This window comes from Stenotrophomonas sp. YJH_SMC_17 (assembly GCF_059371655.1).
The window spans coordinates 113,724-339,898 of sequence record NZ_JCAFUU010000004.1 but is presented as its reverse complement, the minus strand read 5'-3'; the positions used below and the strand labels follow the sequence as shown (position 1 = coordinate 339,898).

200 protein-coding genes and 12 pseudogenes (2 of these 212 cut by a window edge) are annotated in these 226,175 nt (G+C 66.5%); 130 read left to right on the top strand and 82 right to left on the bottom strand.

What is annotated here, in order from left to right:
* Together AC5P8Z_RS14250 and AC5P8Z_RS14245 are read left to right on the top strand one after the other, a co-directional pair.
* Positions 1-617 carry the end of an amino acid adenylation domain-containing protein gene (locus tag AC5P8Z_RS14250; RefSeq protein WP_495229338.1) on the top strand. 3,271 nt of this gene lie to the left of the window's left edge, so the window shows 617 of its 3,888 coding nt (coding positions 3,272-3,888); its start codon lies off the left edge, out of view; it ends in the stop codon at positions 615-617.
* The gene (locus AC5P8Z_RS14245; protein ID WP_495229337.1) at positions 608-1,366 is read left to right on the top strand and encodes a 2,3-dihydro-2,3-dihydroxybenzoate dehydrogenase; all 759 of its coding nucleotides are present in this window, start codon (positions 608-610) and stop codon (positions 1,364-1,366) included. The genes AC5P8Z_RS14250 and AC5P8Z_RS14245 overlap by 10 nt, the downstream gene beginning before the upstream one ends.
* 90 nt (positions 1,367-1,456) lie before the next feature.
* On the opposite strand, the gene AC5P8Z_RS14240 is transcribed toward AC5P8Z_RS14245, so the two are convergent.
* The 6 genes from AC5P8Z_RS14240 to AC5P8Z_RS14215 all read right to left on the bottom strand — a co-directional run bounded on the left by AC5P8Z_RS14240 (position 1,457) and on the right by AC5P8Z_RS14215 (position 9,424).
* Positions 1,457-2,917, bottom strand: a complete 1,461-nt coding sequence (locus AC5P8Z_RS14240; RefSeq protein WP_495229336.1) for an esterase-like activity of phytase family protein — start codon at positions 2,915-2,917, stop codon at positions 1,457-1,459.
* A 21-nt stretch (positions 2,918-2,938) separates the two neighbouring features.
* Positions 2,939-5,257, bottom strand: a complete 2,319-nt coding sequence (locus AC5P8Z_RS14235) for a TonB-dependent receptor (protein ID WP_495229335.1) — start codon at positions 5,255-5,257, stop codon at positions 2,939-2,941.
* Between the two features lie 230 nt (positions 5,258-5,487).
* Entirely contained in the window at positions 5,488-5,943 is a 456-nt protein-coding gene (locus tag AC5P8Z_RS14230; RefSeq protein ID WP_295568872.1) for a DUF2894 domain-containing protein, read from the bottom strand.
* A complete protein-coding gene (locus tag AC5P8Z_RS14225) occupies positions 5,861-6,499 on the bottom strand; it encodes an OmpA family protein (RefSeq protein ID WP_286068610.1) in 639 nt (212 codons plus the stop codon). Before AC5P8Z_RS14225 ends, AC5P8Z_RS14230 begins: the two co-directional genes overlap by 83 nt.
* Positions 6,496-8,760, bottom strand: coding sequence for a DUF802 domain-containing protein (locus tag AC5P8Z_RS14220; protein ID WP_495229334.1), 2,265 nt, complete (start codon positions 8,758-8,760; stop codon positions 6,496-6,498). Before AC5P8Z_RS14220 ends, AC5P8Z_RS14225 begins: the two co-directional genes overlap by 4 nt.
* Positions 8,761-8,770: 10 nt before the next feature.
* Positions 8,771-9,424, bottom strand: coding sequence for a DUF3348 family protein (locus tag AC5P8Z_RS14215; protein ID WP_286068607.1), 654 nt, complete (start codon positions 9,422-9,424; stop codon positions 8,771-8,773).
* Positions 9,425-9,569: 145 nt separating this feature from the next.
* On the opposite strand from AC5P8Z_RS14215, the gene AC5P8Z_RS14210 reads away from it, so the two are divergent.
* Entirely contained in the window at positions 9,570-10,493 is a 924-nt protein-coding gene (locus AC5P8Z_RS14210) for a M14 family metallopeptidase (RefSeq protein WP_286068606.1), read from the top strand.
* Here AC5P8Z_RS14210 and eptA read toward each other — a convergent pair.
* The 10 genes from eptA to AC5P8Z_RS14160 form a co-directional block, all read right to left on the bottom strand.
* A complete protein-coding gene (eptA, locus tag AC5P8Z_RS14205) occupies positions 10,397-12,208 on the bottom strand; it encodes a phosphoethanolamine transferase EptA (RefSeq protein ID WP_286068605.1) in 1,812 nt (603 codons plus the stop codon). The genes AC5P8Z_RS14210 and eptA overlap by 97 nt on opposite strands.
* Before the next feature lie 73 nt (positions 12,209-12,281).
* Positions 12,282-12,668, bottom strand: coding sequence for a diacylglycerol kinase (locus AC5P8Z_RS14200; RefSeq protein ID WP_286068604.1), 387 nt, complete (start codon positions 12,666-12,668; stop codon positions 12,282-12,284).
* A 58-nt stretch (positions 12,669-12,726) separates the two neighbouring features.
* Positions 12,727-13,959, bottom strand: a complete 1,233-nt coding sequence (locus AC5P8Z_RS14195) for a HAMP domain-containing sensor histidine kinase (RefSeq protein WP_495229333.1) — start codon at positions 13,957-13,959, stop codon at positions 12,727-12,729.
* Entirely contained in the window at positions 13,956-14,630 is a 675-nt protein-coding gene (locus AC5P8Z_RS14190) for a response regulator transcription factor (protein ID WP_495229332.1), read from the bottom strand. The genes AC5P8Z_RS14195 and AC5P8Z_RS14190 overlap by 4 nt, the downstream gene beginning before the upstream one ends.
* 104 nt (positions 14,631-14,734) lie before the next feature.
* Positions 14,735-15,265, bottom strand: a complete 531-nt coding sequence (locus AC5P8Z_RS14185; protein WP_495229331.1) for a Cif family virulence factor — start codon at positions 15,263-15,265, stop codon at positions 14,735-14,737.
* 72 nt (positions 15,266-15,337) lie between these two features.
* Positions 15,338-15,685 (bottom strand): RcnB family protein, encoded by a 348-nt coding sequence (locus AC5P8Z_RS14180; protein ID WP_286068598.1) that lies wholly within the window; start codon positions 15,683-15,685, stop codon positions 15,338-15,340.
* Between the two features lie 133 nt (positions 15,686-15,818).
* Positions 15,819-17,255 (bottom strand): efflux transporter outer membrane subunit, encoded by a 1,437-nt coding sequence (locus tag AC5P8Z_RS14175; protein ID WP_495229330.1) that lies wholly within the window; start codon positions 17,253-17,255, stop codon positions 15,819-15,821.
* Entirely contained in the window at positions 17,252-18,136 is an 885-nt protein-coding gene (locus AC5P8Z_RS14170; RefSeq protein ID WP_495229329.1) for an HlyD family secretion protein, read from the bottom strand. The genes AC5P8Z_RS14175 and AC5P8Z_RS14170 overlap by 4 nt, the downstream gene beginning before the upstream one ends.
* A 1-nt stretch (position 18,137) precedes the next feature.
* Positions 18,138-18,347 (bottom strand): DUF1656 domain-containing protein, encoded by a 210-nt coding sequence (locus AC5P8Z_RS14165; protein WP_005416886.1) that lies wholly within the window; start codon positions 18,345-18,347, stop codon positions 18,138-18,140.
* 4 nt (positions 18,348-18,351) lie between these two features.
* A complete protein-coding gene (locus AC5P8Z_RS14160) occupies positions 18,352-20,322 on the bottom strand; it encodes an FUSC family protein (protein ID WP_495229328.1) in 1,971 nt (656 codons plus the stop codon).
* A gap of 70 nt (positions 20,323-20,392) precedes the next feature.
* Between AC5P8Z_RS14160 and AC5P8Z_RS14155 the strand changes: the two genes are divergently transcribed.
* Positions 20,393-21,187 (top strand): AraC family transcriptional regulator, encoded by a 795-nt coding sequence (locus tag AC5P8Z_RS14155; RefSeq protein WP_343229545.1) that lies wholly within the window; start codon positions 20,393-20,395, stop codon positions 21,185-21,187.
* A gap of 35 nt (positions 21,188-21,222) precedes the next feature.
* Here the strand turns inward: AC5P8Z_RS14155 and AC5P8Z_RS14150 are convergent.
* Positions 21,223-21,357 (bottom strand): annotated as a pseudogene (locus tag AC5P8Z_RS14150) (alpha/beta fold hydrolase); the annotation flags it as partial.
* A 12-nt stretch (positions 21,358-21,369) separates the two neighbouring features.
* Between AC5P8Z_RS14150 and AC5P8Z_RS14145 the strand changes: the two are divergent.
* Both AC5P8Z_RS14145 and AC5P8Z_RS14140 read left to right on the top strand, forming a co-directional pair.
* Positions 21,370-21,696 (top strand): annotated as a pseudogene (locus AC5P8Z_RS14145) (RHS repeat domain-containing protein); the annotation flags it as partial.
* Positions 21,697-22,446: 750 nt separating this feature from the next.
* Entirely contained in the window at positions 22,447-22,782 is a 336-nt protein-coding gene (locus AC5P8Z_RS14140; RefSeq protein ID WP_286068591.1) for a DUF6984 family protein, read from the top strand.
* A gap of 45 nt (positions 22,783-22,827) precedes the next feature.
* On the opposite strand, the pseudogene AC5P8Z_RS14135 reads toward AC5P8Z_RS14140, so the two are convergent.
* A pseudogene (locus AC5P8Z_RS14135) lies at positions 22,828-23,201 on the bottom strand (hypothetical protein).
* Between the two features lie 565 nt (positions 23,202-23,766).
* Between AC5P8Z_RS14135 and moaA the strand changes: the two are divergent.
* The 11 genes from moaA to AC5P8Z_RS14080 all read left to right on the top strand — a co-directional run bounded on the left by moaA (position 23,767) and on the right by AC5P8Z_RS14080 (position 31,666).
* Positions 23,767-24,747, top strand: coding sequence for a GTP 3',8-cyclase MoaA (moaA, locus tag AC5P8Z_RS14130; RefSeq protein WP_495229327.1), 981 nt, complete (start codon positions 23,767-23,769; stop codon positions 24,745-24,747).
* 8 nt (positions 24,748-24,755) lie between these two features.
* Entirely contained in the window at positions 24,756-25,754 is a 999-nt protein-coding gene (gene moaCB / locus AC5P8Z_RS14125) for a bifunctional molybdenum cofactor biosynthesis protein MoaC/MoaB (protein ID WP_286072036.1), read from the top strand.
* Positions 25,751-27,004, top strand: coding sequence for a molybdopterin molybdotransferase MoeA (locus AC5P8Z_RS14120; protein WP_495229326.1), 1,254 nt, complete (start codon positions 25,751-25,753; stop codon positions 27,002-27,004). The genes moaCB and AC5P8Z_RS14120 overlap by 4 nt, the downstream gene beginning before the upstream one ends.
* Positions 27,004-27,264 carry a MoaD/ThiS family protein gene (locus AC5P8Z_RS14115; protein WP_295568888.1) on the top strand — a complete coding sequence of 87 codons (261 nt, stop codon included), beginning with the start codon at positions 27,004-27,006 and terminating at the stop codon, positions 27,262-27,264. Before AC5P8Z_RS14120 ends, AC5P8Z_RS14115 begins: the two co-directional genes overlap by 1 nt.
* Before the next feature lie 3 nt (positions 27,265-27,267).
* Complete coding sequence (locus AC5P8Z_RS14110; RefSeq protein WP_495229325.1) at positions 27,268-27,768, top strand: molybdenum cofactor biosynthesis protein MoaE; 501 nt, start codon at positions 27,268-27,270, stop codon at positions 27,766-27,768.
* Positions 27,769-27,804: 36 nt separating this feature from the next.
* A complete protein-coding gene (gene mobA, locus AC5P8Z_RS14105; RefSeq protein ID WP_286068583.1) occupies positions 27,805-28,347 on the top strand; it encodes a molybdenum cofactor guanylyltransferase in 543 nt (180 codons plus the stop codon).
* Complete coding sequence (locus AC5P8Z_RS14100; RefSeq protein ID WP_197592920.1) at positions 28,344-28,709, top strand: hypothetical protein; 366 nt, start codon at positions 28,344-28,346, stop codon at positions 28,707-28,709. Before mobA ends, AC5P8Z_RS14100 begins: the two co-directional genes overlap by 4 nt.
* Positions 28,710-28,777: 68 nt before the next feature.
* A complete protein-coding gene (locus AC5P8Z_RS14095; protein ID WP_495229324.1) occupies positions 28,778-29,554 on the top strand; it encodes a helix-turn-helix domain-containing protein in 777 nt (258 codons plus the stop codon).
* A gap of 23 nt (positions 29,555-29,577) precedes the next feature.
* The gene (gene modA / locus AC5P8Z_RS14090; protein WP_286068578.1) at positions 29,578-30,321 is read left to right on the top strand and encodes a molybdate ABC transporter substrate-binding protein; all 744 of its coding nucleotides are present in this window, start codon (positions 29,578-29,580) and stop codon (positions 30,319-30,321) included.
* Between the two features lie 3 nt (positions 30,322-30,324).
* Positions 30,325-31,008 (top strand): molybdate ABC transporter permease subunit, encoded by a 684-nt coding sequence (modB, locus tag AC5P8Z_RS14085; protein ID WP_286068577.1) that lies wholly within the window; start codon positions 30,325-30,327, stop codon positions 31,006-31,008.
* Entirely contained in the window at positions 30,998-31,666 is a 669-nt protein-coding gene (locus AC5P8Z_RS14080; RefSeq protein ID WP_286068576.1) for a sulfate/molybdate ABC transporter ATP-binding protein, read from the top strand. The genes modB and AC5P8Z_RS14080 overlap by 11 nt, the downstream gene beginning before the upstream one ends.
* Positions 31,667-31,758: 92 nt before the next feature.
* Here the strand turns inward: AC5P8Z_RS14080 and AC5P8Z_RS14075 are convergent, their stop codons facing one another.
* Positions 31,759-33,288, bottom strand: coding sequence for a diflavin oxidoreductase (locus AC5P8Z_RS14075; RefSeq protein ID WP_495229323.1), 1,530 nt, complete (start codon positions 33,286-33,288; stop codon positions 31,759-31,761).
* On the bottom strand, positions 33,285-33,713 hold the full coding sequence (locus AC5P8Z_RS14070) for a PAS domain-containing protein (RefSeq protein WP_295568893.1): 429 nt from the start codon (positions 33,711-33,713) through the stop codon (positions 33,285-33,287). The genes AC5P8Z_RS14075 and AC5P8Z_RS14070 overlap by 4 nt, the downstream gene beginning before the upstream one ends.
* A gap of 441 nt (positions 33,714-34,154) precedes the next feature.
* Here AC5P8Z_RS14070 and glgA point away from each other — a divergent pair, with 441 nt between their 5' ends.
* Genes glgA through glgX form a run of 7 tightly spaced genes read left to right on the top strand, consistent with a single transcriptional unit; the run spans position 34,155 to position 46,284 of the window.
* Entirely contained in the window at positions 34,155-35,681 is a 1,527-nt protein-coding gene (gene glgA, locus AC5P8Z_RS14065) for a glycogen synthase GlgA (RefSeq protein WP_286068571.1), read from the top strand.
* The gene (locus AC5P8Z_RS14060) at positions 35,678-37,912 is read left to right on the top strand and encodes a 1,4-alpha-glucan branching enzyme (RefSeq protein ID WP_495229322.1); all 2,235 of its coding nucleotides are present in this window, start codon (positions 35,678-35,680) and stop codon (positions 37,910-37,912) included. Before glgA ends, AC5P8Z_RS14060 begins: the two co-directional genes overlap by 4 nt.
* Positions 37,909-39,627 carry a malto-oligosyltrehalose trehalohydrolase gene (treZ, locus tag AC5P8Z_RS14055; protein ID WP_495229321.1) on the top strand — a complete coding sequence of 573 codons (1,719 nt, stop codon included), beginning with the start codon at positions 37,909-37,911 and terminating at the stop codon, positions 39,625-39,627. The genes AC5P8Z_RS14060 and treZ overlap by 4 nt, the downstream gene beginning before the upstream one ends.
* On the top strand, positions 39,624-41,468 hold the full coding sequence (locus tag AC5P8Z_RS14050) for a 4-alpha-glucanotransferase (RefSeq protein ID WP_495229320.1): 1,845 nt from the start codon (positions 39,624-39,626) through the stop codon (positions 41,466-41,468). The genes treZ and AC5P8Z_RS14050 overlap by 4 nt, the downstream gene beginning before the upstream one ends.
* Positions 41,465-44,038 carry a malto-oligosyltrehalose synthase gene (treY, locus tag AC5P8Z_RS14045; RefSeq protein WP_495229319.1) on the top strand — a complete coding sequence of 858 codons (2,574 nt, stop codon included), beginning with the start codon at positions 41,465-41,467 and terminating at the stop codon, positions 44,036-44,038. Before AC5P8Z_RS14050 ends, treY begins: the two co-directional genes overlap by 4 nt.
* Complete coding sequence (locus AC5P8Z_RS14040) at positions 44,007-44,177, top strand: DUF2934 domain-containing protein (RefSeq protein ID WP_080352942.1); 171 nt, start codon at positions 44,007-44,009, stop codon at positions 44,175-44,177. The genes treY and AC5P8Z_RS14040 overlap by 32 nt, the downstream gene beginning before the upstream one ends.
* Entirely contained in the window at positions 44,164-46,284 is a 2,121-nt protein-coding gene (gene glgX, locus AC5P8Z_RS14035) for a glycogen debranching protein GlgX (RefSeq protein ID WP_286068565.1), read from the top strand. Before AC5P8Z_RS14040 ends, glgX begins: the two co-directional genes overlap by 14 nt.
* A gap of 52 nt (positions 46,285-46,336) precedes the next feature.
* Here the strand turns inward: glgX and AC5P8Z_RS14030 are convergent, their stop codons facing one another.
* Together AC5P8Z_RS14030 and AC5P8Z_RS14025 are read right to left on the bottom strand one after the other, a co-directional pair.
* Positions 46,337-46,651, bottom strand: a complete 315-nt coding sequence (locus AC5P8Z_RS14030) for an AzlD family protein (RefSeq protein WP_069138383.1) — start codon at positions 46,649-46,651, stop codon at positions 46,337-46,339.
* Positions 46,648-47,379, bottom strand: coding sequence for an AzlC family ABC transporter permease (locus AC5P8Z_RS14025; RefSeq protein WP_495229318.1), 732 nt, complete (start codon positions 47,377-47,379; stop codon positions 46,648-46,650). The genes AC5P8Z_RS14030 and AC5P8Z_RS14025 overlap by 4 nt, the downstream gene beginning before the upstream one ends.
* 65 nt (positions 47,380-47,444) lie before the next feature.
* Between AC5P8Z_RS14025 and AC5P8Z_RS14020 the strand changes: the two genes are divergently transcribed.
* The 15 genes from AC5P8Z_RS14020 (at position 47,445) to AC5P8Z_RS13950 (ending at position 73,897) form a co-directional block, all read left to right on the top strand.
* A complete protein-coding gene (locus tag AC5P8Z_RS14020; RefSeq protein WP_286068563.1) occupies positions 47,445-47,657 on the top strand; it encodes an Lrp/AsnC ligand binding domain-containing protein in 213 nt (70 codons plus the stop codon).
* A 497-nt stretch (positions 47,658-48,154) separates the two neighbouring features.
* Positions 48,155-48,835 (top strand): TonB C-terminal domain-containing protein, encoded by a 681-nt coding sequence (locus AC5P8Z_RS14015; protein ID WP_495229317.1) that lies wholly within the window; start codon positions 48,155-48,157, stop codon positions 48,833-48,835.
* 16 nt (positions 48,836-48,851) lie between these two features.
* Positions 48,852-49,382 (top strand): RNA polymerase sigma factor, encoded by a 531-nt coding sequence (locus tag AC5P8Z_RS14010; RefSeq protein WP_111111120.1) that lies wholly within the window; start codon positions 48,852-48,854, stop codon positions 49,380-49,382.
* A 69-nt stretch (positions 49,383-49,451) separates the two neighbouring features.
* Complete coding sequence (locus AC5P8Z_RS14005) at positions 49,452-50,432, top strand: FecR family protein (protein ID WP_286068560.1); 981 nt, start codon at positions 49,452-49,454, stop codon at positions 50,430-50,432.
* A gap of 58 nt (positions 50,433-50,490) precedes the next feature.
* On the top strand, positions 50,491-51,042 hold the full coding sequence (locus AC5P8Z_RS14000) for a hypothetical protein (RefSeq protein ID WP_295568901.1): 552 nt from the start codon (positions 50,491-50,493) through the stop codon (positions 51,040-51,042).
* A gap of 144 nt (positions 51,043-51,186) precedes the next feature.
* Entirely contained in the window at positions 51,187-51,744 is a 558-nt protein-coding gene (locus tag AC5P8Z_RS13995; RefSeq protein WP_286068556.1) for a hypothetical protein, read from the top strand.
* Positions 51,745-51,801: 57 nt separating this feature from the next.
* Positions 51,802-52,239 (top strand): type II secretion system major pseudopilin GspG, encoded by a 438-nt coding sequence (gene gspG, locus AC5P8Z_RS13990; RefSeq protein WP_286068555.1) that lies wholly within the window; start codon positions 51,802-51,804, stop codon positions 52,237-52,239.
* Between the two features lie 9 nt (positions 52,240-52,248).
* Entirely contained in the window at positions 52,249-53,154 is a 906-nt protein-coding gene (gene gspK / locus AC5P8Z_RS13985) for a type II secretion system minor pseudopilin GspK (RefSeq protein WP_495229316.1), read from the top strand.
* On the top strand, positions 53,151-54,314 hold the full coding sequence (gene gspL / locus AC5P8Z_RS13980; RefSeq protein WP_286068552.1) for a type II secretion system protein GspL: 1,164 nt from the start codon (positions 53,151-53,153) through the stop codon (positions 54,312-54,314). The genes gspK and gspL overlap by 4 nt, the downstream gene beginning before the upstream one ends.
* Positions 54,311-54,838: a type II secretion system protein M gene (locus AC5P8Z_RS13975; RefSeq protein WP_286068551.1), complete on the top strand. Its 528-nt coding sequence runs from the start codon at positions 54,311-54,313 to the stop codon at positions 54,836-54,838. Before gspL ends, AC5P8Z_RS13975 begins: the two co-directional genes overlap by 4 nt.
* A complete protein-coding gene (gene gspD / locus AC5P8Z_RS13970; protein WP_495229315.1) occupies positions 54,835-57,216 on the top strand; it encodes a type II secretion system secretin GspD in 2,382 nt (793 codons plus the stop codon). Before AC5P8Z_RS13975 ends, gspD begins: the two co-directional genes overlap by 4 nt.
* A complete protein-coding gene (gene gspE, locus AC5P8Z_RS13965) occupies positions 57,213-58,646 on the top strand; it encodes a type II secretion system ATPase GspE (RefSeq protein ID WP_495229314.1) in 1,434 nt (477 codons plus the stop codon). The genes gspD and gspE overlap by 4 nt, the downstream gene beginning before the upstream one ends.
* 7 nt (positions 58,647-58,653) lie before the next feature.
* Positions 58,654-59,853: a type II secretion system inner membrane protein GspF gene (gene gspF / locus AC5P8Z_RS13960; protein WP_495229313.1), complete on the top strand. Its 1,200-nt coding sequence runs from the start codon at positions 58,654-58,656 to the stop codon at positions 59,851-59,853.
* 250 nt (positions 59,854-60,103) lie between these two features.
* Positions 60,104-61,300, top strand: coding sequence for a substrate-binding domain-containing protein (locus AC5P8Z_RS13955; RefSeq protein ID WP_286068546.1), 1,197 nt, complete (start codon positions 60,104-60,106; stop codon positions 61,298-61,300).
* 204 nt (positions 61,301-61,504) lie between these two features.
* Positions 61,505-73,897: a filamentous hemagglutinin family protein gene (locus AC5P8Z_RS13950; protein ID WP_495229312.1), complete on the top strand. Its 12,393-nt coding sequence runs from the start codon at positions 61,505-61,507 to the stop codon at positions 73,895-73,897.
* A 274-nt stretch (positions 73,898-74,171) separates the two neighbouring features.
* Here the strand turns inward: AC5P8Z_RS13950 and AC5P8Z_RS13945 are convergent, their stop codons facing one another.
* The 3 genes from AC5P8Z_RS13945 to gspH are packed head-to-tail and all read right to left on the bottom strand — an operon-like array spanning position 74,172 to position 75,588.
* Entirely contained in the window at positions 74,172-74,786 is a 615-nt protein-coding gene (locus AC5P8Z_RS13945) for a prepilin-type N-terminal cleavage/methylation domain-containing protein (protein ID WP_495229311.1), read from the bottom strand.
* On the bottom strand, positions 74,783-75,145 hold the full coding sequence (gene gspI, locus AC5P8Z_RS13940; protein WP_286068543.1) for a type II secretion system minor pseudopilin GspI: 363 nt from the start codon (positions 75,143-75,145) through the stop codon (positions 74,783-74,785). Before gspI ends, AC5P8Z_RS13945 begins: the two co-directional genes overlap by 4 nt.
* Positions 75,142-75,588 carry a type II secretion system minor pseudopilin GspH gene (gene gspH, locus AC5P8Z_RS13935; protein WP_286068542.1) on the bottom strand — a complete coding sequence of 149 codons (447 nt, stop codon included), beginning with the start codon at positions 75,586-75,588 and terminating at the stop codon, positions 75,142-75,144. The genes gspI and gspH overlap by 4 nt, the downstream gene beginning before the upstream one ends.
* A gap of 103 nt (positions 75,589-75,691) precedes the next feature.
* Here gspH and AC5P8Z_RS13930 point away from each other — a divergent pair, with 103 nt between their 5' ends.
* Complete coding sequence (locus AC5P8Z_RS13930; protein WP_286068541.1) at positions 75,692-76,153, top strand: general secretion pathway protein; 462 nt, start codon at positions 75,692-75,694, stop codon at positions 76,151-76,153.
* 90 nt (positions 76,154-76,243) lie between these two features.
* On the opposite strand, the gene AC5P8Z_RS13925 is transcribed toward AC5P8Z_RS13930, so the two are convergent.
* Positions 76,244-76,579: a hypothetical protein gene (locus AC5P8Z_RS13925; protein ID WP_286072035.1), complete on the bottom strand. Its 336-nt coding sequence runs from the start codon at positions 76,577-76,579 to the stop codon at positions 76,244-76,246.
* A gap of 201 nt (positions 76,580-76,780) precedes the next feature.
* Here AC5P8Z_RS13925 and AC5P8Z_RS13920 point away from each other — a divergent pair, with 201 nt between their 5' ends.
* The 6 genes from AC5P8Z_RS13920 (at position 76,781) to AC5P8Z_RS13895 (ending at position 83,565) form a co-directional block, all read left to right on the top strand.
* Complete coding sequence (locus tag AC5P8Z_RS13920) at positions 76,781-78,397, top strand: ShlB/FhaC/HecB family hemolysin secretion/activation protein (protein WP_495229310.1); 1,617 nt, start codon at positions 76,781-76,783, stop codon at positions 78,395-78,397.
* Positions 78,398-78,435: 38 nt separating this feature from the next.
* Positions 78,436-80,220, top strand: a complete 1,785-nt coding sequence (locus AC5P8Z_RS13915) for a DUF2341 domain-containing protein (RefSeq protein WP_495229309.1) — start codon at positions 78,436-78,438, stop codon at positions 80,218-80,220.
* Between the two features lie 10 nt (positions 80,221-80,230).
* A complete protein-coding gene (locus tag AC5P8Z_RS13910) occupies positions 80,231-80,644 on the top strand; it encodes an ExbD/TolR family protein (RefSeq protein WP_005409874.1) in 414 nt (137 codons plus the stop codon).
* A 39-nt stretch (positions 80,645-80,683) separates the two neighbouring features.
* Positions 80,684-81,349: a cell envelope integrity protein TolA gene (tolA, locus tag AC5P8Z_RS13905; RefSeq protein ID WP_286068536.1), complete on the top strand. Its 666-nt coding sequence runs from the start codon at positions 80,684-80,686 to the stop codon at positions 81,347-81,349.
* Between the two features lie 42 nt (positions 81,350-81,391).
* Positions 81,392-83,137 carry a putative porin gene (locus tag AC5P8Z_RS13900; protein ID WP_495229308.1) on the top strand — a complete coding sequence of 582 codons (1,746 nt, stop codon included), beginning with the start codon at positions 81,392-81,394 and terminating at the stop codon, positions 83,135-83,137.
* 98 nt (positions 83,138-83,235) lie between these two features.
* Complete coding sequence (locus tag AC5P8Z_RS13895) at positions 83,236-83,565, top strand: hypothetical protein (protein ID WP_286068534.1); 330 nt, start codon at positions 83,236-83,238, stop codon at positions 83,563-83,565.
* A gap of 94 nt (positions 83,566-83,659) precedes the next feature.
* On the opposite strand, the gene AC5P8Z_RS13890 is transcribed toward AC5P8Z_RS13895, so the two are convergent.
* Positions 83,660-84,058, bottom strand: coding sequence for an OsmC family protein (locus tag AC5P8Z_RS13890; protein WP_286068533.1), 399 nt, complete (start codon positions 84,056-84,058; stop codon positions 83,660-83,662).
* 277 nt (positions 84,059-84,335) lie between these two features.
* Here AC5P8Z_RS13890 and AC5P8Z_RS13885 point away from each other — a divergent pair, with 277 nt between their 5' ends.
* From AC5P8Z_RS13885 to AC5P8Z_RS13845, 9 genes and pseudogenes are all read left to right on the top strand, one after another.
* Complete coding sequence (locus AC5P8Z_RS13885; protein ID WP_286068532.1) at positions 84,336-84,839, top strand: RNA polymerase sigma factor; 504 nt, start codon at positions 84,336-84,338, stop codon at positions 84,837-84,839.
* A gap of 82 nt (positions 84,840-84,921) precedes the next feature.
* A complete protein-coding gene (locus tag AC5P8Z_RS13880; protein ID WP_495229307.1) occupies positions 84,922-85,878 on the top strand; it encodes a FecR family protein in 957 nt (318 codons plus the stop codon).
* Between the two features lie 182 nt (positions 85,879-86,060).
* Entirely contained in the window at positions 86,061-89,183 is a 3,123-nt protein-coding gene (locus AC5P8Z_RS13875; protein WP_495229306.1) for a TonB-dependent receptor, read from the top strand.
* A gap of 54 nt (positions 89,184-89,237) precedes the next feature.
* Positions 89,238-90,002, top strand: a complete 765-nt coding sequence (locus AC5P8Z_RS13870; RefSeq protein ID WP_495229305.1) for a Slam-dependent surface lipoprotein — start codon at positions 89,238-89,240, stop codon at positions 90,000-90,002.
* A 90-nt stretch (positions 90,003-90,092) separates the two neighbouring features.
* Positions 90,093-91,547 (top strand): annotated as a pseudogene (locus AC5P8Z_RS13865) (surface lipoprotein assembly modifier).
* Positions 91,548-91,683: 136 nt separating this feature from the next.
* Positions 91,684-92,088 (top strand): response regulator, encoded by a 405-nt coding sequence (locus AC5P8Z_RS13860; protein WP_019337750.1) that lies wholly within the window; start codon positions 91,684-91,686, stop codon positions 92,086-92,088.
* A 9-nt stretch (positions 92,089-92,097) separates the two neighbouring features.
* A complete protein-coding gene (locus AC5P8Z_RS13855) occupies positions 92,098-93,684 on the top strand; it encodes a sensor histidine kinase (RefSeq protein ID WP_495229304.1) in 1,587 nt (528 codons plus the stop codon).
* Positions 93,685-93,754: 70 nt separating this feature from the next.
* Positions 93,755-94,096 (top strand): type II toxin-antitoxin system prevent-host-death family antitoxin, encoded by a 342-nt coding sequence (locus AC5P8Z_RS13850; RefSeq protein WP_286068523.1) that lies wholly within the window; start codon positions 93,755-93,757, stop codon positions 94,094-94,096.
* A 3-nt stretch (positions 94,097-94,099) separates the two neighbouring features.
* Complete coding sequence (locus tag AC5P8Z_RS13845) at positions 94,100-94,726, top strand: ATPase (protein WP_286068522.1); 627 nt, start codon at positions 94,100-94,102, stop codon at positions 94,724-94,726.
* 97 nt (positions 94,727-94,823) lie between these two features.
* On the opposite strand, the gene proP is transcribed toward AC5P8Z_RS13845, so the two are convergent.
* Positions 94,824-96,311, bottom strand: coding sequence for a glycine betaine/L-proline transporter ProP (proP, locus tag AC5P8Z_RS13840; protein ID WP_286068521.1), 1,488 nt, complete (start codon positions 96,309-96,311; stop codon positions 94,824-94,826).
* Positions 96,312-96,921: 610 nt separating this feature from the next.
* On the opposite strand from proP, the gene AC5P8Z_RS13835 reads away from it, so the two are divergent.
* Positions 96,922-97,338 (top strand): host attachment family protein, encoded by a 417-nt coding sequence (locus AC5P8Z_RS13835; RefSeq protein WP_286068519.1) that lies wholly within the window; start codon positions 96,922-96,924, stop codon positions 97,336-97,338.
* 5 nt (positions 97,339-97,343) lie between these two features.
* Positions 97,344-97,667, top strand: coding sequence for a thioredoxin family protein (locus AC5P8Z_RS13830; RefSeq protein WP_286068517.1), 324 nt, complete (start codon positions 97,344-97,346; stop codon positions 97,665-97,667).
* Between the two features lie 87 nt (positions 97,668-97,754).
* Here the strand turns inward: AC5P8Z_RS13830 and AC5P8Z_RS13825 are convergent, their stop codons facing one another.
* Positions 97,755-100,109, bottom strand: coding sequence for an autotransporter family protein (locus AC5P8Z_RS13825; protein WP_286068515.1), 2,355 nt, complete (start codon positions 100,107-100,109; stop codon positions 97,755-97,757).
* Between the two features lie 631 nt (positions 100,110-100,740).
* Here AC5P8Z_RS13825 and AC5P8Z_RS13820 point away from each other — a divergent pair.
* On the top strand, positions 100,741-103,095 hold the full coding sequence (locus tag AC5P8Z_RS13820) for a GH92 family glycosyl hydrolase (protein ID WP_495229303.1): 2,355 nt from the start codon (positions 100,741-100,743) through the stop codon (positions 103,093-103,095).
* 97 nt (positions 103,096-103,192) lie between these two features.
* Here the strand turns inward: AC5P8Z_RS13820 and AC5P8Z_RS13815 are convergent, their stop codons facing one another.
* Positions 103,193-104,572, bottom strand: coding sequence for a sensor histidine kinase (locus AC5P8Z_RS13815; RefSeq protein ID WP_495229302.1), 1,380 nt, complete (start codon positions 104,570-104,572; stop codon positions 103,193-103,195).
* Positions 104,565-105,239 (bottom strand): response regulator, encoded by a 675-nt coding sequence (locus tag AC5P8Z_RS13810; protein WP_286068511.1) that lies wholly within the window; start codon positions 105,237-105,239, stop codon positions 104,565-104,567. Before AC5P8Z_RS13810 ends, AC5P8Z_RS13815 begins: the two co-directional genes overlap by 8 nt.
* Positions 105,240-105,301: 62 nt before the next feature.
* On the opposite strand from AC5P8Z_RS13810, the gene AC5P8Z_RS13805 reads away from it, so the two are divergent.
* From AC5P8Z_RS13805 to AC5P8Z_RS13795, 3 genes are read left to right on the top strand one after another with little or no spacing between them, the layout of a single operon-like run.
* Positions 105,302-106,549, top strand: coding sequence for a TolC family protein (locus AC5P8Z_RS13805; protein ID WP_286068509.1), 1,248 nt, complete (start codon positions 105,302-105,304; stop codon positions 106,547-106,549).
* A complete protein-coding gene (locus tag AC5P8Z_RS13800) occupies positions 106,546-107,718 on the top strand; it encodes an efflux RND transporter periplasmic adaptor subunit (RefSeq protein WP_495229301.1) in 1,173 nt (390 codons plus the stop codon). Before AC5P8Z_RS13805 ends, AC5P8Z_RS13800 begins: the two co-directional genes overlap by 4 nt.
* On the top strand, positions 107,715-110,792 hold the full coding sequence (locus AC5P8Z_RS13795; RefSeq protein WP_495229300.1) for an efflux RND transporter permease subunit: 3,078 nt from the start codon (positions 107,715-107,717) through the stop codon (positions 110,790-110,792). Before AC5P8Z_RS13800 ends, AC5P8Z_RS13795 begins: the two co-directional genes overlap by 4 nt.
* Positions 110,793-110,883: 91 nt before the next feature.
* On the opposite strand, the gene AC5P8Z_RS13790 is transcribed toward AC5P8Z_RS13795, so the two are convergent.
* Positions 110,884-111,360 (bottom strand): MerC domain-containing protein, encoded by a 477-nt coding sequence (locus tag AC5P8Z_RS13790; RefSeq protein ID WP_295568929.1) that lies wholly within the window; start codon positions 111,358-111,360, stop codon positions 110,884-110,886.
* A gap of 33 nt (positions 111,361-111,393) precedes the next feature.
* On the opposite strand from AC5P8Z_RS13790, the gene AC5P8Z_RS13785 reads away from it, so the two are divergent.
* The 8 genes from AC5P8Z_RS13785 to AC5P8Z_RS13750 all read left to right on the top strand — a co-directional run bounded on the left by AC5P8Z_RS13785 (position 111,394) and on the right by AC5P8Z_RS13750 (position 118,024).
* Entirely contained in the window at positions 111,394-111,927 is a 534-nt protein-coding gene (locus AC5P8Z_RS13785; protein WP_495229299.1) for a ZrgA family zinc uptake protein, read from the top strand.
* Positions 111,924-112,619: an ATP-binding cassette domain-containing protein gene (locus AC5P8Z_RS13780; RefSeq protein WP_495229298.1), complete on the top strand. Its 696-nt coding sequence runs from the start codon at positions 111,924-111,926 to the stop codon at positions 112,617-112,619. Before AC5P8Z_RS13785 ends, AC5P8Z_RS13780 begins: the two co-directional genes overlap by 4 nt.
* Positions 112,612-113,865 carry an ABC transporter permease gene (locus tag AC5P8Z_RS13775; RefSeq protein WP_495229297.1) on the top strand — a complete coding sequence of 418 codons (1,254 nt, stop codon included), beginning with the start codon at positions 112,612-112,614 and terminating at the stop codon, positions 113,863-113,865. The genes AC5P8Z_RS13780 and AC5P8Z_RS13775 overlap by 8 nt, the downstream gene beginning before the upstream one ends.
* A 26-nt stretch (positions 113,866-113,891) precedes the next feature.
* The gene (locus AC5P8Z_RS13770) at positions 113,892-114,419 is read left to right on the top strand and encodes a DUF3299 domain-containing protein (RefSeq protein ID WP_495229366.1); all 528 of its coding nucleotides are present in this window, start codon (positions 113,892-113,894) and stop codon (positions 114,417-114,419) included.
* On the top strand, positions 114,409-115,029 hold the full coding sequence (locus AC5P8Z_RS13765) for a DUF3299 domain-containing protein (RefSeq protein ID WP_495229296.1): 621 nt from the start codon (positions 114,409-114,411) through the stop codon (positions 115,027-115,029). Before AC5P8Z_RS13770 ends, AC5P8Z_RS13765 begins: the two co-directional genes overlap by 11 nt.
* Positions 115,029-115,775, top strand: coding sequence for a hypothetical protein (locus AC5P8Z_RS13760; RefSeq protein WP_495229295.1), 747 nt, complete (start codon positions 115,029-115,031; stop codon positions 115,773-115,775). The genes AC5P8Z_RS13765 and AC5P8Z_RS13760 overlap by 1 nt, the downstream gene beginning before the upstream one ends.
* 151 nt (positions 115,776-115,926) lie before the next feature.
* Entirely contained in the window at positions 115,927-117,459 is a 1,533-nt protein-coding gene (locus tag AC5P8Z_RS13755) for an MFS transporter (RefSeq protein WP_495229294.1), read from the top strand.
* A 4-nt stretch (positions 117,460-117,463) separates the two neighbouring features.
* Complete coding sequence (locus AC5P8Z_RS13750) at positions 117,464-118,024, top strand: TetR/AcrR family transcriptional regulator (RefSeq protein WP_286068490.1); 561 nt, start codon at positions 117,464-117,466, stop codon at positions 118,022-118,024.
* Positions 118,025-118,148: 124 nt separating this feature from the next.
* Here the strand turns inward: AC5P8Z_RS13750 and fdhD are convergent, their stop codons facing one another.
* Complete coding sequence (fdhD, locus tag AC5P8Z_RS13745; RefSeq protein WP_495229293.1) at positions 118,149-118,988, bottom strand: formate dehydrogenase accessory sulfurtransferase FdhD; 840 nt, start codon at positions 118,986-118,988, stop codon at positions 118,149-118,151.
* Between the two features lie 243 nt (positions 118,989-119,231).
* On the opposite strand from fdhD, the gene AC5P8Z_RS13740 reads away from it, so the two are divergent.
* From AC5P8Z_RS13740 to AC5P8Z_RS13730, 3 genes are all read left to right on the top strand, one after another.
* Positions 119,232-121,517: an FdhF/YdeP family oxidoreductase gene (locus AC5P8Z_RS13740; protein ID WP_495229292.1), complete on the top strand. Its 2,286-nt coding sequence runs from the start codon at positions 119,232-119,234 to the stop codon at positions 121,515-121,517.
* 225 nt (positions 121,518-121,742) lie between these two features.
* A complete protein-coding gene (locus AC5P8Z_RS13735) occupies positions 121,743-122,003 on the top strand; it encodes a hypothetical protein (RefSeq protein ID WP_295568940.1) in 261 nt (86 codons plus the stop codon).
* Positions 122,000-122,539, top strand: coding sequence for a DUF411 domain-containing protein (locus tag AC5P8Z_RS13730; RefSeq protein WP_495229291.1), 540 nt, complete (start codon positions 122,000-122,002; stop codon positions 122,537-122,539). Before AC5P8Z_RS13735 ends, AC5P8Z_RS13730 begins: the two co-directional genes overlap by 4 nt.
* Positions 122,540-122,654: 115 nt before the next feature.
* Here AC5P8Z_RS13730 and blaL1 read toward each other — a convergent pair whose 3' ends face one another.
* Positions 122,655-123,527 carry a L1 family subclass B3 metallo-beta-lactamase gene (gene blaL1 / locus AC5P8Z_RS13725; protein ID WP_495229290.1) on the bottom strand — a complete coding sequence of 291 codons (873 nt, stop codon included), beginning with the start codon at positions 123,525-123,527 and terminating at the stop codon, positions 122,655-122,657.
* Between the two features lie 245 nt (positions 123,528-123,772).
* Positions 123,773-123,895: pseudogene (locus tag AC5P8Z_RS13720) on the bottom strand (RNA polymerase sigma factor); the annotation flags it as partial.
* 205 nt (positions 123,896-124,100) lie between these two features.
* Here AC5P8Z_RS13720 and AC5P8Z_RS13715 point away from each other — a divergent pair.
* The 3 genes from AC5P8Z_RS13715 to AC5P8Z_RS13705 all read left to right on the top strand — a co-directional run bounded on the left by AC5P8Z_RS13715 (position 124,101) and on the right by AC5P8Z_RS13705 (position 126,072).
* Positions 124,101-124,367, top strand: a complete 267-nt coding sequence (locus tag AC5P8Z_RS13715; RefSeq protein ID WP_495229289.1) for a hypothetical protein — start codon at positions 124,101-124,103, stop codon at positions 124,365-124,367.
* Positions 124,368-124,376: 9 nt separating this feature from the next.
* Entirely contained in the window at positions 124,377-125,549 is a 1,173-nt protein-coding gene (locus tag AC5P8Z_RS13710; protein WP_495229288.1) for a low temperature requirement protein A, read from the top strand.
* Between the two features lie 88 nt (positions 125,550-125,637).
* A complete protein-coding gene (locus AC5P8Z_RS13705) occupies positions 125,638-126,072 on the top strand; it encodes an EamA family transporter (protein ID WP_295568944.1) in 435 nt (144 codons plus the stop codon).
* A 61-nt stretch (positions 126,073-126,133) separates the two neighbouring features.
* Here AC5P8Z_RS13705 and AC5P8Z_RS13700 read toward each other — a convergent pair whose 3' ends face one another.
* The 7 genes and pseudogenes from AC5P8Z_RS13700 to pip form a co-directional block, all read right to left on the bottom strand.
* Entirely contained in the window at positions 126,134-126,775 is a 642-nt protein-coding gene (locus AC5P8Z_RS13700; RefSeq protein WP_495229287.1) for a response regulator transcription factor, read from the bottom strand.
* Positions 126,768-127,823: a sensor histidine kinase gene (locus AC5P8Z_RS13695; protein WP_295568946.1), complete on the bottom strand. Its 1,056-nt coding sequence runs from the start codon at positions 127,821-127,823 to the stop codon at positions 126,768-126,770. Before AC5P8Z_RS13695 ends, AC5P8Z_RS13700 begins: the two co-directional genes overlap by 8 nt.
* A gap of 72 nt (positions 127,824-127,895) precedes the next feature.
* Positions 127,896-128,633, bottom strand: coding sequence for an MgtC/SapB family protein (locus tag AC5P8Z_RS13690; RefSeq protein ID WP_286068477.1), 738 nt, complete (start codon positions 128,631-128,633; stop codon positions 127,896-127,898).
* Positions 128,634-128,663: 30 nt separating this feature from the next.
* The gene (gene mgtA / locus AC5P8Z_RS13685) at positions 128,664-131,423 is read right to left on the bottom strand and encodes a magnesium-translocating P-type ATPase (protein WP_495229286.1); all 2,760 of its coding nucleotides are present in this window, start codon (positions 131,421-131,423) and stop codon (positions 128,664-128,666) included.
* A 63-nt stretch (positions 131,424-131,486) separates the two neighbouring features.
* Positions 131,487-131,786, bottom strand: coding sequence for a hypothetical protein (locus AC5P8Z_RS13680; RefSeq protein ID WP_005413574.1), 300 nt, complete (start codon positions 131,784-131,786; stop codon positions 131,487-131,489).
* A 292-nt stretch (positions 131,787-132,078) separates the two neighbouring features.
* On the bottom strand, positions 132,079-132,378 hold the full coding sequence (locus AC5P8Z_RS13675; RefSeq protein WP_019337231.1) for an EF-hand domain-containing protein: 300 nt from the start codon (positions 132,376-132,378) through the stop codon (positions 132,079-132,081).
* A gap of 206 nt (positions 132,379-132,584) precedes the next feature.
* Positions 132,585-133,532 (bottom strand): annotated as a pseudogene (gene pip / locus AC5P8Z_RS13670) (prolyl aminopeptidase).
* A 114-nt stretch (positions 133,533-133,646) separates the two neighbouring features.
* On the opposite strand from pip, the gene AC5P8Z_RS13665 reads away from it, so the two are divergent.
* Positions 133,647-134,312, top strand: a complete 666-nt coding sequence (locus AC5P8Z_RS13665; protein WP_049455156.1) for a TraX family protein — start codon at positions 133,647-133,649, stop codon at positions 134,310-134,312.
* A 250-nt stretch (positions 134,313-134,562) separates the two neighbouring features.
* Here AC5P8Z_RS13665 and AC5P8Z_RS13660 read toward each other — a convergent pair whose 3' ends face one another.
* Positions 134,563-136,758, bottom strand: coding sequence for a TonB-dependent receptor (locus tag AC5P8Z_RS13660; protein ID WP_495229285.1), 2,196 nt, complete (start codon positions 136,756-136,758; stop codon positions 134,563-134,565).
* A 229-nt stretch (positions 136,759-136,987) separates the two neighbouring features.
* Between AC5P8Z_RS13660 and AC5P8Z_RS13655 the strand changes: the two genes are divergently transcribed.
* The 3 genes from AC5P8Z_RS13655 (at position 136,988) to AC5P8Z_RS13645 (ending at position 139,814) form a co-directional block, all read left to right on the top strand.
* The gene (locus AC5P8Z_RS13655) at positions 136,988-137,614 is read left to right on the top strand and encodes a TetR/AcrR family transcriptional regulator (RefSeq protein WP_495229284.1); all 627 of its coding nucleotides are present in this window, start codon (positions 136,988-136,990) and stop codon (positions 137,612-137,614) included.
* A gap of 12 nt (positions 137,615-137,626) precedes the next feature.
* A complete protein-coding gene (locus tag AC5P8Z_RS13650; protein WP_495229283.1) occupies positions 137,627-138,739 on the top strand; it encodes a DNA glycosylase AlkZ-like family protein in 1,113 nt (370 codons plus the stop codon).
* 283 nt (positions 138,740-139,022) lie between these two features.
* Complete coding sequence (locus tag AC5P8Z_RS13645) at positions 139,023-139,814, top strand: exodeoxyribonuclease III (protein ID WP_495229282.1); 792 nt, start codon at positions 139,023-139,025, stop codon at positions 139,812-139,814.
* Here AC5P8Z_RS13645 and AC5P8Z_RS13640 read toward each other — a convergent pair whose 3' ends face one another.
* The 15 genes and pseudogenes from AC5P8Z_RS13640 to AC5P8Z_RS13570 all read right to left on the bottom strand — a co-directional run bounded on the left by AC5P8Z_RS13640 (position 139,815) and on the right by AC5P8Z_RS13570 (position 153,616).
* A complete protein-coding gene (locus AC5P8Z_RS13640; RefSeq protein WP_343229539.1) occupies positions 139,815-141,533 on the bottom strand; it encodes a sensor domain-containing diguanylate cyclase in 1,719 nt (572 codons plus the stop codon).
* A gap of 120 nt (positions 141,534-141,653) precedes the next feature.
* Positions 141,654-141,848, bottom strand: a complete 195-nt coding sequence (locus AC5P8Z_RS13635; RefSeq protein WP_286068462.1) for a hypothetical protein — start codon at positions 141,846-141,848, stop codon at positions 141,654-141,656.
* A complete protein-coding gene (locus tag AC5P8Z_RS13630) occupies positions 141,848-142,483 on the bottom strand; it encodes a DNA-3-methyladenine glycosylase (protein WP_286072034.1) in 636 nt (211 codons plus the stop codon). Before AC5P8Z_RS13630 ends, AC5P8Z_RS13635 begins: the two co-directional genes overlap by 1 nt.
* A 72-nt stretch (positions 142,484-142,555) precedes the next feature.
* Positions 142,556-143,515: a cation diffusion facilitator family transporter gene (locus AC5P8Z_RS13625; protein WP_495229281.1), complete on the bottom strand. Its 960-nt coding sequence runs from the start codon at positions 143,513-143,515 to the stop codon at positions 142,556-142,558.
* A gap of 69 nt (positions 143,516-143,584) precedes the next feature.
* The gene (locus tag AC5P8Z_RS13620; protein WP_295568954.1) at positions 143,585-144,169 is read right to left on the bottom strand and encodes an AprI/Inh family metalloprotease inhibitor; all 585 of its coding nucleotides are present in this window, start codon (positions 144,167-144,169) and stop codon (positions 143,585-143,587) included.
* 206 nt (positions 144,170-144,375) lie between these two features.
* Positions 144,376-144,633: a hypothetical protein gene (locus AC5P8Z_RS13615; protein WP_286068458.1), complete on the bottom strand. Its 258-nt coding sequence runs from the start codon at positions 144,631-144,633 to the stop codon at positions 144,376-144,378.
* A complete protein-coding gene (locus AC5P8Z_RS13610; RefSeq protein WP_295568955.1) occupies positions 144,630-145,982 on the bottom strand; it encodes a TFIIB-type zinc ribbon-containing protein in 1,353 nt (450 codons plus the stop codon). Before AC5P8Z_RS13610 ends, AC5P8Z_RS13615 begins: the two co-directional genes overlap by 4 nt.
* Before the next feature lie 20 nt (positions 145,983-146,002).
* Positions 146,003-147,142 (bottom strand): SPFH domain-containing protein, encoded by a 1,140-nt coding sequence (locus AC5P8Z_RS13605; RefSeq protein ID WP_295568957.1) that lies wholly within the window; start codon positions 147,140-147,142, stop codon positions 146,003-146,005.
* 101 nt (positions 147,143-147,243) lie between these two features.
* A pseudogene (locus AC5P8Z_RS13600) lies at positions 147,244-148,134 on the bottom strand (NAD(P)-dependent oxidoreductase); the annotation flags it as partial.
* 45 nt (positions 148,135-148,179) lie between these two features.
* Positions 148,180-149,496 carry a transporter gene (locus AC5P8Z_RS13595; RefSeq protein WP_495229280.1) on the bottom strand — a complete coding sequence of 439 codons (1,317 nt, stop codon included), beginning with the start codon at positions 149,494-149,496 and terminating at the stop codon, positions 148,180-148,182.
* A 48-nt stretch (positions 149,497-149,544) separates the two neighbouring features.
* On the bottom strand, positions 149,545-150,294 hold the full coding sequence (locus AC5P8Z_RS13590) for a hypothetical protein (protein WP_495229279.1): 750 nt from the start codon (positions 150,292-150,294) through the stop codon (positions 149,545-149,547).
* A 13-nt stretch (positions 150,295-150,307) separates the two neighbouring features.
* The gene (locus AC5P8Z_RS13585) at positions 150,308-151,012 is read right to left on the bottom strand and encodes a C39 family peptidase (RefSeq protein WP_495229278.1); all 705 of its coding nucleotides are present in this window, start codon (positions 151,010-151,012) and stop codon (positions 150,308-150,310) included.
* Between the two features lie 99 nt (positions 151,013-151,111).
* Positions 151,112-152,428, bottom strand: coding sequence for a FapB/FapC family functional amyloid domain-containing protein (locus AC5P8Z_RS13580; protein WP_286068451.1), 1,317 nt, complete (start codon positions 152,426-152,428; stop codon positions 151,112-151,114).
* A 43-nt stretch (positions 152,429-152,471) separates the two neighbouring features.
* Entirely contained in the window at positions 152,472-153,089 is a 618-nt protein-coding gene (locus AC5P8Z_RS13575; protein ID WP_286068450.1) for a FapB/FapC family functional amyloid domain-containing protein, read from the bottom strand.
* Positions 153,086-153,616: a FapA family amyloid fibril periplasmic chaperone gene (locus tag AC5P8Z_RS13570; protein ID WP_286068449.1), complete on the bottom strand. Its 531-nt coding sequence runs from the start codon at positions 153,614-153,616 to the stop codon at positions 153,086-153,088. The genes AC5P8Z_RS13575 and AC5P8Z_RS13570 overlap by 4 nt, the downstream gene beginning before the upstream one ends.
* 397 nt (positions 153,617-154,013) lie before the next feature.
* On the opposite strand from AC5P8Z_RS13570, the gene AC5P8Z_RS13565 reads away from it, so the two are divergent.
* Both AC5P8Z_RS13565 and AC5P8Z_RS13560 read left to right on the top strand, forming a co-directional pair.
* Complete coding sequence (locus AC5P8Z_RS13565) at positions 154,014-155,369, top strand: sigma-54 dependent transcriptional regulator (protein WP_295568962.1); 1,356 nt, start codon at positions 154,014-154,016, stop codon at positions 155,367-155,369.
* A gap of 69 nt (positions 155,370-155,438) precedes the next feature.
* A pseudogene (locus AC5P8Z_RS13560) lies at positions 155,439-155,612 on the top strand (helix-turn-helix transcriptional regulator); the annotation flags it as partial.
* 91 nt (positions 155,613-155,703) lie between these two features.
* Here the strand turns inward: AC5P8Z_RS13560 and AC5P8Z_RS13555 are convergent.
* On the bottom strand, positions 155,704-156,399 hold the full coding sequence (locus AC5P8Z_RS13555) for an HAD family hydrolase (protein ID WP_495229277.1): 696 nt from the start codon (positions 156,397-156,399) through the stop codon (positions 155,704-155,706).
* 188 nt (positions 156,400-156,587) lie between these two features.
* On the opposite strand from AC5P8Z_RS13555, the gene AC5P8Z_RS13550 reads away from it, so the two are divergent.
* A complete protein-coding gene (locus tag AC5P8Z_RS13550) occupies positions 156,588-157,436 on the top strand; it encodes a hypothetical protein (protein ID WP_495229276.1) in 849 nt (282 codons plus the stop codon).
* Between the two features lie 18 nt (positions 157,437-157,454).
* On the opposite strand, the gene AC5P8Z_RS13545 is transcribed toward AC5P8Z_RS13550, so the two are convergent.
* Both AC5P8Z_RS13545 and AC5P8Z_RS13540 read right to left on the bottom strand, forming a co-directional pair.
* Positions 157,455-158,195: a DNA/RNA non-specific endonuclease gene (locus AC5P8Z_RS13545; RefSeq protein WP_286068445.1), complete on the bottom strand. Its 741-nt coding sequence runs from the start codon at positions 158,193-158,195 to the stop codon at positions 157,455-157,457.
* A gap of 291 nt (positions 158,196-158,486) precedes the next feature.
* Complete coding sequence (locus AC5P8Z_RS13540; protein WP_495229275.1) at positions 158,487-159,419, bottom strand: hypothetical protein; 933 nt, start codon at positions 159,417-159,419, stop codon at positions 158,487-158,489.
* Positions 159,420-159,944: 525 nt separating this feature from the next.
* Here AC5P8Z_RS13540 and AC5P8Z_RS13535 point away from each other — a divergent pair.
* A complete protein-coding gene (locus AC5P8Z_RS13535) occupies positions 159,945-161,519 on the top strand; it encodes an alpha/beta fold hydrolase (RefSeq protein WP_495229274.1) in 1,575 nt (524 codons plus the stop codon).
* Between the two features lie 761 nt (positions 161,520-162,280).
* On the opposite strand, the gene AC5P8Z_RS13530 is transcribed toward AC5P8Z_RS13535, so the two are convergent.
* The 3 genes from AC5P8Z_RS13530 to msuE are packed head-to-tail and all read right to left on the bottom strand — an operon-like array spanning position 162,281 to position 164,975.
* Positions 162,281-163,315 (bottom strand): methionine synthase, encoded by a 1,035-nt coding sequence (locus AC5P8Z_RS13530; RefSeq protein WP_286068430.1) that lies wholly within the window; start codon positions 163,313-163,315, stop codon positions 162,281-162,283.
* 38 nt (positions 163,316-163,353) lie between these two features.
* The gene (locus AC5P8Z_RS13525; protein ID WP_495229273.1) at positions 163,354-164,331 is read right to left on the bottom strand and encodes a DUF1852 domain-containing protein; all 978 of its coding nucleotides are present in this window, start codon (positions 164,329-164,331) and stop codon (positions 163,354-163,356) included.
* 56 nt (positions 164,332-164,387) lie between these two features.
* On the bottom strand, positions 164,388-164,975 hold the full coding sequence (gene msuE / locus AC5P8Z_RS13520; protein ID WP_495229272.1) for an FMN reductase: 588 nt from the start codon (positions 164,973-164,975) through the stop codon (positions 164,388-164,390).
* Between the two features lie 75 nt (positions 164,976-165,050).
* Here msuE and AC5P8Z_RS13515 point away from each other — a divergent pair, with 75 nt between their 5' ends.
* The 3 genes from AC5P8Z_RS13515 to AC5P8Z_RS13505 are packed head-to-tail and all read left to right on the top strand — an operon-like array spanning position 165,051 to position 167,166.
* A complete protein-coding gene (locus AC5P8Z_RS13515) occupies positions 165,051-165,965 on the top strand; it encodes a LysR family transcriptional regulator (protein WP_286068426.1) in 915 nt (304 codons plus the stop codon).
* The gene (locus AC5P8Z_RS13510) at positions 165,965-166,849 is read left to right on the top strand and encodes a methylenetetrahydrofolate reductase (protein WP_495229271.1); all 885 of its coding nucleotides are present in this window, start codon (positions 165,965-165,967) and stop codon (positions 166,847-166,849) included. The genes AC5P8Z_RS13515 and AC5P8Z_RS13510 overlap by 1 nt, the downstream gene beginning before the upstream one ends.
* 23 nt (positions 166,850-166,872) lie before the next feature.
* Positions 166,873-167,166, top strand: a complete 294-nt coding sequence (locus AC5P8Z_RS13505; RefSeq protein WP_495229270.1) for a hypothetical protein — start codon at positions 166,873-166,875, stop codon at positions 167,164-167,166.
* Between the two features lie 35 nt (positions 167,167-167,201).
* Here the strand turns inward: AC5P8Z_RS13505 and AC5P8Z_RS13500 are convergent, their stop codons facing one another.
* Together AC5P8Z_RS13500 and AC5P8Z_RS13495 are read right to left on the bottom strand one after the other, a co-directional pair.
* The gene (locus AC5P8Z_RS13500) at positions 167,202-167,453 is read right to left on the bottom strand and encodes a hypothetical protein (RefSeq protein WP_495229269.1); all 252 of its coding nucleotides are present in this window, start codon (positions 167,451-167,453) and stop codon (positions 167,202-167,204) included.
* An 89-nt stretch (positions 167,454-167,542) separates the two neighbouring features.
* A complete protein-coding gene (locus AC5P8Z_RS13495; protein WP_286068422.1) occupies positions 167,543-167,788 on the bottom strand; it encodes a hypothetical protein in 246 nt (81 codons plus the stop codon).
* Between the two features lie 171 nt (positions 167,789-167,959).
* On the opposite strand from AC5P8Z_RS13495, the gene AC5P8Z_RS13490 reads away from it, so the two are divergent.
* From AC5P8Z_RS13490 to AC5P8Z_RS13475, 4 genes are all read left to right on the top strand, one after another.
* Positions 167,960-168,391 (top strand): BLUF domain-containing protein, encoded by a 432-nt coding sequence (locus AC5P8Z_RS13490; protein WP_049430846.1) that lies wholly within the window; start codon positions 167,960-167,962, stop codon positions 168,389-168,391.
* Positions 168,392-168,431: 40 nt separating this feature from the next.
* On the top strand, positions 168,432-168,737 hold the full coding sequence (locus tag AC5P8Z_RS13485) for a hypothetical protein (RefSeq protein ID WP_495229268.1): 306 nt from the start codon (positions 168,432-168,434) through the stop codon (positions 168,735-168,737).
* Between the two features lie 12 nt (positions 168,738-168,749).
* Positions 168,750-168,947 (top strand): hypothetical protein, encoded by a 198-nt coding sequence (locus tag AC5P8Z_RS13480; protein ID WP_495229267.1) that lies wholly within the window; start codon positions 168,750-168,752, stop codon positions 168,945-168,947.
* Between the two features lie 133 nt (positions 168,948-169,080).
* Positions 169,081-171,729, top strand: a complete 2,649-nt coding sequence (locus AC5P8Z_RS13475; protein ID WP_495229266.1) for an excinuclease ABC subunit UvrA — start codon at positions 169,081-169,083, stop codon at positions 171,727-171,729.
* A 65-nt stretch (positions 171,730-171,794) separates the two neighbouring features.
* Here the strand turns inward: AC5P8Z_RS13475 and AC5P8Z_RS13470 are convergent, their stop codons facing one another.
* Positions 171,795-172,697, bottom strand: a complete 903-nt coding sequence (locus AC5P8Z_RS13470) for a LysR family transcriptional regulator (protein WP_286068419.1) — start codon at positions 172,695-172,697, stop codon at positions 171,795-171,797.
* 109 nt (positions 172,698-172,806) lie between these two features.
* Between AC5P8Z_RS13470 and AC5P8Z_RS13465 the strand changes: the two genes are divergently transcribed.
* The 5 genes from AC5P8Z_RS13465 to AC5P8Z_RS13445 all read left to right on the top strand — a co-directional run bounded on the left by AC5P8Z_RS13465 (position 172,807) and on the right by AC5P8Z_RS13445 (position 178,245).
* Positions 172,807-173,928: a 4-oxalomesaconate tautomerase gene (locus AC5P8Z_RS13465; RefSeq protein ID WP_286072031.1), complete on the top strand. Its 1,122-nt coding sequence runs from the start codon at positions 172,807-172,809 to the stop codon at positions 173,926-173,928.
* 76 nt (positions 173,929-174,004) lie between these two features.
* Complete coding sequence (locus AC5P8Z_RS13460) at positions 174,005-175,063, top strand: ABC transporter substrate-binding protein (protein ID WP_286068418.1); 1,059 nt, start codon at positions 174,005-174,007, stop codon at positions 175,061-175,063.
* A 14-nt stretch (positions 175,064-175,077) separates the two neighbouring features.
* Entirely contained in the window at positions 175,078-175,911 is an 834-nt protein-coding gene (locus AC5P8Z_RS13455; protein WP_286068417.1) for an ABC transporter ATP-binding protein, read from the top strand.
* Entirely contained in the window at positions 175,895-176,671 is a 777-nt protein-coding gene (locus AC5P8Z_RS13450; RefSeq protein ID WP_286068416.1) for an ABC transporter permease, read from the top strand. Before AC5P8Z_RS13455 ends, AC5P8Z_RS13450 begins: the two co-directional genes overlap by 17 nt.
* Positions 176,672-176,805: 134 nt before the next feature.
* Positions 176,806-178,245 (top strand): OprO/OprP family phosphate-selective porin, encoded by a 1,440-nt coding sequence (locus tag AC5P8Z_RS13445; RefSeq protein ID WP_495229265.1) that lies wholly within the window; start codon positions 176,806-176,808, stop codon positions 178,243-178,245.
* Positions 178,246-178,270: 25 nt separating this feature from the next.
* Here the strand turns inward: AC5P8Z_RS13445 and AC5P8Z_RS13440 are convergent, their stop codons facing one another.
* Entirely contained in the window at positions 178,271-179,518 is a 1,248-nt protein-coding gene (locus tag AC5P8Z_RS13440; RefSeq protein WP_495229264.1) for an arsenic transporter, read from the bottom strand.
* Between the two features lie 190 nt (positions 179,519-179,708).
* A complete protein-coding gene (locus AC5P8Z_RS13435; protein ID WP_495229263.1) occupies positions 179,709-182,285 on the bottom strand; it encodes a glycoside hydrolase family 3 protein in 2,577 nt (858 codons plus the stop codon).
* Positions 182,286-182,501: 216 nt separating this feature from the next.
* Here AC5P8Z_RS13435 and AC5P8Z_RS13430 point away from each other — a divergent pair, with 216 nt between their 5' ends.
* Entirely contained in the window at positions 182,502-183,548 is a 1,047-nt protein-coding gene (locus tag AC5P8Z_RS13430) for a LacI family DNA-binding transcriptional regulator (protein WP_286068411.1), read from the top strand.
* Between the two features lie 61 nt (positions 183,549-183,609).
* Here AC5P8Z_RS13430 and AC5P8Z_RS13425 read toward each other — a convergent pair whose 3' ends face one another.
* Together AC5P8Z_RS13425 and AC5P8Z_RS13420 are read right to left on the bottom strand one after the other, a co-directional pair.
* Positions 183,610-185,070: an MFS transporter gene (locus AC5P8Z_RS13425; RefSeq protein WP_286068410.1), complete on the bottom strand. Its 1,461-nt coding sequence runs from the start codon at positions 185,068-185,070 to the stop codon at positions 183,610-183,612.
* A 114-nt stretch (positions 185,071-185,184) separates the two neighbouring features.
* On the bottom strand, positions 185,185-187,851 hold the full coding sequence (locus AC5P8Z_RS13420; RefSeq protein ID WP_495229262.1) for a TonB-dependent receptor: 2,667 nt from the start codon (positions 187,849-187,851) through the stop codon (positions 185,185-185,187).
* A 415-nt stretch (positions 187,852-188,266) separates the two neighbouring features.
* Here AC5P8Z_RS13420 and AC5P8Z_RS13415 point away from each other — a divergent pair, with 415 nt between their 5' ends.
* A complete protein-coding gene (locus AC5P8Z_RS13415) occupies positions 188,267-189,466 on the top strand; it encodes a serine hydrolase domain-containing protein (RefSeq protein WP_286068407.1) in 1,200 nt (399 codons plus the stop codon).
* A 263-nt stretch (positions 189,467-189,729) separates the two neighbouring features.
* Here the strand turns inward: AC5P8Z_RS13415 and AC5P8Z_RS13410 are convergent, their stop codons facing one another.
* The 4 genes from AC5P8Z_RS13410 to ptsP all read right to left on the bottom strand — a co-directional run bounded on the left by AC5P8Z_RS13410 (position 189,730) and on the right by ptsP (position 196,321).
* On the bottom strand, positions 189,730-190,983 hold the full coding sequence (locus tag AC5P8Z_RS13410; protein ID WP_286068406.1) for a carbohydrate porin: 1,254 nt from the start codon (positions 190,981-190,983) through the stop codon (positions 189,730-189,732).
* 83 nt (positions 190,984-191,066) lie between these two features.
* Entirely contained in the window at positions 191,067-192,770 is a 1,704-nt protein-coding gene (locus tag AC5P8Z_RS13405) for a PTS fructose transporter subunit IIC (protein ID WP_495229261.1), read from the bottom strand.
* Between the two features lie 87 nt (positions 192,771-192,857).
* Positions 192,858-193,814, bottom strand: a complete 957-nt coding sequence (locus AC5P8Z_RS13400; RefSeq protein ID WP_495229260.1) for a 1-phosphofructokinase family hexose kinase — start codon at positions 193,812-193,814, stop codon at positions 192,858-192,860.
* Positions 193,811-196,321, bottom strand: a complete 2,511-nt coding sequence (ptsP, locus tag AC5P8Z_RS13395) for a phosphoenolpyruvate--protein phosphotransferase (RefSeq protein ID WP_495229259.1) — start codon at positions 196,319-196,321, stop codon at positions 193,811-193,813. The genes AC5P8Z_RS13400 and ptsP overlap by 4 nt, the downstream gene beginning before the upstream one ends.
* 156 nt (positions 196,322-196,477) lie before the next feature.
* On the opposite strand from ptsP, the gene AC5P8Z_RS13390 reads away from it, so the two are divergent.
* The 4 genes from AC5P8Z_RS13390 (at position 196,478) to AC5P8Z_RS13375 (ending at position 199,038) form a co-directional block, all read left to right on the top strand.
* Positions 196,478-197,461, top strand: coding sequence for a LacI family DNA-binding transcriptional regulator (locus tag AC5P8Z_RS13390; protein ID WP_286068401.1), 984 nt, complete (start codon positions 196,478-196,480; stop codon positions 197,459-197,461).
* Between the two features lie 98 nt (positions 197,462-197,559).
* The gene (locus AC5P8Z_RS13385; protein WP_495229258.1) at positions 197,560-198,189 is read left to right on the top strand and encodes a hypothetical protein; all 630 of its coding nucleotides are present in this window, start codon (positions 197,560-197,562) and stop codon (positions 198,187-198,189) included.
* 25 nt (positions 198,190-198,214) lie between these two features.
* Positions 198,215-198,682 (top strand): Rap1a/Tai family immunity protein, encoded by a 468-nt coding sequence (locus AC5P8Z_RS13380; protein WP_495229257.1) that lies wholly within the window; start codon positions 198,215-198,217, stop codon positions 198,680-198,682.
* A 122-nt stretch (positions 198,683-198,804) separates the two neighbouring features.
* Positions 198,805-199,038: a metallothionein gene (locus tag AC5P8Z_RS13375; protein ID WP_495229256.1), complete on the top strand. Its 234-nt coding sequence runs from the start codon at positions 198,805-198,807 to the stop codon at positions 199,036-199,038.
* Here AC5P8Z_RS13375 and AC5P8Z_RS13370 read toward each other — a convergent pair.
* The 3 genes from AC5P8Z_RS13370 to AC5P8Z_RS13360 are packed head-to-tail and all read right to left on the bottom strand — an operon-like array spanning position 199,021 to position 199,953.
* Complete coding sequence (locus AC5P8Z_RS13370) at positions 199,021-199,608, bottom strand: cysteine hydrolase family protein (RefSeq protein WP_495229255.1); 588 nt, start codon at positions 199,606-199,608, stop codon at positions 199,021-199,023. The two genes, AC5P8Z_RS13375 and AC5P8Z_RS13370, sit on opposite strands and share 18 nt — an antisense overlap.
* Positions 199,609-199,611: 3 nt before the next feature.
* Positions 199,612-199,731: a DUF6766 family protein gene (locus tag AC5P8Z_RS13365; protein WP_495229365.1), complete on the bottom strand. Its 120-nt coding sequence runs from the start codon at positions 199,729-199,731 to the stop codon at positions 199,612-199,614.
* Positions 199,732-199,764: 33 nt separating this feature from the next.
* Positions 199,765-199,953 carry a hypothetical protein gene (locus tag AC5P8Z_RS13360; protein WP_288415759.1) on the bottom strand — a complete coding sequence of 63 codons (189 nt, stop codon included), beginning with the start codon at positions 199,951-199,953 and terminating at the stop codon, positions 199,765-199,767.
* Between the two features lie 147 nt (positions 199,954-200,100).
* On the opposite strand from AC5P8Z_RS13360, the pseudogene AC5P8Z_RS13355 reads away from it, so the two are divergent.
* Positions 200,101-200,550: pseudogene (locus AC5P8Z_RS13355) on the top strand (alcohol dehydrogenase catalytic domain-containing protein); the annotation flags it as partial.
* A 96-nt stretch (positions 200,551-200,646) separates the two neighbouring features.
* Here the strand turns inward: AC5P8Z_RS13355 and AC5P8Z_RS13350 are convergent.
* Positions 200,647-201,039 (bottom strand): response regulator, encoded by a 393-nt coding sequence (locus tag AC5P8Z_RS13350; protein ID WP_495229364.1) that lies wholly within the window; start codon positions 201,037-201,039, stop codon positions 200,647-200,649.
* Between AC5P8Z_RS13350 and AC5P8Z_RS13345 the strand changes: the two genes are divergently transcribed.
* From AC5P8Z_RS13345 to AC5P8Z_RS13330, 4 genes and pseudogenes are all read left to right on the top strand, one after another.
* Positions 200,926-201,369 (top strand): hypothetical protein, encoded by a 444-nt coding sequence (locus AC5P8Z_RS13345; RefSeq protein WP_495229367.1) that lies wholly within the window; start codon positions 200,926-200,928, stop codon positions 201,367-201,369. The two genes, AC5P8Z_RS13350 and AC5P8Z_RS13345, sit on opposite strands and share 114 nt — an antisense overlap.
* Complete coding sequence (locus AC5P8Z_RS13340) at positions 201,366-201,590, top strand: hypothetical protein (protein ID WP_495229363.1); 225 nt, start codon at positions 201,366-201,368, stop codon at positions 201,588-201,590. Before AC5P8Z_RS13345 ends, AC5P8Z_RS13340 begins: the two co-directional genes overlap by 4 nt.
* A 158-nt stretch (positions 201,591-201,748) precedes the next feature.
* The gene (locus AC5P8Z_RS13335; protein ID WP_295569025.1) at positions 201,749-202,270 is read left to right on the top strand and encodes a ferritin-like domain-containing protein; all 522 of its coding nucleotides are present in this window, start codon (positions 201,749-201,751) and stop codon (positions 202,268-202,270) included.
* A gap of 61 nt (positions 202,271-202,331) precedes the next feature.
* A pseudogene (locus tag AC5P8Z_RS13330) lies at positions 202,332-203,204 on the top strand (manganese catalase family protein).
* Between the two features lie 121 nt (positions 203,205-203,325).
* Here AC5P8Z_RS13330 and AC5P8Z_RS13325 read toward each other — a convergent pair.
* Positions 203,326-203,655, bottom strand: a complete 330-nt coding sequence (locus tag AC5P8Z_RS13325; protein ID WP_495229254.1) for a KGG domain-containing protein — start codon at positions 203,653-203,655, stop codon at positions 203,326-203,328.
* 302 nt (positions 203,656-203,957) lie between these two features.
* Between AC5P8Z_RS13325 and AC5P8Z_RS13320 the strand changes: the two genes are divergently transcribed.
* The 12 genes and pseudogenes from AC5P8Z_RS13320 to AC5P8Z_RS13265 all read left to right on the top strand — a co-directional run bounded on the left by AC5P8Z_RS13320 (position 203,958) and on the right by AC5P8Z_RS13265 (position 213,999).
* Complete coding sequence (locus tag AC5P8Z_RS13320; RefSeq protein ID WP_495229253.1) at positions 203,958-204,425, top strand: BLUF domain-containing protein; 468 nt, start codon at positions 203,958-203,960, stop codon at positions 204,423-204,425.
* Complete coding sequence (locus AC5P8Z_RS13315; RefSeq protein ID WP_495229252.1) at positions 204,422-205,189, top strand: DUF72 domain-containing protein; 768 nt, start codon at positions 204,422-204,424, stop codon at positions 205,187-205,189. Before AC5P8Z_RS13320 ends, AC5P8Z_RS13315 begins: the two co-directional genes overlap by 4 nt.
* A pseudogene (locus AC5P8Z_RS13310) lies at positions 205,182-205,691 on the top strand (DNA-formamidopyrimidine glycosylase family protein); the annotation flags it as partial. The gene AC5P8Z_RS13315 and the pseudogene AC5P8Z_RS13310, both read left to right, overlap by 8 nt.
* Positions 205,692-205,993: 302 nt before the next feature.
* Positions 205,994-206,563: a TetR/AcrR family transcriptional regulator gene (locus tag AC5P8Z_RS13305; protein ID WP_286068385.1), complete on the top strand. Its 570-nt coding sequence runs from the start codon at positions 205,994-205,996 to the stop codon at positions 206,561-206,563.
* Positions 206,564-206,625: 62 nt separating this feature from the next.
* Positions 206,626-207,102, top strand: a complete 477-nt coding sequence (locus AC5P8Z_RS13300; protein WP_495229251.1) for a nuclear transport factor 2 family protein — start codon at positions 206,626-206,628, stop codon at positions 207,100-207,102.
* Positions 207,103-207,183: 81 nt separating this feature from the next.
* Positions 207,184-207,666 (top strand): hypothetical protein, encoded by a 483-nt coding sequence (locus tag AC5P8Z_RS13295; protein ID WP_286068383.1) that lies wholly within the window; start codon positions 207,184-207,186, stop codon positions 207,664-207,666.
* 88 nt (positions 207,667-207,754) lie between these two features.
* On the top strand, positions 207,755-208,090 hold the full coding sequence (locus tag AC5P8Z_RS13290) for a hypothetical protein (protein ID WP_495229250.1): 336 nt from the start codon (positions 207,755-207,757) through the stop codon (positions 208,088-208,090).
* A 437-nt stretch (positions 208,091-208,527) separates the two neighbouring features.
* Positions 208,528-209,175: an aldehyde dehydrogenase iron-sulfur subunit PaoA gene (paoA, locus tag AC5P8Z_RS13285; RefSeq protein WP_495229249.1), complete on the top strand. Its 648-nt coding sequence runs from the start codon at positions 208,528-208,530 to the stop codon at positions 209,173-209,175.
* Positions 209,172-210,122 carry an FAD binding domain-containing protein gene (locus AC5P8Z_RS13280; RefSeq protein ID WP_495229248.1) on the top strand — a complete coding sequence of 317 codons (951 nt, stop codon included), beginning with the start codon at positions 209,172-209,174 and terminating at the stop codon, positions 210,120-210,122. Before paoA ends, AC5P8Z_RS13280 begins: the two co-directional genes overlap by 4 nt.
* Positions 210,122-212,326, top strand: a complete 2,205-nt coding sequence (gene paoC, locus AC5P8Z_RS13275; RefSeq protein WP_495229247.1) for an aldehyde oxidoreductase molybdenum-binding subunit PaoC — start codon at positions 210,122-210,124, stop codon at positions 212,324-212,326. The genes AC5P8Z_RS13280 and paoC overlap by 1 nt, the downstream gene beginning before the upstream one ends.
* Before the next feature lie 9 nt (positions 212,327-212,335).
* On the top strand, positions 212,336-213,397 hold the full coding sequence (locus tag AC5P8Z_RS13270) for an XdhC family protein (RefSeq protein WP_495229246.1): 1,062 nt from the start codon (positions 212,336-212,338) through the stop codon (positions 213,395-213,397).
* A complete protein-coding gene (locus tag AC5P8Z_RS13265) occupies positions 213,373-213,999 on the top strand; it encodes a nucleotidyltransferase family protein (protein ID WP_495229245.1) in 627 nt (208 codons plus the stop codon). The genes AC5P8Z_RS13270 and AC5P8Z_RS13265 overlap by 25 nt, the downstream gene beginning before the upstream one ends.
* 188 nt (positions 214,000-214,187) lie before the next feature.
* Here AC5P8Z_RS13265 and AC5P8Z_RS13260 read toward each other — a convergent pair whose 3' ends face one another.
* The gene (locus AC5P8Z_RS13260) at positions 214,188-214,544 is read right to left on the bottom strand and encodes a hypothetical protein (protein WP_495229244.1); all 357 of its coding nucleotides are present in this window, start codon (positions 214,542-214,544) and stop codon (positions 214,188-214,190) included.
* 598 nt (positions 214,545-215,142) lie between these two features.
* Here AC5P8Z_RS13260 and AC5P8Z_RS13255 point away from each other — a divergent pair.
* From AC5P8Z_RS13255 to AC5P8Z_RS13215, 9 genes and pseudogenes are all read left to right on the top strand, one after another.
* Positions 215,143-215,346: pseudogene (locus AC5P8Z_RS13255) on the top strand (IS3 family transposase); the annotation flags it as partial.
* A gap of 577 nt (positions 215,347-215,923) precedes the next feature.
* Entirely contained in the window at positions 215,924-217,093 is a 1,170-nt protein-coding gene (locus AC5P8Z_RS13250) for an efflux RND transporter periplasmic adaptor subunit (protein ID WP_495229243.1), read from the top strand.
* Positions 217,090-217,785, top strand: a complete 696-nt coding sequence (locus tag AC5P8Z_RS13245; RefSeq protein ID WP_495229242.1) for an ABC transporter ATP-binding protein — start codon at positions 217,090-217,092, stop codon at positions 217,783-217,785. Before AC5P8Z_RS13250 ends, AC5P8Z_RS13245 begins: the two co-directional genes overlap by 4 nt.
* Positions 217,782-218,999, top strand: coding sequence for an ABC transporter permease (locus AC5P8Z_RS13240; RefSeq protein WP_495229241.1), 1,218 nt, complete (start codon positions 217,782-217,784; stop codon positions 218,997-218,999). The genes AC5P8Z_RS13245 and AC5P8Z_RS13240 overlap by 4 nt, the downstream gene beginning before the upstream one ends.
* 87 nt (positions 219,000-219,086) lie before the next feature.
* On the top strand, positions 219,087-219,227 hold the full coding sequence (locus AC5P8Z_RS13235) for a hypothetical protein (RefSeq protein ID WP_295569046.1): 141 nt from the start codon (positions 219,087-219,089) through the stop codon (positions 219,225-219,227).
* 212 nt (positions 219,228-219,439) lie between these two features.
* Positions 219,440-220,168, top strand: coding sequence for a hypothetical protein (locus tag AC5P8Z_RS13230; protein WP_495229240.1), 729 nt, complete (start codon positions 219,440-219,442; stop codon positions 220,166-220,168).
* A gap of 61 nt (positions 220,169-220,229) precedes the next feature.
* A complete protein-coding gene (locus AC5P8Z_RS13225; RefSeq protein ID WP_495229239.1) occupies positions 220,230-220,976 on the top strand; it encodes a hypothetical protein in 747 nt (248 codons plus the stop codon).
* On the top strand, positions 220,976-221,818 hold the full coding sequence (locus AC5P8Z_RS13220) for an ATP-binding cassette domain-containing protein (protein WP_495229238.1): 843 nt from the start codon (positions 220,976-220,978) through the stop codon (positions 221,816-221,818). The genes AC5P8Z_RS13225 and AC5P8Z_RS13220 overlap by 1 nt, the downstream gene beginning before the upstream one ends.
* 26 nt (positions 221,819-221,844) lie before the next feature.
* Positions 221,845-222,582 carry a hypothetical protein gene (locus AC5P8Z_RS13215; protein ID WP_495229237.1) on the top strand — a complete coding sequence of 246 codons (738 nt, stop codon included), beginning with the start codon at positions 221,845-221,847 and terminating at the stop codon, positions 222,580-222,582.
* A 129-nt stretch (positions 222,583-222,711) separates the two neighbouring features.
* On the opposite strand, the gene AC5P8Z_RS13210 is transcribed toward AC5P8Z_RS13215, so the two are convergent.
* Positions 222,712-222,951, bottom strand: a complete 240-nt coding sequence (locus AC5P8Z_RS13210; RefSeq protein ID WP_495229236.1) for a DUF6988 family protein — start codon at positions 222,949-222,951, stop codon at positions 222,712-222,714.
* Positions 222,952-224,072: 1,121 nt separating this feature from the next.
* Between AC5P8Z_RS13210 and AC5P8Z_RS13205 the strand changes: the two genes are divergently transcribed.
* From AC5P8Z_RS13205 to AC5P8Z_RS13195, 3 genes are all read left to right on the top strand, one after another.
* On the top strand, positions 224,073-224,741 hold the full coding sequence (locus tag AC5P8Z_RS13205; protein ID WP_049455260.1) for a hypothetical protein: 669 nt from the start codon (positions 224,073-224,075) through the stop codon (positions 224,739-224,741).
* Between the two features lie 114 nt (positions 224,742-224,855).
* A complete protein-coding gene (locus AC5P8Z_RS13200; protein ID WP_049455261.1) occupies positions 224,856-225,515 on the top strand; it encodes a thermostable hemolysin in 660 nt (219 codons plus the stop codon).
* Positions 225,512-226,175: the start of an AMP-binding protein gene (locus AC5P8Z_RS13195; protein ID WP_495229235.1), read on the top strand. Its footprint extends 827 nt past the window's final position; 664 of the gene's 1,491 nt are visible here — the first part of the coding sequence; its start codon is at positions 225,512-225,514; its stop codon lies beyond the right edge, outside the window. The genes AC5P8Z_RS13200 and AC5P8Z_RS13195 overlap by 4 nt, the downstream gene beginning before the upstream one ends.

The window sequence follows — 226,175 nt, the reverse complement described above, 5'->3', positions numbered from 1 at the left end:
ATGATTACGTGCAGCGGGTGGTCGCACTACAGCCGAAGGGGCCGGTGCACCTGCTGGGCTGGTCGGTGGGTGGCATCCTCGCCCAGGCGATGGCGGTGCGACTGCATGAGATCGGGCGCGAGGTCGGCGAACTTGTACTGCTGGACGCCTATCCCAGCGAGTGCTGGCGGGCCGAGCCGGAGCCCGATGCCATCGCCGCATTGCGGGCACTGCTGGCGATTGCCGGTCATGACCCGGATGCGCATCCGGAACTGGACAGCCGGGAACGCATTCTCGCGTTCCTGCGTCGTGGCGGCAGTGCGCTGGGTAGCCTGCCGGATGTCGTGCTGGATGGCGTGGTGCGCGCGGTGACCGGCACCAATCGGCTGATCCGCGAACACATTCACCAGCCGTTCGACGGCCCCCTGGTGCACGTCCGCGCGGGCCACGATCATCAGGCACGGCCACAGCTGCAGTCGGCGTTGTGGCGGGCACACGCGCGCAGGGTGCAGTCGTTGGAACTGCCATTTCTGCACGCCGAGCTGACCGGACGCGATGCAGTGGCGCAGCTGGCGCCGTGGTTGTCGGCACGCTTGCGCCACTGGGACGAGCAACAGGAGATCGCAACATGCAGTTGACCGGTTTCAGAGGCCGCGTGGCGTTGGTGACCGGCGCTGCCGGTGGCATCGGCGAGGCACTGGTGCGGTTGCTGGCCGAGGCCGGTTGCACCGTAGTGGCGACCGATCGCGAGGCGCCTGTTACGGCAGATGTGCGTGTGCACACCTTTGCGCTCGACGTGACCGACAGTGCCGCCGTGGACGCGCTGGTGGATCAGGTGGAGGCTCACATCGGGCCCATCACGCTGGCGGCCAGTGTGGCCGGTGTGCTGCACGTAGGCGGCGTCACCGAAACCAACGACGACGACTGGCGCCGGGTGTTCGCGGTCAACGCCGATGGTGTATTCCACGTCGGAAGGGCGTTGGCGCGGGTGATGTCACCGCGCGGGCAGGGCGCGATGGTTACCGTCAGCTCGAATGCGGCCGGTGTGCCGCGGCACGGCATGGCCGCCTATGCGGCATCCAAGGCCGCCGCCACCATGTTCACCCGCTGCCTCGGGCTGGAACTTGCGCCGTTGGGCATCCGCTGCAACATCGTCGCCCCGGGTTCAACGCTGACCCCGATGCAGACCGGCATGTGGCAGGACGCGAACGGCGCCGAGCGGGTGATCGCCGGCAGCCTGGAAACCTACAAGGCCGGCATTCCGCTGCGCAAGCTGGCCACGCCGGAAGACATCGCCCATTCGGTGATGTTCCTGCTCTCCGAGCAGGCCGGGCATGTGGCGATGAGCGACCTCTACGTGGATGGTGGCGCCACCCTTCGCGGCTGACCTTCTGTAGAGCCGAGCCCATGCTCGGCTGAGGGCAAAGGCAGCTGCGCATGGGCTCGGCTCTACAGCGGGCGTGACATCGGTTTGCGCTCAAGGCAGCGTGAGGCGGTACACCAGCACGCGGTTGTCGTTGTCGTATGGGCTGTCACAGGCGTGGCCCTGCATGCGGCAATGGCGGCCGATGAAGTCGTTGTCGTTGCCGATCAGCAGCAGTACGTCGTTCGGATGCTGGGGGTCCAGCGCTGGCAGCACGTCCATGGCTTCCCACTTTTCCGAGAGCAGTCCGGCATGCGGGCCGCGCTTCGCGTCCAGATCCAGCCCGGCACGGGCCAGCTGCGGGCGGTCGAGCAGATTCAGCAGTTCGTCGATGCGGGCGGGCATGATCTCCTGCTTCAGCGCGGTGCCGGTCGGGTCGGCCAGAACCGAGGCCGTGCCGGTTTCATAGGTACTTCCGGCCAGGTTGGTGGCGTCGGCCACATCGACCAGCAGCACCGACTTGTAGACGATCGGATCGTCACCGTCCTTGCCCAATCCATTGCCATCGCGGGCCAGCAGCAGGAAGCGGTTGGCATCCAGCACGCGCAGCTCACTCTGCGCGGCGGTGCGGTCCAGCTTGCCCTTGCCGTCGTGTGCATAGGCAGGCAACGCCATCACGTAATGGCCGGTCGGCTGCTGTGGCGTTGGCGAGGTCGTCACGTCATAGACCAGCACGCGGGTGTTGATGCGACCGGCCGCATTGCCCTGCGCGCTGTCCTGCAGCGTCGCGCTCTGCAGGGCCACGAACAGGCGGCTGCCGTCGGGCGACAGGCCCATGCCTTCCACGCCCTGGTTGTTGCGACGCCCGGTCTGCGGCGGCGCCAGCGAACCGAAGGCGGGCCTGCCATCGCGCTCGGGACGGATCGCAGGCGGTGCCACGATCACGCCCTGCAGCTGGCCCTGTGCATCGAAGTAGTAGACGTTGGCGGTGTACTCATCGCCGATGTAGAAGTGGCCATCGGCGGCGAACTGCAGCGATTCCGCGTCCAGCGAGACCTTGCCCGCACCGGCGCCGCTGGCCGGCGAGGGCAGCACCACATCGCGCTGGGTGAGGGTGTGATCACCCGGGTCGGCGCCGGTGAACGGCTGGCCGTTGAAGTCCTTCAGTACCACGCCCTTGTCCGGCACCATCGTCAACGTACCCAGCGTGCCGCCCTTGTCCGGGGTAACGTCGATGCGCAGCTGCATGCGCTCCACGCGGCCGGCGTAGTCGTAGAACAGGCCGGCTTCGGGATCGTTGCGGCCGCGGTCGGGCAGGGTCCACAACACGCCCTCGTAGCCGTTGGCGGTACGTTTCCAGGTGCCGGGCTGCACCGCCAGCGACGAGAACGAGCCCAGCGTATCGCCCAGGAAGTCCACCGTGCCCGCCGGCAACCGCCCGGCCGCGGCCAGCCCCTTGTCGACGTAGGTGCGGCCGTTGAGCTCCAGGGTGCGCGGCGGCGCGCCAGTGGCCTCATGCGGGGTGGCGTATCCGCTGGCCGCGAGGGCGGCCAGCAACAGGGCAGTAGCGAGCATCGGTGGACTCCAGGCCGTCGATCAGAAGCGAAGGTCGATGGTACCGAACACCTGGCGGGGGGCCGACGCGTGGAACACGTACAGCTTGCCGGCCGGATCGCTCGGCGCGAACACGCTCGAATCCAGGTTGCTGGCGTAGCGCTTGTTGGTCAGATTGGTCACGTTGAACGACAGGCGCAAACCCTTGGCGAAGCTGACCTGGCCGAAGTCGTAGCCGCCGGCCAGATCGAATACGGTGAAGCCACCGAAGCCCTGGTCATTGGTATAGGTGTAGAAGCGCTCGCCGGTGTACTTGCCACGCAGGCTGGCGAACCAGCCGTTGTCACGCCAGGTGATCTCGGTTGCCAGCAGTTGCTTGGGCGTATCGGTCTGGATCTTGCCCTTGATCTGCTGCTCGACACCGGCCTGCACGTAGTTGGAGGCGTAGGTCGAACGGTTCAGCGAGGCCGAGGTGTACCAGCTGAAGTGCTCGTTAGGGGTCCAGAGCACGGTCAGCTCGGCGCCGCGGCTGTCGACGCCGCCCACATTGTAGAAGCGGTTGCCGCAGGTGGGGCCGACCGGCTGACGCGAGTCGCAGGGGTTGTACTGGAGCAGGCGGTTGTCGAAGCGCACGTTGTAGGCGGCGATCGAGGCCTGCACGGTGTCGATGACAAAGCGGTAGCCGGCCTCGAGTGAGCGCGATTCTTCCGGCTTCAGGTTGCCCTGCGCGTTCCAGGTAGCCTGGCTCACCGCCTGCGGGCCCAGCTTGAAGCCGCCCTGGAACATGGCGATGTTCTCGGCATAGCTGGCAAAGATCTCGTGGTGCTCGGCCAGGCGGAAGTTGGCGCCGATGCTGGGCAGGAAATTCTTGCTGGCCTTCAGCGAGCCGGTGGCGAACTGGTTGTTCGAGGTCGGCGAGATCGGCGTCTTCGCGTCGCCCGGTAGCGCCTGCGCATCGGAGGTGGCATGCGGGCTCTTGGCGCCGAATTCCAGGCTCAGGCGATCATCGAGCAGGCGCCAGGTGTCTTTCAGGAAGAACTGATGGGTCTTCCAGCGCGTGCGCTGGGCGAACACGCCGACATCGGAGGGCAGGGTGTTCATGCCGCTCAGGTCACGCGGGCCGTCCACGGCGGTCTGGTAGCGTTCGGCGCTGCTGGTGTTGCGCTCATACCAGACGCCGCCCTCGATGCGGTGCGCGCCCAGTTCCCAATCGAACGACAGCGTGCCGCCATCGCGGTCGATGGTGTAGATGGTGTTGCGGAAGATGATCGGGATCTCCTGCGCCGTGCCCTTGTTCGACCACGCGCCGCTGTTCCAGTTGTGGCCTTCACCGCGGTCATCGTGGTGATAGGCCAGCGCCCGCAGGCTGAAACCATCGGCCAGGAAGAAGTCGCCGGCCAGGTAGTACAGGTTGTCATCGCGCAGGATCTGCCCGGCGGTGAAGGCACCGTCGGCATCCTTGTCCGGGCCGCTGCTGTCGCACTTCTTCGCGTTGAAGCTGGCGGTGTTGCAGTAGGCCTTGGCGACAGCCTTGTTCCAGTCCGGCGCGTAGCCGCCCCAGTCCCAACCGAGGCCGCGCGACATCTCGTCCTTGGACAGGTAGAAGTAGTCGGCCTGGGTGGTGCGCGACGTATCGACGAAGCCAGTGATCTGGCCGCGACCGAAGTTCCACATGCCCTTGGCGTTGAGCTGCTTGGTGATGGATTTGTTATAGGCGGCCTGATCGTTCCAGAGGTCGGAGACCGCGTTCATGCCGGAAACATAGCCGGAGAAGCCGTTGTAATCGCCGCTGTCCACGCGCACGAAGGTGCGGCGGTTGGCATCGCTGCCGAAGGTCTGCACCACGCGGCCGCCGAGTTCCTGGGCCGGACGGTCGGCGGTATAGGAAATGGTGCCGCCGAGGTTGCTGGTGGACGGCGTGCCGAGGCTGCCGATGCCCACGGCCAGTTCGGCGCCGGCCATGTTCTCGCTGATCAGCGCACGGTTGATGGTCAGGCCGTTGTAGTTGTTGTACGCGCCATCGCCCAGCGGTACGCCATCCAGCGTGTAGCCGAGGCGGGTGGAGTTGAAGCCGCGCAGGCCGAGCGTCATTGACTGCTCGTTGGTGCCCAGCGCATCGGCCGACTGCGCGTTGACGCCCGGCAGCAGGTTGAGAGTCTTCTGCAGGCTGGTGCCCGGCGGCAGGATGTCGAGGTTCTCGCGGGTGATGCGCTGGACCTGGCGCGCTTCACCGCTGCCGATCACCGACACCGCGTCGAGCTCGGTGGCGGACGTGCCATGGGAGGTCGGGGCAGCATCCTGCGCCCAGGCCGCGGGCGCAAGCGCGATCGACAGCGCGGCGGCCAACAAAGTCTTCGTCATGTTGCAGACACTCAGGCAGGCACAAGCCACCGCGCTGGCGCGGAGCTCATGGAATTGAGAAGGGGAGACAAACGATGCGACCGCGGGCGCTGCGGGCGCCGCGGGTCAACGTGAAAATGGTGCGCTAGACAGATGACTGTCTGGTGACATGTCTGTAGAGCAGAGCCCACGCTCGGCTGCTTTTGGCCGGAGCCGAGCGTGGCTCGGCTCTACAACGGCACGCGACGGCGCTACTCCTTCGGCGTCTGGCGCGGCTTGCGCGTGCGCCTGGGCTTCGCGGTATCAGTGCCGCTGGCGGCGCCATCCTGCAGCGCCTGCAGCCAGGACAAGGTGTCGACGTAGTCGATGAAATGGCGCAGGTAGCCAGGGCTGGTCGCCTGCATCGTATCGAGCATGCGCTGCACCAGCACCGCCGAGTTCAGCGGGCCGCCATCGGCGGGGGCCTCGGCGCGCAGCGAGCGGCGCACCTGCAGTTCACTGCGCAGCTCCGACCATTCGCGCTGCACCTGCTGCAGCATCGGCACCTGCGGGTAATGCGGCAGCGAGCGCGACCCCGCATCGAGGTCACGCACCAATGCGCGCAGGCCTTCCAGGGCGGGCGGTTTACTTGCCATCCGGGGCCTTGGGCTTGGGAATCGGCGCGATTTCCACGCGGCGGTTTCGTGCGCGGCCTTCTTCACTGGCATTGGAGCTGACCGGCTGCTCACTGCCGAACGCGGCGGCGAACACGGCGTCAGCCGGTACGCCATCGGCGATCAGGGTGCGGGTCACGGTCAGCGAACGCTGCGCGGACAGCTCCCAGTTGTCGGCAAAGCGGCGGTTGCCTTCGCGCACCGGCGCGTCATCGGTGAAACCACTGACCATGAGGATTTCTTCGCGACTGCCCAGGTAGGCGGCCAGCGGCGCGGCCAGGCTGCGCAGCAGCTCCTGGCCTTCCGGCTGCAGCTGGTCGGAGTTCAGCGCGAACAGCACGCTGCCGCTGATGCCGATGCGGCCATCCACCAGCGTCACGCGGCCGGCCGCCAGCGGTCCAGCCAACGCCTGTTCCAGCGTCTGCAGGCGCTTGGCCTCGGCCTGGCGCTGTTTCACTTCCTGGTCCAGCCGCTGCGACAGCTCCAGCTGCACCGCGACCACGCCGACCAGGATCAGCACGAATGCGCCCAGCAGCACCGACATCAGGTCGCCGAAGGCGGCCCAGATCGGGGCGTGCGAGCCGCCATCGACCTCCAGCTCGTCGCTCATGCGTTGCCGCTCTTGCCGCGGCGCGCGGCCAGATGCTGCAGTTCTTCCATCACCTGCTTCTGCGACAGCAGGCTGAGGTCGACCACCTCGCGCGCTTGCGCCACGTAGTAGGCCAGCTGTTCATCGCTGCGCGCCAGCGATGCATCCAGTGCACCGCCGATCTGTTCCAGGCGGCCGGACAGCTCGGTGGCGGTGGCGCCGAACTGCGCGACCGCTTCGCCGAAGGTGCCGGCCAGCTGGCCCACCTCGGCAGCACTTCCGTTGAGCGCGGCGGCGATGCCGTCCAGCTTGCCGGTCTCGGCAGCGATATGGTCGGTGAAGCGGTTGCCGACGCGTTCCAGCAACTCGGCCGAGCCACCGACCAGCGCGTCCACCGCCGTGCGCTGCTCGTGCGACGCATGGTTGATCGCATCGAGCAGGGTCTGCACGGTGGCCAGCAGGCGGCCGCGTTCTTCCAGCATTGCGTTGTCGCGCACCAGGCTCTCGGACAGCGTGCTGCGCAGCTCGTTGATGACGTCGGCAGCGGCCTTCGGTGCGGCGGCAGCGGTCTGCAGCAGGGTGGAGACTTCGGCCAGCGTGGCGCTGGCCTGGGCGCGGCCGTTCTCGCCGATCTGCTGTGCGGTCGTCGCCAGCGTGTCGCAGACCTGCTGCTGCTGCGCAGCCAGGCGCTCGCCGTTGGCCTGCAGGCGCTCGGCCAGATCGGTGGAAACGTGCTGCAGGGTATCGCTCCACCGCTGCAGGCGCTGTTCGTCGCCGGCCTGCAGCTGCGCCTGCAGCGCGGCGTGGGCCTGCTGCAGTTCGGCGCTGACTGCGTCCCAGCGCGCCTGGCGTTGCTGTTCGCGGCGGTCCAGGCTGGCCTGCAGCTCGGCGTGCGCGGTGGCAGCAGCTGCCTGCGCGGCCTGCCAATCCTGCAAGCGCTGCTGTTCGTGGTCCTGGAAGAGCGACTGATTGGCGCTGTGCTGCTGTTCCAGTGCCTGCAGCAGCGCCTGCGCACGCGCGTCCAGATGCTCGCTGGCGGCGATCAACGCCTGCTGCTGGCGCTCGACCAGCGCGCTGTTCAGGGCCTGCTGCTGCTCGGCGGCGGCACGCAAGGCCTCGGCGTTGCCCTGTGCATCGGCCTGCAGGCGCTCGCCGATGCGCGCGACCAGTGCTTCGGCCTGCGTGCCCTGACCATCGCTGAACGCCTGCAGGTGCTGGCGCAGATCCTGTACCAGTGCCTGCTGTGCCTGGCTCTGTTCACCCACTACCTTGGCCCAGCTCGCTTCGGTCGCAACGCGGCTGCGCTCGAAACCGTCGCTCAGGCCGGCCAGCTGCTGCTGAACGGCCTGCTCGATGCGGGCGTGCAGTGCTTCGCCATGGTGAGCCAGACCGGTCAGGGTGGTTTCGGCCATCGGCTGCAGCGCGCCCCCGATGGCAGCGGCGCTGGCTTCAGCCCCCTCGCGCAGCGACTGCTGCAGCGACACCGCCAGGCGTTCCTGCAGCGCCTGGCTCTGGGTCAGGAACTCGGCCTGGCCGGCCAGCAGGCGCTCGTTGGCGGCCGTGCTGTGCTGTTCAAACGTCTGCGTCATCGCCTGCAGGCGGTCGACCAGCGCCGGCAGGGCGGCGGACTGTGCCTGCAGGAGGCGCAGCGATTCGGCACGCTGCCAGGCCTGCGAATACGGGTGCAGGTCGCTGGCAATGGCGCGGTCCAGCTGCTGCACGGCCTGCAGGCGGTCACGACGCAGCAGTGCCGCCAGCAGGCCGAGCATGGCCGAGCTGGCCACACCGGCGATCGAGGTGCCGAATGCCACCGCCAGGCCCTGCACCGGCGAGGCCAGCGAGCCGCGGATCGCGGCCATGTCGGTCGCACTCTGCAGCGCCAGCCCGGTGCCGCGCAGGGTGTCCATCATGCCCAGCAGGGTGCCGAGCATGCCCAGCAGCACCAGCAGCCCCACCAGGTACGGGGTCAGTACCGGTGCGGGCAGGGCGGTGCGCTCGCCTTCCACGCGCAGGCGCACGGCGTTGCGCAGGCCCACCGGCACGCGCTCCAGCCAGGGGGCGAGGCTTGCCTTCGCACTGGACAGGTCGTTCAGCGCGCTGCGCAGGCCATTGCTGGCCTGGCGGTAACGGTACAGCTCTACGCCACCGGCGATGTAGCAGGCCGCGATGATTGCCGCTACCGCTGCACCCAGCGGATGCACCGAAACGTAGCCAATGCCGATCCAGCACACGGCCAGCAGGCCGACAAGGAAAACAACGACATGGAAAGCAGTTCTGGACATGGTGTTCCGGTCAGTAGGAGCGCAGGGCGTCTTGCAGCCCTTCGATCGGGTGGAAGCGCAGCTGCAGTTCGGCGAGCAGCAGCGTGCGCATGTCATGGCGGAAGGCCGCGCGCCAGCCAGGCTGGCCGTGCACGCGTTCAAAACGGGCGCCGAGCACCGCCGGCGCAGTGGCCAGCAGGCTGTGCTCGCGCGGGGTGAGGGTCTGCTCCATCACCGCATCGACCTCGGCCAGCCGCGCCAGTTCCGGCGACGCCTGTACCAACTGGTCGCGCAGGCGGCCGCGCAGGCGCCCGGTGGCGGTCTGGATGGCCTGCTGCAGCACCCGGTAGCGCTGGCGCAGCGAGGCAAAGTTGGGCGCAGCGGCGGCTTCCGCCAGGTCGAGCAGGCGCTCGGCCTCGGCATCCTCGCGGATCGAGGCCAGCAGGCTGGCGCGGGCCTGGGCGCAGTCGGCCAACACATCCTCGACCGCTTCGGTGGCCTCGCCTGCCTCGGGCAGGCGCCCGCCGAGCGCCCCGGACAGCGCCACGGCGCGGCTCCAGTCCACCCACTGGCCGAGGCGATCGGTCAGGGCGGGACTGGTGGCCGGCATCGCGCCGTCGCTGAGACGGGCGAGCAGGCGGAGGAACTCCGGTCCACCCAGGACCGGCTGCGCTGCGTTCGCCATCAAGGGGTGAGGGGCCAAAAACCGTTGATTTTACAACCAGATGACCCCGGCTGGATGAAGGCGAGGGCGGGGCGGGGGCGCCCGCAGGCGCGACAAGGCTTAGAATGTCCGGCTGCACCCATCGTTCGACCCCCTGGAGTTCCCCATGACTGTTGCGCAGTTCTACCCGATCGGCACCCCCGGACAGCCCTGGGGCGACGCGGAACGTGCACAGTGGCGGGCCCGCCAGCAGCGCCAGCGCAGCTACCAGGACGACGTGGTGGCCGCGCTTGAGCGCCTGGACGACAGCATCTTCGACGTGATCCAGTACGGCCAGCTGGACTATGCGCCGGACCACTATCCGCTGTTCGCCGTGGTCAACCACGACTGGAACCCGGCGCTGCCGACCGCGCTGATCACCGGTGGCGTGCATGGCTACGAGACCAGCGGTGTGCACGGTGCTCTGCAGTTCCTGGAACAGCAGGCTGAGCGTTACCTGGGCCGGCTGAACCTGATCGTGGCGCCGTGCGTCAGCCCTTGGGGCTACGAGCGCATCCAGCGCTGGAACCCGGATGCCATCGACCCGAACCGCAGCTTCCGTGACGGCGGCCAGATCGAGGAGGCGGCCGCGCTGATGGCCTGGGTGGCCGAGCGCAAGCCGAACCTGCTGGTGCACCTGGATCTGCACGAGACCACCGACAGCGATCTGCACGAGTTCGATCCGGCCCGTTGCGCCCGCGACGGCAAGCCATTCGAGCGCGACACCATTCCAGATGGCTTCTATGTAATCGGCAACAGCGAAGATCCGCAGGCCGAGTTCCAGAAGGCATTGATCACCGCGGTCGCGCCGGTCACCCATATCGCCCCGGCCGACGCCGAGGGCAACCTGGTCGGCCTGCCGCTGCAGTCGCCGGGCGTGGTCTGGGGCGAGTCGCGTTCGATCGGCGCCTGCGCTGGCTTCACCGACGCGCGTTTTGCCACCACGACCGAGGTCTACCCGGACAGCCCGCGCACCAACCCGCAGGAATGCAACGACGCCCAGGTGGCAGCGGTGTGTGCAGGCCTGGATTTCGCCCTGGCGGCGCAGTAACGCGCCACGTTCCGGGCAGCGACCGGCATCAGCCGGCGCTGTTTTCTCGTCGGCGAGGCGGCCACAGATGGCGTGGCCGACGCCCGGCATCCGGCGAACACATCCAGATCGCGCTGGTACACCGCGCTGCTGACGCCGAACAGGCCCAGCAGTGAATGGAAGACGTTGTCATGGCTGTGTGCCTCGTGCAGCGCAGTAGTGCTCAGGCACGCCATATCAAGGCCGACGTTGCGGCCGAAGTCCGGCGAGAACCACATCACAATAGGTACCTGGGTCTGCTCGCGCGGGGCGATGAAGTAGGGCGTGCCATGCAGGTACATGCCGCGTTCGCCCAGTGACTCACCGTGGTCGGAGACGTAGATCAGGGCTACATCGCGCTGGTCCGAATAGCCCTGCAGCAGATCGATGGCCTGGCCCAGCACGAGGTCGGTATGCACCAGGGTGTTGTCATAGGTGTTGACCAGCGCCTCGTTGCTGCAACGCTGGATCTGGTTGCTGTCGCAGGTCGGGACGAATGCCCGCGATGTGGCAGGGTAGCGCTCGAAGTAGGTCGGGCCGTGGCTGCCCAGCTGGTGCAGCACGACCAGGGCGTCACCGTTCATGGCGTCAATGCGTGTGCCGAGCTGATGCAGCAGCACCTCGTCGTAGCAGGTGCCGTCGGCATTGACACATTGGCCGGCCACCTTCAGCGCGGGCATGTCCTCGGTGGGCACGCGTTCGCACACGCCTTTGCAGCCGCCATTGTTGTTGTTGCGCCAAAGCACGCTGATGCCGGTGCGCTGCAGGATGTCGAGCACGTTCTCCTCGGTCGCTGCGCGTACATCGTCGTACTGGCGGCGGGTCATCTGCGAGAACATGCACGGCACCGAGATCGCCGTTGCGGTTCCGCATGAGGAAACATCACTGAAGCTGATGACGCCCTCCTTGCGCGAGAGTCGGGGATTGGTCGCGCGTAGGTAGCCATTGAGCTGGAAGTTCTGTGATCGCGCGGTCTCGCCGATGACCATTATCACAAGCTTCGGTCGCGGGCCCGGTACGCGCCTCGCGTCCTCGCCGATCGGGCGCAAGGGTTGCTGGCGGGTGCTGTAGAGGCTTTTCAGATAACCGTGTGTATGGCGCACGACGTTCAACGGCAGCACCTGGTCACGGATGTAGCGGTTGTTGCGCAACAGCGAGGAATAGTCCTTGTAGAACGCGAAGCCGATCGCCAGCAGCACCAGCAACGACGCCAGGACGCTGGCCGGCCACACCAGCAGCGAACGTATCGAACCCGCTCCGCTGGTGGTGCGTACCCAAGCCAGCCCGGCAGCGGGCAGCACGCCCAGCATCAGCAGGCTCAGCAGCAGCGGCAGCGAGAGGTAGGCGTTCAGTTCGGCCTGGTTGGTCTCGAACACGTTCTGCACCATGCTGCGATCGATCAGCACGTTGTAGTGCAGCATGAAATAGCTGCAGGCGGCGCTGGTGACGATGAGTACGGCCAGCAGCGGCCTGCGCAGGACTGGCAGTGCCAGCAGTGGCGTCAGCACCAGGTTGAACAGGCAGAACAGCACCACCGGCAAGCTGGCCAGGAACAGCACGCTGCGCAGGCTGTTGAGGTCGGTCAGGCCCCACAGCGTCTTCCAGAGGGCGATGTTTCCAAACGTGGTGAAGAACAGTGCGGCGGCCCAGACCAGAACGATCGGATGGGGCCGTGGAAAACGGAGGCATTGACGCACGAGCAGGTTCCGCGGTACGGGAGTGCGCGCAGTATCGAAACGGCTTTATCAGGAAGTTGTCAGGATGGGTGGACTAGCCCAGCAGGATCACGCCCCACACCGCGCCCACCATCAACAGTGCGGTGGTCTGCGCAGCGCTGCCCATGTCCTTGGCATTCTTGGACAGCGGATGCTGTTCCAGTGATATGCGATCAACCACCGCTTCGATCGCCGAGTTGAGCAGCTCCACCAGCAGGCTGATGAAGCAGACCGCCAGCACCAGTGCCCGCTCGACCGTGCTGATGTCCAGCACGAAGGCCGCCACCATCAGCAGCGCGTGCAGCAGCAACAGCTGGCGAAAGGCGGCCTCGCCACGGAAGGTGGCGATGAAGCCGTCGCGTGAGTGGATCAGGGTATGCAGGATGCGGCGCAGGCCGGTCTTGCCGTGCGGGTACTTGCTGCTGTCCTTGGGATGCTGCATGCGGGCTCCGCCGTGAAGTGAGTCGTCCCAGCATGTGTACGCGCGCGTCAGGAAACCGTCAGAGGGGCCACTCCAGGCTGAACCGGCATCCCTGCTGCGAGGAGTGCACCGTCATCCTCCAGCCCAGATGCTCGACGATGCGCTGCACGATCGACAGCCCCAGTCCCTCGCCACTGTGCGGGTTGCCGGGCAGGAAACGCTCGAACTGCTGTGGGTCGATACTGGAAGGCAGGCCGGGGCCTGTATCGGCGACGATGAGTGCGGAGTCGTGGAGGGTGATCCGCACTTCGCCGCATTCGGTGTACTGGCAGGCGTTGCGCAGCAGGTTCCAGATCACGCTGTGCGCCAGATCCGCGTTGGTGTCCAGCACGGCGTCATGCCGGGCATCAAACACAACGATTACCGGCTTTCCGGAAATCCAGGGCTGGCAGCGCTCCATGCAGGATTCGATCAGCGGACGCAGGGCCACCTCGTTGCGCGGCACGGTACTGGGCGCGCGTGACAGCAGCAGCAGGCAGGTCAGCTGGCGCTGCATCTCCCGGGTGGTGCGCATGATGCGCTCGGCGCTGGGAACCAGGTGGCTGTCGGCCGGAAGCTGGCAGGCGAGCGTCTCCGCAGCGCCGCCGATGATCGCCAGCGGCGTGCGCAGTTCGTGGCTGGCGTCGCCGCTGAAGCACTGTTCGCGATGCAGGAACCGTTCGAGCTCGTCACTGTGCTGGGCGAAGGCGCGGGCGAGTACACCGATCTCGTCGCGGGCGTTCTGGTAGGGAAAGGGCTTCTGGCCGTCCTGCACCGCGTCCGCCAATCGCGTGATGGGCGCGATGACGTGCGTCGCTACCTTGCGGCCGATCAGGAAGGCGCCGAGCACGCAGATCGAAATTACCAGTGCCGCGAAGGCATTGATCAGGTGTTCCAGATAGCCGTAGTGCGCCGCGTCCTGCATCAGGTAGTAGCGCTGGCCGCCGTTGTCGAAGACGCTCAGGTGCCACTCATTTGGCACCTCTTCGCCGTGGTAGCCCGGGCCGTACTGGCGCAGCACGACGGGCACGTCCTGGGCGTCGAACAGCTGGGTCCCTGGTGGCAGGGCTGGGCGTTGGCCACGATCCAGCAAGGCCTGCAGCCTTTGCACTTCGCCGTGCTGGGTGCGCGCGACGACAGCGGCCCGGACCTGGTCGTAGTCGACCTGTTCGGCCAGTATGATGAAACCCATGGCGCCGGCCATCGACAGCACGAACGAGATCGTGATGCGGGTACGCAGGCTCAGGCGGCGGTAGAGGGACGCAGGGCTCACGCCAGCATGCGCCAGCCGACGCTATGCACCGTGGTGATCAGTGCGGTGTCGAAGCAGCGGTCCACCTGCAGGCGCAGCTCATGAATGTGTGTTCGCAGCGCGCCGCTGTCCGGTGGTTCATCGCCCCAGACCAGGTATTCCATTTCCTGCTTGCGCACCACGGCAGGCGCGGCGCGCACCAGGCACATCAGCAGCTTGTGCGACGTAGGCGTCAGGGCAATGCAGCGGCCTTGGCGCCAGGCCTGTGGCGAGCGCGTGTCCACCTGCAGGTCCTTCCACGCCAGCACGTTCTGGACCTGGCGACCCTGTGCCCGGCGCACCAGGGCCTTGATCCGCGCATCCAGCTCCTTCAGGGAGCACGGCTTGACCAGGTAGTCATCCGCGCCCAAGGCAAGGCCCTGCACCCGGTCATCTACCGGGTCGCGCGCGGTCAGCATCAGGATCGGCACCGGATTCTGGAATTCCTGGCGCAGCTTCTGACACAGCGTCATGCCGTCCAGGCGCGGCAGCATCAGGTCCAGCAGGATGGCGTCGTAATCGTGCTGCGTTGCCCGGCGTAGTCCGCTTGAGCCGTCGCGGGCGTCGTCCAGGACGTAGCCGAGAGGCTCAAAGAAAGCGTACAGGTTGGCTACGAGCTCGGGGTTGTCTTCGATGATCAGCAGGCGGGTCATGGCGTGCGTCCTTGCGCGTGGCCGAACTGTGCCCGATCCCTGACTGATTGCCAATGCGCATGCTGAATGGATCGCGGCCTGGGTTCGGCCGCGTCAAGCGACGTTCAATCGGCCGGGCTGCGTGAATCGCGGATCGAATAGATCACCGAGAAGATCTTCCAGCCCTGTTCGGTGCGGATCAGCTGCCACATCTCCTTGCCCCAGTTGGTCTTCACCCCATCGTCGTGGAAGCTGTAGTCGAACGACACCGAGGCCACATCGCCATCCGTTTCGATCTTCGTGTTGGAGAATTTCTCCTCCTTCGGCTTCGGCGAGGCCACCGCACCGTCGATCAGCGCGACGAAGTTGTTGGCCGGGATCTGCCGTGCCTTGATTGCATCGGGCTTGGCCTTGCGGATGTCCTGCAGGCGCACATCCTCGGAAACGAACTGCCAGCCGATGTCTTCCGGTTTGTCGGAGAAGAACAGGCCCATGTAGGTCGGCTTGTCCTTGTTGATCAACGAGGTGCGGAACGATTCGACCACCTGTTCGATGGCCTTCACATCAGCTGAGGATGGGGGCTGACTTGCCTGGGCCGGCACGCCTGTGGTGAGACACGCAGCGAGAAGCGCGCTCTGGATTCCGGTGGTTCGCATCGTTCATGACGGCCTTCGTAGGGTGGAAGCGCCGCCGGGGCCACGGCTACAGGGCCCCGGCACGCTCCGCATTCAACGATGCAGCGCGTCAACAATCAAGCCGGTGGCGATTTCCACCAGCAGGTACTCGCTATCGGACTGGCGCACCCAGCGCCGGTCGCGGCCCGGCTCACGCAGGTGATAGCGCGCATAGTCGTCGACCCAGTAGCGGCGATCCACTTCGGCCCACGGCAGGCGCTCACCACGTCGCCAGGCCTTCTTCTGCCAGCCGGGCGGCGGCGCATCACGGTGGTGGGGGCCGCCGGCATGCGGCGGCGGGCCGTTGCCGCGGGCGTGATGCGGCGGATCAGCGAAGGCGGGAGCTACGGCGAGCGCTGCGGCCGTACTTACGGTAATGGCAAGCAGACGTATGGATGTCATCGGGATGCCTCCGTCATGGCCGCGGCATGCGGCGCTGTTAACGCAAATATAGGGCGGGCCATGTGAATGAATAGGGGTGTAGGCATGCCGTTCATGAACAGATCGGTTGGCGCCTGCTGCTGCGAAGATGATCTCAGCGTGTCGCACCATCGGCCGTGTCGCCCGCAGCCCAACCGCCGCCCAGTGACAGGAACAGTTCCATCTGGCGGTCGACCCGCTCCGCGCGCGAGGTGGCCAACGCGGATTCCGCATCTGCCAGCGCGGCCTGCGCCGAAAGCAGGTCGAGAAAATCAATCCTGCCAAAACGGTAGAGCTGCTGCGCCTGCCCGGCGGCGCGCGCTGCATCCCCACGCGCCTGCGCCAGGCTGCGCTCGCGTTCAAGCTCCTGCGTGCAGGCAAAAAGCGCGGTCTCGGTCTGGCGCAGTGCCTGCAGCACGATGCCGTCAAAGGAAGCAAGAGCGGCATCCACATTGGCGCCGGCCGCCGCGATGCGGGCCTTGGCCACGCGGCGGTTGGGCCAGTGCCATGACAGCACGGGACCGATGTTCGCACCAAAGCTGTTGGCCGACAGTAGATGCGCCGGCGTGCCAGCCACGCCCGAAGAGGCGCCCAGGGTGATCTGCGGATAGAGACCGGCCGTCTCGACGCCGATCAAGGCAGTCGCGGCAGCCAGGCTGCGTTCTGCTGCGCGTATGTCAGGGCGCCGCTGGAGCAGCTGCCAGCCCTCTCCGACTGGCAATGCCTGCTCCAGCTCCGGGGGGCGCGGGCACGCTTCGGCCTCCCTGGGATAGTCTGCCGGGAGCCTGCCCATCAATGCCGCCAGTTCGAACAGTGCGGCCTGGCGTTCTGCCAGCAGGTGCGGTACTGCCGCCGCGCTGCGGTTGACGGCGGAACCGGCACGGCTGACATCGAAGTCCGTTCCTCGACCGCCTGCGGCGAGGCGGCGGGTTGCCTCCAGCGTGGCGTGCTGGATCGCCAGCACCTGCCGGGTTGCGGCGAGCGTGTGATTGCGGGTGCACACCTGGAGATAGGCACGTGTGACGGCCGCAGCGACGACCACGCGGACCTGGTCCCGTGCCGCAGCGACAGCCTCCGCGTCCGCGCTGGCGGCCTCGATGCCGCGGCGGATGCCGCCTGCAAGATCCAGTGGATAGGAGAGCTGAAGGCCCAGCGCGTAGGACTGCGGAGCGGCCGACGCCTGGGTGTAGCCACCGGCATGGGTGAGCGTGCCCGATGCATCCACGTCGGCCTGAACGGCACCGCGCGCGCGATACTCCAGAACGGTAGCGCTGGCGCGCCGAAGGTTGGCATCGGCGGCGCGCAGGTCGGTGTTGGCCGCCAGTGCTTCGCGGACGTAGGCGTCAAGCCGGGCATCGCCATACAGGTGCCACCACCGATCCGGCGGTGCGTCATGGCTGAACGATGCCTCCTGGCCCGAGACGAACGCCTGCGCCGCCCGGGGAGAGACTGCGACAGCATCGGCAGGCAGGTGATAGTCGGGGCCTGACACGCAGGCCGTCATCGGCAGCAGCAGGGCGAGCAGCCCACCACGTACTGTTCGCACGCTCACTTGCAGGCTCCCTGTGCCGAGGGCGTGATCGTCACACTCGCAGTGCGGCCCACGATCAGGCGGGTATCCGGCCGCGCATCATCAATGCGGATGCGTACCGGGATCCGCTGTGCCAGCCTCACCCAGGTATAAGTTGGCGCCACAGCGGGGAGCAGGTTGTGCGTGCTTGAGCGCTGATCGTCGGCAATGCCGGCGGCGATGGTATCCACGTGCCCGCGCACGTCGTGGTCGTCGCCCATCAGCCGGGACACGGCGGCATCGCCCTCGGTGATGCAGCCCAGCTTGGTTTCCTCGAAATAGCCCTCGATGCGCAGGCTGCCGGTGTCGATCAGCGCCAGCGCCTGTGCACCCGGCTGCAGGTAGTCGCCCGCGTGCAGGTCCAGGTTGGTGACGATGCCATCGGTGGTCGCGCGCACCGCGGTGCGTTGCACATTGAGCCGGGCAACGCGCTGTTCGGCCCGCGCCTGCGCCAGGGCGGCCAGCTCGGTATCGACCTTGGCGGCATTGCGTTCGCGGGTTTCCGAAGCGACCAGGTTGCCCAGTGCGTTGTCCCGCGCCGATTCGCGGCGGGCCAGGGCCAGCGTGGCGCGTGCGCTGCTGACCGCTGCGTCGGCCTTCTCAAGCGCGGCAGCGAAGCGCGGCTGGTCCAGCACCAGCAGCAGTTGTCCGGCGCTGACTCGCTGGTTGTCGTGCACCAGCACCTGGGTCACCAGCCCCCCCATGTCCGATGCAACGCGCACCACATCGGCGCGCACCCGCCCATCGCGCGTCCACGGGTGTGTTTCGTAGCGATGCCAGATGGCCAGTGCGGCGACGACGGCAATTGCGAACACCACCAGGGTTGCGCTCCAGCGCCCGATGACAGCAAGCGTGTGTTTCATCTCATTTCTCGAACAGGGGCGCGAGCCGGATCATCAGCTCCGCCAGGATCACGAACAGGGACAGGCCCACCAGTGGCCACGCGGCGAACAACCGGTACAGACCGAGGCTGGCGAGGAAACGTGAGGTCAGTACCGACAGCGCCAGCGCGGCGACGGCCACCGCAAGCAGGCCGGGAATCAGCACGCCATCAATCGAAAGATCAGGAAGCATGAGGTCAGCGCCGGTGGGTGAACAAAGGTACGAGAAGGTCGCGGCGCAACCCGCAGAGAAGGTGCGACAGATGCTTCCGATCAGCCCCGCTGCTGGTAACCACTGCTTCACGCATTCGGTCCAGCACTTCCAGAAGATGGGTGTCGATACGGCGCGGCGGGTGGGCACGAACCCTGAAATGCTCGGCGATGCGTTCGATCAGCAGTGCATGAAGCGCCCGGGCCTGCGGATTGTCCAGGCACCTTTCCAGTGCCCGGAGTTGGCTGGATGCACGTGCCGCACGAACGTCTGCAAACAATGCCCGCAGGTCGTGTCCCGCGCTGGAACGGCCCTGCAGCCTGGGAGCAAGCAGCCCGATGCGATCCAGCATGCGGCTGAGCCAGGCGCGTGTCACATCACCTCGTCCGGCGGCGTGTCGTGCGACGTCCCGGCGGATCGAACGCTCCAGCCGAGCGCGGTTACGGCCCGTATCGGCGGTCTGGAACAGTTGCATGCTGCACAGTGCCACCGTCGTACCGACGAACAACGCAACGCTGTTGTTGAGTGCGCCGACGACGTTGATCGCATTGGTCGCACCCAGGCCGGCGATGAGCGGGAAGGTCAGCACCACACCCAGGGCGGCCATGATGAAGGGCGGCCGGGCCAGGAACGATCCGCACAGCAGCAGTACCGGCGCCAGCGCGGCGACCAGGCCGGCGAGACCCGACAGCGAAGGGATGATCACCAGGGCGTACACAAGACCGACGGCGACACCGATGGCGGAGCCGACCAGGTAGCGCATGACATGCGGCGCTGGCGCTTCGATCGTGCCGAACAGCACGCACGCCGTGCCGATGATGGACACCGCCGTGGCGCCCTCCGACCAGCCGGTGACGATCCACAGAACGCAGCTCAGCAGGATGCCGACGAACGCGCCCAGCGCGCTGCGCAGCGCGAGCCGATGATCCCGGTGAAGTGCCGCACCCTGCACATGCCGCGCAAGGCGGGCAGGTACATGCCCGCGCCAGCCGGGCCGGGCGGTGTGCAGTTGTGCCTGCAGCACGCGGCAGTCGGCGTGGGCGAGGTCCAGCTCGGCCTGTTGCGCGGCAAGGCCGGTCTGCATCAGCTCGCGCCAGCCAAGTGGGTCCATTGTGCTGGCCTGCGGTGAACGCAGCCGGTCGACGGAGTCCTCCTCCGCGCTGGACAGCATCAGGACGTCCAGCATCCGGTCATGCAAAGCACGCAGGATCTGCACCTGGGCCACGCCGTGGGCGCTGTCGAAGGGCAGGTGGATCGATAGCACATGCAGCTCAAGCAGGTCGGCTGCCACTTTCGAGCGGTCGGTCGCCAGCACCGTGTCCGATGCACCGGCGCGCATGTCGCGTGTCCATCGTTCGGCATCATCCAGCACGGCAGCAACCCGCGCGTGCACGCGCATCGAGACCCGGCGCGGCAGCACCAACGCATGTACCAGCGTGGCGGCGATGATGCCGATGGCGATTTCCTGCACCCGCGTGATGGCAATGGTGAACACGTCCTCCGGCACCATCACCGCAGGAAACCCGATCAGGCTGGTGGTATAGCCGGCCAGCAGGAACGCATAGGCACGTGGGGTGCGGTCGATCATCGCCAGATACAGGCACAGCGCCATCCAGGTGGCGAGTGCGGCGCTCAGCACCAGGGGGGCATTGGCGAAGCGTGGCACCAGCACAACGGTGGCGACGGCCCCGCCCACGGTGCCGAGCAGACGGAACAGGCCGCGGCTGAGTGTCGCCCCGGAAAGGGGCTGCGACACCAGATAAACCGTGCCGATTACCCAGAACGGGCGATTCAGGCCGATCCGCAGGGAGACATACAGCCCCAGCGACGCGGCGAGCAGGCATTTGAGCGAGAACAGCACCGCCTCCTGGTCGGTCCGGAGGGCAGGGCTCTTCAACCGTGCAAACGCCTGGAGCACGTGGGGGAGGAGTGGGATGGGGAAGTGCATGCGGCTCATGCTAGTGATCGGCCGCCCTGGCGAATTTCGCTACAATGACAATCAATCGCTAAAACCGGTCAATGTGAGAATGGCTCGCATTTCGCTCCCCGGCTTTGACCTGGACCCGGACGAGACCGATCGCCCGGCGGTTGCCAGCCGCCTGCAGGTGGCCGAGCACGATGCGGAGATTCCCGTGCATGAGCACCGGAAGGGCCAGCTTGTTCTTGCGCTGCATGGGGCGGTGACCTGCGAAGTGGCCAACGCACTGTGGATCGTGCCGCCCCAGTGTGGCGTCTGGATTCCCGGTGGCATGCCCCACAGCAACCGCGCCACCGCCAACGCGCGCCTGTGCTACCTGTTCGTCGAGCCCGGCATCGTCGATCTGCCCATGCAATGCGTGACGCTGGCGATCTCCCCGATGCTGCGCGAGATGATCCTGCACCTGGCCGACGCGCCGCTGGACTACCCGCATGGCAGCCACACCGACCGGCTGGCGCGCGTATTGCTGGACGAGCTGGTACAGATGCCGGCCGAGCACCTGTCGTTGCCGGTCAGCCATCACCCGAAGGTGCGTGCGCTGGCGGCGGCGCTGTCGGCGGATCCGGCAGACCGCAGCACCATCGGCCAGTGGGCCGTGCGCCTGGCCCTGGGCGAGCGCACGTTGACCCGGCTCATCGAACGGGAAACGGGCTTGTCCTTCGGGCGCTGGCGGCAGCAGCTGCACCTGCTCATCGCCATTCGTGAACTTGCCGCGGGTGCACCGGTACAACGCGTTTCCGAGACGCTGGGCTATGAGTCGGTGACGGCCTTCATCACGATGTTCAAGAAAGCGCTTGGCCTTTCCCCGGCGCGGTACTTCGCGGTGCGCCTGCGAGGGCAGTAGAGGGGAACAACGGGCGAAGCCGTTGCCCGGAACGGCTACTTCGCTGTGTCGGAGACCGATTGAATCGCGGCGACCACCGCAGCAGGATCCTCGCGCTGGAGGGTGTGGCCGGTGGCCAGGTAGCGGTGCGAGCCACGCGTGAAGCCCGAGAAGAGCAGGGCGTGTGCGGCAGATTGTGCCGGCAGCCGGATCATCTGGGCACACCGCGCGTGGTGATCGATCCGGTACGGAATGTCTCGATCTGGGAGTGGAGCAACAAGAGCGAGGTGTTCGGCAACCAGATTCCGAGTGCAGGCCCGGACGGGGATGGTGTGGCGTTCGAACTGGCGCTGCGCTTCCCGGGCCAGCAGGCGACGGATGCGAGTGGGCTGTTCTACAACTACCAGCGGGAGTATGACCCTGCGGTGGGTCGTTATTCGCAGAGTGATCCGATTGGGCTCGCAGCGGGGCCAAATACCTTTGGCTACGTGATGGGAAATCCGATGAGTTGGATTGGCCCTGAGGGCTTGGAAGTACTTGTATGTAGTCAGCCGGCCTTTGGAGTATCCAACAATCCAATTGATCACCAATGGATTCGTACGGATACAGTTGAGGCAGGCATGGGTCGCACTCGTGGAAACGTACCTTGTAACGACAGTGGAGACATGCCGGGCGATCCCGTGCAGGTGACCAACCATGTCGGTCGTAGCAATGAGCCTGGAGCATCATGCAAAGTGGTTAAAAATATCGACGAAGCGAGAGTCAATTCCCAGCTTCAGATAGGGAGATCACTTGGTAGGTGGGGGCCTGCCAACCATTGCCAATCATTTGTAGCCAAGACACTTTGGAATGCTAGTACAGTCGAACTGCAGCAAGAGCAGAACAAACGATTGCTCAACTCGAAGGTTCCTGGGCTGAGGTAGGTATGAAGAGATACATGACATGCGTCCTGCTGGCGTCACTTTCTTCGGCATGTGCGGATCAGAAGCAGGGCGCAACGACGAATTCGTTCGACGATGAGCGGATAGAATGTGTTGAGCCCGCTCGACTGAAGACCGAGCCGTGGGGAAAAGTGGGCTCTTTGAAGGGGTGCGAGATTGCTGATGGTCCATTTGTCGCCGCAGATGATGGGTATGTTCGTATGCGTGGACAGTTTAAGAATGGGCATAAGGCCGGTGTGTGGCGATGGTACGACCGAAGTGGAAATGTCACTAAAGAAGTCAATTACTCACAGTAGTCTTTGCGGGGGAGGCAGGATGCAGTGCCCTGAAGGACATCCCGTGCCCAGATTCCTCACCCCCGACGAGGTCTCCCTCATCCACAGGCTGCTGCCCGAGACGAACGAGCTGTGCGAACGGTTGTTGAAGGATCTGGCGCTCGCCCAGGTGGAGGACGTGGAGGTCGTCGGATTCGGAGGCGTGGTGTTCCTGTCCAGCACGACCCAGGTCTTCGGAAGCGACATTGCCACTGCAATGCTTGCCGATGCCGACGGCGTGCCGGTGAGAGTCACCCTGTGCCTGGACAATCACGATCAGCTCTTCGAGCTGGAGCTGTGCAAAGTGGACTTCTCACCGATCATCGGGGTCGATCTGAGGAGCGCTTTCAGCGAGCACTGACACCTGCTGAAAGTGGTCCTCGCCGAAGGGCGTGGCGCATCGCGTTCACCCTTCGGGCTGCAACCGCCCCACCGCCTGCGCGCACAACGACTGGCAGGCCATGACCAACCCCTCCATCACCCGGTTGCCCACGTACTCTTCCGGTTCGCCATTCTGCCGGGTGCGTTCGGCCGCCAGCAGCATTTCCAGCACTACCCGCAACCCCTTCAACGCACAATCGGCATGGGCCAGGGCCAGGCAGCGCCCGGGCAGCTGATGCCGCTCCGGCCAGGGTTGTCCGTCGGCCGCCGCACCGGAGCCGATGCGGTGGAGATTGGCAGTGAAGGTGTTCCTGTCCACTGTTGGCTTAGCCTGTGGCGAACCGTCGCCGCCGGCGGCGCTGCGTAGGCGTGCAGATGGGGGAAGTCCGATTCGTTCATGGCAAGGCTCCGTGCAGGGCAATCGGTAGCCGCCACCCATAAAAGTGGCGGGCGGTACGTGGTTCGAACACCGGGTTAATGTCAGTCCGGCGGGCCCGAAGGCCCCCACGCACCGCCCGCCATAGCCGGCAGACGGATTGCCAGCCGGCGCCACGCATGGTGACGCCGGCTGGCAAGCGCACGTACTCAAAGCCAACACGGGATTCGAAGCCCGGCCACCCTTTTCCGGTGGCACGCCCTCTGAGCCCCTGGCGCTGTGCAATGCCAATCAGAAGAGTTGTAAACATCACTCGATTGAAGACGCTTTTGACATTGTCCTACGCTGTTAAGCTCCGGCAGTTCTGGCTGGCGTAGTGATCCGCCCGCAACGTGCAATCTGCGACAGGCGTCGAGTTTGTCACGGCGAACGGGACGGGCGGGGCGGGCCTATCACGACAGGCGGCGCCAATTCAGGCTGCGTGCCTCCCGGGTTGACGCTTTCAACGCCCCAGCGCACTCTGCGGGCTGGGGTCGACAACCCGTTCAGGGGCAGGGCTGCAGGGTGGTACCAGGAGGCGGAACAGCCATGAGCCAACTCACCGACAGCTTCGGACGCAGCTTTCCGTACCTGCGCTTGTCGCTCACCGAAGCCTGCAACTTCCGGTGCAGCTACTGCCTGCCCGACGGGTACCAGGCCGATGGCCACCCGCGTTTCCTGCAGGTGGAGGAGATCGGCCGCTTGGTGCGGGCCTTTGCAGCGCTGGGGATGAGCAAGATCCGCCTGTCCGGTGGCGAGCCCAGCCTGCGCAAGGATCTGGACGAGATCATCGCCACCGTGGCGGCGGTTCCGGGCATCCGCAAGGTGGCCATCACCACCAACGGCACGCTGCTGCCGCGGCGCCTGCCGGGATGGCACCGGGCAGGCCTGACTGCGCTGAACGTGAGCATGGACAGCCTGCAGCGCGAACGCTTCAAGACCATCACCGGCCATGACCGCCTGCCGGAGATCCAGCAGGGCCTGGCCCTGGCGCAGGCGTTGGGCCTGCCGGCGATCAAGCTCAACGCGGTGCTGCTGCGTGGCCTGAACGACGACGAGCTGCCGCAGTGGATGGACTACCTGCGCGATCGACCCTTCAGCGTGCGCTTCATCGAACTGATGCGCACCGGCGACAACGAAGCCTATTTCCAGCGCCACCACCTGCGTGCCGACGTGGTGATCGAGCAGCTGCTGGCCGCTGGCTGGCACGAGCGCCCGCGCGCCGCCGATGCCGGCCCGGCGCGCGAGTTCGGCCACCCCGACCATCGCGGCAGCATCGGCATCATCGCGCCGTACTCGCGTGACTTCTGCAAGGGCTGCAACCGCCTGCGGGTGACCGCCAAGGGCGACCTGCGGCTGTGCCTGTTCGGCGAGTTCGGCGTGCCGCTGCGCCCGCTGCTGCAACGCGACGAGGACCATGACGCGCTTTTGGCACGCATCACCACCCAGCTTGGCCTGAAAGCGGCCGGGCACGGACTGCACCAGGGCCAGACCGGGTTGACCCCGCACCTGGCCTCGATCGGAGGATGAGCAACACGATGAGTGGGGAATTGAACGCGGCCTTCCATATGGCCGATGTCCGCAACAAGCGCATCAGCCGCCGTCGTGCGGTGGCGGTGGGCGAGCTGCATGCCGGTCCAGTGGCCTATCCGCTGATTGTCGAGCGCCGCCTGCCCAAGGGCGATGCGCTGGTGATGGCCGAGATTGCCGGCCTGCAGGGCGCCAAGATGGCGTCGATGCTGATGCCGCTGTGCCATCCCCTGCCGCTGGAGCTGGTGCAGGTGTTCTGCGCGCCGGTGCCGGAACGGCAGGCGATCCGCGTGTGGTGCGAGTGCGCCAGCGAGGCGCGCACCGGCGTGGAGATGGAGGCACTGGCCGGCGTCAATGCGGCGCTGCTGACGTTGTATGACCTGAGCAAGCCGGTGGAGCCGGCGCTGCGCATCGAAGGCATCCGCCTGCTGTTCAAGGAAGGCGGCAAGCGCGGTGTCTGGCTGCACCCGGATGGCATGGACGAGGCCGAGCGTGAGCGTTTCAAGCCGCGTGCGCCGAAGGGCCTGGAAGGCGCGGCCTGCGCGGTGATCACGCTGAGTGATCGCGCCAGCGACGGCACCTATGAGGATATCTCTGGCCCGACCCTGGTGTCTGGCGTGGAAAAACTGGGTGGCGAAGTGGTAGCCGCCGAGGTCTTGCCTGATGGCATCGAGCCGTTGGCCACCCGCCTGCAGGCCTTGGCGGCCGAGGGCGTGCGCCTGTGCCTGTGTACCGGCGGTACCGGGCTGGGCCCGCGTGACCTGACCCCGGAGGCGCTGCGTTCGTTGAATGCGCGGCCGGTGCATGGGCTGGCGCAGATGGTGCGGGCCTTGAGCGCGCAGCACACGCCGATGGCCTGGCTGAGCCGCGCCGAGGTGGTGCAGCTGGGCAACATGCTGGTGTTCGCGCTGCCCGGCAGCCCAAAGGCGGCGGCGCAGTGCCTGGACATCCTGGCGCCGGTGCTGGGCCACGCCTTGGCGATGGTCAAGGGGGCTGGCCACGCATGATTGCCTACAGCGAGGCCTTGCAGCACCTGCTGGAGGCGGCCACGCCGCTGCCGGCCGAACATCTGCCGCTGCATGAGGCCGGCGGCCGCACTCTGGCCAGTGACATCATCAGTGGGCAGTCGTTGCCGCCGTTCGACAATTCGGCAATGGACGGCTTCGCGCTTCGCGCCAACGGCGCGGCGCTCGGGGCCGGTACCGAATTCGGCGTGCAGGGCTGGCAGGCGGCCGGCGATGCCGGTGCCGAAGGCGGCGAGGGCGCCTGGGAAATCATGACAGGTGCGCGCATGCCGGTCGGGCTGGATACGGTGGTGCCGGTCGAGAACGTGGAGATCCTCGCCAGCGAGGAAGGACGCCCGACCCGCATTGCCCTGAAGGGCACGGTAAAGCCGGGCCAGAACGTGCGCCTGCGTGGCGAAGACGTTAGCGACGGCGAGCGCGTGCTGCAGGCCGGGCAGGTGCTGGACATCAACGCGCGCACTCTGCTGCATGCCATCGGCGTGGGCGAGGTGGCGGTGGTGGCGCGGCCAAAAGCGGCGGTGGTTGCCACCGGCAAGGAGCTGGTGACCGAGGCGGCGCAGACGCTGGCATCCGGGCAGATCCGTGACAGCAACCGGCCGTATCTGGTCGGCCGCCTGCAGGCCGCCGGTGCCGAGGTGGTCTGGCAGGGCACGGTGGGCGACGACGTGGCCGCCTTCAATGCCGTGCTGGATGAAGCGCTGGACGCGGGTGCGCAGCTGTTGATCAGCACCGGCGCGGTGTCGGCCGGCCGCTACGATTTTGTTCCCGACGCGCTGCGCGGCCGGGGTGCGCGCATCGTGTTCCACAAGGTGGCGATCCGCCCCGGCAAGCCGTTGCTGTTCGCGGTGCTGCCCAATGGCGTGCTGTATTTCGGCCTGCCGGGCAACCCGGTCTCCGCTGCCGTGGGCCAGCGCTTCTTTGTCGAGCCGGTGCTGCGCCGCCTGCTGGGGCTGGCACCCGAGCGGGTGCTGACGTTGCCGCTGCAGGCCGACGTGCGCACGCCGCCGGGCCTGCGCTTCCATGCGCGGGCGCGGGTGGAAGTGGACGCGCAGGGCCGCCTGAGTGCGCGCGTGCTGGCTGGGCAGGAGTCGTTCCGTTTGATGTCCATGCTGCAGGCCAACGCCTGGGTGGTGCTGGAAGGCGAGGGCGGTCTCGCCCCTGCCGGCACGCCAGTGCGCGTGCAGGGCTGGGGTCATCAGGACCCGGTGCAGCTGGCGAGCCAGGAGCCGTGATGAGACAGGTGAATCTGCAGTTGTTCGGTGCGTTTTCCGAACTGGATGCCAGCCGTGAAATCGCGGTGGAGGTGGCCGGTGGCACCGTGGCCGACCTGCGCCAGGCGCTGCGCGAGCTGCTGCCACTGCGTTGGCCGGGTTTCCGTGCCGGCCTGCTGGATTACTCGGCATTCGCCGACCAGCAACGCGTACTGCGCGACAACGAGGCGCTGCCCGACGATGGCCGGGTGGCGATCCTGCCGCCGGTGAGCGGGGGCTGATCGATGAGCGAGACGATCATCGCGAAGGTGGTGGATCGCGCGCAGGCGGCGATCGATCCGGCCGAGGGCATCGCCGCGGTGTCCGATCCGGGCTTCGGCGGGATCGATGTGTTCATCGGCAAGGTGCGCGACGTCAATGTGGGCCGGCCGGTGACCGGGATCACCTACGACCTGTTCGAGCCGTTGGTGCTGAACGAATTCAAGCGTCTGGCGGCAGAGGTCGAAGCCACGTTCGGGCCGAAGCTGAAGCTGTATGTGGCCCATGCCAAGGGCCGGCTCGGCATCGGCGATGTGGCGGTGGTGGTGGCGGCGGGCAGCCCGCACCGTGACGAGGCGTTCCGCGCCTGCCGGCAGTTGATCGAGGTGGTGAAGCACCAGTGCCCGATCTGGAAGCAGGAGCATTACGAGGACGGCGACAGCCAGTGGAGCGAAGGTTGCAGCCTGTGCCATGCGGACAGCGAACCCGCCGATGCCCATGACCATGCGCACGATCACCCGCATTGACGTCGGTACAGCCACGCATGTCGTGGCTCTACTGCGATGACCATCGACGGCATCGTGCTGGCCGGTGGCCTGTCCAGCCGGATGGGGCGCGACAAGGCGCTGCTGCCCTGGCAGGGCCGCACCCTGCTGGAACACATGCGCGGCGTGTTGAAGCAGGCGGGCGCCGGACGGGTGTGGGTGAGCGGTGACTACCCGGCGTTTGGCGGCGTGCCGGACCGCGTGGCACGTTGCGGGCCGCTGGGCGGGCTCTACAGCGTGGCGATGCAGATGACTGGTGGCCCCGCTTGGGTGGTGCCGGTCGATACGCCGCGGATGACGCCCGCGCTGTTGCTACTTCTGCAGGCCGATCAAGGGCGCGCCTGCACGGTATTCGACGATGAACCGTTGCCGATGCGGTTGCAGATCGATGATCATTGCCGCCGCGTGCTGCGGGACTTGATTGATGATCCGATGGCGCGACGTTCACTGCGCGCCCTGCAGGAACGCCTGGGCGTGACCCGGTTGCCATTGGCACCCGAGGATCAGGCGTTGCTGCTCAACTGCAATACGCCATCAGAGTGGGAATCCATCACAGCATGAAAGTCCAGCTGCAACAGCAATCGATGCGCCTGCGCGTGGATGAGGAAGATCTGGCACGCTTGCTGGCCGGCGAGTCAGTCGAGAACCTGACCCGCTTCGGCGGCAGCGGCGGCTGGGGCGTAGCGCTGTCGCTGCATGCCGGCGATCAGGCGGTGCTGCTCGATGGCGGGACGTTCTGCCGGTTGGTACTGCCTCGCCAAGCCGTTGAGTCGCTGGCGGGCAGGCTGCCCTGCCGGGATGGGCTGAGCTTCGGTATCGCCTTGGATGACGACAGCATGCTGCAGCTGCAGTTCGACGTGGACGTGCGCGACAGCATGCGGCAGCGTGGCCCTCAGCGACGTGCTGAACCTGCGCCGGAGTAGCCGCATGATGCGCAGGGCCGGGTGGCGCGCTGACGTATGATGGAGGCCTTCGTTCCTGCGTTGCTGCAATGCCCCTGAACCCCTCCGCTCCCTCTGCGTCCCGACCGGCCACGCCCAATCCGGCGGCGGCCGATGACGGCGACGCGCTGCACTTCTGCAGTACCTGTGCGTTTTCGGACGCCTGCATGTCGCAGGGCTACGACAAGGCTGCGTTGGGCGAGCTGCATGTGCTGGTTGACCACGTGGGGCCGTTCCAGGCCGGTGACTACCTGTTCCGTGCCGGCGATCCGTTCGATTCGATCGCAGCGGTCCGCGCGGGCATGGTAAAGACCTTCGTCGATGACAGCCAGGGCAACGAGCAGGTACTGGGGTTCAGCCTGCCCGGCGAGGTGATCGGGCTCAACGCCATCCATGGCGCGCGCTTCCCCTGCAATGCGGTGGCACTGGATACGGTCTACCTGTGCCGGATCTCGTTTCCGCGATTGAGCCTGCTGGCCACGCGCATGCCGGGGTTGCAGGCGCGGCTGTTCAGCCTGCTCAGTGCCGAAATCGGCAAGGTCGCCACGCTGGCGGCCAACCATCGCACCGAGGAACGCATGGCGGCGTTCCTGCTCGATCTTTCCGAGCGCTATGCCCGGCGCGGATTCTCGGCCACCTGCTTCAACCTGAGCATGGCCCGTACCGAGATCGCCAACTACCTGCGGATGGCCCCGGAAACGGTGAGCCGGGTGCTGCGCCGGTTGAGCGACGAGGGTGTGATTGCGGTCAATCAACGTGAGATGCTGTTGCTGCAACCCGAGCGGCTGGCGGCGATGGCCGTGGCCCGGGAATCCGGACTGGACTGATCAGGCAAGCGAGGGGCCGACCCATGATGCGAGCGGGGCTGTTGTTGCTGGGACTGCTGGCCACGGTGCCAGCCTGGGCGGCCGAGCTGACGGTGTCGGCGGCATCGAGCCTGACCGAGAGCTTCCGCGAACTGGGCACCGCCTATGAGAAGGCACACCCGGGCGCCAGGGTTGATTTCAACTTCGCCGCCTCTGGTGTGCTGCTGCAGCAGATCAGCCGTGGTGCGCCGGTGGACGTATTCGCATCGGCCGACGAAACCACGATGGACCAGGCCCAGCAGCAGGATCTGCTGGCGGCGGGTACCCGCGAGGTGTTCGCGGTGAACGCGCTGTGGGTGGTGGTGCCGCCGCACGCCAAGGCCGCGCCGCGCACCTTGAAGGAGCTGGCCGGTGCTGGCGTGCAGCGCATCGCACTGGGCACCCCGGACAGCGTACCGGTGGGCCGCTATGCCAAAGGTGCACTGGAAGCGGCGGGCCTGTGGCCGTCGGTGCAGAGCAAGGCCATCACCACGCAGAATGTTCGCCAGTCGCTGGACTACGTGGCGCGCGGTGAAGTGGATGCCGGCTTCGTCTATGCCACCGATGCGCAGGCGATGCCTGACCGGGTGCGTCGCGCCTTTGCGGTCCCGGTGTCTGGGCGCATTGCCTATCCGCTGGCCGTGATCAAGGCCAGCCCACAGCAGGCGGAGGCCAAGCGCTTCACTGCCTTCGTGCGCTCGGCACAGGGCCAGGCGATCCTGGCCAAACACGGGTTCGGCACGCCCTGAGGCATGGATCTGGACTGGAGCGCGCTGGGGTTGTCGCTGAAGGTGGCCGGCTGGGCCACCGCGATCAACCTCGTGCTGGGCGTAGCATTGGGCGCGTTGCTGGCGCGTCGCCGCTTTCCCGGCCGCGAGCTGCTCGATTCGCTGCTGACCCTGCCGATGGTGCTGCCGCCGACGGTGCTGGGTTACTACCTGCTGGTACTGATCGGCCGCAATGGCCCGGTCGGGGCATGGTTGCAATCGTGGTTCGGCATCAACCTGGTGTTCACCTGGCAGGCTGCAGTGATCGCGGCGGCGGTGGCCTCGTTTCCGTTGGTGTTCAAGCCGGCACGCGCCGCGTTCGAGAATGTGGACGGGCAGCTGGAGCAGGCCGCGCGCACGCTTGGCGTGTCCGAAGCAGCCGTGTTCTTCCGCGTCACGCTGCCGCTGGCGTGGCGTGGCATTCTTGCCGGCCTGCTGCTGGCGTTTGCGCGCGCGATGGGCGAATTCGGCGCGACGCTGATGGTGGCCGGCAGCATTCCGGGTCGAACGCAGACGCTGTCGATCGCCATCTACGAGGCGGTGCAGGCCGGTCAGGATGGCAAGGCCAATGCGCTGGTGATCCTCACCTCGGTGGTCTGCATCGTGATCCTGTTGCTGGCTGCGCGGCTGGTGGGCGGACGTCGCCGGGAGCTGCGCGATGTGGCTTGACCTGCAGGTGCAGCGCCGCCTGCAGGCAGCCGGCCAGGATTTCGTGTTGGACGTATCGCTGCAGTGCACGCAGCAGCAGGTGGTGCTGTTCGGTCCCTCCGGTGCCGGCAAGAGCCTGACCCTGAAGGCGGTGGCCGGGTTGCTGCGGCCTGGCCAAGGGTATGTTCGGCTGCAGGGGCAGACCCTGTTCGATGCGGCCACCGGCGTGAACCTGCCGCCGCAGCGTCGGCGGCTGGGCTATGTGTTCCAGGACTACGCGTTGTTCCCGCACCTGAGCGTGCGCCAGAACGTGGCATTTGGATTGCACAAGGGCTTGCTCAATCCGCGTCCCGGGCAACGCTTCGACGCGGTGGAGCAGTGGCTGCACGCATTCCGCATTGACACAGTGGGCGATCTGCTGCCTTCACAGGTCTCCGGTGGCCAGCGCCAGCGCACGGCGTTGGCCCGTGCGCTGGTAACGCAGCCACAGGCGCTGCTGCTGGATGAACCGTTCTCCGCGCTGGACCACGACCTGCGCCAGCACCTTCGCCAGGAGCTGGAGGCGGTGCTGGACAAGACCGGCATTCCGCTGCTGTTGATCAGCCACGACCCCCAGGACGTGGCGATGTTCGGCCAGCAGGTGGCGCGCGTGGTGGACGGCCGCATTGTCGGTGGTTGAGCTGCGGTTGTAGAGCCGAGTCCATACCCGGCTGCTTTCGCGTTGCCGCCAACGGGAGCGGAGCGTGGGCTCGGCTCTACAGGATCAGTGGATCAATACAGCTCGCAGTGGATGCGGCCTTCACCCCGTAGCGTGTCCCAGTGGCCTTTGCCGCCGATGGCATCGATGGCCTGGCGCACCGCGCTTTCCAGGTGGCGCTTGTTGCCGCACAGGTAAAGGTGCCCGCCACGGGCCAGCACATCACGCATCTCGCTGGCGCGCTGCTGCAGCACGTGCTGCACATAGACCTTTTCGACACCATCGCGCGAGAACGCGGTATGCAGGCCGGCCAGCACGCCACGCGTGTGCCAGTCCTGCAGTTGTTCGCGGTAGAGGTAGTCGTGCTGGCGGTGCTTCTCGCCGAACACCAGGTGCACTTCGCGTTCGCAGCCGGTGGCCTGCAGTTCCTGCATCAGGCCCATCAACGGTGCAATGCCGGTACCGGTGCCGACCAGCAGCAGCGGTGCCTCGCCGGTATCGGGCAGGTGGAAGCCGGGGTTGGAGCGGCAGTACACACGGGCACGGTCGCCGCCATGCAGCAGGCTGCCGGTGGCAGTACCGAAGCGCTCGCGGCCGCGCAGGCTGTAGCGCACTTCGCGCACGCACAGGCTCAGCTGGTCGTCGCGCGGGTGCGAGGCGATGGAATAGGCGCGCGGCAGCCGCGGTGACAGCAGTTCACGCAGTCGGGCCAGCGGCACGCTGTCCGGCGTGGCGTGGTCCTGCAGCACGTCCAGCAGGTCCAGGCCGTGCAGGTAGGCTTCCAGCTCGCGCTTCTGGCTGACCTTCAGCAGGCCCTTCAGCAGCTCGCTGCCACCGAGCCTGGCCAGTTCGCGAAGCACGCCCTTGCTCAGCAGGCGCAGCTCGCGGTCGTGCAGGGCGGCCACGGCGGCCGTGTCGCCGTACCAGGTGGTCAATGCCTGCAGCAGGGCAGGGTCGTTCTCGGGTACTACGTGCAGGGTGTCGCCCGCGCGGTAGGCCATGCCACTGCCGGCAATGTCCAACTGCAGATGCCAGGCGGCCGGGTCGCTGCTGTTCAAGCGGCGACGTTCGAGAATGGGGGCGGCAAAGGCATTGTCTTCGCCATAGGCGGTGACCTGCAGGCGCAGGTCTTGGCCAGCGTTGAGGTCGCCATCCAGCACCTGGCCGAGCACCGGCTGCCATTGCTGGAAGAACTGCTCGTAGCCCAGGTCGGCGTCCACCCGATGCAGCAGTGGCTGCGCCTGGCGCTCGCTCAGCGCAGCATCCAGCGCCTTGGTGAAGCCGCAGAAGCTGGGGTAGCCGGTGTCACCAAGGCCGAACACCGCATAGCGCAGGCCGCTCAGCGTCGGGGTCTGGCGCAGTGTTTCGAAGAACCGCTCGCCGTTGGCCGGCGGTTCGCCATCGCCGAACGAGCTGGAAATCGCCAGCAGCACATCGCCTTGGCCGAGACTGGCCACGTCGATGTCGTTGAACGGGAGCACCTGCGGCCCGTGCGGCTGCAGGTCCGCGCCCAGTCGCTGGGCCAGGGCGCGGGCATTGCCCGACTCGGACGCGAAGCCCACCAGCAGGCGGCTGACGGGCGTACTGGTCGGGAGGGCGTTCACGCGGCCTCGTAGAAGTCGTCGAACTTTTCCTTGCTGAACTCGACCAGGTCGTAGTTCTGCATCAGGTCGTTCACCACGCGGCGGATGCTGATGTACGAGGTGATGTTGCCGTCGGCGTCGAACAGCGGCTGCACGGTGGTATCGACCACATAGAGCACACCGCCCTTGCCGAGGTTGGGCACGATGCCGGTCCAGGTCTTGCCGGCCTTGATGGTGTCCCACATGTCCTTGTAGACCGCCTTGGGCACATCCGGGTGGCGCACGATGCTGTGCGGCTGGCCGATCAGCTCTTCGCGGGCGAAGCCGGTGAGCGCGCAGAACAGGTCGTTGGCGTAGGTGATGTTGCCCTGCAGGTCGGTGGTGGAGATCACCATGACGTTCTGCATGGCGTTCAGCAGCTGGGTGTTGTCGGGGGTGTAGCTCATCGCAGGGTCCTTGTGGATGCCGGTAGCGCCGGCGTGTTCGGGTCCTGCATAGAGATACGCCCGCACGGCAGCGGGCGGTTTGACAATGGTCAAGCGGGTGGCGCGCTGGCCTGCGACCGGGTGTCGCAGGGTGAGTCTCTTGAGAAATCAACCCAGTTCGGCTCACGTTGCACGCGGGATTGCCGGCAGCCGGGCATGGGCTCGGCCCCATGGCAGGAGACACGGCCAGGAGGCGGGCGCCTGTCATGTGTACTGAGCTCATGACGCCTTGTCACAAAGAAATCGCCATGGCTTCACGGTTGATTGATCGCATGCAGGGCTATTGTCGTCCTGAGCCTCTCGCTGACGTCCCCCACGTCCTGCGTCGACTTCCTTCCCAGCATCAGCGCCCGTCCGGGCGCCGCTGGCGTCTGTCTGCCTGAAGCATCCGAGATCATCCCCATGGCCCGCGCCGCCCAGTCCGCTTCACCCGTTGCGATCTCTCCGGTCACGCCCGTGCCGATCGGCACCCGCCGTGGCCACTCGCAACCACTGCAGCTGCCGGAACTGGTACAGCGTGTGTTGTTCGTCGCGACCGAGATGGCCGACTTCATCAAGGCCGGAGGCCTGGGCGACGTGGCCGCAGCCCTGCCGCGTGCGGTGCGCGGCGCCTGTGATTCGCGCGTGCTGCTGCCCGGCTACCCGGAAGTACTGCAGCGCCTGCCACAGCTGCGGCGGGTGGGACAGGTCAGCGCGAGAGCGGGCCTGCCTGCGTGCGGGATCGGCATGGCAGTGCAGGCAGACGGCCTACCGATCTACGTGCTGCTCTCGCCAGAGCTGTACGAGCGCGAAGGTTCGCCTTACGTCGATGGGCAGGGCCAGGAGTGGAAGGACAATGCGGTTCGCTTCGCCACGCTCTCACACGCAGCGGCGGAGATTGCGGCCGGGCGTGCCGGGCTGGACTGGTCGCCGCAGCTTCTGCACCTGAATGATTGGCCTGTGGCCATGGCGGCCGCCTACGTGCGTTGGGACCGGACCACCGTGCCGACCCTGCTGACCATCCACAACCTGGCGTACCAGGGGTTGTTTCCGTACGCGCTTGCACCTGTGCTGGGCGTACCGGCCGAACACCTGGATGAACTGCACTTCCACGGGCAGATGTCGTTCCTGCAGGGCGGGATCACCAACGCCACGCGCCTGAACACGGTCAGCCTGCGCTACGCGCAGCAGATCACCGCCCCGGATGACGGCTGCGGGCTGCATGATCTGTTGGCGCGTCGCGCGGCCGGCGGACACCTGAGTGGCATCGTCAACGGCATCGACGCCAGCTGGGACCCGCGCCGCGATATCCATCTCAAGGCCCACTTCGGCATTGGTGAGTGGACCGGGCGCGCCACCAATGCGCATGCGGTGCGCAAGGCGTTCGGTCTGGCGCCGTCGACCGGCCCGCTGTTCGCGGTGGTCTCCCGCCTGGTGCACCAGAAAGGCCTGGACATCACATGCGACGTGGCGCCACAGATCGTGGCGGCCGGCGGCCAGCTGGTCATCATCGGTGGCGGCGAGCCGCAGGTGGAAGCGCAGGTGCAGGCGCTGGCCCGGCGCTACCCCGGACGGGTGGGCGCATTCATCGGCTTCGAAGAGGCGCTGGCCCGCCAGATGTTTGCTGGCGCCGATTTCCTGCTGATGCCTTCGCGTTTCGAACCCTGTGGGTTGAGCCAGATGTACGCGCAGCGCTTCGGCTGCCTGCCCATCGCGCACGCGACCGGCGGGCTGGTCGATACCGTCGAGGATGGCGTGACCGGATTCCTGTTCCACGGCGCCAATGCCGATGGCCTGCGCCGCTGCGTGGAACGGGCGATGCGCACCTTCCGCCTGCCCGGCCTGCTGCAGGCCATGCGCCGCGCGGCCATGCTGCGGCCGGGCGGTTGGGATGCGGCGGGGCGCGCTTATCTGGCCCTGTACCAGCAGACCTGCCAGGTGGCCGCATGAGTCACGACAGCCTGCATCTGGCCGCCCTGGAGGATGAAACGATCCCGGAGACGGGATTGGATCAGCGCATCGCGTCGGCGCTGGAGGACCTGGTCCATGCGCGGCCGGCCGATGCGTTTGCCTGGCTCGGGCCGCACCAACAGCCCGATGGCCAGCGCCAGCTGCGCGTTCTGGTGCCCCACGCGCGTCGCGTGGAGGTGATTGCGGGCCCGGATCGGCGCTGGGACCTGCAACCGGGCCCCTTGCCCGGCCTGTTCGAAGGTGCAGCAGGTGAAGCGCCCGTACCGCTGCTCGCCCTGCATTTCGAGCAGGGTGTGGAGCAGGTGCACGATGCCTATTCCTTCGGTCCGCTGCTGGATGAGGCGCTGCTGGAGCATTTCCATGCCGGTGATGCTGATGCAGCGCGGCAGTTGGGCGCAGTAGCGATGCAGGTACAGGGGATCGACGGGGTGCGCTTCGCGGTGTGGGCCCCCAACGCACGGAGGGTTGCCGTGGTCGGCGATTTCAACGGGTGGGATGGCCGGCGCCATCCGATGCGGCTGCGCCACACCGCCGGGGTGTGGGAGCTGTTCCTGCCTGGCGTGCAGGCCGGTGCCCATTACAAGTTCCGCATTGTCGGCGCCGACGGCCGGGTGATGCCCGACAAGTTCGACCCGATGGCGCGCTGGGCCGAGCGGCCACCGGCCACCGCCTCGCGGGTGCCCCTGGCCGAGCCGATGCAGTGGCACGATGATGCATGGCTGGCGGCCCGGCGGCAGGCGGGAACCTGCACGCCGCTGTCCATCTACGAAGTGCATGCGGGCTCTTGGCAGCGTAGCGACGATGGTTCGCCGCTGGACTGGGATACCTTGGCCGACCGGTTGATTCCGTACGTGGTAGGGCTTGGCTTCACCCACATCGAGCTGCTGCCGGTCAGCGAGCATCCCTTTGGTGGTTCCTGGGGCTATCAGCCACTCGGGATCTACGCGCCGACGGCGCGCCATGGCACGCCACAGGCCTTCGCACGCTTCGTGGACCGCTGTCATCAGGCCGGCGTGGGGGTGATCGTGGACTGGGTGAGCGCGCACTTCCCGAATGATGCGCATGGCCTGGCCGGGTTCGATGGCACCGCGCTGTACGAGCATGCCGACCCGCGCGAAGGGGTGCATGCCGACTGGGACACGCTGATCTACAACTATGGCCGCAACGAAGTGGCCGCCTACCTGATCGGCAGTGCGTTGGAGTGGGTGGAGCGGTTCCACATCGACGGTCTGCGCGTGGATGCCGTGGCGTCGATGCTGTACCGGGATTACAGCCGTGCCGAGGGCCAGTGGATACCCAACGAGCAGGGTGGGCGCGAGAACCTGCAGGCGGTCGCTTTTCTACGGCGGATGAACCAGACGCTGAGGGAGCGCTTCCCGGACGTGCTGGTGATCGCCGAGGAATCCACTGCATGGCCGGGGGTGACCGCGCCGGTGGAGCAGGGCGGGCTTGGTTTCACCCACAAATGGAACATGGGCTGGATGCACGACACCCTGCAGTACCTGGGGCGCGATCCGGTCCATCGCCAGCATCACCATAGTGAGATCAGCTTCGGCCTGGTCTACGCCTTCTCCGAACGGTTCGTGCTTCCGCTTTCGCATGACGAGGTGGTGCACGGCAAGGGAGCGCTGCTGGCCAAGATGGCGGGCGAGCCGGCGCAGCGGCTGGCCCAGCTCCGTGCGTACTACGGTTTCATGTGGGCGCACCCGGGCAGCAAACTGCTGTTCATGGGCGGCGAGTTCGGCCAGGCACAGGAGTGGTCGCACGATGCGGCACTGGACTGGGTACGGGCGGCCAGCAGTGAGGGCCAGGGCCTGTCACGCCTGGTGGGCGACCTCAATGCCGTGCTGCGTTCCGAACCTGCGTTGCATCGCGACGAACGCGACGAACGCGGTTTCGACTGGAGCGTGGCCGACGACAGCCGCAACAGCGTCTACGCGTTCATCCGCCGGGATCCTGCCGGTAGCGGCCGCACCCTTCTGGTGGTGAGCAACTTCACTCCGGTGCGTCGCGACGGCTACCGGGTCGGCGTGCCGCAACCGGGGTGTTGGATCGAACGGCTCAACACCGACAGCGGTTACTACGGTGGCGGCAATGCGGGAAACCTCGGTGCAGTGCATGCCGAGCCGAGGCCGATGCATGGTCACGCCCAGTCGCTGCGGCTGACCCTGCCGCCGCTGTCCACGCTGTATCTGCAGGTTGACGCATGACCACAGTGGCTCCGCGCCTGGGCGCTTGGCCGGTGGACGGTGAAGGTGTCGAGTTCCGTGTGTGGGCACCGGACGCAGACACCATGGCGCTGCGCCTGGAGGGCGTGCTGCGGCCGATGCACCGCGACCCGGACGGCTGCCATTGGCTGCGGACACAGGCGTCGCATGGTGACCGCTACCGGTTCCGCCTGCCGTCCGGCCAGGACGTGCCCGACCCGGCCTCGCGCTCGCAACCGGACGGCGTCGATGGTGACAGCGCGGTCGTGCTTGGCACGGATGGAGCACAGCCCACGTGGCAGGGGCATGCCTGGCAGGACCTGGTGATCTATGAAGTGCACATCGAGGCCGGCGGCGGCTTCGCGGCGTTGACCGCGCAGCTGCCGATGCTGGCGGCCCTGGGCATCACCGCCATTGAACTGATGCCGGTCGCGCAGTTTCCCGGTGGCCGCAACTGGGGCTACGACGGCGTGTTCGCGTATGCACCCGCGCAGGCCTATGGCGGTCCGTCCGCGCTGAAGGCCTTTGTCGACGCGGCGCACGATGCAGGGCTCTCGGTGCTGCTGGATGTGGTCTACAACCACTTCGGGCCGCAGGGGAACCGTCTGCGCGACTATGCACGGGGGTTCTTTCGTGACGACCGCACCACCCCTTGGGGCGAGGCCATCGACTTCCGCCAGCCATGGGTGCGGCGCTTCTTCGTCGACAATGCGTTGATGTGGTTGCGCGATTACGGCTTCGACGGCCTGCGCCTGGATGCGGTGCACGCCATTGACGATGACCGATTCCTGCAGCAGCTGGCCGATGAGGTACGCGCTGCGGTGCCGCGGGCGCACCTGGTTCTGGAGAACGAACGCAACCAGGCGCGTTGGCTGCGGGGCGCCTATCAGGGGCAGTGGAACGACGACTTCCACAACGCGCTGCATGTGATGCTGACCGGCGAGCAGGAAGGTTATTACGCGGCCTATGCCGGGCGCGGCGAAACACTCCTGGCGCGCTGCCTGTCCGAAGGATTCGCCTGGCAGGGCGAGCCGGACCTGCACGGCCATCCCCGTGGCGAGCCCAGCGTCGACCTGTCGCCCGCGCGTTTTGTGGTATTCGCGCAGAACCACGACCAGGTGGGCAACCGCGCCTTCGGTGAGCGCCTGTCGATGCTGACCGATCCTGCGCCGCTGCGCGCGGCGCTGGCCCTGACCCTGCTGACGCCGATGGTCCCCCTGATGTTCATGGGCGAACCGTGGCAGGCGCAATCGCCATTCCTGTTCTTCACCGACTACGCGCCACCGCTGGACGAGGCCGTGCGCGAGGGACGTCGCCGCGAATTCGCGGGTTTCAGCGCCTTTGCCGATCCCGCCTCGCGCGCGCGCATTCCGGACCCGAACGACCCGGCGACCCTGCAGGCCTCGTACACGCTGCCACCCGGCGATGATCCCTGGTCGCAGCACTGGCTTCGCTGCACGGGTGAGTTCCTCGCCCTGCGCAGGCGCTATCTGCAGCCCGGCCTGCTGCAGGCGCGGTCGCTGGGCGCGCGCGTGCTGGGCCAGGGCGCGGTGCAGGCGGGCTGGCAGTTGCCAACGGGCCAGTGGTGGATCGCGATCAATGTGGGTCCGTCGCCGGTGGCCCACGCGATGCCTGCCGGCGAGTGCGTCGTGGGGCCGGATGCGGCCGCGATGCTGCGGTCGGGCGGCGGTGCGCTTGCGCGCTGGATCGCCGCATGAATACGGATGCGGCCCTGCGGGAGGTGGCTCGCCGTGCGGGCCTGCTGGTCCGCTGGAGCGACGTGGCCGGAGCAGAGCGCGAGGTTGCGCCCGACGTGCTGCGCGCCGTGCTGTCGGAGCTCGCGTGCGACGGTACGCCGGTGTCCCGCCCGTTGCTCACTGCCTGCTGTGGTCAGCTCCTGGCCATGCCTGAGGCAACGGGCGCGGCGTGCTGGGTGGATGAGCAGGGCTCAGCGTTGCCTGCACGTGAGGACGCGCAAGGGCGCTGGCGGGTTCCGGATCAGCCAGGCTACTGGCAGTGGCGGCAGGGCGGTCAGCAACAGGCGGTTGCGGTGGCACCGCAGCGTGCCTGGTGGCCGCAGGGCATGCTGCGCGGTTGGGGTCTGTCGGCGCAGGTCTACAGCCTGCGCGCGCCCGGTGATGCCGGCATCGGTGACAGCGCCGGCTGTGCGCGGTGGCGCGAGCTGCTGCACCGTTACGGCGGCGATGCACTGGCGTTGAGTCCGCTGCACGCCGGCCTGCCACCGCGCCCGGGCTACAGTCCGTACTCGCCCAGCGACCGCCGCTGGCTCGACCCGCTGCAGGTGTCGCTGCCGCAGGTTTTGCCGGAGGTCGCCAGCAGCGTGTTGCGCGAGGACGAAGCACTGGCGATGGCCGTTGAAGCGGCTACCGCAGCACGCCGCATCGACTGGCCGCACTCGGCGGCGGTGAAGTGGCGCTGGCTGCGCCAAGTGCGCCAATGGCTGCGGCAGCAGGCGCCGGCACAGTACGAACAGATGCAGACGTGGTGCGATGCGCAGGGCGGACCCCTGCTGCAGTATTGCCAGCACGCCGCCGACCGATTCACTGGAAGCGCCGACGACCATGCGTTTGCCCAGTGGTTGGCGCGGCAAGGCTGGACGCAGGTGCAGGCGGGACTGCGCGACGACGGCGCGTCGATCGGACTGATCGCGGATCTGGCAGTGGGTTGCGCACCGCAGGGCGTCGAGGCCCGGACCGGCGGCGATCGCCTGCTGCAGGGCCTCGAGCTGGGCGCGCCGCCGGATGCGTTCAATCCGCTGGGCCAGGCCTGGGGGATCACCAGCTGGTCACCCTCTGCGTTGCTGCGCGAGGGGTTTGAACCGTTCATCCGCGTGTTGCGCGCCGTGATGGCGGGTCGCGGCGGATTGCGCATCGACCACATCCTGGGCCTGCAGCGGCTGTGGGTGCTGCCTCGTGGCGCGGGCGCAGGGGAGGGGGTGTACCTGCGCTATCCGTTCGATGATCTGATCAACCTGCTGGTGCTGGAATCGTGGCGCCATCGCTGCGTGCTGATTGGCGAAGACCTGGGCGTGGTTCCTCCGGGTATCCGCCAGCGACTGGCAGCCCGTGGCGTGCTGGGGCTTGAGGTGCTCCCGTTCGCCCGCAGCGGTGAGCGCTTCCTGCCGGCGCCACGGTGGCGCCGCGATGCGGTGGCCATGCCCTCCACCCATGATCTGCCGCCGCTGGCCGGCTGGCTGCGCGGGCGCGACCTGCGCTGGCGTGCACGCCTGGGTGAGCTGACGGGGCTTCCCGCGGCGCTGCACGCGCGTGCCAGCGAGGTACAGGCGCTGGCCGCAGTCGCCCGGGGCGAGGGCGCGACGCTGGAAGCGCGTGCGCTGTCACTGGTGGCGCACGCACCTTCACGGTTGGCGCTGCTGCCGCTGGAAGATGCGCTGGGCAGCCGCGCGCAGGTGAACCTGCCGGGTACCGTCAACGGTCACCCGAACTGGCGCCGACGCTTGCCGCTTGCGTGGGATACGGACGCGGCCGACGCGCGTATTGCCCGATTCAGCGCCACGCGACGCAAGGCGGGACGATGACCCGGTTGCGTGCCACCGCACGCCTGCAGCTGCATGCAGGCTTCAACTTCGAGGCTGCCGCTGCCCAGCTGCCGTACTACGCCGTGCTGGGCGTCAGCCACCTTTACCTTTCGCCGATCAGCGCTGCGATGCCCGGGTCCACGCATGGCTATGATGGCATCCACCCGGCCCGCATCAACCCGGAACTGGGCGGCGAAGAAGCCCTCCAGCGACTGGCGACTGCGGCGCGCGCGCATGGCCTGGGACTGATCCTGGATATCGTACCCAACCATCTTGCGGCATCCCCGCGGACGCCCTGGTGGAACGACGTGCTGATGCACGGGCCTCGAAGCCCGCACGCAGCATGGTTTGACATCGAGTGGGAGGCGCCGGGCTGCGAGGGCCGGCTCTGGCTGCCTGTACTGGACCGGCCGTTGCACGACGCCGTGCGTGATGGCGTGTTGCGCGTGGCAGTGGATGATGAGCGGCCGACGCTGCGTCATCACGGGCTGGCATTGCCGCTGTCTCCGCGCGGCCATCCGCTGGCACCCGCGCAGTGGCCGGCATGGGCGGAACGCTGCAACCGCAGCGTCGAACGGTTGCACACGCTGCTGCAGCGACAGCACTACCGGCTGGCCTGGTGGCGCACGGCGGGCGATCAGGTGAACTACCGGCGCTTTTTCGATATCAACGAACTGGCCGCGCTGCGGGTGGAGCGCGAGGATGTGTTCGAGGCAGTGCATGCGCTGCCGCTGCGGCTGGTACGCGAGGGATGGGTGGACGGCCTGCGCATCGACCACGTGGATGGCCTGTCGTCACCCGGTGCCTATCTGCAACACCTGCGGGCGTCGCTCGACGCGGCCTGCGCGGCCGGCGGTCGTGACCCGCAGGCCGTCAGCCTGCATGTGGAGAAGATACTGGCGGAGGACGAACAGCTGCCCGATGGCTGGGTCTGCGACGGCACGACGGGCTATGACTTCATGGACCAGGTTGGCGCGTGGCTGCATGATCCGTCGGCTGCGCCCGCGCTCTCCCGCGCCTGGCAAGCGGCGAGTGGCGACGCGCGCGCTTTTGACAAGGTGCAGCAGGATGCCCGCGGCATGCTGCTGCGCACATCGCTTCACGCCGACTTCCAGCGACTATTGCGCAGCGCGCAGCGGGTCCTGCAGCCCCGACTGGCCGAGGCCGATATCGGAGCCGCTGCGCTGGCCCGTGCATTGGCCGCGCTGCTGCGGCACTACCGTACCTACCGCCCCTATTCGCTGCAGGATGCGGGTGAACGGAAGGCCTTGGTGGACGCTGCCGTGGCAGCACGCGAGGCACTGGACGGCACGGCACGCGCGGCACTGGATCTGCTGCTGCGGGCACTTCCCGGCGAGGCGGAGGCCGAGCGCGCGCTGCGGGTGAGATTCGGGCAATTGGCCGCGCCGTTGAATGCCAAGTCGGTGGAAGACACAGGCTTCTATCGTTACTTCAGGCTGCTGTCGCGCAACGAAGTCGGAAGTGATCCGCAGCGGCTGGGCATGGAGGGGCGCGAGCTGCTGGAACACGCAGTGGGACGCCTGCAGCGCCATCCGCGGGCATTGCTTGCGCTGGCAACCCACGATCACAAGCGCGGAGCCGACAGCCGGGCGCGTCTTGCGGTTCTCAGCACCTGCACGGTCGAGTGGCGGGACGCGGTGCGGCGCTGGAGCCGGATGTCGACCCGCGCTGGCGCGCCGATGCCGTTGCCGGGTGCCGAGGCCTATGCGCTATGGCAGGCGCTCGTGGCCGCGTGGCCGATGCACGGTAACCCGGACGCCGACTTCGCATCGAGGATGGTGCAATGGCTGACCAAGGCGTTGCGCGAGGGCAAACGGGTCAGCAGCTGGTCCGATCCTGACGTGGCGGTGGAGGAGGCCGCCGCGCAGTGGCTGCACGCGCTGCTGGATGGAGCGCCATTGCAGCCGGTGCGGGAGGCGCTGGCGACGTTCGTGGCGCGCATTGCGCCGGCGGGCGCCTGCAACGGCCTGGCACAGCTGTGCCTGCAGCACTGCCTGCCCGGCGTGCCCGACCTCTACCAGGGCGGAGAAGGCTGGGACCTGAGCCTGGTGGACCCGGACAACCGGCGTGCCGTGGACTATCCAGTGCGGCAGGCGTGGCTGCGCGATACGCGCGGTTGGCCCGCCCTGCTGGAGGACTGGCGGGACGGTGGCATCAAGGCATTTCTGCTCAGGCGCTTGCTGGAGTGCCGCCGCAGGCACCCGCAGCTGTTCCTGCACGGCCAACTGCAGCCGCTGTCTGCACCGGCGCGTTCGCCCTGGCTGGCATTCGCGCGCAGGCATCAGGCGCAGGTGCTGCTGGTGATCGTGCGGCGTGGCTCGCCCACCGCCGTGCCTGGGCCCGGCCTGCGCGCAGCATACGACGTCGGCGCTGGGGTGACGCTGCACGGGCTGCCGACAGGACCCATGCGCAACCTGCTGGACGGGCGCATCGAACAATTCAAGGCAACCGAGGACGCGGCACGGCTTCTGGCTGGCAGCCCGTTGGCGGTATGGATCAACGAGGAGACGGACAGGAATGGACAGCAGGGAACGACGGCAGAGGATTGAGGCATTGGCCCATCAGATATGGGAAGCGGAAGGGCGGCCGGACGACCAGCAGCAGCGGCATTGGCACATGGCCGAGCGCCTGGTGGAAGCCGAGATTGCTGCTGCGCGCGGGGAGGAGGGCACCGATGGCGAGCCGTAAGTGGACGCAGACCTCACGGGTGCGCGAAGGCCGGCCATTCCCGCTGGGGGCGACCTGGGACGGGTTGGGCGTGAACTTCGCGCTGTACTCGCGGCATGCTACCCGGGTGGAACTCTGCCTGTTCGACGCGCGCAACCGTGAAGTCGAGCGTATCGCGCTGCCCGAGTACACCAACGAGATCTGGCACGGCTACCTGCCGGACGTGCGGCCCGGCCAGCGCTATGGCTACCGAGTGCATGGTCCCTATGCTCCGGAGGAAGGCCATCGCTTCAATCCCAACAAGTTGCTGCTGGACCCCTACGCCAAGCAGATTGTCGGCGAACTGAAGTGGGCCCCACACCTGTTCGGCTACACCCTGGGCCACCGCGATGGTGACCTCAGCTTCGACCGTCGCGACAGCGCCGCCTACATGCCGCGCTGCGCCGTGATCGACCCGGCCTTCAGCTGGGGTGTCGAGCGTGCACCTGCCACGCCCTGGGACCGGACCGTGATCTACGAAGCCCACGTGCGCGGACTGACCATGCAGCATCCCGACGTCCCGCAGGCCGAGCGCGGTACCTTCTCTGCCCTGCGTCATGACGCAGTGGTCGATCACCTCAGCCAGCTGGGGGTGACCGCCATCGAGCTGCTGCCAGTGCATGCCTACGTGGATGACCAGCAGCTGCTCGAGCGCGGGCTGCGCAACTACTGGGGATACAACACCATCGGCTTCTTCGCGCCGCAGGCACGCTATCTGTCGCTGGGCACCGTGGCCGAGTTCAAGCAGATGGTCGCGCGCCTGCACAACGCGGGCATCGAGGTCATCCTGGACGTGGTCTACAACCACACGGCCGAAGGCAACGAGCTGGGCCCTACGCTGTCCTTCAAGGGCATCGACAACGCCAGCTACTACCGCCTGGCCGATGATCGCCGCTACTACATCAACGATACTGGCACCGGAAACACGTTCGACCTGACCAATGCCGGTGCGCTGCGCATGGTCATGGACTCTCTGCGCTACTGGGTGACCGAGATGCGGGTGGATGGGTTCCGCTTCGACCTGGCAACCATCCTCGGCCGCGAACGGCATGGCTTCGACGCTTCGGGCAGCTTCCTCGATGCGGTACGCCAGGACCCGATCCTGAGCCAGGTGAAGCTGATTGCCGAGCCCTGGGACATCGGCCCGGGCGGCTATCAGCTGGGCCAGTTTCCGCCGGGCTGGGCCGAATGGAATGACCGCTTCCGCGATACGGTGCGCGCGCTGTGGCGCGGCGATGGCGGCCAGCTGGCGGAGTTTGCCACGCGCTTCACCGGCTCGGCCGACCTGTTCGAACACCACGGCAGGCGGCCGTCGGCCAGCATCAATCTGGTGACGGCGCATGATGGATTCACCCTGCACGATCTGGTCAGCTACAACGATCGCCACAACGAGGCCAACGGCGAGGACAACCGTGATGGCCATTCCCACAACCTTTCCAGCAACCATGGCGTGGAGGGTGAGACCGATGATCCGGAGATTCTCTCCATCCGTGCGCGGCAGATGCGCAACCTGCTGGCCACGCTGCTGCTGGCGCAGGGCACCCCGATGCTGCTCGCCGGGGATGAGTTCGGCCATTCGCAGCAGGGCAACAACAACGCCTACTGCCAGGACAATCCACTGAGCTGGATCGACTGGGAGCGTGCGGCGCAGCCGGCAGCCCAGGCGCAGGTGGCGTTCGTGCGGCGGGCGCTGTCGCTGCGCCGTCGTTATGGCCTGCTGCGCCGGAACCGGTTCCTGCGCGGTGAATACGATGAAGCGCTGGGCCTGCGCGATATCGACTGGCGGCATCCTGACGGCCGCAGCATGGAAGAGGCGGACTGGCATGACCCGGCACTGCGTGCGCTGCTGATCGTGCTGGACGGTCGCAGTCCGGACAGCGGCCTGCGCGAGCCCGGGCGGCATGTCAGCCTGGCCCTGCTGTTGAACGCCGGGGACCAGCCGCAGCGGTTCTGCGCATCGGATGAAGCGTTGTCGTTCCGCCGCGTACTCCTGCAGACAGAGGAAACGTCGCTGGAACCGGATGGGGAAGGCGCCTGGACGCTGCAGCCGCGCAGCCTGTGCCTGCTGGCGGCAAGCAGCAGCACGTGATTGCACTGCGGCGCCACTACAGTGCGCCGGGCGTTGCCCGGCGTACCGGTAGCTACCCCATCAGATAGCGCAGCACACCCGCCGAGACCACGCCGATCAGCACCGTCGGCAGCATCGACAGCCGCGTGGCGGCCAGCAGGGTGATCGCCAGTGCGGCCAGGTCGGCCGGCTTGTCGGCGACGAAGTCCGGGGCGATCACCGAGATCAGCACGCAGCCCGGTGCGGCTTCCATCACGGTCACGGCGCGTTTGCTCAACGTGCGGTTGCGCAGCGCGAGGAAGCCGACGATGCGGGTCAGGTAGGTGGCGGCAGCCATCAGCACGATGGTCAGCACCGAGGTCCAGTGGATCAGGCCGTTGAAGGTCATGCGCCGTCCTCCGCCAGCAGCCAGGCAGCCGCCAGGCCGGCCATTGCGCCGCTGGCCACGTACCACGCACCTGGCACCAGCAGGTAGGTCGCAGCGGCAACCACCAGGCTGACCAGCCACGGACGTGCGGCCTTCATGCCCTGCCACATGCCACGCAGCAGCACCAGGAACACGGCGGGGAAGGCCATGTCGAAGCCGTAGGCGTGGATGTCGCCCAGCATCGGGCCAACGATCGCGCCGAGTGCCGTACAGGCTACCCAGACCGTGTACAGGCCGGCCGAGACGCCCAGGTAGTAGGCCAGGCTGAAGCCAAGCGCGCGTCGGCGCGCATCGGCCACGCCCATCGCCCAGCTTTCGTCGCACATGAAGAACAGGGCCGGCAGCACGCGGCGGCGCGGCAGGTGCTGCAGCAGCGGGGCCAGGCTGGCGCCCATCAGCAGGTGACGGCTGTTGACCAGCGCGGTGATGGCCACGATCAGTGCAATGTGCGGTGGCGAGGTCCACAGTTCGACGGCGGCGAACTCCGAGCCGCCAGCGAAGTTGAGGCCGGTCATCAGTGGCACTTCCAGTGCGCTCAGGCCTTTCTGGGCGGCCTGGGCGCCAAGCACCAGGGCGAAGGGAATGAAGCCGATCATCACGGGCACGGCGGCGCGCAGGCCGCGCAGGAATTCGGCACGTGGCGCGGTATCGCAGGTGTCGGGCAGGGGGAGGGTGGTACGGGCGTCCATGGAACGGCACAACGAGGTGGGGATGGCCCATGCTAGCGCTCCGATCGCGAAATCGGGTTGCGTTGATGCCATTCAACAGCATCAAGTCTTTCCCGGAAGTGCTTGAATGCCATCTGATGGCTGGTGTCTGCGATTTCCTGCTGCGGGTGGCGGTGGCCGATCTTGATGCCTACCGGCAGTTCCAGATGCAGCACCTGAACCGGATTGCCGGGGTGCAGAACACCAAGACCGAGATTCCGATGCAGCGGATCAAGCAGACGACCCAGCTGCCGCTTTGAGGAATGGGGTTTGCGGCCGGGTTGCACCCGGCGCCCGCGGGTAGTGCCGGCCGCTGGCCGGCAACCTTCAGGAGCGACAGCAACAGCAACGGCGATACTGCCTGGGGCGGCGGGGCGGTATGGTCAGGCAGGACACGCCGTAAACCCGTCCTTGGGGGCTCGATGGCGCCATCCATGGCGCCAACGGTCCTGCCTGGCCATACCGCCACGCCGCCTTTCAGCTTCCCGCGATCTGCCGGAACGGCATGCGTTGTTCTTGGTGGGTGTCGACCTTGGTCGACACGGTGGGGTCGGCACGGGGCCGGATCCCGTGGCTGAGCAACGGGCTCTCACCCCAGGAGCAGATGAACATGTCTGTTCGATTCGTTGACTCCTGATTCGTGACTGGCTCCAGCGAACCTGGCCCGTCCGTTGGCAGTGCGCGGCAGTCATCGCAATGACATGTGCTCCCGGTACGGTTTGATCCGCTTGCAGCTGCTGTCGCTGCCGAGGGTCATGTGTTCGACGTCAGGGGGCTGAATGGACACCATGCGATCAGAACGTGGAGGCTGGCCATCGCTGGATGGCTGCTGCTGGCCTTTGCCGCGGCAGCCCAGGGCGGTGTCCATGCCTACGACATCCCCGCGCAGCCGCTGGAACAGGCGATCGAGCGCTTCAGCGTCATCAGTGGCTGGTCGGTGATGTACCCGGGCGAGCTTGCCGCGGGCCGCAACAGTCACGCGCTTCGCGAAAGCCTTGCGCCGCTGCCGGCCTTGCAGGTTCTGTTGCAGGATTCCGGCATCAAGGCCGAGGTGATCGGCGACCAGCGGGTGGTGCTGCGTCGGAGCACGTCCTCCACGGCCGAACCCGGCGTTGGCCCGGAACTTCCCGATGCCGAGCGGCGCCGTCGCTACGGTGGCCTGCAGCAACGCCTGCGGGCTGCGTTCTGTAACGATCCCGAGCTGGCTCCAGGTCGCTATGCCGCGACCCTGCGTTTCAGGGTTGGCAGTGACGGCCAGGTGCATTCCCCCGAACTGCTTTCCGGCAGTGGCAATGCCCGTCGCGATGCACGCCTGCTGCAGGCGCTGCAGGCGCTGACGGTGGCAGCCGATGCCGCCGCGCTGCCGCAGCCGGTGACGCTGCAGATCCGCCCTTCCGGCGCCGACCACGACTGTGGCCGGCGCGCCCCCCTTCCATGACTTCAAGGATTCGAACATGAGCAACGGTACGGCTGGGGCAGTTGACCTGATGGACCACCTTCTGGGTGCCTATGACGAGCTGAAGCGCCGGCTGGTGCGCAAGCTGGGTTCGGAGGAGCTGGCCGGCGATGCATTGCAGGACACCTGGATGCGCCTGAGCGCGCGTCGTGACCGCTTGGACGCCGTGCAGAATCCAGCGGCCTACCTGCTGCGCATGGCCATGAACACCGTGATAGACCGCCAACGTGCCGACCACCGGCTGCTGAGCCTGGAGGAGGTGGACACGCTGATGGACATGGCCGACCCGTCACCGGGCCCGGCACAGGCTGCCGAACTGGAGTTCGCGCTGGAGGACATGGTCGGGCTGCTGCAGCGCATGCCCGAGCGCCGCCGGCGCATCCTGCTGGCAATCCGTGTGGATGGCCTGCAGCAGCGGGACGTGGCCGATCACCTCGGTGTGTCGCTGCGGCTGGTGCAGCGCGAACTGAAGGCGGCCCAGGACTACCTGGCCGAGCGCAGCGGTCAGGGACGCCAGGTGCGGTTCTGAGCGGCGGCATCCGTCTACACTTTGACGCCGAGCAGAACCCCGCAGCGTGCGGGACCGGCATGAGCCCTCATGGATCCTGACGATCGCCCGCAACGCCCGCTGGATGCCGTCGAGCGTCAGGCCCACGCGTGGGTGGTGCGGTTGACCTCGGGCGAAGCCACCGCCGCCGATGGAGACAGGTTCCGCGCATGGTGTGAGGCGGACCCGCATCATCGCGAGGCGTTCGGCCGTGCGCGCCGGCAATGGGAGCAGGTACGCCTGGCGGGCGAGCAGCTACCTGCAGAGGCACGGCAGCCTGTCGCGCCGACGCCCGCCCAGCGCTGGAGCCGCCGTGCCTTCCTCGGTGCCGCCATCGCGGCGCCGGCCAGCCTGGCCGTAGTGGCAGCGATCCGCCCACCGCTGGGGATGTGGCCGTCGGTGGCGGCGATGGCGGCCGATTTCCATACCGGAACCGGTGAACGGCTGCAGATCGCGCCTTCGCCGCAACTGAAGATCGAACTGGATACGCAGAGCAGCCTGCGCCGGCGCGCTGACGCGCAGGGTGAAGGTTTCGAACTGGTGCAGGGCCAGGCCGCGATCGAGACCCGCGCCGGCCTGCGCCTGGCGCTGTTTGCGGGTACAGGCTGCGTGATCGCCGATGAAGGTGCGGTGCGCCTGGACGTGCGCAACACCCAGGGGCAGGTGCGGGTGACCTGCCTGCACGGCAGCGCCCGCATCGAGCACCCGCAGGGCCGGCTGCAGCTGCAGGCCGGCCAGCAGACCCGGTACGACGAGCGTCTCAGTGGCGTGGTGGCCGAGGCCGTGGCCTCGGAAGTGAGCGCCTGGACCGAAGGCATGCTGGTGTTCCGCCGCGCACCGCTGCGCGAGGTGGTCGACGAAATCAATCGCTACCGGCGTGGACAGGTGTTGCTGGGTGAATCGGCGCTGGCGCGCGCCCCGGTGAGCGGGCGCTTCCGCATTGATGATCCGGATGCGGCGCTGGAGCAGCTTCGGTTGACGATGTCGCTGGCGTTGCGTCGCTTTCCCGGTGGCATTGCCGTCCTTGGTTAGATGAAGACGCTGGCCGTGCGCACCGCGCAGGGCTGTTGCAAGCAAGGAGAAGCCAGGGATGCGCAACGAGACCATCGGCGTGCTGGATCTGCGCCGCAATCTGTCGGCGTTGCTGGAAACCACGCAGCGGCGCCCCCTGATGGTGCACCGGTACGGCTCGCCGTGGGTGTGCGTGGTGTCCGACGCGCAGTGGCGGCAGCAGGCCGTGCTGCTGGAATTCGACCCGCAGTCGCATCCGTTGGCGATGCTGCTGCGGCTGCAGCAGCAGCTGTTGCCGTTGCCTGAAAGCGGGGCACTGCCACCTGCGGCGCTTGCGCGCGCGTTGCTGCTGATGGACATGCATGGCGTTGACGATCTCGTGCAGCTGCACGAGCAGGTGCTGCACCACCGGCTGTGGCACTGGTTCGTGGCAGGCAGCCACGGCCTGATGGAGGGCTGGCAGCTGCCGGCGCTGCGCGTCGCGATGGCGTCATGGTGCGATGACGTGGACATGACCGATGCATGGGTCGCATTCGCCGCGCGCAGCGACGTGGCGATGTTGGCCCGCCGCTGCGGCGGTGACGCGCCACGCCTGCAGCGTGAAGCCTGCAAGCGGATGGCGCTGCGATGACGTTGCCGATGAAGCACCAACCAGCGCACAGCGTTACGTTCCCGGTGTCGCTTCACCTGCCTTGCTGACGTCTTCTCCAGAGTACGACGCACCACGCGTCGCGGAGCATGGGCGGCGCCGATGGCAGACAGTCGCAGGATCAGCATGCTGGAGCTGGATCGCCACCTGAGCCAGTCGCTGGAGCAGGCGCGGCACGCCCCACTGAACGTGCAACGCTATGGACATTCATGGGTCTGGATGCTGTCCAGCGATGCCTGGGCGGACGCGGCGCGTTGGGCTGCGCTGGACAGCAGTGCGCATCCACTGGCGGCATTGCGGAGCGCCCTCGATCTGCACCTGCGCCCCTGGCCCGACCCGGCCATGGGCGCGCTGCCGCTTGATGCCGGCGATACGCGGCTGCTGCAACGTGCGGCCCTGCTGGTGGTCGTGCGTGATCTCAGCGGCGCGCAGCGCGTGTACGACGACCTGCGCTACCACCAGGCATACAGGATGTTCATTGGCCTCGACCACGGTACCGCGTGGTCGCCGATGCAGTGCGTGCGCCTGCTGCAGGCGTGCGTGCATCCGTTGCTGCGTGCGTGCATCGACGAAACGCTGGCCAGCGTGCCGCCGCAACTGATCGAGGCGGCACGGGTACGGGCCGCACGAGCGTCTGCTCAGGCGCCCGCGCAGCGAATTGCACGCGGATGTTTATCGTACTGACACATGCACCGCTGACCATGGCGCAGCGGTCTCTTCCAGGATGACGAGGGCGGAACAATGGCAAGGCAGGTTCGCGGTTGCAGGGCTCGGCAGCAGGGCTTCAGCCTGATCGAGATCATGGTGGTGGTAGTGATCATCGGCATCCTCGCCGCGTTGATCGTGCCACGGTTGATGGATCGCCCCGACCAGGCACGCGTGGTCGCGGCGCGACAGGACATCGCGGCGCTGATGCAGGCGTTGAAGTTGTTCAAGCTCGACAATGGGCGCTATCCCAGCGCCGAGCAAGGGCTGCAGGCACTGGTGAAGCCCCCGCAGGGCAGTGGTGCGATGCCGGTCACGCCCTATCTGGACCGCCTCCCGAATGATCCGTGGGGCCATCCTTACCAGTACCAGATTCCCGGCACCCACGGCGACATCGATGTGTTCTCGCTGGGTGCGGACAGCAAGCCCGGGGGCGACGCCGGGAACGCGGACATCGGCTCCTGGCAGCTGTGAGGCAGGCCGATGTCAGCCCGGATGCCTTCTGTTTCAAGTGTCCGTCAACGTGGCATGGCGGTGATCGTCGCCCTGCTGGTGGTGGCGCTGGTGGCGGTGATTGCCACGGCACTGCTGACCCGGCAGTCGGCCCAGCTGCGCGCGCTGCGGGGCGACCAGCTGCGCGCGCAGGTGCGCATGGCGGTGGACGCAACGCTGGAGCGTGCGGCCCAGCAGCTGCGTGAGGATGTAAAGGAACAGCTGACCACGGTGCGCAGCGGCCGCTGGGCGCGTCCCTTGCAGCTTCAGGCACCGCTGCCGGTGCAGCTGCAACTGGTCGATGCCCAGTCGATGTTCAACCTGCGCAATCTGCTGGCCCATGGCCAGCCGGACCCTGAGGCGCGGCGCGCGTTCATCGCGTTGTGCGCCGGGCAGGGGATGGGACAGGGTGCCTGTGCCTCGGCGGCGGACCATATCCAGGCACGCCTGCGCGATGGCGACATCCCGGCGCAGGCGCCGCTGTCGCGTGAATCACTGATCGAACAGGCGCTGCCGGGTGCCGATCCATTGGCGTTGCAGGCGCTGGCGCGTCGCACCGTGGTGCTGCCGGCGCAGACCCTGGTCAACGCCAACACCAGCGACCTGCGCGTTCTGCAGGCGGTGACGCCTGCGGTCGATCCGGCACGGCTGCAGGCGCTGCTCGGTGAGCGCGACGCTGGTCATTGGCTGCTCAATCGCGGCGACATCGCCAACCGACTCCAACTGAGCAACGAACAGATGGCCGTGCTTCCCCTGGGTATCCATAGCGAGTGGTTCCTGGCCGTCGGCCAGGTGCAGGCTGACGGCAGCGCGGTTGATTTTCGCGCGCTGCTCTGGCGCGAGTACCGCGACGATGGCGTGCGTGTGCAGCGCGTGTGGACGAGGATCGGCGCATGACCGTGCAGCTTCGGGTGCGCCTGCCGGCGCTTGAGCGTCTGCGCGGTGAAAGCGCGGTGGACTGGGCGCAGCTGCACAAGGGCGAGGTGCTGGCGCACGGGCGCGACACGCTGGCGGCGCTGGGCCTGCGGCATCCGCAGGCCGTGGTGCATGCCTGCCTCGATCCGAATGACCTGATCATGCTGGAACTGCAGCTGCCACCGTTGTCCGGGCGCCGCCTGCAGTCGGCGCTGCAGGGTGAGGTGGAGGCGATGCTTCTGGATGACCTGCAGGAGGTGGTGCTGGCCCACGGTGCGCAGGCGGCGGACGGCACGGTTCCTGTGGCCTGGCTGGGCCAGCAGGCGATCCTGCAGGCCCAGCAGCTGCTGGCTTCGTGTGCACTGCGGTTGCAGGCGCTGTATCCGACGCCGCTGCTGCTGCCCTGGCAGGACGGCCATGCCACGCTGCAGGTCAGCGGCGAGCACCTGCTGGTACGCAGCGGGCGCGATCGGGGTTTCGTTCAATGGTATGGCGGACGTGATGCCTGTGCGGTGATGCAGGCGCTGGCCGTGCGCCTGCAACAGGCCGGCATGCAGGCCGTGCAGTGGATCGATGGTGTACCGCCGACATGGCCGGAACGTCTGCCCGCCACGGCCATCCCCCATGAACGGCAGGCCTCTGGCCCTTTGCCAGGCTGGTCATTGCCGCTGCCCAGGGTGGGCCAGAAAGCGCCGCGGCTTGCGATCGGGCTGGCATTGGCGGCGATGTTGCTGGCCGCGCTCGGTCTGCAATTGCAGGTCTTGCGGTGGCGAAGTGAGGGCGAGGCCCTGCAACAGGACATGGCACGCCAGTTCAGCGCACGCTTCCCGGAGATCACCGACGTGGTGGACCCGGTGCTGCAGGCAAGGCGAGCACTGGCCGTGCCACTGCCGGCGCCGCCGTTGCCGCCGCTGCAGCGTCAGGTAGCCGGCATGCTGCAGGCGGTTCCCGCGCTGGCGGGACAGGTGCGCAGCCTGCATTACCAGCCCGGGCAGCTGGACATGGAGCTGGATGCCGACGCCCAGGCATTGGCCGACGATCCGCAGCGGCTTGAGCATTGGCAGCAAGCGGTCCAGGCGCAGGGACTGCAGTTGGCGCGCGAAGCCGGCGGACGCCTGCGGGTGAGCGGAGCTGGACAGTGACGACCCGGACCCTGCGGCTGGTCGCGGGAATGACGGGCGTGCAGCAGCGCTGGCAACGCCTGCCACCGCGCGACCGGCTGATGCTGTGGGTGATGGTGGTGGCGCTGCTGGCGGCGGGTCTTTGGATGTTGTGGCTGGAGCCGCTGCTGAAGCAGCGCACGCACTGGCAGGCCGAGCTGCCGCGGCTGCAGGCGCAGGCGCGTGTCCTGGCGCCACTGCTGCAGGCACGCGAGCGCCAGCAGCAGGCGCAGGGGCAGCGCCCGACGATGGCCAGGTTGCGTGACGGAATCAGGTCGGCCGGACTCGCCGACGGACTGCATATCGAAGCGCGCGACGGGCGTTGGCACCTGCAGGTTCAGGCGGTGCCCGCTGACGCGCTGTGGAACTGGCTGCTGCCCGTGCTGGCCGATCCGGCCATCGAACTGCAGCAGCTGCAACTGACACGCACAGGGGATGCGAACATGCCGGCGGCACGGATTTCCGGAAACATCGTGATGGCGCTCAACGTGGGTGCGCATCCATGAGGGTGATGCGCAGCCTTGCCTGCAGTACCGCACTGGCCCTGATCGTGTGCATGGCCCACGCACCGGCGCCGGTGCTGGCGCAGGACGCCCGCGATGAGCCGGTGCAGTTGAACCTGGTGGATACCGATATCGGTGGCGTGTTGCGCATGGCGGCACGCTTCACCGGACGCCAGTTCCTGGTCGACCCACGGGTGACCGGCAAGATGACAGTGGTTTCCGACGGCCCGGTCAGCCGTACCCAGGCCTACCAGTTGCTGCTGGGCGCACTGCGCATGCGTGGCTTCGCGGTGGTCGAGAACGGAGGCGTCAGCCGGGTGGTGCCGCAGGCCGATGCCAAGCTGCTCGGTGGCCGGGTCGGTAGCGGTGGTGCAGGGGGCGAGGTCGCCACGCGCACTTTCGCGCTGCGCTACGAGAATGCGGCCGCACTGGTAGCGCTGCTGCGGCCGATGATCAGCCCGGACAATCCGATCACTGCCAATCCAGGCAACAACACCCTGGTGATCACCGACTACGCCGACAACCTGGAGCGCATCGCGCGGGTGATCGCCAGCGTCGATACACCGGCTGGCATGGACACCGATGTGGTGAAGCTGCAGCAGGGCATTGCCGTTGACGTCGCGGCGATGGTGGCGCCACTGCTGGATGCGCAGGGCGCCGAGCCCAGCCAGAAGGTGGTAGTGATGGCCGACCCGCGCAGCAACAGCGTGCTGCTGCGTTCGAGCAGTCCCGGCCGCACCCGCCTGGCGCGGCAGCTGGTGGAGAAGCTGGACCGTGCCCAGGACGAGTCCGGCAACCTGCATGTGGTCTACCTGCGCAATGCCCAGGCCAACCAGCTGGCCGGTGTGCTGCGGGGCGTGGTGGCCGGGCAGAGCGATGCACCGGCAATGGGCAGCAATGAAGGCATCACACCACTGCCGGGTGACGCCAATCGTTCCACGCCCGCGCAGCCTTCGCAGCCACAGCAGGCCAAGACCGGAGGCAATGCGCTGGAATCGCAGCGCCTGGACCCGGGCCGTCGTGACCCGATCGATGCGGGAAGCACCGGCTTCAGCCAGAACGGCATCTCGGTGCAGGCGGACGTGGCCACCAACACGCTGCTGATCTCGGCGCCGGAGCCGGTGTACCGCAACCTGCGGCGGGTGATCGACCAGCTCGACCAGCGCCGGGCACAGGTGCTGGTCGAGAGCCTGATCGTAGAGGTCAACCAGACCGATGCGGCCGAGCTGGGCGTGCAGTGGATGCTGGGCAATGGCCGCACCTTTGGCGGCACCCACTTCGGTGGTGCCACCGGCGGCAGCGGGCTGAACACCACCGCGCGCACCACGCTGGACGTGCTGCCCAAGGATGGCCTGAAGATCGGCGTGATCGACGGCACCATCAACCTGCCCGGTGTCGGCCAGATCCTCAACATGAAAGCGCTGGCCAACGCGCTGCAGAGCAAGGGCGGCGCCAACATCCTGTCCACGCCGAACCTGATGACGCTGGACAACGAGGCGGCCAGCATCATGGTCGGCCAGACCGTGCCGTTCGTCAGCGGCCGCTACGTAACCGACGGCGGTGGCGGCAGCAACAACCCGTTCCAGACCATCGTGCGCGAGGACGTGGGCCTGAAGCTCAGAGTGCGACCGCAGATTTCCGAAGGTGGCACGGTGAAGCTGGACATCTACCAGGAGGTCAGCAGCATCGACGCGCAGAGCGCCAACAGTGCCGCAGGCATCATCACCAACAAGCGCGCACTGGACACAAGCGTGCTGCTGGATGATGGCCAGATCATGGTCCTGGGTGGCCTCCTGGAGGACAACGTCAGCCACGGTCGTGATGCGGTGCCGGGGTTGGGCAAGCTCCCGGTGCTGGGGGCGCTGTTCCGCAGTGATACGCGCAAGCGCTCCAAGACCAACCTGATGGTGTTCCTGCGCCCGCACGTAGTGCGTGACCCCGCCGCCGGCCAGCGCCTGACCCGCGACCGCTACGACTACATGCGCAACGCGCAGGCCGGCGCGCAGCCGGTACAGAGCTGGGCATTGCCGGCGCTGTCCGCACCGCAGCTGCCGCCGCAGGACCTGTCTGTACTCGGCCAGGGCAATGCGCGCGACGGGCAGGGCCAGCCGCTGCAGAACACCAGCCTGGCCGCGTTGTATCCGGCCGGTGAGGGCGATGCGCAGCTGGTGCAGTTCGCGCAGGGGCTGGACCCGGCACGTGCCAGCCAGGGCGTGGCGCAGGTGCGGGCTCTGGGCCTGCAGGCCTATGCCGAGGCGACACCGGGCGGGAGCGGGCAGCGCCTTCGCGTGCGACTGCCGCGCGATCCGGCGACGTTGGACCCGGCACTGCAGCAGCTGCGCGGGCTGGGTTACACGCCGGAACTGGTGATCGGGCCGTGAGCGCCGCCGCGCCGCTGCCGTACGCCTGGGTGCGCAGCCATGGCGTGATGCTGTGCGACGCGGGCGGCGAGCCCGTGTTGCTGGGCACCGCCGACACCGCGGCGTGGGCCGTGGCCGAACTGCGCCGCCGGCATGGCCCGCTGCCCTTCCAGGCGCTGGACGCCGCGACCTGGCAGCAGCGGTTGGGTGAACAGTATCGTGACGGCGGCGATGCCGCTGCCGTGGTCGGTGCCGCCGAAAGCGAAGTCGATCTGGACCGGCTGATGCAGGACATGCCGGAGGTCACCGATCTGCTGGATGCGCAGGACGATGCGCCGGTGATCCGCATGATCAACGCGCTGCTGGCCCAAGCGGCACGCGATGGCGCCAGCGATCTGCACATCGAGCCGTTCGAGACCCATTCGGTGGTGCGCTACCGCGTGGACGGCGCCTTGCGCGACATGGTGCAGCCACGCCGCGCGCTGCACGCAGCGCTGGTGTCGCGTATCAAGATCATGGCCCACCTGGATATTGCCGAGAAGCGCCTGCCGCAGGACGGGCGCATTGCGATACGCGTGGGCGGGCGTCCGTTGGATATCCGTGTTTCCACGGTGCCGACGGGGCACGGTGAGCGTGCTGTGCTGCGCCTGCTGGAAAAGGATGCCGGCCGGATGCAGCTGCAGCGCCTCGGCATGGCCGATGACACCCTGGCGACGTTCACCGGATTGATCCGGCAGCCGCATGGCATCGTGCTGGTCACCGGGCCGACCGGCAGCGGCAAGACCACATCGCTGTATGCGGCACTGGGTCAGCTCGACAGCAGCACCAGCAACATCCTCACCGTGGAGGACCCGGTGGAGTATGACTTCGCTGGCATCGGCCAGATCCAGGTCAACGCGCGCATCGGCATGAGCTTCGGCACCGCGTTGCGCGCGATCCTGCGCCAGGATCCGGACACCATCATGATCGGCGAGATCCGAGATCTGGAAACCGCGCAGATCGCCGTGCAGTCGTCGCTGACCGGCCATGGCGTGCTCGCTTCGCTGCATACCAACGATGCGATCTCGGCGGTAACCCGTCTGGCCGATATGGGGGTGGAGCCGTTCCTGCTGGCCTCTTCGTTGCGCGGCGTGCTGGCGCAGCGGCTGGTGCGGCGGCTGTGCACGCAGTGTCGGCGCGCCGAGATGGATGGCGAGGGCCGAACCGTGTGGCGCGCGGTCGGTTGCGCGGCCTGCGCCAACAGCGGCTATCGGGGGCGAACCGGCATCCATGAACTGTTCGTAGTCGACGACCGCGTGCGCGCGTTGATCCATGAAGGGCAGGGCGAGCCTGCGCTGCGCGAGGCGGCCCGGCGTGCCGGCATGCGGACCTTGCGGCAGGACGGCCAGCGCTGGGTCTACAGCGGAGTGACTACGCTGGAAGAGATCCTGCGCGTCACCGGCGACGATTGAGGCCCGCATGGCATTGTTCGACTACCAGGCTGCCAACGCGCAGGGCCGCATCGAGAAGGGCCAGTTGGATGCCGACAGCCCGCGCGGTGCGCGCCAGCTGCTGCGTGGGCGCGGGCTGACCCCTGTGCAGGTGAGTGCGGCTCGCAGTGCCGGCAGTGGCTGGGGCGCTCGTCGGCTGTCCGCCAGCGAGCTGGCCTGGGCCACCCGCCAGCTGGCCAGCCTGCTGGCCGCCAGCCTGCCGTTGGAAGGCGCATTGAGTGCGGTGATCGAGCAGGCCGAGCGCCCGCATGTTGCCCAGGCACTCACCGCGGTACGCGCCGACGTGCGTGCCGGCCAGCGCCTGACCGTGGCCCTGGCCGCACGGCCGCGCGATTTCCCACCGATCTATCGGGCACTGGTGGGTGCGGGTGAAGACTCAGGCGACCTGGCACGGGTGATGGAGCGTTTGGCCGACTACATCGAAGAACGCAATGCGCTGCAGGCCAAGGTGCTGACCGCCTTCATCTATCCGGCGGCGATCAGCCTGGTGTCGGTGGCGATCGTGATCTTCCTGCTCAGCTACGTGGTGCCACAGGTGGTGACAGCGTTCGTACAGGCGCGGCAGACGCTGCCGATGCTGACCCAGGTGATGCTGGCGGCCAGCGCCTTCGTGCGCAGCTGGGGCGTGTGGGTGGGGCTGGGCATCGCTGCGCTGGTGGTGGCCTGGGGGTTGGCCCTGCGCAAGCCCGAGCTGCGCCTGCGCTGGGACGCGATGCTGCTGCGGGTGCCGATGGTCGGGCGTTTCGTGCTGGGCGTGGACAGTGCGCGCTTCGCCTCGACGCTGGCGATCCTGCTGGATGCCGGCGTGCCGCTGCTGCGCGCGTTGGAAGCTGCCCGGCAGACCGTGGGCAATGCGCTGCTGGCGCGTTGTGCCGATGACGTGTCCGCGCGCGTACGCGAAGGCGCTGCATTGGGCTCTGCATTGAAAGTGCAGAAGGTGTATCCGCCGATTCTGGTGCATCTGGTGGCCAGTGGCGAAAAGACCGGTTCGCTGGCGCTGTTGCTGGATCGCGCCGCGCAGACGATCTCGCGGGAGATCGAGCGTCGCGCGATGGCGCTGACCGCGCTGCTGGAACCCACCATGATCCTGGTGATGGGCGGCGTGGTGCTGACGATCGTGCTGGCCGTGCTGATGCCGATCATGGAAATGAACCAGTTGGTGCAGTGATGCGCAACGCGCATCACGGGTAGGGTCGACTGACAGTCGACTCTACCCGGTCGGCGACTTCGATTCTCCACACAATCCTCCACACCTTTTTTCGATCTTCCACAGGTTTCTTAAGCGGCCTGTCATCGGTGCGGACCAGCATGGACACGTCGCCGCAGAGTGGGCTGGGAGGCCCTCGGCGGCAGCAGGCGTGTAGTGACCGTTCCTCCCTTGGCGTTTCCCTTCGCAGTAAACCCTTCAGGAGAAGATCATGAACAAGTACAAGACCCTGGCCGCGCTGGTTGCTACCGCGCTGCTGGCCACTGCTGGTGCCGCTTCGGCCCAGACCGCCGTCACCGGCGGCGGCGCTTCGCTGCCGGCCGACCTGTACAAGGGCCAGGCCGACAGCATCCTGCCGGCCAACTTCAGCTATGCCGTGACCGGTTCGGGCACTGGCAAGAAGGCCTTCCTGGAAAACAATTCGGCGCTGTTCTCCACCACCGGCACCGTGCACTTCGCCGGTAGCGATTCGGTGCTGAACAGCACCGAGCTGAGCACCTACAACAGCACCTACAACGTGTCCGGCGACGCCAACCGCTATGGCGCACTGGTGCAGATCCCGTCGGTCGCCACCTCGGTCACCATTCCGTTCAACAAGGCCGGTTCGGCGGTTGACCTGTCGGTCACCCAGATCTGCGGCATCTTCTCCGGCAAGATCAACAACTGGAGCCAGCTGGCGGGCCTGGGCCGTACCGGCGCCATCCAGGTCGTCTACCGCGGCGAAAGCAGCGGCACCAGCGAACTGCTGACCCGCTTCCTGACCAGCGCCTGCCAGCCGGCTGACGTGTCGGGTACCAACCTGAAGCTGACCAACGGCGTGCCGGCATTCTCGGTGCAGTCGACCTTCGCCAACCTGTTCACCAGCGTGCCGTCGAACTTCATCGCTGCCCCGGCCACCGGTGGCACCGCGCTGTACAACGCCGTCTATGCCGTTGACGGCCGCGTCGGCTATGTCGGTCCGGACGTGATCCCGAGCCTGACCGATGCCACCAAGATCGCCAAGGTCAAGGGCTTCTCGCCGGATGAAGTGAGTGTGCAGGCCACGCTGGAAACCGCTGCGCCGCCGACCGGTGCCGCCGCCGAGAACCCGGCGAACTGGGTGCCGGTGTTCGGCAACCCGAACGCGGGCTATCCGATTGCCGGTTACACCAACTTCGTGTTCGGCCAGTGCTACAAGAATGGCACTGTGGGCGCCAACGTGCGTGCCTTCCTGGCACGTCACTACGGCAGTGTCGTCGATGCCAATGGCGTCGAGAAGGGTCCGAACGACGACGCAATCCGCGCGCACAAGTTCATTCCGCTGACCAAGACCTGGCGTGATGCGGTCCGTACCCGCTTCGCCACCGCCAGCAATGCCGGTGCGGTGAACAATCCGAGCACCTGCTCGGGCATCGGTCGTCCGCTGTAACTGCCATTGCTTCTGTAGTTGCAGGAGATGCACAAGGGCGCCGGCAGCAATGCCGGCGCCTTCTGCGTATGTCCGCTGCATGACCGGGATGTGCCTGTCGTCTTCACGCCGCCGCCACCGTCTATGAGGTGCAGGGCGTGTCTCGCGCAGGCCCATCCGTACACGCCGCCGCCAGCGCGGCCCATCAGGTTGACGAGGTCCCCGATGTCGCACCCGCATTCGCCCGCCGCCCGCTTCCCTGCCGCCCTGTGGCGCAGCCACCCGATGGCCTGGGCCGTCGCCGTGGCCTTGGGCAGCATGGTGGCCCCGGCCAGCCAGGCCCAGCAGGCATTCAGCCCCGGCTGGTTTGCCGAGCGCGGTGCGGCGCAGGGTGCGGCGGCACAGAGCGGGCGCATGCCCAACGGCGTGCCCATCCAGTTCCAGCTGCCCGCACAGCAGCAGGATGCGGCGCGGCAGAAACTGCAGCAGTCCATCGACAACCTCGGCACGGCCGCGCAGGCCATCGCCCTGCAGCAGCGCCTGCAGGAGCAGGCACGGCAGGCGCGCCGCGAGGCGGGCTTCGTTGTGGCCGATGGCCTGGGCAAGGATGGCCTGAAGGTCGACGAGAATCCGCTGACCCGTGGCTGGATCAACGCCCGTGAGGCCATCCAGTCGCAGACCACCGAGGGGCGGGTGCTGGTCAACATCGAGCAGACCGCCGACCAGGCGATCCTGAACTGGGAAACCTTCAACATTGGTGGCAACACCACGCTGAACTTCCTGCAGAACCCCGACTGGGCCGTGTTGAACCGGGTCAATGATCCTGCCGCAAGGCCCAGCCAGATTCTCGGCCAGCTGAAGGCCGATGGCACGGTGTTCGTGGCCAACCGCAACGGTGTGCTATTCGGCAACAACAGCCAGGTCAATGTCCGCAACCTGGTCGCGGCGGCGGCGCGCATCAGCGATGTGCAGTTCCGCGAGCAGGGCCTGTACAGTGCCGACGCGAACACCTCGGCGCTGACCGACGCCGTGGGCAAGGTCATGGTTGAACGCGGTGCGCGCATCACCACGCACGAACCGACCACGGCGACACGGGGCGGCGGCTACGTGCTGCTGGCTGGCCACAGCGTGGAAAACGCGGGCCAGATTGAAACCCGCAAGGGGCAGGCCCAGCTGGCCGCCGGTGACAGTTTCGTGATCCGTCGCGGCGTGGGCACGGCGCAGAACACTGCATCGACCACCCGTGGCAACGAGATCGCGCCGCGCTTCGTCGCTGACAGCACGGCTGGCAGCGTTCGCAACAGTGGCCTGATCCAGGCGCGCGAAGGCGATGTCACGCTGGCCGGCCGCACCGTCGAGCAGGCTGGAGTGGCCGTTGCGACCACCTCATTGAACCAGCGCGGTACGGTGCACCTGTTGAACTCGGCGTCCGATGCGGCCGGCAGCGTGACCCTGGCTGCCGGCTCGACCACGGCAGTACTGCTGGAAGACGATGGCAAGAGCACGGCGCTGGACAGCCAGCGCAACGCGCTCATCAAGGAATCGGCCGAGCAGGACAAGCTTCGCGGTGCCAGCAACAGTGGCACCTTCGATAATCTCTCGCGCCTGCAGGACCGCCGCGAGCAATCGCGCATCGAAGTCGTCTCCGGCGGCGATGTGAACTTCCAGGCCGGCTCGCTGGCAGTGGCCACCGGCGGCCAGGTGATCGCCGACGCCAGCCGGCGCAGCTATCTGGACGATGGCGCGCGCGTGGACGTCTCCGGTGCGGTGGGTGTGCAGGTGGCGATGGAAAGCAACAACGTCAAGGTGAAGGTGCAGGGCAACGAGCTGCGCGACTCGCCGGACAATCGTGACAGTGGCAGGCTGATCAGCAGCGAGGTGTGGATCGACCGCCGCCAGTTGACCGAAGTTGCCGCCGGTACCGGTGGCTACGAAGGCACGCGCTGGTATGCCGGCGGCGGCCTGCTGGAAGTGGGTGGCTACCTGGACAATCAGGGGCATTCGATCAGCGAATGGGCAGCGCAGGGCGGCACCGTCCAGTTGGCAGGCAAGGAAGTCGTCAGTCACGCCGGTTCGCGCATCAATCTGGCCGGTGGCAGCCTGGATGTGCAGTCCGGCGTGGTGCAGCAGAGCTGGCTGCGTGGCCGCGATGGCCAGTTGTACCGCCTTGACGATGCGCCGGCGGAGATGCTGTACGACGGCCTGTACCAGGGCTATGAACTGAAGCAGGAACGTTGGGGGGTGACCGAATCGTTCCGCAATCCGCTGGTTGCCCCGGGCCAGCGCTTCGACAATGGCTACACCGTGGGACGCGATGCTGGCCGCCTGTTGATCTCGGCGCCCACGGCCGTCCTAGACGGCCAGGTGGATACGGTGGCCTTCCAGGGCGCACAGCAGACGCGCCGGCCCGATCAGGGGCAGGACGGCTATGCGCAGGCACAGACGGCGGCGGCCCGCAACGCCCAGCTGTGGCTCGGGCGTTTTGACAACAGCGGGCGCAGCGCGGTGTTCGACTCGAATGTCCGCATTGGAGCGCTCAAGGCCGACCCCCGGCCGTGGACGCTGCAGGCGCCGGTCGGGGACGCACAGCGCAATACCGTGTGGCTGGACAGTGAGGTGCTGAGCGCGCAGCGATGGGGGCAGGTGGACCTCGCGTCGGCCGGCCGTATCGATCTCGATGGCACGCTCAGGTTGCAGGAGGGCGGCCGGCTTGGGCTCACCGCAAGCCGCGTCAGCTTCGGTGGAACGGTGCAGATTGCCGGCGGGCAGGTGGAAGCCGGAAATCTGCTTGCGGCGCTTGGCGGGCCCACGGCATTGCTGACGTCCGGACGTGGTGCGGTGGATGTCGCGGCCGGCGCGCGGATCGATCTTGGCGGTGGCTGGAGCAACGCGCTTGCAGCGCCGGAGGGCGGTCCCGTACAGGCGTGGATCGACGGCGGACAGGTGCGCTTCAACAGCAGCCACGATATCGGCGTGGGCGAGGGAGCAGCGATTCTGGTTGATGCCGGCGGTGCGATCGATGCCAACGGCAAGGGGCGAGTCGGCAAGGGCGGCAGCGTCAGTCTGCTCGCAGCCAGCACCGAGGTCGCCACCGACGGCAGCGGCCGGCTGGGCTTCGGCGAGGGCGCGCGCTTCAGCGCGCTCGGCAATGGCAGCGGCAACTTCATATTGGCAACCGGCGGTGCGGTGTCCATCGGCGCGCCCGGCACGGAAGCATCGGCAGCCTCGCTGCGATTGCAGGCAGCGCTGTTCAACAGCGGCTTCGCCGGCTATGACATCGCCGGTCACAACGGTTTGACGGTTGAAGAGGGCACCCCGCTGCAGGTGCAACGTCCCGCGCTGCGCTTGGCCGACGGCGCAGGGCAGGCTCTGGTCCGCGAGCAGGGCGTGCAGGCCTGGATGCCACCGTTGTACGAGGCCGATCCGAGCAGTGGTCGCGTGTCGCAGCGTGGCGGCGCGAGCCTGACACTGCGCGCGGGGCATCTGCTGTCCACGGCCGACCTGCGCGTTGGCAAGGGGGCCAGGATCGAGGTCGACCCGGGCCAGTCGATCGAACTGTCCAGCGCCGGCAACCTGAGCGTGGCCGGTCATCTGAAGGCAGCCGGCGGCCGCATCCGCCTGGATGAGTCATTTGATCCATCCGGTGTACGTGGTGATGCACGCCGCGAGCGTCAGTGGACGATCGCCGATGGCGCGCTGTTGGACGTGAGTGGCGATACCGTTTCGCTGCGCGACGCGCGCGGGACGTTGCGCGGGCAGGTGCGCAAGGGCGGAACGATCGAGATCGGGGGCGCGCTGGACTGGGAAGACCAGGACAACGTACGCCACCTGCCACCCGATACCTTCGTGGTGGTGGAGCGTGGGGCGCGGCTGGATGCCTCCGGTGCATCGGCGCTGCTCGATATCGATGGCAGCGGGCGCACCCGCGTGGACAGCGATGGCGGCAGCATCGTGCTGCGCAGCGGCAATGCCTTGTACCTGCAGGGTGAACTGGACGCAGCGGCCGGCGGCGACGGCGCGCGCGGCGGCACCCTGGGGGTTGCCTTCGGTGGCGGCACCTACGGCAGGACGGCAAACGGCAAGGACGTGTTGGCACCGCGCGTGATCTCACTGACCCAGCACGCCGCGCAGACGGCGGACCTGCCTGCGCGCCTCGAGTACGGCCATGCCGGACTGTCGGTGGAGCAGATCGAGGCCGGTGGTTTCGATCATCTGGCCCTGTTCGGTGACGTCCGTGCGCAGGGGGATGTCAATCTGCGCATGGACCAGAGCCTGCGCATCCAGGGCTTGAGCGAGCGTTACCTCGGCTTCGTCCCGGGTGGCAGCGAGGGCGGTCACCTGCAACTGGCCGCGGCGTATGTCCGCCTTGCGCAGGGCCGCTGGTGGCAACCGGCCGGCGAAGGCACGTTGCGCCCGCTGGAGGCGCCCCTCGACGCCGGCCGGCAGCATCGCCTGGAGGTGGGCGCCGATCTGATCGACCTGCGTGATGTGACCTGGCTGGCGGGCTTTGATCAGGTCGCGCTGCGCAGCCGCGGTGACATCCGCTTGCTGGCCCCGGTCGCCAGCAGTTCGCTGGTCTCCACGCTGGCAAGCCCGGGTTCCATCGACATCAGCGCCGCACGCCTGTACCCGGCAGCCCGGGCCAAGGGACGCATCGTGGCCGGCGTCCCCGACATCGGACCTTCAGGCGAGCCGTTCTGGCAGAACCCCGACGCCGTGCTGCGCATTCATGGCATTGCAGGCGGCGCGCAACCGGCACCGGACTCTGCGTTCGGCAGCCTGGAGCTGGTGGCGGCGACGGTGGTGCAGGGCGGCAATGTGCAGGTGCCGTGGGGCCATGTGCAGCTCGGCGGCCGGAAGTTCAACGCCGATGTGGCCGGCCGCGTCGACCTGCTTGCAGGCAGTGTGACGTCGGTGAGCGGAGCGGGCCTGCAGCTGCCGTTTGGCGGCACCGTGGATGGTGTGGGCTGGCGCCGCAACGGTGCCGACTTCGATGTGCTGGGCCCCGGCTCGAACAACATCCCGATCGGTATCGACATCGTGGCCAACGCCTTCAATGGCGTGGCGGGCAGCGTGCTGGACGTGTCCGGCAGCGGTGAACTGTCCGGCGCTGCATTCGTGGCCGGGCGGGGCGGTTCGGTGGACGTCCTGCGGCATGCGCTGGCGGATGCGAACCCGCGCTACCGTTTCAGCGACAGTGACAATGCGGTCTACGCGATCATGCCCGGACGCTCGGGCACGGAGGCGCCGCAGGCGCTCGCTGACGGCAGCACCGATCCGCGCGTTGGCCAGCAGATTGTCATCCCTGCCGGGGTTCCCGGCCTGCCCGCGGGAACCTACACGCTGCTGCCGGCCAGCTACGCACTGCAGAAGGGCGCATTCCGTGTCGAAGTCGGGACTGAAAGCGCCGTCGGCAGCCGACAGCCAGTGGCGACCGGCACCGGCTCCTGGCGCGTCAGTGGACACCAGGCGCAGAGCCTGGGGGGTGGAGTCTCACCGCTGCTCACTGATCTGGTGCTGACGTCGGCGGATGTGGTGCGCCGCCATGCCAGCTACAACGAGAGCTCCTACAGCGCGTTCGTACAGGGCGTGGCCGAGCGGCGTGGTGAAGCGCTGCGCTGGCGGCCAACGGATGCCGGCAACCTCAACCTGGTGCTGGGTGATGGCGCCGGACGTTCGAGCGTGCCAGCCGCGACCTTCCAGGGCGTGTCACGCTTCAACGCCGGCAGCAATGACGGACGGGGCGGCACGCTTTCGGTCAATCTGCTCGCTTCCAATGAGGCGATGCTGGAGATTGCTACCCAGGGCGGTAGTACCGGCAGCGGCAGCGGTGCCACCCTGTTCGATTCGGCGCTCAATGCGTTCCGCCCGGAAACGATGCTGATCGGCGGCGTGCTGCGACGTGACGCGACGACTTATTCGCTGGAGGGCAGCGCGCAGCACATCGTGGTGCGCAACGGCGTCACCCTGACGGCGCAGGAGGTGCTGTTGTCGGCTGCGTTCGGGGGCAAGGGGATCCTGGTCGAGCAGGGCGCTTCGATCAATACCTTGGCCGGAGCCGATCCCTCGCGCGTGGCTCAGCCCACGGTGCCCTATCTGGTGTCGGGCGGCCTGCTTGCCGTGTCCAACCAGCGCTTGACGGCGCTCAGTGCGCAGGGCGGCAGTGCCGCCGGTCCGGTGGCGATCGACATCGGCGGATGCGAGGTGGACTGCAATGGCCAGACCCGGTTGCTGTCGGCAGGCAGCATCAATGTGGTCACCGACGGCGCCTTGAACATTGGCGACGCGGTGAGCTATGGCACGCGCCAGCTCGGCCTGGGCATGTCGGCCCTCAACCTCGGTAGTGCCGAAGCCATTGCGGCAGCAACGGCGGCTGGTGGCCTGCCGGCCGGCATGACCATGAACCAGGAGGTGCTGCAGCGGTTGCTGCGCGGAAACACCGCCACCGGCGCGCCGGCGCTGGAGGCGCTCAGCCTGACTGCGCGCGATGCCATCAACGTCTTCGGCAGCGTGGACCTGGACACTCGTGAGGGCGCAACCGGTCGCAGCAGCCTGCGCAGCCTGGTGCTGGGCGCACCGGCCATTCACGGCTACGGCAGCGCTACCGATCGCGCGCGCATCTTCGCCGATACGCTGGTCTGGGACGGTACGCTGGCCGGCACCGCATTGGCCGGCGGTGAGCAGACCCAACCGGCCGGCGAGGCGATGGTGGGGCGGCTGGGCCAAGGGCAGCTGGAGATCAGTACGCGGGTGCTGGAGCTGGGGCGTGCGCCCTTCACCCGGCCCAGCTCGTCGGTGGCCGCGGATCGCCAGGTGCTCGGCTTCGCCGGCGTTACGCTGGCGGCGTCGGATCGCATGCTGTTCTCCGGCAAGGGCAGCCTGGACGTCTTCCAGCGCCAGGGCGACTACGTGGCAGGCAGCGGCTGGCAGTTCAGTGGCGGCGCGCTGGATATCGTCACCCCGCTGCTGACCGGCAACGCGGGTGCGCAGCTGGCCATCCGCAATGGCGGAACGGTGCAGCTGCGCGGTGCTGCGGCGACCACGGGCAGCGATGCGTTGGGTGCAGCGTTGTCGATCACGGCCGAACGGATCGGCATCGACAGCCGGGTGGCGCTGGCGTCCGGCCGGTTCGAAGCCAATGCCCGCCAGGGCTTGACGCTTGGCAGCAACGCGGTGCTGGACATGGCCGGCCGCAAGGTCAGCCTGTTCGACGTGGACAAGTACAGCTGGGGCGGCGACGTGGCGCTGACGAGCCGCGAAGGTGACATCGTTGCCGACGCCGGGTCGCGTATCGATCTTTCCGCCCGTAACAACCGCGGCGGCCGCTTGACCGTTGCAGCGCTGGGCCCACAGGGCGGCCGTGTCGATCTGGCCGGGACCCTGCTGGGCGGCGCCGGCGGTCGCTACGACGCCGGTGGAACCGAAGTGCCTTACGACGGCGGCGAGCTGGTGGTGCGTGCACGCCAGTTGCAGGACTTCTCCGGCCTGAACACTCGGCTTACCGCCGGCGGCATCACCGGTGGCCGGACCTTCCAGTTGAGCGAAGGCGACCTGGTGATCGGCGATGAAGTGAAGGCACGCAACGTTGATATCAGCGTCGATGGCGGCAGCCTGCAGGTCAAGGGCCGCATCGATGCCAGTGGCGAACAGGTCGGCAGCATCCGCCTGTCGGCCCGCGATGTGCTGCGTATCGATGGCACATTGGATGCGCATGGCAGCGGCCTGCGCGTGGACAGCTATGGCAAGATCATCGACAGCCCGAACCGGGCCATGATTGAACTGACCTCGGCCAACGACAGTCTGCAGCTGGGTGCCGCTGCCTCGATGGACCTGCGCGCCGGCACGTCGGTGGCGACCGGTAGCGGCCCGGGCCAGAACGACGGCCGCGCGCGCGGCAGCGTCAAGCTCAACGTGCCCCGCATGGGCAGCAACGATGCAGCAATCGAAGTGGCCAGCGGTATCCGCATTGCCGGCGCCGGCGACCTCCAGGTCAACGCCTTCCGCAGCTACGATTCGGCGCCGCTGGCCAGCGCTCCAGACGTGCACGGCCATCGTCCGCAGGTGATCAACCAGCAATGGCTGGATACGGTGGTGGACCCGGACAACAGCCTGTGGATGAACGCCGCGCTGGCCAATACGGGATTGCAGCAGCGCACCGCCGCCCTGGGCAGTTACCGCCTGCGCCCCGGCGTGCAGCTGGTGGCGCGGAGCAGCACTGACAATCCGCGTGGCGACATGGTGGTGGCCGGTGATATCGATCTGTCCGGCTACCGCTACGGACCGCAGTCGAACCGGACTGATCCAGCGCGCCGTGGCTTCGGTGAATCGGCCGCGCTGGTACTGCGCGCCGAGGGCGATATCAACGTCTACGGCAGCATCAACGACGGTTTTGCGCCGCCGCCTGCCAACCCGGACGAGGACGGCTGGGTGCTGCTGGAAGGGCGGAGCGCGGGCTCGCCGAACACCGCATTTGGTGGCGACCTGATCGTGCCCGGCGAGGGCGTCAAGCTTCAGATCGGCACTGAGTTCCGCGCCGGTGCGACACTGAATTACGACCTGCCGTTCCAGGCGCTGACCTTGCCGTCGGGTACGGTGCTGCCGGTGGCCATGACACTGTCGGCAGAGCTCACGCTGCCCGCCGGCAGTGTGTTGGGGGCGGCGGTGACCACCGATGGCGGCCAGGTGCTGGCAGCAGGCACCGTGCTGGCCCAGGCGCTCACCCTTCAGGCAGGCGCACGGCTGGGCGCCGGCTTCCGCCTGCGCAATCCGGCACCGGTGGCGGCCCAGGTCTGGCCTGCCGGAGTGGCGTTGCCGATGGTGATGCGGCTCTCCGGCGCGCTGGATCTGCACGCCGGTGCCATCATCCCCTCGATGACCAGGGTGGAACTGGCCGGCGACGCTCCGGTGAAGCTGCGAGTGGCCGACGCCAGCGGCCGACAGGGGCGCAATTGGGCGTTGGCCTCGATGCTGCCAGAAGGGACCACGTCATGGGACCTGACTGCGGTGGCCGGTGCAGATACAGCGTCTGCCGATCCGCGCACGCGTCGCTGGGGCAGTGACGGCAGCATCGTGCTCGCCGACAGCCACTACAGCACCATCGGTACGGTGACCACCACAACGGAATGGAAAGGCGATCGTGTCGTCAACCTGGAAGGTTCGCTGTTCTGGTGGGGGGACGACAGTCTGGTCGGCAAGTCGCCCCGGGAGGCGGCTGAAATGCTGGGTGTCGCCGAAGGTGACATCTGTGAACTGGGACCGTTCTGCGGCGCGGCGCCGCGCCTGGTGGACAAGGAAGGTTCGCTGATGTGGTGGGGGGATGAGTCCTGGGTCGGCAGGCCTGCATCGGAACTTGGCGCCGAGATGGGCATGTCAGAGGAAGATATCTGTGCAGTCACCGGCTACTGCTACGGCGGCGGTACGCTTACCGAAGTCACCACCTACGGCAAGCGCCTGGGCTCGCCGGCCTGGAGCGTGTTGCGTACAGGCAAGGGAGACCTGGCGCTGCTGGCGGCGCAGGACGTGCGCATGAAATCCGGCTTCGGTGTCTACACCGCAGGTACGCCCACCCATCTGGGTGATGGCAGTGATCCGCGCTTCAACGCGGCGCGTGCGCCGAAGCCGGAGAACACCTTGCTGCTTGGTTCGAGCCAGGCCTCCGGGGCCTACGACGCGGCCCTCGCCAGCTATCAGGCGTGGTATCCGGACCAGGGCGGCAATCTGCGCATCGAGGCGGGGCGCGACATCATCGGCGATACATGGAGCTTCCGCGCGGAATCGGGTACGGTCCAGCGCGACCAGGCTGGCCACTCAAGCGCAGCGGTGGGCAACTGGTTGTGGCGGCAGGGATCGGGCACCACCGGCGGTGTCGTGCAGACGCCGACCAGTTGGTGGATCAATTTCGGAACCTACAGCACGGTGAGGCCTGAACTGGATGCAACCCCCCGCCTGGTGGGCTTTACCGGGTTCGGGACGTTGGGGGGCGGCAATCTGAGCCTGGACGCAGGCCGCCATATGGGCATGCTGGACAGCATGGGCAACGCGCTGGGATACGAGATCTCGCCGCATTCGAGTGCGCTTTCGGTCGCGGTCGGATCAACCGGGCGCGTGGTCGACGGCCAGTTGCATGTCACCGGCGGTGGTGACATGGCCCTGCGCAGCGGGGGGGCACTGAATCCGGGCCTGCGTGCCAGCAGTCGTGGCAGCACATCGGATCAGCAGGACCTGGACGTCAATGGCGTGCTGACCAATATTCGTGGCAATACCCGCATCGACGCTGCGCGCATTGGAGGCCTCAGTGCAGTCCAGGCCAGCTATGGGCAACTGGGCCTGAAGGATCCGCTGGTGGCCGACAGCCCGGTTGCGATGGCCGGACCGGTGCTGGTGCTGGGCGACTCAACCGCGCAGTTGCAGGCACGCGGCGACGTGGTGCTGGGTAGTGCCGCCGATCCAGGCCGGGTTCCCTTGGCCAACTTCAACACGATCGTGCTGGATGATGGCAGCCGCGCGTCTGGCACGAGCTGGTTCTCGCTATGGACGCCGCGCACCGCGCTGGACCTGTTCTCCGCCGGCGGGAACCTGTCGCCGGGCCTGGTGGGCACGCAGCATGCTAGCGGCAGCAATCAGGCAAGGGAGGTGGTCGAAAACAACGCCAGTAATGGCGACATCTATCTCAACTACTGGTTGTATCCCTCCCGGTTCACCGCCATTGCAGCCTCCGGCAACATCAATCTCGCCAATCTGCGCAGCGGCAGTGTGCCTGATGCCCAGGACGTCATCCTGCTGGCGCCCTCGGCGTCGGGACGGCTGGAGGTGTTGGCGGGAGGATCGATCCTGGCCGCCAACCGAGCGACACAGATCGCGCGCTCCAGCAGTGATGCCCGCATCCCTGGTCCGTTCGATCCCGGCTTCATCGCGCAGGGGCCCGGAAACGCGGGAACGGTGCGCAGCAATGTATCCGTCGATGGGAACGCCGCCAGCCCTGGCACCGTGCTGCCGTATTTCGCGTTCGGTCCCAATACCGCGCTTGGTGCGTCGTTGCCGGCTACGCCGACGGCGGTCAGCCGGTTCTATGCCGTGGCCGGCGATATCATCGGGCTGGGCAGCGGCAGCAGGCGGCAGCTCTCGCGCAATGGCCAGAATGGCGGACGTACCGTATTTGACTGGCTTGAGGCGGGCTCGGCGGTACGGCTGCGCGCCGGCCGCGATGTCATCAGCGCCGATGTCACCGCGCTCAACACCCGCGGAACCGATATCAGCGGGATCGAGGCGGGCCGGGACATCATCCGCAGCAATCTGACGGTGGCCGGCCCGGGCAATGTCGAGGTCAGCGCCGGTCGCCAGCTGCGCCAGGAAGAGGCGGGAAGCATCGTCAGCCTGGGCGGCATCGTGCAGGGCGATACGCGCCCGGGCGCAAGCATTGCCTTGACGGCGGGCAATCAGGCCATTGATTTCGATGCACTGCGCACGCGCTACCTGGATCCGGCCAACCTCGCCGATGCCTCGCAGTCGCTGGCATCGCAGCCCGGCAAGGCAGTGAAGATCTACGACAAGGAGTTGAAGCAATGGCTGCAGCAGCGCTTCGGTTCGGTTGTCGAGGGTGCCGAGGCCCTGGCGGCCTTCGACCGGCTGCCGAAGGAACAGCAGCGCATCTTCCTGCGCCAGGTCTACTACGCCGAACTGCGTGAAGGCGGCCGCGAGTACACCGATGCCGAAGGCCCGCGTTTCGGTTCGTACCTCCGTGGGCGCGAGGCGATCGCCACGCTGATGCCGGACAAGGATGCTGCCGGAACGGCCATCGACCGCACCGGCGACATCGTGATGTACGGCGGTTCGGGCGTGCGTACCGAAGCCGGCGGCAACATCGAGCTGATGGTGCCGGGCGGACAGATCGTGGTGGGTGTACAGGGCGTGGTGCCACCGGCCAGTGCCGGGCTGGTGACCCAAGGGCAGGGTGACATCCGCCTGTTCAGCCAGGACAGCGTGCTGCTCGGGCTGTCGCGGGTGATGACAACGTTCGGTGGAGACATACTGGCCTGGTCGGAGCAGGGTGACATCAATGCCGGTCGTGGGTCGCAGACTACGTTGTTGTACACGCCACCGCGGCGCGTCTATGACGGCTGGGGCAACGTGATCCTGTCGCCGCAGGCCCCGGCCAACGGTGCAGGCATCGCAACGTTGAACCCGATTGCCGAAGTGCCGCCGGGCGACGTCGACCTGATCGCGCCGTTGGGAACCATCGATGCGGGCGAGGCTGGCATCCGGGTGTCGGGCAACATCAACCTTGCTGCGCTGCAGGTACTCAACGCCGCCAACATCCAGGTACAGGGCGAAAGCAAGGGCCTGCCGGTGCTGGCCACGGTGAACGTCAACGCGCTGGCCTCGGCCAGTGCAGCGGCCAACAGCGCCAGCCAGGCCGCACAGGACGTGATGCGCAAGAGCCAGGATGATGCGCGGCGCAACCAGCCCTCAGTGATCAGTGTGCAGATCCTCGGCTTCGGCAGCGGCACCAGCAGCATCAACCCGCCGGCGCGTGGCAACACTGCCAACGCTGCCTATGACGCCAACAGTGCCTTCCAGTTCCCGCAGGCAAGTCGCGACGAGGGCACGCAGCGCCGGTAGCCCGCTTGCAACCGTGCCGACCAACGGTCGGCACCCAGCTGAACTGCAGGAACGGACAGCATCGGGCCAGCTGCCACGGAGCGGTGGCGGCCCCAGCCAGAACGGCACGGAGGGCAGGGAGCCGCCATCAGCGGTGAGGACCACCGACACGGCGCCGCCGGGTGCAGGAGCGCGCCCGGCGGCAGGCGCGACGCGCGAATGCGTCACGGTAGATGCCGACCTTGGTCGCCAGTAGATCCACGCCATGCGTGGATGCGTTGCCTTGGGAAGCAGCCTAAAGCTCCAGCACCCGCCGGTAATTCAACGGCCCACCTCCGTCGCGCAGGCCCAGCCGCAGTTCAAGGCCGGTGGCCGGCATTACCTCGCCCTCGCTCGGCAACACGGCCCATCCCGTTCCTGGCTGCCAGGCCCGCACCTCGAACCGCTGCACCCCGCGCGCCACAGCGATGCCCTTCGACAGTTCCGCCGCCGGCAACGGGTACTGGTCCGTAGCCGTACCACTGGCCCGCCACAGCGTATCGCCTTGCCGCCACCAGCGTACCCGTTGCCAGTGCAGCCCGTCGCTGCCGACACTGCGGGTGATCTCCAGCGAGAAGCTCCCATCCGGGCGCCGCTCGCTTACCAGCGAAGGAGGCAGCAGCCGCTGCGGTTGATCGGCCGGCCGCACTGCACCATTCATCAATGCATCGTCTGCCCGCATTTCGATATCACGCTGGAACTGCTGCAGCACGCGCAGCGCCGTCATGGTCTCGGCGTCGGCCTGGCGCAGGCGCTGGTCGCTGTTGGTCACGCTGTCGAGCGCCCGCCAGCAGATCAGTGCCAGTACGCCCATGATGGTGATCGCAATCATCACCTCGATCAGGGTGAAACCACGCACGGCGCGCGTCATTGCGCAGCCGTCCATGGCAACTGCATCCGCGCCAGCGACTGCCGAGGAGCATCCTCGGCAACCACACTCAGTTCCAACTGCGGCTGGCCGTCGCTGCCGGTGCCCAGATGCTGAAGCACCAGGAAGCTGCTGCGCCCCTGCACGCAGCGCTGCCGGGCATGCTGCGGTGCCTGCCCGCTCAAGCGCAGTTCCTGCCAGCGGTCCTGTACACATATCAGTGCCAGGCGACGGTCACGCAGCCGTGACTGATCGTCGGTCGCCACTGCCACCGAGCGCATCACCGCCGCCAGTGCAATCGATACGATCGCCAATGCGATCAGCACTTCGATCAGGGTGAATCCGCGTGCCGCCTGCTTCATTGCACGACCTGCAACTGTCCGCTGCCATCATCACGAAGACGCAGTGTGCGACCTTCCAGCGACAATCCAAGCTCCCAGGCGATGCCGATCCACTCCGGGCTCAGCTCAACAGGGCTGGCGGGCTGCACCGCAATGCCCGTTGCCTGCCACTTCTGCGGACGCAACAGATCATCGCGTTCAACGGTCACCCACCCGCTGCCTTCGCGTCGGCTGAAGCGATAGCCGGTGGCGTCGGCCTGCCAACGCAGGGGGCGGCCATCGATGCGCGCCTCATCGCGCGCCACCTGCAGGCGCTGCGCCAACCGCTCGGCTTCCTGTCGCAGCTGCCGGCCCGGGTCGAGCAGGCTGCCCAGGCCCAGCCCGATTCCGGCCGTGCAGATGCCGATGATCACCAGCACCACCATCAGTTCCAGCAGGGTGAAACCACGCGGCATGCGCTGCATCGACGTTGCCTCCTGTGCTGGCCGATGCCTCCCAGCCTAGGCGTGCATGATGAAACAAAAGCGTCAGCGGCAGCTGCTAGCGTGGGCGGGGACGAACGTGGCGATGGTGCGGAACATGGATGGCAGGCGCTGGGATCGCAATCGCATACTGACCCTGCTGGCGGCAACGCTGCTGCTGGCCGTGGTGGCCTACTGGGGCGTCACTCTGTCTGCGGTAGCGCCCGTGGCGGCCGCCAGCGAAGCGCATGCCGATGCGCCGGCAAGGCCGATGTTCGATGCGGCGGCCACCCTGCCGCTTGTACGGCTGCTGTCTCCCGGGGCAGTGCAGACGGAGGTGGTCGTACTGGGCGTGATGGCCGGTGACCATGCGCCATTGGCCCTGCTCTCGGTGGATGGGCGCCCGGCGGAAGCGTATGCGCCCGGCCAACGGCTCGGACCCTGCACGGTGCTGGCCAGCATCAGTGCCAGTGCGGTCGAATTGAACCAGGCCGGGCAATCGCGCAGCCTGCCGGTGCCTGAGCTGCCGCCGTTGCCAAGCGATGGCATCGTGCCGGTTGCACTGTAGAGCCGAGCCTACGCTCGGCTGCTCCTGCGCGGCATCGCCGATGAATGCAAAGACAGCCGAGCATGGGCTCGGCTCTACAAGGGCGCAGGCTCAGCGCGCCGGACGCTGCGGTACCACCGAACGACCAAAGGCATCGCCCATGCGCTGTCGCGTGCCTTCCAGGTTGTACTGCATCAGCTGGTTGCCGGGCTGCCGCATCAGCCGTTCGGCCTCGGAGAGTGCCGGTGATTTCGCCGCTTTCGATGCCGGCGCAAGTTTGCGCTGCAGGCAGTCCCACGCCGGAATGCGCTCGCCATTGACCTGTACTTCGATGCAGGGCGCGGTGTCTTCCTGCTTCTTCGTCTCGACAGCGCGCACCGGGGGCAACACCAGCAACAGCGCAAGGATGAGGGCAGCGCGCAGGCCCGCCATCAACGATTCACGCATCCCGGATCTCCCGCAGCAATCGACGTTCTGCAATGAAGACGCGTGGCAAAGGCAGGATCCGCCTGCATGCGTTGCCGCGCTCTCAAAAGATGACAGTGCTGTCACAAAACTGTTGGCGGCTTTGACGCGACGTACACGTCCTGTTGGTAGACCCACGCGCCGCTCCCTGGCCACTCCCTTCGATACGACGCGATGCCTTCGATGAATGCTGTTCCGTGCCGAGCCGTCCGCCTTCCCTTGCGCCTGCATCCACTGGTGCTGGCCCTGGCGGCGATGCCGCTGCCATTGTTAGCGCAGGAGGCGGCGCCTGCGCCCAGCGTGAACATCAATGAATACATCGTGCGCGGCAACACCGTGCTCGATCCGCGCCAGATCGAGCGCGCGGTGGAGCCGTTCCTCGGCCCGGGCAAGACCCTGGCCGATGTCGAGAAGGCACGCGATGCTGTCAATGCGCTGTACCAGCAGGCGGGCTACCAGTCGGTCTACGTGGAGCTTCCCGAGCAGCAGGTCAGTGGTGGCGTGGTGCTGCTGAAGGTGCAGCAGACACCGATCGGCCAGCTGCGGGTCGCGGGAACGAAGCACGAATCGCCAGAGCGCATCCGCCAACGCGTGCCGGCACTTGCCGAGGGCAAGGTGCCGGACTTCGACCAGGCGCAGAAGGAACTGACTGCGCTGAATGAAGGCGGGCGCCGCCAGGTGATGCCGCTGGTTCGCGAGGGCCAGGTGCCAGGCACGATGGATGTGGACCTGCAGGTCGAAGAGAAGTCGCCGTGGCGAGCCAGCGCGTCACTCAACAACGACCACAGCGCCGACACCGAGAAGCTGCGCCTGAGCGCGTCGCTGGCGTACGACAACCTGTGGAAGCGGGGGCACAGCGCCAACATCGGCGTCTATCTTGCGCCGGAAGATACCAGGCAGGCCAAGGTGTTCTCGGCCTCGTACATGGCGCCGTTTGAAGGCACGCCATGGAGCCTGGAAGCGTCCGGCTATAAATCCGACAGCCGCGTGCTCAATGCGGGCAGTCAGGTCGGTACCGGCACCGGCACCAATGTGATTGGCAACGGCCATTCGATCGGCCTCAAGCTCAACTACCGCCTGGCAGGCAGCAGCCAGTGGTGGCGCCAGCTCGGCCTCGGCGTGGATTTCAAGGACACCGAGGAAGACACGCAGATGGGCAAGGAGAGCCTGAAGACGCCGCTGAAGTACGCACCGATCACCCTGACCTTCGTCGGCGTACGCCAGGGCGAGCAGGACCAGTTGAGCATCAACACCCAGCTGGTGGCCGGCACCCGCCGCCTGTTCGGGTATGGCAGCGATGCCACCGCATTCGGCCAGAAGCGCTACTGGGCCGATCCGAGTTTCGTGGCGTTCAAGGCCGACGTGGCGAACACCCACACCTTCGGCAATGACTGGCAATGGTATGCGCGCGGCTCGCTGCAGGTGACCGATGCGCCGCTGGTGTCGGCCGAGCAGTTCGCCGCCGGTGGCATGTACACCGTGCGTGGCTATCTGTCGGCAGAGGCGATCGGCGACTACGGCGGCCTGGCGAGCCTGGAATGGCGCACCCCGGCGTGGTCGCCGTGGAACGGCACCGACTTGCGTGCCTACACCTTTGCCGATGCGGCCTATCTGCGTCTGCGCCAGCCGCTGCCCGAACAGCGTGACAAGTACAACCTGGCATCGGTCGGCCTGGGCGCGCAGCTGCGCCTCGGCGAACACCTGCAACTGCGCCTGGACTACGCCTGGCCCTACGCCGATGGCCCGGTCACGCGCAAGGACGACCCGCGGCTGCATTTCAACATCAGCACCAGCTACTGACCCTTTCCTTGAACATGCGTTCCCCGGAGACCCTTCGCATGGACCGTTTGCTTTCCCGAGTGTTGCTGCTGCTGGCCGCGCTGGTTGCGTTGCCCGCCGCTGCGGCCGATGCCAATTGGTGGCAGGCCGAATGGAAGTACCGCAAGCCGATCACCGTCGACGCTGGCCCGCAGGGCGCTGGCCTGACCGGCGACCCGGGCCGCACGCCGCTGCTGCTGCGCCTGCATACCGGCAACTTCGGTTTCGATGGTACCCAGGATGCGGGCAACGACCTGCGTTTCGTCTCGGGTGATGGCCGCACCGTGCTGGCCCACCAGATCGAACAGTTCGATCCCAAGCTTGGCCTGGCCCTGGTCTGGGTGGATGTACCGGCGGTCAGCGCCGCAGCACCGCAGACCATCTGGATGTACTACGGCAACGAGAAGGCGCCGGCCAGCGGCAACGGTCAGCAGGTGTTCGACCCGGACTACACGCTGGTCTACCACTTTGCCGAGGCCAATGCGCCGGCACGCGACACCACCGCCTATGGAAACAACGCCGGGGCCGTGGCACCGCCGTTGGAAGGCTCGGTGATCGGCCGCGGCGTTCAGTTGGGCGCAGCCCCGCTGCTGCTGCCCGCAAGCGCTTCGCTGGCGCAGGAAGCGGGCGCACCGCTGACCGTCTCGGCCTGGATCAAGCCGGGCAGCAACAACGCCGCACAGGCGATCTACGCACGCCGCGATGGCGCTTCCGAGCTGGTGCTGGGCATCGAGAACCGTGTGCCGTTCGTGCAGCTCAATGGCCAGCGTAGCACGCCAGCGCAGCCGATACCGGAAGGGCAGTGGGCACATGTGGCACTCACCGCCGAGAAGGGAGCAGTGCAGCTGTACCTCAACGGTCGCGTGGTCGCGCAGTTGAGTGGTGAGTTGCCGGCACTGCGCACCGCGCCGGTGGTGGGCGCCGATGCGCCGGGTGCAGCGCAGCCGCTGGCCAATTTCGAGGGCGCACTGGATGAGCTGCGCATCTCGCGCGTGGCACGTCCCGCGGCGCTGCTGCTGGCCGATGCCACCGCACAGGGGGCCGACTCGCGCCTGATCAGCTACGGTGCCGACGAGCAGTCCGCCGGTCAGAGCCACTTCGCCTTCATCCTGAAGGCCATGCCGTTCGACGCCTGGGTGGTGGTGGCGATCCTCGGCCTGATGATGCTGCTGTCGTGGGCCATCATGATCGCCAAGGGGCGTCACTTCGGCCGCACCAGCAAGGCCAACGCGATGTTCACCGAGAGCTTCGGCAAGCTGTCCGGCGTGCCGCTGCGTACCCTGTCCGACATGGACCGCCAGGGCAAGGCGCCGACCGCGATGCACGACGGCTCGCTGTGGCGGATCTACCAGGTGGCCATCGATGAAATGCAGCAGCGGCACCAGCGCGACGGCAACAGTGGCTACCTGAGCGGCGCGACCATCGCCGCCATCCGTGCCTCGATGGATGCGGTGATGGTGCGGGAGCAGGAGGCAATGGCGCGGCGCATGAACTGGCTGTCGACCACGATTGAGGGCGCGCCGTATGTGGGCCTGTTCGGTACCGTGATCGGCATCATGCTGGTGTTCGTGGTGGCAGCGATGGCCGGCGCGGTGGACATCAACTCGGTGGCACCGGGCATGGCCGCGGCGCTGCTGTGTACGGCGGCTGGCCTCGGCGTCGCGATTCCAGCGCTGTTCGGCTACAACTACCTGGGGGCACGTGCCGAGGCGATCAGCGCCGACATGGCGGTGTTCATCGACGAGTTCGCCGCACGCCTGGCCGAAGAGCAGGACGGGCGCGGCCCGTCCACGGTCCAGGGCTGAGGGGCGCGCCATGGGCCAGAAGGCGAAGTTCGGCATCAAGAAGCGCGAGAAGGGCATCAACGTGACGCCCTTCGTCGACGTGCTGCTGGTGGTGCTGGTGATCTTCATCCTGACCAGCAACGCCTCCATCCCCGGCATCGAGGTGAACCTGCCGAAGGCCAGCAACAGCGTGGCGCTGGAGAAGCCGAAGACCAAGGCGATCACTATCGACCCCAGTGGCCAGGTGTTCCTGGATGCCTACCCGGTGACGATGGCCGAGCTGGAAGACCGCCTGCGCACCGAGCGCGCGACCACGCCGGATTTCCCGGTGATCGTGCGGGGTGATGCGCAGGTCCAGTACGCGCGCGTGGTCGAGGTGCTGGACCTGCTGCGGCGGCTGGAGCTGGCCCAGGTCGGGCTGGTCACCGGCAAGGCGCAGGGCTGAGGCATGACGGCCCATCAACCCCCTCGGCTGGAGCCCGGCATGCGCGGCCGCCAGCTGTTGGTGACCGTCGCGCTGGTGCTGGCTGCGCTGCTGGTGCTTGGCTTTGCCGTGTGGTGGCTGCTGTTCAAGGACACCGCCAGCACCCGCCGGCCGGTGGTGCAGCCGCCGATGCTGGCGCTGCCACCACCCCCTCCGCCGCCGCCACCGCCGCCGGAAAAGCCACCCGAGCCGGAGACGCCACCGGAAGAGGCGATGCCAGAGCCGGAACCTCTGGATCAACCGACGCCGGCTGAAGAGCCGACGCCAACGCCGGACAACGCCGACCCGGTAACGATGAATGCTGATGCGCAGGCCGGCGGTGACAACTTCGGCATCCAGTCGGGCAGTGGCGGCGGCGCGTCCGGCGTCGGCCGCGGTGGTGCCGGCAACGCCACCTACGGGCGCTACCTCGGCTATCTGATGCAGCAGGCAATCTCGCGCGACGACAAGGTCAAGCGACTGGCGTTCCAGCTGCAGGTGAACGTGTGGCTGGCCAACGATGGACGCCTGGAGAAGGTCGAGCTGGTGCGCGGCAGTGGCAACGAAGAAGCCGATGCGGCCGTGCTTGATGCGTTGCGTCGCATCGGCAAGGTCGATCAGGCACCGCCGCCGTCGCTCGATTTCCCTGCCCGCGTGCTGATCCAGGGCCGCCGTCCCGGCGCCTGATCCCCGACTTCCGTGATTTCCCTCCCTTGGATGAGAACCGTGATGAACGACCACGACCGCGCACGAATCGATCCCCGCCGCCCGCGGCCGGCCCGACGGGCGCTGCTGTGCTGCGCCGTGCTGCTCAGCCTGGCCGCCCCGGCGGGGGCGATGGCCGCCGAAACCACCATGGTCAAGCTGATCAAGGGCCTGATCGCCAGCGGTGCGCTGAAGCCGGAAGACGGCCAGGCGCTGCTGGTGCAGGCCGAGGCTGAAGCAGCGGCCGCATCGCGCACCGCGACCGCCGCACCTTCGGCCGCCAGCGGTGGCGTGCCCTTGGAGGCCGGCGACGTGCGCGTGCCGTACGTGCCGCAGAGCGTGCGCGACGGCATTCGTGACGAAGTACGCCAGGATGTGATGGCGCAGGCCAGGTCCGAGGGCTGGGCGGCACCGAACGAAGTGGCTGAGTGGACCAAGCGCATCAAGGTCACCGGTGACATGCGCGTGCGCAGCGAGTCGCGCTTCTACTCCGAGCGCAACAGCGACATCGTGAGCAACTGGTCGTCGATCAACGCCGGCAATGGCTTTGACACCAACACCAACACCAACCTGCAGTTGCCGCCCCTGCTGAACACCCGCCAGGACCGTCGCAACCTGTGGCGCATCCGTGCCCGCCTCGGCATCGAGGCCACCATCGGCCAGCACACCACGGCCGGCGTGCGCCTGGCAAGCGGCAGCAGCAATGGCCCGGTGTCGACCACCGAGCAGCTGGGGGGTGGCCTGAGCAAGAAGGACGTGTGGCTGGACCAGGCGTGGCTGGCCTACAGCCCGGCTGACTGGGTAACGGTGCGCGGTGGTCGCTTCGGCAATCCGTTCTGGACCAGCGACACGCTGTTCTCCAATGACCTGAACTTCGACGGTCTGGCCGCCAACCTGAAGTACGGCTTCGACGGCGGTGATCTCGATGTGTTCGGCAACCTTGCGGTGGTGCCGCTGGAGTACACCTCCGACAACGCACCCAGCCAGAGCCAGATCAAGACCCCGAACGAGAACAAGTGGCTGTCCGGCGCACAGGTGGGTGTGAGCTGGCGCTTCAACGATGACAATGCACTGCGTGCGGCGCTGGGTTACTACGACTTCAAGAACATCAGCGGCCGTCTGTCGTCGCCGTGTGCGCTGTACGCCGGCGCAGTCGGCTGTGACACCGACTGGTCGCGCCCGGTGTTCATGCAGAAGGGCAACACCCTGATGCTGATCCGCGACATCGCGCGCAATCCGCTGGACCCCGCCAACACGCCGACCCCGCAGTACGTCGGCCTGGCTTCGGCATTCCGCCTGGCCACGCTGAACCTGCGCTGGGATACGCAACTGGCCCAGGGCATTGGCCTGCGCCTGGATGGCGACTACATCCGCAACCTCGCTTACGACAAGCAGGCCATGTTCAGTCGCGCCAACAACGGCATCGTCAACAACTACGGCGCTGGCGGTACCGCCAGCATCGATACCTTCCGCAGTGGTGACACGGCATGGATGGTGCAGGCCACCTTCGGCGCCACCGACCTCAAGGAGAAGGGCCAGTGGCAGGCGCTGCTGGGCTACAAGCACATCGAGGCCGATGCGCTGCCGGACGCCTACAACGATCCGAACTTCCACCTCGGCGGCACCAACGCCCGCGGCTACTACATGGGCGGCGCCTACGCGCTGGACGCGCGCAGCTGGATCAGCGGCAAGTGGATGGCGGCCAAGGAAGTGTCTGGTGCACCGCTGTCGATTGATGTGTTCCAGCTGGAGTTCAACACCGGGTTCTGAGTGGCGGGCGTGATGCGGGTCACGTCGTGCGTGGCGGGGGCGCAGCGATGCGCCCGTCTAGGGAAAGGAGACCACGCGTTGTTCAAAAGGAGGAGTGGATGAGCCGTCGCAAGCTGTTCGAGAGTCCCGAATCGTCCAGCCAGGTGCTGGGTGTTGGACCGGCCTATGTTTCAGTGGAGGGCCTGCGCCAGCACCTGGCGGAGTTCCTGCTGTATGCGGGCCGGCCGGTTGTGATCATGCGCGGACGCAGCGAAGTGGGCTATTTCCTGCCGGCGCGCTGCTGGCGCCAGCGTGACGACGATCCGCTGGCGGCGGCTGCCGCCGACCAGCTGCTGGACGCGGCCGGTTTCCAGGCCGAGGACATCCAGCAGGTGGAGCAGGAATTCAACGCCATGCGCCAGCGCACCGTGCTGCATTCGCGGCGCTGAGCGGAATGTGGAGCCGAGCCCACGCTCGGCCGCATGCTGCGGAGCCGAGCATGGGCTCGGCTCTACAGTAGATCCACGCCATGCATCGATGGGGTTACGCTGCAGCCCCGCGCTCACTGGTGATGCGTGCACCCTCACGCATCACCAGCGTCACCGGTGTTTTCTCCACCACCTCCAGCAACCGCTGCCACTGCGCATCGCTCAGCTCGGCGCCGGCATGCAGCACGCGGTGGACGTGGAAGCGTCCATCCTCGTCACGGTCCGAACGCAGCTCGGCATGGAACTCGCCCAGCTCCCAACCCTTGCGCTGCGCGTACATGCGCAGGGTGATGGCAGTGCAGGCCGCCAACGACGCCAGGTACAGGTCGAACGGCGCAAAACCCTTGCCCTGGCCGCCCAGTGAGGCGGGCTCGTCCGCCTCCACATCGAAGCTGCCATTACTGATGTGGTGCAGGTAGTCGTCGGCGGTCGAAACAATGCGTGCGTAGGCCATCGGGATCTCCTTTTGTGTGTAGGGCCGAGTCATGTTCGGCCAATCCCACCGCAGCGTCGAGCCATGCTCGCAGGCCAGTGCGCGTGTTGATCGATTACCTCGCTGAGTGTTTCGAGGCGTTGGACGAGCCGTAGGCCGCCATCCACGCATGGCGCGGATCTGCCCTGCATGGATCATGTGCGGGGCGGCGGCTTGCCGCCTGCGGCCCGGCAGCCCACAATCCACGTCCGGACCGTCGCCATCACGCCCATCATTCCCCGGTCCGGCCTTGGCACCTATGTCTCCCAATGCCCTGGCGCTGGTCGAACTGCTGATCCGCGAGCGCCGTGCGCTGTCTCGCTTCATCGCGCGCTACCTCGACCCGGCCAGTACCGAGGACACGCTGCAGAACCTGTACCTGAAGGCCAGCAGCGTACCCGGCGATCCACCCATCCTGGAGCCGCGTGGCTATCTGTACCGGATGGCCTATCACCACGCGCTCAACCGCAGCCAGGCCGACGCCCGCGAGCGGCGCGCCATGGCGGAGTACGTCACCGACATGGCTGATTCAGGCCACGACGGTGAGGCGCAGGCGCTGGACCAGGCGCAGCTGCGCGAGATTGCCCAGACCATCCTCGCGCTGCCAACGCAGGTACGCGAATGCTTCGTGCTCAACCGGTATCTGGGCCTGAGTGAACGCGAGATCGCCACCCGCCTCGGCATCTCCAAGAGCGTGGTGGGCAAATACGTGCTGCGCGCGGCGCTGCTGATCCAGCAGCACCAGCAGGGAACACGCCGATGAGCTGCGATTGCCGTGGGCAGATCGCGCCCGCCGTTGTCACAACAGGAAAGCGCACCCGTTCGCGGTGCGGCAGGCCACAACCATGATCACGTCCGAACCCTCGCCGCGTCAGGCCAGGCAGGCCTTGCGCTGGGTGATACGGTGCAGTGCAGGCCCGCTGCCCGGACGCCAGCACCGAACCCTGCAGCGCTGGCTGCGGGCCGATCCGCAGCATGTGCTGGCCTGGCGCCAGCAGCAGGCATTCTGGCGGGGGCTGGATGCCGCCGGGCCGGAGGTGCTGGCCGCGCTGCCCGAACTGACCGAAGATCGCCAAGGGCTGCGCGCGATCGCGCCACGACGCCGACTGCCGTGGCTGCTGGCCAGTGCTGCCGTCGTTGTCCTGATGGTTGCCGCTGCGCCGCACGCGCTGTTGCTGGCACGCAGCGATCTGCGCAGCAGCGAAGCGCCGCGCGTGGTGCAGCTGGAGGACGGCAGCACGGCGGTGCTGGATGCAGGCACCGCGCTGGCAGTTGCATTCAATGGCCACCAGCGGCAGCTGCGCCTGCTGCGCGGCCAGGCGTGGTTCCGGGTGACGCACGAGGCGCGGCCGTTCCAGGTCGAGGCTGCTGGCGGCCAGATCCGCGATATCGGCACGGCCTTCAGCGTGTCCCTGCAGGACGGCATGGTCACAACGGAAGTGAGCGAGGGCGTGGTTGATGTGCGGCCCGGCGCTGGCAACGTGCAGCGGCTCTACGCAGGCCAGGCACGAAGCTTCCGTGACGGTCTCTGGGTGCAGCCGGCACGCCGGGCCGACCCCGAGGCCCTGGCGCCCTGGCGCCGCGGTGAAGTGGCGATCGACAATCTGCCTGCTGCCGAGGCCATCGCCGACCTGGCGCGTTACCGCCGCGCTCCGGTGTGGGTGCTCGGCGGGCAGGCGGCGCAGGTGCGGGTGAGTGGCCTGTTCCACCTGCAGCAACCGGACACCGCCATCGATGCCGTGGCTGCGCAGGCGGGACTGCGTGTGCAGCGCTTGCCGGGCGGCGCCATGGTGCTGTGGTGACGCGGCTTCGGCGCATGGACGAACCGGCCAGATGAAAAAAACATGAAAGAACCGTGGGCAGTCACTGTGCCCCGTTGTCTATAGAGGTATAGCCAGAGCGAAACACCGTTTCTCCTCAAGCCAGACACGCCACACGCACCGGATGTGCCCGTGATTCCGCCCCGCTTGAGGAGTTTCCGTCCATGCCGTCCACGGCATCTGTTTGCCATCGCCGCGCCACCGTTCTGGCCCTGGCCATCTCCACCGCTCTGCTTCCGCTGGCCTGGGTGCCGGCCGTGCAGGCGCAGACGGCGATCGTCGCGCCGGTACGCCAGTACGCCATTCCGGAGCAACCGCTGGCCGACGCCGTGCGTGCCTTTGGACGCCAGGCCGACGTGCAGGTGGCGTTCCGCAGCAACCTGGTGGAAGGCCGCCGCTCCAGCGCAGTGCATGGTGAGTACAGCCAGATGCAGGCGCTGCAGCAGCTGCTCCGCGGCAGCGGGGTGCGTGCCCAGCGCGGCATCGACGGTACCTGGAGCCTGCGGGCCGCAGCGGAGGCGGGTGAGGGGGAAGGGGTGCGGGTGACGGAGACACTGGACGTGGCCGGTCGCCTGCAATCGGAAGGGGGCGAGGCCCGCGACCGGCGTGGCTACGATGATGTGTTCGCAATGGACCTGACCACGGCGTACTCGGGACGCGACCGGGTGGAGCGCTACCGCGGCTCCAGCCCAGCCGATGTGGTCAAGGATCTGGTCGGGGTGTTCAGTGGCGACGCGCGCAACAGCGGTGCGCTGGACATCAACATCCGCGGCATCCAGGGGCCGGGGCGGGTGCCGGTCAGCATTGACGGCGGCGAGCAGGCGCTGACGGTCTGGCGGGGCTACAACGGCGTCAGCAACCGCAACTACATCGATCCCAACCTGATTGGTGGCATCCAGGTCATCAAGGGGCCAGGGCTGGTGCGCGATGTGCACAGCGGGATCGGTGGCGCGCTGGTGATCAGGACCATCGACGTCGATGACATCGTTGCCGCAGACGAGCGCTTCGGCGGGGAGCTGAAGATCGAAGGCAGCAGCAATGCGGTGGCGCCGCGCCTGCCACGCCTGCACACCGGCGAGGACTACCGCACCGTCCCGGGCTTCCCGCAGGGCTCGCCGAGCTCGCCCTATGACGACCGCACCCTGGTGGTGCCGGTGAAGTCGCGCAGCGGCAGCAATCCCTTCGACGGCGAGGACCAGGCCTGGCGTCTGGCACTGGGCTACCGCGGCGACAGCGTCGACCTGATGGCCGCCTACGCCTGGCGCAAGCGTGGCAACTACTTCTCCGGGACCAAGGGCAGCGATTACTACGACCAGGACCCGCGCGAGCAGTTCGAGTACCAGGGGGTCGACTACATCACCACGCTGGCGCGCTACTTCAAGCCTGGCGACGAAGTACCCAATACCTCCAGCGAGCAGGCGTCTTGGCTGCTGAAGGGAAGCTGGCAGATCAACGACGACCAGCAGTTGAAGGCCACCTGGCGGCGCACGCTGTCTCACTATGGCGAGATCATGCCCTCGCGCATCCTGTCCGCGCCGGATTACGGGCGCATCCAATGGCCGCTCAGCCGCGTCGCCTCCGACGCCTGGAACCTGGAGTACCGCTTCCAGCCAGCCGACAGCCGTTGGCTGGACCTGCATGCCAATCTATGGCGCACCGAGACGGACAGCGACACCTACACCGCAGGCGGCTTTCCGAACTTCGCGCCAGGCAACCCGGCGTGGGACCCGGACGCCAGCCCGATCCTGCGCAACACCGCGTTGGCCAATGCGCGCAACGACCGCACCGGCCTGACCCTGAGCAACCGCTTCGCGCTGCAGTCCACCCTCGACCTGACCGTGGGTGGCAACTGGCAATACGAAAAGCTCGGCTCGCGTGACCCGTACTTCGGTCCCTCCGATGGCTGGCGCATGTACCCACGCGCCGGCCGCCGCCAGGAAGGCGAGGGCTATCTGGACCTGGAATGGCGCCCGGTCGATTTCCTCACCCTCAATGCCGGCGTGCGCTACAGCCGGTACTGGGCGGTCGACGACTTTCTTCAGGCGCATCCGGAGCTGCTGGCCAAGGGCGTGGGCAGCAGGGAGGCGACCTACCGGACCAACGAGCTGCCCGAGCGGCCGGCCAGTCTCCAGGCGGAGATCGACGCGCTCGAGGCCGAACGTGAGTTCTGGGAGAGTATCGGCATGGGTTCGGTGATCGACGATGCATTGCATGGCCTGCTGGCGTACTACGAGACGCCGCAGGCGGTGGAACACCGCATCGCCTGGCAGCCTGATGCCAGCGGCAATTACAGCCGTGCCACCAACCCCTGCCTCAATGGCCATGTGGCGGCGATTCCCGGTGCGCTGCCGCTCTACGCGGGCAGCGACCTGCTCTGCAGCATCGGCAGCGCTCTGCAGTCGCGACCGGTGGATGGACGCAATGAACGCCGTCGTGACCATGCCTGGCTTCCCAGTTTCTCGGCCACGGTGAGCCTGTCGCCGGCCGCACGCGTCTACCTGCGCTACAGCGAGGCGGTGCGCTTCCCGAGCATGTTCGAAAGCACCATCGCCTTCTCCAGCAGCCTCAACCCGCTGTATGCGCTCAAGCCGGAACACGCCTACAACTACGAACTGGGCTACGTGCACAACCTTTCCGGCCTGTTCGGCAACACCGCCGATGCCGACGTCAAGCTGGCCTATTACGTGCACAAGACCCGCAACGTGATCGAGCGTGATGCGTATTTCCTGTTCGACAACATCGACAAGCAGACCATTCGCGGCATCGAGCTGCAGGCGCGCTTCGACAACCGGCGCTTCTTCACCGACCTGGGCATCGCCCGCACGCTGGAAAACGAGGTGTGCGACGAAAGCACGGCCGTGCTGCTGGACGCCAATCGTGGCCTGGTCCCGAACTGCGTGCAGGACGGCTTCGTCAGTGGCTACCTGCTGACCCAAGCGATTCCGAAGCTGTCGGTGAACCTGTCGCTGGGCGCGCGCCTGGTCGATGAGCAGTTGGAACTGGGCAGCCGCATCGTCCACTACCAGCGCCACGAGAACCCCGATCTGCAGGCGTACCGCGACCGGCTGCTGGCCGGTGGCAGCAGCCTGCTGTGGCAGAACGTGCCGTTCACCTGGGGCAACATCACCACCGTCGACGCCTATGCGCGCTGGCGCTTCAACGAGCACGCCAGCGTCGAGCTGGTCGGCAGCAACCTCGGCAACCGCTACTACGTCGACCCGGCCACGCGCTCCACGCTGCCGGCGCCGGGCCGCACGATCAAGCTCGGCGTCACCGCGCGCTTCTGATGTATCCGTTTCACGTGCTGTACCCGTAGTTCCCTCAACCCAAGGAGCAATACCATGAAGATGATTTCCCGTTCGGTTCTCGCCGTTGCGGCAACCCTCGCCCTGGCCGGTGCCGCGCAGGCAGCCGATATCGTGGGCGCAGCCAGCCCGGTGACCGATGCCGAGCTGTACGTCGCCGTCGGTGAATCGCAGGTCAACGGCGGCCCGCACCAGGCTGGCAAGGCCGGCATCGGCGTCGGCACCGTCTCCGGCGCCCGCCGTGTCGACTTCCAGGGCCTGTCGGCGTACTCGGTGCCGACCACGGTCAACGGCGCCACCGTGCGCACCGTGGCCATGCCGATCACCGGCGCGCCGGGCAGCCATTCGGGCATGGGCCACTTCAACTTCGTCAAGGTCGGCAGCGGCGATGTGTGGTTCGGCGAGTGGTCCAAGGATGGCGCCGCCGGTGGTTTCAACAACCGGCAGGTCTACTTCGTCGGTGATCGCGCCGGCACCACGCTGCCGGCCGGTGTGGCCACCTACAGCGTGGCGGGCCTGAACAAGTTCAACGGCAGCAACCTGCTGTCGGGCACCTTCCGCGCCAACTTCGGAAACGGCACGCTGCTCGGTGGCCTGACCGGTGGTGGCCTGGCGATCAGCGTCAACGCCAACATCAGCAGCGCCAACGCCTCGTTCGCGGGCACCGCCACCGCCAATGGCAGCGTTGCCGGCATCACCCAGGGCCAGTTCTTCGGCGCCAACGCGGCCACCCTGGCCGGTATTGCCACCTTCAGCGGCAACAGCCAGTACGACACCGCCTTCGGCGGCAGCAAGAACTGATCGCCACGCCCCTGACGGGGCAGGGCAGGGACAAGCCGCGATCCGCCAGTCCCTGCTTCGGCCCGTTGTACGCCCCACCACGGATCGACCATGCGCCACCCCATCTTCCTGCTCGTTCTGCTGCTGGCCGCCGCCGATGTGCGCGCCCAGCAGGACGACCTGCGCCGTGTGCTGGAACAGGGCAGCGAACTACGCCGCCAGCGGCAGGACCAGCAACGCCTGCAGCAGGCCGAATCGCAACGGCCGACCATCACCATCGACGGCCAGACCCTGCGCGTGGAGCGCACCGTCGATGACCTCGGCCAGGCCTTGTACCTGTCGTTGCAGCACCAGCAATGGCAGGCCGCCGCCGCGTTCCTGGACGAATACATCGAGCTTCCCGGCCATGACCCGCTGCTGCGCCACTATGCGCAGGGCGCGCTGGCCCGGGTGGCCGGCGATCATCATCGTGCGGCCCGTGAGTACGAGGCGCTGTTGACCGCGCAGCCGGACTTTCTGCCAGCGCGACTGGAACTGGCGCGTGTCTTTGCCGAAGACCAGCGCGACCGCGAGGCCACGGCGCTGTTTCGCGCGATCGTCTCTGGCATCGATGGCGACGACCCTGCCACGGCCGGCGTGCGTGCGCGCGTCGACGGCTATCTGGCGGCGCTGCAGGCACGGCAACGCTGGAAGTGAGCGGTCGCGGCCGGGCCCGCCTGGAGCGACAACATCAACCGCAGCTCGGCCAGTCGCACCTGCCTGTTCGGCGTGGGCGACGCCTGCATCATCGAACGGAAACTGCCCGACGCCCAGCGCGCGGGGGGCCTCGACTACGACGCCAGCCTGCAACGGCGCTGGGTGCTGGGCGGGCATCATGGACTGTACGTACGCGGTCTCGCCTTCGGTCAGGCATGGCGCGGGCACAGTGCGTACAACGAGCTCAATGCCAACGTGCAGGCGGGTTACAGCTGGCGTAGTGCACGGCAGACCGTGATGCTCGCCCCCAGCTATGACTACCAGGGCCTGGGCAACCATGCGCTGCAGGGCGGCAGTGGCGTGCACGCGGAATGGCAGTACGCCCTGGATGCACGCAGCCTGCTCAAGCTGGAGGCTGACTGGAAGCGCCAGCGCTATCGCCAGCACGGCCTGGCCAGCAACTACGACGGCGAGCTGGCATCGGTGTATGCCACCTGGTTCCGGGCGCTCAATCCACGCTGGACGGTCTTCGCCGGGTTGGATGTGACCGACAGCAACGCTGCCGACCCGGCCAACGGCTACCGCCAACGCGGTCTTCGGCTGGGCGTGGCACGCCAGTGGAGCGGCACCACCGCCACCGTGTTCGCCTCGTTGCGCGAGCGCGACTATGACGCGTGGAGCCCGCTGCTGGAAGCGCGTCGCCAGGACAGCGAGCAGAACCTGATCGCCATCGTCCGCAGCGAGCGCCTGGCCGTGGCCGGGCTGGTACCCAGCCTGAGCCTGCGCTACGCGCGCGTCGACAGCAACGTCGGCTGGCTGTACAGCCACGAGCGCAGCCTGCTGAGCCTGAAGTGGGAACGGGCCTTCTGAACGCGCCGTTGCAACGCGGCGGTGAACGTGCCGTGGTCGCGATCTTCATCCATCATCACGCGCTCTTGTAGCCCTGTTCGCGCATCCTGCGGGCGTTGCGGCAGAGGTGGGCCGCGTGTATCGAGGAGCGCCGGTCGTGCTGGAAGCGGGCAACAAGCCAGAGGGCCTGAAAGGGCTGCGTGTACTGGTGGCGGAGGATGAATTCGCCATCGCGATGTTCCTGGTCGACTATCTGGAGCTTAAAGGCGCACAGGTGGTGGGGCCTGCCGGCGACCTGCAGGCGCTGGGGCAGCTGGTCGATACCCATCCCATCGATGTGGCATTGCTGGACATCAACCTGGGCGGTGAGCAGGTGTATCCGCTGGCCGATCGGCTGGCCGAGGCCGGTACGCCCTTCCTGCTGACCTCCGGTTACGACGACAACCTGCCCAGCCGCTTCGCCAGCGCGCCGCGCTGTACCAAGCCCTATCACATCGAAACCCTGGTGCAGCAGCTGGCCGGGCTGGTGGCGGCGCCGCAGGTCTCTGCGGGCATCGCCTGATTGCGCGGCATGTCGCGCCGTCCCGAAGGCATCCACGCCGCCAAGCTGCGTGGCGGGGGGCCACCTGCGCCGCGCCTGCATGCGCGCCACGATGGCATGGCCGCCCGCATTGCCCGCCACGACTGGTCAGCCACGCCACTGGGTGCGATCGACCGATGGCCGCCGCACCTGCGCGCCACCGTCGACCTGATGCTGGCCCACGGCTTCCCGATGATCGTGCTGTGGGGCGAGCAGCTGGTGCAGCTCTACAACGACGGCTATGCCGAGATCCTTGCCGACAAGCATCCTGGAGGTCTTGGCCAGCCCACGCGCGAATGCTGGCCCGAGGTCTGGCACATCAACGGCCCGATCTACCAGCGTGTGTGGCAGGGCGAGACCATCACCTATGAGGACAAGCTCTATCCGCTGGCGCGGCGGGGGCGGTTGGAGGATGTCTGGTTCACCATCACCTACAGCCCGATCCGTGGAGAAGAGGGTTGCATCAACGGCGTGCTGGTAACCATGTTCGAGACAACGGCCGCGCATGTCGCGCAGGCAGCCCGCGAGCGCGAGGAGCAGAAGCGCCGCGAGAGTGACCACCGCTTGGCGCTGGCCTTCAAGGTACTGCCGGTGGGTGTCTGCATTGTCGACGCCGACGGCCGACTGCAGCTGTCCAACGACCGGATGCGGACCTATCTTCCCACCGGCAAGGTGCCCTCCACCGATCTGCCGAACCACTACCGCTGGCAGGGTACGCATCCGGACGGTTCGCGCATCGAATCCCACGACTTCGCCATTGCCCGCGCCCTGCGGGGGGAGACGGTGGTCCCCGGCCTCGAATTCCAGTTCATCCATGACGATGGGCGCGCCCGTTGGACCCGCGTCGCCGCTGCGCCGCTGCGCGATGCCGAGGGCGAGGTGACCGGGGTGTTCGCCATTGCGGTGGATATCGACGATCTCAAGCGTGCGACCGAGCGCCAGGCGGTACTGCTGGCCGAACTGCAGCATCGCGTTCGCAACATCATGTCCACCATCCACGCCATTGCCTGGCGCACGCGTGCGACCGTCGGCAGCGTGGACGAGTATGCCGAGCGCCTGTGCGGACGGCTGATGTCACTGGCACGCACGCAGAGCCTGCTGACCCGCGGCGCCAATGCAGGGGTCTGCCTGCGCGGCATGCTCGACCAGGAAATCGCTGCACAGGCACCGGCGGGCGCCGTCTATCAGCTGCGGGGTGAGGACGTGCTGTTGCCACCGAAGGCGGCTGAAGTGCTGTCGCTGGCCATCCATGAGCTGGTCGCCAACGCACTCCGGCATGGCGCATTGACCCGCGAGGACGGCCGGATCGAGGTCTGCTGGCGGCTGCAGGCGCAGGACGGGCAGCCGTGGCTGGGCCTGCACTGGTGCGAGCGCCATGCCGAGGTGGAGGGCTGGGAGATGCCGCGGCAGCGTGGCCTGGGCCGGGCGTTGATCGAGCAGCGCATTCCGTATGAACTGGCCGGCAGCGGCGAGCTGCGCTTTGCCCCGCAAGGGCTGGATGCCTGGATCCGCTTTCCGCTGCGCGAGCGCGACAGCCTGCTGCAGACCGACGCCCCGGACGCTGGGGCGCCGGGGTGAAAAGGGATTTATCCCCAATTTGGCCAAATTGGGTATAGTGGCCGTCATCCACCCTGCCTGGAGCCGTGCCATGACCCTGCCGCTGGATCTACCTGGCCTCGAAAAGGCCCCGGCCTCGTCGGTGAAGACCCGCGGCTGGCCGAGCCTGATGCGAACCGTGCGCGAGAAGCAGGCGTTGGTCATCACCAACCACAATCACCCCGAAGCGGTGATCGTGGACATCCGCACCTACCAGGAGCTGCTGGCCAAAGCCGCCGGCAGTGATGCCGGTGAGCGCAGCGAAGAGCTGCTGCGCCTGCGCGGTGAATTCGACCAGACCCTGGCCGGCCTGCAGCGCGGGGAGGGGCTGGGCAAGGTGTTGGGCGGGCCGATCCGCCGCGGTCGCAAGGTCACCCTCGGCCGTCCGCTCTGACCGATGGGAAGGATCCTGGTGCTTGCCGGCGTCAACGGCGCCGGCAAGAGTTCGTTGCTCGGTACCTGGCTGGAAGCCGAAGGGCTGAGCTGGTTCAATCCTGATTCCTTTACCCGTCGCCTGGTGGAGACCGGCTGGCCGCTGCCCGAGGCCAATGCCGAGGCGTGGCAGGAAGGCACCCGCCGCCTGCGCCAGGCCATGGCCGATGGCACCGACTTCGCGTTCGAGACCACGCTGGGCGGAAACACCATTCCGCGCCTGCTGCGTGAGGCCTGTGAACACCATCACGTGGCGATCTGGTTCTGCGGCCTGGCTACGGTGGACCTGCATATCGCCCGTGTTGCAGCGCGGGTGGCCGCCGGTGGCCATGATATTCCGGTGGACAAGATCCACGCCCGCTTCGATTCGGCGCGCGAGAACCTGCTGGAACTGTTGCCGCACCTGGCCGAGCTTCACGTCTACGACAACAGCGCGCCGGCTGACGCCGCCGGGTGCGCCGAGCCACTGCCGGTACTGGCGATGGCGCATGGCCAGCTGCAGTATCCGGTGTCGGTGGCCGAACTGCTGCACACGCCGGACTGGGCCAAGCCCATCGTCATGCGCGCGATGGCGTTGGACACCGCCCGGTAGTCCAACGCCATGCGTGGATGCGGTATCGCCGCTTGCTTGCAGCGACGAGTCCATGCTCGGCTCAATGCCGGGAATGCAGCCGAGCGCGGGCTCGGCTCTACACGGAACGTTCCGCCTGCGGTTCGCCATCTTCCGGCAGCGGCGGCAATGCGGGGTCCACTGTCACCGGCACATCGCTCTTCAGCAACGCCGCTGCTTCCTTCTCGCTGCCCACCGCCGGCGGTGAGCCGCGCAGCGGCAGGCCGGCGGTCTCCTTCACGAACAGCATGGTCACCAGCCCGACCACCGCCGCGCCCATCAGGTAGTACGCCGGCACCAGTGGATCGCTGGTACGCTCCACCAGCCATGCGGTGACCAGTGGCGTCGTGCCACCGAACAACGACACTGACACATTGAACGCAATCGACAGCGCGCTGTAGCGCACCGGCGTATAGAACAACGCCGGCAGCGTGGACGGCATCGAACTGGTGAAGCACACCAGCGCCAGGCCCAGCAACATCAGGCCCAGGAAGATCAGCCAGTCATTACCGCTGCCCACCAGCAGCAGGCACGGCACGGCCAGCACCAGCAGCGCGATGCAGGCGCCGATGATCATCGGGCGGCGGCCGAGCCGGTCACTGAACAGCCCGCCGACGATGTTCAACGGCATCATCACCAGCATCACGATGATGATCAGCAGCAGCCCCTTGCTCTCGGCATAGCCCATGGTGACGCTGAGGTAGCTGGGCATGTAGGTCAGCAGCATGTAGTCGGTGACGTTGAACACCAGCACCAGGCCCATGCACACCAGCAGCTGGCGGCCATGCACCTGGAACAGCGCAGCCAACCCGGGGCGATCATGTTCGCGCTTCTCGGCTTCTTCGGCGAAGGCGCGGAATGCCGGCGTCTCTTCCAGCTTCATGCGCATGTACAGGCCCAGCAGGCCCAGCGGACCGGCCACCAGGAACGGAATGCGCCAGCCCCAGTCCAGCATCTGCCCGCTGCTCAGCAACATGTGCAGTGCGGTCACGGTGCCGGCGCCGGCGATGTAGCCGCCCAGCGTGCCGAATTCGAGCCAGCTGCCCATCAACCCGCGGTTGCGGTCGGTGGAGTACTCGGCGATGAAGGTCGCCGCGCCACCATATTCACCGCCGGTGGAAAAGCCCTGCACCACGCGCGCCAGCAGCAACAGCACCGGGGCCCAGATGCCGATGCGCTCGTACGAAGGAATGAGGCCGATGGAGAAGGTGCCGAGCGCCATCAGGATCATGGTGAACGCCAGTACCTTCTGCCGCCCGTAGCGGTCGCCCAGCGGGCCGAAGACCAGTCCACCCAGCGGCCGCACCAGGAATGCCACGGTGAACGTGGCGAACGCTGCAATCACCTGTGCAGTGGGGTTGCTGGACGGGAAGAACACCTGGCCGATGGTGACGGCCAGATAGCCGTAGACACCGAAGTCGAACCACTCCATGGCATTGCCCAGTGCGGCAGCGCCGACGGCGCGCTTGAGCATGGGCTTGTCGACAACGGTGATCTCGTCGACCTTCAGGTGGCGGCGGCGCTTGAACCAGCCGAAATGGGCGTGTGCCTCGGGTGTGTCCTGCATGGGGGCTCCCTTGGTAGCGTGGTGTGTGGGGAATGGGGCGGTGTGGTGTGTCCCGGAAATCGGAAACGGCGATGCTGGCGCAACAGGCGCAGGGCATCGGAGTGGTGGGCCATCACGGCCGGAAATGCGCGCCGGCGGACGCCGGGCACGGCCAGGCACTGCCTGCGCAGTGAAAACGCGCGATGCCATGCTCCGGCACCGCTGGCAGTGGCGCGGCAGGCGCTGCAGTCAGCTGCAGTCAGGAGAGTGCGGGGCAGGTGCGCCGAGGGGTCAGGCGGACCAAGGCCCTGCGGGTGTCATCCGCCAGGATCCAGTGCGCGGCAGTGGAGTTCCAGGGCGGGTGCAGGCGTGGAAAGCGAAGCGCCGGTCGGCAGTGCTTCCCACGCAACTGGTACACCCGGTACGTAGTGCTTCGTGTCGATCATCACGCCATCATACCGGCACCGCCGTGAGCGTGCAGCGAAGCGGGCGCGACCGGACCCGGTGTTCCGCGCGGTTTTCCACGTGTTTCGCCCGCAGGATGAACACGATGACGCCGCATCCACGGCGCGTGGTCACGCTGATGACAAACGCGCTTCTACGGTTGACCTGCACACCACAGGAGCAGACCATGACCCAACGCATTCCAGAAGGTACCTTGATCATCGTGGCCGACGGCGGCTCTGCGCGTGTCTTCACCAACGTCGGCAGCGACCACACGCTGACCCTCAAGCAGCAGGGCGAGCTGACGCTGCAGGACCTGAGCGCCGAAAGCGTGTCGGGCCAGGGCCCATCGGGCTCGGTACCGCCGGACATGTCACCGTCGCAGTTGAACGAGGCCACGTTTGCAAAGCAGGTGGCCGAGCAGATCAACGACGACGCACTGCATGGCCGCTATGCGCATTTCGTGCTGGTGGCCGACCCGACCACGCTGGGCCGCATTCGTCCGCTGCTGCACAAGGAAGCGCAGGCACGTTTGTTGCACGATCTGGCCAAGGATCTGACCAACGCCCCGCTGGATGATATCCAGCGCGCTCTGGCCGCCTGACGGCCATGCCGTTCCAGCGCGACCACGCCGCCGTTGAGCCGCCGCTGGCGGATGTCGAGGGCATCCCGGGGTGGTTGCTGCTGGAATTCGGCGCCCCGTGGTGCGGTCACTGTCAGGCCGCACAGCCGGCACTGCAGCAGTTCGTGGATGCACACGAACTGCTGCACCTGAAGATTGAGGACGGCAAAGGCCGGCCGCTGGGTCGCGCATTCAAGGTCAAGCTGTGGCCTACGGCCGTGCTGCTGCATGACGGTACCGAAGTCGCCCGTGTAGTGAGGCCGCAGACCATGGCCGACCTCCAGAGCCTGGCGGCCGCGCTCCCGGATTGAAACAGGGAGTGCCGGCCATTGGCCGGCACCACATGCAGGCCTTCCACCGGCCGCCGCCTCCGTGCGACGGCCCGATGTCCATACGCCTCACCAGCGGTAATTCACCCCCAGCTGCGCGCTGGTCTGGTGGTAGCCCTGGCCCTGCTGCCGCGCGATCCCGGCCCAGATGCCCACACCGCTGCCGAACTTCACCGAAGCACCGAAACTGAACTCGCCGCGGCTGCGCGGGATGCGTGCATCCACCACCTCGCCGTCCATGCTGATCTGCGACTCGGCGCGGGTATGCAGCCAATTGGCGGCCAAGTAGGGCTGCACTTCGGCAACACCATTGCCCCAGTGGGTCACGCCGGACAGGCGCACGCCGGCGCGCCCGAACAGGCCATCGGCATTCTCGGCACCGACCACGGTGCCGTTGGTTTCGGTGTGGCGATAGTCATCCCAGCGGCTGTAGCCCACCTGCAACTGCGGTTCCAGATAGATGCCGCCGTTGCTGGCACCGCCCACGCGGAAGGCATAGCCGGTCTCCACCGCACCCTGCCAGGCGCGGCTGTCGTAGCGTTCGGTGGCCAGACCGATGCCTTCCACACGGTTGCGGAACTGCGCACGCTGCACAGAGCCATCCACGTAGAATCCCGCATACGGATCGGCGCCATTGCCGCCGCGCCACGTGCCATACAGGCCCAGCGCCTCGCCCTTCACCTTGCCGCGGGCGTAGTAGCCGGTCAGCTCGTTGGTGGAGGTGCTGCTGGCGTTGCCGGTGGACAGCATCACGCCGACGCTGCTGCCAGTGTCGGCGCGCCACAGATCGGCGCCGACGGTCAGGGCCTGGCTGTTGCCGCGGATGTCCAGCTGCTGGCTGACCGCATCGAAGCCGTTGCGCGAACCGTCCACGCGGGCCCACGCGCGCCCCGCATTCTGTCCAGCATGGCGATCGTGGTAGCCGAGGCGGAACATCGTCTGCGCGGCCTGCAGGTTGGCCAGGTAGGCGCCGGGCTCGGGGCGCAGCACCGGGTCGGGATCCGGGCCCGGGCCCGGCAGTACCGGGTTGCACTCGGGCAGGCTCGGATCGACCTCGCACGGGTCCGGCGCGGTGGGCAGCACCGAACGCAGGTACCAGTTGCCATCGGTGCCGGAGCCCTTGTGCAGGAAGTACTCATACTGGCCACCCACGGCGCGCCCTGCCAGGTTGAACTGGCCGTTGGAGGCGCCGCCTACGGTGATCAGCTGGATGCCGTTGACCGTCTGCGCACCTGCGCCGCCGACGTTGTTGACGCGCACGTTGGCGGTGCCGCTGGTGTCGCCGCCGATGATCAGCTTGTCGCTGGCAGCATCGTCGCCGGCCAGCACGGTGTTGAACAGGAGGGTGCCGTCGTTGCCGGTGAAGCTGCCGGACACGTTGAGGGTGTGGAAGGCGGAGCCGTCGCCCAGCACCAGTTCGCTGCCACTGCCCAGAGACAGGCTGCCGGTGCTGCTGTTGTCAGAAAGCTGCCAGCGGGCGCTGTCCAGTGCCATCGAGGTGATGTCGCGCGTGGTGCCGGTCAGGCTGGCACCGTTGCGCAAAGCAACCTCGATCGTGCTACCGACGGTGTTGATGATGTTTCCGGTCAGGCGTGAATTGTCGACGTTCAGGCCGATCGTCGCGTCAGACGCTTCGACGGAGAGCAGGTTGCCATCTCCACCGACCAGTTGGCTGTTGTTGCGTACATTGAAGACCACGTTCGAGGGCGGATAACCTGCACCACGCGAGGGAGCAACGTGGATGGCGGCCGCAGTACGGCCCTCTACCCGGGAGCTGTCGATGTTCATTTCCGAGGCGCCGCCCACGTCGGTATCAATGGCGTAGATGCCATTCTGGGCGCCGATGACCGTGCTGCCGTTCTGGATGTCGATATCGGCAGTTCCGATCAGCAGCAGACCATTGCCGGCCAGTGGCCCGACGTTGCCGACGTCGGCCAGTCCCTCGGCACGCGTTGCGTCCAGGACAAGAACTGCCCGTTGAGTGGGACCATCCGAAGTGACGCTCGCCCCCAGACCCAGCCCCGTCAGCGTGCTGCGCCGGATCGTCGCCGTGGAAGCTGGTGGTGACCCGCCGACGCCGAGGTGGCCCAGCGAAAGCGCGCGACCCACGCTGTTCGCAATCGTCGTATCACTGATTTCAGCGTTGCTGTTGAGCAGGTCAACAGCAATGTCGGGTCCTGAGGAAGAAACCTGCGCTCCATCCAGAATCACGTTCGAAGAACTTTGTGCAACGATCTGCAGCGTCTGCCCGCCGGGGCGCACCTCAAGACGGGCGCCATTCATGGTCCACGTCTGGGCGGCATCGCCTGGCTGCACCGTTGCGGATTGGCCAGGGCCCAGTGAGGCGCCGTGGCCAGCACCGGCTACCAGCAGCAGGCTGGCCGAAATGGCGATGGAGAGGGTGTTGGCGGTAGTAGGCATCATTGGAGAACTCCAGTAGGGATGGATTCCAGATGGGAGGCGTGCGTGCACGACGACGCGTCGCGGCATCGAAAGGCACAAGAGGGCAGACGTCGGCGGCCGGTCCGCCACCAAGACGTGCAGTGGGCCGCGGATCAGTCCGGCTGGGGGACGATAGCGGCGCTGCCGTCCGTACGGGCGACGGGGTCGGTGCGCGGGGCACGCTGCATGAGCCTGGCCGTAAGGCACGCGCACGGCCAGGGAGTGATTGACAGCAGGGCGCCAGTGGCGCGTTGACGGAGGGCACTGCGAACGGCGGTCTGCATGACAGACTCCTTTGAGGGGAAACTCCAGGAACTGCGCATTCACTTCGTCAGCGTTAGCAACATGCGGATCCGCCGTGAAATGAGCGTGAAACGTAAAGGCGTTTAGCGACGGGGAATCGACTCCATTGCGTCAATCAGTGGCGCCACAAAGCATTGCTGTCGCTTACGGCAGGGCGACAGTTTCGTCCGCTCCCGGGCTGTATTCCATTCAATTAATTGCATTCCGCAGCCGACGCGCCGCCGCGCGACGGCGTTCATTCAGCTGCACCGCAACATGCGGCCACGCCGGTTCGGGCGCTACGATCCCGACACCACCTGAATCGATCCAAATGCCGATGCCTACGCTGGACCGTCGTCTCCTTATCGCTGTCGCCGCCGGGGCGATGCTCGCCACCGGCGTCGCCGCTGCCGCTCCCGCCAAGACCGCCGCCGACAAGGCCTATGCCGCGGTCGATCCCTTCATCGGCACCGGCGGGGAAGGGCATACCTACCCGGGCGCAACCGTGCCGTTCGGCATGGTCCAGCTCAGCCCGGACACGCGCATCCAGCCGCGCGAGAAGGCCTATGGCTGGGCAGCCGGGTACCGCTACGACGACAGCAGCATCGTCGGCTTCTCGCACACGCATTTCTCCGGCACCGGCCACTCGGATCTGGGCGACATCCTGGTGATGCCGTTCACGGGCGAGCCCGGCCTGGAACGCGGCGATCCGGAAAAGCCGCGCAGCGGCTATGCCTCGCGCTTCCGCCATGACGACGAGAAGGCCGAGCCGGGCTACTACGCTGTCACCCTCGACGATTACAAGGTGCGCGCCGAGTTGACCACCAGCGCCCGCGTCGGCGTGCATCGCTATACCTTCCCCAAGGGTGCCGACGCGAAGATGCTGCTGGACATGCGCACCAGCATGTACGACTACCCGGGCAAGATCCTGTGGTCGCGGGTGCGCGTTCGCGACGACGGCACGGTCACCGGTTTCCGCGAAACGCGCGGCTGGGCGGCCGGCCGCCAGCTGTATTTCGCGATGCGCTTCTCGCGGCCGCTGGCCAGCCACGCGCTGCACAGCACCGAGCAGGACATCGTCTACAAGGGCTTCGCGCCACCGGGTGAGAAGGACCCGAAGCAGCGGGCACAGATCGAGGGCCGGCAGCTGGTCGGCACCTTCGATTTCGGCAAGCTGGACGCGCCGCTGATCGTGAAGGTCGCGATCTCGCCGGCCAGCGAGGCCGGCGCCATCGCCAATCTCGACGCAGAAGTGGCCGACTTCGACTTCGACCATGTGCGTGCGCAGGCGAAGCAGGAGTGGACCAAGGCGCTGTCGGCGCTCGACATCGACGCACCCGAACATGCGCGCCGCAGCGCCTACACCGCGCTGTACCATACTCTGCTGGGGCCGACGCTGTTCATGGATGCCGACGGCCAGTATCGCGGCGCCGACAATGCCGTGCACAAGGCCGAGGGCTACACCAACTACTCGACCTTCTCGCTGTGGGATACCTACCGCGCCCTGCATCCCTTGCTGACCCTGGTACAGCCTGAGAAGCGCAACAGCGATTTCATCAACTCGATGCTGGCCCACCACGACCACAGCCCCTACGGCATGCTGCCGGTGTGGTCGTTCCACGGCCTGGAAGACTGGTGCATGATCGGCTACCACGCGGTGCCGGTGATCGCCGATGCCTACGTCAAGGGCATCCGTGGCTTCGACGCCGACAAGGCGCTGAAGGCCATGGTCGAGACGGCCAACTACGGTCCCTACGACGGCATCGCGCAGTATCGCGAGCTGGGCTACGTGCCGATCGACGAGGAGGGCGAGGCCGCCAGCAAGACGCTGGAATATGCCTTCGATGACTGGACCATCGCGCGCATGGCGCAGGCGATGGGCAAGACCGACGTCGCCACCACCTTCGACAAGCGTGCCGGCAACTGGCGCAATGCGTTCGACAAGGACACCGGCTTCATGCGCGCGCGCAAGCGCGATGGCAGCTTCCGCACGCCGTTCGACCCGAGTGCCAGCGGTTACGGCACCGACTACACCGAAGGCAATGCCTGGCAGTATTCCTGGTACGTGCCGCAGGACGTGGCCGGGCTGGCCGCAGCGCACGGCGGCAGCGACAAGCTGCTGGCGCGACTCGACGAGGTGTTCAACGCCAAAGTCGATCCGTCCATCTTCGAGCACATGGAAGACATCACCGGCCTGATCGGCTGGTACGCGCACGGCAACGAGCCCAGCCACCACGTGGCCTACCTGTACTCGTACGCTGGCCAGCCGTGGCGCACGCAGGCACGCCTGAAGCAGATCATGGACACCCAGTACGCCGATCGCCCCGATGGCCTGGCCGGCAATGATGACGTGGGCCAGATGTCGGCGTGGTACGTGTTCACCGCGCTGGGCTTCTACCCGGTGGCGCCGGGTTCGGGCGAATACATCCTGGGCCGCCCGTTCCTGCCGAAGGCCACCATGCGCCTGCCCAACGGCAAGACCTTCACCATCGTGGCCGATGGGCTGGACGAAGCGCACACCTATGTCGGCAGTGTGAGCCTCAACGGCAAGCCGCTGCAGCGCACCTTCCTGCGCCACGACGAGATCATGGCCGGTGGCGAACTGCGTTTCAGCATGCAGGCCGAGCCCAACAAGGATTGGCCGGGGCAGGGCGCACAGGCACCGTATTCGATGTCAACGCCGTAACGGTAGCGCCGGGCCACGTCCGGCGGCGGGATCTGTAGAGCCGAGCCCACGCTCGGCTCAGGCACTGCGCCAGAAGCAGCCGAGCATGGGCTCGGCTCTACAGGGCGCGGAACCGCAATCCCACCCGCGCGCCGCCGATGGGGGCGGTACCGATCGCCAACGCCGCGCCATGCCGTTGCGCGATCTCGGCCACGATCGCCAGTCCCAACCCACAGCCGTCGCCTTCGCTGCTGGCGCGGTAGAAGCGTTCCGTGACGCGCGCGCGTTCGGCTTCGGCGATGCCGGGGCCCTCATCGTCCACCCACACCTGCACGCCGCCGGCATCCTGCTGCAGCCCCAGCGTAATCACGCCGCGCACGGCGCCATAGCGCAACGCGTTGTCCAGCAGGTTGCCAAGCGCCTCGCGCAACAGCTGCGGATCACCCCGCACCAGTACACCCTCGTCCGGGCCGTCGTAACCGAGGTCCACGCCTGCGGCCAGCGCGCGGTCGGCATAGCGTTCGACCACGCCCCGGGCAAGCGTGGCGAGGTCCACTGGTTGCAGCGACAGCACGCTGCCCTGCGAATCCTCGGAACGGCTCAGCATCAGCAACTGGTTGACGAGGTGTTGCAGCCGTGCCAACCCAGCCAGGGTGCCGGACAGGGCCAGCTGCTGCGCCTGCGGATCGTGCTGGCGCAGCGAACTTTCCAGCTCCACCTGCATGGCTGCCAACGGCGTGCGCAGCTGGTGCGCGGCATTGCTGACGAAGCGCCGCTGCGCCGCCTGCATTGCATCCAGCCGCTGCAGCAGGGCGTTGTAGGCCTCCACCGCGGGCCACAGCTCGCGCGGTGCCTCCTGCTGCGGGTCCAGAGGTGCAAGCGGGTCCGGTCGCGGGCTGGCCAGTCGCCGGGCGACCTGATTGGCGTGGCGCGCTGCCGCGCCGGTGCCGGACCAGGCCAGCCATGCAGCGAGTGCCAGAATCGCGGCCTGGAAGGGAATGCTGGTCATCAACAGTTTGCGTTCGAGCCGATGGCGCTTGCGCAATGTCTCGGCCACGCGCAGGCGGATCTCATGGCCGGGCCCGGCGCTGACCACCACTTCCACCATGCGTACCGCCTGGCCGCGCAGGCGTGCATCATAGTAGACCGCGTCGTTGCCATCGGCGGCGACCGCTGGACGCGGCAAGGCCTCGGGCAGATCGCCATACAGCCGCCCGCCCGTGGCATCGACCACCTCGCCATGCACTTCGTCGGCGGTATCCCAGGTGAACATGCGCGAGACCGCTGGGGTGATCTCGATGGACGCGTGGCCGTCCTGGACTTTAACCAGCTCGGACAAGGACATCGCCGAGTCCAGCAGCCAGCGGTCGTAGACCTGGCCGGCGTAGAAGCGGGCCAGCGCGAACGAGCCGACCGCGCTGCACAGCATCAACACCAGCAGCGGCAACCACAGGCGGCGCAGCAGCAGGCCACGCAGGCTGTGCACGCGCTCAGTCACTGCCGGCCTCCAGGCGATAGCCGAGGCCGCGCAGCATGCGGATGCCCACGCCAGCGCGAGCCTGCTCCAGCTTGCGGCGCAGGCGGCTTACATGCACCTCGATCACCGACAGGTTGGCATCGTGGTCCCAGCTGTACAACGCGTCGAACAGGCGCTGCTTGGTGACGGTGCGACCGGGGTGCTGCATCAGCGACTCCACCAGCGCCAGCTCACGCGCAGTCAGCTCGACGCGCTGCCCCTCCACCTGCACTTCGTTGCGGATGCTGTCGAAGCACAAGCGGCCCAGCCGCTTCTGTGCCGGTGCGTCGCTGCGCCGGCGTGACAGCGCCCGCAGGCGCGCTTCCAGTTCGCCGAGCGCGAAGGGCTTTGCGAGGTAATCGTCGCCACCGCGGTCAAGCCCAAGAATGCGGTCTTCCACGCCGTCGCGTGCGGTAAGGATCAACACCGGCAGGGTGACGCCATCGTTGCGCAGCCGCGACAGCAGATCGAGCCCGTCCACGTCGGGCAGCGAGAGGTCCAGCACCATCACATCATACGGCGCACTAGCCAATGCCGCAGGTGCATGCAGCCCGCGCGAGAGGTGGTCGCAGAGATGACCGGCGCCCTGCAGGGCGCGGCTCAGTCCATCGGCCAGGGCAGCATCGTCTTCGATCAGCAGGATTCGCATTGCAAGCTTCGTGCAAGGTTGGGGCAAGTTTGGCGCAAGTGCGTCACCTTACCGTGACGCGCATGAATTTCTCCCTTCGTCCTGCGGCCGTGTTGGCCGCCCTTCTGTGCGCGCCCGCGGCTTCGGCGCTGTCCCTGCAGGAAGCGCAGCGCGCAATGGAAGCGCACAACCCGGACCTGCGCGCGGCAGCGCTGGAGCTGCGCGGCGTGCAGGGTGACGCGCAGACAGCGGCGTTGCGCCCGGCCACCGAGCTGTCGATCGGCACCAGCAAGGTCAGTCCCAGGCATGGCGTCGGCCCCGGACGCTGGCAGGACAAACGGGTGGACAGCACGCTGGGGCTGGGCTGGACCTGGGAGCGTGGCGGCAAGCGCGCACTGCGCATCCGCCAGGCTGACGCACTGCTGGAAGTGGCGGGACTGGAAATGCTTGACGCCCGGCGCCGCAAACAGGTGGCACTGCACGAGGCCTATTTCGGGCTGAAGGGTGCGCAGGAGCGTGTGCGGATTGCCGAGGCCAACCGGCAGAGTTCGGCGGAACAGATGGCGGCGGCCGACAAGCAGGTGGCCACCGGGGCGATGGCGCCGGTGGATCGTGCGCGGCTGGCGGTGGACGATCTGGCCGTCGCCGACGCCGCGCGCGAGGCAGCGCTGGAACTGCGCGACGCGCGGCACATGCTGGGCCTGCTGCTGGGCCGCGATGACAGCCGTGACCTCAGTGCCGATGATCCGTGGCCCCAGACCGGCGTCGCGTTGGCTGCTGTGGCGTTCGATCCGCAGCAGCGCGCCGACCTGCGTGCTGCACGGTCACGCCTTGCCGCCGCCGACGCCGGTGTGGATCTGGCGCGCAGCGAGCGCCACCGCGACATCCAGCTGGGCGTGGAGGCCGAACGGGAGCCGACCGACATCAGCGGTGTCACCTGGGGCGTTTCGTTGACCCTTCCACTCGGTGGCCCGTCGCGAGCGCGCGGCGCGATCCAGCGTGCGGAGGCTGACCGCGACAGCGCGGCACTCGAGCTGCAAGTGCTGCAGCGCGAAGCGCGCGCCGAGCTGGACCAGCTGCAGGCCAGCGTGCAATCCGCGGCGCGGCGCCGCGACGACTACGAAGGGCTGCATGCCGACGCCGCGCGCAAGGCGTTGCAGGGTATTGAACTGGCTTACCGCCGCGGTGCCGCCAGCCTGACCGACCTGCTGGACGCGCGCCGCAGCTGGCGCGACTTCGAGGCCGCGCTGATCGAAGCACGCGCCGACCATGCTGTTGCCCTGGCGCGCTGGGAAGCGGCCACATCCCTTGCTGAAGGAGAATCCCGATGAAATCCACCGTCGTCCGCCGCCTGCTGGCGCGACACGCCGTGCTGCCGGCAATGCTGGCGCTGGCCCTGCTGAGCGGCTGCGGCCGCGAACCGGCCTCGTACACCGAGGATGCGCCGAAGGTCAGTGCAGGGCAGATCCAGTTCCCGGCCGACAGCCGCCAGCTGGATGTGCTGCGCAGCGAGGCGGTGAGCGCGGGTGCCAGCGCCAGCCTGCAGCTGCCGGGCCGGGTGGTCTGGGATGAGACGCGCTCCAGCATGCTGCGCACACCGCTGCCGGGCCAGGTCGCACGTATCGAGGCGCAGCCCGGGCAGAAAGTGAAGGCTGGCCAGGTGATTGCCTGGATCACCTCGCCTGAGTTTGGCCAGGCCCAGGCCGAGGGGGTGCGCGGCCGCGCCGAACTGCAGCAGGCGCGAAGGGAGCTGGAGCGAACCCGCGAACTGCATGCCGCCGGCGTGGCATCCGGCCGGGAACTGGACGAGGCCGAGGCCAACTTCGCGGGCAGCCAGGCTGATCATGCGCGTGCGACCGCTTTCGCCAAGGCCTATGGCAATGGCCAGCGCGTGGACCAGCGCCTGCCGTTGCGCGCGCCGATCGATGGCGTGCTGGTGGAGCGGCGGATGAGCCCGGGCATGGCAGTCAGCCCCGACAGCGAACAGCCGTTGGCGGTGATTGGTGATCCAGACCGGTTGTGGTTGCTGCTGGACACTCCCGAGAGCCTGGCCGGACGCCTGAAGGCCGGCATGCAGGTAAACGTGCCGGGTGCCGACGGCCAACCCCTGCAGGCCACCCTGCAGCACGTGGATGACTTCGTCGACAGCGAGCGCCGCGTGGTGCAGGCGCGTGCCGAGCTGGACAACCGTGCGCGCGGATTCAAGGCGGGACAGTACGTGCGCGCGCAGGTAGCGTTGCCGGCCGAGGGCGGCGTCACGCTGCCGGATGCGGCGGTGCTGCTGATCGATGGCAGGCAGGTGGTGTTCGTGGAAGAGGGCAAGGGCCGCTTCATGCGCCACGCCGTGCAGGCGGAGGAACTGGGCGATGGCCGCCTGTGGGTGCGTGAGGGCCTGGCCGCGGGCAGCAGGGTGGTGGTGGAGGGCGGGCTGCTGCTGCAGCAGCTGGTGGACAGCGCTCCGGCCGCGGCCGCCACCGGAACCGGGCACGCCGCGCCATGATCGATCGCCTGATTGCCTATTGCCTGCGACAGCCATTGATGGTGATGCTGGCGTTGCTGCTGTTCATCGGCGCCGGCATCGCGGCGTTCCGTGTGCTGCCGGTGGAAGCCTTCCCCGATGTGTCCGATACCCAGGTGACGGTGGTGTCGCTGCACCCGGGGCGCGCGGCCGAAGAGGTGGAACGCGAGGTGACGATGCCGTTGGAGGTGGCGCTGTCCGGCATTCCGCATTCGGTGCGGGTGTTCTCGCATACGCAGTTCGGTCTGTCGATGATCATCCTGACCTTCGACGACAAGGCCGATGACTATTTCGCGCGGCAGCAGGTACTGGAGCGCCTGCAGGGCGTGGAACTGCCGGAAGGGGTGACCCCGGAACTGGAGGCGATGAGCTCGGCGGTGGGCGAGATCTACCGCTACGTGCTGAAGGGTCCGCACCTGACCCCGACCCAACTGCGCACCACGCAGGAATGGGTGATGGAGCGTGGCCTGCGCACGGTGCCCGGCGTGGCCGATGTGATCAGTTTTGGTGGCTTCGCGCGGACGTTCCAGGTCAAGCCGGACCTGGACAAGCTGCGCGACCGTGGCATCAGTCTCGGTCAGTTCGCCGAAGCCCTGGAAAAGGGCAGCTCGAACGCGGGTGGGGGCTATGTGGAGCGTGGCCAGCAGCAGTTCCTGATCCGCGGCGTCGGCCTGATGCGTTCGCCGACCGACATCGGCAACGTGGTGGTGGAACAGCGCGGTGGTACACCGATCCTGGTACGCGACCTGGCCAGCATCGCCGATACCGGCCTGCCGCGCCAGGGCCTGGTCGGGCAGGACGACAACGACGATGCGGTGTTCGGCATGGTGCTGATGCGCAAGGGCGAGAATCCCTCCGATGTGCTCGACGCGTTGCACAAGCGGGTGGCCGAGATCGAGGCGAGCCAGTTACCGGCCGGGGTCAGCATCGAGCCGTTCTACGATCGCTCGTGGCTGGTCTCGACCACGTTGAAGACCGTGTTCCGCAACCTGCTGGAAGGTGCGGTGCTGGTGTTCCTGGTGCTGTGGCTGTTCCTCTACAACGCCCGCGCGGCGCTGATCGTGGCGGCGATGATGCCGCTTGCGCTGCTGTCGACCTTCCTCGGCCTGCACCTCTGGGGCGTGCCGGCCAACCTGCTGTCGCTGGGGGCGATGGACTTCGGCATCATCATTGATGGTGCGGTGATCGTGACCGAGCATATCGTTTCGCGACTATCGAAACTGCCGCCCAACGCCGACAGGAAGACGCGCTTCTCGACCATCCTGTCGGCAGCATCCGAAGTGGGGCGGCCGACGTTCTTCTCGATGCTGATCATCATCGCCGCGCACATCCCGATCTTCACCCTGCAGCGCCAGGAAGGCCGCATGTTCGCGCCGATGGCCTATTCGGTGACCTCAGCGCTGATCGGTGCGCTGATCCTGGCGCTGACTGTGGTGCCACTGTTCTGCTACTGGTGGCTGCGGCGCGACCGCATGCGCGGCGAGAACCCGTTGATGGACCGCCTGACCGGCTGGTACAAGCCGGTGCTGGAGCGCGCTCTGGCGCGACCACGTGCGGTGGTGCTGACCGCGTTGGCGCTGCTGGTCGCTACGCTGGCGCTGGGCACGCGGCTGGGCTCGGAGTTCCTGCCGGAGCTGGACGAGGGTTCGATCTGGCTGACCGCCACGCTCGACCCCAGCACCAGCCTGGCCGAAGCCCAGCAGCAGTCGGGGCGCATCCGCGAGCTGGTCGGCACGTTCCCGCAGGTGTCCACGGTGGTGGCCAAGCTGGGTCGTCCCGAGGATGGTTCGGATGCCAAGGGCGCCAACCAGATCGAGGCGCTGGTGGCGCTGACGCCGGAGAAGGAGTGGCCGAAGGGCGTGGACAAGCGGCAGCTCGTGAGTGATCTGCAACGTACCCTGGAGCAACGCATTCCGGGACCGGAGTTCTCGATCTCGCAGCCGGTGCGCGACAACATCCTGGAGAGCATTTCGCAGATCAAGGGCCAGGTGGTGATCAAGGTCAGCGGCTCGGACCTGGAGGTGCTGAACCGTCAGGCGCAGGCCATCCTGGCCCAGGTGCGCGGCGTGGAGGGCGTGGAGAGCGCCTTCATCGACCGTGACGGCTCCCTGCCGCAGCTGCAGATCGAGATCGACCGCGACCGTGCCGCGCGCTACGGCCTGAACGTGCGCGATATCGACGAGGTGATCGAGACCGCGCTGGGCGGCCGCCAGGTCGGCGAGCTCTGGGACGGCGACCGCAAGTTCCCGATCACACTGCGCCTGGACGATGCCGACCGTGATCTGCAACGCCTGCGCACGGTGCCGGTGGGCATCGGTGATGGCCATGCGGTGACGCTGTCCGACGTGGCCGATTTCCACATGGCCAGTGGCGCGATCAATATCTCGCGTGAGAACGCGCAACGGGTAAAGGCGGTCAGCATCTTCATCGCCGGACGTGACATGGGCAGCGTGGTGGCCGACATGCGCAAGCGCGTGGATGCCAGCGTGCAGCTGCCGGAGGGCTATCGGCTGGAGTGGTCCGGTGAATTCGAGAACCAGCAGCGCGCGATGAAGCGGCTGGGCTGGGTGATTCCGTTGTCGGTGCTGATCATTTTCGTGCTGCTGTTTGATGCCTTCAAGGACATCAGCAGTGCGGCCCTGATCCTGGCCAACGTGCCGCTGGCGATGATCGGCGGCATCCTTGCCCTGTGGCTGACCGGCATTCCGCTGTCGGTGTCGGCAGCGATCGGCTTCATCGCGTTGTTCGGGCAGGCGGTATTGAACGGGGTGGTGATGCTCAGCCGTTTTGCCCAGCTGCGTGAGCAGGGCATGGATCTGCTGCAGTCGGTGGTGCAGGGCTCGCTGCAGCGCCTGCGCACGGTGCTGATGACGGCGCTGCTGGCGATGTTCGGCCTGCTGCCGATGGCCACCTCGCACGCGATCGGTGCCGAGACCCAGAAGCCGCTGGCGGTGGTGGTGATCGGCGGTCTGCTGTCGGCGATGCTGCTGACCCTGCTGGTGCTGCCCACGTTGTACTACTGGGTACACCGCCGCCGAGAGGCCCGCGCGGGGTGACCACAGTGTAGAGCCGAGCCCTATGCTCGGCCCTACAGTAGATCCATGCCGGGCGTGGATGACGAAATGCCATGGCGGGCATGGCCCGGCGCTAGCGGCGCTGGCGCAATGCGCGGCGGTTGCTGATGTGCGCTGCCGCCAGCAGCACGCCGCCGCAGGCGGTCGCCACGCCATGCCAGAGCAGTGATTCCTTCAGTGGCAGGTACAGCGAGGCGGACAGCAACAGGCCGGCGCCGACGCTGGCGAGCCGTACCGAGCGCCAGCGGCCATGCCGGTGCAGCCCGGCCGCTGTACTGGCCATCGCCAACGCCGAGGCCAGCAGCGCGAACAGCCATTCCCAGCGCGACATCACCAGCAGCAGGGTCATTGCTCCATGTCCGGGATGCTGGAACGAGCGCAGCGCCATCATTGCCGCGGGCACGAAGGCAAGCAGCAGGGGCAGGGCGATGCAGTGCGCGGCGCAGGCCAGTGACAGCCAGGCGCCAGCCAGGTCGATGTGGGGGTGCCAGCGTGCCGACGTTGGCGGCTGGGCCAAGGCCCTTGCGGGCGTGGTGGGGATGTGGTCCATAATGTTACATAGTAACAATGTGGAGTCCACGTCATGAAGCTTCCTGCTGCTCTCTTCCTGCTGCTGGGCGCCAGCGCTGCGCATGCACACGATATCCGCCAGCATGCACCGCACATGCATGGCCAGGCCATGCTCGACCTGGCGCTGGATCGAGGCACGCTGGAGGTTGCCCTGCAGGCACCGGGCATCGGCATCCTGGACTTCGAGCGAGCGCCAGGCAGCGCAGCGGAGCACGCCGCGCTGGCGCGTGCCACCGTGTTGTTGAAGGGGGGAAGCTGGGTCACCCTGCCCACCGCTGCAGGGTGCCGCGTGGCCAGCAGCCACGCCACGGCGGAGGGTTTCGACGCGACGGTCGCCCCGCCATCGGCAGCACAGCATCGACACGCCGGTTTCACTGCCACGCTCCAGTACCGCTGCGCGAATCCGGCCGCATTGCGCGCCATCGTCGTGCGCCTGCCGGTACTGTTCCCCGGGTTGCACGAAGTCATCGTCAACAGCACCACGGCCAACGGCCAGGGGCGCAACGTGCTGACACCCGGCAACCTGCGCGTGGTGCTGGCACCGTGAGCGCGGTACCAGTGATCGCACTCGAAGACGTGCAGTTCGGCTATGGCGTGCGCCGGGTGCTGGATATTCCGCGACTGTCGATCGAGCAGGGCAGCAGCGTGCTGCTGCGAGGCGCCAGTGGGGGCGGCAAGAGTACCCTGCTGGGCCTGTTGGCCGGCGTGCTGCTGCCGAGCAGGGGGCATGTCGAGGTCGCGGGGCGCCCGCTGCACACAATGCGCGGTGCGGCGCGGGATCGATTCCGTGCCGACCACCTGGGCGTGATTTTCCAGCAGTTCAACCTGCTGCCGTTCCTCAGCGTGCGCGACAACATCGCGCTGGGCCTGCGCTTTTCGCGCTTGCGCAGCGAGCGCGTCAGCGGGCCGCTGGATGGCGAGATCGCGCGGCTGTTGTCCGCCCTGCAGCTGGACCCGGCGCTGATGCAGCGGCCCGCTGGCACGCTCAGTGTCGGCCAGCAGCAACGCGTGGCCGCGGCGCGAGCATTGATCGGTCGACCGGCCCTGCTGTTGGCTGATGAACCTACTTCGGCGCTGGATCGCGATGCGGCCACCGCCTTCCTGCGGCTGATGTCAGCGCAGGGCCAGGCGGCAGGCACAACGGTGGTGGTGGTCAGCCATGACGACAGCCTGCAACCCTTGTTCGACCGCACCCTTGCCTTGTCGCAGATCAACCTTGCAGGTGGCGACCATGCTTGAGCTTGCCTGGGCCAGCCTGCGCAGCCGTGCGCTGAGCGTGGGCCTGACCATCCTGGTCATCACCCTCAGCGTGGTACTGCTGCTGGGCGTCGAACGCATACGCAACCAGGCCCACGAGGGCTTCGCCAGTACCGTGTCGGGCACCGACCTGATCGTCGGTGCGCGCTCTGGACCGGTGAATCTGCTGCTGTACTCGGTGTTCCATATCGGCGATCCCACCAACAATGTGTCCTGGCAGTCCTACCAGGAGCTGTCCACGCTACCGCAGGTGAAGTGGGCGGTGCCGTTGTCGCTCGGTGATTCCTGGCGCGGCTTCCGTGTGATCGGTACCAGTGGCGGCTACTTCGAACACTATCGCTACGGTGCCGGGCACACGCTCGGGTTTGCGCAGGGACGGCCGTTCGATGATCTGTATGACGCGGTGATCGGCGCGGAGGTGGCACATGCGCAGAAGGTGGGTGTCGGCAGCGAGATCGTGCTGGCCCATGGCACCGGGGCGGTCGCCCTGGCGACGCATGCCGACAAGCCGTTCCGTGTTTCCGGCATCCTGAAGCGCACCGGCACGCCGGTCGATTCATCGGTGCTGGTTTCGTTGCCGGCGATCGAAGCGATCCACGTCGACTGGCGTTCGGGCGTGCAGCTGCGCAGCCAGAGCGTCAGTGCCGAGCAGGCGCGCCACCTGGACCTGACTCCGACCAGCATCACCGCCTTCATGCTCGGCCTGAACTCGCGCATCGCAACGTTCTCGGTGCAGCGCAGGATCAACGAGTATCCAGACGAGGCGATGCTGGCGATCCTGCCGGGCGTGACGTTGCAGCAGCTGTGGCAGTCGCTGGGTGCCGCCGAGCGCGCCCTGCAGCTGATCAGTGCGATGGTGGTGCTGCTGGGCATGGTCTCGCTGGTGGCGCTGCTGGTCTCGACCCTGCAGGAGCGGCGTCGCGAGATGGCGGTGCTGCGCGCCACCGGCGCGCGACCAGGCGACATCGCGTGCCTGCTGATGGTGGAGGCAGTGGCGACCAGCGCGGCCGCCTGCGCATTGGCGCTGTCGCTGCTGGTCCTGGCCAGCCTGGCGGGGCGTGGTTGGGTGCTGGCGACGTTCGGCCTGTCCATTACCCATGTATGGCCCGACGGCCGTGAGCTGGGCTGGGTGGCGGCGGTGCTGGGGATCAGCGCACTGGCCGGGCTGGTGCCGGCCGTTCTGGCCTACCGCCGCACTGTGGCCGACGGCCTGTCGCCGGGAGCCTGAGCATGCGCGGGATCGGGTTGCTGACGATGATGCTCGCGCTGGTGGCGTGCGAGCGGCCGGTCGATACCGGCGTGCAGGCCTTGCCGCCCTCGCCGGTGGTCGACCGCGCGGGTACGGTCGCAGCCGGGGAGCAGGAGCTGGACTGGCTGCAGATGATGCCCAGGGACGAACTGGCGGCGCTGGAGCGGGGCGAAGGGCCAGAGGTCGAGCACAATGGCAATCGCCGCATGCCGCAGTTCGGCACCTTCCGCACCGTGGATACGGTGCTGCGGCGTCCGGTACGACTGCCCGGTTACGTGGTGCCGCTGGCCAATGCGCAGGACGGGCGCCTGACCGAATTCCTGTTCGTGCCGTATTACGGCGCCTGCATCCACGTGCCACCGCCGCCGCCGAACCAGATCGTGCACGTGGTGCTGCCGCGGCCGATCGAGATGCCGGACATGTACTCGCCCTTCTTCCTGGTCGGGACGCTGCAGGCCGAGCGGCTGGACGACGAACTGGCCGGTTCGGCCTACACCATGCGTGATGCGCAGCTGAGGACGTATGAACCGTAGCCACCTGTTGCTGGCGTTGGGATGCCTGTGGTTGGCGGGCTGCACGGCGCCGGGCGGCGATGCCGTGATGGTCAAGCCGCAGGACAAGCCGGCACCCTCCGGCTCGGCCGAAGCCCCCATCGACCGTTGGGACGCGTTGCGGCCCGACGAAGTGACCTACCAGCGCCCCCCCCCGCAGATCGGCCTGTCACGCAATGGGATGGATGGCGTGGGCGGCCTGATCGACGACACCGGCGCGGGCACGCCCCCGGGGCTGGAGATCGACCATTCCAGCCCGGACCGCGCCAGGCAGTTCGGCTCTTCGCGCGTGGTCGACGCAGCTGATGGCCGCGCCGTGGATCTGGACGGTTTCGTGGTGCCGCTGGGGGCCACGGATGCGGGCCTGGTGGATGAACTGCTGTTCGTGCCGTTCTACGGCGCATGCATCCACGTGCCACCGCCGCCGCCGAACCAGATCATCCATGTCACCCTGGCCACGCCGATCGCGCTGGGCAACCTGTGGGATCCCTATCGGCTTGCCGGCCGCCTGCAGGTGAAACGGTTCAATGCGGATATCGCCAGCGCATCCTACGATGCAGCGTCGGCGACGCTGACTGCGATCGGCAACTGATGCGCAGGCGTTGGCTCATCGCTGCGGGCGCGCTGGCAACCGCAATCGCGCTGGTGGCGGGATGGCATCGGCGTGTTGTCGTCTCCAAGCCGCCCGCGATTGTGTTTCCCGCACCTGCGGCCGAGGCGCGCCAGCGCATCGAACGGCACATGGTGGAGGAACCGGCCTTTCGCAACGATGTGCTGTTCCTGCTGGCGGCAACGCTGCGTGACCGCTGCCAGCCGGCGCAGGCCGGGCTGCTGGCACGCATGGCCAATCGTGCCTCGCTGCCGGTGCTGGCGGCGGTCAGTGCGGTGACCCAGCAGGATCCAACACTGGATCGGCCGATCTACCAGTACATCCAGCATCGCGCCGATGGCATGCGGTGTGGTGAGCGCCTGCGCATGCCGTTGGCCGGCGGGCGCGTCATGGATGTGGACGTTGAACAGTACGCGCGCACCTTCCCGGACAGCTATTTCGACCCGGAGCACAGCAGCGAGCCACGGGACTTCGATGGTCTGTCGCTGCAGCAGCGCGCCGGCAACGCCTGCAACAGCGTGGTGTACTCGGTATTGCCGTTGGGGGGCACCGACTGGCGCTGCAGCAGCCTGCGGGCGAACGCGCGCTCGCGCGTGCGCAGGCTGTGCGAGGACGAACTGCGGCGCCAGCACGGCGGCACCGGCGGCGAGCTGGACATGGCCGTGGGCCAGGGCATGCAGGGTGCGGTAGTGGCGGCGATCGCGGCGTTGCCAGAAGGCTGCCGGTAGACATTGACCGGTCGAGCCCGGCCATGCCTGCCCGGCCGTTCCGTCGAGCAAGCTCGCCTCTACAAAGGCTGAACCGGCTGGTCCGGAAGGCCATAAATATACCGGATGTCCGGTATAGTTATGGCCGTACTTCACCCCATCAGGTTGTCCCATGGCTCTGTCCCAGCCCTTGGCCGGTGCTCCGGCCCTGTCGCGTGCCCGTCGCTGGGCACTGTTGTTCACCGTCGCTGCCGGCCTCTTGCTGGTCACGCTCGACAACTCCGTGCTCTACACCGCACTGCCCACGCTCACCGAGGAACTCTCGGCCAGTGCAGGCCAGGCGTTGTGGATCATCAATGCCTATCCGCTGGTGATGGCTGGCCTGCTGCTGGGCGCGGGTACGCTGGGCGACCGCATCGGCCATCGCCGCATGTTCCTGATCGGCCTGGTGGTGTTCGGCATCGCCTCGCTGGCGGCGGCGTTCGCCGGCAGCGCCCCCCAGCTGATTGCCGCGCGTGCCTTCCTGGCAGTGGGTGCGGCGGCAATGATGCCGGCCACGCTGGCGCTGATCGGGCTGAGCTTCCATGAGGAGCGCGAGCGCAATATCGCCATTGCGATCTGGGGTTCCGTCGCCATCGTCGGCGCAGCACTGGGACCGATCATCGGCGGCTGGCTGCTGCAGCACTTCTGGTGGGGCTCGGTGTTCCTGATCAATGTGCCGGTGGTGGTGGTCGCGTTCGCGGCCACGCTGCTGCTGGCGCCGGAAGGCCAGCGCGATACGTCGCGACCCTGGGACCTCGTTTCGTCGCTGCTGGCACTCGCTGCGCTTTCCGGCCTGGTGCTGGCGATCAAGTCGCTGATCGCCACGCCGCCGTCGTATGCGCTGGGCGTTGCTGCGCTGCTGTTGGCCGTGGTGACCGGCGCGGCGTTCGCGCGTCGCCAGCAACAGCTGCCGTATCCGTTGCTGGACTTCGCGATCTTCCGCAATCCGGCGTTCCTGGCCGGCACGCTGTCTGCGGTGTTCACCCTGTTCGCGATGGCCGGCCTGCAGCTGGTCACCACCCAGCGTTTCCAGCTGGTTGCAGGCTTCACGCCGCTGCAGGCGGGCCTGCTGGTGTCGGTGGCAGCGCTGGGCAGCCTGCCGAGTGCACTGCTGGGCGGCAGCATCCTGCATCGGGTTGGCCTGCGTCCGTTGATCTGCGGTGGCCTGGCTGCGGGCGCACTGGGTGTCGGCGTGGTGGCATTCGGCTTCCCGCACGGGCTCGGCTGGGTGGTGGCGGGCATGGCGATCACCGGTTTCGGCATGGGTTCGGCCATCTCGGTGGCCTCCACCGCCATCCTCAACAACGTACCGGCGCACCGCGCGGGCATGGCGTCGTCGGTGGAGGAAGTGTCCTACGAGTTCGGTGGCCTGCTGGCAGTGGCGATGCTGGGCAGCTTGAGCGCTGCGATGTACAGCGCGTTCCTGCCGGCCTCTGCCGACATGCCGGCGCTTGCACGCGAAGGTTTCACCCAGGCGCTGCACGTGGCACGCGAAAGCGGGCAGGGCGAGTGGTTCGCGCTGGCCGCGGCGGCCTACGATCGCGGCTACCAGATCGTGCTGCTGGTGATCACGGTGGTGCTGGCGGTGGGTGCCGCGCTCATCGCACGCCTGTTGCGTGGCCGTGTTGGTGGCCGCGAGGGCGCCGCCGATCGCGTAAAATGAGCCCATGAGAACCAGCAAGCGCGACCGCATCCTCGACGCCGCCGTCAACGTGATCAATCGTGACGGCGTGCGTGCGGTGACCTTCGAGTCGGTGGCGGCCGAGGCCCAATTGACCCGTGGTGGCCTGCTGTACCACTTCCCGTCCCGCGAGGCGCTGCTGCGGGGTATCGACGAACACCTGGTGCGTGCCTGGGAGACGTCGATGGAAGCGTTGCTGGGCAAGACCGCCGAGCAGGCCACGGCGCTGGAGCGCTACCAGACCTTCGTGCGCGTGTCGGCCCAGAGCGCCACGCGTGCCGAGCTGATGTTCATGCTTGAATCGGCCGACCCGGAGGCTGGCGAACGTCCGTGGGGGCCGGCAGTACGACGCTGGGCGCCATCCGCGCCGGAGGCAGGCAGCGACGATCCGGCCACGCTCGACAATTTCGTTGCACGGCTGGCGGCCGATGGCCTGTGGATCTACGAGGCGATGTACGAAGGGCAGCTGGATGAAGATGTGCGTGCCCAGGTTGCCGAGCGCATCGCCGGGTTGCTGGCGAAGCCGGACGGGTCGCCGCACTTGTAGAGTCGACTGTCAGTCGACTATCGCACGCAGCGCGGGGGTTTTTGGGGGATCTGAGCGAAGAGCAGTCGACTGACAGTCGACTCTACCCAGTCGACGCTACGCCGCCGTCTCTACCCGGTCGGCGCTACCTGTCATCCGCCTGCAGCCGTTCCGGATGGGTATACACATTGAATCCGCTTTCCCGCGCGAACCCCACCAGGCACAGGCCGCCGCCGCGGGCCAGGTCGATCGCCAGTGCGGTCGGCGCCGACACGGCGGCCAGCATGCTGGCGCCGGCACGCACCGCCTTGCTGACCATCTCGTAGCTGGCACGGCTGGAAATCACCAGCAGGCCGCCATCGACGGTGTGCTCGTTGTGGTGCAGGGCACCGATCAACTTGTCCAGTGCATTGTGGCGGCCGACGTCCTCGCGCACCCAGCCGATCCGGCCGCTGGCATCCGCCCAGGCGGCAGCATGTGTGGAGCCGCTTGCCGCGTTCATCGGCTGGTGCTGTGCCAACGTGGCCAGTGCCCGTCGCAGGGCGGCTGGCGCGTAGGTACGACGTTCGCGGATCTGCGGCAGCGGCCGCAGCACGTCCTCCAGTTGCCGGGTGCCGCATAGCCCACAGCCACCCCGACCGGGTAGCAGGCGCGCATTTGCCGGGTCCAGCTGAGCAGCGGGTGCATCCTCGCACACGGTCATCTGCAGCTCGATCCCTTCCAGCTGCGGCCGCACCTCGATGGCCAGCAGCTGCGCCGGCGCCGTGACCAGGCCCTCGCTGAGCGAAAAGCCCAGCGCGAAGTCTTCCAGGTCACAGGGCGTGGCCATCATCACCGCGAAGGTGGCGCCGTTGTAGCGCAGTGCGATGGGTACTTCTTCGGCCACCACATCGATCTGTAGCTGGCGTCCTTCGCCGCGCCAGCGCTGCAACGGGCGCTGGGCCGTGCCGGCGGGCGGGGTGTGGGGCGGAATCGAATCAGGCATGCAGCGCGTCCGGGCAAGGGGAATGCGCAGGTGGTGGACAACCTACGGCTTCGAGAATAGCGCAGCGGCCTGCTGCTGACGCGGGTGTAACCGGTGTCATGGCAGGCTGCGCGAAAATCGGTTGCCACCTCTGGCGCAGTGCCGTGTGCCGTGCTTGACTGTGGCGCTGGGCGGGGTGCCGACAGGGCCGCCGATCAGCCGAGCACCGTACGTCGTTGCGTTCGTCCCGCCAGGTTCCCGAACATGTCCGAGCAGAAGCCACCGCGTTACAAACCCTACAACCAGCCCGCCGGTGGCTGGGGTGCCGCCGGCGCCACCGCCAAGGTGCTGCTGCAGCAGAGCGTGATCGGCAAGGGATCGAAGGCGCTGCTGGCGATGAACCAGCCGGGCGGCTTCAAGTGCCCAAGCTGTGCGTTCCCCGACGCCGACGAACGCAAAAAGCTGGAGTTCTGCGAGAACGGCGCGAAGGCACTGGCCTGGGAAGCCACTCAGTTCCGTGCGGGGCGCGAACTGTTCGCCCAGTACTCCGTCACTGAACTGATGGCGCAGACCGACTATTGGCTGGAGATGCAGGGCCGGTTGACCGAGCCGATGCGCTACGACGCGTCCACCGATCATTACGTGCCGTGCAGCTGGGACGACGCCTTCGCGCTGATCGGCCGCCACCTGCAGGCGCTGGACAGCCCTCACCAGGCCGAGTTCTATACCTCCGGCCGTACGCCCAACGAAGCCGCATTCCTGTATTCGATCTTCGTGCGCGAGTTCGGCACCAACAATTTCCCGGACTGCTCGAACATGTGCCACGAGCCGACCAGCCGGGGCCTGCCGCCGGCCATCGGGGTGGGCAAGGGCACCATCGTGCTGCAGGACTTCGAGCACGCAGAGGCGATCTTCGTGATCGGCCAGAACACCGGCACCAATTCGCCGCGGATGATGAGCAACCTGGTGGAAGCGCGCAAACGCGGTATTCCGATCGTGGCGGTCAACCCGATGCCCGAGCGCGCGCTGATCCGCTTTGCCGAGCCGCAGGACGTGGTGCAGATGGCCACTTTGGGTTCAACCGAGATCACCAGCGAGTTCGTGCACATCCGCATCGGCGGCGACCTGGCCCTGATCAAGGGCATGATGAAGGTGATGTTCGAGCGCGAGGCACAGGGCGAGCGCGTGCTCGACCATGATTTCCTGTCAGAACACACGGTGGGCCTGGAGGCGCTGCGCGAGGACGTGATGGCGCAGGACTGGGACGAGATCGTACAGGTGTCCGGCATTTCGCAGGCGCAGATCCGCCGATGCGCGGAGATCTACATCCGCTCCAACGCGACCGTGATCTGTTACGGAATGGGGCTGACCCAGCACCAGTATGGCTCGCGCCTGCTGCAACAGGTCGCCAACCTGTTGATGCTGCGCGGCAACTTCGGCAAGCCCGGCGCCGGCATCGGGCCGATCCGCGGGCATTCCAATGTGCAGGGCGACCGTACCGTCGGCATCGACGAGAAGCCCAAGCCGGCCTACCTGGACCGCGTGCAGCAGGTGTTCGGCTTCGACCCGCCGCGCGAGCATGGCCACCATGTGGTCGAATCCATCGAGGCGATGCTGGACGGCAGCGCCAAGGTGTTCATTGGCCTGGGTGGCAACTTCATCCATGCGGTGCCCGATACGCCGCGTGCGTACGAAGCCATGCGTGGCCTGGACCTGACCGTGGGCATCGCCACCAAGCTCAATCGAGGTCATCTGGTTCATGGCCGCGATGCGCTGATCCTGCCGGTGGTGGCGCGCTCGGAGCGCATCGTCACGCCTTCAGGCGAGCAGTTCGTCACCATTGAAGATGCGATGTCGAATGTGACCGCCTCGCGCGGCGTGCTTGAGCCAGTCAGTGCCGATGTGTTGCCCGAGGTCGAGATCGTCTGTCGCATGGCGATGGCCGCGCTGCCACGCAGCAGGGTCGACTGGGCAGGCTGCATGCACGACTACGCACTCATCCGTGAGCTGATCGCGGCCGTGTACCCGGAGATCTACACCGGTTTCAACGAGCGCATCCAGCAGCCGCATGGCTTCCACCTGGACATTCCGCCGCGCCGCCGCGTATGGCCCACGCCAAACGGCAAGGCCAACATCCTGGTGATGCCTGGCCTGGACGTGGACGATCCCGTACACGATCCGGACATGCTGCGGCTGGCCACAGTGCGCTCGCATGACCAGTACAACACCACCATCTACAGCTACAACGACCGCTATCGCGGCGTGTACAACGACCGCATGGTGCTGTTCATGAACATCGAGGACCGGCTGGCGCGCGGGCTGGAAAAGGAAGCGCGGGTCAGCCTGGAGACGATCAGCGGCGATGGCGTGCAGCGGCGCATCGAGGGCCTGACCGTGCTGGACTACCCGATGCCACGTGGCGCGCTGGCTGGTTACTACCCCGAACTGAACCCATTGCTGCCGCTGGACTATTACGATCGCATCAGCGGCACGCCAGCCGCCAAGTCGATCCCGGTGCGGATGAGCGCGATGGGGGCGGCGACTGCATGACGCGCGCATCGGCTATCATCGGCATGCGAACCTGCCTGGCCTGCTGCTGCGATGGATGCTGCTCGTTGCCCTGGTGCTGGATGCGCCGGCGCTGGCGCTCGCCGCACCTTCGTACGGCGGGCCGGCCAGCCAGGACCCGTGCACGGCACCGCATTCGTCCGCAATGGCGGTGGCCGGCTGTTGCGATGATGCTGCCCCGGCGGCCTGCCAGAGCGGTGAGTGCGAATGTCCGCCGACCTGTCTTGGCATGCTGTCGACGTTGAACGGAACACCGGCCTCGCCCTGGCGCGAGGCGCCTGCTCCGACCACGACGCAGCAACGCGCGCCGCCGTCAACGCCGGACCCGATGCGGCCGCCGATCGTGTGATTTCCTGCAGGCCCCACGCGCCTGTCATGACTGTTCGACTCAATCTCGACCTGGCCTGCGCCATCGATGCGCGGGCGGCGGGCGCTGGTGCCCGCATCTGCAAAGGAATCATTCAATGAACCGTTCTTTCTCCCTGGGCGTGCTGCTGAGCACCGTTCTGGCCACTGCCGCCTGCGCGCGGGCCGCCGAAGAATCGTCGGCAACGCCGGTTGCCAGTGAGGCGCCGGCGGCGCCGGCCAAGGTCAGCGCGGCCGAGATCGATCCGGCGTTGCCGCTGGCCATCGTGCACAAGACCGCCAGCTGCGGCTGCTGCAGCGTCTGGGTCGATCACCTCAAGGCCGCCGGCTTCCAGGTGGATGTGCGCGACACCGACGACATGAACCCGATCAAGGTCCGCCTGGGTGTACCGGTCGGCAAGGCGTCCTGCCATACCGCCGAGATCGGCGGTTATGTAGTCGAGGGCCACATCCCGGCCGAGGACATCAAGCGCCTGCTGGCCGAACGACCGGCGGCGCGCGGGCTGGTGCTGCCGGGCATGCCCGCTGGTTCGCCGGGCATGGAAATGCCGGATGGCTATGTGCAGCCGTACACGGTCGAGCTGGTACGCGCCGATGGCAGTACCGAGCCGTTTGCCCAGCACGGGCAGGAAGGCTGACAGGCGGAGGTGCCGGTCGTTCTGACCGGCACCCTTCGATGCGCTCTCTGTAGAGCCGAGCCCATGCTCGGCTTGCCGGCAGAAAGCAGCCGAACGTTGGCTCGGCTCTACAGAATCAGCGTACCCCGGCCGTCTCCCTGGCCAGCTGGGCGTCGAATTTCTTCTCGGCGTCATCGGCGTAGGCCTTGCAGCTCAACACATCCACGCCGGCCTTGCTGCCAGCGGCATAGTTCCAGTGGCTGGCACCCGGATGCGGGGTCAGCAGCAGGTCACAGGGCAGGCCACGCACCGTGGTGAAGCTGCGCTTGTAGTCTTCGATCAGGCGCGGATAGCGGGGGTTGTCCTGCAGCTGGTAACCCGGTGCGCTCAGGCTGTCGGCATAGGCGATGCGCACCGGCTTGCCGTTGCGGGTGTCGGTCCAGGTCCACGCGGTGCTGCCGGGGGTGTGCCCCGGCATGAAGTGCGCGGTGAAGTCGATGCCACCGATGGAGACCACTTCGCCATCCATGATGATGCGGTCGGCGCTGGCCGGCGGATAGGTGATGCCATCGCCGAAGTGCAGGTCATCGCTGCCGCCGCGTGCCAGCAACACCGCCGACTCGGCGTTGGCCGCCACATGGGCAGCGGTGCGCCGCTTGATCTCGGCCACCGGCCCTGCGTGGTCGGCATGGGCATGACTGAGCAGGATCAACCGCAGATCCTGCGGCGCCACTCCGCGAGCCTTCATGTTGGCCAGCAGATGGTCGGCCATCTGCGGCATGCCACCATCCAGCAGCACCGCGCCGTCGGCGGTCTGCACCAGCAGCGCGGTCAGGTCCTGCGTGCCGATCTGCCAGGTATGGTCGGCAATCTGCAGCGGCGCCATCGGCTGCAGCCATGAGGCGTCAACGGTGTAGGCACGCAGCTGGGGCAGGGGGGCATCAGCGGCCGTCGCGTGGGCGATCGGCAGCACTGCGGCAAGCGTGAGGGCGAGCATGGAGCTGCGCATGTTGCACGTCCGTTTGAAGGAGGCCCAGAAACTAGCATGGGCCTCCTCCATCAACTCGCGCATAGATTTCATGGCTCCCATAAGGGCGCCGTGGATCAGTAGCGGTACTGCCATCCCAGGGTCAGCACCCGGCCGCGGCCGGAGAAGCAGCTCGGGTTTGACCGCGCGGTCTGCGAGTAGTAGCTGATGTACTGCGTGATAGCGCCCTTCGAAATCCACCGCGAAGGCCTGAGCCTGGAAGCGGCCACCGACCGCGCCAGACCGGGTGAGCGGAAGCGGCGACGCAGGTGGTCGACCAGCTCCTCGTAGTGGCGCAGCAGGGCATGCGGCAGCGGCAAGGCGGGCAGCGACGGGGGCGATTCGGGCATCCGGACGGGCACAGGGAAAAGACAGGGCAGCGCGCAGCGAGGGTCGCTGCGTGGCGGCTGGATATTAATGGGAACTGTTCGCATGTGCTATCGGTTGCCCGGCCAGTGGATTGTTCGCGGTGGCTGGAGGGTGAAACCACGATCATCGTCTGGAGCGCAGAATCGGCCCGGGCTAGCCTGCGCCCAGGCCAATGGGGATCGACACATGCATGTGCTTCTGGTGATCGGCGGCGGGGTCCTGCTGCTCGGGGTGTTCCTGCTGTTCGGCCGTCCGTGGAGCGTCGGCAACTCGCTGATGCCCGCGGCCATGCTGGCCTTCATCGCCACCTGGCTGCTGGTGGCCGTGGCCAACATGTGGGTGGGCGTCAGCCGCGCCGGCTATGCGGTGCGCGAGGAACTGCCGATCCTGCTGCTGGTGTTCGCAGTGCCGGCCCTGCTGGCCGGGCTGCTGTACTGGCGCCTGGCGCGCTGAGGGCGGCCCATGAGCACTCGACTGCGCCTGCCGGCACTGCGCCATCGCGATGGCCACCATGCACGCGTGACCTACGAAGAGCTGTTCTTCGACCTGGTCTACGTGTTCGCGGTCACCCAGCTCAGCCACCACCTGCTGCACCACCTGGACCTGGCCGGCGTGCTGCAGACGCTGGTGCTGTGGTTCGCGGTGTGGCTGGGCTGGCAGTACGCGTGCTGGGTCAGCAACTGGTTCGATCCGGAAGCACCGCGCATCCGCGCGCTGCTGTTCGTCACCATGCTGCTGGCGCTGTTGATGTCTTCGTCCATTCCCGAGGCGTTCGGCGATCGCGCGTGGGTGTTCGCCGGTGCCTATGCGACGATGCAGGTGGGGCGTACCGCCTTCGTCCTGTTCGAGGTGGGAGGCAGGCATCCACTGGCGCCCAACTTCCGCCGCATGCTGGCCTGGGTCTGCGTGTCGGCCTGTTTCTGGCTGGCCGGCGCTGCGGCCGATGGGAATGCACGGCTTGCGCTGTGGGCGGTAGCGGTGGCGTGCGAGTACATCTCGCCGATGTTCGGCTTTGCGTTCCCGGGCATGGGGCGCTCGCATACCCGCGACTGGACCATCGAAGGCGGGCATCTGGCCGAGCGCTGCCAGCTGTTCGTCATTGTCGCGCTGGGTGAGACGCTGCTGGCGACCGGCGGCGTGCTCAGCGAAGTCGAGCAGTGGAGCGGGGCGGTGGTGTCGGCGGTGCTGGCCACCTTTGCCGGCACGATCGCCATGTGGTGGCTGTACTTCGGCATCTCCAGCCGGGACGCCACCGAGGCCATCAGCCACGCCCAGGACCCGGGGCGAATAGGCGCGAACTTCCATTACGTGCACGCGTTGTTGATCGCCGGCATCATCGCCACCGCGGTGGGCAACGATCTGGTGATGGACCATCCGGGCGCGGCGGTCACGCCGGTGTATGCCGCAGTGCTGGTGGCCGGCCCGCTGATCTACCTGCTGGGAAGTGCGCTCTACAAGCGTGTGGTCTACGGGCACGCACCGCATTCGCACCTGTTCGGTGCGATGGCACTGGGTGTGCTGGGCGCGCTGTTGCCGCACACCCACCTGCTGGCCGCGGGCTGGCTGACCAGCGCGGTGCTGCTGGTCGTCGGACTGATGGACACGCAGTTGAAGCGACGCCTGCAGCGTGCCTGAGCCGTGGTGTGCGCCGCAGTACCTGCGCACGACACCGGTGAGTGTAGCGTTGTCGGTACCACCCCCTTTGGACCGGGAGAAACGCGGCATGCAGAATCTACCGCAATGGCTGTTGTGGGCTGGACTGTCTGCCGTGTTCGCGGCGCTGACGGCGCTGTTTGCCAAGGTTGGCGTCAAGGGCGTGGACTCGGACCTGGCCATGGCCATCCGCACGCTGGTGGTGGCGGCGGTGATCCTGCCGCTGGTGGTGGTCACCGGCAAGTGGTCCAACCCGTTGCTGTTGCCGGGGCGCACGCAGCTGTTCCTGGTGTTGTCGGCACTCGCCACGGGGGCTTCCTGGCTGTTCTATTTCCGCGCGCTGCAGAGCGGCGAGCTGGCCAAGGTGGCGGTGGTGGACAAGTTCAGCGTGGTGCTGGTGATCGTGCTGGCCTACCTGCTTCTGGGCGAGCGCCCCAGCCTGCGGGAATGGAGTGGCATCGGCCTGGTGGTGGCCGGGGTGATCGTGCTGGCCACGAAGAAGTAGCAGCGTCAAACCCATGTGCAGGGTCGACTCCACAGGCTCTACCGCGCAGTGGCGTGGACGTTTACGCAGTACCCGCCTGCAGACGGTCGTACATGCGCACCAGATCCACGAGGGTGCGCGCCCCCATCTTGCGCATCACCTGTGCGCGCCGCACCTTCACCGTGATCTCGCTGACCCCCAGGTCGCCTGCGATCTGCTTGTTGAGGCGGCCGCGAACCACGCCGTCGACCACCTCGCGCTCGCCGGCGTTCAGTGACTCCCAGCGCTGCTGCAGCGCGCCCAGCACGTCGCCCTCGCGGCGGCGCTGGCGGTCGAGCCCGATGCCCCTGTGGATTGCATCAAGCAGTTCCTGGTCGCGGAAGGGTTTGGTCAGGAACTCGATGGCCCCGTCCTTGATTGCGCTGACGCCCATGGCGATGTCGCCATGGCCGGTGATGAACACCACCGGCAGCTGCAGGCCGAGGCTGCCCATGCTGCGCTGGAACTCCAGACCGCTCTGGCCAGGCATGCGTACGTCCAGCACCAGGCAGGCCGGTGCGTCTTCCAGGTCATGATCCAGGAACGCCTGGGTGGAGGCGAACGCTCGCACCTGCAGGCCCATCGAGGCCAGTAGATCTTCCAGTGCGGCGCGCACCGACGGATCATCGTCGACCACGTAGACGATGGGGGCTGGCTCGGCTGCAGCGGCGGTTGGCTTACGCATGGTCGGGATCCGTGGCAATGGGCAGGTCGAAGACGAAGCAGGCGCCACCGCCCGCCGGGCGTTCGGCGCGGATCTGGCCGTCATTGGCTTCGATCATCGAACGGCTCAGGCTGAGCCCAAGACCCAGCCCGTGCGACTTGGTGGTCCAGAACGCATCGAATACACGCTCGGGATGATCGGTGGGCAGGCCGACGCCACGGTCACGCACGCTTAGGCTGACCCGCGAACCGTCACGCCGGGTCAGCAGTGACAGGCGACGGTCGGCGGTGGGCACGGCTTCCATGGCATCCACCGCATTGAGGATGAGGTTGCCGATCACCTGCTGCACCTGTACGCGGTCGGCCTGCACCGGTGGCAGGTCGGCATCCAGCAGCAGCGCCACGGTCACGCCGTGGCGGTCCAGTTCGCTGCGCGACAGTGCCAGCATTTCCTCCACCGCCTGGTTCAGATCAAAGGCACGCCGCTCGGGCGCGGCACCCTGGGTCAGGCCACGGATGCGGGCAATCACGTCACCCGCACGGTGCGCATCGGCCAGGATGCGGGCCACTGTCTGCCGTGCCTTGTCCACGTTCGGTGGGTCCTGTGCCAGCCAGCGCTGGCAGGCTTCGGCGCTGCTGGCGATGGCCGCCAGCGGCTGGTTTACTTCATGCGCGATGGACGTGGTCAGCTCGCCGACGGTGGAAGCGCGGGCCACCCGCAGCAGGCGACCCTGTGCTTCCTGGACAGCGGCCTTGGCCGCTTCCATGTTCAGGGCAAGGTAGGTGGTGATGCCGATCACCAGCATGCCGATCACCGAATTGACCAGACCGATGCGGTAGGTGCCGAAGCGGGTCAGGAAGAAGCTCAGCCCGGTCAGGGCGATGCAGGCGATGGCCAGCGTGATCAGCCCGCGCGCGCCGAGCACGCGCGACGCAGCGAGAATGACTGCCGCGTAGAAACAGGCCGCGGCGACCGCGTAATCGGTGACGGTGTCGATCAGGAAGATCGTCGCCATCACGACGATCAGGGCCAGCAGCACCAGTGGGCGGCGGGGCGACAGCGATGGCATCGGGACGGCTCCCTGGCGTGGGGGGAAAGGATAGCAAAGCGTTGTCCGGTCGTTGCCGACTCGCGGCCGGCACTACTCTTCCAGGCTGGCGTTCCAGAACCCTTGCAGTACCCCCGGCGTGGTCGACAGCGTCGCCAGTACTGCGTCCAGCTCGCCGGCATCGACCGTGGTGGCATACAGCACCGCTTCGATCTCCACGTCATGCTCGCCGAATGGCCGCTGGTCCACCGCGCGGACCGGGTATTGTGCCTGTTCCAGCAGCAGCAACAGCTGGTCCAGTACCTCGGCCTGTTGTTCACGCAGGCAGACCACGTTGATCGCATACGTCGCTTCACTGAACGCTTCCGGCAGCGGTCGCCGCTGGATGCGGTTCACCACTGGCCGCAGCAGGGTGTTGGCGGCCAGCACGAAGACCGCAGCCAGCACCGCTTCCGGCAGCAGCTTGATGCCTGCGCATGCGCCCACCGCCGCCGACCCCCACAGCGTGGCGGCGGTGTTCAGGCCGGACACCTGCGCGCCCTCCTTCATGATCGCGCCGGCACCCAGGAAGCCGACGCCGGAGATAACATAGGCCACCACATGCAGTGGCGATGGCGGCCCACCGTACAGGTCATGGAAGCGCACGGCGAGGTCGACGAACACCGCCGCGCCCACCGCCACCAGCGTGTTGGTGCGCAGGCCGGCAGTGCGCTGGCGCAACTGCCGCTCCAGACCGATGATCGTACCCAGCACGAAGGCCACCGACAGGCTGATCAGCGAGCTGAGGGTCGCGCCAGCATTGAACGCTGGCAGGTTTGGATTGATGTCCATTGTGTTCTCCCTGGACAAGGCGGCAGGCCGTTACTGCCAGCCGTAGCGACGGATATAGAAGCGCTTCAGCGCGGTGGTCAGCACCGCATAGCCGAACAGGATCGCCACGAGGAACGGCCAGTAGCCGGCCGGCAGCGCCTGCAGCTTGAAGTAGCCGGCCAGCGGGCTCATCGGCAGGGCCACGCCGATGGCCATGATCAGGCCGGTCATCAGCAGCAGCGGCGGTGCAGCGATGCTCTGCAGGAACGGTACTTTCGGCGTACGGATCATGTGCACGATCAGGGTCTGGGTCAGCAGGCCGACCACGAACCAGCCGGACTGGAACAGACTCTGATCGGCGGCGGTGCGCGCATCGAACACGTACCACATCAGCGCGAAGCAGGTCAGGTCGAAGATCGAGCTGATCGGTCCGAAGAACACCATGAAGCGGCCGATGTCCGCCGGGTTCCACTTCAGTGGCTTGCGCACCAGCTCCTCGTCCACGTTGTCGAAGGGAATGGCGATCTGCGAGATGTCGTACAGCAGGTTCTGCACCAGCAGCTGCAGCGGCAGCATCGGCAGGAACGGCAGGAAGGCCGAGGCCACCAGCACCGAGAACACATTGCCGAAGTTGGAACTGGCGGTCATGCGGATGTACTTCAGCATGTTGTTGAACGTGCGCCGGCCCTGGATGACACCTTCTTCCAGCACTATCAGGTTCTTTTCCAGCAGGATGATGTCGGCGGCCTCCTTGGCGATGTCCACCGCGCTGTCCACGCTGATGCCGATGTCCGCCGCACGCAGCGCCGGGGCGTCGTTGATGCCATCGCCGAGGAAACCCACCACCTTGCCCTGCGCACGCAGCTCGCGCACAAGGCGCTCCTTGTGCAGCGGGGTCAGGCGGGCGAACACACGGTGGTGGTGCAGGGCACGCGACAGCGCGCCGTCATCCATGCGCTCGATCTGCGGCCCGGTCAGGATCGTGTCCGCGTCCAGTCCGACCTGGGCGCAGACGCGGGCGGTGACCAGCTCGTTGTCACCGGTGAACACCTTCACCTCCACGCCATGCGCGGCCAGCGCCTGCAGCGCCTGTGCCGCCGATTCCTTCGGCGGGTCCAGGAAGGCCACGTAGCCGACCAGGGTCAGGCTACATTCGTCGGCCTGCGAATAGGTGGTCTGGCTGGCGGCGGTCTCCTTCATCGCCACTGCCACCACGCGCAGACCCTGTTCGTTGAGCTCTTCGGTGGTCTGCCGCACGCGGGCCAGGCGATGTTCGTCCAGCGGCATGTCCTGGCCGTCCTCGCGCACCGTGCTGCATACCGCCAGCATCTCCTCGACCGCACCCTTGCAGATCAGTTCATGGTGATCCTCGCGCTCGGACACCACCACCGACATGCGGCGGCGCTCGAAGTCGAACGGAATCTCGTCCACCTTGTGGTAGTCCTGCGAAAGCCGCAGCGAGCTCTGAAGCTCGACGTGCTCGAGCACCGCGCGGTCTAGCAGGTTGATCAGGCCGGTCTGGAAGTGGCTGTTGAGGTAGGCAAACTTCAGTACGTTCTCCGAATCGTGCCCGAACACATCGGTATGCCGCTCCAGCGCGATCTTGTCCTGGGTGAGGGTGCCGGTCTTGTCGGTGCACAGCACTTCCATCGCGCCGAAGTTCTGGATCGCGTCCAGGCGCTTGACGATCACCTTGCGCCGCGACAGCAGCACCGCGCCCTTGGCCAGGGTGGAGGTGACAATCATCGGCAGCATTTCCGGGGTCAGGCCCACCGCCACCGACAGCGCGAACAGGAACGCCTCGGTCCAGTCGCCCTTGGTCCAGCCGTTGATCAGCAGCACGAACGGCACCATCACCAGCGCAAAGCGGATCAGCAGCCAGCTGACACTGTTGACCCCCGCCTGGAAAGCGGTCGGCGCGCGGTCGGTGGCGGTGCTGCGCTGCGCCAACGTACCGAAGTAGCTGCGGTTGCCGGTGGCCAGCACGATGGCCGTGGCCGTGCCGGACACCACATTGGTACCCATGAACAGCAGGTTGTGCTGTTCCAGCAGGCCGGCCAGTCCGTCGCCGGGGTGCGCGAACTTCTCCACCGGCAGCGACTCACCGGTCATCGCCGCCTGCGCCACGAACAGGTCCTTGGCGGTCAGCACGCGGCAATCGGCCGGAATCATGTCGCCGGCTGACAGCACGATATGGTCGCCGGGCACCAGCTCGCGGATCGGCAGGTCCAGCAGACGCGCCGGACGACGGCTGTGCAGGTGCGCGCCGAAGTACTGGTCGGCCACATCGGCGGCTTCGGTACCGGGATTGCGCCGCAGTACGCGCGCGGTGTTGCCCACCAATGCCTTCAAGCGTTCGGCAGCGCGGTTGGAGCGGCCCTCCTGCACGAAGCGGATCAGCGTGGACAGCAGCACCATCGCACCGATCACGATCGTCGCCTTGATGTCCTCGGTCAGCCAGGACACCGCGGCAAGCACGGTCAGCAGCAGGTTGAACGGATTGCGGTAGCACTGCCAAAGGTGCCGCCACCACGGCAGCGGCTTTTCGTGATCCACCTCGTTGGGACCGAGCGCGGCCAGGCGCTCCTCGGCCTCATGCGGGCTGAGACCATCGGCATGCGATTCCAGCGTGGCCAGCAGCTCGGTTTCGCCCTGCTGGGCGAGGGTGACCAGGCCGGTGGTGAGTGCGAACGGCGCCGCTTCGGCACTGCCCGGGCCGAAGCCGGCCTCGGGCATCGCGCGGCGGCGGAACAGGTTGCCTGCGCGACGGCTGCGCAGGAAGGCATTGAACCAGGCGTTGAGCAGGCTCATGGGACTCTCCTCGAATGTCAGAGCCGGCCGGGGCCGGAACACGAACGGAACGGATGCAACCGATCAGGCGTGGCGCATCGCCAGCACCGCCGGCGACCACGGCTGCATGTGCAGGCGCTGGCTGCCGCCGATGCACAGCGGCTTCATCGCATCACGCAGCGGATAGGGCAGATGACGCAGCACGGTGATGCGCTCGCTGATCGGCAGCAGCGACAAGGCGTCGGCCACCACGCGTGGCGAACCGAGTGACAGCGAACGGGCAAACATCACGGGGCCGTGCTGCAGCAGCTGGCTGCGCAGCGCGGCAACATCGCGCTCGCCGATCAGGCGGCGCAGGGTGATGTAGAGGATCTTGTAGGACATGGGGGTGCTCTCCAGGCAAACGGCGCCTGGCGGCCCCCCGTCACTCAGGCAGGCGGGGGCCGGCGGGCAGGCGCCAGGAACAGGCAACAAGCGGTCATCCGGGGCGCGGTGCGCCCGGCAGGGTCGGGGTCCATCTGCGTCTCCATGAGGGGAGGGGGCCGGCCAGGATTGCCCTGGCCAGTGGCGCTATTGTCCGCCCCTGAATGGGACGGGCCTAGAGGCTCGTGGGTTAGCCCGGCTATACCTTGGTATAGCCGGCATGCGCAGCGCCAGTCGAGGGCTCAATGATGGATCAATGCGAAGCGCTGGTCTGCTTGCATACGTCGTACTCGCCGCGGCTCAGCGTCTTGTTGCGGTCGGTGTCGCAGGCGTGCAGTCGTTCGGCCCAGTCTGGTGCCACGGCATCCACCTCGGCCAGCGTGACGATGCCGTCCTTGTCCTTGTCCAGCGATTCGTAGGCAGGGATGAGCCTTACTTCTGTCACGTCCTCGGCGGCGGTGGCCTTGCTGGCCTCCTGCGGATTGGAACAGGCGCCCAGCAGCAGGCCCGCAGATAGCGAGAGAGCGATGGGAAGGCAGCGATAACCGGTCATGGCGTGCTCCTGGGGAAAGGGCGAACCACCGGTGCGGTGGTCACCGCCGGATCTTCTGCGCGGAGCTGTAAGCGGGCTGCGAAGAATGGGGCCGTGGACCGTTGCCGGTGGGTCGCCATTCACCTGGCCGCACAGCAGCGATTGCGCGGAGTCGACGCTACCCTCGAACGGTGGGATGCCGGCCAGCGGCCGTCACCACCATCTGCTCAGAAACGGTCGGCAAAGGCGTCCGTCGCCCGCACCAGCGCATCCACCGTGGCCGGCTCGTTCGCGCTGTGGCCGGAGGTCACCATCTCCAGCCGGGCTTCCGGCCAGGCCTTGGCCAGATCCCACGCACTGCGCGGCGGGCAGATGATGTCGTAGCGCCCCTGCACGATCACGCAGGGCAGGTGTCGGATGCGATCGATATCGCGCAGCAGCTGGTCCGGCTCCAGGAAGATGCTGTTGCGGAAGTAATGCGCTTCAATGCGGGCCCTTGCCAATGTATCCAGCGGGTCGTCGGTGGATTGCGCATCCACGTCGTGCTGCAGGGTGGCGGCGTTGTCTTCCCAGCCCAGCCAAGCCTGCGCGGCTTCGATGCGGGTCGCTTCATCCGGGCCATCCATGCGCGTCCAGTAGGCCGCGATCATGTCGCCACGCTCGGCTTCCGGTATGTAGGCCTCATAGCGTTCCCAGCGTTCCGGGAAGATCCAGCGCGCACCGCCGTTGGCCTCGGCGAACCAGCGGTTCTCGATCTCGCGGCCGAGGAACACGCCACGCACGATCAGGCCGGTGGCGCGTTCGGGATGCGCTTGCGCATAGGCCAGCGACAACGTCGAACCCCATGAGCCGCCGTAGACCAGCCAACGCTCGATGCCCAGGTGCTAACGCACCTTCTCGATATCGGCCACCAGATCCTGCATGGTGTTGTCGCGCAGTTCGCCGAACGGTGTGGAGCGGCCGCTGCCGCGCTGGTCGATCAGCACGATGCGGTACCGCGCCGGATCGAAGAAGCGGCGGTGGGTGGGCGAGATGCCAGCACCCGGGCCGCCGTGCAGGTACACCACCGGAATGCCCTCTGGCGTGCCGCACTCTTCGATGTGCAGCGTGTGCAGATCGCTCACCTTCAGGGTGAACTCGCGGTACGGCTCGATGGCGGGGTATAGGGTTCGCACGGCGGACGTCTCACAAGCAGGGGCGGCCAGCATAGCGCCGCCGCCTGCTGCCTGCAGCGTCGTGCTCCTGCGCGGCGCTGGAAATGGGCTGGCCGATGCGCATAAGCTTCCGCGATGCAAGCGACCACGACCGGGACGTCAACCTTCAACTTCACCCTCCGCAGCGGCGCGCGCGAGCTGCTGAAGTGGATCGCACTGCTGGCCATGACGGGTGACCACGTGGCCAAGGTGGTCTTCGGCGGCTACGTGCCGGTGGTCAGCGAACTGGGGCGCATCGCCTTCCCGCTGTTCGCGCTGGTGATGGCCTGCAATCTCGCCCAGCCCGGGGCCGACCTGCGCAAGTCGATGCGCCGGCTCGCGCTGTGGGGGCTGATCGCACAGCCATTGCACGCATTCGCGTTTGGTTCCTGGCTGCCGCTCAACATCCTGCTCACCTTTACATTTGCAGCAGTAGCCGTACATGCGCTGGCGAACAATCGGCCGGTGCAGCTGTTGCTGGCTGCCGGCGTGCTGCCGATGTTCGTGGACTATCAGTGGGCCGGGGTTGGCAGCGTGCTGCTGGCCTGGATCGCGTTCCGGCACCGGGCGTGGTGGCTGTTGCTGGTTGCGCTTGCAGCGGTGTGCTGGGCCAACCACAACGGCTGGGCACTGCTGGCCATTCCGGTAGTGCTGCTGGCGGCGCGGGTGCCGTGGCAGCTGCCGCGCTGGCGGTGGGCGTTCTACGGGTATTACGTGGGGCATCTGGCGGTGCTGGCGTTGGTTGCCCATCTGCTTGTGTAATGTCGGAACTGGCATGTCGAGTGTCTTGAATGCCGGATGCGGTCAAGGAATGCGCGTCGCAGGTGGGGGTGAAGCATGCCGCCATCGGCGTGTGTAGAGTCGAGCCATGCCCGACTCAGCGGGCGAACCGGAGCCGAGCATGGCTCGGCTCTACACGTTCTGGGAAATCCACGCCATGCGTGACCGGCAAAGCGAGCCGAGCATGGCTCGACTCCACAGGTGATGCATGTCTGGCGTGGAGGCGCCTGCCTCAGAAGTCCATCGTCGCCGACACCAGCACCGTCCTCGGTGCACCCAGCGCCAGGCTCGACAACAACGGCATGCCCCAATACGCCTTGTTGGTCACGTTGTTCACACTGGCTCTCAGCGCAAGCGGTCGACCCGCCACGGTGGTGCTGTAGCGCGCCCCGACATCGAACAAAGTGCGGCCCGGCACCGACAGGCTATTGTCGGCACTGATGTACTGCTTCGACATCGCCGTGGCATTGCCGGTCAAGGTCAGGCCCTGCAAGGTCGGTACATCCCATTCCACCCCCAGCTTGGCCTGCCGTTGCGCTACGGCGGTGGCGATGCGTCCCTCATTCACGCCACCGGCCGTGCGGGTCAGTTTCGGCTGCACGTAGGCCACGCCACCGAGCAGGCGCACGCCATCCAGTGGCGTGCCGAAGAAGCCCAATTCCACGCCGCGATTTCGTTGCTCGCCACCGAACGAGAAGATATTCGTGACCGGGTCGGTATAGCTGCTCGGTCGCTTGATTTCATACACACTGAATGTGTGCGCGAAGCTGCCGAGGTCCAGCTTCAGGCCCAGCTCCTTCTGCCTGGTGCGGAACGGTGCGAACACATCACCGGCATTGGCAGCGGTCATCGGCGCGGTGGCGCCCTGGCTGAGGCCTTCGATGTAGTTGGTGTAGATGGAGACCCTTCCGGTGGCCTTCACCAGCAGCGCAGCTGCCGGCGTGTTGGCGCTCTCGTCGTAGCGCGAGGTGCGCGCACCGCTGGCGACATTGAAGGTCTCACTGACCACCTGCTGGCGGCGCACGCCCAGCGTCAGCAGCACGCGGTCATCGGCGAAGGCGAGGGTGTCGGCGAAACCGAGGCTGTCCAGCCGCAGCTCGGTGTGCGAGATGTGCGGCGCTACGAACGGTGCCGCCGGGCCCCATGCCGGGTTGTACAGATTGGTGGTCCAGTCCCAGCCCGGCACGCTGCGGCGGCCGTAATCGTTCTGGGTGTGCTGGTAGTGGGTCACGTTGGCGGCCCACTGATGGCTGACGCTGCCGGTGTGGAACGAGCCGCGCAGGCCGGCATCTGCGGACTGCTTCCTGATATCGAAGGCGAGCTGGCCGATCACTGTGGTGAAGTCGGCGGCTGGATTGAGGATCTGAGCGCTGATCGAACCATTGTAGCGGTAGTCGGTCTTGCTGATGCCGTAGGCCAGGTAGGCCATCAGGGTGTCATTGATGTCCAGCTCGCCCCGCAGCATCGCGCCCTTGTCCTGGCTGTCCACGTAGGCCCAGTCCGGGTTGATCAGCGTATCGCCACGCGGCGGCCGCGGAATGGCCACGCCCGGTGCCAGACCGACGCCGCGTGCCGGGCCGTCCACGCGGTCATCGGCGCTGTACAGATCGGCCGACAGCCGCGCACGTTCGCCGCGCCAGTCCACTGCCAGTGCGCCGAGCTGCACCTTCTTGCTCTGCTTGCCGACCGCGCCATCACCATCACGGTACGCGCCGTTGAAGCGGATGCCGAACTGCTTGTCCGCGCCCAGGCGACGCCCCGCATCCACATGGGCGCCAAACTGCGCATCGGAGGCGAAGTTGGCACTGACCCGCAGCAGCGGTTGATCGCCGGCACGCTTGGGGACCAGGTTGACGCTGCCACCGACCGAGCCGCCCGGCGGCATGCCGTTGAGCAGCGCGGAGGGGCCTTTCAGCACCTCGATGCGTTCGAACATTTCCGGCGAAGTGCGGTAGTACGGCGCCATGCCGCTGAGGCCATTGAAGGTGGTATCGCTGGTGTTGGAGGCAAAGCCTCGGATCGCGTAGTTCTCGCTCCACGAACCGGTGACGCCGTTGCTGAACACCGTGGGGTCGGTGGCGGCGATGACGTCGGTGAGGTCCTTGGCCTGGCGGTCGCGGATGAAGGACTCGGTGTAGCTGACCGTATTGAACGGCGTGTCCATGAAGTCCTTGTCGCCGAGCAGGCCGACGCGGCTGCCAGCGGCCACTTGCCCGCCCGCATAGTCTGCAGTGACCCGGCGCTGTTCCTGCACCTGCACCGAGGGCAGGGTGGACGGCGCGGAGTCGGCCAGCGCGGCAAACGAGGCCAGCAGCCCTAGCGCGAGGGCCGACATCCGGTAGCGCCGGGCGATGCCTGGTGGATGCATCAGGCCGGAAGATGCGGCGGCAGCGCGATGCTGCAGAGAAGAGAAGTTGTACACGGTCATGCCAGATTCCTGTGAATCGCAGGCGCGAGCGCGCCTGGCGCGCTGCCGACGGCAAGCACGGGGAGAGGGCGCAGCGCAAGGTTGTTGGCTGGGTGGGGACCTGGCGGAAGGTGAGCCATGGGCTCGACTACGGGCAGCGTGCTGGACGCATTCCGAATTAGTTGAGTAAATTAAACTAAATCAATCGAAGCGGACAAGAGGGTCCCTTTGCTGGCACCCTCAGCAGGGTATGAGCACGCACCCCGATCCAACGGCGCCGACCCGTGGCCGCCCACCCACCATCACCCCGGAGCGCCTGGCCGACATCGGCATCCGCCTGGGCCTGCCCAACCTGACCATGGCCAACGTGGCCGCCGAACTGGCGGTGACCCAGGCGGCGCTGTACAAGCGCGTGGCCAACCTGGAGGCGTTGAAACGCCTGGTGGCCGAGGCGGTGTTCCAGCGCTGGCAGATTCCGCGCGCGTCGGTCGACGCACCGGGTGGGCTGGAGGCCTACCTGATGCGGTTCGTGGAGTCACTGTGCGAGGTGGTGAAGGCACATCCCGGGCTGCCACCGTACCTGTTGCGGCGCACGGTGGCGACCGCGCCGATGCTGGAAAAGATCGCCTCGCACCAGGCACACGTGGCTGATGTGTTCGGCCTGCCGGTGGACAAGGCGCGCTGGCTGCTGGCCACGATCGCGTTCTATTGCATCGCCGGCGCCGATACGATCTATGCGATTGCGGACGATGAGGAAGGACAGGTGATCACCGAGTTCAAGCAGGGCATGCGGGCGCTGGTGATCGGCTCGTTGCAGATGGTGGAGGCAGACGAAGCCCTCCAGGGTCGAGCCACGCTCGACGGCTCTTCCCGATGAATGCAGTCGAGCATGGCTCGACTCTACAATGCGGCCATGCCTGCCACGCCCACCCTTGATGACATGCGCCGCTACGCGGTGGCGCGCACCCTGTTCAAGCCGACCACGCTGCTGACCGCGATCCGTCGGCTGGGCTTCGTGCAGGCCGATCCGATCCGGGCACCGGCTCGCGCGCAGGACCTGACCCTGCGGCACCGGGTGAAGGACTTCCGCGCAGGTGATCTTGAACGTCGCTATGCGCGCTTGCCGGTGGAAGAGGACTGCCTGGTGAACTACGGTTTCCTGCCGCGCGAGCATCTGGCGCTGATGCACCCGCGCGTGTCCAAGCGTGAGTGGGACGTGGAGACCCATCGCCGCGCGGCAGAGGTGCTGGCGTTCGTGCGCGAGCGCGGCAGCGTTCACCCGCGCGAGGTTGACCAGGCGTTCGCGCATGGCCGGGTGACCAATTACTGGGGTGGCACCAGCAATGCCAGCACGCATCTGCTGGATGGCATGCACTACCGTGGCCTGCTGCGCGTGGCGCGACGTGACAACGGCACCCGTATCTACGCCGTGGCCGAGCATGCCGAGGCGGATGCCAGTGAGCAGTCGCAGGTCGAACGCGCGGCCGCCCTGATTGATCTGGTGGTGCGCAAGTACGCGCCATTGCCGTCGGCCAGCCTGACCTATCTGGTGCGCCTGCTGGGCTATGGCGCCCCCCACTTGGCCGGGCAGACCCGCAAGGCATCGGCGCTGGCAAAGCAGCAGCTGGCCAGTTCCACGCTGGAGGGGACTACCTGGTACTGGCCGGCGGATGAGAATCCGCGTTCGCGCCGCTATGCACCGGACGAACAGGTGCGCCTGCTGGCCCCGTTCGACCCGGTGGTGTGGGACCGCCGCCGCTTCGAGCTGCTGTGGGGCTGGGTGTACAAGTTCGAGGCCTACACGCCTGCGCCCAAGCGCCAGTATGGCTACTATGCGCTGCCGATGCTGTGGCACGATCAGGTGGTGGGCTGGGCCAATCTCAGCGTGCGCGACGGCGCACTGGCATCGAACGTCGGCTACGCCGGCAAGTCACTGGTCCGTGACAAGGTGTTTCGTGGCGCGCTGGACGATGAGCTGCAACGCATGTCCGATTTCCTGTAGGGCCGAGCGCAACTGCGCCCACCACGGTGGGCATCTGCCGGTCACGCAGCATCCGTGCGCGTCGCTGTCGCGGAACAGGTAGGGGTCGATCTGGTAGATGGCGCGCAGCGGACGCACCGCCATGGGGCTTCTCCGTCACTGTCCAAGGATGACCAGCCTGCTGTCGCGCGTGGCATCGGTTCGTGAAACGGATGGCACCCTGCCGTGACATGGCATCCACGGACTCTGCATGCGCGGACGCGCACAGTGAATGCTCATTCCCGGCGCCGAGGAGGCTTCCTGCATGGCCCGTCGCAAGACGCTTCGCATTGCCACGTTCAACGTCAACGGCATCGGCACGCGCCTGCCACAGCTGCTGGACTGGCTGCACAGGGAATCGCCGGACGTGGTTGCCCTGCAGGAACTGAAAGCGACCGACGCCGCGTTTCCGGCTGCGTCATTGGAGGAGGCTGGGTACGGTGCGCTCTGGCAAGGTGAGGGGCGCTGGAACGGCGTGGCGCTGCTGGCACGGGGGGCCATGCCGGTCGAGAGCCGCCGCCGATTGCCCGGCGAGCCCAGCGACACGCAGAGCCGCTACCTGGAGGCGGCGGTGCACGGGGTGATCGTGGGTGCCCTCTATCTGCCCAACGGCAACCCGCAGCCCGGGCCCAAGTTCGACTACAAGCTGCGCTGGATGGCGCGCCTGATCCGGCATGCGCGCAGCCTGGTCGAGTTGCCGCATCCGGCGCTGCTGCTGGGTGATTTCAACGTGATTCCCACCGAAGCCGACGTCTACGACCCCAAGGCCTGGCGCCGCGACGCGCTGTTCCAGCCAGAGGTGCGCGAGGCCTTTGAACGGCTGCTGGCGCAGGGCTGGACCGATGCGTTGCGAAAGGTGCACGGCAACGCCACGATCTACACCTTCTGGGATTATTTCCGCCAGCATGCCGAGCGCGACCGTGGGTTGCGCATCGATCATCTGCTGTTGAACCCCGTACTGGCGGAGCGACTGAAGGACGCTGGCGTCGACCGCTGGGTACGCCTGCAGGCAAAGGCCAGCGACCACGCGCCGGCGTGGGTGACGGTAAGGGCGTGATCAACGCGCGGCTGGGTCTTCGCGTCGCTCGCGGCGTACCCGTGCGCGGGTACGGTACAGGCGGCTGTCCGCTTTCTGGATGGTGTCGGCCACCGGCTCGCCGGGCGTATTGATGGCCGCACCCATCGAGAACGCGCTGGGCGAGAGCGCGGCGTGGTCCTGGTACCAATGCTCCAGTTCGCTCAGCCGGCCGTCCGCAGGCGCGACCAGTACCACCATGAATTCGTCGCCGCCCAGTCGCACCACCGTCTCCTCCTTGCCCAGCGGTGAGCGCAGGAACGTGGCGAAGTCGACCAGGACGGCGTCGCCACGCCTGTGGCCCTGGGTGTCGTTGATGTGCTTGAAATGGTCCAGATCGAACATCACGCAGGCCCAGCGCTCGTCAATCAGTTCATCCAGCCGGTGCAGGTAACGCCGGTTGTAGCACTGCGTGAGCGGATCCTTGAAGGACATTTCGCGCAGCAGCTGCTCCTGCATCCGCAGCGCGGTGACGTCCTGAGCATGTCCCAGCACGTAAGGCGGGCTGGCTTCGTTGTCGAGCACGTTGTGATACGCCCAGTAGTGGCGCGTTCCGTCCGCGGCGATCAGCTCGATCACGCCAGCGTCGGTGTGGTTTGCCTGGATCCGAGCGAGGTAGGCCTTGAAGCCATCGCGTTTTCCCGGCGGCATCAGGTCACACAGGCTGCGCCCGATCATCTGGCTTTCCTCGAAACCCAGCGATTGCACGGCCGCCGGATTCACCGAGGTCAATGTCCCGTCCAGCGTGTGGGTGCAGATCAGGCCCAGGCTGTAGTGGAACAGTCGCCGGTAGCGGGTTTCGCTCGCTTCCAGCGCGTCGAGCGCGGCTCGCTCGTCCGTGATGTCCTGGATCGCCCCGACCAGGCGCGGATGCCCGTCGATCTGTTGCCGGCTGCCGACCACCCGGGTCCAGATCGCGCGCCCGTCGGCGGTGGTCATTGGCAGCTGCACCTCCCAGGACGTGCCTTCGTCGATGCAACGCTGCACTGCTGCCCGGATGATGTTGCGGCTGTCCTCGCGATAGAACGACAGCGCGGTGTCGAGCGTCGGTTCAAAGTTGCTGCGCACGCCGTGCAACTGCTTGGTTTCGCGGGTCCAGCGCACTACGTTGGTCACCAGGTCCATCTCCCAGCCGCCCACCCGGGCAGCACGGTTGGTGCGCTCCAGGAAGTCCTCGCTGCGTTTCAGCTCACGATGCAGCGCCTTGGCCTGACCCACTTGCGCCATCAGCGTGCTGCGCTGCTCCAGCACCTGGGTGGTGACCCGGGCAAGGTGCACCATCAGCTCGCGCTGGGACGGAGACAGCACGCCGGGCATCGGATCGAGCAGGCACAGCGTGCCGATACGTGCGCCGTGCGCCGAGCCCAGGGGGATGCCAGCGTAGTGGCGGATGCGCGGCCCACCCGTCACCAGCGGATTGGTGGAGAAGCGTGGGTCTTGGCGCGCATCGGGTATCTCGAACAGCTCGTCCTGGCGTATGGCATGGCTGCAGAAGGAAATTTCGCGGGCCGTTTCGCTGACGCCCTCAAGGCCGATGTTGGCCTTGAACCACTGGCGGTCCTCGGCCACCACGCTGATCAGGCCCATGGTCATGCCGGTTGCGGCGCGGGCGGCGGCGGCGATGGCATCGAACACCGGCTCCGGCGGCGTATCCAACAGGTGCAGTCGTTCGATTTCGAGCAGTCGTTCGGCTTCGTCCATGGCGCTTTTCAGGGCTAAGTGGCGAGGGCGCTTGCGGCGGCTGTCTGGGGCTACGCTAGCGCGCACGGCGTTATGTATCTCCATGGCTGGGTGATGCCGATGTGAGGTGGCCGCGCCAGTTCAGTGCTCGCGCAGCGACGCCTGCAATGCGGTTGCCAGCGCCGCGTCTCCCGACACCAGATCCTGCCAGCGCAACGTAATGCCCTTGCGTCGCCCCTTCTCCACCAGCTTCAGGCCGTCTGGGTCTACAGTCAGGGTGTAGGGCTGGCCATCGATCTCCAGTTCGCGTCGCAACGGCTTGTCGAGAGGTGTCATCATCGTTTCCTTTCGGCGGCGGAGATGCGACGTCGCCGCACCGATACGTGACGGTGGTCACGGACGTGCCATCGCCAAGGGAAATCGACGGCGCGCGTGATTCCGATCCGTGGACCAACCTCCGGGTCGGACGGAGGCGGGGTGCCATCGCTGGTGATCACGATGCCATGGTTGCCTGTCACCAGATCGGCGCCGTCGAAGCTGCGGTCCAGCCCGAAGGCCTGCGAGAGCTTGCCGGGGCCGCTGGCCAGATCGTGGTCGCGGCGCGCGGCGGGACGCAGCCTCTGCATGCGCTCCAGGCCCGCCAGCGGCTCGACGGCCCGCAGCAGCACCGCCACGCCTTCACCGACCTCTCCGCAGACCACGTTGCTGCCCCAGTGCATGCCGTAGGTGAAGTAGACATACAGGTGGCCGGCCTCACCGAACATGCTGGCCGTGCGCGGCGTTGGCCCGCGATAGGAGTGCGCGGCGGGATCGTCGCTGCCGGCATAGGCTTCAACCTCGACGATGCGGCCAGCGCGACCATCGTCGCGCACCAGCAGCTTGTTGAGCAGCTCCGGCGCAACGTCGGTCGATGGACGCCGGTAGAAGCTGCGCGGCAGGATCTTCAGGGAGGCGGGCAACCAGTCCGGCACGGTGGTGGCAGGCTCGGGTGAAAGACCGTGGCACTGTGGCATCGATCAGGTGAAACGAGCGCAGACGCCGCGTCATTCCGGCGCAGGCGGTGCGGCCAATGCAGCGCGCCGGGCGGCATACACCTCCGGCGTCTGCGGCTTGATGAACAGTGCCACCAGTTCCGGATACTCGCGCTTCACCGCCGTTTCGATGCGGGTGATGCAGGCTTCGATCTGCGGCGTGCGCCGGTCATCCTCGAATTCCGCGCTGAGCATGGCGACGACCTGTTCCGGGCCCATCTGCATGGTGGTCACGCCATTGGCCCGGCGCAGGTCCGGATCGGTTTCGGCCACTGCCATGATGCGCACAGCCACCGCCGGATGGGCAGGCTCTCCGACCAGCAGTCCCTTGGTCTCACGGGCCAGAAGGAAGGCAGTCGCGGCCAGCACGCCGGCGATGCAGAGCGACGCAACGCCATCAAGCACCGGCATGTCCAGCAGCTGTGCGGCCACGAGCCCGATCAGTGCGAAACCCAAGCCCAGCAGGGCCGCGCTATCCTCCAGCAGCACGGTGAAGGTGGACGGGTCCTTGCTCCGACGGAAGGCTTCGAAGTAGCCCAGTCTGCCCTTGGTACGCCGGAACTCCCGCAGCGCGACCCACCATGACGCCCCCTCGAACAGGATGGAAATGCCCAGCACGCTGTAGCTCAACGCGTGGTTTGTGGCCGGCTCCGGCCGGCGGATGTGCTGGAAGCCCTCGTAGGCCGAAACGCCGGCACCAGCAGCGAACACCAGCAGGGCGACGATCAAGCTCCAGAAGTACAACTCGCGGCCATAGCCGAATGGATGCAGGGAATCCGGCGCCTTGCCGGCGCGGCGCAGCCCGTACAGCAGCAGAAGTTCATTCAATGTGTCGACCAGCGAATGCACGCCCTCGCTGAGCATGGCCGAGCTGCCGGAGATGCCGGCGGCGATGAACTTGGCGATGGCAATGGCCAGGTTGCCGGCGAGGGTGGCGTAGATGACCAGACGGGAACCGGTGGGAGCGGACATGTCGGCGGCGGCGCGAGGCGGATGCCCGATCTTCCCGATCAGCGCGTGCCTACTGTGTGCACGGTGCGATCAGCGCCCCTCGGGATTGAGATACAAACGCGCCCCATCCGGTTCACGGTACCCCGTCCAACGCCCGCCTCCCGACGCGTGGAAGCGCCCGAAGACCGTATTGCTGGTATCGGTCAGCAGCAGTTGGTTGCCCGACAGTACCCAGCGGTTGGCCGAGAAGAAGCCCTCCGGGCAGCCGGCTGGCACATAGGCGCTGTAGCCGCCGAACCACGCCATGTTCTTCAGCTCGATGGTGCAGGTGTTGCCGTTCTCCTGGCCCAGCGTCCAGCTGCCGAACAGATCGCTGTCGCGCACATCGCGGCCGCCGCGCTGGCGGTCGTGGTGCCAGTCATCGTTGTTGTCGTGCAAGCCGAAGTCCACGCCGATCTCGTTGCTCTCGGTGCGTGATTCGGACTGCGAGCTGCCGCTGGTGGTGACCTGGGTGGTCACCGCGCTGCTGCTCTGGGTCTGGGTGGTGCTGGATTGCGTGGTCTGGTCGGTGCGGGTGGCCTGTTCGCCGAAGCCAAGCGAGGGGGGCTGCGCAAGGGCAGGCAGGGCCAGGAAGCACAGCGCCGACAGGCAGCTACGGGCAAGCAGGGCAGCCATCGCGGGATCCTCGGAAGAGTGGATCCCGCGAGTATCGAACCGGTGGGGTGGGAGACGGTGTGAGGGTGCGCCGTGGGGCAGGCCAGCCAAGAGTATGCGCTGGCCGCTGGCGGCTACTGTTGGCCATTGGCCGGCTGCTCGTTGACGCCGGGAGAAGGAATGCCGGCCAGCGCCCGGTACCACCCGCAGCCAGGCATGGCCTTGCTCTATCCTTCCGGCTTCACCCTTACCACCCGTTTCCGGTACTCGTACACGTTGTCACCGCGGATTCGCTTCTCCTCGGTGCCGGTAACACGTCCCACCTGCTGGTCCGAGCCGGTGACCGGCTTGGCCTCGATCTCGGTCTCGTGCTCGAAGGAATGCGATTTGTCCGTGTTGCGGTAATAGCGGTACAGCGCCCAGTACAGCGCAGTCGCGCCGGCCGGACCTGCCGCCAACAGCCAGAGGCCACTGTCGTCGCTCATGTCGATGCCACCAGGAAGGCTATTGCGAGGGCTTCAATGACGGTGCCGGTGGCCAGTGCCGCCAGCAGCATCTTCCATTGCTGCACGGGCACACTGCCCATGGTTTCGCCGGTACGGCCGTTCACTGCGATGTAGTGCAGCATGCCACCGTTCTTCCCGGGCTGGTGGTAGGAGTACAGCCACACCGGCAGGTACATCGACACCCAGCGGGTGCCATGCACCTCCAGCTGTTCCTGTTCCCAGCGCACGCCACGGTTGTAGCGCCGCACCGAACCTTCCACCTGGGAGCGGGCGATCGACAGCAACTGGTCTTCCAGTCGCGGTCGCAGCTTCTCCACGTCCAGGTTGCGTTTCTCGGACGTGAAGCCGGCCAGGTACGAGGCGTTCCACTTCACCGCGTTCTTGGTATCGAACGGCAGGATGGTGTTGATGATGTTGTTGGTGTTGGCGCGCGTATCGAGATTCCCGCGCTCGGCCGAAGATTCCAGTGGCAGGTCATCAACGGTGAAGTCGACCTGGCGCTCGACCTGATAGACATCGGCATCGTACAGGGTGCGCTTGTTCTTCTCGCTGCCCACCGTGTATTCGCGTGTCTTGATCTCGCCCTTTCCGGCCAACGCCGCACTGACATTGCTGTCGACGATCATGTAGGGCAGGAATACGCCCACCACGTTTTCCGGGGTGAACTGGTCCTTGAAGGCCTTCAGCGCGAACATGCGGCGCTTGTCGACGAACTGGCGGATGCGCGCGACCGCATCGTCTTTCCTGATATGGAACGGCAGCACCGCATCGGGCACTGCGCCATTGGCGATCTGCTCGTTGACGCCGAATACGTGCCGGCACCAGTGGCAGCGTGCCGTCATGGTGCTTTCGGTATTGACCGTGACCTCGGCACCGCAGCCGGTGCATTTGAAGGTCATCAGTGCCGAGGTGTCAGTATCGATGTCACGCGCACCCGAGGCGATGATCGTACCGCGCAGCTGGTCGATCGCCTCGCCCAGCCCGAACTCCTCCTCGACCCGCGCGCCGTGCCATTCGTGACGGCAGTACAGGCAGACCAGGATATCGGTGCCGGCTTTCGGCCGGATGTCGGTGGCCCCGCACTTGGGGCAGCGGTTGAGACCGTCCTTCAGCTCGCTGGCCGAGGTATCGATGGCAACCGGGTCGGGCGCTTCCACTTCATCGCGGATCGCCTGCGGCAGTTTCGACGTGTCCAGCGGGAAACTGCCGGGCAGGGGAGGGACGTCCTGCGGCGAACCCGGGCCATCCAGCGACGCCGCCGGCAAGGGCGGCGGCGTCGTGGGCGCGGATCCGGGCAGCGGCGGTGGGCCGTTTCGGGGATCGGACATGTTCGTTGTGCGTCCTGCGGTTACAGGCCCAATGCCTTGGCTTTCAGGGCGTCATAGTCGCCCTGGGTGATCAGGCCCAGGTCCAGCATTTCCTTGGCCTTCTTCAGCTTGGCCACCGGGTCGTCCGCCGCCGGGGCGACCGGCTGCTGCATGCCACCGACACCGAACATGCCCGAGGCCATGCCGACACCGACCAGGCCCGCTGCACCGCCGTTCTCGCCGGCCGACTGGATGCCCTGGGCGACGCTGGCCTGCAGGTTGGAATTGCCGCGCGAACCGGCCAGCGCGTCGGCGCGCTGCACGGTCTTCAGCAGTTCGCGGGTGTTGGCGTCGTATTCGATCGAAACGATGGCGGTCTTGACGATGGCCAGGCCACGGTCGGACTTCCACTGGTAGCCCTGCTCAACTGCCGTCGACAGGCTCTGCGCGAAGCCCAGCGAATCCTGCTGCAGCTTGGTGATGCGGTTGCCCTTGCCCGGGTCGTTCGTGTACAGGCTGAAGGCGGGGGCCAGCGAGCCGACCACTTCATTGAACAGCTGGCTGGCGGCGGCATTGTCCAGGTCGGTGAAGTCGAACACCTGGCCCGGCTGCAGGTAGCTGGCCGGCACGAAGTTCTTCACGAACAGGATCGGGTCGACGATCTTCAGCGTGTACGAGCCACGCGTGATCGCACCGACCTGGGTGTTGAGGAAGCCGTCGTCCCAGTAGATTTCCGACTGGGTGCCGAAGCGGTTGTCCGGCAGTTCCTTCAGCGACACGAAATACGCCGCCTGCTGCGAGCCCGGCTGGCCGCCGAACTTGAAGCGCTCCCAGCTCTGCTTGATGAAGGTGCTGACCAGGCCGTCACCGGCGAAGATCGACTGCGAGTTCAGATCATCCGAGCGCCATTCGTAGCCGCCCGGCTCGGCGACGAACGCGGTGATCGCGCCGTCCTGCAACAGCAGCAGGCCGTAGCCCTCCGGCACGATGATCTTCGAACCGTTGGTGATGATGTTGGACGAACCGCTGGTGTTGGAGCCGCGGCCGGCATTGGTGCCGCGCGGCACCGCTGCGAACAGCGCAGCGGTGGACGGCAGGCCCGTCGGCACGGTGTAGAAGTCCTTCCACTGGTCGGCCAGTACACCGCCCACCGCACCTTTCACCGCCTGTACCAGACCCATGTCCAACTCCCTGTGATTCGAGGGCAGGCACCATGCCTGCCGAACGGGACTGAATATAGCAGCGGCGGAGGGCGGCAGTAGTGCCGGAAGATGAATCCGGATCAGCTCCGGCCAATGCCGCCTGGACCGGCCCGTACGGCCTGCAGCACGGCCGCCATGTCCAGCGTGCCCAATCCCGCCTGCAGCGCCTGTGCGAACAGGGCGTCGCTGGCGTCGATCAAGGGGGCATGCATGCCCACCTCACGGGCAGCTGCTGCTACCAGTCCGCTGTTCTTGTGGACATCGGTGATCGACGCCTGTACGGCGAAATCCCCGCGAACCATCTTGTCCAGCTTGATGCGCGAGACATCGCTGGCCATCGGGCCTGCGTTGACCACCTGCGCGAAGCGGTCCAGCGGGATGCCATGCGCTTCGGCGAAATGCACAGCCTCGGCCAGCCCGGTGACCAGCGTGATCAGGTACAGGTTCACCGCCAGCTTCATGCGCAACGCGGACGGCACTGCGCCACAGCACACCGTCTGCCGGCCCATGGGTGTGACCAGCGGGGCGGCCGCCGCAAGGTCGGCCTCGGCACCCGCAAGCAGGATCACCAGTTGCGCCGCTTCGGCCTGCACGCGTGAGCCGGAGACCGGCGCCTCCACGTAGCGGCCGCCCGCGGCACGGATCTCATCGGACAGCGCCTGCGAGTACGCTGCCGAACTGGTACCCATGTTGATCAGCAGGCGGCCTTCAACGCGCTCGCCAAACGCCGCGCCAGGCCGATCGAGCACGCTGTCGATGGCATCGTCATTGGCCAGCATCAGGATGAGGCTGTCACAGGCCGCGAATACCTCGCCCACTGCCTTGCAGACGTCGACGCCTGCGGCGCGCGCGGCAGCATTGTTGCGCTGGGAGCGCGACCAGCCGCATACCTCGTAACCTGCGCGAGCCAGATGGGCCGCCATGGGCGTACCCATCACTCCAAGTCCCAGGAATCCGATGCGCATGATGGACGTCCGCTGGCCGCAGAGCGCCCATCATGCCATGGGCAGTGGCGGCTAGAGCATGTACGGAATCTTGAACGCCAGGGTGAAGTCCGGCGCATCCGGGGTCAGTCCGATGCCGAGCAGGGTCACCAGCGTGGTGTGCGGGTTCAGCGCGTAGGTCACGCCCAGATTCAGGGACGCCGCATTGGCATCGCTGCCGATTACCTTCATCCACCTGCCCCCCTGGAAGCGGGTGGAGGCACGGGCACTGATGCGGTCGCTGAAGGACAGGCTGAGGCTGGTGCGTTCGTTGAAGGCAAACGCCACGCCTGCGCCGAAATACACCGAACCCCCCAGCTTCACATCGCCGGGATTGACGGTGTCGGGGTTGCTGTCAATGTCATTGAAGCCACGCGGGAAGGAGTGCACGTAGCCCAGGTTGGCGAACAGGATCGCCGGGTCTGCCGTCTTCACCATCGACAGGCCGACATTGGCCTGCCACACACCGTTGCCGGTGGGCTGCTCTTTCGGCACGGCGAAGCGGATGTAATCGTCGTTGTCGCGCTCGATCACCTTCCAGTCCAGCCCGTAGGGCGCGCGCCCGGTCGGCGCGGTCACGCCTGCGGTCAGCACCGTCTCGGGGCGCCAGCCGCGCTCGCTGAACAGACGGTAGTTCGCACTCACGCCGATGTCGCCCAGGCCATTGCCATTGGTTTCCTCCTGCGCGATCGCCGCTGCGGCACCGCCGGCACCGCCCTTCTGGTAGACCGTGCGTCGCGCAAGGTAGGGCACGTCCAGATTCAGGGTCAGGTTCGGGCTCACCCCCCAACGTGCCGCCAGGTTGTAGGTGAGTGAATCGGACTCCACGTTCTCGATGGCGATGTTGCCAAGGAAGATCGCGTCCAGTGCAAGAAAACCGTTGAGAGTGAGCTGCTTGCGGTCGTAGCGGGCGTAGGTGAGGCTGTTCTCGATGGTGAAGCGGCGCGAGAACAGGGCCGATTGCTGCTGCTTCACATCGTCCACGCTGCGTCGCGATTCCTGCCTGGCCTGCTGTGCCTCGGCCGCCGTGCTGGCGTAGCCCTCGCCATTGGGCGGCACGGCCGCCCCTCCCTGAAGCGTCGAGCCAGGCTCGACCGCCGTACCCGTTGCCGCCGCCGTTGCCGGCCCGGTGGCCCCCGTGCGCCCACTCAGTCGCGCTTGCATCGCCTGGACCTGCATGTCCAGCTCGCGCAGCCGCCGTACTTCCTGTGCGTAGTTGCTCTTCAACTGTTCCAGTTGGTTGGCCAAGGCCTGCATATCGGCGTTGTCGTCGGCCGTCGGAGGCGCGGCGAGGGCGGTGCCCGCCAGCGCCGCCAGCGCCAACGGGGTGATCCTCAGAAGGGTATGCATGTTCGTGTCCTGCGTTGTGGAACGCGTCCCCCAAATGCCGCGCCGGTGTTACTGGCCCGGCCCCATGCCGCGGTTCAGCGCAATCGCCTGGGCCACGTTCTGGCTCAACGGCAGGTTGCCGCCCGCGGAACCACGCACCAGCTCCAGCCGCAGCTGGTTGCTGGCTGCCTGGCCGTCACCGGCCAGGGCAATGCCCTGGCCGACGCTGCCATTGCGTATCCATTGCTGCACCAGCCCCTGGCCGTCCACCTGCAACAGCAGGCGTGCCTGGTTGCCCACCAGCACGGCACTGGCACTGACGCCGGCCCGCTGCGCGCTGGCCGAGTGCTGGCCATCCGCCTGTGCCTCGGGCACGGTGCCGTCGCGCACCACCAGCGTGGTGGTATTGCGTGCCACGTTGCCATCGCCGGCGACCTGCACGCTCTGCACCAGACCACTGGCGTTGGCCAGGCCGCCGCTGTCGATGCTGCGGCCGTGTATATCCGGCATCGGTGCGTCGGCGGCGGTGACATGCACGCTGGGCCGGAAGCTCAATTTCGGCGTGCCGCCGCCGCGGAAATCCATGCCCAGCGTCAGTGTGCCCTGCAGGGCCGCGCCGTTGCTGGCCTGCCATTGCGACACCATGGTCACCCCGAACCAGGCGACGGTATTGCCGCCCACCGTATAGCGGCCACGCATCAGGTTCAGTTCGGAGTCCGGAATTTCCTTCAGGCCGTGCCCGGGGGTGCCGTCCGCTGCGTGCACGGGCAGAGAAGGGGTGGCAAGCAACAGGACCATCAGCAAGGGGCGGCGGAACATGGCGGAGCCTCCTTCAGAACAGGTCGGCATGGCTGAAGCCGAAGTCGACCAGCTCGGCATCGGTGATCGGCCCCTGTCGCGCGAAGAGCGCGCGGGCACTGGGCCTCTCGCTGGGTTGCAGCAAGGCCGTGTTGCGATCGAAATCACTGCCGATCACCACGAACACGGCACGTGACGGCCACGCCGCCAGGAACTCAGGCAGGGCCAGGCTGCGGTTGCCGAGGATCGGATCGGCCACTTCAACGAAGCCCTGGTGGACCTGCTTGAGCACCACGAAATGGCGGAAGCCGCGCACATCCATCAGTACCAGGCCGGGAACGCGCAGCGTGCGCAGGCGCTGTTCGTCGATGCGATAGCCGCGACCTCGCATGCCCAGCGATTCCACGTAGCGCTTGATGTCGAGCAGCGAGAAGCCGCGCTCGGCGACCAGCGCCGGGTCGGATACCCCCATCATCCCTTCGATCACCGTCGCCTCGTCGGTGTCCAGGTGGTACGCGTGGCGCAGGATGGTCGCCAACGCCGCAGCCCCGCAGCTGTAATCGGTGTGCTGGCGCACCACGTTGCGATAGCGCCGCTCCTGCATGCTTTCCACCTTCTGCGGCAGCAGCGCGCCATTGGGCAGCACGCCACTGAAGCGCACCTCGCCGGCCCACGCCGACGCGGCGACCAGTACCAGCAGGCAGGACAGCAGGCGCATCGAAAGACGGCAACGGCTCATCACGGTCTCCGGCAGCAGGGGGGAGCCCCTGTTCCAAGGGGGAGGAGGAACAGGGGCTCCCGGGAACCCGGCCATTGGCGGACGGCCGGGGTGTTGCGCTTACTCGCCGCTGCCACCACCGCCGCCGGTGCTGGGCTGGGCGACTGCCAGGGCCAGGCTGTTGGCCTGCAGGTTGCCGGTACCGGAGGCCACGTTCACGCCGATGTTGCCGGAGGCGCCGGAGAAGGCGCTGCCGGACAATGCCGAGGTATTGGTGGCATCCACGTTCACCCAGCGCGTGGTGCTGACCGTGCCGCTCAGGCTGGCATACAGGTCGGCCACGCCCAGTTCGACGAACTGGCTGGTGCCGCTTTCACGCGTATCGAAGCCCAGGCCGCCCACCCCCGGCCGGTTGGGGTTCATCGTGGCGTTCTGGATCCCGCTGTCCAGGTCGATGTGGCCGGTGCTGTTGCCACCCGGATGCGGCAGTTCGCCGTTCCACGTATCCAGGTAGTAATTGGCCATCTGGTAGGCGTTGCCGGTGCCGCGGTAGGTGCCGGCGCCATAGGCCAGGGTCAGGCCGCTGACGCCACCATGCATGCCCACCTGCACGGTATCGGTGTAGGACCGCACGAAGCCGGCGTTGCTGACCGAGTTGCCGGTGGAGACCTGGTTGGAGCTGATGCTGGACTGCGCCACAGCGGTGGTGGCCACCGAGGCGGCGAGCGCGTTCTTCTGCTCGTTGTTGTTGCCCGAGGCGATGTTCACCCCGATGTTGCCGGATGCGCCGCCGAAGGCATTGCCACCGAGGCTGGCGGCGTTGGTGACGCCCGCGTTCTGGGTGACGTTACCGAACCCGGCCTGGTTGACGAACACCTCGGCGTCGGCCATGCCGAAGCTGAAGGAGGCGTCGGCCGCGGACAGCGATGCGGCATTGTCCTGTGCGTTGTTGTCGCCGGACACCACGTTGAAGCCGAGGTTGCCCGATGCACCGGCGCCTACGCTGTCACCGATCGAAGCACGGTTGGTGACCAGGCTGTTGCTGGTGGCGTTGTTGCTGATCGACTGGCGGTTGTCGATCACCGCGATGGCTGCAGAGTCCAGATCGATGTCGCCGGAGATGGTGGGATCACCCGAGAAGTTGACATCGCTGCTCAGGCGCAGGTCCTTCTCCAGGTTCACGTCCACGCCGTGATTGTTCTTCTCCTTGCGTTCGTCGGCCTGGATGGTGCTGTGCTTCTGCACGTTGACGTTGACGGTGCGGTTGCGCACGTCGTTGTCGGTGTGGTTGTGCGTGTCGTTGCGGGTCTCGCTGACGGTGTGGTTGTGGTTGATGTTCGCGTTGGCGTTCTGGTTGTCCCAGCCATTGGCCGCAGCGGCGGTCGAGGCAGTGGCAATCGCCATGGCGAGCATGGTCCGTTTGACGGTCGCTTTCATGGTGCCCTCTCTCTCATCAGGTGGTACATCGGTTGGGTGGTTGTCACGGGCGGTCCTGCACGACCAGGCCCAGCACATTGGCCGTGTCGTTGCCGCTGCCCGCGATCTGATTGAGTTGCAGGACCCCGTCGAATCCCCGCAGCGCGGTGCTGGCTACACCGACGCTGCGGGTCCCCGTCGCAACGCCGCGACCGGCGTCGTCCCGCCCCCCTGCCAACGCGGAACCTTCGGCGGCCAAGGCCACGTCGTCGGTTTCGCGTATGCCCTGTCGGGCCAGCGTCGCGCTGACGACGTTGAGCGTCGTATTGGCGATGCCGCTGGCCTGGTTGATGGATGCAATGCCGCTGGCGCCGGCCAGTGCTTCACCGTCGATGACGGCGGTGGCCTGCAGCGGTGCGCCCAGCACCCGGTTGCCACGCTGCAGTTGCTGGGCGTTGATCGCCACGTCGGCACGCTCGCCATTGGCGATACCGCGCAGGTTGGCCTGCACGTTGAGGTCGCCGGCGGCCTGGTTCACGGCGATGGCACCCGTCGCCCCGGCCAGTGCGCGGCCGTCGATGCGGGCCACGTCCAGATAGGCGAGCATACCGCTGTAGTCATCGGCCATCGCCATCCACGGCGTGGCGATGAACGCCAGCAGCGGCCAGTGCAGGCACTTCATTTGCCACCGGCCGGGGCAGTGCCCTGCAGCGGGAACTGGGCAAGGGCGCCGCGCACCGTATCGCTGATGCCACGGGTGCTGCTGCCAACCGCGCCGAGCGGGCCACCCATGGCAGCACCGAGGCTGCTGCCGACCATGCCATCGCCGCTGCGCCCAACCGTGCCACCAAGTGCCTGCTGCGTTACGCGCTCTACCGTGGTGCCCTGGGGCGCTGCGGGTGTGCCGGCGTGGCCCGCTCCCATGCCGGCATAGTCCTCATCGCTCAATTCGTCCATGCCGTTCGTCGTGCCGCCGGCGCCCAATGCGGTGGCGATCTCGCGCTGTGGCTTCGGGTCGGCAATCAGCGCCATGCCCGGTGGTGCCATGCGATAGGCTGGCCGCGCGGGTACGTCCCGCAACAGAACGATTTCGCCCGGCTGCGCCTTCACGCCCTGGCGGGCGCCGGACGCGGATGCGCCCGTGGCAATCGACAGCAGGGCTATTGCCAATGCTGCGGCCAGGCCGCGAATCAGGGTGGTACCGTCCATGCCGATCTCCCGCGATGGGTGCGGCGGAACCACGCATCAACCGTGCCAACTTGAAAGTGCCCACCCGCCAATGTCGGGACCGTGCAGCACCTGACCGCGGTGCTGCCACGGTGTTACAGGCACGTTGGGGGAATCGTTGGGATTTCGAAGCCCGAAGCGCCGCAGGGCAAGGGCGGGAGGCCACTGTCGCACCGGTGTTACAGGTGGCGCCGCCGTCTGCAACGGTGCCGGTTCAGCCACAGATTTCTTGACGCATTGCTCATTGCGCCGCCGTTTAGGGAAGCGCTAGGATCCGCCCAACAAGGGCCGCCCCGGTGGCCGTAGAGGTCCCGGCGGGGGGCGGCACGCCGGCGATTGCCTGACAGTCCGCCGACGGTGTCCGGATGCTGGGGGAAGCATGGCGGCGGTCCCGGAGGCTTCTACGTCACGATGCGTGCTCTGGTTCGGTGAGCCGCTGGACGGCGAGCGCAGTGCGCTGGCGGCGGCGGGCTGGCATGTGCGCAGCATCCGTCCAGACCCCGCCATGGCAATTGGCCTGCGTGGTCGCGACCGCCTGCTCGCCGTGCTTGATCTTCGCCAGTTTGATGCATCGGCACTGCAGTTGCTTGCGCCGTGGATCGAGCAGCACCAGCATCTGCCCTGGCTGGCGGTGCTTCCGCCCGGCGCAGGGCCGACCCCCGCCGCGTGGTTGCCACTGCTGCAGGCCTGCGTGGCACGATTCACGCTGCCGTTCGGCCTGCAGGATCTCGTGGCTGCCATGCGGCAGCAGTTCGAAGCGGACGATCCACCCGCCAATGCAGCCTGCACGGCGCAGGGGCCGCGCGCCTTGATCGGCGAAAGCCCGGCACTGCACGCAGTGCGCACGGTGCTGCACAAGTTCGCGCCGGTTGAACTGCCGGTGCTGGTTACCGGTGAGACCGGCACGGGCAAGGAACTGGCCGCGCATGCCCTGCACGCGCTGTCCGGTCGCGCTGGCAAGCCGTTCATCGCCATCAACTGCGGCGCCATTCCTGCCAACCTGGTGCAGTCCGAACTGTTCGGCCACGAACGTGGTGCGTTCACCGGGGCCGACAAGCGCCAGATCGGCGTATTCGAATCGGCCCATGGCGGCACCGTCTTCCTGGACGAAGTGGGCGACCTGCCTGCGGAGGCGCAGACCAGCCTGCTGCGCGTGCTGCAGGAGGGCACCTTCGAACGCGTTGGCAGCAGCCAACCGTTGCGTGCGGATGTAAGGGTGCTGGCTGCCACCCACGTGGAGCTGGAGCATGCGGTGGCGCAGGGCCGTTTCCGCAGTGACCTCTATTACCGCTTGAATGTGCTGCGCCTGCTGATGCCACCGCTGCGCGAACGGGGTGCCGACGTACAGTTGCTGGCCGAACACTTCCTGCGCTGCTTCCGGTTGCGCCACAGCGTGCGTGCACGGGGATTCTCGCCAACGGCGATACAGGCCATGCGGCGCTTCGGCTGGCCCGGCAATGTGCGCGAACTGCTCAACCGCGTGCAGCGGGCAGCGATCATGGCCGAAGGCGAGCTGATCAGCGAGCGTGACCTGGAGCTGGGCGAGCCCGTGCACGCGCTGCCCGGTGCGATGCTGCATGACGCGCGTGGCCAGGCCGAGCGCGATGTGCTGCTGCAGACCCTGCGCCAGACCGGGTACAACGTGTCCGAGTGTGCACGGCAGATGCAGATTTCGCGGGTGACGGTGTACCGGCTGTGCCGCAAGCACCGGCTGGACCTGCCTGCGCAGCGCTGAGACGGGTTGATGGCGGCCGCCGCCCCACCCACGCTTCGTCCAATGCCCTCGTGTGCTGCAGTGCCTGACATGAGCCCGAGCCCCGAACTGCTGCGACGCCTGCTGCGCGCCAAAGACCGGATGGACCGGATGGACCGGAGCAGCCATGAGGATTGGCCGGTGGGCCGCCTGGCAGAGGTCAGTGCGGTGTCGCCGGCGCACTTCGCGCGTTCGTTCAAGCAGGCCTTCGGTCTTCCGCCACACCTGTAGCTGTTTACCGGGCTGCGCCTGTTTGCGCCGCATTACGCCGGGAAATGCCGCAGCACCGGGGTGGGTGCCGCGGGTTGACCCAGGGTCAGGCGACCGCATCGGCGGCGTAGGCCGCCAGCAGCGCAGGAAGATCTTCCATGCGCTGGAAGATCACCTGGGCTCCCGCCGCGCGCAGCGCCTCGGGCGTACTGTGGTGCGGGCCACCTTCACTGAAGCCGAACACGGTGGCACCTGCAGCAACTCCCGCAGTGGCACCGGTGACAGTGTCTTCAATGACCGCGCAACGCTTCGGGTCCACGCCCAGCGCCGCCGCAGCAGCCAGATAGACGTCCGGATGCGGCTTGGTGTTCGGCATGTCCTGGCCGCTGAACACATGGCCATTGAATGCGTCGAGAATGCCGACCTTGCCCAGCTGCAGCCGCACCTTGTGCAGATCGGCGCCGGAGGCGCAGGCAATGCGACCACCGGTCGCCACGGCGATCGCACGCACCGCCTCCGGCGCGCCGCGGATCGCCTGGAGGTCACGTTCCAGCGCACGATTGCGCTGCTGGCGGAACTGCTCCAGCCATTCCTCGGTGAACGGCTTGCCGGTGCGCTCTTCGATCAGCCCGGCCAGATGGGCCACGGACTGGCCGAGAAAGACTTCGCCGGCCTGTGCCGGGGTCAGCGGCCAGCCGCGTTCGGTCAGCATCTCCGAGAGCACGCGAGCCACCAGCGGCTCGGAATCGACCACTACGCCGTCGCAGTCGAACAGCACGGCATCAAAGGGGAAACGGGACATCTACTACTCCGGGCACAGCCAAAGGGACGACGTGGCCGCTATTTTCCCATAGCGGGGCGGGCAGGGCACGCGGGTTGGAGGGGCGCTAGACTGCCGGGACAACCCGCCCAGCGGCTGGACCGGAATACGCCTTGAACCGATTGCGATCATTCCTCCGTGCCTACCCCATCCAGTTCGCGATGGCCGCCATGCTCTATGTCCTCTGCCTGCACCTGCCCGTCACCCTTCGCGTGGTCGAATTCGCGTACCGCCTGGGGCCGCCGGAGACGTCACGTGACGCTGGCTACGCGCTGGCTGAACTCGGTTTCAGGCTGAGTCTCTTCTCGGGTGCCGCGGTACTGGTGTCGACGCTGCTGTTCGGGCGTCGCGGCGCGCTGCAGATCCGGCGCCCGGTGATCGCTTCGGTCGCCTTTTTCGGGGCGCTCATCGCGCTGGATCGCGCGATGCGCATTCCGTTGGCGCAGTTGCGGTTTCCCATCTACAGCGTCGCCGCCATCAGCTTGATGGAACTTGTGCATGCACTCGTCCTCACGCTGCTGGCATTGATGCCAGCGCTGCTGATGCAGCGGCGCACAGGTACCGAGGGCGTGCACCATCACCTCATCCACGCCAGCATGGCCGCTGCGTTGACGCTGGTGGCCGGCAACTGCCTGCTCCCGATCCTGGCGATGCAGCTGCCCATGGGAATCCCGCATGGCGAGTTCATCATGCCCGTTGCCGACGGCGCTGCGCAGCTGGCGATTGCAGGCCTGGCCCTGCTGGTGGCCTGCGCACTGGCCGCGTTTGCCGGCCTGTGGGCCAGCCCACCGTCGCCGGAAGCGGCATCGACGGTGCGGAGGATGATGGTGTCCCTGATCCTGCTTGCCACAGCCCTGTTGATCAGCCTGGCCAGTCTGGCGTACCTGCTGGGTGCGCTGTCGGCTGCGGCACCGACGATATGGCGCGGGCTGGTCCTGGCCCTGGTCGTCGGCACCGCATTGCAGTTCCTGTCTGCCAGAGTGCTGGCGTCACGGGTGCTGCGCGTGCAGGTACCGTGATGTTGTTCCGCCCAGCGATCAGCCCAGGTCGCAGCCGGCCGGTTGCGGCCAGGTGGTGGCCGGCAGCATGTTCTTCAGCGATGCCGGGGCGTTGATCGCCACGTAGCTGGCACCCAGCAGTTCCTCCAGATCGGCGATGGTGACCAGGTAGCTGTCCAGGCTGCCGAGGTTCGCTTCATTGGGGATGATCCAGCTGATCGCCTTGGCGGTACCGGTATTCGGGTCGCGGGTGATGATCGTTTTCCAGAAGAACTCCGGCGTCGGGATGCCGTGGCTGGAAAGGAAGTAGTCGTTGGAGGCGTCGCCGTAGACCACACCACCATAGACATCCACCGGCGCGATGTCGCGGTAGCACTCTGCCACGTTCTCGGCCTTCACCCAGATGCCCTGGTTGAAGCTGGAGACCTGCGGAACGATGTTGGTCATGTAGTTGGCGCGGCGGATGTAGGTCGCGTTGTAATCCATGTGATTGGAGGTCACCAGATGGCCCCGGTCATAGCCGGACTTGATGCTGGCGTAGGAGGCGGTGCTGTTCTGCCCGAGGCAGCCGGCCGGCAGGTCCGGGTCCTTGTAGAAGCTGGACGGCCGCGCGGCCGAACCAGTGTCTGCCGTCAGGGTGTACTCGTAGCGGGTGGCGCTGTGGATGCTGCAGTCGTAGGTGAGCACGAAGCCGCCCTTGTTGAGGGTGACGACCTGGGCCTGGGCAGCGCCGGCGACGGCACTGAGGACGAACGCGAGGAAGAAGCTTGCAAGGCGCATTGCGGTTCTCCAGCAGAAGTTCAGGGCGCAGCCGTCCACCACGACCGTGCCGAAGCGGGGTCATGTGGAGACGGTGCGGAGTCGGGTGCAGCGGATTGCGGTGGGACGTGACCGCGTTGTTGGGCTGCTGAGGCCCTGCGGTGTCGTAAGCGTCACAAGCTGTCGTCTTTCGGTCAACGACGAAAAGACGAAGCTGTGACCGCCCGCAAGCACTGGAGAGGTGTCAGATCACACGGCGCGTGGGTGACATGCGCGCGTGCTAGGGCGGGGCGGTCTCCTTCGCCACCAGGCTCAGGGCCGTGCCCGCAACACGTAGTCGCCGCGGCGCGCTCCAGGTGCCAGCGACCATCCGGGCGCCAGGCTCAGCGTCCATCCATGATCCTGCAGGGGCAGTTCGCCCGATGCAGGCGCCTGCACGAACACGGCCTTCCAGTCGTTCTGCATCAACGCTCCGTCGGTGACCGTCAACGTTCCCCATACGTCGCTCAGCCGCATCGTGGGATACACCGTGCCGCTGCCAGGCAACGGCTGCATGTTGCCTGGGTCGAACTGGATGCGCATGCTGCGAAGATCCAGCCGCAGTACCGGGCCGGCTACAAAGCGGGCCTGGTTGCGTTCAAGCTGCGCAAGGCGCTGCTGTTCCCGCTGCACTTCCGTTTCGCGCAGCGCAGGCCCGTCATAACGCGCTGCTGTGGTGAGCAGTGCAGCTTCGTCGGTGAGTGGAGTGGTGTGCGTGCGCTCTGCCAGAAGTGAACCGAAATCCCGGGCGGGGTGGACAAGATTGCGATGCCATCCGGGCGCAACCTGGTCCAGCAGCAGGCCATAGGCCGGGCCGGTCGCGTAGGCGAACGAACGGACGAAGCTGCGATCACCCACATGGGCGCGAAGGTCATGAAGTGCAGCTTCGATGCGCGCAGCGCGAGTTGGATTGCCGACGAGAACACCGGTGTACTCGGCCAGGCCTTCATTCAACTCCAGCGCGGCCTCGTCCCGGGAGGCGGCTGGGAAGTGACGGTAACGCTCAGCACGGAACGCGAGCGCATCGTTCATCGCGTTGCGCTGTGCGCCGGGGTCGGTTGCGGACAGTGCGGCGGCAAGTGCACGCCATTCCAGCTGCAGCCAATAGCGACCTTCGAGCGTGTCGAGGTGCTCATTGCCGCCTTCTGCCGGCGTTTCGATCGACAATGCGGGTTGCAGGCGATGGAACATCTCGTGGGCCAGCACGTGCGTCGCCGGCTTTCGTCCTGTGGCAGCGGCCAGAGCAGCTGCGTCCAGCGGGTGCCGGACCATTCGACGGCGGTGTTGGCGATGATCGCGTCCGGCGAAAGCTGGCCGACGAAGACCTTTCCACGTACCTGCAGGCGGCCCTGTGCATCTGCATGGGATGCCGTGACCCGTCGACTGGTCCGGTCTACCAGCATCATCGGCCCACACAGCGACGCTCCCCAGAGTCGACCGTTGTCGGCCTGGCACAGCGCTTCCGCCTCTTCAAAAACTGCGCCGGCGGCGGCGACGGACAGCGCGGGACCGTCCGCAGACACGGGGCCGACTGCACCCAGCATCAGGGCGGCAAGTGAGAGTGGCCGGGGCCTCATGGTATCTGTCCATCCTTGGGAAGTACCCCGTCATAGCATCGATCCAAAGGCTGCGACAATGCAGCAAACGTCATGCTGCGCCGCAAGGTGCCTGTCACCATTCGCACTGGTACGGTCCAACCCGTTGCACCACCACCGACGGGGAGAGACGACGATGCGCAAGGTATTGCTGCTGTTGATCCTGCTGACCGGGCTGGCGCCCACCGCCTGGGCGGCCACGGTCAAGACCACCCATCGCACCCTCCCGGGCTGGGACGGCACGCCCCTTGGGGCCTTCGTCATCGAGCCACAGGACGCAGGCAGCGGTCGCTATCCGTTGCTGGTGATGCCCAGCAGCTGGGCGGCGCCGAGTGTGGAATATGTGGGGGTCGCGCAGACCCTGGCCCGGCGCGGCTATGTGGTCATCAGCTACAGCTCGCGCGGCTTCTGGGAATCCGGCGGCAGCATCGACATCGCCGGGCCGGCCACGGTCGAGGACGTCAGTGCGCTGATTGACTGGGCGCTGGACAATACCCGCGCCGACCCGTCACGAATCGGCGTTTCGGGCATCTCCTACGGCGCCGGCACCAGCCTGCTGGCGGCAGCGCGCGACCCGCGCATCAAGGCGGTGGCCGCACTGAGCGGCTGGGCCGACCTGCAGGCCTCGCTGTACAGCAACGACACCCCCAGCGCGCAGGGCATCGCGCTGCTGGTGGCTGCAGGATTGGCGACCGGTCGCTCGGGACCGGAACTGACGACCATCAATCGCAATGTGCTGGTCGGCAACTACCAGAGCGCGGTGGACTCGCTGTTGCCGGTGGCGGCCCAGCGCAGCCCTGCGTCCAGCATCGATGAGATCAATGCCAACCAGCCGGCGGTGTTCCTGGCCAACGCCTTCAACGACAGCCTGTTCCCGCCCGGCCAGCTGGTTGACTTCTTCAACCGGCTGAAGGACCCCAAACAACTGCAGCTGCGCCATGGTGATCACGCGCTCAACGAAGCCTTTGGCGCATTGGGTATTCCCAACGAGGTCTACGATTCGGTGGGGGACTGGTTTGACCATTACCTCAAGGGTGAGGCCAATGGCATCGACCGGCAGCCTGCGGTGCAGCTGAAGTCGCAGAAGGGCAGCTGGAGCACCTACCCGAACTGGCAGGCAACCAATGCCGGCGCCATCAGCTACGCGCTGACCGCACCAACCGGGCTGCTGCTGCCCACCGGCGGGCTGGCCGAGAACGGTGTCGGCACCGGTTGGAACTACCGCATCGGCAGCGGGCTGCTGACCGCCGCCAGTTCCGGTGTGGCGATGGCCTCCGGTGCGTTGCAGATGATCAATCTGCCGCCGGGTGCGTACGTGCCGTTCGTCGGGCGTGGCGCTGCCGGTGTCTGGCAGGGGCCGATCCAGTGGAGTGCCAAGCGCCTGGATGGAGCCCCGGAAGTGCGCCTGACGGTCACGCCCAGCCGCGCCAACACCACGCTGTACGCCTACCTGTACGCCGAGGATGTGCTGGGCAATGGCCAGTTGATCAGCCACAAGCCGTACACGCTGCGCGGCGCCACGCCGGGCCAGCCGAAGACGCTTGACCTCCGGCTGGAAGCGAGCAGCTGGAACATTCCAGCCGGCAGCCGCCTGACCTTGGTGGTTGATACGGTGGATCTGCGCTATGCGGGCATCAGCCAGCTGGGTGGCACGGTGACGTTCAGTTCGCCGGCCAATGCGCATTCGGTGTTGAAGGTGCCGTTGCACTGAAGCGGAGAGGGGCGGAATCCCTGAAAGATTTCGTACCTCTTCGCCCGGCAGGACCATTTTCTGATTCTCGCGATGACTGGCGCGATGTCTGCCGCCGATACCTACAACGTCCGCGTATCGTGCTGCATAGAGTGGATCCAAAGCATCAGCTGTGACACGTTACGTTAACTGCCTTTCGTGAAGGCGTAGCAGTGCAGGGTGGTCTGCCCGGGTCTCAGCCGGTGCGACGGGCGTTCGTATGCTTCCCATCATGGGCTCATCATTTCACCGTCCAGATTTCATGAACGCTACCCGACCATCCGGCTGGGTGCAGAACGGTGAACGCTGGGATCTGTGGTGGAACGGTCGCTCGGTGGCCAATGTCGTGCCACATCCCGTACTCGGTTTCCGACTGTGCCTGGATGCTCGCAGGGCGGCGCCGGGCAAGACCGTGGTGGTCGCCAGCGCTCGCCAGGCCAAGCGCTATGCAGAGCGCTGGTGTGCTGTCAGGCTTTACCCGCAGCTGAGGCTGCGCGATGCGGTGGCACGGCTGGTGAATGCCACGCCCGCCACGCATGGCGCTGTGCCGCCGGCGCTCACCCGCGAGCAGCGGCAGCAGGCCCGCCGCCTGGCCGAGGCGGGGGCGGGGGAGATGAGGCGGATCAAGGAGGCGCTCGCGCCTCGACGGCCGTTGATGGCGGTGCGGCCTGATGTGCGGGAGAACGGCAGAGCCTGGTCGACCACAGGCCAGGCTCCACTCGCGCGCCCGCCGGGCGGCCGCGCTACGCCGAAAGCTCCTCACGCACGATCCGGGCCCCTTCGCTGAGCGCACGCAGCTTGCCCCGTGCCACCTCGCGCGGCAGTGGTGCCATGCCGCAGTTGGTGCTCGGATAGAGCTTGTCGGCATCCACGAACTGCAACGCCTTGCGCAGGGTATTGGCCACGTCTTCCGGCGTTTCAATGGTATGAGATGCCACGTTGATGGCGCCCACCATCACCTTCTTGCCGCGCACCAGTTCGATCAGATCGATCGGCACGTGCGAGTTCTGGCATTCCAGCGAGATGATGTCGATGCTCGAGGTCTGCAGCTTCGGGAACGATTCTTCGTACTGGCGCCATTCCGATCCCAGCGTCTGCTTCCAGTCGGTGTTGGCCTTGATGCCATAGCCATAGCAGATGTGCACCGCCGTCTGGCACTTCAGGCCTTCAACCGCACGCTCCAGTGCGGCTACACCCCAGTCGTTCACCTCATCGAAGAATACATTGAAGGCAGGTTCGTCGAACTGGATGATGTCCACGCCAGCGGCCTCCAGTTCCTTGGCTTCCTCGTTGAGGATCTTCGCGAACTCCCAGGCCAGCTTCTCGCGGCTCTTGTAGTGCGCGTCATACAGCGTGTCGATCATGGTCATCGGGCCAGGCAGGGCCCACTTGATCGGCTGCGTGGTCTGCCGGCGCAGGAACTTTGCATCCTCCACGAACACCGGCCTGGGGCGGCTGACCGCACCAACCACGGTTGGCACACTGGCGTCATAGCGGTTGCGGATGCGGACCGTTTCGCGCTTCTCAAAATCGACACCGCTGAGGTGCTCGATGAAGGTGGTGACGAAGTGCTGCCGGGTCTGCTCGCCGTCGCTGACGATATCGATGCCGGCGTGCTGCTGTTCCTGCAGGGACAGGCGCAGCGCGTCCTGCTTGCCTTCAATCAGGCCGTCGTCCTGCAGCTTCCAGGGTGACCAGAGCTTTTCGGGCTCGGCCAGCCAGGAGGGCTTGGGCAGGCTGCCTGCGGTGGAGGTGGGAAGCAGTTTCTTCGTCGACATTGCGTCTTGTTTCCTGGGGCGAATGGGGAATCGATGGATCAGCGGGCAGCCCACTGCTCAAGCACGGCGCGGTATGGCTTGATGAAGTGCTCTTCGGTGAACCGGCCCTGCTTGACCGCCAGCTGGCTGCGCTCCTCGCGGTCATAGACGATGCGGGTGGAGGAGTAATCCTGGTGCTTCAGGCTGGGCTGGTAGACCTTGCCTGCCACGGAGTTGGCGTTGTAGATCTCCGGGCGGTAGATCTTCTGGAAAGCCTCCATCGTGCTGATGGTGGCGATCAGCTCCAGGTTCGAGTAGTCACCCAGCAGGTCGCCCTGGAAGTAGAACGCCAGCGGTGCGACGCTGCCCGGCGGCATGAAGTAGCGCACCTGCAGGCCCATCTTGTCGAAGTACTGGTCAGTGGGAGAGAACTCGCCCTGGCGATATTCCACGCCCAGGATCGGGTGGTGGTTCTCGGTGCGGTGGTAGGTCTTGCTGCTGGACACGCTGATGCAGATCACCGGCCCCTTGCTGAAGTTGGCACGGTAGGCGTCAGACTCCAGGAAATGCCTGAACAGCTTGCCATGCAGGTCGCCAAAGCCTTCCGGAATGCCAAAGGTGGCCTTGCCTTCGTTGCTGGCCGGCAGTACCACGCTGAAATCGTAGTCGCGCACATAGGACGAGAAGTTGTTGCCCACGATGCCTTCGGTACGCACACCGGTGCGGGTGTCGACGATGGTCGGGCGCAGCACCTCGATCAACGGGAACGGATCGCCGCCATCGCTGTCGTCGATATGCATCTCCACCGAGATGATGTCCAGCTCGACCGCGTAACGGTCCGCGCTGGGGTTGTCCCAGTGCGCCAGATCGTTGAAGCGGTTGTTGATCATGCTGATCGTGTTGCGCAGGTTCTCCTGGCGCGACTCGCCGCGTGCGAGGTTGGCGAAATTGGTGGTGATGCGCGTCCCCTCTGCGGGCTGGTAATCCTCGTTGAAGGGGATGCGCGTGATGCTGAAGGTGAAGGTGTCGGTCGTCATGGGCGGCGTTCCGTGTTGCGGGGTGACATCCGGATGCGGGCGAGGGCATCCGGCATTCAAAGAGCTGCGGCGGCCTCAAGGGCGGTGGCACGATGGCGGGGCAGCGCCAGCAGCGGCATGGCCCGCCGTACCGCCAGTCGCGCCCGCTCGATCAGGGCGTCGTTGTGCACGCGGCCGTCGGCGAAATCGCGGTCGGTGGCGTAGACACCCAGCGGCAGGGTGCGTGCCTGGAAGAAGCTGAAGAGCGGGCGCAGCTGATGGTCGATCACCAGCGAGTGGCGCTCGCTGCCACCGGTGGCGGCCAGCAGGATGGGGGTGTCGACCAGTGCGTCCTGGTGGATGAAGTCGAAGAAGTGCTTGAACAGCCCTGTATACGAGCCGCGATAGACCGGCGTGCTCACCACCAGCACATCGGCCTGCTCAACAGCGGCCAAATGGCGTTCCACGGTGTCGGGCAGCTGCGAACGCCAGAGCGCGCCCGCCAGCTGCGGGGCCAGTTCGCCCAGTTCAACCAGGTGCTGCTCGCCGTGGATGTCCTCGCCGATCAGGCCCAGCAGATGCTCGGCCAGCGTGGCGGCCCTGGAAGGGCGTTGCAGTCCGCCGGAGACGGCGACGATTCGAAGGGGGCGGGCAGGTGAGAGCATGACCCGATCCTAGTCAGTGCCTTCCATGACGTAAAATGGTATTACTTCACCAATCCATGAGCGGGATTCATCATCATGCTGGAGCGGATCCACCTCAGCATCGTGCAGCAGGTCGAGCAGCAGGGCTCGCTCACCGCTGCCGCCGGCGTGCTCAACCTGACCCAGTCTGCCCTGAGCCACAGCATGAAGAAGCTGGAACAGCAGCTGGGCACCGACGTCTGGCTGCGCGAAGGCCGCAGCCTGCGGCTGACCCAGGCCGGGCAGTACCTGCTGGCCGTGGCCAACCGGGTGCTGCCACAGTTGGCCCTGGCCGAGGAACGACTGGGCCAGTTCGCGCAGGGCGAGCGCGGTGCGCTGCGCATCGGCATGGAGTGCCATCCCTGCTACCAGTGGCTGCTGAAGATCGTCTCGCCGTACCTGGCCGCGTGGCCGGATGTGGACGTGGACGTCAAGCAGAAGTTCCAGTTCGGCGGTATCGGCGCCTTGTTCGGCTACGAGATCGACCTGCTGGTCACCCCCGACCCGCTGCTGAAGCCAGGCCTGACGTTCATCCCGGTGTTCGACTACGAGCAGGTGCTGGTGGTGGCCAGCAACCATGCGCTGGCAAAGCTCGACCATGTAAAGCCACGCCAGCTGGCCCAGGAAGTGCTGATCAGCTACCCGGTGCCGTTCGAGCGCCTGGACATCTACAACCAGTTCCTGCTTCCGGCCGGCATCACGCCACGGCGGCACAAGGCCATTGAAACCACCGACATCATGATGCAGATGGTGGCCAGCGGCCGTGGCGTGGCCGCCATGCCGCGCTGGCTGGTGGAGGAGTATGCCGCGCGCATGGACGTGGTGCCGGTACGCCTCGGCGCGAAGGGCATTCCCAAGCAGATCTATCTGGGTGCGCGCGAGGCCGATACCAGCATCGACTACCTGCAGGCTTTCATCGAACTGGCGCGGAACAGTTCGCCCCTGGCGAGTAGTGCAGGCGTGGGCGCGTGATGTCCGCGCCTACGTCGCTGCAGGTGCAGGCCTTCCTTGATGCCTTTTCGCTGGAGGTAAGCGCCAAGGCCATGCCGGCGCTGGGTGCCGAAGCCACCCGCATTCCGCGCGGCACCACGATTTCCATTCCCTGGCTGGCCAGCGAGGACGACGACGCACGCCTGGCAGCGGCGCGCAGGGTGCGTGAGCTGGGCTTCGAGCCGATACCGCATCTCTCGGCGCGGCGCATCGGGTCGCGTGCGGTGCTTGAGCGCTTCCTGCAGCGTGCCGCCAACGAGGCCGGTGTCGCCCAGTGCCTGGTGATCGCCGGCGACCTGGCCTCGCCCGCCGGACCGTTTGCTGACAGCGCCTGCATCATCAAAACCGGTCTTCTGGAGACGTCCGGCATCAGGATCGTCGCCATCGGTGGTCACCCCGAAGGGCATCCGGCAATGCGCGCTGAAGAACGCTGGCAGGTGCTGGAACACAAGTGCCGGGCCATCGAAGCGCGCGGCATGGCGCCGATGATCATCACCCAGTTCGCGTTCGATGCCGGTATCGTTCTGGACTGGCTGCATGCATTGCGCGCTCGCGGCATCGTGGTTCCGGTGCTGGTGGGTGTGCCCGGTCCGGCAAGCATTGCGCGGTTGCTGCGCTACGCCGCGATGTGCGGGGTGGGCGCCAGTGCCTCGATGCTGGCAAGGTACGGCATCTCGATCGGGCGGCTGCTTGGAACGGCGGGGCCGGAGGTGTTCATGGATCGCATGGCAGCTGGACTGACCGAGGACCATGGCTTGGTCAGCCCGCACTTCTTCCCGTTCGGGGGCATCGCGCAGTCGTTGGACTGGATCGGGCATTATCGTGCGCAGGCCTCTGCAGCCTGCCGCTCACAGGTCATCCAGTGAATCCAGGCGAAGGAGGATGGCCATTGAACAGGAAATCAAGCCAACTGGCCACGATCGTGGGATGGACCCTGGGTGCAGCGGCAACAGCAGGGGCGGTTGCTTCCTATTTCATCAGCACCTGGAAACTGCAGCATGCGCCTCTGGCGCCTTATCCAGCCGCAGGTGAAATCCATCCGTACTTCATCCGTGGCACGACGATCTACCTGAACAGTCTCGATCTTGCCGTCGAAAGCTGGCTGCTGCCTTCGATGATCGTACTCGGCCTGCTTGCGGGCTCGATCCTGACGTGGGTGCAGCGAAACCGGGGATCCAGCTAGTACGGAACGCGGTCGCGATGGAGTGCAGTTTCCGCTCACCCCTGGTGGCGGCGTATCCCGGACGGGCTGCTGATCAGGCCCGCGTTGCTGATGGCCTGGCGCGTACCGCACGCGCGACACGCAAGCACGGTGCCTCCTCGCACATGCTCCATCTCCTGCTCGCCCCATATGCTGGTTGTGCCGCAGGCCGTGCAGGTGGCTTCGATCTGCAGGGCCCGGGCCAGGTCGCCCTCTGTGCCCGGCCTGTAGGTGAGGTCGGTGATCTTGAATATGCCGGTATGACTCATCGGAACGCCGTTGTGGGTCTACTACGGGAAGATAGCGGTGCGACGGTGTCGGCCGCGTTGGCGCAGTGTTGAGAAAGGGTGCGCTTCGCTCATGGATCAGTACGCAGCATGAATTCCTGCAGCCGCGCCCGGCTGACGGACTGGTGGTTGCCGCATCCCGGGCAGCTGAGCGAAGCGGCGCCGTTGAGGTCGACGAGGCCGTGGCCAGGGATGGCCCGGAACTGCCTTGAGCACTTCAGGCACGAACAATCCATGCGAGTGACCTGCAGCAGGGTGCCATCCTCACGCGCCACTCCTTCGACGCTGATTACATAGAACTGTCCGATGTCGCGCATGAAGATGAATAAAGCCCTGAACGTGTGGGGGCGCTCATCATGCCGTCTGTCGCGTCGCAAGGCGCGACCCGTATTCTGAAGAATTAAGAATACGCATCACGGCCCGGGCTTGTACCGGATGCTAGAGTGTGAATAGGTGCCGACGTGGCGCCACATTCAAGGCTGATGTCCATGCCCATCAGGGCCGTTGTATACGCAAGCCAGGCCGCCGAAGGTCTTTCGATTGATCGCCTGAAGGCGCTCGTGGCCGATGCCGCAAGGTTCAACAAGCTTGCAGGGGTGACAGGCGTGCTGCTGCACGATGGAACGCGATTCGTGCAGTACTTCGAAGGGCCCGAAGATGGCGTGGCCAGCGTCTACGAGCGCGTGCTGCAATCGGCCAGCCACACGGATGTCGTGGAGCTGGCGCGCGGGCGCGTTTCTACCCGCCAGTTTCCCTATTGGTCGATGCACCAGCTTCCTGCCGATCAGCTACTGGTCGGCCGACTTGCCAGGGCCGACTGGTCACGCTTCAAGAGAAGCCAGCCCGAGGAAATCGCAGGCTCCGCGTGGGGAATCGATGTGCTTGCTGCGGCAGTAGCGCCCTACGTACACGCCGCTTAGTTTCCGCTTCGGCGGCCACCTGATCGAGGTGTGCAGTGAAATGAAGGCTCTCATCACGCTCGTCGCTGCACTGGCTGCGGGCCCGGCGCTTGCCGATGCCCCGCTGCCGCCGCCGGAGAGGTTCACGGCATGCTCCCCCGCGCGGAATCTCTGTGCGGATTCCGATCCGGCCTTGAATTCAACACGGGTAACACCGCACGCATCGGGTCAGGAAGCCTGGCTGATACCCGGCTGGCATCGCTGGCTGTTCCCTTCGGACGATGGGGAGTCGGTCGTGGTCGGCTACGAGGGCATGAACCTGGTTCCGGTTGACGTGACGTTGAGCGAGCCGGTGCTGCTTTTCTAACATCGTGGCCGCTTGGTCCGCACCGTCACCCTGGGTCAACTGTATCGCCGCACATCGCAGCTCAGGCGTACCGTCTCGCACTTCGCCTGGGTGAGCACCATCGGCTTCAATCACTCCAACCAGCTCGTAGTCGAGCTGGTCAATGGAGACAAGGTGGCGTTTGCCGCCGGTACGGGCGTCCGCGAGCCGGTGCGGCCGGATGGCCGCTGACAGGCCGTCACGGGTGTTCGGAGAATCACGCGCGGCGTGACCGAACCATCACCCGCATTCACTCCACAACAGCGAAAATGCACTGTCGGGCGCGCCCATGCGCGCGCCGCTCACTGCCTGCAGGATCGTGAAGATGTCCAAGTCCGCCTTTGGTGAATCGTCATGTGCCGCCGCTGCCAGCGGTTGCGTCGAGGTGCGCGGTGCGCGCGAGCACAACCTCAAGAATGTTGACGTCTCCATCCCGCGCAACGCATTGGTGGTGTTTTCCGGTGTTTCGGGCTCCGGCAAGTCATCGCTGGCCTTCGGCACCGTCTTCGCCGAAGCGCAGCGGCGCTACTTCGAATCGGTTGCGCCGTATGCACGGCGCCTGATCGACCAGGCCGGCGTGCCCGATGTGGACGCCATCGACGGGCTGCCGCCGGCAGTGGCGTTGCAGCAGCAGCGCGGCGCCAGCAATACGCGTTCATCGGTGGGCAGTGTCACCACGCTCTCCAGCCTGGTGCGCATGATGTACTCGCGTGCAGGCGCCTACCCGGCCGACCAGCCGATGCTCTACGCCGAGGACTTCTCGCCCAACACGCCGCAGGGCGCCTGCAGTACCTGCCACGGGCTGGGGCATGTCTACGAAGTGACCGAAGCCTTGATGGTGCCTGACCCGTCGCTGAGCATCCGCGAGCGCGCCATCGCCTCCTGGCCGCCGGCCTGGCATGGCCAGAACCTGCGCGACATCCTGGTCACGCTCGGCTACGACATCGACGTGCCGTGGAAGAAGCTGCCGAAGAAGGACCGGGAGTGGATCCTGTTCACCGAGGAAACGCCCACCGTGCCGGTCTATGCTGGCTTCACGCCTGCCGAAACCCGGGCAGCACTCAAGCGCAAACTCGAGCCGAGCTACATGGGCACGTATACCGGCGCGCGTCGCTACGTGCTGCATACCTTTGCCAATACCCAGAGCGCGCTGATGCGCAAGCGGGTTTCCCGCTACATGGAAGGCAAGCTGTGCCCGGCCTGCCACGGGAAACGCCTGAAGCCGGAAGCGCTCTCGGTCACCTTCGCGGGCGTGGATATCGGCGAGTTCATGCGGCTGCCCCTGGATCAGCTGGCAGATCTGCTGGAGCCCATCGCGCAGGGTGATTTCAGCGCACACAGCAGGGGCGAACGCACCAGCAGGAACACCACGCGCCGCGACCGCAGCCAGCGGGCGGCCAGCGGGCGCGCCGTCCATGCTTCAGCCCCGGATGTCCGCCTGACCTCGGCCCTGTCGGAAGAGAAGCGGCTGGCTGCACAGCGACTGGCGAGTGGGGTCATGGCGCGTGTACGGCAGCTGCGTGAGCTGGGCCTGGGCTACCTCTCGCTGGACCGCGCCACGCCCACGCTGTCCGCCGGCGAACTGCAGCGCCTGCGGCTGGCCACCCAGCTCAGCTCGCTGCTGTTCGGTGTGCTGTACGTGCTCGACGAACCTTCGGCTGGCCTGCACCCGGCCGACAGCCAGGCGCTGTACGACGCGTTGGACCGGCTGCGTGATGGCGGAAACTCGGTGTTCGTGGTCGAGCACGATCTGGAGCTGATGCGCCGCGCGCAATGGCTGGTGGACGTGGGCCCGGAGGCCGGCGAGCGGGGAGGGCGGGTGCTCTACAGCGGCGAGCCCGGTGGCCTGCGCCAGGTGCAGGATTCGCGCACCGCCCGGTATCTGTTCGACCAGGTGCCAGCGCCTGCCAGCCGCCAGCGAAGCGCCGCGAACTGGCTGGAACTGAAGGGCATCCATCGCCACAACCTGCACGGTGTGGACGCGCAGGTGCCGCTGGGGTTGCTGACGGCAGTGACCGGCATTTCCGGTTCGGGCAAGTCCAGCCTGATGGCGCAGGCGCTGCCGGAGCTGATGCTGCTGCATCTGGGGCACGAACCCGCGGACGATGGTGCCGAGGCCTCACCCACGGACGGGCCGACCGTGATCGAAACCACCCGGGGCCAACTGGCCGGTGATGTGGACGCCATCCAGCGCGTGGTGCAGGTGGACCAGAAGCCGATCGGCCGCACACCGCGCTCCAACCTCGCCACCTATACCGGGCTGTTCGATCACGTACGCAAACTGTTCGCGGCGACGCCGGCCGCACGTCGTCGCCGGTTCGATGCGGGCCGTTTCTCGTTCAACGTGGCCAAGGGCCGATGCGAGACCTGCGAAGGCGAGGGTTTCGTGAGCGTCGAGCTGCTGTTCATGCCCAGCGTCTACGCCCCGTGCCCCACCTGCCACGGCGCGCGTTACAACGAAGCCACGCTGAAGGTACTGTGGAACGACCGCAACATCGCCGAGGTCCTGAAGATGACGGTGGACCAGGCGCATGCGTTCTTCAGCGGGGAGGAGCCCATCGCCCGACCGCTGCAGCTGCTGCAGGAAATCGGCCTGGGTTACCTGCGGCTGGGCCAGCCGGCCACCGAGCTTTCAGGCGGTGAGGCCCAGCGCATCAAGCTGGCCACCGAACTGCAGCGCAGCCAGCGCGGGCGCACGCTCTACGTGCTGGACGAACCCACCACCGGCCTGCATGCCTCCGATGCGGACAGGCTGCTGGTACAGCTGCAGCGGCTGGTCGACTCAGGAAACACAGTGATCATGATCGAGCATGACATGCGTGCGGTCGCGCAGGCGGACTGGGTGATTGACGTTGGCCCGGGCGCAGGCAGTGCCGGTGGCACGATCGTGGCGAAGGGAGCGCCGCATCAGGTGGCGCGTGCCAAGGGCAGCCGGACGGCGCCGTTCCTGGCGCGCGAGCTGGCGCCCCTGTAGGGCCGAGCCATGCCCGGCCATCACGTTCCGCCAGATCTCGGGTCCGCCTGTCCATCAAACGATGTTCAGCTCTCCCCGCGCCACTGGCTCATCAACATCTGAAGAAAGCGTTCCGCAGTAGGCGAGAGCAGGGCGCCTCGGCGACGGACGATCCCGATCGTGCGCGACACCACAGGGTTGCCTATCGAGCGCGTCACCAGGGTGGGGTGATCCCCGTCCGGCGTCGCCATTTTCGGCAGGACAGAAACGCCGATGCCGGCCTCGACCATGCCCAGTGACGTCGACAGGTGGGTCACTTCGTAGTGCCAGCTCAGTTTGAGGTTCTCGCGCGCCAGGGCGCCGTCCAGCAGCGTGCGATTGCCGCTGGTGCGATGCACGGTGATCAGCTGATGCTCGGCGAGGTCGGCCCACTCCACCCTGCGCTTGCGGGCCAGCGGGTGGTCGCGTCGGCAAGCCAGCACGAACGGGTCTTCGGCCAGTACGTCGAAGTCGAGATTCGGATCGTTGGCGCCCATGAAGTTGATGCCGAACTCGACTTCGCCACGCTCCACCGCCTGCAGGCCCTCGGTCGCCGGGATATCCAGGATCCGGAAGCGCACGTTGGGATGCGCTTCGTGGAAGCGCGCCATCACGCTTGGCAGGAAATAGAACGCGGCCGTAGGCAGGCAGGCGATGGTGACAGTAGCACCGCGCGTGTCTTCGCGGCCGCGCAGTGAGAACAGTGATCCATCGAATTCCTCCAGCATGCGACGCACCAGCGGCAGCAGGTTCTCGCCGACTGCGGTCGTGCTGACGCTGCGCGTGGTGCGCTCCAGCAGAGGCGAACCCACGGCCTGCTCCAGCTTCTGTATCCGTCGGCTGAGTGCCGGCTGGGAGACGTGCAGGATCTCCGCGGCTCGATGGAAGCTGCGTGTCTCCGATACAAGCAGGAACGCGCGGAGATCGAGGATTTCACAATTGATGCTCATAAGGTATCAATCATCCAAAAATCAGCAATTCACAGATCAATTGGGGTCATGCCAGTATCGAATCACAGAGGGGTCATTCATCCCCTATACGCATCAATCTAGCACACGTATGTCCAACGATCTGCTCAGCATTCCCTGCGTGCTCATGCGAGGCGGCACCTCCAAGGGCCCGTTCTTCCTGGCCAGCGACCTTCCGGCGAACACCGCCGAACGCGATCGCCTGCTGGTGGAAGTGATGGGGTCGGGTCATCCGCTGCAGATCGACGGCATCGGTGGAGGCAACGCGCTGACCAGCAAAGTGGCCATCATCGACCGATCCAGCCGGGCAGACGCCGACGTGGACTATCTGTTCGCCCAGGTAAGGGTGGAACAGCAGGTGGTGGACACGTCCCCCAACTGCGGCAACATGCTGGCGGCAGTGGGCCCGTATGCCATTGAGCGGGGGCTGGTGCAGGCCCAGGATCCGCAGACCGAGGTGCGCATCCACAACGTCAATACCGGCAAGCTGATCATCGCGACGGTGGAAACGCCTGGCGGCAAGGTGGTCTATCGCGGTGATACGCGCATTGCCGGTGCGCCCGGTTCGGCCTCGCCGGTCAGACTCTCCTTCCTTGATGCCGCGGGCGCCCGCACCGGCAAGCTGCTGCCCAGCGGGCACGCGCAGGAGTCCATCGATGGCGTCCCGGTCAGCCTGGTGGACTGCGCCATGCCGATGATGCTGGTGCGTGCCGAAGACCTGGGCGTACGAGGTGATGCTTCGCCCGCCGAACTGAACGCGGATGCGACATTCATGCGCCGGCTGGAAGCGCTGCGCATCCAGGCAGGCGCCCGCATGGGCATCGCCGACGCCGGCAACAAGGTCATTCCCAAGCCGGTGCTGCTGTCGGCGCCGCAACAGGGGGGCGATCTGCAGGTGCGCTATTTCATGCCGCACCAATGCCACACTGCACTGGCCATTACCGGCGCGGTCGGCCTGGCCACCGCCGCCGTCACGCCGGGCACGCTGGCCCACACTTTGGTCGGATGCCTGTCCGTTCCCGGCAGCATTACCCTCGAACATCCGAGCGGGGCCCTGGAGGTGGGTCTCAGTCGCAGTTCGGACGATACGCCGGTGATTGCCAGCGTGATCCGCACCGCACGCAGACTGTTCGACGGTCGGGTATATGCAACGTCGCCCGCGCACGCCACGACCAGTACCACCCAAGACCGCCAATGGACGTCAGCGGCATGATCTGAAACCGGCCGGGTCGGCACAGGCGTGCCTGCCCCGCCACCACAACGTAGATGCTTCACTCCTGGGAGGGATGATGTACAAGCAGTTCCTGATGGTCGCGCTGTGCGCGGCCGGCCTGGCCGCGGCCGGGTGCAGCAACAGCGGCCGCGCCGAAGGTGCGACCACAGGCAGCGCCGACAACGCACCGGTGCGCATCAGCGTCGGCTCCTACAACCTCAACAACCTGCCGTTCTTCATCGCCGACGCCAAGGGGTACTTCAAGGACGTCGGCCTGCAGGTGAAGACAGAGAACTTCGCCCAGGGCGGCTCCAAGGTACTGCAGGCGCTGGTGGCCAATTCCACCGATGTGGCCGTCGGCTTCTACGATCACACCATCCAGATGCAGGCCAAGGGCAAGGACGTGGTCGCCTTTGTGCTGCTCTCGCGCAATTCCGGGCTGGTGATGGCCGGCCGCGAAGACGCCACCTTCGATCCGGCCCGGCCGGAAACCATCAAGGGCCAGAAGGTCGGGATCACCGCGCCGGGCTCCTCGTCAGACTTCTTCGTCCGTCACTTCCTCGCCCAGCATGATATTCCGGCCGACAGCATCTCGCTGATCGGTGTCGGCTCCGGCGCCGCAGCGGTTGCTGCCCTTGAGCAGGGCAAGATCGACCTGCTGGTCAACTACGACCCGGCTGCCACCCTGATCACCGAGCGCAAGGTCGGCAAGATCCTCCTCGACGCGCGCAGCGACGACGGCGCCCGCCAGGTCTATGGCGGCCTGTATCCGACCTCGGTGATGTATGCCAACCAGAGCTTCCTGGACAAGCGCCCCGAAGCGGCCGAGAAGATCGCCCGTGCCGAGCAGATGGCATTGAAGTTCATCGCTGACAACAGTGCCGAAGAGATCGTTGCCGCGCTGCCGGACAGCTACGTCTCCGGCGATCGCGCCACCTATGCCCGCGCTGTGGAGAACGCCCGCGCGATCTTTACCAGGGACGGTCACTTCACGCCGTCCGACCTGGAAACCCCACTGAAGGTGCTGCGCGAGTTCAACACGGATGTGGCCAAGGCCAACATCGATCTGTCCAGGACCTACACCAATGCCTTCGTCGAGCGTGCCAACGCTGCGGCGCCGGCTGCCCAACCGTAAGCGGAGGTAACCCCATGGCCCTCAATGCCACCGTGCGCCAGTTCAATGGCGCACCGCAGCTGGATCCTGCACAGACCATGGTCGCCATCAACAAGGTGACCATGTCCTTCGGCGAATTCACCGCCGTGCGTGATGTCGACATCCAGGTGGGTGACGGCGAGTTCCTTGCCATCGTCGGCCCGACCGGCTGCGGCAAGAGCACCATCCTCAATTCCGTGGCGGGCCTGCTGAAGCCGTCTTCCGGGCAGGTGAGCATCGACGGCCGCGCCGTCAGCGGTGTGCAGGAGTCGGTCGGCTACCTGTTCCAGCAGGATGCGCTGCTGCCGTGGAAGACGGCTTACCAGAATGTTGAACTCGGCCTGCGCTTCCGCGGCGTGCCCGAAGCCGAACGCAAGGCCAAGGCCAACGCGTGGCTGGCGAAGGTCGGCCTGGCCGGTTTCGAGCACCGCTACCCGCACCAGCTGTCCGGTGGCCAGCGCAAGCGGGTGCAGATGGCGCAGGCGCTGATCGTCGAGCCGAAGGTGATCCTGATGGATGAACCTTTCTCGGCGCTGGACATCCACACCCGCCACCTGATGCAGAACGAGCTGCTGCGTCTTTGGCAGGAGGACCGGCGCTCGGTGATCCTGATCACCCATGACCTGGAAGAAGCGATCGCCCTGGGGGATCGCGTGGTGGTGCTGTCCTCCGGCCCAGCCAGCCGGGTGGTGCGCAGCTTCGACGTGGGCCTGGAACGTCCGCGCAACGTGGCCGAGATCAAGCTGGATGACCGTTTCACCGACCTGTACCGCGACATCTGGGCCTGCCTGCGCGGCGAAGTGGAGAAGAGCTATGCACGCCAAGACTGACAAATTCATCCAGCTGGCCCTGGTAGTCGCCGTTTTCGGCGGCTGGGAAGGCGGTATCGCGCTGGGCGTGATCGATCCGTTCTTCTTCCCTTCGCCGACGGCGATCGTGCAGCAGGCCTGGACCTGGTTGTCCGATACCTCGTTCTACCAGCATGTCTACATCACCCTTACCGAAACCGCGCTGGGCTACATCATCGGCACCGGCCTGGGTGTGGCTGGCGGTGTCTGGCTGGGCCTGAGCCGCCGTTCGGCGCGCATCCTCGATCCCTTCATCAAAGGCTTCAACGCAATTCCGCGCGTAGTGCTGGCGCCGATTTTCGTGTTGTGGCTGGGGCTGGGCCTGTGGTCGAAGGTGGCGCTGGCGGTCACCCTGGTGTTCTTCACTACGTTCTTCAATGCCATGCAGGGCGTGCGTGAGGTGAATCCGGTGGTACTGGCCAATGCCCGCATCCTGGGCGCAAGCCGCAGCGACCTGCTGCGCCACGTCTACTTCCCGGCAGCAGCCAGCTGGATCCTGTCCTCGCTGCGCACTTCGGTGGGCTTCGCGGTGGTCGGCGCGATCATCGGTGAGTACCTTGGCGCCTCGGCGGGCCTGGGTTACCTGATCGCGCAGGCCGAGGGCAACTTCAATGCGGTGGGCGTCTTTGCCGGCATCATCATTCTGGCCGCCTTCGTGCTGGTCATCGACGCCATGCTGGACGTGGTCGAGAACAAGCTGATCACCTGGCGTCCCAACGCACAGGCACAGGCCACCAGCTGAACTGGCCGCGCTGAGCCGGCCTGCCGCGCCGCCGGACCGATCCGGCGGCGCGCACTTCTTCCCCCGATCTTCCCCCGCACCACCGCAACAGGCCAGCGCCGGGCCAGGGGGCCGGCTGGCCGGAGAGAGAGTCCATGAACCATTCCACCGTGCTGCCGCTGGCAGCGCTGTCGGTCGCGCTCGGCCTGCTGTTGGCCAGTGGCCATGCTGGCGCCCAGGCTGTTTCGTCCCCGCCCGCACCACTGAGCCAGGCCGAACTGTCACGCCTGGTGCAGCAGCAGGCGCTGCAGATCCAGCAATTGGAAGCGCGCCTGCGCGCCGTCGAGGGCGGGCAGGGCATGGCGGCCGGGCCTCCCGCTCCGCCCGCGCCCGGGCCTGCGCTGGAGACGCGCGTGGCCACACTGGAATCGGGACAGTCCAAGCTGCCCAAGGTCTCCTGGGCCAAGGGCGCACCGGAGTTCAGCAGTGCCGACGGCAATACGGTGTTCCGTCCCCGCGGCCGCCTGTTCGTCGATGCCTCCAGTACTGACGGTTCCGCGGTCGCCGGCCGCAACGTTTCGGGTACCGAGATCCGTTCGGTGCGCCTTGGGGCAGAGGGACGCTACGGAACCCTGGGCTGGGTGGTGGAGGGTGACTTCGCCGACAACGCGGTGGCCTGGAAGTCGGTCTACGCCACGCTGGATCACGCCCTGTTCGGGCTGTCGGCCGATCTCACAGTTGGCAATCGCTTGAATGATCGCGGTATCGATGGTTCCAGCAGCACCTCCAACACGCCGTTCCAGGAGCGCAACGTGGTCGGCACGCTGATGCTGCCACAGCGCGGCCTGTTTGGTGTCGGGTTGACCGAGCGCATCTATGGAAAGGGGTGGCATGCCAGCCTGTCGGTGGCCGGCAACGATCTCAACAACGCCGGCACCGACAACGACAGCCAGACCTGGGCCACGCGCGTGCATTGGAACCCGGTGGCCAACGACGCGGTCACCGTACACCTGGGGGCCTGGGCCTTCCACGAGGAGATCGCTGCAGGCGCCAGCGGCGTCGTCCGCAGTTCGGCCATCGCTGGGCACTTCAACGACCTGGTCAAGATCGCGCCGGGCACACTGCTGGGCGCCGAGCGCAGTACGGCCTATGGCGCGGAACTGGCCGGCTTCTTCGGGCCGGCCTGGGCGACCGGCGAATGGGGCACCCGCAACCTGCGGGGGAGCGACGACAGCGGCCGTTACGATCGTGACCACGAGGCCTGGGCGATCTCGGCCGGCTGGTTCCTGGCTGGCGCACGCCCGTCCTACACCGGCAGGACCGGTACCTGGGGGCGCGTGAAGGTGGCTGACCCGGTGACCCGCGGTGGTCGCGGTGCATGGGAGCTGAAGGGCCGCTATGAAGACGTGGACTATGCCGAGTTGCCCAGTGGCGGCACCGGCCACGCATGGACCCTGGGCGCGAACTGGTATCTCAACGATTTCAGCCGCGTGATGTTCGAAGCCGTCCGTTGGCAGACCCGCCACCGCAGTGGCAGTGCAGCAGGCAGCGATGAAGGCACCACCTTCAATACCCGCCTGCAGCTGGCGTTCTGACATCGGCACGCCGCCCGCGCGCCGATCAGAGCAGCAGCAGCGCTCCGATCAGCGCGGGCGGCATCACCAGCGCGCCGACGCGCAGGAAGTCGAGTGCGCTGACATGCACGCCCTCGCGACGCAACGCCACCAGCCACAGCATCGTGGCCAGCGAGCCGGTCACCGAGAGGTTCGGCCCAAGGTCCACGCCGATCAGCAGCGCGGCGCGGGTCTGTGCCGGCAGGTCGGCCATCTGCCCCAGCGAACCGGCCGCCAGCCCGACCGGCAGATTGTTGGCCAGGTTGCTGAGCAACGCCGCCGCACCACCGGCCAGCCAGCTGGACTGCTGCGGGGAAGCCTTCGCCACGGACTGCAGCGCGCTGGCCGCAGTCTGGATGACACCGGTCTGGGCCACCGCTTCCACCAGCACGAACAGGCCGGCCACCAGCGGCAACACGCCCCAGGATACGTGGCGCAGCAGCGGTAGCGGGCTGCGGCGCTGGCGAACCACCACGGCCGCCACGCTCAGTGCACCGGCGCAGAACGTGGCCACGCCGAGCGGTCCGTCAAGTGCAGAGGTCACCAGCAGAACGCCGCCGGTGAACAGCACGCCCAGCGCACTCAGGCGCCCGCCCTCGGTCAGCGGGCGATGCTGCGGCGCGGCCACCAGCGGCTGTGCGATCTCGCGCCGGTGCACCCAGCGCAGCACCAGATAGGTCGCACCGATCGCCGCCAGCGAGGGCAGGGCGAACTGCGCCAGCCACTGCAGCAGCGGCGGCATGTGCTGGCCGTACACCACCAGGTTGGCCGGGTTGGAGATGGGCAACACGAAGCTGGCCGCATTGGCGATGAAGGCACAGACGAACAGGTAGGGCAGAGGATTGGCGCGGGCCGCCTTGCAGGCTGCGTAGACAGCCGGGGTCAACACCACAGCTGTCGCATCATTGGAAAGAAACACCGTTACCAGCGTGCCGACCAGGAACACGAGGTCGAACAGGCGCCGCCCCGAGCCGCCCGCATGCCGCACCGCATACAGCGCCAGCCAGTCGAACAGCCCTTCGCGGCGGGCAAGCTCGGCCAGCACCATCATGCCAACCAGGAAAAGGTAGACGTCGCGGCCTTCTGCGACTGCGTGCCAGGTCGTGCCCAACGACAGGGTGCCGCTGAGCGGAAGCAACGCGGCCGCGCCGAGCGCCCACGCGTACTCCGGGATGCGGAACGGGCGGAACAGAAGGCCGACAGTGGCAACGGCCACCGCCATCCAGATGATGAGCGAAGAATGGGAAGCGAGCATGGAGTAGGGCGTGCGCGGTGCCGTCCATCGACCCTGTCGCCGGTTCTCCGGCGCATGTGATCGGCGTGCGGGCGCCCGCTGCGATCAGTGCAAGTGCCGGGGTTGCGGCATCATACCGTGCTGGCTGCCCAGCGAATGCCATGGCGCGGCGCGTTCCGTGACGGCCGCGCCAAGGCATTCAACACGGCGCCTACTGCGTCGCGCATTCCACCTTGCGATCGAACTCGGTGCCCAGTACCACCGAGGTGATCGCAAGCGTTGTGCCCTTTCCGGCGCGCAGCGCAAACGGTACGTTCAAGCGGCTCATGTCTGCCCCGGCCTTGGCCAGGCACTTGAGGGGAACGCCCAGCCTGACCCACTCGTTCCGCGGCGCCGCCGACAGCGCAGGGCCCAATGCGACCTCGGCAGCACACGCCGCACCGCAGGCGGTAGCGAGTGTCACCGCGGATTCCGCCGGGAACTGTTCGACACGCACGGTCGCTACCACGGAGAGCTCGCCGTTGGTTTCGCGCGACCAGTCCAGCGGCGTATTGGCCTGCAACGCCACCGTGGCCGGCGCCCGGAAACTGAACCGGCGCGCACCCTCCTGCACATCGGTGTTGATCGCGACCATCGCCAGTGACTGGTCGGCAGTGGTTGCATTGGGATGCACGACATCGGTCGATTCGCCATTGGCGGCAGTCAGGCGAAGCATCAGGCCGGTGCCGGCCACGCCACGCTCGAACAGGGTGCCGCTACCTGCGGCGTCCGGATCAATGCCGGGGTCCTCGGAAAGCGCAGGCAGGTTTCCCTTGTCGGCATAGGTCAGGCCGTAGCCGTAGGCGAACTGCGGGTCGTAGTCCTTCTGCCCCACGTTGTTCTGGTACTGGTTGGCGCGGCGTGGCCAGGAGAAGCTCAGCTTTCCGCGGAAGTCGTGTTGCACGCGCCCATCGGCGCCACGCAGGAGCACATCGGCCACGCCCCCACCTTCCGAGCCAGGCAGCCACGCAGCCACGAAGGCATCGGCGGCGTTGATTTCGCGGTTCAGCCACAGCGGTCGCCCGCTCAGGAACACCCCCACGACCGGAATGCCGTCTGCCTTCAGGCGTCGCATCAGCTCCAGGTCTCCGGACTTGCCGTTCTTGAACATCAGGTTGGGCAGGTCGCCCTGGAATTCGGCGTAGGGATCTTCGCCGAACACCACGATGGCCACATCGGGACGGTTGCGGTAACGGCCATCGATCGCCAGTTCGGCCTGGCCACCGCCTGACTTGACCTGTGCCTGCAGACCTTCCCAGATCGTTTCCGCATTCGGGAAGTCCTCGCGCCGCGTGCCGTCGCCCTGCCAGCTGAGCGTCCAGCCGCCCGCCTGACGGCTCATGTCGTTGGCGCCATCGCCCGCAACCAGTACCCGCTGTTTCGGCGACAGTGGCAGCAGGTGGTTCTGGTTCTTGAGCAGCACCAGCGATTCACGCACGGCCTGCCGCGCCACCTGGCGATGCGTTGGCGCCCCGAGCAGCTCGAACTTGCCGCCCAATGCGCGCTCGGAAGGCTTGGGCTTGTCGAACAGGCCCATGCGCATCTTCACCCGCAGGATGCGGCGGACGGCATCGTCCAGCCGCGCCTCCGGCAGGGTGCCGTCCTTCACGTGGGCCAGCGTGCTCTCGTACATCCCCTTCCAGCTGTCCGGTGCCATGGCCATGTCCAGGCCGGCGACGTAGGTCTTCGCGCAGTCGGTGTTGCTGCAGCCCTTGATCTGGCCATGGCCGTTCCAGTCACCGACCACGAAGCCGCCGAAACCCATCCGGTCCTTCAGCACATCGGTCAACAGTGGCTTGTGCCCGTGCATCTTCTCGCCATGGAAGCTGTTGAACGACGCCATCACCGACTGCGCGCCCGCATTGATCGCCGGCAGGTATCCGGCGGCGTGGATGTCACGCAATTCGGCCTCGCTGACCGTGGTGTTGCCCTGATCCTTGCCGTTGTCCGTGCCGCCATCGCCGAGGAAATGCTTGACCGTGGTCATCACGTGGTGGTCGTCGAGGAAGTCAGCGGCCCCCGCCTTGCCCTGCAGGCCCTCGACGAATGCCCCTGCATAGCTGGCCACCAGTGCCGGATCTTCCGAGTAGCCCTCGTACGTGCGCCCCCAGCGGTCATCCTGCGGGACGGCCACGGTCGGCGCGAACGTCCATTCCATGCCGGTCACGCGGGTTTCGGCCGCGGTGATCCTTGCGATCTCGCGCAGCAATTCCGGGTTGCGCGCTGCACCCAGGCCGATGTTGTGCGGGAACAGGGTGGCACCCACCACGTTGCTCTGGCCATGCATCGCATCAATGCCCCAGACGATGGGAATGGCCTTGCCACCGTTGCGCGTGTCCATCGAGGCTTCCCAGAACGCGTCGGCCAGCGCAAGCCATTCGGCGGGCTTTGCGTTGTACCGGCCACCTGGGTCGGATGCGCCGCCTGCCAGTATTGAACCCAATCGATATCTGCGCACGTCATCGGGCGTGATGCTGGCGATATCACCCTGCACGATCTGGCCCACCTTTTCTTCCAGCGTCATTGATGCGATCAGCGCGTCGATGCGTCGTTCCATGGCCGGATCGTTGGCCAGCGGCCAGGTTGCCCTGGGCCAGTGCGCGGGCGTGATGGTGCCTGCGTCGTTCACCGGGGCAGGGGCCGCACCGGCCGCAGGTACCAGCGCCATGGCAAGCGCCGCAGCCAGCATCAGGCGGTGGGGACGGAAAACGGGGTTGCGCTTCGCACGATCGGAATGACGGACGTTCATCGGAACAATCATCTCGGAAGGGTGGCTTGGGTGGGCTCGGCGGCCGGAAAGCAACCTGACAGCGTTGTCAGTCAGAACCGAGCATACCCAGCCCGTGGGACGAATGCTTGCTGCACAGCGGCATGGGATTTGAGGATAAAGTTGCATCTGCATCCACATCCCGTGGTGCAGGATTCCGGTAAAGATGGTGAGGCTATGACGGGCAGAGGGCGGGGGATGCCGGGAGCTGAGCAGGTGCTCGCAGGCAGGCCGGGACGGGTGCGGATCGAGGATGTCGCGGCAACGGCCGGGGTCTCGATGAAGACCGTCTCGCGGGTGCTCAACAACGAGCCGAACGTCTCCAAGAGCACCCGGGCCCGGGTGGAGGCGGCGGTGGAAAAACTGCGCTACCGCCCCTTGCCCTCGGCACGGGTCCTCGCTGGCCGGCGCTCCTACCTCATTGCGATGCTCTTCGATAACCCGTCTTCGAACTATCTGATGGAGATCGAGATGGGGGTGCTGGACGCGTGCATGGAACAGCACTACAACCTGATGCTCGCTCCGCTGATCTACGACGCGGCCGATATCGTGGAAAAGGTCGAGTCATTGATCATGCAGTCGCAGCTCGACGGCGTGGTGCTGACGCCGCCGCTGACAGACGACACCGCCCTGCTCGAGCGCCTGGTCGACCTGGGGATCCCGTATTCCAGCATTTCGGCGAAGGAACAGAACCGGAACGTGGGCGTCGTCGTGGATGAGATCGGCGCGGTGGTGGCGCTGATCGCACACCTGGCCTCGCTGGGCCATACCCGGATCGCCCATATCAAGGGACACGCCGCGCATGGCGCAAGCATGTGGCGCCTGGCGGGCTATCGCGAAGGCCTGCGCAGGGCAGGCCTGCGCTACGACCCCAGCCTGGTGCTGGAAGGCGAATTTTCATACGAATCCGGCTACATCGGCGCCAACGCGCTGCTTGATCGGCCTGATCGGCCGACCGCCATCTTCGCCGCCAACGATGATATGGCGGCAGGCGTCATCTGTGCGGTGTTCGAACACGGCCTGTCGGTGCCATCCGACATCTCGGTCTGCGGTTTCGATGACACGCCGATCGCCCGCCAGATCTATCCGGCACTGACCACCGTCTGCCAGCCCACCCGTGAGATGGGCCGGCGCGCGGCCATGGAGCTGATCAAGGAAGTGCGCGAGCTCGGCAGCGGTGGCGTGGTCGATATTGCTTATGCCCTGCAGGTCCGGCGATCCACGGGACCGGCCCGTCACGATTGAACGCAGGTGCGATGGCGTGCCGACGCGGCCGGCACGCCATGCTGGCAGGCAGGGGCGCGGCTCAGTGGCCGCCTTCGGTGGCCAATCGCTCCAGATCTACGCCCTGACGACGCAGCGTACGGCCGGCCGCCCACGCGTAGAACGCCAGATAGCAGAAACACAGCACGCCAATGATGAAGCTGTAGTGCACGCCGACCTTGTCGGCCAGTGCACCCTGCGCCCAACTGACGATGCCGCCGCCCATGATCATCATGATCAGCAGGCTGCTTGCCTGGTTGGTGTGGCGGCCCAGGCCGGTGATGGCCAGGGTGAAAATGCAGGGCCACATCGTGCTGCAGAACAGCCCCACACTGATGAAGGCGATCACACTGGTCATCCCGGTGGTGAACATGCCGACCAGCTGCGCCGCGATGCCACACACGGCAAAGTACAGCAGCATGCGCGATGGATTGCCCTTGCTGGCCAGGGTGGCGATGATCATCAGGGCGATCACCGGCGCGTAGTGGAAGAACTGTGCGGAGTTGTGGCCAGAGATCGCGTTGACGGCAAGGTAGATGGCAAATGCAATGAACGGCAACACCAGCATCAGCAGCTTCTGCGCGCCTGCGCGCACGTCGAAGGCTCCGGCGGCCCCTCCCCAGCGACCGATCATCAGGCTGGCCCAGTACAGCGAGACGAACGGGGCGATCACCGAGGTTTCCAGGCCCAGCCCACCCTTGCTCAGGGGTTGCTCAAGGTAGGCTGGAAGATTGTCGATGGTCGACACCTCTACGCCGACGTAGAGGAAGATCGCGACCATGCCCATCGCCAGCTGCGGGTAGGAGAGCGCAGATCCGCGATCCGCCTGGTGATCCGACCCGGTTCCACCTGCGGGGACCGTCGCGCGCAGCTCGACATGATTGGGCACGCTCGAGAAGCGCAGCAGCACGGCGACCAGTACGAAGGCGGCGCCCAGCACCAGGTAGGGGATCTTTACGCTCTCGATGCTCGCCTCTGTGTTGCCGGCTGACACACTGCCAAAGATGGCAATGCTCACCAGCAGCGGGCCTACCGTCGCGCCCAGGTTGTTGACACCGCCGGCCATGGTCAGGCGCTGCGATCCGGTGGCCGGATCACCCATGATCACCGCCAGCGTATTGGCCGCGATCTGCTGGAGCGAGAAGCCCAGGCCCACGATGAACAGGCCGGACAGCATCAGTGCAAACGAGCCGGTATTGGCCGCCGGATAGAAGAGCAGGGCACCCAGTGCCGACACCAGCAGGCCAAGGCAGATGCCGTTGCGATAGCCCACCCGATGCAGCAGGTCGTTGCCGATGGCGCGGGAGATGGCGATGTAGATCAGCGAACCGGCGGTGTAGGCAACGTAGAACGCCATCGCCACGTACATGCTCTGTGCCTGGCTGAGATGGAACGCTTTCTTGAACACCGGAATGAGGATGCCGTTGCTTGCAGCGACGAAGCCCCAGAAGAAAAAGACGGTGATGAGTACACCGAACTGCGACCAGCGGGTTGTGTGTTTCATGATTCTCGTGTCATCACGGGCAGGACGACGCCCCGTGCGTTGTCGCACAGGGCAGGACGTGGTGATCGCGCGCGGAGGGCCGGCGAAACCGGCCCTCCTTCAAGGCTGCGTTGCTCAGAACTGGTAACGCAGGCGCAGGCCGTAGCTGCGCGGGTCGTTCAGGAATCGGACGTTGATGCCGGAACCCACCAAGGCCTTCTGCGAGACGTCGTTGCCCAGCAGATTGTTGCCCCAGGCCTCCACGCGCCAGCTGCCGCTCAGTGAGGTGAAGCCGATGCCCGCGTTCAAGGTGGTCTCGCCCTTCTGGCGGTCAGGGAAGCCGGCCGCAGCGGCGCTTTCGGTGCGGTCATGGACCAGCTCACCACTGGCTGGATCCTGTCGGATGAATTCCACGTCCCGGTTGTTGTACTGGGTGAGGTAGAAGGCCGAGCGGTACGAGGCCAGCAGCTGCCAGTCGAAGGTGCCAAAGCGCAGCTCGGTCGTATGCTGCAGCCTCACGTTGAAGGTAAGCTTCGACGCCAGCGGCAGTTCGTTGCCGGACAGGTCGATCAGCGAGGTGGCACCACCGGCGTCGTAGTTCTGGCTGCGGACATCGGCGACGGTGCCGCGCTTGATCTCGCTGTCCATCCAGAGCGCGTTGATGTTGACCATGAAATTGTGCGGGAAGCGCAAGGTGCTTTCCGCCTCCAGGCCGTACACCGCGGACTTGCCGACGTTGCGGTTGACCAGGGCATAGCCGGTGGCTTCACCGGTGGTCGGGTTGGTGGCGATCACCGCCAGGTCCTGGAACACCTGGTCACTGTAGTCGTAATAGAACCCGCTGACGTTGAAGGTCGAGGTGCGACCCAGCATCTGGAAGGTGTTCTTGCTGCCGATTTCGTAGGCAATGATCGATTCGGGCTTGAAGGTCTCAGGAATCTCCTTCGGATCAAACGTGTCGTTGAAGCCACCCGCCTTGTGGCCCGTCGACACCAGGCCGTACAGCAGGCTGTCGTCGCTCACGTCGTACTCGAAACCCGCGCGCCAGTCGGTAAAGCTGAACTTGCTCTTGCCGAACTGCTGGGCCGGAATCGCGCTGACCTGGACCCAGCTCTGGTAGGGGCAATCGACGGTATCGCCACCGATGTCGGGGCGATCCACGCAGCCGAATGGGCCGCCATCGGGCACCGCGCCGATCTGTTGCAGCAAGGTGTCGTTGCGACCATGTCGCAGCACGCCCTGCAGCAGGAAGCGGGCCATCTCCGCCTGCGAGGTGATGTTGCTGACATCAAAGTTTGGGCGGCTCATGAAGGCGGGTTCGAAGCCGGGCGTACCGAGGCGCGTGGCAAAGTCCCCGCCCTGGCCGGGCAGGCCCAGCGACCAGTTGCCGCCAATGCCGTAACGCGACTTCTTCTCCTCGGAGTAGCGCAGGCCGCCCTTCAGGCGCAGGCGATCGTTGACGTCGAATGTGCCGTCGGCGAAAACTGCGGACGACTTGCCATTGACCTTGGGCATGGTGAACTCAGTGCCCGAATACCAGCGCCCTTTGTCAACCAGCGAGAGGTACCCCACCCGCTGGTCCTCGTTGAAGTGGAACAGGCCGGTGGTCCAGCGCAGCCGTTCGTCCTGGTCGGACGTGAACCGCAGCTCGTGTACCTGCGACTCCGACTCGGTCAGCCAATACTGCGTGGAGTAGTTGTCGTAGTCGATACCGCCCGGGTTGCTGGGTGATACCGGGTCGATGTTGCGGCCCGGCCAGAGGATGCCTTCGCTCTGCGCATTGGTCTGGCGGTAATCCACGTTGCGGTAGCTGCCGTTGTACTCCACCGCCACCTTGCCGAAGTCATAGGAAATGCTGGTCTGCGCCCCCCAGTTGGTGCTGTCGAGCTTGCCCTGGGCGCCGCGGTAGATGATCTTTCGCAGGTCGACATCGTCCGGCAGGTAGCCGGCCCTGGCGGCGGTGTAGACGTTGGCGCCGGGATAGCCCGTACCGCCTTCCTTGCCGATGTCGGCCATGGCGAAGATCGACAGCTTGTCATCCGGCTGGTAGAGGAACGACAGGCGTGCGCCGCGGTCGTCCTGCACGCCAGCCGGTTCCAGGTCCTGCGCGCGCCCAGCATTCTTGAACGGAGAGTCTTTCTCCACCTTGTAGCCCGCCACGCGGAAGGCTGCGCCACCCCCGATCGGGAGATTCAGGGCGAACTCGCCACCGCGATGGTCACGATTGCCGGCCTCGGCCTGAACGTACCCGCCAAACGCTTCCAGGTCGGGGCGCTTGGTGATGATGTTCAGCGTGCCGGCCAGCGCATTGCGGCCGCGCAGCGTGCCCTGCGGGCCCTTGTTGATTTCCACCCGCTCGACATCGTAGAACATGCCGCCCAGACCACGCGGTCGTGCAATGTAGGCCCCGTTGATGTGAGGCGCGGCGCCCGGATCACCCAGCTCGGTGTTGTTCGAAGAACCCACGCCGCGGATGAAGATCTCCAGGTTGCCTTCCTGGTTGGCCATGCTCATGCCCGGCACCAGCGCCTGGATGTTGCGCAGCTCATTGTTGATGCCCAGCGCACGCGTATCGTCCGCGGAAATTGCCTGGGCGGTACCTGCATATTTCTGCAGGTCCTGTTCCCGACGTTCGACAGTGACGATGACGGCGTCCAGCGTCGAGGCCTCCCGTGCCTCGCTGGTGGTGGTGGAACTGCTTTCCTTGGCTGATTGCGCCGCAACCGGCAGCGCCGCAGTGGCGGTGACGATGGCGGCAAGTACTGCCTGTGCGAGTGTGCTCTTCCTGAAATGGCCGGTCATAGGGTCCCTCTCTCCCCATTGATGATGTCTGGACGTTCCCGCGCCACGCGCCGGACGTGGGCTCTTGTAAGCGGCGCCTGACAACGCTGTCAATCAGAATGAACAATGGATGACCAGAAGCTCGGGAAATCAGGTAGTTGAGCGATCACCCGTGCCGCGTGGCACGGCGCATTTGCTGCAGTGCGAAACGAAATCGAGCGGTGATGCGCTCGACTTGCGCCTGTACCGGCCGGAACGGAACGCGCAGAACGCGGGCCGGCAGCAAGTGCCATCGGCTTCGCGTATTGCCTGGGGCTGCGGGGCCACGCAGGTGGTGTCGTGATGAGGCCATCACCAGGTCAGACATGACTTCAGGCACTCGGTGTTGACTACATCTGTAGTCAATGTGGGCAGGCGTTCACTGGAGGAGATGCGCATGAAAACGGCACGATGGTTGTCCAGCTTCGCGGCCTTGATGCTGGCCGTTCCTGTACTGGCCAGCACGACCACCACGGCCGACGCCGTCGCGACAATCGAACGCAACGCCCGCGCCGCGCATTCGGACGCGGTACTTGTCTGGAAGGATGGAAAAACACTGCTGGAGCCCCGGCCAGGGACGGGCGAAGAACCGGTTCACCTCATGTCAGCCACCAAATCGGTGGTGGCGCTGGCCATCGTACTTCTGCTGGACGAGGGAAAACTGGCCTCGCTCGACGAGCCGGTAAGCAACATCTTCGCCGAGTGGAAGCAGGGGCGGAAGCGGGACATCACGGTACGCATGCTGCTGGACCATACCTCTGGGCTGCAGAACGTGGCCAACGCGGGGGAAGAGCTGGAAGTTGCGCCGGACCTGGTCAAGCTGGCGCTGGCTGCGGAGCTGAGCAGCGATCCAGGCGCCACGTTCTCCTACAACAACAAGGCTACCAATCTGCTGCCCGGCATTGTCGAGCGCCTGGCAGGGGAACGCATGGATGCCTACCTTGAGGCGCGTCTTTTCAAGCCGCTGGGCATTGTGCGGTATACGTGGTTGAAGGACGGTGCGGGCACGCCCTTGGGCATGGCCGGATTGTCGCTGAGCGCCCGTGATCTGGCGACCATCGGGCAGCTGCTGCTTGATGGCGGCGTCACCCCCGGGGGGACGCGCGTGTTGAGTGAGCGGTCGGTGGCGCTGCTGACGGAAGCAAGTGCCCGCTCGCCGGAGGTTGGTCTGCTGTGGTGGCGCATTCCAGCATGGGAGCGTTATGAGCTGAAAGGCCAGATCGCCGGCTTTCTGGCGCAGCATGAAGTCAGCGACCCCGTCCAGCAGGCCTTGCTGGCCACCGAGGGCAGGGCATTCGACAGCAAGAGCGCACTGATTGCGTACATGGCCGAGCGACTTGGGGCGGACTGGCCGCAGCACTATGGCAGAGAGATCACCGGTCGTGGACTGAAGCTCTCCGACATGTTCGACATCCAGCGCGGTCCAACCGTTGCCTACGCGGCAAACGGCTACCTCGGCCAGCACCTGGTCATCGTTCCGCAACAGCGGGTGGTTGCCGTGCGCCTCATCCACCGACGCGACAGCCATCGCGCTCCATTGGATGACTACGCGACGTTCCCGGCGGATGTACTCAACCTGGCCCAGGCGCTTCCGTGAAAGAAGGGGCCGGGCCTGCACCTGGATCCTCGTCCGTTGACGTCGGCGATGCTGATGCCTGCTTTGCCACCTTGGGCGTCGATCACCCGCAACATGCAGTCATGACGTGCCTCGCCCAGGGAAGGCGCGACTCCTGGAGCCTGGACGGGACGTTCAATGCCAGCATTGGCGTGAAGCTGGAGGGTGCCGACGACTGGCTGAACGCCCAGTTCGAGGCTTGACGAGCGGCTGAGTGGCAATCGGGCGGACGAAAACGGATTCTCCTACAGGCTCCAATCGACCCGCATGCCCGCAATCAGCGCGTTCGGCAGATCATGCTGGCGTGCGGGTTCGTTGAGCTGGTCCGGATGCACGATGTAGTGCAGGTTCGGTGCGACCCGAAGCTGCGGGGTGACCTGGATGCCATAGCTCAGTTCCATCATCACCTGGCTCCCGTGCGGGGTACCGCTGCCGCCCGCCGCGGCACGGGCGAGGCGCAGGTTCTCCAGCGCGATGCGACTGTACTTCTGCTGGGTCACGACGAAGGCGATGCTGTCCTGCGGTCGGCTGACGAACGTGCCTTTCTGCACCAGGCCGGCCTGCAGGAAGTGATCCTCGATCAACTGGCCGGAGGTGCCCTTGAGTGCGGCACCGAAGAGGATCAGGCCACGACCGCTGCCATCGCTGCTGAGCTGCTGCTCGAAGCGGGCGAATGCCCCGGAGCGACCGTGACGTTTCGCGTACTCCTGGCCACTGAGCAGCGCCGGCATGCCGTTGGCATCGCGCAGCGGGTCGTGGTAGTTCGAATTGTCCTGCCAGCCACCCAGTTCGTAGCGGGCCTTCAAGCGCGCCGACGCGGGGCTGCGCCAGCCGATCGTGTAGGGCACGACCCAGCCGGTGGCCTGGTTCGTGCTCCATTTCAGGCCGTGCTGGCCATCTTCGGCCTGGCTCGGGTCGACCTGGTACGCGCCCACGCGTACGTAGACATCCGGCGTCACCCATGCCGTGGCATCAGCCATCCAGCTCGATACCGGCCACCATGTGAAGCTGCTGGTGCGGAAGACATAGGTCGGGTTGCCGCAGGCCGAGTTGCCCTGGAAGTACTGGCACAACTCCGAACCGAGATGATGGATGTTGGCGACGCTTCGCCCTGCTTCCAGCACCAGTCGGTCGTTGAGCAGTTTCTGCTCGAGCGTCAGGTTGGCCAGGCGCATTCCCTGGCCACCGTAGATCTCCTGCACCGAGGTGCTGTTGCCCGTGCTGCTGTTGGCGAGATTGGTGCCGTGGCGATTGATGCCGTAGGCCTTGATCGTCGCACCACGCCAGCCAAGTGCAGCGTCCAGGTCGACATCGGCGCCGAACATCAGCTGGCCGGCATAGGCCGTGCCGCTGCGCTTGCCGCCGTCGAGCGTGGCGGCCGCCTCGCCGGTGTAGGCGAGCCTGGGAGTGAAGACGTCGCTCGCGTCTGCGGTGGCGGCCAGGGATGGCAGGGCAAGCGCGATCGCCATCGGCAACATGTGTCGGGAAGAGCGGGTCATGGGCGAGGGTCCTTGTGCAGGGCGTAGGTCGCTGCGCCCCTGCATGCGCAGGGGAGGTGGAAGGGGCTTGGCGATGCGGTGGATCAGGCCGGCGTGGTGACCGGCTTCTTGAGGATGCGCAACGCGACTGCAGTAACGGCCACGCCGGCCAGCAGTGCCAGCAGGTAGATGCCGAGGTGAGTGACTGCGTTCGGGATCGGCAGCACGAACACGCCACCGTGCGGCACCTTCAGCTCGACGCCAGCGGCCATCGAGATTGCACCTGCCACGGCAGAACCAAGAATCAGCGCCGGAATGGTGCGCAGCGGATCACGCGCCGCGTAGGGGATCGCTCCTTCGGTCACGAAACTGAGGCCAAGCACGCCGGCGGCACCGGCCGTGCCGCGCTCCTCGGCGGTGAAGCGGTTGCTGAACAGCCATGTCGCCAGTGCAATACCCAGCGGCGGCGTCATGCCGCCGATCATCGTCGCCGCCATCGGCGTGTAGACCTGGCTGGAAATCAATGCAGTAGAGAACGCGTAGGACGCCTTGTTGACCGGCCCGCCCATGTCCACCGCCATCATTCCGCCCAGCAGGAGGCCAAGCAGGATCGCGCTGCCGCCCTGCATACCGCGCAGCCAGTCGGTCAGCCAGGCCAGCAGCCCGGCGACCGGCGTGCCGATCACGTACATCATCAACAGGCCGACCAGCAGCGTGCCCAGGACCGGCAGGATCAGCACCGGCTTGAGGCCTTCCAGGCTGCGCGGCAGGCGCAGCGCACGGTTGATCCAGTGCACGCCGTAGCCAGCGATGAAACCAGCCAGGATGCCGCCGATGAAGCCCGCATCCATGTTCACTGCGACCAGCCCGCCGATCATGCCAGGCGCAATGCCGGGGCGGTCGGCGATGGAGTAAGCGATGTAACCGGCGAGTGCGGGCACCATCAACGTGAAGCCGGACTTGGCGCCGATCTGGAACAGCGACCAGGCCAGCGTGCCCTTGTGGGCATCGTCGAAGGCATAGATGCCGCCGAGTGCGAATGCCAGTGCGATCAGCAGGCCGCCGGCAGTGACGAACGGCAGCATGAACGACACGCCGGTCATCAGGTGCTTGTAGGGCCCGGTGGCCTTGGTCTTTTCGGTCGTGCGCCCTGAAGTTGCCGTACCTGCCTGCACGCCGGCCTCGGCCAGCGCCTTGCGGATCAGGTTCTGCCCATCGTTGATCGCCGGTTTGGTGCCGCTCTTGAACAGGCGTTTGCCAGCGAAGCGCGAGACGTCGACTTCGCGGTCTGCGGCGATCAGGACGAGGTCAGCAGCGGCGATTTCCTCGTCGCTCAACGCGTCCTGCGCGCCGACCGAGCCCTGGGTTTCGACCCGGATTGCATGGCCCAGCGCCTTGGCGGCCTGTTGCAGCCCCTCCGCCGCCATGAAGGTGTGAGCGATGCCGGTGGGGCAGGAGGTAACGGCCACGATGCGCTGGCCCGCATCCGTGCCGGCGTCGCTCGACCGTGCGGCCGCGAGCGGTGCGAGCGCGGCAACCGGGTCGTCCAGTACCTCGCCCAGGCTGGCATGCGCGACGTCGGCCTTGGCGAAACGCGCGATGTCCGCCTCACCATCACCCACCAGCAACAGGTGCGTCGCGGCGGCGGCGTTCGATGCAGGCAGTGCGCCGGTCACACCCTGGTCGCTGCGGATCTCGATCATCAGTTCGAGCCCGCGCTGGCGGGCGGCGCGACGTAGCGCTTCGGCGGCAAGAACCGCCTCGATGCTGCGATCGCCAGCGGCGATGACTACGGTGGAAGCGTGCATGGGAACTCCTGGAATTCTTCGGGTTCGTCCTTGCCGAAAGCGCTGCGGTGGGCGTGAAGCCGGCCGCCGTGCCTTCGGCAGGAGGGGTCAATCCAACCGCTCGATCAGTACATCGCCGGCCCATGCGCGTACCTGCGCCGGGTCCAGCCGTCGTGCATCACCGCTTTGCAGCCGGCTCATCGAGAACGCGGTCGCCAGCCGCGCGCAACCGGCCAGATCGAGGGAGGCCTCCAGCATCGCAGCTGCGATGCCGGCGACCATGGCGTCGCCCGCACCGACCGTGCTGCCCTGGGCCAGTCGCGGCGGTCGTGCAACCAAGGCGCCGCTGCGATCAATGAACAGCGCGCCATCGGTGCCCATCGAGATCGCTACGAGCGCAACCCCGCGTTCGACCAGGGCCTGGCCAGCGACGCGCAGAGCGCTGCGATCCGGCAGCTGCGTACCGGTCCAGGCCTCCAGCTCTTGGCGGTTGGGCTTGACCGCGCAGGGCAGTGCACGCGCGGTGTCGCCCAAGGCAGCGGCAAGCGCATCGCCACTGGTGTCCAGCAGCACGCGCGCACCGGCGGCGCCGGCCTGCGCCTGCAGTCGCGCCCATGCATCGGCCGGCAGTCCGGACGGCAGGCTCCCGGACAGCACCACAGGCAGGCCCGGCAGCAGCATGGCACCGAGCCGGCGCGACACGGCGTCCAGATCGGCGCCGTCGAGTGCCAGGCCGGGCAGGTTGATGTCGGTGGTTTCGCCGGTGTCCTCGTCAACCAGCTTGATGTTGGTGCGGGTGCTGCCTGGAACACGCAGGCAGCCATCCACAATGCCGCGTGCCGAGAACAACGTACCGAACACACCGTCGTTGCCGCTACCGAGCACACCGAGTGCGGTGGTCGGCACGCCCCAGTCGGCCAGGCAGGCGGCCACGTTGATGCCCTTGCCACCCGCATCGTCGCGGCTGCTGCGCGCGCGGTGCACATGGCCCGGCCGCAGGCTGGCCAGCCGCACGGTCTGGTCGATCGCCGGGTTCAGGGTGACAGTGATGGCGCGGGATGTCATGCGCGCGCTCCATCAAGGGCGCGCACCTGCTCGGCGGTTTCGCAGTCCAGCGCGGCGTTGGCCAGCGCCTGCAGATCGGACAGTGCGGCGCCGCGCAGGCGTGCCTTCACCGACGGGATATCGTTCGGGGTCATCGACAGCTCGTCCACGCCCAACCCCGCCAGCAGCATCGCACCAAACGGATCGCCGGCCAGGCCGCCGCAGACACCCACCCAGCGCCCCTGCGTGCGTGCACCGTCCACCGTGGCGCGGATCGCGCGCAGCACGGCCGGATGCAGGCTGTCGGCTTCCGCGGCCAGCTCCGGGTTCTGGCGGTCGATGGCCAGCACGTACTGTGTCAGGTCGTTGGTACCGATCGAGAAGAAGTCAGCGTGACGTGCCAGCACGTCGCTCTGGGCTGCGGCGGCCGGTACTTCGATCATGATGCCGATCGGCACGTCGGGTGCCTCGAGTTCAGTGCGCAGGCGCTCGCAGATGGCGCGCAGAGCGACCAGCTCGGGCACCGAGGTGATCATCGGGAACATGATGGACAGGCGTGCGCCGTCCTTGGCTGCGCGATAAAGCGCACGCAGTTGCGGCTCCAGAAGATCCGGGCGGCGCAGCAGCAGGCGCGCGCCGCGCACGCCGAGGAACGGGTTTTCCTCATGCGGCAGCTCCAGGTGGGCGACCTGCTTGTCGCCACCGATATCGAGCGCGCGCACGATCAACGGGCGGCCGTCCAGCGCTTTGGCCATCGCCATGTAGGTTGCGTACTGCTCTTCCTCGCTGGGCGTGCTGCCACGTTCGAGGAACAGGAATTCGGTGCGCATCAGGCCGACGCCTTCCGCGCCCTGTTCCAGCGCCAATGGCACCTGCTCCGGCAGGTTCACGTTGGCGCCGATGTCGATGCGATGGCCATCAGTGGTCTGCGCCGGCTGTGCACGGTGTGCGGCTTCGCGCGCGCGGATCTGCTGCTGCTCGGTGATCCAGGCGCGTGCCGAAGCAAGATCCGCGGCGGAGGGGGACAGGTAGAGCCGCCCGCTGCTGCCGTCGATGATCGCCTCGCGGCCGGCCTGGATCGCCAGCAGTTCGGGGCCACCGGCAACCAGCGCCGGCAGGCCGAGCGTGCGCGAGAGGATTGCGGTGTGCGACGTGGGGCCGCCCTGTGCCGTGGCGAGGCCAAGCACGCGGCGGGTGTCGAGGTTGGCGGTATCCGAGGGCGACAGGTCGGCGGCAAGCAGGATGCACGGCTGCGCCGGCAGATCGGCCAGGCCGCCACCGGCCGCAGAGGGGTCAAGCTGCGCCAGTACGCGCCGACCCACATCGCGCAGGTCGGCAGCGCGCCCGGCCAGCACGGGATTGCCCAGCGCCGCCAGCCCGGAGGCGATCTGCTCGATGGCCTGGTGCCAGGACCATGCGACGCCATGGCCCTCAACCATCAGCTGGCAGGCACGGGTAATCAGGTCGGTGTCGTCAAGCAGCGCAGCCTGCGCCTTGAAGATCGCCGCATCCGAGGCGCCAAGGCGGCGCTGGGTGTCGTCCTGCAGCGCGGCCAGCTGCTGGCGCGTGCGGCTGAGCGCATCCTGCAGGCGTGCGCCGCCCTCGCCAAGCGGGGCAGGGCGATCGGCAACGTCGGCCTGCGCGCTGGCCAGTACATGCACCGGGCCGATGGCCAGCCCGGGGCTGGCGCCGATGCCGACGATCGCCGCCTGCGCTTCGGGCGGATTCCAGCCCGCGACCGGCGCCGCCTTTCGCTGTGCTGCACGCTCCGCATCGGCCTTTTCCTGCGCCACCAGCCCGTCCATGGCCTTGCGCAGTGCGGCCAGCAGTGCAGGGGCGTCGGCGCCTTCGGCAGAAACACTCACGACATCGCCCTCGCGAAGCCCGAGCTGCAGCAGTGCTACCAGGCTCTTGGCATCGGCTGCCTGATCGCCCGCGCGCACCTGGGCGCGGGCCGTGAAACCCCGCGCCGTCTCGGCCCAGCGCGTGGCCGGACGCGCGTGCAGTCCGCTGGGGTAAGCAATGGTCCAGTCGAAACGCTCGGCCAGGTCCGCCACCGGCACGTGAGTGGCAGACACTGCGACATCACTGGCCAGCGCATTGACGATTTCGCTTGCATCGGGGGTGGTGAACAACCGCTGCAGCGCGGCCTCGTCCTGGATCAGACGGGTCAGCCTGCGCAGCAGGGTGATGTGGGTATCGGACTGGGCAGCAATGCCAACCACAAGGCGGGTGACCTGGCCCGGGTTCCATTCCACGCCTTCCGGCAACTGCAGCACCGCAATGCCGTCGTGGCGTACCAGATGGCGGTCCTCGCCGAGCCCATGCGGAATCGCCACGCCATGGCCGAGGAAGGTGTTCGCCAGCGCTTCGCGGCGTCCCATGCTGGCCTCGTAGCCCGGCGCCACGCAGCCGGCTGCGACCAGCATCTGGGCCACCTGGGCGATCGCGTCGGTCTTGTCCTGGGCCCGCGCGTCGAGGCGGATCAGCTCCCGGCTGACGGGGGAGGGGGAGGTCGGGGGCGACAAGGCGGGCTCCGTAAAGGGGTGGCTGGGATGTATTGGGAACGTTCCCATTCGGTATTTCAATGTGCACTGCACAAAAAGCCAATAGTCCTTTGGCGTTAGCATTGTCCTGAACGGCCATCGCGCCATGAAAAACCCACGTTTCCGGGAACGTTTCCAATGAGCATCAGCATCAACGACGTCGCACGCGTGGCGGGGGTATCCAAATCCACGGTGTCACGGGTGCTCGGGGGCGGCCCAGTCAGCGAGGACGTCCGCGGCAGGGTCGAGCTGGCGATCCGCCAGACCGGCTATCGCCCCAACCTGCAGGCCCGGCGGCTGCGCTCGCGGCACACCGGCATCATCGGCCTGATCGTCGCGGACATCCGCAACCCGTTCTTCACCGCGCTGATCCGCGCGGTGGAGGAGGTGGCCTATCGCGAAGGATTGCGCGTGACCCTCTGCAACACCGACGAGGACCCGGAGCGGGAGGCGCTGTATCTGCAACTGATGCACGAAGAGCGCATCAGTGGCTTGATCTTCGCGCCTACCCGGACCACGGTGGGCCGGCTCGAGCGGCTCACGCTGGACTATCCGACCGTGCTGGTGGACCGCGCCGCGCCCGGCGGGTCGATCGACAGCGTGGTACTCGACAATCCGGCGGCGATGGCAGGCCTGGTCGAACATCTGGTCGAACGCGGCTATCGCCGTATCGGCGGAGTGTTCGGCAGCACCAGTACCACGGCGGCCGAGCGTCGTGACGGTTATCTGGCTGCGATGCGCATCCATGGATTGGAGCCTGACTACCGGGAGGTTGAACCCACGGCCGAAGCTGCCATCGCGACAGTCGAGCAGTGGCTCGCTGGGCCATCGCGCCCCGAGGCCCTGGTCACCAGCAACAGCCTGCTGCTGATGGGCGCGTTGAAAGCCGCCCGCAGCGCTGGGCTGGCGATTCCCGAGGCGTTGGCGCTTGCCGGCTTCGACAACGAGCGCTGGACCGAGCTGGTCGAGCCGGGCATCACCGTGATCGAGCAACCTGTTGAGGAGATGGGGCGGGCCGCGATGTCGATGCTGCTTGAACGCCTGCGCACGCCAGCGCTGCCTGTGCGCCGACTGGTGATGACGGGTCGGTGCGTGGCCAGAGGGTCGACGGCTGCGCGATAGCTCGACGCCCCGTTGCGGCCACCCCTCAGAGCGCCGTGCGGGTGTTGGCGAGCCGACCGTCGTCTGTTACAAGCCATCTGTACACGCAGACACCATGGATGATCGCCTTGTCAGAGCCTTATTCAGCGCTGCTCCGCCTGCAGTTGTGCCCCGAAGATCTCTCCAGGTGGCTGGCGGCGCCCGTGCCCGCAGTATCCCGATGGTCCGACTGGCGACACATCGCCGGGCAGTGGCACCTGGGCGGCGGTGAATGCCTGGCCGCTTCAAGCGACGAGGCGTTGGATCGCCTGCTTGCGGACTGCCAGGCGCTGCTGGCCCGCTACCCCGACAATCGCGCCGCATTGGAAGCCTTCCTGGCCTCTGCACAGGCTGAGAACATCCGGGTTGCCGCCTATGACCGCAGCAGCACGCACTTTGTTGCAGGATCGCTGACCTATTCGGAAAGCCTCTACGATCTCATCGCATTTCTTGCGGTGGCACGAAGCGCCGCCGACTTCCTGAAGGCAGGCGACCAGGGTTTGGTGCTGATCCACGACTATCTCTGGGCCGAGGACGGTGAGCGGGAGACCGTTGCCGCGATTGCGCTGGTCGGCCAGGGGGAATCGAGCTTTCTGTCTTCCACGGACCTGGATGCCGCCGCCGCGTCCTTCGAAACACTGGTGGAGGCCATGCTGGAAGACCAGGACGACCCGGAATTTCATCCGCGCAACCAGCTCGATCAACGTTGACCCACGCTGTGTGTATCCCACAGGCATGACCGCCAAGGACCCCGACATGAAAGGACACCACGAACTCCACGCGCGTCGCCTCCTGCGTCGGCTCCTCGCACTTGGCCTCTGCGCCCTGGCGGGATCCGCCCTCGCTGGAACAACGCAACCGGCACGCACCTGGCTTGTCAGTGGCGCCGAACTCATCACCCTGCTGCAGGGCAAAGGCGCTGATGGGTTCTGCGAAGGCGAGCAGTGCCGGACCCTGTCCAGCGCTCGCGCCAGCGCCTATATCCAAGGCGTTGCCGATGCCAGCCACGGCCAGTGGTGTGGCCAAGGCAGGATGCTTCCGCATGAGCTGGTCGACCACGTGTCTTCCCATCTCCGGCAGTTGCCCCGCGAGCGATTGCAGCAGGATGCGTCTTCACTGGTTGCCGAAGGGCTGCGGACCGCATTTCCCTGTGGCGGCGGCGCGTCACGTGGTGGCAGTGCCGAGCCCGGCAAAGACGAATAGGACAGACCGCGCCCAACGCGTGAGGACGTGAACCTCCCACACCCTCGCGACACGGTGCATTCACGGCCTCCGACACCCGCGCTGTCCACACTGCATGTTCCTTCCACAGCACGAGGTGCCCCATGGCCACCTGTGATGTCTGCGGCAACAACTACGACAAGAGCTTCACCCTCCAGCAGTGCGGGCGCAGCGGCACGTTCGACTCGTTCGAATGCGCGATACACACATTCGCACCGCGCTGCGTACACTGCGAATGCGCTGTCATCGGGCATGGTGTTGAAGGAAACGGCCAGATCTTCTGCTGCGCACACTGCGCCGCTCATTCAGGTGTAACGGGGTCAGCCGACCGGACCTGAGTCAACCCCATCCCGCTCCTGCCCAGAGACAAGCGAAGAAACCCGCGCGACCCGCGCTGCGCCTGAACCAGCGAGCAGCGCCAGCGCGCGTCGCTTCTGCGCTGGCATCCCCGCCACGGCCTCCGACGCCAACACCACGTGGAATTCCCTGGCGTTGGCGTCCAACGCTGTAGCCAGGACACACGACTCGGCCGTCATGCCACACAGGCAAAGGTGGCGCACTCCCAGTTTGGCCAGCAGAATTGGCAAAGGGCTGGCCAGAAAGGCCGAGTGCTTGGGCTTGAGCACGAAGTAGTGACAAGGCAAAGGCGAGAGAAGGCGGGCGATTCGCCACGCCGGGCCACCGTCGCGCCGGCACTGTTCCACCTGCTGGCGGAAGTCGCGCTTCCAATCCGAAAAATTGTCATTGGCATAGATGACCGGCCAACCGCGTTCATCGGAGTGATCCCTCAGGCGCCGGATCTGCCGGGCCGCCCACTCTGCCGCCGGCGCCAGTTTTTGAGCGCCGGGGAAGTCGAATCGGCTGAACATGTCGATGATCAGCAGGGCCGTGGATGGGTCATTTCGCATGGCTCAATCACCTGTCTGCGCACGTGGGGCCTCAACCGCCTTGGATCGCGGTGAATCTTTCTGGCGCAGGAAAATCGTCAGCGCCACCAGGGACGGCACGGCCAGGAATTCGCTCTGCCAGATCTACATGGATCCGAACCAGAATGTGAGGCGGACTCAACGCTTGCCTGTCGGGTCAGGATCAGGACGTTCGTAGTCGTCCGGTACGGCCTTGGGGCCATCACCGCCGTCGGGCATGTCGTGCTCCTTCCACTTGGCGCGATCGTTGCGCCGCTTGTCCGGCGTGTGCGCCTTCGACTGATCGTCCACGTCCGTCGTCGGATTGAAGGGCAGCTTGTCGTTCATGGGCAGCTCCTGCGGCGAAAGACCGAAGACTGCACCGGGCCGGGTTAACACCATGACCCCAAAGAATGAACGCCGTGCACACCGGGATGTCACCGAAGCGGGGTGGCGGCCTTGCGATGCTGGCGTCCCGAGTCCTGGAGAAGCACGATGCAGGCATTGACCTATCACGGCCGCAAGGATGTGCGAGTCGAGACTGTACCGGACCCGGTACTGGCGGCCGAAGATGATCTGATCCTGAGGGTAACCGCCACCGCCATCTGTGGATCGGACCTGCATTTGTATCGCGGCAAGATTCCGGATCTGCACGATGGCGATGTACTCGGCCACGAGTTCATGGGCGTGGTGGAAGAGGTCGGCAGCGGCGTGACCCAGGTGCAGCCGGGCGATCGTGTGGTGATCCCTTTCGTGATCGCCTGTGGAGAGTGCTTCCATTGCCGCCTGGCCGAGTATGCCGCCTGCGAAACCACCAATACCGGCAAGGGTGCCGCGCTGAATCAGAAGGGCATGCTGCCTCCGGCGGCATTGTTCGGCTACAGCCATCTGTATGGCGGCGTGGCCGGGGGGCAGGCCGAATTCGCGCGCGTGCCGAAGGCGAATGGCACGCAGCAACTGGGATGGGCTCTCCCGTGGCGGCGCGCTGCGCCAGCTGAGCGTGGTGGTGGCCCCGCACCTCAGCTGACCCTCCCATGGCAATCAATGCGCGGGCGGCTGCACGCAGACGTCTCCCATGACGCGCCTCACTGTCTCCTGCAACTCACCGACGTGGAAGGGTTTGGCCACGAAGGCGGCGCGGCGGTGACGCTGCGGCACCAACTGGTCATAGACCGCGGATACGAACAGGAACGGGATGCCGAGTTCGGTTAGGCGATCAGCCACCGGGAAGACCACGCCGTCGCGAAGCTCGACATCGAGCACGGCGCCGTCGAACCGCTGGTAGTCCAGCAGCCCCAGCGCATCGAACACGCTGTAGGCATGGGTCACCTGGTCACCTGCGTCCTCCAGCGCCTGTTCCATCAGCGCAGCCAGGTCGAGCTGGTCTTCCACCAGCAGCAGGTTGCATCTGCGCTGGCTTATTCCGGATTGCATGCGTTCACGCCTGTATTGTCCTGGGAACTGCAGTCTGTGCTGTGCTGCATCAACGCCATGCGTGTGCATTGTCAGGCCGGCGCGAAGCCGCGAGAGCATGTCGCCAACCGGGTGGAGGGGGTGTGGAAGGCGCCCTGGATTTCATTGACGGCGTCTTGGCACGCGCTGTGGATACTGCCGCCGTCCCCTGCATCGGAGATTCTGTCATGTCGCTATCCGGAACCGATTCTGCCGCTCCAGGCGTCCTGCGTGTCGAGTGCATGCCGCTCGACTGCGGCGGTGCCGCCATCGTCGTGGAGCTGGACCGCGCGCCTGAACGGGCCTGGATGAAGTCGCTGAAGCGAGCACTGCTGGCCGACGACGCCATGGAGGGCGCACAGGCCAAGTTTGATGGGCGCTTCGTATACGTCGTGGGCGTGGACGGTGGCGGGCATCGTGCTCAGCACCGGGTAATACAGGCGGTGATGGCGGCGGGCAGCGCGTGCGCCTCGAACGCCGGTCGCCAGCGACCTGCAGCCGGCGTGAGCGTATCCAGCGCATTGGCGACCTGAGAGCGCCCATCGGTCCAACACAGGGCAGCGGATGTTATCGCCGCATCACCACTGCGTGCAGCGCCCACCTTCGGCGGCTCACATCGGCCGACAAGGCGGTGATTGCCGGCGCTCCACCATGGTCTCCGGAGGCATGTCGCCCCGCACCGGAGATCGAAATGGCAGACCAGAACAACGCCAGAAGCGAGCGTCTGTTGAAGTGGCTTCAGGACGCCTACGCCATGGAGCAGGAGGCGGAGACCATGATGAAGGCCATGGCTTCGCGGATCCAGAACTATCCCCACCTCGCCGCACGGATCGCGCAGCACGTGCAGGAAACGCAGGGGCAGGCAGCCTCGCTGCGCCAGTGCATTGAAGCGCTTGGAGGAAGCGTGCCGACCGCCAAGGGACTGTTCGCGAGCGTGACTGCAGCTCTCCATGCGGCCGGCACAAGCCTGATGGAAGACGAGGTAGTCAAGAGCGTAGGGATCTCGTTCGGCTTCGAAAACACCGAGATCGCCAGCTATCGGGCGCTGGTGATCGCTGCCGAGCGTGCCGCAGCACCGGACATCGCCGCGGTCTGTGGCCAGATCCTGCAGGAAGAGATTGCCATGGCGCGCTGGCTGGAGGACCACCAGGATGGCCTGGTCGGTGCGTTCCTCAATCGTGACGAAACACCAGGCACGCAAGCCAAGCGCTGACCCCGAAGCCAGCACAGCCAGCCATTGGAGAAACCCCATGTTCCTTCATCACTAGAAGCTGATGTACACCGTGCGCGTGCGCGAATCCAACCCGCAGCTCGCCAGCCTCATGCTTGAACAGTTCGGCGAACTGGCTGCCGCCATGCGCTACTTCACCCAGGGACTCGGCGAATGCGATCCAGGCCGCAAGGACCTGCTGATGGATATCGCCACCGAAGAGATCAGCCATCTGGAGATCATCGGCACCATCATCGCAATGCTCAACCGCGGGCCGGAGGCCATTCACTCCTAAGGGCTTGCCGAGGCCGAGGATATGCGGCTGCTGGGGCAGAACAGCACCAGCCATACCGAGCAGATCCTGTTCGGTGGCGGGCCGGCACTGGTCAATTCCAGCGGCGTGCCGTGGACAGCGGCCTACATCGACTCGATCGGGGAACCTACCGCCGACCTGCGCTCGAACATCGCGGCCGAAGCGCGCGCCAAGCTGGTGTATGAGCGGCTGATCAACGTCACCGATGACCCCGGCATCAAGGATGCGCTGCGCTTTCTGATGACGCGCGAGATCGCGCACATGAAGTCGTTCGAGAAGGCGCTGCACAGCATCCAGCCCAACTTCCCGCCGGGCAAGCTGCCGGGGGACCCTGCGTTCACCGATCTGTACATGGACATGTCGCAGGGCGACGGTGCCGACGACCTGCAGGGCAGCTGGAACAGCGGAGAGCTGTGGGAGCGGGTCAGCGACCGCGAGGCACAGACCGCTGTGGATGGTGGCGACGGCGGCGGCACGGTGGACCTGGGCGCACGCGAACAAGCGGCGGTGCAGGCCATGAGCCTGCGTACACTCTCCGACCCGGAAGCGCGGCCGACCGCCGGCGCCGAGCTGGGGGCCGGCCCGGGCGCGGGCGCACTGGACCTGCCACCATGCGAGCCATGAAAGAGCTGGGGCGCCCATCTGCGGCGCCCCAGTGGCGAAGCCCTTGATCAGCGTCAAGGCGTACGAAAGTGGGCGGACATCACGTCCGCCCACGAAGCGGTGCAACTGGCTTCAGGCGCGATCAGCGCTGCTGGCCAACGCGGTTGTTGCCACCGCCGCGTTCCTGCTGTTGCTGCCCGCCGCCCTGGTTACCGCCCTGGTTTCCACCCCTGCGGCTGTTCTGGCCGCCTTCGCGGCCGATGTCCGCCATGTGCTGGCGATCCTGGCTCACTGCTTCGCCGCCCTTGCGGCCGGCTTCGCGTGCTTCTTCCGAGCTGAATTCATGGGCGTTGCCAGATTCGTGCGCGGCACGTCCACCCTTGGCGGCGATCCCGCGCTGCTTGTCCTCGTCCATCGAAGCGAAACCGCGGTTGCTGTTGCCCTGGTTCTGGTTCTGGTTCTGGTTGGCCATGGAACGTCTCCTTGGGTTGAGCCGCCTGATTGGCGGCAGGAACCATCTTCCAGATCCGGCGCTAGACGGCGGTGGCATGACCGCCAACGTGGCGTCATCCGGAAGCCCACGATTCCTCATCCGGTCTCCACGAAATGTCGTGTGCGCGCGTGTGCGCCCGCAGGCGCGCCTGCGGCGCTCGAGCACGTGTCAAGGCCAGGCGGCGGGCCCGCGCCTCAACTCGACGCAGTTTCTACGCGGGCCTCACTGCGCATACGACCCGCGTCGCTAAGGTAGAGCTGTCTGCAGCAATGGGTGGTGCCATGCCTTTTCGTGCGATTGCCTATGTGAGTGAAGCTTCCCGAAGCCTGACCGAAGAGCGGCTGCAACAGCTTGTAGCCGAAGCGGTGCAGTTCAACGCATCTGTCGATGTCACCGGCACGTTGCTGTTCGACGGTGCGCGGTTCCTGCAGTATCTGGAGGGCCCGGCGGACGGAGTCAACGCTGCGTACACGCGCATTCTGGCGGCGAGCAGCCACGGCGGAATCGTCGAACTCAACCGGGGCAGGGTGGGGCGCCGGCAGTTTCCGCACTGGCGGATTCGCAGCGTGCGGGTAGACGAGCTGGCGCTGGGAAAGATTGCCATCTCCGATTGGACCGGCTTCGTGCGCAGCGCGTCGACGCTGGAATCGGGCACCAGTGCCCTGGACCGACTGCTGTCTGTTTCGCAGTCGCAGACGGATGCAGGTGCGGGCGACAGCGTGGAACCCCACGGACACTTGGCACGGTGAAGACGGCAGCCGCCCCGGGCGCACCCGCGCCAATACGGGTTGGCTGTGCGGGGTGGTCGCTGTCGCGGTCGGATCAGGACGCGTTCGGTGCGGGCGACAGCGCACTGCAGCGCTACGCCACACGCCTGCCGATGGTGGAGATCAACTCATCTTTCTATCGACCGCACCAGGCCAGAACCTATGCGCGATGGGCGGCAAGCGCGCCGGAGGGCTTCCGGTTTGCGGTGAAACTGCCGCTAGAGATCAGCCATGAGCGTCGGCTGCGCGACGCAATGCAACCGCTTGAGCGGTTCCTTGAAGGCGTGCTGGAGCTGGGTGGAAAGCTCGGCCCGTTACTGCTGCAATTGCCGCCGAGCCTGGTGTATGACACGGCCACGGCAGAAGCATTCATGCGGGGCCTGCGCACACGCACCCAGGCCGATGTGGCGTGCGAGCCGCGCCACCCGAGTTGGTTCACGCCGGAAGTGGATGCGCTTCTGAGCGCGCATGGCGTGGCACGGGTTGCCGCGGATCCGGCACGTGTGCCGGCGGCGGCGACTCCCGGCGGTGACCGCGCGTGGAGCTACTGGCGCTGGCACGGCCAGCCGCAGATCTATCGCAGTTGTTACGGCGAACCGACCGTTGCCCACCTGACGCGGCAGCTGCGGGCCGAGGCCGACGCGATACGACCCGCCTGGTTCGTACTGGACAATACCGCACTGGGTCACGCCACCGGGAACGCCCTGCAGCTGCAGGCGCTGCTGCAGGAAAACGAACATGCCTGAGGGCCCTTCGATCGTCCTGCTGCGCGAAGCAGCAAGTCACTTCAAGGGGCACGTGGTCCGCGCCGTCTCTGGGAACAGCCGTGTCGACCTGTCGCCGCTGCAGGGCCGGAGGGTCAAGGCGGTCCGCAGTTGGGGCAAGCACTTCCTGCTGGAATTCAGCCGCCACACGCTGCGCATCCACCCGATGATGTTCGGCAGCTGGCGCATCGACGATCGGAAGCCAACCGCGCCGCGTGTGTCCCTGCGGTTCGACAGTGGCGAGCTGAACTTCTATGCGTGTTCCGTGCGGCTGATCGACGAGCCGTTGGACGACGTGTACGAGTGGCGCGCGGACGTGATGAACGATGCCTGGGATCCGACGCTGGCCCGGCGCGAGCTGAAGGCCATGCCGGACGTCATGGTCTTTGATGCGCTTCTGGACCAGACGGTCTTTGCCGGCGTGGGCAACATCATCAAGAACGAGGTGCTGTTCCGTATAGGCGTGCACCCCGCCACGCGGCTGGTGATGTAGCTGGCGGTGCGCGCTATGCGGATGACTGCAGCCGGCTTGACCGGTTCGGCGGCCTGCGCGGGCAGGCCGGCCTGAACCGAGAGGGCGAGGCCGGCAACGGCCAGGGTCCGGGCGAAGGTGTTCATGCGGGAACTCTCATGGGTGGGTGGTGAGACGCACTTTGCGCCTGCAATCAGGCGTTCGGGTGATGAAATGTCCTGATGTATTGACAGATCGTCTCGCTCGGACGTCCGCGTAGGGGCAACGCGACATCGCCGGTTGACATGGTAGAACGAACGTTCTACCTTGCGCCCATGAGCAAGGCCACCACCGATACCCAACAGAAGATCCTGGCCACGGCCGAGGCGCTGATCTACCAGAACGGGATCCACGCCACGGGCATGGACCTGCTGGTGAAGACCTCGGGCGTGGCGCGGAAGAGCATCTACCGCCATTTCGAGAACAAGGACGACGTGGCCGCTGCTGCGCTGAGGGCGCGCGACGTGCGTTGGCTGGCCTGGTTCCGGCAGGAGTGCGAGAAGGCGGACACCCCGGAAGCACGCATCCTCGGCATGTTCACCGTGCTCAGGAACTGGTTCCAGTCCGAGGGCTATTGCGGGTGTGCGTTCATCAATACCGCAGGCGAGGTCGGCGACCCGGCCGATCCGATTCGGCAGATCGCGCGTGATCACAAGCAGAAGCTGCTTGATTACACATTGGAACTTACCGGACAACTGGATGTGGAGCAGCCGGCGGACCTGGCCCGTCAGCTGCTGATCCTGATGGAAGGCGCCATCACCCTGTCGCGCGTGATGGCTGATTACGGCGCCGCAGACACCGCGAAGGATGTCGCGAAGCTGTTGTTGGAACAGGCCAAGCGTTAGCGCCTGAGTACGCCAGATCCTTTGAAGCAACCCGTCTGTCCATCTCGATTGGAGGTCTCCCCGTGTCCGCTGAACAACCCCGTCCGCCGCTTCCTCCGTTCACCCTCGAATCTGCCACGCAGAAGGTGCGCCTTGCCGAGGATGGCTGGAATTCCCGCGACGCCGACAAGGTGTCGCTTGCCTATTCGCTCGACACCCAGTGGCGTAACCGCGCCGAGTTCACCAGCGGCCGGGAAGAAGCCCGGCAGTTCCTGGCACGCAAATGGAACAAGGAGCTCGAGTACCGCCTGATCAAGGAGCTCTGGGCCTTTACCGAAAACCGCATTGCTGTCAGGTATGCCTACGAATGGCACGACGACGCCGGCAACTGGTTCCGTTCCTATGGCAACGAAAACTGGGAATTCGGAGAGGACGGCCTGATGCAGCGGCGGTTCTCGTGCATCAACGACATGCCGATCAAGGAAAGCGACCGCAAGTTCCATTGGCCGCTGGGGCGTCGCCCGGATGATCATCCGGGGTTGTCGGAGCTGGGTATGTAATTCCCGCTTGGGCGCCATCCCAAGCGCGCTCAGGTACACGACGGGGCGGCCGGCATCTGTACCGGCCGGGGCAGGAACGCAATGGACATGATTGGAGGGTTCATTGCCGGTGGCGTCCTGGCCGCCGGCAGGGGCATTCGCCAGTTCAGTCAGCCGCGGCTCTCGCACGCCCACGAAATGGATGAGGGCTTGGCTCACTGGCAAGCGGTGGTGGGCGAGCTTCGCGGATTCCCGCGTGTCCAGCGCGAGCGGCGACTCAAGTTCGTCAGCACCTTGCGCACGAACATGATTGAACGCATGGGCATGATGCATGGCGGCGTGCAGCGGCTGGGACCATTCCCGCTGTTGATTGCCCTCTACCTGCAGTTCCGCGGATGGAAATGGGGCGACTGGCCGGGCGCTTTCGATGTTGGATTGCTAGGCGCACTGCTTATCTTCGCCATGGTGCTGCTGTACCTGCTGGGATGGATGCTGATCGGCCTTCGCACCAGGCTCGATACCTACGTTGCCTTGTTGGAGGGCTCCACCCACGAGCCCGAGCCCTCCCAGCCAACGCCTTTGTAGCGTCGGGCCATCGACAGAACATCCGAAAGGAAACGCACTGCAGTCATCCTGAGGAGCGGGTGACCTTCATGAACGAGGGCAGCGTCAAATGACCATATTCAAGAAGGCCGGTCTTCTCCTGTGTCTGGCGGGCGCCGGGTTGGTCAATGCGCAGGTGCCCCCTCAACCGGACACGCCGAAAGCTGAGCTTGACGGCCCGATCGCAACGGACAGTGGCGTGGAGCTGGATAACAAGCAGCTACGCACGCTGGTCGGGCGCGCAGATGCAGGCGATGCTGATGCGGCGTTTCGACTTTCGCGCCACTTTGAGGGTAAAGGCGTGGCCGGCAACTCCCCATATGTGGCTTGCCTATGCCGCAGCGCTGGGGCACCCGGTTGCACAGTACAACATGTTCTTCATGTTGAGGCACAAACAGGACTGTGAGTCATCCAGTGAGGCATACGCATGGCTCAAGAGTGCCGCGCTGAAGGGAGTGAAGGCCGCGCATTCCGAACTTGAGCAGGCGGGACGCATGGCGTCTCTGCGATGTGCCAGCAAGCGAGAGGAAGAGAGAAGCCGTCTACCTGCGAGAGAAGCGAGCGTGGCAACTCAGACAAGCCCGCCGTATTTGGCTTGCAGGCTGGGAATGAGTCCGGGTGTCCTTGAAAGAGCTCGAGGCAGTCGATTTATTCGGACCTACTACAACACGTTCTTCTAGGCACGCAGGCTGACTGCCTTGGAAGGGTCGTACATTTCGCTGACTTCACAGATCTGTACCCCGCAGATGGGCATAGTGGCCCTTCGGTAGTGTGAGCGCGTCCATCCAGCCACGGGGTTTCCCCGAACGCCAGGAGGTCACTGTGCCAAGTTGTGATGAAGGAATGAAGTTGACGCGTCGCCAGGTGATCGCCGGCGGCGTCACGACCGTGGCGATGTCCGCCGCACCGGGGGCATCATCGCTCGCCACCGAACTGGCGACGCCCCCGCCGCCCAGGCCGCCGGTCATCAGCACGGTGGCATTGACCGTCAACGGCAAGCGGCGGGAACTTGAACTGGACACCCGGACCACGCTGCTCGATGCCCTGCGCGAACATCTGAAGCTGACCGGAACGAAAAAAGGCTGCGACCACGGTCAATGCGGTGCCTGTACCGTGCTGGTCAACGGTGAGCGCATCAACGCGTGCCTCAGCCTGGCGGTGCAGCACCAGGGCGATGCCATCACTACCATCGAAGGCCTCGGCACCCCCGATGACCTGCATCCGATGCAGGCTGCTTTCATCAAGCATGATGGCTACCAGTGCGGGTATTGCACGCCGGGGCAGATCTGTTCGGCGGTGGCGGTACTGGACGAAATCAAGAGGGGTGTCCCCAGCCATGTACAGGCGGACGTCAGCGCACGGCCCCGGGCCACCAACCTGGAAATGCGCGAACGCATGAGCGGAAACCTCTGCCGCTGCGGGGCCTATTCCAACATTGCCGAGGCGATGGAAGAGGTCGCTGGCGTAACCTCTGCAGGGAGGCGCTCATGAGGGCCTTCAGTTACGAACGCGCCAAATCCCCGGCCGAGGCCGCCAAGGCCGTCGCCGGTATCGAGGGCGCAAAGTTCCTGGCCGGAGGGACCAACCTGCTCGACCTGATGAAGCTGGAGGTCGAGACGCCAGCGCACCTGGTCGATGTGCAGGACATCGGCCTGGACAGGATCGAACCCACCGACGAGGGCGGCCTGCGCATCGGCACGCTGGTCACCAATACCGCGCTGGCCTCGCATGAGCGCGTGCGCCGCGACTACGCGGTGCTGACCCGCGCGATCGTGGCAGGCGCCTCCGGGCAGTTGCGCAACAAAGCCACCACCGGCGGCAACCTGCTGCAGCGCACGCGCTGCCCGTATTTCTACGACCCCAATCTGCCCTGCAACAAGCGCCTGCCCGGTTCCGGCTGCGGCGCACTCGAGGGGTTCTCCCGGCAGATGGGCGTGATCGGCACCTCGGACAGCTGCATCGCGACCTATCCGGGCGACATGGCGGTGGCCCTGCAGGTGCTGGACGCCTCGATCCAGACCGTCAGGGGTGACGGCAGTACGCGCAGCATCCCGATTGCCGATTTCCATCGTTCCCCCGGCGACAGGCCGCAGCAGGACAACGTGCTGCAGCGCGGTGAGCTGATCACCCACGTCACGCTGCCGGAACCTCTGGGCGGTCGGCACGTGTACCACAAGGTACGTGACCGCGCGTCCTATGCGTTCGCACTGGTGTCGGTCGCCGCGGTCGTGCAGCGTGACGGCTCGGCGCGGTTCGCCTTCGGTGGGGTCGCGCCGAAGCCGTGGCGCGTCGAGGCAGCCGAACCCCTGCTGCGCGACGGCGTGAAGGCCGCGACCCGGCAGGTGTTCGCCGGTGCCCGTCCGACGCCGGAGAACGCGTTCAAGATCGCGCTCGCCGAGCGCACCCTCGCAGCGGTGCTGGTGGAAGGAGAGCGCTGATGCCCTTTGAATTCAACGCCCCCGCCGGCGACAACCTGTTCGACAAGGCCAAGGTCGTCGGCAAGTCGACGCCGCGCATCGACGGTCCACGCAAGACCACCGGCACCGCCCCTTATGCCTACGAGCGCCATGACGTGACGCCGAACCAGGCCTACGGCTACATCGTCGGCGCGGGCATCGGCAAGGGGCGCATCATTTCGATGGATGCCTCCCGCGCACGTGCCGCGCCCGGCGTACTGGCGGTCATCACCGCACCGGAAACCAAGCCGGTCGGCACATCGAACTGGAACAATGCGCCGCTGTTCGGCGGACCCGAAGTGGCCCACTACCATCAGGCCATCGCCTGCGTGGTGGCAGAGACCTTTGAGCAGGCCCGCGCCGCCGCGGCGTTGATCCGCACCCGCTACGAGCGCAGCAAGGGTCGCTTCGATTTCCCTGCCCTGGCACCGTCCGCGCCGCTGGCAAAGGGGCGTGACGGCAAGCCCGACCGGCAGGCGTTGGGCGATTTCGACACCGCCTACGCGAGCGCCGCGGTCAAGCTCGACGAGACTTACCACACCTCCGACGAAAGTCATTCGATGATGGAGCCGCACGCCACCATCGCCGCCTGGGAGGGTGACACGCTCACGTTGTGGACGGCGAACCAGATGATCGACTGGGCCAGGCAGGGCATGGCAGCGATCCTCGGCATCGATCCTGCCAAGGTGCGCGTGGACTCGCCCTATATCGGCGGCGGCTTCGGCGGCAAGCTGTTCATCCGTGCCGACGCGGTGCTGGCCGCGTTGGCGGCCAAGCAGGTCGGGCGCCCGGTGAAGATCGCGCTGCAACGCCCGTTGATGCCCAACAACACCACGCACCGGCACGCCACCCTCCAGCGCGTGCGGATCGGCTGCGGAAAGGATGGCCGGATCTCCGCCATCGCCCATGAGAACTGGTCGGGCAACATCAACGGCGAGGATGGCGAAAACGGCACCCTGCAGACGCCTAAGCTCTATGCAGGCGCGAACCGTCTGGTGGCCAACTACATCGCCACGCTCGACATGCCCGAAGGCAACGCGATGCGCGCACCGGGCGAAGCACCCGGCCACATGGCGCTGGAAGTGGCGATGGACGAAATGGCCGAGAAGCTGGGTCTCGACCCGATCACGTTCCGCATCCTTAACGAGCCCGAGGTCGTGCCCGGCGATCCGTCCAAGAGGTTCTCCGACCGCAACTTGGTGCGCTGCCTGCGCGAAGGCGCGGAGCGCTTCAACTGGAACAAGCGCAACGCCAAACCGGCGCAGGTCAGGGAAGGGCACTGGCTGGTCGGCATGGGCGTGTCCGCGGGCTATCGAGGCGCACCGACGATGAAGTCGGCGGCGAGGGTCCGGCTTGACGGCCAGGGTGGGGTGATTGTCGAGACCGACATGACCGACATCGGCACCGGCTCCTACACGATCATCGCGCAGACGGCAGCCGAGACCATGGGCGTGCCGCTGGACCAGGTCCAGGTCGCCCTCGGCGACTCCCGTCATCCCGCCTCCGCCGGTTCCGGCGGCCAGTGGGGCGCGGCAAGCTCCACCGCGGGCGTGTACGCGGCGTGCGTCAGCCTGCGCCGTAAGGTGGGCGAGAAACTCGGCTTCGACGGCGACACCGCAAACTTCGCCAATGGCCGCATCCAGGCAGGTGGGCGGACCATCAAGCTGGCGGAGGCGGGAACACTGTCGGCGGAGGACGGCATTGCCTTCGGCGACTTCAAACAAGGCTACGACGTCGGCACCTATGCAGGTCATTTCTGCGAGGTCGCCGTGCATGCCTACACGGGAGAGACGCGCATCCGCCGCATGCTTGCCGTATGCGATGGCGGCCGGATTCTCAATCCGCTGTCTGCACGCAGCCAGGTCATCGGCGGGATGGTGATGGGTGCGGGCGCGACCCTGATGGAGGAGCTGGTGGTCGACAAACGGCTGGGCTTGTTCATCAACCACGACCTGGCCGGCTACGAGGTTCCCGTGCACGCCGACATCCCGTGCCAGGAAGTGGTCTTCCTCGACACGCTGGATCCGGTGATCTCGCCGATGAAGGCCAAGGGTGTGGGTGAACTGGGCATCTGCGGGGTCGGCGCCGCGATCGCCAATGCGATCTACAACGCAACCGGCGTGCGCGTGCGCAACTATCCCATCACCCTGGACAAGCTGCTGCCCGGCTTGCCCGACGTGGGCTGACCCTTGCGCATGGACCGACCCGCAGCCTCGACCACTCTGGCGGCCTCCGCCGCAGGCGGAGGGGAGCCCGGCGATCTTGCCGAGGACCTGTCCGCAGCGCCGGGCTTCCTCGCCGAAGGCAGCCCGCGCGGCGTACTCGAGGCGGCGGTGACGCACCTGCGCGCGGGGGAGGACGCCGTGCTCGCGCTGGTGCTGGAAACCGATGGCTCCACCTACGCCGGTGCCGGCGACATGGTGCTGTTCTGCAACGGCGGCCAGGTCGGCTGGCTGAGCGGCGGATGCCTGGAGCCCGAGCTCTCGCGACGCGCGGAGCAGGTGAGCGCTGCAGGGCGGGTCGACTGGATCGAGATCGACACCCGCAGTGACGACGACCTGTTGAGTGGGTCCGCGCTCGGCTGCCGCGGCCGGCTGCGGATTGCGCTCCTGCCATTGCGTGCCATGGCCGGCATCGACGTCGTCATCGAGGCATGGCTGCGCGAGGGCCTGCCACTACAGCGCGAGCTGCGCGCATCGGGGCAGATCGTTTTCCGCGCGGGCTGTCGCGAGCGGACGTGGCAGCTGCACCCGATGGACGGTACGCAGTCCTTTGGCGAGGGCGCATGGCATTTGCCGTTGCCCCGGCTTCCGCGGGCCCTGGTGTTGGGGGGCGGTCCCGAAACGCCCTCCCTGGTTCCGTTGCTGCGGGGCTTGGGGTGGCGGGTCAGCGTGGCCGAACGGCGAGCGCGCTGGGCCTCAGCCGGGCAGTGCGCAGATGCGCATCTTCAGACCAACCCGGCCGAGGCCCTTCATGGCGACCCGTGCGACGCGGTACTGGTGATGCATCACGATTTCGAACTGGACCGGGAGGCGCTGGTGGCCCTGGCTGATACCAAAGTTATGTTCATTGGACTGCTGGGTCCGCGGCGAAGGCGCGAGGACCTGTTCAAGCTGCTGACACCGGAACAGCGCCACCACCTTTCCCCGAGACTTCGATCACCTGTCGGCCTGGACATCGGCGGCCGAGGGCCAGAGGCGATTTCGCTCAGCATCGCCGCGCAGCTGCAGCAATGGCGAAGCACGCACGGCAGGTGACTGGCGCGCATGCGGTCGTCGTGCTGGCTGCCGGCGGGAGCACCCGACTTGGCCAGCCCAAGCAGCTTCTGACCCGGCAGGGCGAGACCCTGGTACATCGCGTAGTGCGGTTGGCGCGCGAGCTCGCGCCAGCGCAGGTGCTGTTCGTGGTGGGCGCTAACGCACAGGCCGTGACATCCAGCATTGCCGGGCTGGACGCCACTCCGGTAACCAACCACCACTGGGAACGCGGCCTGGCGAGCAGCCTGCAGGTTGCCAGCGCACACCTACTGCCCACGGTGACTGCGGTGATGGTCGTGGCATGCGACCAGCCCGCAATCGAGCGCTCCCATCTGCAGGCGCTGCTTTCGGGTGCCCGCGCTTCGGCGTCTGGGTGCGCTGGCACCCGTCACGCAAACGTCCTTGGCGTTCCTGCAGTGGTGCCGCGCGCATGGTTCAACTCTGCGGGTGCAACCGGTGACCGCGGCTTTGGAGCGCGCCTGCGGCAACTTCCCGTCGATACGGTGCATGTCCTACAGGCACCGGAACTGGGCCTGGATGTCGATACGCCAGAAGATCTTGCGCGTGCGCGCGATGCGGGCTGGATCGATGCCGGGAGGTGACCCGCATGATCACTGGGCCAATGCCTGTCGCGCAGGTGAGGAGCGGCAGGGCTGGAGCCCGAACCTTCGCTGCCGGTGATGCTGTGGAACGCGAGCTGATCGAGTACAGGCCGCACCGACCACCAAAGTTGTGAGGCGACCACTGCCGTGAGGAGCAGCGCTGTGGCCGCACAGCGCCACCAAGCCACTCAACCCTCCGGGCGCACTCGATCGATGGCGTGCGCCGTGAGTCCCAGTCCGGCCATGATCAGCGCCTCCATCACGCGCGGGCCGACGTATTGCTCCAGCTCGCCGTTCTCGCGGGCACGCTGTGCGGCCAGCAGAATCTCCAGCACCACGCGAAAGTCGGCCAACGAGCAATCGGTGTCTGCCAGTACGATGCGCCGGCCCGGCATCTGGTGGCGTTCCGGCAAGGGCTGACCATCGGAAGCGGCACCGGCGCCGATGCTGTGCAGCAGGGCGATGAGGGTGTTCGGGTCCAACGCGGGGCCGTTGGCGGGCACGTCGTGGATCGGGTGCGGGGCAGGGGAGTGGTGCTTGGTCATGGCGGGGCTCCTTGCGCGCATGCATAAGCCGGCACCGATAAAGGTCGCGGACGATGCGTGGCTCGAAATCCGGTGCGCGACTTGGCCCGGTGGGCACAAGGCCCCCGCACCGCGCGCCATAGCCGGCCGACGGATTGCCTGCCCACACCGCGCAGAGTGATGCCGGCTGGCAAGCGCCTTTCACAATTGCACAACCGAGGATTTCGAGGCCCCGACCAAACGTTCTTGGTGGCGTCACTAGGATCACGCCCGGCTGTGCGCAATGCCAAGGCATTAGGGGCGATGCCGTCAGCGTTGTCGACATTCTCAGAATCGTTGCATACGACGTGAAGGCGATGAAGTGTCGCAGCACCCAGGTCCGAGCGGCGTTACCGATCCTGCGAGAGATTCAACAGAGCTCAAGCCACCACGCCCGCGTGCGAGGCAAATGCGATAGCTATCCCGTACACGATTCCAGCACGCCGAGCTATGCCGGCATCAGGACCGGCTCGATTCACTCACTCTTCCGCGACCCGCTCATGGCTGGCTGTGGTCTGAGTCCACGGTCTACTTTTGCTGACCCCGCTCTCTTATGCTGACGCGAATCGCCACGATTGCGCCGAGCGACTCAGCCGAGATCTGCCGACTCAAGACCGGGCTGCGGTGGATGACCGAGGAGCGCGACATCTAAAAGCAAAGCCGCCGCGCACTTTGCCAAGGGCTAAGGGCGATGTGCGCGTTCATGCGCGCGCACGCCCGGGCGTTGCGCTTGGTGGCGTTGTGCCGGGTGCTTGGCGTGCAGCGCAGCGGCTACTACGCCTGGTTTCGCCATGGCGCCAGCGCCTTCCTGCGGATCCGGACTGAAGCAACATCCGTGTGTAATGAGCCTCCGCCTCCTGCTCAGTTCATGCAACCTCAGCGCCTTAGGTGTGTGCTGTCGGTTGAACGGTTCGCGCAGAAGGCGTTCAGCACGCGGGGTACGGTGGTAGCACTCACGCAGCATCCGACCGCATCGGCCGCATGCGTGCAGCTGCAGCAGATGTTGCAGCGTGCTTCGCAACGTTGGTAGCGACATGTCGCAAACAGCGTGCCGCACAGTCACCCTCATGCTTACGCCAATACACCAGCGTGAAGCAGAAACATTGTCCAAACATTGCGTAGCACAGCTACGGAATGCAGTATCAGATACACACGCAAGCAAGTGGAAATGCGACGTGATGCGGCAGGTAGAAACATGCTGTTGACCGGCCTCACAACATCACCTATACGTTTCGTGCACGCACTGATCTTCCGGATGGAATCACTGCGATGCGCTTCGACTCGGCGTTGGATGTGCAGGCGCTGGTGAACTGCCACGGTGAGGACAACGCGTCCGAGCCACGCACCATGGATGGAGATTGATGCGAAGGTCTTCTCTGCTGAAGTGGTCCTCAGCACTTTCAATCACAGGCATTGTCGGCACAGCGTTGCTGGTGTCCACTACTGAAAGCGCGCAGGTCCAAGTTGAGCCCGTGGCCTACGACGTCGTAGCGTCCAGCATTGTTGCCAATGGAACGTTCGTTTTTTCCAGCGAGACGAAACTCTCGCCCGAAATTCTTGGTGTCGTGCGTGAAGTGCTGGTTTCCGAAGGCCAGAAGGTCCAGCGGGGCGATGTCGTGCTGCGCCTGGACAGGCGCTCGCTGGAAGCGGAAGTTGCAGCGCAGACCGCCGCGGTTGCTCAAGCGCGCCTGGCGATCCGGGAACAGGAACAGCACATCGAGCTTCTGCAGCGCCGCAACCGCAGAAGCGCCGAACTCGTTGCGCTGCAACTGGTCGGTCAGGAGTCGCATGAGCAGGTCACGCACGAACTTGCGCTCGCTCGCCTGAGCCTTGAACAGGCGCGCCAGCAACGGCAGCGGTCACTCGCACTGCTTGATCAGTCTGAGGATCGTCTGGCGAAGACCGAAATCCGCGCTCCTATTTCAGGAACGGTCGTCGCCGTTGATATCAAAGTCGGAGAAACCGCGGTGCCCAGCACTGCAGGAATCCGGGGGTCTGAACTGGTCACCATTGCAGACATGGATGGCCTGTATGCCGAGCTGACGGTGGATGAGGCCGACATCGCCAGCGTCGCAACCGGTGACGCCGTTGAACTGATGCCGAGCGCGCTGCGCTCGCAGCCCATTGCCGGGCAGGTCATGCGCATCGCCGAAGTACCTGCAGCTGCCGCGCCGGGCGCGGAGGCTACAGAGCGAAGGAAATACCGCGTCGAAGTTTCGTTGGGTAGCGACGCGTCATCCGCCAGGCCGGGCATGACCTGCCGCGCGGAGATCCGCCCGGCCAGCAAGGCGCAGATGTTGGTGATTCCGCTGGCGGCGGTGGTCGACTCGGACGATGCGGCGCGCGGTCCGTATGTCATCGTCGTCAACACCAAAAACATCGCGACGCATCGTCCGGTGGCAGTGAGCACTTCCAACGAGACGCTGGCGGGAATCGCCAAAGGCATCTCGCTCGGCGAGCGGGTGGCGCTCGCGCCACTGGACGTTCTGCTGTCCATCGGTGATGGAGACGCGGTAAGGATTCTGCCGTGAGTACTTCGTCAGCAACCTGCGCGCTGCGTCTGCAGGGCATCAGCAAAGTCTACGATGTTGAAGACGTTGCCGTGCGAGCGTTGGATCATGTCGATCTGGATGTCCCGCGCAATGATTATGTGTCGATCATGGGCGCCTCGGGTTCGGGAAAATCCACCCTGCTGAACATCCTCGGCCTGCTCGATACACCAACAGCGGGGCGCTACGAGCTTGGCGGAATCGATGTATCGGCGCTGACGGAGCCTGAAGCGGCGAGGATACGCGGTGCGCAGATCGGCTTCATCTTCCAGAGCTTCAATCTGCTGCCGCGCATGGACGTGGTCCGCAATGTGATGCTGCCGCTGACGCTTGCTGGCATGCACACCGCGGAAGCACGCGAGCACGCGCTCCATGCGCTGGATGATGTCGGCCTTTCCGGACGGATCACGCATCTGCCTACACAGCTTTCCGGTGGACAGAAACAGCGTGTAGCCATTGCCCGTGCCCTGTGCACCCAGCCCACGCTACTGCTTGCCGACGAGCCTACGGGCGCGTTGGACAGCCGTACCGCACTGGAGATCCTGGCGCTGTTCGAGAAGCTCCACGATGAGGGTCAGACCATCGTGCTGGTCACCCACGATTCCAATGTGGCTGCGCGATGCCGTCGCTCGCTGACGATGTCAGATGGCCGAATCATGGCGGGCCACGCATGATGCTGGCAAGGACATTGGGCTCGGCGCTGGGCAGCCTGAGAGATCATCCACTCCGCAGCTTTCTTACCGCGCTTGGCATCGTGGTCGGCGTTGCTTCGGTGGTCGCGGTGATCGGCCTGTTCGCCGGGCTGGATCGCATGGTGGGCGATCAGTTCGCCGGCATGGGCGGCAATGTGCTTCAGGTGCGGGCAGATACCTCCATTGAAGAGGAAATGCGCGGCGAGCGGAACATCATCACCTATGATGATTATCAGCGTCTCTCTGCACGACTGACCGGGGCAAATGCGATCTCGCCGGTTTTCGAACTGACCGACGGCCGGCAGAGCGTGCGTCACGGGCGCTCCGAACTGCCGACACGCGTCATCGCAGCGACCCGGCGTTACCAGGGGTCCGGTTCGATCACCCTGGCGTCTGGCCGATTCCTCAGTGATGAAGACAGCCACGCGCGCCGCCGTGTCGTCGTACTCGGCGATGGGGTGGTAAAACGGCTCAACCTGTCACATGACGCTGCGGGCGATTTCATCCAGATCAACAACCAATGGATGAAAGTCATCGGCATTGCCGCCCCGAAGGGACGGATTCTAGGCTTCAGCCAGGATGACTTCGTCCTCATCCCATTTGAAACCGGCGTCAGCCTGCTTGCCGCATCGGCCAGACCGAACCTGACCATCAGCTTGACGCCACGCGTAGGCGTGGAGAACGCAACGCTGGTCCGCCAGGTCAAAGCGCTGCTTGCACGTGACAGCAATGGACGGCCACGTGACTACATCAAGGTCGAAACCTCCAGTGAACTGGCAGGTACCTTCACCAATATCACCCGCATAGGTGGCCTGGTTGCCGGCTGCATCGTGGCGGTTTCGCTGCTGGTTGGCGGCATCGGGGTGATGAACATCATGCTGGTGTCGGTTACCGAGCGGACCCGCGAAATCGGCATTTACAAGGCGCTGGGTGCTACACGGAAGCAGATCCGCCTGCAGTTTCTTGCGGAGTCCATGGTCGTGGCCAGCAGCGGAGGTCTGCTGGGCGTGCTGATGGGATGCCTGCTTTGTCTGGCCGTGTCAGCGCTGGTTCCCGGGCTGCCACTGACCCTTCCGCCGTGGTGGTCATGGCTTCTGGCTTTTCTATTTTCTGCTGCCGTGGGTGTGTTCGCCGGCTATCTGCCTGCGATGCGTGCGGCATCTGTCGACGCAGTCATATCGCTACGTCGCGAGTGAGAATTCGCGCTCCATGGAGGGAGCGCTTGTAGACCAGGCAAGGTCGATCCGAGAAGTACATTTCCAAAACACGAGGAGGTTGTAACTATGAACACCAATCAGAATGCCCCCAAGCTCGTCGGCCTGGAAGAGTCGGTTGGCCTGTGTGTCAACGGTGGCAACATCGGTGGCGTTCCGTGTGCCGCGATCCGTGCCGGCGCGAAGATCATCACTGAACTGCTGAAGTAAGGCGGCGTCCCCCCGCGGCTTCGCTGCGGGGGGCAACTTACCAAGAGGGTGAGTCATGACCAAGGATCCAGCAACGTTTCATGTAAACAGCCGTGCGCTGCCGCGCCAGGAAGGGCTCAAGCATCTGCTTGCTGCCGTAGACCTGGCCGGGGGGGGCGCTGGATGCGTACATCGCGCACATCGAGCAGGCCTGCGCGGCTGATGAGTTCAAAGTGCTTGCCGCGTCGCTGCTGCAGGCAGAGATCGAGCTGGCCAGCAGCGAGGGGTGCGTCAAGCTGCAGCCCAACGAATCCATCACCCTGTGCCGTGATCGTTCCAAAACAATTTTCCTGACCCAGCTTCGTGGTGGCGTGCAAGGCGACACCATGACACAGATGGGCATCACCGTTGATCGCCGCATCGACATTCTTGCCAATGATGTCGCCATCTTCATGCTGGGCAGCGGTCATATCGACTTCCAGCGTTACGAGCTGGTGGCCGACGCCAGCGGCCGACCCGCGCTGGCAGTAGGCGAAACGAGCCGTCTCACCCATGGCCGCCATCTGCGTGTCGAGCGCGGCAGGCATGGGTTCGAAGCGAAAGAAGCCAGTGGCGACGTCTGGCTGCTGCAAGTGGTGCTGGGTCAATACGAGCACCTCATCCGCCATTTTGACCGGCGCACACTGGAGTCGCGCGGTGTCTCTTCGGCCAGCTTTCATGCAACCCGCGTCGAGTTTCTGCTGGATGTACTGTCACGCTGTGCAACGCATCGCGGCGTGACTGCCATCGCAGGCATCTGTCGCGAAAGCGATTTCCACTTCGTCAGGTGGAAGGCGATGCAGACTCTGATCGATATCGATCTCAGCCGCGGGCTGCAGGAGCTGGACCACGCACAGTCCAATGATCCGCACCCGCATGTCCGCGACGCGGCGCGGCGTTCTCTTGACGCATTGTCCGCTTGATTCAGGAGTCCTGTCTGTTATGGCTATCATATGGGATCTCGACGACGAGACTATGGGAACGATGGACGAACTCGTAGCTCATCTCGATGCGCTGGGCGAACGGGTGCTGCAGGATGACCTGGACGGGTCGGCGCGCATGCTGCGGCGTCTGTACAACAATCGGTCGTTTCTCGGCGACCTGTTACTGCAGCAGTTTGCCGACCAGGCCACCTTCGAGGCACTCAATCCCTACACGCCGCAGGTCTTCATGCTGCATCGGGGCGAACATTACTTCCTGCGCGCAGCCGTATGGGCGCCGCCGGAAGGCCGGCTCGGCGAGGAAATCTTCTTCTACGAAGACGCGCACGACCACAACTTCTCGCTCCTGACGCTGGGCTACCTGGGCAGTGGCTACCGCACGGTGCTGTTCGAGTACGAGCATGATCGGGTTCAGGGGCAGGTGGGCGAAAAGGTTCCCGTCACCTTCCTTGACGATACCCGCCTGTCCGCTGGGCGCGTGCTGTTCTACCGGCCGAGCCGCGACATCCACGTGCAGTACCCTTCGGAGGATCTTTCGATTTCCTTCAATATCGTCGTCCCGGATTCGATGAAGCGGCAGTTCTCATTCGATCTGGATGTGAATGCTGGTTCGCAGGAGGCCAAGATCAAGGAGAACCTGGTGTTCGTTCCCGCGGTCGGCGCCGCGCGCGCGGCAGCCAGCTTCGGTGTCGCCGATGCCGCGCAGAAGCTGAAGTCGCTGGTGGAGATAACGGAGTGTCCACACGTGCGGCGGATCGTTGAGCAGGCCGCGACGGAGCTGGAGGCCTGATGAGCGCACGCGGCTCCGGTGACGCATGGGCGGGCTTGTCACTTTCCGGGGTGTGCAAGTCTTATCCGGGCCGTGGCGTAGTGCTGGATCACCTCATGCTGGAGGTGGAGCGAGGCGAGTGCGTTGCGTTGTTGGGGGTGAACGGTTCCGGCAAGTCCACCCTGCTCAGGATCATTCTCGGTCTCGTGGCGGCGGATTCGGGTGTGGTCGGCTTTCGTGATGCGGCGTGGGGCTTCGTAGCGACGGAGACTGTTCGCCGCGGCGCTCTGCTCGAGGGTCGCACCAGCCTTTATGAGCGACTTACCCTGCGTGAGAACTGCGCATATTTCTCGTCCGCGCGTGGCAGCCGCCTCGACGAAGTGTACTTCCGCAGTCTGTGCGATCTGCTGCGAGTTGAAGACGTGAACCGACCCATCCGCAAGCTCTCCACCGGCAACAAGCAGCGCTGTTCGATCATCGCAAGCCTCTGTCACCGTCCACAGCTGCTGATTCTCGATGAGCCGACACTCGGGCTGGATGCGGAGGGTACCGAGCGCCTGGGCGACACGCTTCGTGCGCTGGCCGAGCAGCAGGGCACTACCATCGTGGTTGCTTCGCACGACCCCGTCTTCATGCGTTCCGTAGCGCAGCGTGCGCTGCGGCTGGCGGACGGCCAGCTCGAACCCCAACAGGCATGGCCAGACAAGCAGGGCCGCTGGTCGGTGGAGATGTTTACCCATGTGTCGGCCACACCGGTCTGCACGGAGCGTAGTGCGGAAGAGGTCGCGTTCCTGTTCTCCCAACCCGGGGCGGCGCTGGCCGATGCGGAGAAGGTAGTGCTGACGCGGCAGGTCTGCGCATGAGAGCAGCGGGGCTCCTGTTTGAATCCATGCTCGGCGAAGCCCGTTTGTCGCTGCACAAGATGCGTCGCAGGGCATTGGAATCCATCCTCGCCTCTGGCCTGCTCATCGGCGTATTCCTGATGATGCTGTTCGGTGCAGGACTGGGCTCCCATCTGCCGGGAGTGCCCGGCGCGGAGCAGCTTGCCATTGGCTTTGTCACGTGGAGATTCGCCACCGCAGCATACGGCAGCATCGCGGTGGAAGTTGCTGATGACATCCATGCGCGCTGCCTGGAGCAGCTCGCCATTGGCGGCGGGCTGCTGCGCATTTACCTGCTGCGGGCGGCCGTCCATCTCATCGCTGGATCGTTGGGCACACTGTTCATGCTGCTGTTGGTCGCCGGTGTGGTCGATGCTTCGCTGCTCACCCACGCGGGCGCTTTGCTGGTGCTGCTATGGATCGGCGCACCCGCACTGATGGGGCTCGGCCTGGTGGTCGGCGCGGTCAACGTTGCGTTCAAGCAGGCCGACACGCTGAATGCCCTCATGCTGATGAGCGTGATTGCGCTGGTCGCGCTGCCGGGCCATCCGTTCGGACTCTGGAGCGCGCTGCCGTTCGTGTACCCGGCGTCGCTGGCACGCGCGCTCATCGAGGTCGGTCCGCCAGGCGTATCGGCCCTTATCGTGGCGACCGCCCTGTCCCTGGCCTGGTTCGCGGGGGGCTGCTGCGTGTTCCGCGCAGCGGCAACAACCGCCCGGCGCCGAGGCACGCTGTCGCATCACTGACGGCTTAACTGCCGGGGCCCGCCGGCAACAGCCAGACTAATCTTTAGCCCCGGGATGCAACGGCATGGAGATAGAAGTTCAAGCCGACAACAGGCCTTGTCTAGCTCTGCCCAACAACTGTGATGCTCCTCAGGGCCCAGAGGACACAAGCTTTGCGAGCATGTCCTGAACGCCATGGAGCCTCTTTGCCGCTTGCTGACTCTCCAGAGTCAGGGGCGCCAGAAGCTTCTCTATGTCGAAGGCGGCAGCTGCATGACATGCCCAGATTGCACGCGCGAGGGCCTCATGCTGGGTCCGAACCAACGAGATTGCTGACTGGGCTAGGGTAGCGAGCAAGGACTGTACTGCCACGGCGTGATCAAGGGACATCTGGCAAAGTGCCGCCACCGCCACCGCCACCGCCACCGCCGTCGATCTTCGGTCGCGTCCATGCTCTAGCCTCGATTTTCACCCAAGAGCTCCAAGGGTCCCTCCAGCAAAGAAGCCAGATCTTGGTCAGCCGATTGAGTCACAGGTCATCCTGGAATCGTGATCTTCAGGCAAGAGAAACGGCTAAGGAAGATGCCTCGCTCACATTATATTTCGCAATCTTGGTACTTGTTTGTACTGTTGCGCCCCGGAAATGGCTGTTTCAGCGAGCAAAATGCAAGAATCCAGAGCATTCAAGTGTTTCGCAGACGTCGAGGGCCAAGTGTTGCGGCTGATGCTTGAGCAAGGCGCAACGGAACTTCATGATCGCGCAACGGGCAGGCACCTGCCGTTGCGCGACCCCGGGGGCACGTGATGGCCCTCCAGGCTGTGGCGCAGTCAGGAGTATGCGCCTTCTTCAGCTGGCGAGATTCAAGCGGCTGTGCTCGAGAAGCACGCAGGACGTACGGTTGCCGGCGTCCGACTTCCGGCGGCTCTTCGGCGCGGGTACCAAGAGGTGAACCCGGACCTAAATCAGATCCAGATCGTCTGGCGTCAGCCCTGCCAGCGCCAGCACCCTGTCTTGCCTCATCTGTTCCCCCCAGAGACTCCATGTCCGGTCAGTGGACAAGAACCCTGTCACCCTGCAGGCTGGGCAAGTCAGTTCGACGCCACCATCTACATCGACAAGTCCGCATCCCCGGAACATGCGTGACTCGTCCCCACATGCGCCGCACTTGGCCTGAAGCGTCTCGACGCGCTCGATCGTTCCGTTGACGCGCAGCAAAGGACGGATCCTCAGGATCCGAAAAGCAACTGGAGAGGTCATGTGTCGTGCCGGTCAGGGGCTAGACACGGAGGCGAAGGATTCGCGCCCAAGAGGAGCCAAGTCGAGCCAGCGTACAGCATAAATTGTTAAGAGTCCTCAAATTCACTTCACCCGTTGGTGCCTGTGCGAATGTCCTGGCGGGGACTCGACTCAACAAGGCTTAACGCAATGGTTTGGCCGACAGCCGAACTCCATTCGGCCCCGGGCGGCAGGGAGAGTAAGCTCACCTTCAACCATTTGACCCGGGGCTCTTGTGGATCTCATCAGACTGCTGCGATCGCTTGAGGAGTTCCTCTATGAACTCGTAGGGTGGCTGGTGTTCTACCCGCGGACCCTGTGGAGGGTGCTGGTGCAGCCGGGCGAGGTTGCGCACTACACGCGCCGAGAGTTCTCCAAAGATCCGGAACAACGATTCGCCGATGCCATCAGCCCTGTGCTGATGCTGATTCTGTCAGTAGTCCTGGCGCACGCATTGGAAATGTCTACGCGCACCGCCCCCCTCGCGGTATCAGGACCCGTAGGCAAGCTGCTGTTTGGGAGTGAGCAGGGGCTGCTGCTCACCCGTTCAGCTGCCTTCTGCATCTTCGCCCTGGGGGCGGCGCTAAGCACGCTGTGGCGACAGCGCCTGCCCATCAACCGCGACACGCTGCGGGAGCCTTTTTCGATACAGGCGTTCATTGCGTGCCCATTTGTGATTCTGCTTGCAGTTTCGCAGGCAGCTGGCTCTGCAGGTGGAGAGATTGCGCATCGCTGGGGTGTGGGGATCGGAGCACTGGCAGTTGCATGGTATTTGTGGGCGCGCACGCGCACCTTCGTAGCACTGAACGGCACCGGGCCACTCCAAGCATTTGGCTTCGTACTCGGCTCGTTTCTGCTGACGCTGGCACTGGTCGTCGCACTGACGCTCGCCTTGGTTCTCTAGTCCAAGAGACCTGTATTGAAACCGAGCTTGGGAACGAAATCCGATCAAATGCCTAACGATCGGCTAACAATGGCCTAATTTCGCCTTAATCGGCGCGCTTCAGGATCGTGCCCCATGGACATGATCCCTCAGCCGATTCCAATGGCCCCGCATCCGGGCAGATTCGCGGAAGCCAACCTCGTCGGGCCTGATCATCCGCTACGTGGACAGGTGCAGTCCTTCATCGCCGACACCTATCGTCAGCGCTTCGATGCCGAAGTCCGTGACTTCATGCCACAGTTGCTGGCCTACCGCGATACGCAGGGGGCACTAGTGGCGGCGGTCGGGCTTCGACACGCAGACAGTGGCCCGCTGTTTGTGGAGCACTATCTGGATGCGCCCGTCGAGGCCGTGCTGGCGCAGCACCTTTCCAGTGCACCTCGGCGAGCGCAGATTGCCGAAGTGGGCCACTTTGCCGCGTCGACGGCGGGCATCGCACGCGAGCTGATCGTGCAGCTGGCCTGGGTCCTGCGCGCCGCCGAAGTGGATTGGGTGATGTTCGTAGCGACCCAACAGCTGCGCAACGCGTTCGTCCGTCTGCATCTGGCACCGCTCGAACTGGTGCCCGCGCGTGCCGAGCGCATGGGCGACAGCGCGGGCGACTGGGGCCGCTACTATGAATCGCAACCGCGCGTGATGTGCGGCGATATCCGCGAAGGCATCGCCTTTCTTGGCGGAAAGGCTTGCTCGATAGACCCAATGGATGCGGCCAGTTCCGTGGGGGTGGCCGGATGAGTGCTGATGGACAGCACGTCCTGCGCCTGCTGCAGCAGCATAGCCAGCCAGTACTGACCGCTCAGGAGACGCTGAGTGCGTCCGAGCTGCGGTCTCGCGTAATCGAACTGACACAGTGGCTGCAGCGGACAGGTATCACCTGCGTTGCCAGTCGCCTGGACAACGGCTCCGATTGGGTGGTGCTCGACCTGGCCCTTCGCATTGCCGAAGTGGTGCACGTACCGTTGCCCACTTTCTTCTCGGATGAACAAGTGCAGCACGCATTGCAGACCAGCGGTGCCCAGCTGCTGGTGTTGGCGGAGGGCGCGCCGCCGCCGTGCGGGATCACGGCCGCACCAATGGCGTTGCCGACACTGAGTGCGCACGGCTTAGGCCTGGACGCTCCTGCTGGCAGTACCCTGCCGCTTGGCACGGCCTGCGTGACCTACACCTCGGGCAGCACAGGGCGCCCGCGCGGCGTATGCCTCTCTGCCGGAACGTTGATGGCCACCGCCGCGTCATTGGCAGATGCCGCAGGTGACATCGCGCCACGCCGACATCTGTGCCTGATGCCGCTGTCGACGCTCCTGGAGAACGTCGCGGGATTGTACGCGGCGTTGTTGTCGGGCGCCGAGATCGCGCTGCCGTCCCTGCAGGAGATCGGTTACACCGGCGCAGCAG

Bases quoted from the DNA above. Each gene is read 5' to 3' on its own strand.
- AC5P8Z_RS13785 (WP_495229299.1), top strand. From the start codon at position 111,394: ATGAAGCTTCCTGCTGCTCTCTTCCTGCTGCTGGGCGCCAGCGCTGCG.
- AC5P8Z_RS14245 (WP_495229337.1), top strand. From the start codon at position 608: ATGCAGTTGACCGGTTTCAGAGGCCGCGTGGCGTTGGTGACCGGCGCT.
- AC5P8Z_RS13455 (WP_286068417.1), top strand. From the start codon at position 175,078: ATGGCCCTCAATGCCACCGTGCGCCAGTTCAATGGCGCACCGCAGCTG.
- AC5P8Z_RS13545 (WP_286068445.1), bottom strand. From the start codon at position 158,195: ATGCGCCTTGCAAGCTTCTTCCTCGCGTTCGTCCTCAGTGCCGTCGCC.
- AC5P8Z_RS13555 (WP_495229277.1), bottom strand. From the start codon at position 156,399: ATGTCCCGTTTCCCCTTTGATGCCGTGCTGTTCGACTGCGACGGCGTA.
- AC5P8Z_RS13820 (WP_495229303.1), top strand. From the start codon at position 100,741: ATGCCGATGCCTACGCTGGACCGTCGTCTCCTTATCGCTGTCGCCGCC.
- AC5P8Z_RS13640 (WP_343229539.1), bottom strand. From the start codon at position 141,533: ATGGACGAAGCCGAACGACTGCTCGAAATCGAACGACTGCACCTGTTG.
- AC5P8Z_RS13475 (WP_495229266.1), top strand. From the start codon at position 169,081: ATGTCCAAGTCCGCCTTTGGTGAATCGTCATGTGCCGCCGCTGCCAGC.
- AC5P8Z_RS13770 (WP_495229366.1), top strand. From the start codon at position 113,892: ATGATGCTCGCGCTGGTGGCGTGCGAGCGGCCGGTCGATACCGGCGTG.
- paoC (WP_495229247.1), top strand. From the start codon at position 210,122: ATGCCCTTTGAATTCAACGCCCCCGCCGGCGACAACCTGTTCGACAAG.
- AC5P8Z_RS13400 (WP_495229260.1), bottom strand. From the start codon at position 193,814: ATGACATCCCGCGCCATCACTGTCACCCTGAACCCGGCGATCGACCAG.
- AC5P8Z_RS13835 (WP_286068519.1), top strand. From the start codon at position 96,922: ATGACCCAACGCATTCCAGAAGGTACCTTGATCATCGTGGCCGACGGC.
- AC5P8Z_RS13710 (WP_495229288.1), top strand. From the start codon at position 124,377: ATGAGCACTCGACTGCGCCTGCCGGCACTGCGCCATCGCGATGGCCAC.
- AC5P8Z_RS13340 (WP_495229363.1), top strand. From the start codon at position 201,366: ATGAAGTCGCTGAAGCGAGCACTGCTGGCCGACGACGCCATGGAGGGC.
- AC5P8Z_RS13240 (WP_495229241.1), top strand. From the start codon at position 217,782: ATGATGCTGGCAAGGACATTGGGCTCGGCGCTGGGCAGCCTGAGAGAT.
- AC5P8Z_RS13895 (WP_286068534.1), top strand. From the start codon at position 83,236: ATGAGCCGTCGCAAGCTGTTCGAGAGTCCCGAATCGTCCAGCCAGGTG.
- AC5P8Z_RS13790 (WP_295568929.1), bottom strand. From the start codon at position 111,360: ATGGACCACATCCCCACCACGCCCGCAAGGGCCTTGGCCCAGCCGCCA.
- AC5P8Z_RS13550 (WP_495229276.1), top strand. From the start codon at position 156,588: ATGCTCTATGTCCTCTGCCTGCACCTGCCCGTCACCCTTCGCGTGGTC.
- AC5P8Z_RS14040 (WP_080352942.1), top strand. From the start codon at position 44,007: ATGGACAGCAGGGAACGACGGCAGAGGATTGAGGCATTGGCCCATCAG.
- blaL1 (WP_495229290.1), bottom strand. From the start codon at position 123,527: ATGCGCAGCTCCATGCTCGCCCTCACGCTTGCCGCAGTGCTGCCGATC.
- AC5P8Z_RS13375 (WP_495229256.1), top strand. From the start codon at position 198,805: ATGGCCACCTGTGATGTCTGCGGCAACAACTACGACAAGAGCTTCACC.
- AC5P8Z_RS13215 (WP_495229237.1), top strand. From the start codon at position 221,845: ATGCTCGGCGAAGCCCGTTTGTCGCTGCACAAGATGCGTCGCAGGGCA.
- AC5P8Z_RS13235 (WP_295569046.1), top strand. From the start codon at position 219,087: ATGAACACCAATCAGAATGCCCCCAAGCTCGTCGGCCTGGAAGAGTCG.
- AC5P8Z_RS13750 (WP_286068490.1), top strand. From the start codon at position 117,464: ATGAGAACCAGCAAGCGCGACCGCATCCTCGACGCCGCCGTCAACGTG.
- AC5P8Z_RS13605 (WP_295568957.1), bottom strand. From the start codon at position 147,142: ATGGGTCTGGTACAGGCGGTGAAAGGTGCGGTGGGCGGTGTACTGGCC.
- AC5P8Z_RS13730 (WP_495229291.1), top strand. From the start codon at position 122,000: ATGAACCGTTCTTTCTCCCTGGGCGTGCTGCTGAGCACCGTTCTGGCC.
- modA (WP_286068578.1), top strand. From the start codon at position 29,578: ATGATGCGAGCGGGGCTGTTGTTGCTGGGACTGCTGGCCACGGTGCCA.
- AC5P8Z_RS13430 (WP_286068411.1), top strand. From the start codon at position 182,502: ATGCCGGGAGCTGAGCAGGTGCTCGCAGGCAGGCCGGGACGGGTGCGG.
- AC5P8Z_RS14210 (WP_286068606.1), top strand. From the start codon at position 9,570: ATGACTGTTGCGCAGTTCTACCCGATCGGCACCCCCGGACAGCCCTGG.
- AC5P8Z_RS13800 (WP_495229301.1), top strand. From the start codon at position 106,546: ATGAAATCCACCGTCGTCCGCCGCCTGCTGGCGCGACACGCCGTGCTG.
- AC5P8Z_RS13440 (WP_495229264.1), bottom strand. From the start codon at position 179,518: ATGCTCGCTTCCCATTCTTCGCTCATCATCTGGATGGCGGTGGCCGTT.
- AC5P8Z_RS14080 (WP_286068576.1), top strand. From the start codon at position 30,998: ATGTGGCTTGACCTGCAGGTGCAGCGCCGCCTGCAGGCAGCCGGCCAG.
- AC5P8Z_RS13620 (WP_295568954.1), bottom strand. From the start codon at position 144,169: ATGGCTGCCCTGCTTGCCCGTAGCTGCCTGTCGGCGCTGTGCTTCCTG.
- AC5P8Z_RS13390 (WP_286068401.1), top strand. From the start codon at position 196,478: ATGAGCATCAGCATCAACGACGTCGCACGCGTGGCGGGGGTATCCAAA.
- AC5P8Z_RS13510 (WP_495229271.1), top strand. From the start codon at position 165,965: ATGTCCGCGCCTACGTCGCTGCAGGTGCAGGCCTTCCTTGATGCCTTT.
- AC5P8Z_RS13660 (WP_495229285.1), bottom strand. From the start codon at position 136,758: ATGACCGTGTACAACTTCTCTTCTCTGCAGCATCGCGCTGCCGCCGCA.
- AC5P8Z_RS13925 (WP_286072035.1), bottom strand. From the start codon at position 76,579: ATGCGTGAATCGTTGATGGCGGGCCTGCGCGCTGCCCTCATCCTTGCG.
- glgX (WP_286068565.1), top strand. From the start codon at position 44,164: ATGGCGAGCCGTAAGTGGACGCAGACCTCACGGGTGCGCGAAGGCCGG.
- AC5P8Z_RS13870 (WP_495229305.1), top strand. From the start codon at position 89,238: ATGAAGATGATTTCCCGTTCGGTTCTCGCCGTTGCGGCAACCCTCGCC.
- gspG (WP_286068555.1), top strand. From the start codon at position 51,802: ATGGCAAGGCAGGTTCGCGGTTGCAGGGCTCGGCAGCAGGGCTTCAGC.
- AC5P8Z_RS13435 (WP_495229263.1), bottom strand. From the start codon at position 182,285: ATGAACGTCCGTCATTCCGATCGTGCGAAGCGCAACCCCGTTTTCCGT.
- AC5P8Z_RS13885 (WP_286068532.1), top strand. From the start codon at position 84,336: ATGTCTCCCAATGCCCTGGCGCTGGTCGAACTGCTGATCCGCGAGCGC.
- AC5P8Z_RS13380 (WP_495229257.1), top strand. From the start codon at position 198,215: ATGACCGCCAAGGACCCCGACATGAAAGGACACCACGAACTCCACGCG.
- AC5P8Z_RS13445 (WP_495229265.1), top strand. From the start codon at position 176,806: ATGAACCATTCCACCGTGCTGCCGCTGGCAGCGCTGTCGGTCGCGCTC.
- AC5P8Z_RS13650 (WP_495229283.1), top strand. From the start codon at position 137,627: ATGGCTCGACTCTACAATGCGGCCATGCCTGCCACGCCCACCCTTGAT.
- AC5P8Z_RS14235 (WP_495229335.1), bottom strand. From the start codon at position 5,257: ATGACGAAGACTTTGTTGGCCGCCGCGCTGTCGATCGCGCTTGCGCCC.
- AC5P8Z_RS13915 (WP_495229309.1), top strand. From the start codon at position 78,436: ATGGACCGTTTGCTTTCCCGAGTGTTGCTGCTGCTGGCCGCGCTGGTT.
- AC5P8Z_RS13270 (WP_495229246.1), top strand. From the start codon at position 212,336: ATGGACCGACCCGCAGCCTCGACCACTCTGGCGGCCTCCGCCGCAGGC.
- AC5P8Z_RS14155 (WP_343229545.1), top strand. From the start codon at position 20,393: ATGGCTCGCATTTCGCTCCCCGGCTTTGACCTGGACCCGGACGAGACC.
- AC5P8Z_RS13460 (WP_286068418.1), top strand. From the start codon at position 174,005: ATGTACAAGCAGTTCCTGATGGTCGCGCTGTGCGCGGCCGGCCTGGCC.
- mobA (WP_286068583.1), top strand. From the start codon at position 27,805: ATGACCATCGACGGCATCGTGCTGGCCGGTGGCCTGTCCAGCCGGATG.
- AC5P8Z_RS13265 (WP_495229245.1), top strand. From the start codon at position 213,373: ATGGCGAAGCACGCACGGCAGGTGACTGGCGCGCATGCGGTCGTCGTG.
- AC5P8Z_RS14000 (WP_295568901.1), top strand. From the start codon at position 50,491: ATGCGCAACGAGACCATCGGCGTGCTGGATCTGCGCCGCAATCTGTCG.
- AC5P8Z_RS13415 (WP_286068407.1), top strand. From the start codon at position 188,267: ATGAAAACGGCACGATGGTTGTCCAGCTTCGCGGCCTTGATGCTGGCC.
- AC5P8Z_RS13735 (WP_295568940.1), top strand. From the start codon at position 121,743: ATGTCCGCCGACCTGTCTTGGCATGCTGTCGACGTTGAACGGAACACC.
- AC5P8Z_RS13810 (WP_286068511.1), bottom strand. From the start codon at position 105,239: ATGCGAATCCTGCTGATCGAAGACGATGCTGCCCTGGCCGATGGACTG.
- AC5P8Z_RS14165 (WP_005416886.1), bottom strand. From the start codon at position 18,347: ATGCTTCCTGATCTTTCGATTGATGGCGTGCTGATTCCCGGCCTGCTT.
- AC5P8Z_RS13890 (WP_286068533.1), bottom strand. From the start codon at position 84,058: ATGGCCTACGCACGCATTGTTTCGACCGCCGACGACTACCTGCACCAC.
- AC5P8Z_RS14030 (WP_069138383.1), bottom strand. From the start codon at position 46,651: ATGACCTTCAACGGCCTGATCCACTGGACCTCGGTGCTGACCATCGTG.
- AC5P8Z_RS13625 (WP_495229281.1), bottom strand. From the start codon at position 143,515: ATGTCCGCTCCCACCGGTTCCCGTCTGGTCATCTACGCCACCCTCGCC.
- AC5P8Z_RS13950 (WP_495229312.1), top strand. From the start codon at position 61,505: ATGTCGCACCCGCATTCGCCCGCCGCCCGCTTCCCTGCCGCCCTGTGG.
- AC5P8Z_RS14120 (WP_495229326.1), top strand. From the start codon at position 25,751: ATGATTGCCTACAGCGAGGCCTTGCAGCACCTGCTGGAGGCGGCCACG.
- AC5P8Z_RS14050 (WP_495229320.1), top strand. From the start codon at position 39,624: ATGAATACGGATGCGGCCCTGCGGGAGGTGGCTCGCCGTGCGGGCCTG.
- AC5P8Z_RS13595 (WP_495229280.1), bottom strand. From the start codon at position 149,496: ATGCATACCCTTCTGAGGATCACCCCGTTGGCGCTGGCGGCGCTGGCG.
- AC5P8Z_RS13465 (WP_286072031.1), top strand. From the start codon at position 172,807: ATGTCCAACGATCTGCTCAGCATTCCCTGCGTGCTCATGCGAGGCGGC.
- AC5P8Z_RS13410 (WP_286068406.1), bottom strand. From the start codon at position 190,983: ATGACCCGCTCTTCCCGACACATGTTGCCGATGGCGATCGCGCTTGCC.
- AC5P8Z_RS14200 (WP_286068604.1), bottom strand. From the start codon at position 12,668: ATGCAGCATCCCAAGGACAGCAGCAAGTACCCGCACGGCAAGACCGGC.
- AC5P8Z_RS13290 (WP_495229250.1), top strand. From the start codon at position 207,755: ATGACCATATTCAAGAAGGCCGGTCTTCTCCTGTGTCTGGCGGGCGCC.
- AC5P8Z_RS13495 (WP_286068422.1), bottom strand. From the start codon at position 167,788: ATGCGCGACATCGGACAGTTCTATGTAATCAGCGTCGAAGGAGTGGCG.
- AC5P8Z_RS13880 (WP_495229307.1), top strand. From the start codon at position 84,922: ATGATCACGTCCGAACCCTCGCCGCGTCAGGCCAGGCAGGCCTTGCGC.
- AC5P8Z_RS13740 (WP_495229292.1), top strand. From the start codon at position 119,232: ATGTCCGAGCAGAAGCCACCGCGTTACAAACCCTACAACCAGCCCGCC.
- AC5P8Z_RS13705 (WP_295568944.1), top strand. From the start codon at position 125,638: ATGCAGAATCTACCGCAATGGCTGTTGTGGGCTGGACTGTCTGCCGTG.
- AC5P8Z_RS14185 (WP_495229331.1), bottom strand. From the start codon at position 15,265: ATGCGAACCACCGGAATCCAGAGCGCGCTTCTCGCTGCGTGTCTCACC.
- AC5P8Z_RS13490 (WP_049430846.1), top strand. From the start codon at position 167,960: ATGCCCATCAGGGCCGTTGTATACGCAAGCCAGGCCGCCGAAGGTCTT.
- AC5P8Z_RS13910 (WP_005409874.1), top strand. From the start codon at position 80,231: ATGGGCCAGAAGGCGAAGTTCGGCATCAAGAAGCGCGAGAAGGGCATC.
- treZ (WP_495229321.1), top strand. From the start codon at position 37,909: ATGACCACAGTGGCTCCGCGCCTGGGCGCTTGGCCGGTGGACGGTGAA.
- gspF (WP_495229313.1), top strand. From the start codon at position 58,654: ATGGCATTGTTCGACTACCAGGCTGCCAACGCGCAGGGCCGCATCGAG.
- AC5P8Z_RS14160 (WP_495229328.1), bottom strand. From the start codon at position 20,322: ATGAGCCGCATGCACTTCCCCATCCCACTCCTCCCCCACGTGCTCCAG.
- AC5P8Z_RS14095 (WP_495229324.1), top strand. From the start codon at position 28,778: ATGCCCCTGAACCCCTCCGCTCCCTCTGCGTCCCGACCGGCCACGCCC.
- AC5P8Z_RS13220 (WP_495229238.1), top strand. From the start codon at position 220,976: ATGAGCGCACGCGGCTCCGGTGACGCATGGGCGGGCTTGTCACTTTCC.
- AC5P8Z_RS14230 (WP_295568872.1), bottom strand. From the start codon at position 5,943: ATGCCAGTGAAGAAGGCCGCGCACGAAACCGCCGCGTGGAAATCGCGC.
- AC5P8Z_RS13875 (WP_495229306.1), top strand. From the start codon at position 86,061: ATGCCGTCCACGGCATCTGTTTGCCATCGCCGCGCCACCGTTCTGGCC.
- AC5P8Z_RS13325 (WP_495229254.1), bottom strand. From the start codon at position 203,655: ATGGCCAACCAGAACCAGAACCAGAACCAGGGCAACAGCAACCGCGGT.
- gspL (WP_286068552.1), top strand. From the start codon at position 53,151: ATGACCGTGCAGCTTCGGGTGCGCCTGCCGGCGCTTGAGCGTCTGCGC.
- AC5P8Z_RS14115 (WP_295568888.1), top strand. From the start codon at position 27,004: ATGAGACAGGTGAATCTGCAGTTGTTCGGTGCGTTTTCCGAACTGGAT.
- AC5P8Z_RS13635 (WP_286068462.1), bottom strand. From the start codon at position 141,848: ATGACACCTCTCGACAAGCCGTTGCGACGCGAACTGGAGATCGATGGC.
- AC5P8Z_RS13485 (WP_495229268.1), top strand. From the start codon at position 168,432: ATGAAGGCTCTCATCACGCTCGTCGCTGCACTGGCTGCGGGCCCGGCG.
- AC5P8Z_RS13845 (WP_286068522.1), top strand. From the start codon at position 94,100: ATGGGAAGGATCCTGGTGCTTGCCGGCGTCAACGGCGCCGGCAAGAGT.
- AC5P8Z_RS13675 (WP_019337231.1), bottom strand. From the start codon at position 132,378: ATGACCGGTTATCGCTGCCTTCCCATCGCTCTCTCGCTATCTGCGGGC.
- AC5P8Z_RS14180 (WP_286068598.1), bottom strand. From the start codon at position 15,685: ATGACATCCATACGTCTGCTTGCCATTACCGTAAGTACGGCCGCAGCG.
- AC5P8Z_RS13360 (WP_288415759.1), bottom strand. From the start codon at position 199,953: ATGAACGACAAGCTGCCCTTCAATCCGACGACGGACGTGGACGATCAG.
- AC5P8Z_RS13995 (WP_286068556.1), top strand. From the start codon at position 51,187: ATGCTGGAGCTGGATCGCCACCTGAGCCAGTCGCTGGAGCAGGCGCGG.
- AC5P8Z_RS13795 (WP_495229300.1), top strand. From the start codon at position 107,715: ATGATCGATCGCCTGATTGCCTATTGCCTGCGACAGCCATTGATGGTG.
- AC5P8Z_RS14215 (WP_286068607.1), bottom strand. From the start codon at position 9,424: ATGGCGAACGCAGCGCAGCCGGTCCTGGGTGGACCGGAGTTCCTCCGC.
- moaA (WP_495229327.1), top strand. From the start codon at position 23,767: ATGAGCCAACTCACCGACAGCTTCGGACGCAGCTTTCCGTACCTGCGC.
- AC5P8Z_RS13350 (WP_495229364.1), bottom strand. From the start codon at position 201,039: ATGCAATCCGGAATAAGCCAGCGCAGATGCAACCTGCTGCTGGTGGAA.
- AC5P8Z_RS13700 (WP_495229287.1), bottom strand. From the start codon at position 126,775: ATGCGTAAGCCAACCGCCGCTGCAGCCGAGCCAGCCCCCATCGTCTAC.
- AC5P8Z_RS13295 (WP_286068383.1), top strand. From the start codon at position 207,184: ATGGACATGATTGGAGGGTTCATTGCCGGTGGCGTCCTGGCCGCCGGC.
- AC5P8Z_RS13385 (WP_495229258.1), top strand. From the start codon at position 197,560: ATGATCGCCTTGTCAGAGCCTTATTCAGCGCTGCTCCGCCTGCAGTTG.
- gspK (WP_495229316.1), top strand. From the start codon at position 52,249: ATGTCAGCCCGGATGCCTTCTGTTTCAAGTGTCCGTCAACGTGGCATG.
- msuE (WP_495229272.1), bottom strand. From the start codon at position 164,975: ATGCTCTCACCTGCCCGCCCCCTTCGAATCGTCGCCGTCTCCGGCGGA.
- AC5P8Z_RS13930 (WP_286068541.1), top strand. From the start codon at position 75,692: ATGGTGCGGAACATGGATGGCAGGCGCTGGGATCGCAATCGCATACTG.
- AC5P8Z_RS14060 (WP_495229322.1), top strand. From the start codon at position 35,678: ATGAGTCACGACAGCCTGCATCTGGCCGCCCTGGAGGATGAAACGATC.
- AC5P8Z_RS13345 (WP_495229367.1), top strand. From the start codon at position 200,926: ATGGGTCACCTGGTCACCTGCGTCCTCCAGCGCCTGTTCCATCAGCGC.
- AC5P8Z_RS13260 (WP_495229244.1), bottom strand. From the start codon at position 214,544: ATGACCAAGCACCACTCCCCTGCCCCGCACCCGATCCACGACGTGCCC.
- AC5P8Z_RS13250 (WP_495229243.1), top strand. From the start codon at position 215,924: ATGCGAAGGTCTTCTCTGCTGAAGTGGTCCTCAGCACTTTCAATCACA.
- AC5P8Z_RS13765 (WP_495229296.1), top strand. From the start codon at position 114,409: ATGAACCGTAGCCACCTGTTGCTGGCGTTGGGATGCCTGTGGTTGGCG.
- AC5P8Z_RS13370 (WP_495229255.1), bottom strand. From the start codon at position 199,608: ATGCGAAATGACCCATCCACGGCCCTGCTGATCATCGACATGTTCAGC.
- AC5P8Z_RS13200 (WP_049455261.1), top strand. From the start codon at position 224,856: ATGGACATGATCCCTCAGCCGATTCCAATGGCCCCGCATCCGGGCAGA.
- AC5P8Z_RS13825 (WP_286068515.1), bottom strand. From the start codon at position 100,109: ATGATGCCTACTACCGCCAACACCCTCTCCATCGCCATTTCGGCCAGC.
- fdhD (WP_495229293.1), bottom strand. From the start codon at position 118,988: ATGCCTGATTCGATTCCGCCCCACACCCCGCCCGCCGGCACGGCCCAG.
- AC5P8Z_RS14010 (WP_111111120.1), top strand. From the start codon at position 48,852: ATGAGCAACGGTACGGCTGGGGCAGTTGACCTGATGGACCACCTTCTG.
- AC5P8Z_RS13695 (WP_295568946.1), bottom strand. From the start codon at position 127,823: ATGCCATCGCTGTCGCCCCGCCGCCCACTGGTGCTGCTGGCCCTGATC.
- AC5P8Z_RS14240 (WP_495229336.1), bottom strand. From the start codon at position 2,917: ATGCTCGCTACTGCCCTGTTGCTGGCCGCCCTCGCGGCCAGCGGATAC.
- moaCB (WP_286072036.1), top strand. From the start codon at position 24,756: ATGAGTGGGGAATTGAACGCGGCCTTCCATATGGCCGATGTCCGCAAC.
- AC5P8Z_RS13655 (WP_495229284.1), top strand. From the start codon at position 136,988: ATGAGCACGCACCCCGATCCAACGGCGCCGACCCGTGGCCGCCCACCC.
- gspH (WP_286068542.1), bottom strand. From the start codon at position 75,588: ATGCAGCGCATGCCGCGTGGTTTCACCCTGCTGGAACTGATGGTGGTG.
- paoA (WP_495229249.1), top strand. From the start codon at position 208,528: ATGAAGTTGACGCGTCGCCAGGTGATCGCCGGCGGCGTCACGACCGTG.
- AC5P8Z_RS13690 (WP_286068477.1), bottom strand. From the start codon at position 128,633: ATGGACATCAATCCAAACCTGCCAGCGTTCAATGCTGGCGCGACCCTC.
- AC5P8Z_RS13945 (WP_495229311.1), bottom strand. From the start codon at position 74,786: ATGACGCGCGCCGTGCGTGGTTTCACCCTGATCGAGGTGATGATTGCG.
- AC5P8Z_RS13615 (WP_286068458.1), bottom strand. From the start codon at position 144,633: ATGAGCGACGACAGTGGCCTCTGGCTGTTGGCGGCAGGTCCGGCCGGC.
- AC5P8Z_RS14220 (WP_495229334.1), bottom strand. From the start codon at position 8,760: ATGTCCAGAACTGCTTTCCATGTCGTTGTTTTCCTTGTCGGCCTGCTG.
- AC5P8Z_RS13680 (WP_005413574.1), bottom strand. From the start codon at position 131,786: ATGTCCTACAAGATCCTCTACATCACCCTGCGCCGCCTGATCGGCGAG.
- AC5P8Z_RS14020 (WP_286068563.1), top strand. From the start codon at position 47,445: ATGCCATTCAACAGCATCAAGTCTTTCCCGGAAGTGCTTGAATGCCAT.
- treY (WP_495229319.1), top strand. From the start codon at position 41,465: ATGACCCGGTTGCGTGCCACCGCACGCCTGCAGCTGCATGCAGGCTTC.
- AC5P8Z_RS13610 (WP_295568955.1), bottom strand. From the start codon at position 145,982: ATGTCCGATCCCCGAAACGGCCCACCGCCGCTGCCCGGATCCGCGCCC.
- AC5P8Z_RS13225 (WP_495229239.1), top strand. From the start codon at position 220,230: ATGGACGAACTCGTAGCTCATCTCGATGCGCTGGGCGAACGGGTGCTG.
- AC5P8Z_RS13335 (WP_295569025.1), top strand. From the start codon at position 201,749: ATGGCAGACCAGAACAACGCCAGAAGCGAGCGTCTGTTGAAGTGGCTT.
- AC5P8Z_RS13580 (WP_286068451.1), bottom strand. From the start codon at position 152,428: ATGAAAGCGACCGTCAAACGGACCATGCTCGCCATGGCGATTGCCACT.
- AC5P8Z_RS13955 (WP_286068546.1), top strand. From the start codon at position 60,104: ATGAACAAGTACAAGACCCTGGCCGCGCTGGTTGCTACCGCGCTGCTG.
- AC5P8Z_RS13665 (WP_049455156.1), top strand. From the start codon at position 133,647: ATGCAAGCGACCACGACCGGGACGTCAACCTTCAACTTCACCCTCCGC.
- modB (WP_286068577.1), top strand. From the start codon at position 30,325: ATGGATCTGGACTGGAGCGCGCTGGGGTTGTCGCTGAAGGTGGCCGGC.
- AC5P8Z_RS14225 (WP_286068610.1), bottom strand. From the start codon at position 6,499: ATGAGCGACGAGCTGGAGGTCGATGGCGGCTCGCACGCCCCGATCTGG.
- AC5P8Z_RS13425 (WP_286068410.1), bottom strand. From the start codon at position 185,070: ATGAAACACACAACCCGCTGGTCGCAGTTCGGTGTACTCATCACCGTC.
- AC5P8Z_RS14025 (WP_495229318.1), bottom strand. From the start codon at position 47,379: ATGGACGCCCGTACCACCCTCCCCCTGCCCGACACCTGCGATACCGCG.
- AC5P8Z_RS13760 (WP_495229295.1), top strand. From the start codon at position 115,029: ATGCGCAGGCGTTGGCTCATCGCTGCGGGCGCGCTGGCAACCGCAATC.
- AC5P8Z_RS13570 (WP_286068449.1), bottom strand. From the start codon at position 153,616: ATGGACGGTACCACCCTGATTCGCGGCCTGGCCGCAGCATTGGCAATA.
- AC5P8Z_RS13470 (WP_286068419.1), bottom strand. From the start codon at position 172,697: ATGAGCATCAATTGTGAAATCCTCGATCTCCGCGCGTTCCTGCTTGTA.
- AC5P8Z_RS13535 (WP_495229274.1), top strand. From the start codon at position 159,945: ATGCGCAAGGTATTGCTGCTGTTGATCCTGCTGACCGGGCTGGCGCCC.
- AC5P8Z_RS13805 (WP_286068509.1), top strand. From the start codon at position 105,302: ATGAATTTCTCCCTTCGTCCTGCGGCCGTGTTGGCCGCCCTTCTGTGC.
- AC5P8Z_RS14110 (WP_495229325.1), top strand. From the start codon at position 27,268: ATGAGCGAGACGATCATCGCGAAGGTGGTGGATCGCGCGCAGGCGGCG.
- gspI (WP_286068543.1), bottom strand. From the start codon at position 75,145: ATGAAGCAGGCGGCACGCGGATTCACCCTGATCGAAGTGCTGATCGCA.
- AC5P8Z_RS13850 (WP_286068523.1), top strand. From the start codon at position 93,755: ATGACCCTGCCGCTGGATCTACCTGGCCTCGAAAAGGCCCCGGCCTCG.
- AC5P8Z_RS13500 (WP_495229269.1), bottom strand. From the start codon at position 167,453: ATGAGTCATACCGGCATATTCAAGATCACCGACCTCACCTACAGGCCG.
- AC5P8Z_RS13515 (WP_286068426.1), top strand. From the start codon at position 165,051: ATGCTGGAGCGGATCCACCTCAGCATCGTGCAGCAGGTCGAGCAGCAG.
- AC5P8Z_RS13525 (WP_495229273.1), bottom strand. From the start codon at position 164,331: ATGACGACCGACACCTTCACCTTCAGCATCACGCGCATCCCCTTCAAC.
- AC5P8Z_RS13590 (WP_495229279.1), bottom strand. From the start codon at position 150,294: ATGTTCCGCCGCCCCTTGCTGATGGTCCTGTTGCTTGCCACCCCTTCT.
- AC5P8Z_RS13645 (WP_495229282.1), top strand. From the start codon at position 139,023: ATGGCCCGTCGCAAGACGCTTCGCATTGCCACGTTCAACGTCAACGGC.
- AC5P8Z_RS13320 (WP_495229253.1), top strand. From the start codon at position 203,958: ATGCCTTTTCGTGCGATTGCCTATGTGAGTGAAGCTTCCCGAAGCCTG.
- AC5P8Z_RS13585 (WP_495229278.1), bottom strand. From the start codon at position 151,012: ATGAGCCGTTGCCGTCTTTCGATGCGCCTGCTGTCCTGCCTGCTGGTA.
- tolA (WP_286068536.1), top strand. From the start codon at position 80,684: ATGCGCGGCCGCCAGCTGTTGGTGACCGTCGCGCTGGTGCTGGCTGCG.
- AC5P8Z_RS13715 (WP_495229289.1), top strand. From the start codon at position 124,101: ATGCATGTGCTTCTGGTGATCGGCGGCGGGGTCCTGCTGCTCGGGGTG.
- AC5P8Z_RS14190 (WP_495229332.1), bottom strand. From the start codon at position 14,630: ATGACCCGCCTGCTGATCATCGAAGACAACCCCGAGCTCGTAGCCAAC.
- AC5P8Z_RS13405 (WP_495229261.1), bottom strand. From the start codon at position 192,770: ATGCACGCTTCCACCGTAGTCATCGCCGCTGGCGATCGCAGCATCGAG.
- AC5P8Z_RS13565 (WP_295568962.1), top strand. From the start codon at position 154,014: ATGGCGGCGGTCCCGGAGGCTTCTACGTCACGATGCGTGCTCTGGTTC.
- AC5P8Z_RS13900 (WP_495229308.1), top strand. From the start codon at position 81,392: ATGAACGACCACGACCGCGCACGAATCGATCCCCGCCGCCCGCGGCCG.
- AC5P8Z_RS13530 (WP_286068430.1), bottom strand. From the start codon at position 163,315: ATGTCGACGAAGAAACTGCTTCCCACCTCCACCGCAGGCAGCCTGCCC.
- AC5P8Z_RS13920 (WP_495229310.1), top strand. From the start codon at position 76,781: ATGAATGCTGTTCCGTGCCGAGCCGTCCGCCTTCCCTTGCGCCTGCAT.
- AC5P8Z_RS13420 (WP_495229262.1), bottom strand. From the start codon at position 187,851: ATGACCGGCCATTTCAGGAAGAGCACACTCGCACAGGCAGTACTTGCC.
- glgA (WP_286068571.1), top strand. From the start codon at position 34,155: ATGGCCCGCGCCGCCCAGTCCGCTTCACCCGTTGCGATCTCTCCGGTC.
- AC5P8Z_RS13575 (WP_286068450.1), bottom strand. From the start codon at position 153,089: ATGAAGTGCCTGCACTGGCCGCTGCTGGCGTTCATCGCCACGCCGTGG.
- AC5P8Z_RS14170 (WP_495229329.1), bottom strand. From the start codon at position 18,136: ATGAAACACACGCTTGCTGTCATCGGGCGCTGGAGCGCAACCCTGGTG.
- AC5P8Z_RS13280 (WP_495229248.1), top strand. From the start codon at position 209,172: ATGAGGGCCTTCAGTTACGAACGCGCCAAATCCCCGGCCGAGGCCGCC.
- AC5P8Z_RS13210 (WP_495229236.1), bottom strand. From the start codon at position 222,951: ATGTCCCTTGATCACGCCGTGGCAGTACAGTCCTTGCTCGCTACCCTA.
- AC5P8Z_RS14070 (WP_295568893.1), bottom strand. From the start codon at position 33,713: ATGAGCTACACCCCCGACAACACCCAGCTGCTGAACGCCATGCAGAAC.
- AC5P8Z_RS13830 (WP_286068517.1), top strand. From the start codon at position 97,344: ATGCCGTTCCAGCGCGACCACGCCGCCGTTGAGCCGCCGCTGGCGGAT.
- gspD (WP_495229315.1), top strand. From the start codon at position 54,835: ATGAGGGTGATGCGCAGCCTTGCCTGCAGTACCGCACTGGCCCTGATC.
- AC5P8Z_RS13755 (WP_495229294.1), top strand. From the start codon at position 115,927: ATGGCTCTGTCCCAGCCCTTGGCCGGTGCTCCGGCCCTGTCGCGTGCC.
- AC5P8Z_RS13305 (WP_286068385.1), top strand. From the start codon at position 205,994: ATGAGCAAGGCCACCACCGATACCCAACAGAAGATCCTGGCCACGGCC.
- AC5P8Z_RS14005 (WP_286068560.1), top strand. From the start codon at position 49,452: ATGGATCCTGACGATCGCCCGCAACGCCCGCTGGATGCCGTCGAGCGT.
- AC5P8Z_RS13450 (WP_286068416.1), top strand. From the start codon at position 175,895: ATGCACGCCAAGACTGACAAATTCATCCAGCTGGCCCTGGTAGTCGCC.
- AC5P8Z_RS13855 (WP_495229304.1), top strand. From the start codon at position 92,098: ATGTCGCGCCGTCCCGAAGGCATCCACGCCGCCAAGCTGCGTGGCGGG.
- AC5P8Z_RS14100 (WP_197592920.1), top strand. From the start codon at position 28,344: ATGAAAGTCCAGCTGCAACAGCAATCGATGCGCCTGCGCGTGGATGAG.
- AC5P8Z_RS13775 (WP_495229297.1), top strand. From the start codon at position 112,612: ATGCTTGAGCTTGCCTGGGCCAGCCTGCGCAGCCGTGCGCTGAGCGTG.
- mgtA (WP_495229286.1), bottom strand. From the start codon at position 131,423: ATGAGCCTGCTCAACGCCTGGTTCAATGCCTTCCTGCGCAGCCGTCGC.
- proP (WP_286068521.1), bottom strand. From the start codon at position 96,311: ATGCAGGACACACCCGAGGCACACGCCCATTTCGGCTGGTTCAAGCGC.